Source organism: Streptomyces sp. NPDC046759 (assembly GCF_040645475.1).
GTDB lineage: Bacteria > Actinomycetota > Actinomycetes > Streptomycetales > Streptomycetaceae > Streptomyces.
On sequence record NZ_JBEYYJ010000020.1, the window covers coordinates 1 to 178872 of the forward strand.

Sequence of the window (178872 nt, forward strand, 5' to 3'; positions counted from 1 at the left end):
CCGAGGGCGGGGACCGTGCGGCGGTGCTGGCCCGGTTCGTGTCGGACCTGTCGGCCGAGGACGAGCGACTGCTGGAGCGGCTGTTGCACGGCGACCTTCCCTGACCACGACCGGGGGTGAGGGGCGCAAGCGGGCCACACCCCGATCCGTCGAGGACACCGTCCTGCGCGACCTGCACGGCGGCGGCACCGTCCCGCTGCACGACTCCGACCGCACCTCCGCCACCGGCTCCTGGCGCACCACCCTGCGGGCACTGCCCCGCATCCTGGACGCCTGCCAGGACAACGGCTGGCAGGTCGGTCCCCTGCGCGAGCACGGGCACCGAGCGCGGTGAAGCCGCCGGCACCCTTCTCGGTGACGGATCATGACTAGTGGCGCTGCAGAAAAAGCGGGCTTACCACCGCAGCGTCTTCACCATGGGCGACCGGAAGCGCGCCCTGGCCGCCGCTGCCGTGATCCCTCCGCGCGAGCGCGGGGCGCGCTACCTCCAGGCGGCCCCGGAAGACGGCGATCGATGACGCCTCCACCGAGGACTCCGGGCTGGAAGCCCAGGGCACATCAACCCGGCTCAGGGCCACACAAGGCAATAAGGCTGATGCCCCGCCTCATGCAGCCGGTGGCTGAAGTCCTGCCACTCGTGCAGCAGCTGGTACACGTTGAACGCGTCCCGCGGCCCGCCCCGGTCGGGGACCGTCGACCAGATGAAGGCCGCCGCGCCGACCGCCTCCTCACCGATGCCGCGCAGGGGGTCGACGACGGTCATGGGGAGCTTGACGACCGCGTAGTCGGGGTGGAGGACGACCAGTTCCAGCGGCGGGACCTTGTGCAGCGGGACACCCTCGATGCCGGTCAGGACCATGGCGGCCATGGTCTCCGGCTTGATCTTGGTGAACATGCCGTTCATGCCCAGCTCGTCGCCGCCGAGTTCCTCTGGGCGCATCGAGATGGGGACGCGCGCCGCGGTCGCCCCGTCCGGCGCACCGAAGTATTTGTACGTCACCCCCACTCGACCACCATTCCTGCTCCCCGCCCTCGGGCGGTCGGCCCGGTGGCCCGGCCGGCGCTCGCCCGGCCGGTCGAGCTGGCTCTCCAGCTGCCGGTCGGTCCGCCGGTCGTACCGCTCGGGCTCACCCGGTACACCCTGTGTCTGACGTGCGTCGCTCTGCCGCGCCTCGGTCGTCTCCTCCGCCTCGCGCCGGTGCCTTCCCCGCCGGGCACGCCGAGGACCCAGGTCATCAGTCCCCTCGCCCAGTCCGCCACCGCGATGCATATCTCCACCCGACTGCTTTTCTAGGACGCGTGGCCCCCGCCGCGCAACCCGATCATCTGGTCAGTGACCTCCCCCACGCCCGCCCGCCGAAACGTACGGTGGAACAACAGTGCACGGGTTCTTGTCCGGCCTCTGATCCTTACGTGCGTATGAGCTGTGTGTATCAGGTCTCAGTCTCGCAGATGGCGGATGCAGGCGCTTCGATCTTGAGGCGGGCCACGCCGCCGCCGGCCCGCGGCCTACCCTGAGGGGGTCACCCCAGCCGACCGGAGTCCGAGAAGCCGGAGAAGTCGCACGTCATGAGTGCCCTGAGCGAAACGCCCTATCCCTACGATGCGCCCGTCTCCCAGGCGCTCTTCGACCGTGCCTCCGCCGTCACGCCCGGCGGTGTGAACTCGCCGGTGCGCGCCTTCCGCGCCGTCGGCGGCACGCCCCGCTTCATGGTGTCCGGCCGCGGCCCGTACCTCACGGACGCCGACGGCCGCGAGTACGTCGACCTGGTCTGCTCCTGGGGGCCGATGATCCTCGGGCACTCCCACCCCGAGGTCATCGCCGCCGTACAGGAGGCCGTCGCGCGCGGTACGTCCTTCGGCACGCCCGGCGAGGGCGAGGTCGCGCTCGCCGAGGAGATCGTCGCCCGGGTGGAGCCCGTGGAGCAGGTGCGGCTGGTGAGCAGCGGCACCGAGGCGACCATGTCCGCCATCCGGCTCGCCCGCGGGTTCACCCGCCGGTCCAAGGTGATCAAGTTCGCCGGGTGCTACCACGGGCACGTCGACAGCCTCCTCGCCGCCGCAGGTTCCGGTGTCGCCACGTTCGCGCTGCCGGACACGCCCGGTGTGACCGGTGCGCAGGCCGGGGACACGATCGTGCTGCCCTACAACGATCTGGAGGCGGTGCAGGAGGCCTTCCACCGGCACCCCGGTGAGATCGCGTGCGTGATCACCGAGGCGTCGCCCGGCAACATGGGCGTCGTGCCGCCGGGCGCCGGGTTCAACCAGGGGCTCAGGGACGCCTGCCACAAGAACGGCGCCCTGTACATCTCCGACGAGGTCATGACGGGCTTCCGGACCAGCCGGGCCGGTTGGTACGGCGTCGACGGGGTGAAGCCCGACCTGATGACCTTCGGGAAGGTCATGGGCGGCGGGTTCCCCGCTGCCGCCTTCGGCGGGCGGGCCGACGTCATGGCTCACCTCGCTCCCGCCGGGCCCGTCTACCAGGCCGGCACCCTCTCCGGCAACCCGGTGGCCACCGCCGCCGGGCTCGCCCAACTGCGACTGCTCGACGACGCGGCGTACGAGACGGTGAACGCCGTGTCCGCGCAGATCCAGGCCCTCGTCACGGAGGCGCTGAGCAAGGAGGGCGTCGCGCACCGGCTGCAGACCGCCTCCAACATGTTCTCGGTGTTCTTCACCGACCGGCAGGTGCGCACCTACGAGGACGCCAAGCGGCAGGAGTCGTACCGCTTCACCGCGTTCTTCCACTCGCTGCTGTCGAACGGCGTCTATCTGCCGCCGTCGTCCTTCGAGTCCTGGTTCGTGTCCACGGCCCACGACGAGCGGGCCGTCCAGAAGATCGCCGACGCCCTTCCGGCGGCGGCCCGAGCGGCCGCGGAGGCCACGGCAGAATGAGCGACAGCAGCAAGGACGTGACCGTCGTCCATCTGATGCGGCACGGCGAGGTCGACAATCCGGACGGGATCCTCTACGGGCGGCTGCCCGGGTACCACCTGTCCGAGCTGGGGCGGCAGATGGCCGACCGGGTCGCCGAGCACCTCGCCCCGCGGGACGTGACGTACGTCTGCGCCTCGCCGCTGGAGCGGGCGCAGGAGACGGCCGCCCCGATCGCCAAGGCGCAAGGTCTCGACCTGGACACCGACGAACGGCTCATCGAGGCCGAGAACGTCTTCCAGGGCAAGACCTTCGGGGTGGGCGACGGCGCGCTGCAGCGGCCCGGCAACTGGAAGCACCTGGTCAACCCGTTCCGGCCGTCCTGGGGTGAGCCGTACGTCGACCAGGTCGTGCGGATGACGGGCGCGCTGAACGCGGCCAAGGACAAGGCGCGCGGGCACGAGGCGGTGCTGGTCAGCCATCAGCTGCCGATCTGGATCGTGCGGTCGTACGTCGAGCGGCGGCGGCTGTGGCACGACCCGCGCAAGCGGCAGTGCACACTCGCGTCGCTGACGACGTTCACCTACCTCGGCGACAAGATCGTGTCGGTCGGCTACAGCGAGCCCGCCATCGATCTCGTCCCGGTCCATCTGCGGGCAGGTGCCACACCGCAGAAGGGCAAGGGCACCGCTCAGGGGAAGGCCTTCGGGGCCTGAGCGAGCCCGGCCTCGGTTTCTGACGGTCCGTTCGGCATCGCTTAGGTTGCTTTTGCCACAACTATTGCGAAAAACATAAGAATTATCGGAACCTCCCCGATCGTCGCGCCCTCTCAGTGGGTGACCACCAGCAGGCGCGATGATCGGGGAACTTCATGCGCACCGTCTCCCGGACCTTCTCCCGCCGGGGAATACTCGGCCTCGGCGCGGGTGCCGCGGCCGCCGCCACCCTCGCCGGTTGCGGGAGTGACACGTCATCGGACGGCGCCGGAGCCTCGGACGGTTCCGGCGGCGGAAAGAACGGGCAGGGTGGCGACGCGAGCGGCGCCCCGCAGGGCCGGCTCATCGGGGACGGCTCCACGTCCTTCACCGGCAAGCAGCCGCACCAGCCGGCCGCACCGGTGCCGCTGGAGCCCGGCCAGACCCCGCCGCAGTTCGTGATCTTCTCCTGGGACGGTGCCGGTGAGGTCGGCAACGGGCTCTTTCCGCGCTTCCTGGACCTGGCCAAGGAGCACGGTGCGTCCATGACCTTCTTCCTGTCGGGTCTGTATCTGCTGCCCGAGTCGAAGAAGCGTCTGTACGTGCCGCCGAACAACAAGGTCGGCGCCTCCGACATCGGCTACCTCACCGACGAGCACATCAAGGCGACGCTGACCAACGTCCGCCGGGCCTGGCTCGAAGGCCACGAGATCGGCACCCACTTCAACGGTCACTTCTGTGGCGAGGCCCACACCTCGGTCAAGTGGTGGACGCCCCAGCAGTGGCACAGCGAGATCAAGCAGGCCAAGTCCTTCGTCAAGAACTGGAAGACCAACACCGGCCTCACCGACATGCCGGCCCTGCCGTTCGACTACGACAAGGAACTCGTCGGCGGCCGTACGCCCTGTCTGCTCAACCAGGAGAACCTGCTGCCCACCGCGCGCGAACTGGGCTGGCGCTACGACGCCTCCTCGCCGGGCGGGCTGCAGATGTGGCCGGTGAAGAAGCACGGACTGTGGGACTTCCCGCTGCAGGAGATACCTTTCCCCGGCAGGAAGTTCCAGGTCCTCTCGATGGACTACAACATGATGTTCAACCAGTCGCAGAACTCGACCAAGGCGCCGGCCTACAACTACCCGGCCTGGCGCGAGCAGGCGGCCGGGGCGTACATCGCCGGCTTCAAGCGGGCATACTTCTCGAACCGGGCGCCGTTCTTCATCGGCAACCACTTCGAGCACTGGAACGGCGGCATCTACATGGACGCCGTCGAGCAGGCCTTCAAGCACATCGCGCAGGCGAAGGAGAAGGGCGCGGACGTACGGCTCGTCTCCTTCCGGCAGTTCTGCGACTGGATCGACGTGCAGAAGCCCGAGGTGCTCGCCAAGCTGCGCACGCTGGCGCCGGGGCAGGCCCCGGCCGGTGGCTGGAAGACTTTCCTCGCGTAGCCCCTCGTTCGCCACCCTGTCTGAAATGTCCCGTGTAAATACGCCCTGAAATGCGGTTTTCGGCCCGGCAGGGGGGTGCCACAGCTCGCCGGAACGGACATGCGAAACTTTTCACATGAGTACCCGTAGCCGCGCCGTCCTGCTCAGCGCCGTGGCCGCCGCAGCGGCCCTGACCCTGTCCGCGTGCGGCAAGGGCGGTACCTCCGGCGGCGGCGGCAACACCAACTTCGTCACCGGCCACAACGGCATCGCCACCGCTCCGGCGGGCAAGCGCGCCAGTGCCCCGGACCTGTCCGGCAGGACCATCGACGGCAAGACCCTGGACGTCGCCGACTACAAGGGCCAGGTCGTCGTCATCAACGTCTGGGGCTCCTGGTGCAGTCCGTGCCGGGAGGAGGCGCAGTACTTCGCCAAGGTGTCGAAGCAGTACCAGGGCAAGGGCGTGCAGTTCGTCGGCATCAACACCCGGGACACCAGCACCACCCCCGCGGTCGCCTTCGAGAAGGAGCACGGCATCGGCTACCCGAGCCTGTACGACCCCACGGGCAAGCTGATGCTCCGCTTCAGGAGGGGCACGCTCAACCCGCAGCTGATCCCCTCCACGCTCGTCATCGACCGGCACGGGAAGGTCGCCGCGCGGGCCCTGGAGGCGCTCGACGACACCACCCTGCTGAAGATGCTCAAGCCGGTCGTCGCGGAGAAGTGACGTGAGCGCGACGCTGACGCTGGCCGTGGCGGGCCAGAACCCGACCGTGCTGCACGGCGCGCTGCTCGTCGCCGCGCCCGTGGCCCTGCTCGGCGGGCTCGTCTCCTTCTTCTCGCCGTGCGTGCTGCCGCTGGTCCCCGGCTACCTCTCCTACGTCACCGGCGTGGCGGGCACCGATCTGGCCGAGGCCAGACGCGGGCGGATGGTCGCCGGTGCCTCCCTGTTCGTGCTCGGCTTCAGCGCCGTGTTCGTCTCGGGCGGGGCGCTCTTCGGCTCCTTCGGCTGGACCCTCCAGGAGCACAAGGACGTCCTGACCGAGGTGCTCGGCGTCGTCATGATCCTCATGGGCGCCTTCTTCATGGGGCTGATGCCCTGGCTCACCCAGCGCGAGTTCCGCTTCCACAAGCGTCCGACGGCCGGCCTGGTGGGGGCGCCGATAGTCGGCGCCCTGTTCGGCATCGGGTGGACGCCCTGCATCGGACCGACCCTCGGCGCGGTGAACGCCCTCGCCATGACGGAGTCGAGCGCCGGGCGCGGGGCGCTGCTGATGGTCGCCTACTGCCTCGGCCTCGGCGTCCCCTTCGTCCTCACCGCGATCGCCTTCCGCAAGGCGCTCGGCGCGTTCAGCTGGGTCAAGCGCCACTATGTCTGGGTGATGCGCATCGGCGGCACGATGATGATCGTGACCGGTGTGCTGCTGCTGACCGGTGCCTGGGACAGTTTGGTGCAGCAGATGCAGACCTGGTCCGACGGCTTCACTGTGGGGATCTGATCGATGAGCAAGACCGACACCGGCAACAGCCAGGACCAGGAGGAGCTGGGAGCGGCCGGCTCCCAGCTGTCCACCGCCCCGCGGGAGGAGCTCTCCGCCGCTCCCGGCATAGGCGTCATCGGCTGGGCTCGCTGGTTCTGGCGGCAGCTGACCTCCATGCGGGTCGCGTTGCTGCTCCTGCTGCTGCTCTCGCTCGGCGCGATTCCCGGTTCGCTGATCCCGCAGACCGGCGCCGACCTGAACAAGGTCGACGACTTCCGCAAGGCCCACCGGACGCTCGCGCCGGTCTACGACAAGCTCGGCCTGTTCCACGTCTACAGCTCGGTGTGGTTCTCCGCGATCTACATCCTGCTGTTCGTCTCCCTCATCGGCTGCATCGTCCCGCGCACCTGGCAGTTCGTCGGCCAGCTGCGCGGCCGGCCGCCGGCCGCGCCCAAGCGGCTGACCCGGCTGCCCGCCTACACCACCTGGCGCACCACCGCCGACCCCGAGCAGGTCCGCGAGGCGGCGCTCGCCCTGATGAAGAAGCGCCGCTTCCGCGCCCACGTCGCCGGCGACGCCGTCGCCGCCGAGAAGGGCTATGTGCGCGAGCTGGGCAACCTGGTCTTCCACGTCGCCCTGATCGTGCTGCTGGTCGCCTTCGCCTGGGGCCAGATGTACAAGTCCGACGGCACCAAGCTGGTCGTCGAGGGTGACGGTTTCTCCAACTCGATCCTCCAGTACGACGACTTCAAGTCCGGCAGCATGTTCCAGAACGACGACCTGGTGCCGTTCAGCTTCGACCTGAAGGACTTCAAGGGCACCTACGAGGTCACCGGCCCGAACCGGGGCACGCCGCGCACCTACCAGGCGAGGATCGACTACAGCCAGGGCGCGTACGGCAAGCAGAAGTCGACCACCATCAAGGTCAACTCGCCGCTGCACATCGGCGACGCCAAGGTCTACCTCGTCAGCCACGGCTACGCGCCGGTCATCACCGTCCGCGACGGCAAGGGCAAGGTCGTCTACCACGACGCCGTACCGCTGCTGCCGCTCGACGGCAACGTCACCTCCAACGGCGTGGTGAAGGTGATGGACGGCTACGAGAACCCGCAGGGCAAGTCCGAGCAGCTCGGCTTCCAGGCCTTCTTCGTGCCGACCTTCGACGCGAAGAGCGGCACGATGCTCTCGCAGTTCCCGGCGCTGGTGAACCCGTTGCTCGCGGTGAACGCCTATCACGGCGACCTCGGTGTCGACTCCGGCATCCCGCAGAGCGTGTACCAGCTGGACAAGACGCACATGAAGGCGTTCAAGGACGGCAAGGGCCAGCTGCTGAAGAAGCTCCTGCAGCCGGGCGACACCCTCACGCTGCCGAACGGCGCCGGGTCCCTCACCTTCGAGAAGGACATCAAGGAATGGGCCGGCTTCGAGGTCGTCCAGGAGCCCGGCAGCGGCTGGGCGCTCGGGGGCGCCCTCGGCGCGATCTTCGGCCTGGCCGGATCCCTGTTCATCCAGCGGCGCCGGGTGTGGGTGCGCGCGGTACCGGGCCCCGACGGCGTGACGGTCGTCGAGATGGCCGGGCTGGGCCGCAGCGAGTCCGCCAAGGTGCCCGAGGAGCTGGGCGACCTCGCCGGAATCCTCTACGACCAGGCGCCGGGGGCACCCGACCCCGACGACGACTCCAACGAATCACCCATCGTTCCCGCCGAAGGGGCTGAGAAGTGACTCTCGCCGCCGCAACCAACGAACACCTGGCGAGCATCAGCAACACGCTGATCTACTCGTCGATGGCCGTCTACACCCTGGCCTTCTTCGCCTACATCGCCGAATGGCTCTTCGGCAGCCGCAGCAGGGTCGCCCGCACGGCGGCCGCGCTGACCGCCGAGGAAACGCAGAAGGCGGGCGCGCCCGCCGTCTCCGTGAAGCAGGCGGGTGGCACCGCCGTGCTGGAGCGGCCCAAGGTCGTCGTCCGGTCCGCCTCCGGTGCCCGCGATGTGCCCGACGGGCCCGGCGCGCACGGCGGGGACGCCCAGGGCGACCTCTACGGCCGGATCGCCGTCTCGCTCACCGTGCTCGCCTTCGTGGTGGAGCTGAGCGGCGTGATCGCCCGCGCGGCCTCCGTGCAGCGGGCGCCGTGGGGCAACATGTACGAGTTCAACATCACCTTCTCCACCGTCGCCGTCGGCGTGTACCTCGCGCTGCTGGTGCTGAAGAAGAACGTGCGCTGGCTCGGGCTGTTCCTGATCACCACGGTCCTGCTCGACCTCGGTCTCGCCGTCACCGTGCTGTACACCGCGAGCGACCAGCTGGTTCCGGCGCTGCACTCGTACTGGCTGTACATCCACGTCTCCACCGCGATCTTCTGCGGCGCCGTGTTCTACGTCGGCGCGGTCGCCACGATCCTGTACCTGTTCAAGGACTCGTACGAGAACAAGCTGCAGACCGGCGGCAAGCCCGGCGCCTTCGCCACCTCGGTGCTGGAGCGGCTGCCCGCCTCGGCGTCCCTCGACAAGTTCGCCTACCGGGTCAACGCGGCCGTCTTCCCGCTGTGGACGTTCACGATCATCGCGGGTGCGATCTGGGCCGGCGACGCCTGGGGCCGCTACTGGAACTGGGACCCGAAGGAGACCTGGTCCTTCATCACCTGGATCGGCTACGCCTGCTACCTGCACGCCCGGGCGACGGCGGGCTGGAAGGGCCGCAAGGCGGCCTACCTGGCGATGATCGCCTTCGGCTGCTGGCTGTTCAACTACTACGGCGTCAACATCTTCGTCAGCGGCAAGCACTCCTACGCGGGCGTGTGAGCCCGGGGTCGGTGACACTGGTGTCATGAGCGGTTCCATCGCACAGGGCACCAGTCAGACCCACGGGAACACGCACATACTCCACTTCATGGTGCGGTTCCCGAGGTCGATGGAAGAAGTCTGGCCGGCGGTGGCCACCCCCGAGGGACTCGGGGCGTGGTGCACCGCCGTCGACGTTCTGCAGCCCCACCTCGACGGCGAGGTCAGCCTGCGGGGCCTGGGCTCGGGCCGGGTCACCGCCTGGGACGTGGACCGGGTCGCGGAGTACACCGTCGAGGGCGGCGGCCGGCTCCGCTTCCACCTGGAGCGCGCCGGGGAGGCGGAGAGCGTGCTCCGCTTCACCCACGAGTTCCAGGGTGAACGGGCCTCGGAGGCCGACTGGCGCAGTCGATTCGAACGTTTGATCGAGGTCCTGGAGTCCGTGCAGGGGTTTCCCGGGCCGGAGCCCATGACGCCTTCGGAGCCCTCGGCGCCTTCGGAGTCCGTGGAGCCCCTCCCCGGGCAGTTCACCTGAAGCGGCGGCAGCCGCTCAGCACACCGCGGAGAGGCTGTCGTGGGCCACCGAGACGATGTGGTCGCGCAGCCGCTCGACGTACAGCCGCAGGTTCTTCGCCGCCACGTCCGTGTCCGGGTACCGGCTGGCCAGCCACAGCCCCTCGTGCAGCCGGTTCACCCACACGCACACCTGGTCGCCGTACGACACCCGCAGCAGCGCGTGCGCCCGCTGCTCGGTCCAGCGCTCGGCGCCGGGAACGCCCCGCGTGTCGACGTAGGAGACGATCGAGTACAGGTCCGGCGAGGTCGGCCGGAAGTCCGCGCCGAGCAGCCTCAGCACCCGGGCCAGCGGCATCCGGGCCAGCGACCGGTTGGCCTGCAGCTCGGCGCGCACCCCCCGAAGGGCGTCCGGCAAGCCCGCCGCCGGGCCCACCGGCACCTCGATGGGGGCGCCGCCCACGTACCAGCCCACCGAGTCGGTCCAGCGCGACTTCACCCGCGTGTGGAACGGCACCACCGTCCGGTACACCGGCTGCCCGCCGAGCTCGTGCACGATCAGCCCCGTCGCGGCCAGCAGACCGACCAGGCTGCCGCCGTACGGCCTGCAGTACGCCTCGAACGCCGCCGCCTCCTGTGCGTCCGCCAGCGGCTCGCACAGCATCCGCTGCCTGGGCAGCGGGCCGCCCGGCTCCAGCCCGAGGTCGACCGGGAAACCCGGCAGCACGCCGTCGCAGCGCCGGATGAACTCGCGCCAGCGGCCGACGATCGCGTGCTGTGCGTCGATGCCGTCCGCACCGGTCCGCTCGATCTCGCAGAAGTCGACGTAACTGGCCGCCGGAGCACGGGATCCGGGGCCGGTGCCGGACAGCGCGGCCGCGTACAGCTCGTGCACCTCGGCGGCGATCCGGGTCAGGGAGTAGGCGTCGACGTTGCTGTGGTCGAAGGCCATGTACACGCTGGCACCGTCGTCCCGGACGACCGCCGTGTAGATCAGGTTCGGCCAGCGCAGCGCGTCCGCGACGGTGTCGAAGCGGTCCTGGAGGTGCCGGACCAGCTCGTCCGTGTCGGGGAAGTCGCCCGCTTCCTGGCGGTGCAGGGAGACGTCGGCGGCGTCGAGGGTGAACCGGCCCAGTTCGTCGCCGGACCAGCGGAAGCCGCTGCGCAGCGTCTCGTGCCGTACCGTCCAGGCGCGCAGCGCCGACTGGAGCACGTCGAGGTCGACCGGGCCCGGCAGATCGAAGGCGGTGCCGAGCCAGGTCGGCACGAACAGCCCTTCGTCCCGGACGCACTTGGCGGTCCTGAGGTGCGACTCCTGGATGTAGGCGGGTGGTCGGGAGTCGTCCGGGAGTGCCGTCGCCGCCGCGACGGTCGCCGGGCTCAGTGTCCACTCGACGAGCCGTCCCGGCCGGACCTCGCAGCGCTGGATGTCAGTGATTCGCACGCGTCTCCCATCACAGAAAAGGGGCCCTGGTTGCGGGCCCCCTTCAAGGCAATGCCGTGGGACGCGGCCGGGACATGCGCGCCGCGTCCAATTCAACGGAACGGGTGGCAGTCCGAACACGGGAGCGAATAAGAGTCACCCGACGGTGATCGAGTCGAGTTTCTCGCGCAGGTACACGTGCGAGTCGACCGGCGGGTACGCCACCCGGCCCACCGGAGCGGGCACGGACTCCACGCGGGTGCCCGGGGTGCACTCACCGAAGTACACGAGCGACATCAGCTCCTCCGCGGGCGCGTCGGTGGGCGGCGGCAGCACCCGGTGCCGCCCGGACCGCCACCGGTCGCCGGTCCAGCGGGCCAGCAGATCACCGACGTTGACGGTGAAGGCGTCGGGGTCGTACGGCGCGTCCTCCCACCCGCCCTCGTCGGTGTACACCTGGAGCCCGCCCTTGCCGGTCTGGCGGTCGAGGACGGTGACGGTCCCGAAGTCGGTGTGCGGCCCGATCCGGAACTGGCCCGGCAGCGGATCACCGACGAGGTCCGTCCCCGGATACCAGTTGATGTTGAAGCCGTACGTCGGATGCCTCATGTGCCGGGTGAAGAAGTCGCGCCGGAGCCCCAGCGCACAGCCGAGCAGCGACAGCAGCTCCTTCTCCAGGCGGGCCATGTGCGCCAGATAGGCCCTGCAGAGCGTCCGGAGTCCGGGCACCTCGGCCGGCCACACGTTGGGCGCGTACCACTCGGCGTTGACGACGGGATCGTCGAAGGGCTCGTCCGTCGCGAAGGTGAGTGACTCCTTCAGGTCGGGCGGTGTCTCGGTCCCCTCCGCGTACCCGTTGGCCTCGGCCCCGGGCCCGAGCCAGCCGCGGCCGCCGACCTTCGCCTCGTAGTGCCGCTTGACCTCGTCCGGGAGCAGGAAGAACTCCCGCGCCGCCCGCCGGATCCCGGCCCGCAGCCCGGACTCCACCCCGTGCCCGGTGACCAGCAGGAACCCGGCGGTCCGCAGCGCCTGGTCGACGGTGCGGGCGAGGGCGGCGCGGGTCTCCTCGTCGCCCTCCAGCCAGGGCCGCAGGTCGATGGTGGGAACACGTGGGTCACGCACCGATGTCCTCATTCCACAGCTCCGGGTTGTCCTCGACGAAGGCGCGCAGCATCGCGACGCACTCGTGGTCCTGGAGGACCAGGATCTCCACACCGTGCGCGGCGAGCCAGTCGTGGCCACCGTGGAACGTGCGGGCCTCACCGATCACCACCCGGGAGATGCCGAACTGACGGACCAGGCCGGAGCAGTACCAGCAGGGGGAGAGGGTCGTGACCATGGTGGTCCCGCGGTACGACCGCTGTCGTCCGGCCGCGCGGAAGGCGGCCGTCTCCGCATGGGTGGAGGGGTCGTCGTCCTGGACCCTGCGGTTGTGCCCGCTGCCCAGGAGGGTGCCGTCGGGGGCGTAGAGCGCGGCGCCGATGGGGATCCCGCCCTCGGCGAGAGATACGCGTGCCTCCCCCAGGGCGGTGGCGAGCCAGGCGCGGGCCTGTCGTTCGTCCATGGCCCCACTGTGCTGTGCGGGGGGAGTGCCGGGCAACAGCGTCCCGAAGGGGTGCGGGGAACCGCGGCGTCCCAAGCCTCCTTCCCCAAGCCGGCAGCGCCGCACGACCTGCGGGCATCGGCACCGCCGATGCCCCCATCGGCAACGCCCCGCACCGGCGCGTGGATCGATGCCCGGCCCGGTCCTAGCGTCGACGCCATGACCCCCGAACTCAAGGGCACAGCCCAGCTGACCACCGCCATGATGCTCTCCGGCACGCTCGGCGTCTTCGTCGTCGAGTCCGGTGCCCCGCCCTTCGACGTCGTCTTCTTCCGCGTCCTGTTCGGCGCCCTCGCCCTCGGCGGTTATGTCGTCGCCCGCGGCCGGCTGGGTGACCACGGCTTCACCCGCCGTACCTTCTCACTCGCCGTCCTCGGCGGGGTGCTCATCGTCTTCAACTGGGTCCTGCTCTTCCAGGCGTACGAGAACACGTCCATCTCGGTGGCCACGGTCGTCTACCACACGCAGCCCTTCTACGTGGTCCTCCTCGGCGCCCTGCTGTTCCGCGAACGGCTCACCGCAGCGAAGGCCGGCTGGATCGCGGTGGCCTTCACCGGGCTGGTGCTGGTCTCCGGTGTCACCCCCGGCGACTTCGAAGGCGGCGGGTCGTACCTGACCGGCATCGGCCAGGCCCTCCTCGCCGCCCTGCTCTACGGTCTGTCCACGCTGGTCACCAAGCGGATCACCGGTGTCCGCCCGCATCTGATCGCCCTCGTCCAGGTCCTGGTCGGCATCCCGCTGCTGCTGCCCTTCGCGGACTTCGGAGCCATGCGCGGCACCGGCTGGGGCTGGGGCTGGCTCGCCGGGCTCGGGTTGATCCACACCGGCCTGATGTACGTCCTCATGTACGCCGCCTACGCCAAGCTGCCGACCTCGAAGATCGCCGTCCTGGCCTTCGTCTACCCGGCCGTGGCGATGCTGATGGACTGGCTGGTCTACGGCCACCACATCGGGCTCGTCCAGGCGCTGGGCGTGCCGCTGATCGTGACGGCGAGCCTGAAGGTCACCCTTGCCCGGCCTGTTCGGACACCAGCCGCCGCGCCTGCTCCACGAACAGCCGCGCATGCGCCGGAAGCCGCTTCCCGGCCCGCCACGCCAGCTGCGTGCGAAGCGTGAACGGCGGCTGCCAGGCCAGCCGTACGAGAGAGCCCGCCGCGAGTTCGGCGGCGATCGTCACCTCGGGCAGCAGCGTGATCCCGAGGCCGGCCGCCGCCGCGCGCTTGGTGGCCTCGATGGTGCCGAACTCCATGAAGCCCACGTCCCCGAAGGACTTCAGCTCGCGCTCGAACAGGTCCCGGTAGGCGCAGCCGGGCTCGGGGGCCAGCAGCGGCCGGTCCGTCAGGTCGGCTGTGGCGACCGCCGCCCCGGCCAGGGCGTGCCCGGGCGCCGCGACCAGCGCCAGCGGCTCCACCGCCAGCACCGTGCTGGTGAGCCCCGGGTGCTCGGTCTCCTCCTCCATCAGGAACCCCACGTCGTACGTGCCCTGACGCAGCGCCTGCCGGGTCTCGTCACCGATGGTGGTGCGCAGCGCGAGCCGCACCCGGGGGTGGCGGTGGTGGAAGTACTCGAGCAGCGGCGGCAGCCGGTAGGAGGTCAGCGACTCCATGGTGCCGACGGTCAGGGTGCCGGAGGGCTCCTCCGGCTCGGTCACCGCGGCCCGGGCCTCCTCGGCCAGCTCGATGATCTGCCGGGCGTAGGGCAGCAGCCGCTCGCCGGCCGCGGTGAGCCGGATCCGGCCGCCGAGCCGGTCGAACAGCTCGACGCCGAGGGAGGATTCCAGCGCGCGGATCTGGCCGGTCACGCTGGACTGGGCATACGACAGCTCGGCCGCGGCCCGGGTGAAGCTCAGCACCGTGGCGACCTTCTCGAAGGTGACGAGCAGCCGGAGTTCCACCGTCAGTCGCCCTTGGGGTCGTCCTTGTCGGGGGACTTGTCGACGGACGAGTCCAGGGAGCGGAGGAACTCGGGGTTGTCGTCGGGGGCGACCCAGCGCCCGGCCGACCCCCGGTGCCACGGCGAGGGCGTGGATCCGCCGGCCGGTGCCCGCCGCACCCGGCCGGTGATCAGCCAGGCGACCGGACCGACCAGCACCTCGCCGAAGAGCAGGATGATGATCACCCACGCCACCTTCGGCAGATGACGGACCTCTTCCTCAGGGGTGTTCAGACAGTCCACGAAGGCATAGATCCACAGGGCCAGCACCAGCAGGAACGGCAGATACCTGAGCATGGCGTTGCGCTCCCCCGAAGAAGTGAGACGGCCCCGGTGACCGGGCCAGGGTAGCGGGTGGTCATGCCGGATGGGCCGTGATCGCCGAGCGCCCCGGCCGTGCCGGCTCCCCGGTGGGGCGGGGGTGGGCGCGGGGGCGAAGCGGTAGGTCGGCGATACTTGACCGCATGGCTTACGACGATCTTCGCTCCCTGCTGCGGGCGCTGGAGCGCGAGGGCGACCTCAAGCGCATCAAGGCCGAGGTCGACCCCTATCTGGAAGTCGGGGAGATCGTCGACCGGGTGCAGAAGTCCGGCGGCCCGGCGCTGCTCTTCGAGAACGTGAAGGGCTCGGCGATGCCCCTCGCCATGAACGTCTTCGGCACCGACCGCCGCCTGCTGAAGGCGCTGGGCCTGAAGTCGTACGGCGAGATCTCCGAGAAGATCGGCGGGCTGCTGCGGCCGGAGCTGCCGCACGGCTTCGTCGGGGTGCGCGAGGCCTTCGGCAAGCTCGGCGCGATGACCCACGTGCCGCCGAAGAAGGTGAAGTCCGACAGCGCACCCGTCCAGGAAGTCGTCCTGCACGGCGACGAGGTGGACCTGGACCGGCTCCCGGCGCTGTTCACCTGGCCGAAGGACGGCGGCTCCTTCTTCAACCTGGGTCTGACCCACACCAAGGACCCCGAGACCGGCATCCGGAACCTGGGCCTGTACCGCCTGCAGCGCCACGACAGGCGCACCATCGGCATGCACTGGCAGATCCACAAGGACAGCCGCAACCACTACCAGGTGGCGGCGAGGAGGGGCGAGCGGCTGCCCGTCGCCATCGCCTTCGGCTGCCCCCCGGCCGTCACCTACGCCTCCACCGCACCCCTGCCCGGCGACATCGACGAGTACCTCTTCGCCGGGTTCATCGCGGGCCGGCGGATCGAGATGGTCGACTGCAAGACGGTGCCGCTCCAGGTCCCCGCACAGGCGGAGGTGGTGCTGGAGGGCTGGCTGGAGCCGGGCGAGATGCTGCCCGAGGGCCCCTTCGGCGACCACACCGGCTTCTACACCCCGCAGGAGCCCTTCCCCGCGCTGAGGATCGACTGCGTGACGATGCGCAGGCGCCCGCTGCTGCAGTCGATCGTCGTCGGCCGCCCGCCGACGGAAGACGGACCGCTCGGTCGCGCCACGGAGCGCTTCTTCCTGCCGCTCCTGAAGATCATCGTCCCGGACATCGTGGACTACCACCTGCCCGAAGCCGGTGGTTTCCACAATTGCGCGATCGTCTCGATCGACAAGAAGTACCCGAAGCACGCCCAGAAGGTGATGCACGCGATCTGGGGGGCACACATGATGTCCCTGACCAAGCTGATCGTGGTCGTCGACTCCGACTGCGACGTGCACGATCTGCACGAGGTCGCCTGGCGGGCCCTCGGCAACACCGACTACGCCCGCGACCTCACGGTCGTCGAAGGCCCGGTGGACCATCTCGACCACGCCTCCTACCAGCAGTTCTGGGGCGGCAAGGCGGGGATCGACGCGACGAAGAAGTGGCCCGAGGAGGGCTACACCCGAGACGGCGGCTGGCCGGACATGGTCCTCTCGGACCCGGCTACGGCGGCCTTGGTGGACCGCCGCTGGAAGGAGTACGGCCTGTGAGCAGCGCTTCTGCCGCGATCCCGCAGCCGGGACGCACGAAGGCCTTTCTGCGTCTGGTGATGATCGAGCACTCGATCTTCGCGCTGCCCTTCGCGTACATCGCCTCCCTGACGGCGATGTACGCGTGGGACAGGAACATCCACTGGGCCCGGCTGCTGCTGGTCACCATCTGCATGGTCGGCCTGCGCACCTTCGCGATGGCGGTCAACCGGATCATCGACCGCGAGATCGACGCCCGTAACCCGCGCACGGCCCACCGGGAACTGGTCACCGGCGCGATGTCGGTCCGGCACGCCTGGACGGGCGCCCTGATCGCCCTGGTGATCTTCCTCAGCGCGGCGGCCCTGCTGAACCCCCTGTGCCTGGCCCTGGCCCCGGTGGCGGTGATCCCCATGGTGATCTACCCCTACGGCAAGCGCTTCACGAACTTCCCGCAGGCCATCCTCGGCCTCGCCCAGTCCATGGGCCCGATCGGCGGCTGGCTCGCCATCTCGGGCTCCTGGAGCTGGGACGCGGTGATCCTCGGCCTCGCCGTGGGCGTCTGGATCGGCGGCTTCGACCTGATCTACGCCTGCCAGGACGTGGAGACCGACCGCGAGATCGGCGTCATGTCGGTCCCGGCCCGCTTCGGCGTCCCGGCCGCGATCTGGGGCGCGCGGGTGTGCCACGCCATCACGACCGCCCTGTTCGTCTGGTACGGCGTCGTCACCGGTGCGGGTGTCTTCTTCTGGCTGGGCCTGCTCATCGTCGCGGGCGCCTTCCTCTACGAGCACCGCATCGTGCGCCCCCACGACCTGTCCCGCCTCAACAGGGCGTTCTTCTCGGTCAACGGCTTCATCGGCATTGCCCTGTTCGTGTGCGCGCTGCTCGATCTCCTGGTTCGGGGTCTCAGGGCCTGAGGCGCCGCCTGCCACCCGGCCTGAGTCCTGCCCGACCGACCGGTACGCTCAAGGTGTGAACGCAGGAGAAAAGCAGCGGGTGCCTTGGATCGTGGGGGTGTCCGGTGCTTCCGGGACGCCGTATGCGGCCGCCGTGCTGCGGGCGCTGCTGACGGCGGGGGAGGCGGTCGACCTGGTGGTCAGCCGGGCCTCGCGGCTGACGCTGCTGGACGAGACGGGCATCTCCTTCCGGGACGCCCACTGGCAGGACGACCTGCGGGAATGGCTGGCCCGGGGGGCCGACGGCAAGCCCGGTACCTTCGACGTGGACATCAGCGCGGTGCGGCACTGGAGCGCGGGCGACCTCGCGGCCGGGCCGTCCTCGGGGTCGTACCCGGCGAAGGGGATGCTCATCGTGCCCGCCTCCACCGCCTGTGTCGCCGGTGTGGCGCTCGGGCTGTCCAAGGACCTGCTCCAGCGTACGGCGAGCGTCACCCTGAAGGAGCGCCGGAAGCTGGTCGTCGCCGTCCGGGAGACCCCCCTGAACGGCCGGACGCTGCGGCACCTGGTCGCCCTGGACGACGCCGGCGCCAGTGTCGTACCGGCCTCGCCCGCCTTCTACGCCGGCGCCACCCACATCCAGGACCTGGTGGACTTCGTCGCCGGTCGGGTGCTGGACGCGGCGGGCGTCGAGCACGGCCTGTACCGGCGGTGGCGGGGCGAGCTGGGCGGCGGCGCGCCGGGCAAGTAGCAGTACCTCCTCTCATCACTTCGGGAACTTTCAGCGGAAGGCTTCGATCGCATGGACGCGGTGGACAGGCAGCTCATCCAGGCCCTGAGGGAGAACGGCCGGGCCTCCTACGCGGAGCTGGGGCGCCTCGTCGGCCTGTCGGGCCCCAGCGTCACCGACCGCATCAACCGTCTGGAGGCGGCCGGTGTCATCACCGGCTACCGCGCCACGGTGAACGCGGCCTCCCTCGGTCTCGGGGTCACCGCCCTGATCGGCATCTCGCTCTCCGACGCCGCCGACCACGAGGACGTCGCGCAGCGCCTGCGGGACCTGCCGGAGATCGAGGACTGCTGGTTCATCGCCGGCGACGACTCCTTCATGCTCAAGGTGCGCTCGACGGACGTCGACGGCCTGGAGAAGACGATCCGCCGGCTCAGCGGAACCAAGGGCGTCTCCCGCACCCGCACCACCATCGTGCTCTCCACCAAGTGGGAGAACCGGGTCGGAGAGCTGCCCGAAGAGGTCTAGGGATACCGTTGGCCGTCGGTCGGGCTGTCGTAGAAAGGTGTTGGCATGGACGTCGGGCTCAAGCGCGAGCTGGAGGAGAAGGTCCGCTCCGGTGAGCGGCTGACCCGTGAGGACGGCATCGCACTGTACGAGTCGGACGACCTGGCGTGGCTCGGCGGCCTCGCCCACGAGGTGCGCACCCGCAAGAACGGCGACGTCGTGCACTTCAACGTCAACCGGCACCTGAACATGACCAACGTGTGCACCGCCTCCTGCGCCTACTGCTCCTTCCAGCGCAAGCCGGGCGAGAAGGACGCGTACACGATGCGCATCGAGGAGGCCGTCAAGCTGGCCAAGGCGATGGAGTCGGACAACCTCACCGAGCTGCACATCGTCAACGGCCTTCACCCCAGCCTGCCGTGGCGCTACTACCCGCGCTCCCTGCGCGAGCTCAAGGCCGCCCTGCCCCACGTGTCGCTGAAGGCGTTCACGGCGACGGAGATCCACCACTTCGAGACGATCAGCGGTCTTTCGGCCTCGGAGATCCTGGACGAGCTGATCGACGCGGGCCTCGAGTCCCTCACCGGTGGCGGCGCCGAGATCTTCGACTGGGAGGTCCGGCAGCACATCGTGGACCACAGGACCCACTGGGAGGACTGGTCCCGGATCCACCGCCTGGCGCACGAGAAGGGCCTGAAGACCCCGTGCACCATGCTGTACGGCCACATCGAGGAGCCCCGCCACCGCGTCGACCACGTGCTGCGGCTGCGTGAGCTGCAGGACGAGACGAACGGCTTCCAGGTCTTCATCCCGCTGCGCTACCAGCACGACTTCGTGGACATGAAGGACGGCAAGGTACGCAACACCCTCCAGGCCCGCACCCAGATGGCGACCGGCGCCGAGGCGCTGAAGACCTTCGCGGTCTCCCGGCTGCTCTTCGACAACGTCCCGCACGTGAAGGTCTTCTGGGTGATGCACGGCGTGCAGACCGCCCAGCTGGCCCTGCAGCACGGCGCGGACGACATGGACGGCTCGGTCGTCGAGTACAAGATCACGCACGACGCGGACAACTTCGGCACGCCGAACAAGCTGACCCGTGAGGACCTCCTGGAACTCATCCGGGACGCCGGCTTCCGCCCGGTGGAGCGCAACACGCGGTACGAGATCATCCGCGAGTACGAGGGCCCCGACCCGGCGCGCAGGGAGTCGCCCCAGCCGATGAGGGTCTGACGTCCCGCTCTGTGAGGAGGGCGCCTCGAGGGGTACCCGGCGGCCGTGAGTTCCCGTACGGCCGCCCCGGAGGAGCAGTACACCGCCGCGCCCTTCGTCCCGGAGGGTGCCGGTCTCACCGCCCTGCGCGAGGCGGCGGCCGGCTGCCGGGGCTGTCCCCTGCACCGGGACGCCACGCAGACGGTGTTCGGCCAGGGGAACGCGCACGCCCGCGTCATGCTCGTGGGTGAGCAGCCCGGCGACCAGGAGGACCGTCAGGGCAAGCCCTTCGTCGGCCCGGCCGGCAAACTCCTCGACCGCGCCCTGGACGAAGCCGGCATTGATCCGGCTCAGGCGTACGTCACCAACGCGGTCAAGCACTTCAAGTTCACCCGGGCCGAGCCGCGCAAGCGCCGCATCCACAAGGCGCCCAGCCTCCGCGAGATGACGGCGTGCGGGCCCTGGCTCGCTGCGGAGCTGGCCCTGGTGGAGCCGGAGCTGATCGTGGTGCTGGGCGCGACGGCCGGCAAGGCGCTGCTCGGGTCGTCGTTCCGGGTGGGCGAGGTGCGCGGAACCGTGCTGGAGCGGGAGATCCACGGGCGGCCGGAGCGGCTGGTGCCGACCGTGCACCCCTCGTCGGTGCTGCGGGCGCAGGACGACGCGGACAGGAAGGCCGCGTACCAGGGGCTGGTCGCCGATCTGAAAGTGGCTGCACGCGCCCTCGGGTAATAGATACAGTGGCCCTATGCCGCTTACTTTCACCCTGGATCCGGCCATCACCCCGACCCTGCGCGACGGCATCCTCGACCTGTGGACGGACGTGTCCAACGCAGGCGGCGCGGTGGGCTTCGTGCCGCCGGTGGCCCGCGAGGACGTCCGGCCGGAGCTGGTGAAGCACTTCGTGGGCATGGCCGAGGGGCGGCACCGGCTGCTCGTCGGGTGCGACGAGTCGGGCGCGCCGGCCGCGACCGCCTTCTTCGCCTTCAACACCCACCGGCTCCAGACGCACTGGGTATGGCTCTACACGGTGATGGTCCACCCGAGGCATCAGGGCCAGGGCCACGGCCGCGACCTGCTGGCGGCCGCCGCGGACGCGGCCCGCACCTTCGACGGCGTCGACGCCATCCGGCTGACCTGCCGGGGCGGACTCGGTCTGGAGCGGTTCTACGGCTCCTGCGGCTACAAGGAGGTCGGCCGGATCCCCGGTGCCATCCGGGCGGCACCCGGCGACGACCGCGACGACGTGATCATGCTGCTGCCGCTCGGCTGACCCCCCTGCAAGATCCCTCCCGTGTCGTGCTTCACTGGGCGATGACCCTTTTTGGAATCGGACGAGTGGATTGAGATGCTCCGCTACACGCTGATGCGCCTCGGCATCTTCGCCGGCTGCCTCGTGGTCGTCTGGGGAGCCGTCTACTCAGGCATCTTCCCGCGCGGCTTCGGCAGCTCCAACGGCCTGTGGATCATGCTGCTCGCGCTCGTCCTGTCGGCGCCGATCAGCTGGGTCGTGCTGCGCAGCGAGCGGGACCGGGCCTCGGTGCGGATCGTGAACAGGGTCGACCGGATGAAGGCCAACCTGGAGGCCAACCGCAACCAGGAGGACGTCGCCGACGACACCGCGAGGGCGCAGGGCGAGGCAGCCGCGTCCAACTAGTCTTGCCCTCATGGGTGGGGCGAGGACCAAGCGGATGCCGCGTGCGGTGCGGGAGCAGCAGATGCTCGACGCCGCCGTACGCATCTTCGGGCAACGCGGCTACATGGCCGCCTCGATGGACGAGATAGCCGAACTCGCCGGTGTGTCCAAGCCGTTGGTCTACCTGTACCTGAACTCCAAGGAAGACCTCTTCACCGCCTGTATCCGGCGCGAGGCCACCGCCCTCGCGGAGGCCGTCCGCGCCGGGGTCCGCACGGACCTGCCGGCCGACCGCCAGCTGTGGGACGGCCTGCGGGCCTTCTTCGCGCACACCGCCGAACACCCCGACGCCTGGTCCGTGCTGCATCTCCAGGCCCGGACGCACGGGGAGCCCTTCGCCGCCGAGGTCGCCGCGATGCGCGCGGAGATCGTCGCGTTCGTCACCCGCCTGGTCGCGGTCGCGGCCCGCGACGCCCACCGGGACCCCGACCTGCCGGAGCACGAGGTCGCGGGGCTCGCCGAGGCGCTGGTGGGTGCGGCGGAGTCGCTGGCCGCCTGGGCCAACAGCACCCCCGGGGTCTCCCCCCGCCAGGCGGCGGCCACGCTGATGAGCTTCGCCTGGTCGGGGCTCGGCAACCTGATGGCAGGCCGCCCATGGACTCCGCCCGGTCCGGGCTGAGGCCGTATGCGGGGGCGTGCAGCCCTCCCGTTAAGAAATTCCCAACTCCCGTACAACCTCTCCTTACTGTCGGGGGTCTGGTTTAGGAGTCAACAGACTCCTTAGCCTCTCGCGCCGCCACGCGACCCCCACTGAGCGTGCGGCGCGCTGTCCACTTGGGGAACATAGATGCGCATTCGAGCCAGCCTGGCCGCCGCGACCGTGTCCGGTGCCGTGGCGCTCACCGCTCTCGTAGCTCCGTCCGCGCAGGCGGCCGACGATCCCGCGGGTGTCGCGGCGAAGATGACGCCCTCCGTGGCCGGCGCTCCGGCCGACGACGCCCAGGGCGACACGCAGGTCACCAAGGTCACCGTCAACGGCAACAGCGACCTCGTCGTCGGCGTCGGCAAGAAGACCTTCACCATCTACGTGACCGCCACCGACCCGTCCGGCATCTACGGCGCCGGTGCCTACCTGTGGCACGGCACCGACGTCGACAACGCGGACGGTGTCCTCTACACGGACGACGACGCCACCTGCGACAACTGGAGCGCCACGTCCGCCACCTGCAAGATCACCATCACGGTCGACCCCAACACCGACCTGTACGACAGCTCCCTGGCCGGCAAGTGGAACGTCGCCGCGTGGGCCGTCGGCAACGACGCCGACTACGTGCAGAAGGACGTCTACAAGAACCACTGGGTGAAGCGCGCCGCCAGCTTCAGCGGCTTCAACGCGGGCCCGGAGCCGGTCTCCAAGGGCAAGACCATCACCGTCACCGGCACCCTGAACCGCGCGAGCTGGACCTACCTGAAGTACTACGGCTACGGCAGCCAGTCCGTCCAGCTCCAGTTCAAGGAGGCGGGCTCCAGCACCTACAGCACCGTCAAGACGATCAAGAGCTCGTCCAGCGGCTACCTGAAGACCACGGTCACCGCCTCCGCGGACGGCACCTGGCGCTTCCACTACGCGGGCAACAGCACCTCGTCCGTCGCCGACGCCTACGACTACGTCGACGTCCGCTGACGCGCACCGCACCCGCGAGCAGTTCGCACACACGCCCGGCCGGGGTTTCCCGGCCGGGCGTTCTGCGTGGGGCGGCTTCGGGAGCGAGGACCGTCGGACGGGTTCACCGAGGCCGTGGGCTCCCGCCGGTGTCGATGGCGCGCACCTCTCCGGCCAGGTGCGGCCGGCCGCCGCCGCCCCGCAGTTCGAAGCGTCCCGTGCCGTCCGCGCCGTACGTCACCGTCGCCGGCAGCAGGACCGGTGCCCGGAAGTGGGCCCGCACCACGGCGTGGGCGGGGGTGCCGTGGGCGGCCAGGCAGCGGGCCACCGTCCACATGCCGTGCGCGATGGCCCGGGGGAAGCCGAAGAGGCGGGCGGTGAGCGGGTGCAGGTGGATGGGGTTGCGGTCGCCGGAGACGGCCCCGTAGCGCCGGCCGATGTCCTCGGCGAGCCGCCACTCGGCGACGAGGGGCAGTGGCCCGGGCGCCTCCCGACGCGGTTCGGCGGGACTTTCCGTGCGGTGCCGGGCGAGGTAGGTGCTGCGCGACTCCCACACCACCTGCCCGCCGGCCCGCATCCCGGTCACCACCGTCGCCTCGGTGCCGCGCCGGTGCGGGGCGAGTCGCTCGATGTGCACGGCGAGTTCGTACGCACCGGCTGCCGGAAGGGCCCCGTGCCGGGTGATCTCGACCGAGGTGTGGACGAGCCCGAGGAGCGGCAGCGGAAAGGCCCGGTCGCTCATCAGCCGCATGGCCGAAGGGAAGCCGAGGACGTGCGGATAGGTGACCGGAATGCTGCTGTCACCGGTGGGGAAACCGCACACCCTCTCGTAGGCGGCCAGCCGCTCCTGGTCGACCCGCACACCCGGCAGCACCAGCCGCTCCCGCGGGAACTCCGCCTCGGCGGAGGGCCGCTTGAAGGGGGAGCGCAACACGCCGCTCGCGAGATGCAGCAACTCACCTGCCACGTAGAGCCCCCATCTTGCTTACCCCGCAGTAAGGTTACCGGCGGTAAGTCTACGGCACGGCGAACGTGAGCCTCCGTCACACAACCTCCGAGGCTGCACACCCCCGGCCCCGGACAACCCCCGAACCCGCACCACCCCCTCACAGAAGACCCGTACGATCACCTGCCTAACCTGCGGTAACTCCTTTCTGCGTATCTATGAGGGTCCACCGCAGGTGCACCACGCCAGAGGAGCCGCCGTGTCCACGCCCTTCCCGAACACCCCTGTCTCCTCCGGCGCTCCCGTCTCCGCCACCGACTACGACGGCCGCCCCGTCCTCGTCGAGCCCTGGATCCAGCGGCTGGACGGCACGGTGCGGGAGGTGTCCGTACCGCCGTTCACACCCCCGGTGAAGCACGGCTCCCTCGCCGACCTGCCGTTCGACAACGCCGAGACCGCCCCCGCCGCCATTGTGCTCAGCCGCAGGCTGCCCGACGGCCGCTGGACCGACGTGACGGCCGCGCACTTCGCCGAGCAGGTGCTCTCGGTGGCCAAGGGCCTGATCGCCGAGGGGCTGGTGCCGGGCGACCGGATCGCCGTCATGGCCCGTACGACGTACGAGTGGACGCTGCTCGACTTCGCCGCCTGGGCCGCGGGCCTGGTCACCGTGCCGGTCTATCCGACCTCGTCCGTCTTCCAGACCCGGTGGATCCTGCACGACTCCGGCGCGGTCGCCCTGATCACCGAGACCGACGCCCAGGCCTCCGCCATCGGCCCCGAACTCCAGCACCTGCCCGACCTGCGCCACCTGTGGGTGATGGACAAGGAGCACGTGACCCGGCTCGCCGAGGCCGGTGCGCAGGTACCGGACGGCGAAGTCGCCGTACGGCGCGGCATGCTGGGCCCCGACACCCTCGCCACGCTCATCTACACCTCCGGCACCACCGGCCGCCCCAAGGGCTGCGTCCTCTCGCACGGCAACTTCTTCGCCGAGGTCGACAACGCCATCGAGCTGCTCCACCCGGTCTTCAAGGCCCAGGACGAGGAGCCGTCCGTCCTGCTGTTCCTGCCGATGTCCCATGTCTTCGGACGGATGGTGGCCATCGCCTGCGTCCGTGCCCGGGTGCGCCTCGGTCATGCGCCGAGCCTGGCCGCCGAGGACCTGCTGCCGGACCTCGCCGCCTTCAGGCCCACCTGCCTGCTGACCATCCCGTATATCCTGGAGAAGGTGTACAACTCGGCCCGCGCGAAAGCCGAGTCGGGGGGCAAGGTCGCGGCCTTCGACCGGGCGGCGGCCGTGGCCCGGCGCTACGGCGAGGCGCTGGAGGCCCGGCAGACCGGCACCGGGGGCGGTCCCAGCCGTTCCCTCAAGACGGCCCGCACCTTCTACGACCCGCTGGTCTACCGCAAGATCCGCGCCGCCATGGGCGGCCGAGTCCGCTACGCCATCTGCGGCGGTTCCCCGCTCGGCAGGCGCTTCGCCGCGTTCTACGCCGGTGCCGGCATCGAGATCTTCGAGGGGTACGGGCTGACCGAGACCACCGGGGCCACGACCGTCACCCCGCCGCTCAAACCCCGCCTGGGGACGGTCGGCTGGCCGCTGCCCGGCAGCCGCGTCCGCATCGCCGCCGACGGCGAGATCCTGGTCGCCGGCGACCACGTCCTGCGCGGCTACTGGGATCCCCAGGCCGGCGGTGTCGTCCCGGCGACCAGGGACGGCTGGCTGCCCACCGGCGACATCGGCGAACTGGACGACGAGGGCTATCTGACCATCACCGGCCGCAAGAAGGAACTGCTGATCACCGCGGGCGGCAAGTCGGTGGCCCCGGCCCCGCTGGAGAACTGGCTGCGCCAGCACCCGCTGATCTCCCAGGTGATGCTGGTCGGCGACGCCCGCCCGTACGTGGGCGCGCTGGTCACCCTCGATCCCGACGGCGTCACCCACTGGCGGCAGATGATCGGCAAGCACCCGGTGCCGCCGGAACTGCTCATGGGGGACCCGGAGTTGGAGGCCGTTCTGCAGCGTGCGATCGACGAGGCCAACAGGCTGGTGTCGCGCCCGGAGTCCATCCGCCGGTTCGCCGTCCTGCCCGTGGACTTCACCGAGGAGGCGGGGCATCTGACCCCCTCGATGAAACTGCGCCGCGAGCAGATCATGGCCGACTTCGCGAGCGAGGTGGAGGGCCTGTACGACCGGCGGTGACCACCGCGGGGCCGCCGCCCCCGCCCGGGGGTCGGCACCCGCTCCTCGTCGATCCCGCGTCGTCCGGACTCGGCGGGGCGGGGAGCGGGTTGCCGCCTGGGTCGGTCCCGGCCCGCCACCGATCCTCGTACGACACCTGACTTGCAGTCAATCCTTGGGTTTCCATCACAACCCCAAGTGTTAGCTTGGGTGTTGTGACCCTGGACGATCTCCGCGTGTTCGTGGCCGTGTGCCGCGCCGGCAGCCTCAGTTCCGTCGCCCGCGACCTCGGCTGCACCCAGTCCGCCGTCAGCCAGCACGTGAAACGGCTGGAGCGGGAGACCGGGGTCGCGCTCCTGGAACGGCAACCGCGAGGCGTCGTCCCCACCCGGGCCGGGCGCGTACTGGAGGCCGCCGCGGCCGAGGGCATCTCGGGCCTCGATCTCGCCGTACGGCAGCTCCGCGATCTCGTCGACGGCCACAGCGGGCACGTCCGCGTCGCCACCGGTGCCACCACCGTGCGGCACTTCATGTCCGAGGCGGTGGTCGCGTTCCGCAGCCGTCATCCCGAGGTCAACCTGGAGTTCCGTACGGTCAGTTCGGGACGCGGCGCCTTCGACGCCCTGTCCGACGGCACCCTCGACCTGGCCTGGATCACCGTCGGCTCCCCGGTACGGGGTATCGAGCAGCGGACGGTCGCGGAACTGCCCTGGCTGCTCGCCGTCCGCGCCGACGACGCCCTGGCCGGACGCCGGGACCTCGATCCCGCCGAACTGCGGGACGTCCGCCTCATCCGGCTGCCCCCGAACTCCACGTCCGCCGTCCGCCTCGACGCGGCCGCGGCCGAGCGGGGCCTGCGATTCGCCTACGACACCAGCGTCGCCGACTGGGACACGGCTCTGCTTCTGGCCGAGTTGGGAGTGGGCCGGGCGGTCGTCCCCGCCGTTCCGGGGCTGCCGGTGCCGGGGGAGGGCGCGCTGCGGCTCGTCCCGCTCACCGGCTTGCGCCCCTTGCCCGTCGGCTGGGCCGTCCGCCGCTGGGACGCCCTCAGCCCTCCGGCACGGGCGTTCGCCGACACGGTCGCGGAGTCCCGGGATGCGGCCGCGCGCGGTGCCGCGGCCTGAACGGCATTTCGGCCCGGACGGCCGTCGGCGGCACGCGGAACGTCGGGATCCATGTGGTGCCGACCCGCGCGGGGAGCAGCCGAGACCGGACAGCGCGTGCGAGCTCCTGGTTCCCAGGGCCGTGGGCCGGTGGCATCCACCCGCGTCAGCCCTGCTTGCGGGCGAGCAGGAACGCCTGCGGGACCGACTCCGCCAGCGCCTCGTCCGGCTCCCGCACGGTGCTGGAGTGGAGCCGGAAACCGGCGTCGGACAGCAGCTCCACCATGTGCTCGGGGCGGCGCCGGTGAAAGTCGAGCGCCACCGGATGACCCCACGGCTCGGCCAGGTGCCGCGGCACGTCACCGACCTGGAAGGCGAGCAGGAGGTGGCCGCCGGGAACCAGTACGCGGTGCAGCTCGGCGAAGAGGGAGGGCAGTTCGCCCACCGGGGTGTGGATGCTGGAGTACCAGGAGACGACCCCGGCGAGGGAGTCGCCGGCCAGGGGGAGATCGAGCATGGAGCCCTGCTCGAAGCGCAGGCCGGGGTGATCGCGGCGGGCGATGGTGAGCATGGACTCGGACAGATCGAGCCCGGAGACGGACAGGCCGAGCTCGGCGAGGTGGGCGGTGACCACTCCGGGGCCGCAACCGAGGTCGGCCACCAGCCCGCCAGGGCCGACCAGTTCGGCGTAGGCGCCGAGCACGGCGCGCTCCAGCGGCTTGTCGACGTGCCGGCCCCGGAAGTGGTCGGCGTAGTCCTCGGCGATCGTGTCGTAGAAGGTGCGGGTGGCGGTGAGGAAGTCAGCCGTGTCGGTCATGGCAGGAGACCGTAGCGGCCTCCACCGCCACATGCAGGTGGTCACGGGGATCGCGCGGAGGAGTACGCCTAGGGCGTCGGCAGACTCCATTCACCCGAATGGCCGGGTGGGAGTGCGAGGTCGCGCCGGACAGCGGCGTAGTACCCCTCGCGTGCGGCGCGCTGCCGCGCGAGCATGGCCGACCAGGTCTCGGGGCTGTGGGTCCGGTCGCGCAGGAAGCGTTCCATGTCCATGACCGTGACGACCCAGGCGCGTGCCCTCTCCACCACGTCGGCGCTGCCGAGCATGAGCAGAGCTTCTCCGGCGGCATCCCGGGCATCGGCCGCCGCGACCAGGTGGACAGCGGCCTCCTCGGGGGACAAGGGGTGCGGATGCGGATCATTGGCCAGGTGGGCCGCGATCCGGTAGGCCAGGGTGACGCCCTGCTTGAGAGACCTCGCGTATTCGGCGTAGACCGCCAGCCGGCGCTCCTCCCAACGAGCCGCCTGCTCGCGACGGAAGCGTGCCTGATCACCACGAGTGATCGCCAGGTACGAGCCGAGGGCACCGATGACGACCCCGACCAGTGCAGGAAGCTGTTGTATGAACGCGGACATGGCCACAAGCTATCGGCTGGGAGCCTCGGCCCTCCCGCAACAGCGGCCCCACCGGCCGACAGGCCGAGCCCAAGACCGAGGACGCCGGGCGCTGGAGCCGGGCGTGTCCTCGCCCTCGTCATACGGCGCACGTGACGGGGACCAGGCGAGCGCCGAGAATTCGTTCAGAATTCATGTACGGTGCCGGCCGGAAAGGCAGGAGCCCCGTCGCCGAAACGGCGCGGGGCTCCTTGGGTACTGCTCTCAGGTTCTGCGATCAGGCAGTGATCAGACGGGGGTGACGTTCTCCGCCTGCGGACCCTTCGGGCCCTGCGTCACGTCGAAGCTCACCTGCTGGTTCTCCTCGAGGGAGCGGAAGCCGGAGGCGTTGATCGCGGAGTAGTGAACGAAGACGTCGGGGCCGCCGCCCTCCTGGGCGATGAAGCCAAAGCCCTTTTCGGCGTTGAACCACTTCACGGTTCCGGTAGCCATAAGCCCTCCTTGGGCTCAAAAGGGTTGCCCTGCTCCAGAACCTGCAAGTGCGAAACGGTGCTGCACAACTGCATTCGTCTGAAAACGACGAGAGCCCGCGGTCACATGCTCCGCAGGCTCTGTACTGCAAGGGAAACCAAACTGCAACTTGCGGCAAGCCTAGCATCCGGGCAGCGGAAAGCAATAGAGGTCAAGATCACTTCACCCGGATGTTTGAACGTCGTGTGGGCCATTTGACGGCAGGTGACGGTGAGTGACGGAGGGGCCGGTTCCGGCACGCTACAGCACGGGGTCTAGCCTCGCGATGTGGACAATGCCCGCACCCGGCCGCGCGTCGGCCACATCCAGTTCCTGAACTGTCTGCCCCTCTACTGGGGCCTCGCGAGAACCGGCACCCTGCTCGACTTCGAGCTGACCAAGGACACCCCGGAGAAACTCAGCGAGCAGCTCGTGCGCGGCGACCTCGACATCGGTCCCGTCACCCTCGTCGAGTTCCTGCGCAACGCCGACGACCTGGTCGCCTTCCCGGACATCGCGGTCGGCTGCGACGGCCCCGTGATGTCGTGCGTGATCGTCTCGCAAGTCCCGCTGGATCAACTGGACGGTCGCCGGGTCGCCCTCGGCTCCACCTCCCGCACCTCGGTCCGTCTCGCCCAGCTCCTGCTCGCCGAGCGCTACGGCGTCCAGCCCGACTACTACACCTGCCCGCCCGACCTCAGCCTGATGATGCAGGAGGCCGAGGCGGCCGTCCTGATCGGTGACGCGGCGCTGCGGGCGAATCTGCTGGACGGCCCCCGCTTCGGCCTCGACGTGCACGACCTCGGCGCGCTCTGGAAGCAGTGGACCGGTCTGCCGTTCGTCTTCGCCGTCTGGGCGGCCCGCCGGGAGTACGCGGAACGCGAACCGCTGATCACCCGCCAGGTCCACGAGGCGTTCCTCGCCTCCCGGAACCTCTCCCTCGAGGAGGTCGCCAAGGTCGCCGAACAGGCCGCCCGCTGGGAGTCCTTCGACGAGGCGACCCTGGCCCGGTACTTCACCACCCTCGACTTCAGCTTCGGCAGTCCCCAGCTGAAGGCGGTGTCCGAGTTCGCCCGCCGCGTCGGCCCGACGACCGGCTTCCCGGCGAACGTGAAGGTGGACCTGCTGCAGCACTGAGCACGCGTCACTAGGCTGCTCCCCGAAAGGCCTCGGAAGCGTTGAGGGGGAGCGCGTCATGCAGCCGCTGGACGTGGACGAGCCGGCCACCGTCGGGCCCTACCGGCTGCTCGGCCGGCTCGGCTCCGGAGGCATGGGCCGGGTCTACCTCGGCCGCAGCGCGGGCGGCCGTACGGTCGCCGTCAAGATCGTGCACCCCCACTTCGCGCTGGACGAGGAGTTCCGCGCCCGGTTCCGGCGCGAGGTGGCGGCCGCCCGCCGCGTCGGCGGCGCCTGGACCGCACCGGTCCTCGACGCGGACCCGGACGCCCCGGTGCCCTGGGTGGCCACCGCCTATGCGGCGGGCCCGTCCCTCGCCGCGGCCGTCACCGACGCCGGCCCGCTGCCCGCGCACACCGTACGGGCCCTGGGCGCGGGCCTCGGCGAAGCGCTGACCGCCGTACACGAACTGGGGCTGGTGCACCGGGACGTCAAGCCGTCCAACGTGCTGCTCACCCTGGACGGGCCACTTCTGATCGACTTCGGCATCGCGCGGGCCATGGACGGTACCGCGTCCCTGACGTCCACCGGCGTGTCGATCGGCTCTCCGGGCTACATGGCACCCGAGCAGATCCTCGGCAAGGCTGCCACGGGCGCCTCCGATGTGTTCTCCCTCGGCGCGGTCCTCGTGCACGCGGCCACCGGCGAACCGCCCTTCCGAGGCGACTCCTCGGCCGCGCTGCTCTACAAGGTCGTCCACGAGGAGCCGGAACTGGGCCTCCTGGACGGAGGGTTGCGGGAGGTGGCCGCGGCCTGTCTCGCCAAGGATCCGACGGCCCGGCCCACCCCCACCGAGGTGAGCCACCGGCTCGCCCCCGAAGGCGCCGCCCGCCTGGTGGCCGGCGGCTGGCTGCCGGGCACCCTGGTGGAACAGGTCAGCCGCAGCGCCGTACGCCTGCTCAACCTGGACACGGGGGAGACGGCGCGGTCGGGGCCGGTGGCCTTCGACAGGCCGGCGCAGACGGGGGCGCCCGCACCGGCGTCCCTCTCCGGCCCGGCGCCGGGTTCTGGGTGGGAGCCGGCTTCCGGCCCGGTCCCGGTCTCCGCCTCCGATCCGGTCTCCGCCTCGGTCCCGGTCTCCGCCTCCGATCCGGTCTCCGCCTCGGTCCCGGCCTCCGCCTCCCCCTCCGCCCCGGCCGACCCGAACTCCTTCACCGCAGCCGGTGTTTTCGGGCCTGCGCCCGTGATGCACCCGCAGGACTCCGTCACGCCGGCGACCTCCGGGCCGGTGTCCGGTCTGTCGCCCGAGTCCACGACCGGTGTGGACGGGCTTCCGCCCGGAACGCCGACCGTCGTGCCACCGCCTGGGAAGGCGCCGATGCCCGGGCGGGTCTCCGTCAGCGTGGCGGCCGCCTCCGCCCCGGGGGAGGGCGGCCGTGGGCGCCGGCTGAGCTGCACGGTCGTACTGGCGGTCGCCGGCGCGCTGGCCGTAGGGGCCCTGGGCCTCGGCGCGTTGCTGCGGCCCTGGTTCCAGGACGGCGGCGACGGCGGCTCGAACGCGGGCAGCGCCCCCTCACCCTCCTCGCCGCCGACCGCGGCCTCCAGCGGCGCCGCCGGGCAGAGCGACGGGCCCGGCGCGATCCCGGCCCGCTACCTCGGCACCTGGGAAGGGCAGGGCACCGAACTCGGGCTGCCCGCGGGCACCTTCCGGCTCACCGTCCACCAGGCCGCCGTGGGCGAGGAGTTGGGGCGCCTGCGGGACACCGACCAGCTCGGCGGCGTGTGCACGGACGTCCTCACCCTGAAGAAGGTGACGAAGACCGCCGTCCTCGCGACCTCGGTGGGCGCGAAGGACAATCCCGGGCACTGCGTGGCCGCCCCGCGCCAGGTGGAACTGACCCCGGTCGGCGACGATCTGCGGTTCACCTCGGACAGCGCTGCCGAGGGCAACGCGCAGGCGCGCATGTCGAAGGCCGGGTGAGCACCGTGTGCGGGACAGGGAGCGGCACCGGATGAGCACAGGGGTGCTGATGGCCGCCGCCGCGTTGTGGGGCGCGCTGGCGGGTGCGCTGCTGCCCCGCGCCGCGTACCGGTTCGCCGTCCCGTCCGGGGAACCCTGGCGGGACCGCTGCCCGGACGGCCACCCGATCCGGGGGTGGGCCGGCCGGACCGGATGCGGCGCCTGCGGGGAGGAAGGACGGCGCGCGAACGGGGCGCCCACCACCACCGCCCTTGCCACCGCACTGACCTGCGCCGCTGTCACCGCCGTCACCGGCGCCCGGCCGGAGCTGGCGGCCTGGCTGCTGCTCGCGCCGGTCGGCGTGCTGCTGGCCGTCGTGGACTTACGGGTGCAGCGGCTGCCCGACCCGCTGACCCTGCCCCTCCCGGCCGCCGCCCTCGCCCTGCTGGGCCTCGCCGCCCTGCTGCCGGAGCACGGGGGCCACTGGCTCACCGCGCTGTACGGCGCGCCGGCCCTGGGCGCCGGCTATTTCGTGCTGTTCCTCATCAACCCGTCAGGCATGGGCTTCGGCGACGTGAAGCTGGCCGTGGGCATGGGCGCCGTACTCGGCTGGTACGGCTGGTCCACGGTCCTGTTCGGCACCTTCGCCGGGTTCCTGCTCGGCGCGCTCTACGGCGGTGCGCTCGTCGTCGTCCGGCGGGCGGGCCGCAAGACGGCGATACCGTTCGGCCCGTTCCTGCTCGCCGGGGCCCTCGCCGGGCTGCTGATCGGCGCGTACGCGGCCTGACGGCGGGCGGCCGGAAGGGCTGGCGTAGGCTGAGTCGGTCCGTCCACACCCCTTGACGAAAGGGACCCCTGGTGTCCGAGAAGGCCGACCTCCAGTCTGTCCTCGACCGTGCCGCCGCCGGTGGGCGGATCACCGCGCAGGAGGCGCTCGTCCTCTACCGCGACGCCCCGCTGCACGCGCTGGGCGCCGCCGCCGACGCCGTGCGCCGCCGCAAGTACACCGGCATCGAGCACATCGCCACGTACATCATCGAGCGGAACATCAACTACACGAACGTGTGTGTCACGGCGTGCAAGTTCTGCGCCTTCTACGCGGCCCCCAAGGACAAGGAGAAGGGCTGGACCCGCGACCTCGACGACATCCTGCGCCGTTGCGCGGAGACCGTCGAGCTGGGCGGCACCCAGATCATGTTCCAGGGCGGCCACCACCCCGACTACGGCGTGGAGTACTACGAGCAGCACTTCAAGGCCATCAAGGAGGCCTTCCCGCAGCTGGTCATCCACTCCCTCGGCGCGTCCGAGGTCGAGCACATGGCCCGGATCAGCGGGGTGTCGGTCGAGGAGGCCATCACCCGGATCCACGAGGCGGGCCTGGACTCCTTCGCCGGCGCCGGTGCCGAGCTGCTCCCGGAGCGCCCCCGCAAGGCCATCGCGCCCCTGAAGGAGAGCGGCGAGCGCTGGCTGGAGATCATGGAGACCGCGCACAAGCTGGGCGTCGAGTCCACCTCCACCATGCTGATGGGCACCGGCGAGACGAACGCCGAGCGCATCGAGCACCTGCGGATGATCCGGGACGTACAGGACCGCACGGGCGGCTTCCGCGCGTTCATCCCGTACACCTACCAGCCCGAGAACAACCACCTGAAGGGCCGCACCCAGGCCACGCTCTTCGAGTACCTGCGGATGATCGCGATCGCCCGCCTCTTCCTGGACAACGTCCAGCACATCCAGGGTTCCTGGCTCACCACGGGCAAGGAGGTCGGCCAGCTGTCGCTGCACTACGGCGCGGACGACCTCGGCTCGATCATGCTGGAGGAGAACGTGGTCTCCTCGGCCGGCGCCAAGCACCGCTCCAACCGCCTGGAGATCATCGACCTCATCCGCAAGGCGGGCCGCGTCCCGGCGCAGCGCGCGACCACGTACGAGCACCTGGTCGTCCACGACGACCCGGCGAACGACCCTGCCGACGACCGCGTGGTCTCCCACATCTCCTCCACCGCCATCGCGGGTGGCACGGCCCACCCCGAGCTGAAGCTGCTGGCGTCCGACTAGAGCCGACCGGGGATCCCGTGCTCACACTTCACGTCGCCGAGCAGTCGCCCGAGGCGGCGGTCGTGCTCGACGGCGCGTCCGTGGCCGCCGTCGGCCGGTACCAGGAACTGGCCGACGCCCACCCACGGGCGCGGGTGCGGCGCTGGCCCGGCATCCTGACACCGGGACTGCTGAACCCCTACGGCCCGGAACTGCTGGAGGCCACGTACCATCCCGACCCGCGCGAGGCCGACGTGCTCGGCACCGAACCCATCGGCGGGGAACGGGCGCGGGAGATCTTCCGTAGCGACCCCGCAAGGCTCGGTGCGAGTGCGCGGCGCGGGGTGCAGCGGATGCTGGCCCATGGCACCGTGGCGGTGGCCGGGGAGCTGCGGTCGCGGGCCGTGGTCGACGCCGTGCGCAGGGCCGGTCTCGCGACGGGACAGCGGCCGGACCGCCTCCCGGGCCCGGCGGTGCTGTCCCCGACCCCGCTGATCCTGCTGCCGGGGCTGGTGCCGGGCGGTCCCGCCCGATTCGCCGTGTTCGACGTCGCGGACCGCGCCGAACTGGTCCGATGGGGCGCCGGGACCTGCGTGGCGACGGTGATCGGCGGGCGGCTGGTGTACCGCGCCCGTTGAGCTCGGCTCGTCCCGCCGTCCGCGCCGGCACGCCGGTCAACGGCGGTCAACGCCGGTCAACATCGGGGAACGTCGGACAACGCCGGGGAACGTCGGACGACGCCGGCTCAGCCGGCGAACGCATGCCCGAACGCCCCGCGCCCCGGCCCACCCCGCTGCAGTCGCCCGTCGCGTCGTCCTGCCCGGCATCTCGCCGTCCGCCGACCGACCGGTGCTGGAACGTGGCCGCCTTCGAGAGCTGCCGCCCACTCCACAGCCAGTGGTTCCCTGTTCGGCACCGGCCGGCTCCCGATCGCCGCCTTCATCCTGCTGTGCGGCTGCGAGGAGGCGTCGCGGCGTGCAGGAAGCCGAAGGTCCTGCCGTGAGACCGGGCTGCAACAATGGGCGGGTGACCCGCGCTTCCCTGAACAAGCAGCCGCACGAAGTCGCCTCGATGTTCGACGACGTGGCGGAACGGTACGACCTGACGAACGACGTGCTGTCGCTCGGCCAGGACCGGCGCTGGCGCAAGGAGGTGGCGAGGGCGGTCGACGCGCGCCCCGCGCAGAAGGTCCTCGACCTCGCCGCCGGCACGGCCACCTCCTCGCTGCCCTTCGCGCGGACCGGCGCGTACGTCGTCCCCTGCGACTTCTCCATCGGGATGCTGCAGGTCGGCAAGCGCAAGCACACCTGGCTGCCGTTCACGGCCGGCGACGCGACCAGGCTGCCGTTCAAGGACGACACCTTCGACGCGGTGACGATCTCCTTCGGGCTGCGCAACGTGCAGGACACGGACGCGGCGCTCGCGGAGATGCACAGGGTGACCCGGCCCGGCGGGCGCGTGGTGATCTGCGAGTTCTCGCACCCGACCTGGGCGCCGTTCCGCACCGTCTACACCGAGTACCTGATGCGGGCGCTGCCGCCGGTCGCGCGCGCGGTCTCCTCGAACCCGGACGCCTACGTCTACCTCGCCGAGTCCATCCGTGCCTGGCCCGACCAGCCCGCCCTCGCCGAACGGCTGCGCAAGGCGGGCTGGTCCAAGGTGGCGTGGCGCAACCTCACCGGCGGCGTGGTCGCGCTGCACCGGGGTTTCAAGGAGAGCTGAGCCCGTTGGCGGGGCTCGGCGGGCGGGGCCTCAGCGGTTGATCACCTCGAAGGCGTCCCCCGGCTCGCCCAGTTCGCGTTGGAGTCCACCCGTGGGCGGCCGCGGGATGCGTGGCTCGCGCACGCCCCCGCCGCCCTCGCCCTCACCGAAGTCGAACCACACGTACACCATGGATTCCCGGGGCACTTCGGCGCCGGGCTGCGGGTACTGGCGTACGACGTAGTCGACGACCGCGAGGTGGAAGTCCGGGCGGTCCGGCGCATTGAGGAAGAGGCCCTGCGCCCGGGCCGTTTCGCGCGCGTCCACGGCCATCATTCCGACCAGCCGTGGCACGCGCACTTCGGGTGTTTTGGGTGTTATACGCACAGATGTCACCCCCAGCGGTACTGGAAGGGTAACTCCCGTGCGCCCCGGCCGGAAGGCGCCGGTGTCTTTCTGTAACAGACGACTACTCTGTGTGTTCGAAGGCGAGCCGGAAACACAGGGCCTGCTCGTCCAGCGTGGGATGCGGATAGCTCTCCGCGGGCTTCATGCCGAGCCGGCGGGTCACCGCGATCGACCGCTCGTTGCCCGGCCGGACCATCGCCACCACCTGCGGCACCCCGGCCGCCCGCACCCGCTGAAGCGTCTCGCGCGCCGCCGCGGTGACGTACCCCTTGCCCCAGTGCGCGCGGCCCAGCCGCCAGCCGATCTCCGTCTCGCCGACCGGGCCCCAGCCGGGCCGCCAGGGCTGCGCTCCGGTGAAGCCGATGACCTCCCCGGACTCGTCCAGCATGGTCCACAGGCAGAACCCGAGTTCCGCGTCGTGCCGCCGCTGCCGCGCGGTGAGCTCCTCGTAGACCGACAGCGCCGCCGGCCTGCCGCCGTAGAACTCCATGACCTCGGGGTCGTCGAAAACCCGGTGCCAGGCGATCGCGTCCTCGTGCGTGGGAACGCGCAGCCGTACCGCGGGGAGGGATCGGTTCACAGGGCAGCCCTTCAGCCGGGTGATCAATGCTGCTGAATAGACTGCCCATGTCCCGTGCCGGTCGGCACACGCATTTCGAACTTGGGGAGATCCCGCCGTGACCGTCGTGACCGAGCCCCTCTCCGAGAACACCGCCGATGTGATCGTCGTGGGCGCGGGGCCGGCCGGCTCCACGACCGCGTACCACCTCGCCAAAGCCGGTCTTGACGTACTGCTCCTGGAGAAGACCGAGTTCCCGCGCGAGAAGGTGTGCGGCGACGGCCTCACCCCGCGTGCGGTCAAGCAGCTCGTCGCCATGGGCATCGACATCTCCGAGGAGTCCGGCTGGCTGCGCAACAAGGGCCTGCGCATCATCGGCGGCGGCGTCCGCCTCCAGCTGGACTGGCCGGAACTCGCCTCCTACCCGAACTACGGACTGGTCCGCAAGCGCGACGACTTCGACGAGCAGCTCGCCCGCAACGCCCAGAAGGCGGGAGCGCGGTTGTACGAGCGCTGCAACGTCAGCGGCCCCGTGATCGACGACCGCACCGGCCGCATCACCGGAGTCACCGCCAAGCTCGGCGAGGAGAAGCGGGAGGTCACCTTCCACGCGCCGCTGGTCGTGGCCGCGGACGGCAACTCCACCCGCCTGTCCCTCGCGATGGGTCTGCACCGCCGTGAGGACCGCCCGATGGGCGTCGCCGTGCGCACCTACTTCACCTCGCCCCGCCACGACGACGACTACCTGGAGTCCTGGCTGGAGCTGTGGGACCGCCGCGGCCCCCAGGACCGGCTGCTGCCCGGCTACGGCTGGATCTTCGGCATGGGCGACGGCACCTCGAACGTCGGCCTCGGCGTGCTGAACACCTCCGCCGCGTTCAAGGAGCTGGACTGGCGCGAGATCCTCAAGGCCTGGTGCGCCTCCATGCCCGAGGACTGGGGCTACACCCCCGAGAACATGACGGGGCCCATCCGCGGCGCCGCGCTGCCCATGGCCTTCAACCGCCAGCCCCACTACACCCGCGGCCTGCTGCTCGTCGGCGACGCCGGCGGCCTGGTGAACCCCTTCAACGGCGAAGGCATCGCCTACGCCATGGAGTCCGGCCAGATCGCCGCCGACGTCGTCGTCCAGGCCCACGCGCGAGCCACGCCCGCCCAGCGCGAGATCGCCCTGCAGCGCTACCCGCGCGTCCTGAAGGACACCTACGGCGGCTACTACACCCTGGGCCGCGCCTTCGTGAAGCTCATCGGCAATCCGAAGGTCATGCAGATCGCCGCCCAGCGCGGCCTCACCCACCCGCTGCTGATGAAGTTCACCCTCAAGCTGCTGGCGAACCTCACCGACCCCACGGGCGGTGACGCGATGGACCGCATCATCAACGGCCTGAGCAAGGTGGCCCCGAAGGCGTGAGCCCGCCCGGGCCGCTAGGCCCGGCCGAGCTCCTCGGCCCTGGCCGCCCGGCGGGCGAACACCTCGTCCCGCCGGTCGGCCATCTGCCGCAGCGCGTCCTTCTTCTCCCGCTTGGAGAGCCGGTCCAGGTAGAGGCACCCGTTGGTGTGGTCGGTCTCGTGGATGAGGCAGCGCGCGAAGTACCCGGTGCCCCCGACGGCGACGGGCCGGCCTTCCTTGTCCTGCCCGCGCACGACGGCCCGGTCCGGCCGCGGTACGTCGATCACGGCTCCCGGCACCGACAGACAGCCCTCGCCCCCGTCCAGCAACCGTCGCCCGGTCATGGGCGTTTCAAGCACCGGATTGACGATGTGTCCGACATGCCGGACTCCGTCATCATCGGGGCAGTCGTACACGAAAAGCCGCAGATCGACCCCGATCTGATTCGCCGCCAGCCCCGCGCCTTCGGCGACGTACATGGTGAGGAACATGTCGTCGATGAGGGCGGCGAGGTCGGGTCCGAACTCCGTGACGTCCCGGCACGGCTTGTGCAGGACCTCCTCGCCGACCTCGGTGATCCGGCGCACCGCGCCACGCGCGGCCTCGGGGGCGTGGCGGGGGTAGTGGTCGGCGGGGCTTCCCTGGACGAACACGCGTGGCACCGCGGTCTCCTTCGCTCCTGGAACGGACCGCCGGTCGGCGGGCCGCTCAGAGCATGCCAGGATGCCCGCCCCGGCGTGCCGTGAACGACGCAAGGGCCGCTGCCCCCGAGCGGCTGCGGCCCTGTGCGCGCGAGAGGTGCGCGGGGTGCTCAGAGCACCCGCACGGCACCGGTCGGCGGGTCGTACGACAGCGGGTGCTCCCCGACGCCGCTGGACGGGTTCTGCGCGCCGACGAACATGCCGTCGCCCACGTACACCGCCACGTGGTACGCGCTGCCCGCGCTGCCCCAGTACAGGATGTCGCCCGGCTGCAGGTTGCTCAGCGACACCTGGGTGCCGGCCGTGGACTGGTCCTGGGAGACGCGCGGCAGGCTGATGCCCACCTGCTTGAAGGCCGTCTGCACCAGGCCGGAGCAGTCGTACGCCGACGGGCCGGTGGCGCCGGAGACGTACGCCTTGCCGATCTGGGCCTTGACGAAGGCGATGACGGCCGCGGCCGAACCGGTGGCCGTGGAGGTGCTCGTCGAGGTGCTGGAGTCCGTCGTGGCGGCGAGGGTCGTGCGCACCGCGTTGCGCGAGGCTCGCGCGGCGGCGTCCTTGCGAGCGGCCTCCTCGGCCTTCTTCTTGGCGTCGGCGGCCTTCTGCTTGGCCTCCGCGAGGTCCGCCTTGGCCTGCTTCGCGGCCTTTGCGGCGGCCGCGTCACGCTCCGCCTGCAGCTGGTAGTTCGCGGCGGCCTGCTGGGTGGCGTCCGCGGTCTGGGCGGTCTGGGCGGCCAGGTCGGCCGTCAGGGTGGGCAGTTCGAGGGTCTGAGTCACCGGCTCGGCAGCGTTCGCCGATCCGGACGCCCCGGCGACTGCCAGGGTGCTGAGGACGCCACCGGCAACTCCGGCCCGCATCGCGAGGGTCGACGCGCTGCGGCGGGGCTTCCGGTGGCTGCGTATGTGAGCGGTGTGGGACATGGGAATAACCGGTACCAGGGGCTCCTTCATATCTTCAAGAAACGTGTGCTCCGCCACAGTTGCTCAATCGAGACCATGAATCCCGGGCGTGTCACTCTTTATTGACGCCGTAACGGACATTGCGGACGTCGGTGATCAAGGCCTTGATCACGGCCTTTGATCATTACGTCCGAATTGCCCCCCACCTACCACTGGTTGGGTTCATTGGCCAAGCCCTCTTCTCGGGGGTCTCTCGCCCGTGTGGCGGAGGTCACGGAACGGCCACCGGAAGCGGGGCGTCCCGTGCGCGCGGAGCTCGTGAACACATGCACGCGCACCCACCCGCGTCCACACCGCACCCCGGCCCTCCCTCTGATGTGTGAACGGGGTCCCCTATCAGGGAGCCGCGCCCGACACCAATTTGCATGCAACGGAAGTCTCTTGATATGGAGACGCCCCCTCCGGCCTGCGATGACAAGCAAAAATGTCACTTCTGGTGATCAAGTGAACGCTTCGCGTATGAAGATCACTCATCATCCGACTTCATGATCCTTCGTCAGGTGGTGGAGATCACAAAGGTCGTGCAATACCCCGTGTCGCAGATCACAGAGTGACAGGCATAAGATGCGTGGCAACTGGGCTTGTGACCTGCTTCACATGTTCTCGATCTTCGCCCGGGACGACGGGGCTCGTGGGACCGGTGAGGCGGGAGTGAGCGCAGTGCACCAGTGCAACCGCCAGCAGTCAGCGCCGACTGAGAGGAGCGAGGAGCGGTGAACGCGTATGCGCCCATCCTCGTACTGGGAGCCCTCGGGGCAGGCTTTGCGATCTTCTCCGTGGTCATGGCCACGCTGATCGGTCCGAAGCGGTACAACCGCGCGAAGCTCGAGGCCTACGAGTGCGGCATCGAGCCGACCCCCACGCCGGCCGGCGGCGGGCGCTTCCCCATCAAGTACTACCTGACGGCGATGCTCTTCATCGTCTTCGACATCGAGATCGTCTTCCTCTACCCCTGGGCCGTCACCTTCGACGCCCTGGGGATCTTCGGGCTCGTGGAGATGCTGCTCTTCGTGCTCACCGTCTTCGTCGCGTACGCGTACGTATGGCGGCGCGGCGGCCTGGAATGGGACTGAGGGGCCTTAAGACATGGGACTCGAAGAAAAGCTGCCGAGCGGCTTCCTGCTGACCACCGTCGAGCAGGCCGCGGGATGGGTGCGCAAGGCGTCCGTCTTCCCCGCCACCTTCGGCCTCGCCTGCTGCGCCATCGAGATGATGACCACCGGCGCCGGCCGTTACGACCTGGCGCGCTTCGGCATGGAGGTCTTCCGCGGCTCGCCGCGCCAGGCGGACCTGATGATCGTCGCCGGCCGGGTCAGCCAGAAGATGGCGCCGGTCCTCAGGCAGGTCTACGACCAGATGCCCAACCCCAAGTGGGTGATCTCCATGGGCGTCTGCGCCTCCTCCGGCGGCATGTTCAACAACTACGCGATCGTCCAGGGCGTCGACCACATCGTCCCGGTCGACATCTACCTGCCCGGCTGCCCGCCCCGCCCCGAGATGCTGATGGACGCGATCCTCAAGCTCCACCAGAAGATCCAGTCCTCCAAGCTCGGCGTCAACGCCGAGGAGGCGGCCCGCGAGGCGGAGGAGGCGGCCCTCAAGGCCCTGCCCACGATCGAGATGAAGGGGCTGCTGCGGTGAGCGACGCGAACGGCACCCACGGCGTGAACGGGTCCGCGAACGGGGTGAACCCCGAGAAGGACCTCTCCGCCTCCAACCTCCCCGGCCAGCGCGGCCAGGGCGGCGAGGAGATCCGCGTCCAGCGCGGCATGTTCGGCGCCGACAACGGCGGCGACACCTCCGGCTACGGAGGGCTGGTCCGCTCGGTCCGGCTCCCGGGAGCGGCGAGCCGCCCCTACGGCGGCTGGTTCGACGAGGTCGCCGACGAGCTGGAGGGCGCACTGGAGGAACAGGGACTCCTCCCGGAGAACGCCATCGAGAGGACGGTCGTCGACCGCGGCGAGCTCACCTTCCACATCGAACGCGAGCACCTGGTCCGCGTCGCCCGCACCCTGCGCGACGACCCGGCCCTGCGCTTCGAACTGTGCACCGGGGTCAGCGGCGTCCACTACCCGCACGACAAGGGCCGCGAGCTGCACGCCGTGTACCACCTGCGCTCGATCACCCACAACCGGCTGGTCCGCCTCGAAGTCAGCGCCCCCGACAGCGACCCGCGCATCCCGTCTCTCGTCCCCGTCTATCCGACGAACGACTGGCACGAGCGCGAGACCTACGACTTCTTCGGAATCGTCTTCGACGGTCACCCGGCCCTGACGCGGATCATGATGCCGGACGACTGGCAGGGCCACCCGCAGCGCAAGGACTACCCCCTCGGCGGCATCCCCGTCGAGTACAAGGGCGCCCAGATCCCGGCTCCGGACCAGCGGAGGTCGTACTCGTGAGCAGCACCCAGTCAGCAGCCGCCCGGGAAACCACCGAGGGCACCGTATATACGGTCACCGGTGGCGACTGGGACGAGGTCGTCCAGTCCGCGACCCGCGCCGACGACGAACGCATCGTCGTCAACATGGGACCCCAGCACCCGTCCACCCACGGGGTGCTCCGCCTCATCCTGGAGATCGAGGGCGAGACGGTCACCGAGGCCCGCTGCGGCATCGGCTATCTGCACACCGGCATCGAGAAGAACCTCGAGTTCCGCACGTGGACGCAGGGCACCACCTTCGTGACGCGCATGGACTACCTGACGTCCTTCTTCAACGAGACCGCCTACTGCCTCGCCGTCGAGAAGCTCCTCGGCATCGAGGACGACGTCACCGAGCGCGCCGAGACCATCCGGGTGCTCCTGATGGAGCTCAACCGGATGTCCTCCCACCTGGTGTGCATCGCCACGGGCGGCATGGAGCTCGGCGCCACCACGATCATGATCTACGGCTTCCGCGATCGTGAAATGATTCTCGACCTCTACGAGCTGATCACCGGCCTGCGGATGAACCACGCGTACATCCGCCCCGGCGGACTCGCCCAGGACCTCCCGCCCGGCGCGGTGGACCAGATCCGCGAGTTCGTGAAGAAGATGAAGAAGAACCTCCCGGAGTACGACAAGCTCGCCACCGGGAACCCCATCTTCAAGGCCCGCATGCAGGACGTCGGCTACCTCGACCTGGCCGGCTGCATGGCCCTCGGCGCCACCGGTCCCATCCTGCGCTCCACCGGCCTGCCGCACGATCTGCGCAAGACCCAGCCGTACTGCGGCTACGAGACGTACGACTTCGACGTCCCGACCGCCGACACCTGCGACGCCTACGGCCGCTTCCTGGTCCGCCTGGAGGAGATGCGCCAGTCGCTGAGGATCATCGAGCAGTGCCTCGACCGGCTCCAGCCCGGCCCGGTCATGGTCGCCGACAAGAAGATCGCCTGGCCCGCCCAGCTCGCTCTGGGACCGGACGGACTCGGCAACTCCCTCGACCACATCAAGAAGATCATGGGCACCTCCATGGAGGCCCTGATCCACCACTTCAAGCTCGTCACCGAGGGCTTCCGCGTCCCGCCGGGACAGGCGTACGCGGCCGTGGAGTCCCCCAAGGGCGAACTCGGGGTGCACGCCGTCTCCGACGGCGGCACCCGCCCCTACCGGGTCCACTTCCGTGACCCGTCCTTCACCAACCTGCAGGCCATGGCGGCGATGTGCGAAGGCGGCCAGGTCGCCGACGTGATCGTCGCCGTCGCGTCCATCGACCCCGTGATGGGAGGCGTCGACCGGTGACCACCTCTTCTTCGGAGCGGGGCGTCAGCCTGGGCATGCCCGAACTGCCCGCGCCCGCGTACCCGGACGACGTCCGGGCCCAGCTGGAGGCGGACGCGCGCGAGGTCATCGCGCGCTACCCGGACTCCCGGTCCGCCCTGCTCCCGCTGCTCCACCTCGTGCAGTCGGAGGAGGGCCATGTCACGCGCACCGGCATGCAGTTCTGCGCGGACATGCTGGACCTGACCACCGCCGAGGTCACCGCCGTCGCCACCTTCTACACCATGTACCGGCGCAAGCCGTCCGGCGACTACCAGGTCGGCGTGTGCACCAACACGCTGTGCGCGGTGATGGGCGGGGACGCGATCTTCGAGAGCCTCCAGGAGCACCTGGGCGTCGGCAACGGTGAGACCACCGACGACGGCAAGGTCACCCTGGAGCACATCGAGTGCAACGCGGCCTGCGACTTCGCACCGGTCGTGATGGTGAACTGGGAGTTCTTCGACAACCAGACGCCGGGCAGCGCCAAGCGCCTGGTCGACGATCTGCGCGCGGGACGGCCCGTCCAGCCCACGCGCGGGGCGCGGCTGTGCACCTTCAAGGAGACCGCGCGGATCCTGGCCGGCTTCCCCGACGAGCGGCCCGGGGCCGTCGAGGAGAGCGGCAGTGCGGGACCCGCGTCGCTGGTGGGCCTTCGCCTGGCAAGGGGAGAGGCCGCACCCGCGCGCGTGGTCCATCCGCGCGGAGGTCCGCATGAGGAACCCCGGGACAGGGTGCACGAGCCGTCGCCGGCCGAGCACCTCAGCTCCCATGACGCGCCGCAGGACACATCGGCCTCCGACCCGGCCCACCCGGCAGGTCCTACCGCCGAGGAGGGGGAGTGATGACCGTGGTACCCGAGGTCAAGGACACGAGCCCGGAGAAGCTGCTCGCACCCGTGCTGTCGGCCTTCTGGGACGATGACCGGTCCTGGACTCTGGACGTCTACCGGAGGCACGAGGGGTACGAGGGGCTCCGCAAGGCGCTCGCCATGTCACCGGACGACCTGATCGCGTACGTCAAGGACTCCGGTCTGCGCGGCCGTGGCGGCGCGGGGTTCCCGACCGGAATGAAGTGGCAGTTCATTCCGCAGGGTGATGGGAAACCGCACTATCTGGTTGTCAACGCCGACGAGTCGGAGCCCGGGACCTGCAAGGACATCCCGCTCCTCTTCGCGAACCCGCACAGCCTCATCGAGGGCATCGTGATCGCGTGCTACGCCATCAGGTCGTCGCATGCCTTCATCTATCTGCGTGGTGAAGTCGTCCCCGTTCTGCGGCGGTTGCACGAGGCCGTGCGCGAGGCCTACGCGGCGGGCTACCTCGGCGAGGACATCCTGGGCAGTGGACTGGACCTCCAGCTCACCGTGCACGCGGGCGCGGGCGCGTACATCTGCGGTGAGGAGACCGCACTGCTGGACTCGCTCGAAGGCCGCCGTGGTCAACCGCGGCTCCGTCCCCCCTTCCCTGCGGTGGAAGGCCTCTACGCCTGTCCGACTGTGGTGAACAACGTCGAGTCGATCGCGTCGGTTCCCGCGATCCTGAAAAACGGCAAAGACTGGTTCAGGTCGATGGGCAGCGAGAAGTCCCCGGGCTTCACGCTCTACTCGCTCAGCGGCCACGTCGCGAGCCCCGGCCAGTACGAGGCCCCGCTCGGCATCACCCTGCGCCAGCTCCTCGACATGAGCGGCGGGATGCGGTCCGGGCACCGCCTGAAGTTCTGGACGCCGGGCGGCTCCTCGACACCGATGTTCACCGACGAGCACCTCGACGTCCCCCTCGACTACGAAGGAGTGGGCGCCGCGGGTTCCATGCTCGGCACCAAGGCACTGCAGTGCTTTGACGAGACGACCTGCGTGGTGCGTGCGGTGACCCGCTGGACCGAGTTCTACGCCCACGAGTCGTGCGGCAAGTGCACGCCCTGCCGCGAAGGGACGTACTGGCTGGTGCAACTGCTGCGGGACATCGAGGCCGGCAAGGGCGTCATGTCCGACCTCGACAAGCTGAACGACATCGCCGACAACATCAACGGCAAGTCCTTCTGCGCCCTCGGCGACGGCGCCGCGTCCCCGATCTTCTCCTCGCTGAAGTACTTCCGCGAGGAGTACGAGCAGCACATCACGGGCCGGGGCTGCCCCTTCGACCCGGCCAAGTCGACGGCCTGGGCGGACCGCCCGGAGGTGAACGCATGACCGTGACCACCAGTGCTCCCGCGGGAGGGGGACAGGCGGCGGTCCCGCCGGAAGACCTCGTCACGCTGACGATCGACGGCATCGAGATCAGCGTGCCCAAGGGCACCCTGGTCATCCGGGCCGCCGAGCAGCTCGGCATCGAGATCCCCCGGTTCTGCGACCACCCCCTGCTGGACCCGGCCGGCGCCTGCCGTCAGTGCATCGTCGAGGTCGAGGGCCAGCGCAAGCCGATGGCGTCCTGCACCATCACCTGCACCGACGGCATGGTGGTGAAGACCCAGCTCACCTCGCCGGTGGCCGAGAAGGCCCAGCACGGGGTGATGGAGCTGCTGCTCATCAACCACCCGCTGGACTGCCCCGTCTGCGACAAGGGCGGCGAGTGCCCGCTGCAGAACCAGGCCATGTCGCACGGCAATGCCGAGTCCCGCTTCGACGGAAAGAAGCGGACGTACGAGAAGCCCGTACCGATCTCCACGCAGGTGCTCCTCGACCGCGAGCGGTGCGTGCTGTGCGCCCGCTGCACCCGCTTCTCCAACCAGATCGCAGGCGACCCGATGATCGAGCTGGTCGAGCGGGGCGCGCTGCAGCAGGTGGGCACCGGCGAGGGCGACCCGTTCGAGTCGTACTTCTCCGGCAACACCATCCAGATCTGCCCGGTCGGGGCGCTCACCTCGGCCGCCTACCGCTTCCGCTCCCGCCCGTTCGACCTCATCTCCTCGCCGTCGGTCTGCGAGCACTGCTCCGGTGGCTGCGCCACCCGCACCGACCACCGGCGCGGCAAGGTCATGCGGCGCCTCGCGGCCGACGACCCCGAGGTCAACGAGGAGTGGATCTGCGACAAGGGACGCTTCGCGTTCCGCTACGCGCAGCTGAAGGACCGCCTCGACACCCCGCTCGTCCGCAACCCCGACGGTGTCCTGGAGCCCGCCTCCTGGCCGGAAGCCCTGGAGACGGCCGCGCGGGGCCTGACCGCCGCCCGCTCCCGCGCCGGTGTCCTCACCGGCGGCCGGCTGACCGTCGAGGACGCCTACGCCTACAGCAAGTTCGCGCGCGTGGCGCTCGACACCAACGACATCGACTTCCGCGCGCGCGTGCACAGCGGCGAGGAGGCCGACTTCCTGGCGTCCCGGGTGGCGGGCCGCGGCCGCGACCTCGACGGTACGGGCGTCACGTACACCTCCCTGGAGAAGGCGCCCGCAGTCCTGCTGGTCGGCTTCGAGTCGGAGGAGGAGGCGCCCGGCGTCTTCCTGCGGCTGCGCAAGGCCTGGCGCAAGCGCAAGCAGCGGGTGTTCGCGCTGGCCACCCACGGGACCCGGGGCCTTCAGAAGGCGGGCGGCACCCTGCTGCCGGCCGCGCCCGGCACCGAGACGGAGTGGCTGGACGCCCTCGCGAGCGGTGTCGGCCTGGAGGAGCCCGGCACCCGTGCCGCGGAGGCGCTGCGCGCCGAGGGCGCGGTCATCGTGGTCGGCGAGCGGCTCGCAGCGGTCGCCGGCGGCCTCACCGCCGCCGTACGCGCCGCCACCGCGACCGGCGCCCAGCTGGTGTGGATCCCGCGCCGGGCCGGTGAGCGCGGTGCCGTCGAGGCGGGCGCGCTGCCGTCGCTGCTGCCGGGCGGCCGCCCGGCCACCGACCCCCGCGCGCGGGAGGAGGTCGCCGCCGCCTGGGGCCTCGCCGAACTCCCGCTGCGTTACGGCCGCGACACCCACCACATCGTGGAGGCCGCCGCCACCGGCGAGCTGTCGGCACTCGTGGTCGCCGGCGTCGAGGTCGCCGACCTGCCCGACCCGGCACGCGCGCGTGAGGCACTCGACAGCGTCGGTTTCCTTGTGTCGCTGGAGCTGCGGCCCAGCGAGGTCACCGAGCACGCCGACGTCGTCCTGCCGGTCGCCGCGGTCGCCGAGAAGGCGGGCACCTTCCTCAACTGGGAAGGCAGGGTGCGGTTCTTCGAGGCCGCCCTCAAGCCCGACCAGATGACCCGCCGCCTGGCACCGACCGACGCGCGCGTGCTGCAGATGCTGGCCGACGCCATGGACGTCCACCTGGGCCTGCCGGATCTGCGCACCACGCGCGCGGAGATCGACCGGCTCGGCCCGTGGGACGGTCCGCGCGCCTCCGAACCGCAGGAGTCCGCGGGAGCACTGCCCCGCCCGGCCGCCGGCGAGGCCGTGCTCGCCGGGCACCGGCTGCTGCTCGACCATGGCGCCCTCCAGGAGGGCGACGAGGCGCTCGCCGGAACCCGGCACGCCGCCCACGCGCGCGTGTCCGCTGCGACGGCCGCCGAGGCGGGCGTCGCGGAAGGCGATGCCCTGGCCGTCACCGGCCCCGTCGGCACCGTCGAACTGCCGCTGCAGATCACCGAGATGCCCGACCGGGTCGTCTGGCTCCCGCTGAACTCCGTCGGGACGGGCGTCGCCTCCGGCACCGGCGCACAGCCCGGCACTCTCGTCCGCATCGGCCCGGCGGCGCCCGCCGAACAGGCCCCCAAGGAGGTGGAGGCATGAGCCCGTACCTGGCAGCTGAAGACCTCTCGATGTTCGGCCGCGACCCGTGGTGGCTGGTCGTCGTCAAGGCGGTGTTCTGCTTCGCCTTCCTGATGGTGACCGTGCTCTTCTCGATCGTCTGGGAGCGCAAGGTCGTCGCCTGGATGCAGCTGCGCATCGGCCCCAACCGGCACGGCCCCTGGGGCATGCTCCAGTCGCTGGCCGACGGCGTGAAGCTGATGCTCAAGGAAGACGTCATCGTCAAGCGCGCGGACAAGGTGGTCTACGTCCTCGCGCCGATCGTCGCGGCCATCCCGGCCTTCATGGCGATCGCGGTGATCCCCTTCGGACCGGCCGACAACGAGATCTCCGTCTTCGGCACGCGTACCACGATGCAGCTGACCGACCTGCCGATCGCGATGCTCTACATCCTCGCGGTCGCTTCCGTCGGCATCTACGGCATCGTGCTCGCGGGATGGAGTTCCGGATCCACCTACCCGCTCCTCGGCGGCCTGCGCTCCTGCGCGCAGATGATCTCCTACGAGATCGCGATGGGTGCCGCGTTCGCCTCGGTGTTCCTGTACTCGGGGTCGATGTCGACGTCCACGATCGTGCAGCAGCAGCACGACCGCTGGTACATCCTGCTGCTGCCGGTCTCGTTCATCCTCTACATCGTCACGATGGTCGGAGAGACCAACCGCGCCCCCTTCGACATGCCGGAGTCCGAGGGCGACCTGGTCGGTGGCTTCAACACCGAGTACTCGTCCATCAAGTTCGCGATGTTCATGCTGGCCGAGTACGTGAACATGGTGACGGTCTCGGCCGTGTCGACCACCCTGTTCCTCGGCGGCTGGCGTGCCCCCTGGCCGATCAGCTCCTTCTGGGAGGGCGCGAACCACGGCTGGTGGCCGCTGCTCTGGTTCGTGATCAAGGTCCAGCTGCTGCTGTTCTTCTTCATCTGGCTGCGCGGCACACTCCCTCGCGTCCGCTACGACCAGCTGATGAAGCTCGGCTGGAAGGTTCTCATCCCGGTCTCCGTGACCTGGCTGATGCTGGTGGCGACCGTACGGGCGCTGCGCAACGAGCACTACGACTTCGCCGACATCGCCCTGTACGTCGGCGGCGGAGTCCTCGCCCTGCTGCTGATCTCCTTCATCGCCGACATGTTCCGCGAGAAGGCGAAGCCGGCCGCGCAAGCCGACGCCGAGCAGGCCGGATTCGACCCGATGGCGGGCGGATTCCCCGTACCGCCGCTGCCCGGACAGGAACCACCGCCGGTGCCCAGGCGCCGCCCGTCCCGCGAGCGCGAGCTGATTGTCAGTGGCGGGTCGGACACTGTCAGTGACGGACCTACGGATGGAAAGGAGGCGTCCGATGGCTGAGGAGCCCAAGGAGACCAAGCCCGGTTTCCTGAACCCCGTGGCCGGCTTCGGCGTGACCTTCAAGGCCATGTTCAAGAAGCGGCTGACCGAGCAGTACCCGGAGCAGAAGAAGACCACGGCTCCGCGGTTCCACGGACGGCACCAGCTCAACCGCCATCCGGACGGCCTGGAGAAGTGCGTCGGCTGTGAGCTGTGCGCCTGGGCCTGCCCCGCCGACGCCATCTACGTGGAGGGCGCCGACAACACCGACGAGGAACGCTACTCGCCGGGCGAGCGGTACGGCCGCGTCTACCAGATCAACTACGCCCGCTGCATCCTGTGCGGACTGTGCATCGAGGCGTGCCCCACGCGCGCGCTGACGATGACCAACGAGTTCGAACTGGCCGACTCCAGCCGCGCCAACCTCATCTACACCAAGGAACAACTCCTCGCCGGCCTCGAAGAGGGCATGGTCGACACGCCGCACGCGATCTTCCCGGGGACGGACGAACAGGACTACTACCGGGGCCTGGTGACTCAGGCCGCACCGGGCACGGTCCGCCAGGTCGCCCTCTCCAACGGCGAGGTCCCGCAGGAGGCGGCGTCCACCTTCGGCGAGGAGGAGCCCGCCTCGGAGAAGGTGATCGGCCGATGACGACACCCCTTGCCGCCTACACCACCTCCACCGGTGAGGCCTTCCAGTTCTGGGTCCTCGGCACCGTCGCGGTGATCGGCGCCCTGTGCACCGTCTTCATGAAGAAGGCCGTGCACAGCGCGCTCTGCCTCGCCGGGACCATGATCGTCCTGGCGGTGTTCTACCTCGCCAACGGCGCCTACTTCCTGGGCATCGTGCAGATCGTCGTCTACACCGGCGCGATCATGATGCTGTTCCTGTTCGTGGTGATGCTCGTCGGCGTGACGGCCGCGGACTCCCTGAAGGAGACCATCAAGGGCCAGCGCTGGCTGGCCCTTCTGTGTGGGGCCGGCTTCGGCGTCCTGCTGTTCGCCGGCATCGCGAACGCCTCCCTGAAGGAGTTCGCCGGCACCGGACAGGCGAACGCGAACGGCAATGTGGAGGGCCTCGCCTCCCTGATCTTCACCAAGTACGTCTTCGCCTTCGAAATCACCGGCGCGCTGCTGATCACGGCCGCCGTCGGCGCCATGGTGCTCACCCACCGCGAGCGCACCGAGCGGGCCAGGACCCAGCGCGAACTGTCCGAACAGCGCGTCCGCGAGGGCAAGCACCTCCCGCCGCTGCCCGCCCCGGGCGTCTACGCCCGGCACAACGCGGTCGACGTCGCGGGTCTGCTGCCCGACGGCACCCCGTCCGAGCTGACCGTCAGCAAGACGCTGCGCGAGCGCGGGCAGATCCGTGACGTGTCCGCGGAGGCGCTCAACGACCTGCGCGCGCTGGAGCAGCGCGCGCAGGAACGCCTGGAGCGCACGGGGATCGAACCGGCGACGTTCAAGCGGCCCGAGGAGGCGTCGAAGTGAACCCGGTCAACTACGTCTACCTCGCCGCCCTGCTGTTCACGATCGGCGCGACCGGCGTCCTGATCCGCCGCAACGCCATCGTGGTCTTCATGTGCATCGAGCTGATGCTGAACGCCTGCAACCTCGCGTTCGTCACCTTCTCCCGGATGCACGGCAACCTCGACGGCCAGATCATCGCCTTCTTCACGATGGTCGTCGCCGCCGCGGAGGTCGTGGTGGGCCTGGCGATCATCGTGTCGCTGTTCCGTACCCGCCACTCGGCCTCGGTCGACGACGCCAGCCTGATGAAGCTGTAAGGGGTCGGAATCATCGTGGAGAACCTGCTCGCGCTGCTCATCGCGGCGCCCCTGCTCGGAGCGGCCGTCCTTCTGGTCGGCGGCCGGCGCCTCGACAGCGTCGGCCACTGGATCGGCACGCTGCTCTCGTTCGTCTCCTTCGCGCTCGGTGTCGTCCTCTTCGCCGGCCTGCTCGGCAGGAGCGCCGAACACCGCACCCTCACACAGCACTTGTGGACATGGGTCTCCGTCGGCAGCTTCCATGCGGACGTCACCTTCCGCCTGGACCAGTTGTCGATGACGTTCGTCCTGCTCATCACGGGCGTCGGCTCGCTGATCCACCTGTACTCGGTCGGGTACATGGAGCACGACGAGCGGCGCCGCCGCTTCTTCGGCTACCTGAACCTGTTCCTCGCGGCGATGCTGCTGCTGGTCCTCGCCGACAACTACCTGCTGCTGTACGTCGGCTGGGAGGGCGTCGGCCTCGCCTCGTACCTGCTGATCGGCTTCTGGCAGCACAAGCCCAGCGCCGCGACGGCAGCCAAGAAGGCCTTCCTGGTCAACCGCGTCGGCGACATGGGCCTGTCGATCGCGATCATGCTGATGTTCGCCACCTTCGGCAGCTTCGCCTTCGGACCGGTCTTCGGCCACGCCGGTGACACGTCCGAGGGCAAGCTCACCGCCATCGCGCTGATGCTGCTCCTCGCCGCCTGCGGCAAGTCCGCCCAGGTGCCGCTGCAGTCCTGGCTCGGGGACGCCATGGAGGGCCCGACCCCGGTGTCGGCCCTGATCCACGCGGCGACGATGGTGACCGCGGGCGTCTACCTGATCGTCCGTTCCGCCGCCATCTTCAACGCCGCCCCCGACGCCCAGCTGGCCGTCACCGTCGTAGGTGCCGTCACGCTCCTCTTCGGTGCGATCGTCGGTTGTGCCAAGGACGACATCAAGAAGGCACTTGCCGGCTCGACCATGTCGCAGATCGGCTACATGGTGCTCGCCGCGGGTCTCGGTCCCATCGGCTACGTCTTCGCGATCATGCACCTGGTGACGCACGGCTTCTTCAAGGCCGGGCTGTTCCTCGGGGCAGGCTCCGTCATGCACGGCATGAACGACGAGGTCGACATGCGCAAGTACGGCGGCCTGCGCAAGTACATGCCGGTCACCTTCATCACGTTCGGTCTCGGCTATCTGGCCATCATCGGCTTTCCGGGCCTGTCCGGCTTCTTCTCCAAGGACAAGATCATCGAGGCGGCCTTCGCCAAGGGCGGCACCGAGGGCTGGATCCTCGGCGGCGCGGCCCTGCTGGGTGCGGCCATCACCGCCTTCTACATGACGCGCGTGATGCTGATGACCTTCTTCGGAGAAGAACGCTGGAGGAACCAGCCCACTCGCTCCCCGGAGGCCCCCAGTGCCGAGCCCGCCGCGGAACACCACGGTGAGCACGCCGAACCGCACCCGCACGAGTCCCCGAAGGTGATGACGATCCCGATGATCGTGCTGGCCGTCGGTTCGGTCTTCGGCGGTGCCTTCTTCAGCATCGGCGACCGCTTCCTGCACTGGCTGGAGCCGGTCACCGGCCACAGCGAGGGCCACTCCCCGGTGAGCGCCGCAGTGGTCACCGGCGCCACCATGGTGTGCCTGGTCATCGGTGTCGGCATCGCCTGGGCGCAGTACGGCCGCAAGCCCGTACCGGCCGTCGCCCCGCGCGGCTCGCTGCTCACCCGCGCTGCCCGCCGCGACCTGCTCCAGGACGACTTCAACCACGTGGTCCTGGTGCGCGGCGGCGAACACCTCACGCGCTCCCTGGTGTACGTCGACCACACCATGGTCGACGGCGTCGTCAACGGCACGGCGGCCGGCTTCGGCGGCCTGTCCGGCCGGCTCCGCCGGCTCCAGAACGGCTTCGCCCGCTCTTACGCGGTGTCGATGTTCGGCGGTGCGGCGCTCCTGGTCGCCGCGACCCTGCTGATGAGGGCGGTCTGATACCGATGTCCTTTCCTCTGCTGACAGCGACGGCGGCGCTCCCGGCCCTCGGGGCCGTCGCCACGGCCGCCGTACCGGCCGCGCGGCGCACCGCCGCCAAGTGGCTGGCGCTCTCCGTCTCGCTCGCCACGCTCGCCCTGGCGATCACCGTCCTGGTCCGCTTCGATCCGAACGGCACCCGCTACCAGCTCACCGAATCGCACGCCTGGATCAAGAGCTTCGGGGTGCGGTACGAGCTGGGGGTCGACGGCATCGCGGTGGCGCTGATCGCGCTGACCGCCCTGCTGATCCCGTTCATCATCCTCGCCGGCTGGCACGACGCCGACCCGCTGGAGACCGGAAGCCGCCGCTGGCGCCCCACCCAGGGGTTCTTCGCACTGATCCTGGCCGTCGAGGCCATGGTGCTCATCTCCTTCGAGGCCACCGACGTCTTCCTCTTCTACATCTTCTTCGAAGCCATGCTCATCCCGATGTACTTCCTCATCGGCGGCTTCGGGGACCGTGCCCACGCCCAGGGCGAGGAGGCGGCCTCGACCCAGCGGTCGTACGCGGCGGTGAAGTTCCTGCTCTACAACCTGGTCGGCGGCCTGATCATGCTGGCCGCGGTGATCGGCCTCTACGTGGTCGCCGGAAACTTCAGCCTCCAGGAGATCGCGCAGGCCCGCGCGAGTGGCTCCCTGCACATGGCGACGAGCACCGAGCGCTGGCTGTTCCTGGGCTTCTTCTTCGCGTTCGCGGTGAAGGCGCCGCTGTGGCCGCTGCACACCTGGCTGCCCAACGCCATGCAGGAGTCCACCGCACCGGTCGCCGTCCTCATCACCGCGGTCGTCGACAAGGTGGGCACCTTCGCGATGCTCCGCTACTGCCTGCAGCTGTTCCCGCAGGCCAGCAAGTGGGCGACGCCCGTCGTCCTCGTCCTGGCCCTGATCGGCATCGTCTACGGCGCGCTGCTGGCCGTCGGCCAGCGGGACATCAAGCGCCTGGTGGCGTACGCGTCGATCTCGCACTTCGGCTTCATCATCATGGGCATCTTCGCGATGACCAGCCAGGGCCAGTCCGGCGCGACGCTCTACATGGTCAACCACGGCATCTCCACGGCCGCGTGGATGCTGGTCGCCGGCTTCCTGATCTCCCGGCGCGGCTCGCGGCTCATCGCCGATTACGGAGGCGTGCAGAAGGTCGCCCCGGTGCTCGCCGGCACCTTCCTGATCGGCGGCCTCGCCACCCTCTCGCTGCCCGGCCTCGCGCCGTTCGTGAGCGAGTTCCTGGTCCTGGTCGGCACGTTCACGCGCTATCCGGCGATCGGCATCATCGCCACGTTCGGCATCGTCCTCGCCGCGCTGTACGCCCTCGTCCTGTACCAGCGGACGATGACGGGCCCGGTGAAGCCCGAGGTCTCGGCGATGCCCGACCTCCGCGTGCGGGAACTCGTGGTCGTCGCCCCGCTGATCGTGCTGCTGATCTTCCTGGGCGTCTACCCGAAGCCCGTCACGGACATCGTCAACCCGGCGGTCAAGCAGACCATGTCCGACGTACACAAGAAGGATCCCAAGCCCTCGGTGGAGGCGGCCAAGTGAGCACAACAGCTGTCCACAGCCTGTGGACAACCGCGGCCGATCCGATCTCCAAGATCCCGGCACCGAAGATCGAATACGGACAATTGTCACCGACGCTGATCGTCGTCGGTGCGGCGCTGGTCGGGGTGCTCATCGAGGCCTTCGTCCCGCGCAGGTCCCGCTACTACGCACAGGTGTTCGTGGCCGTCGTGGCGCTGTGCGCCGCTTTCGCGGCGGTGGTGGCACTGGCGGCCGACGGCTACGGCACCACCAAGGCGCACATCGCGGCCATGGGGGCGATCGCGGTCGACGGACCGTCCCTGTTCCTGCAGGGCACGATCCTGCTGGCCGGCCTGGTCGGCCTGTTCACCTTCGCCGAGCGGCGCCTGGACCCGGTCGCGCACGGCAGCCGTGTCGACTCCTTCGCCGCGCAGGCCGCCTCCGTACCCGGCAGCGACAGCGAGAAGGCGGCGGTGAAGGCCGGCTTCACCACCACCGAGGTCTTCCCGCTGCTGCTCTTCGCGATCTCCGGCATGCTGGTCTTCCCCTCGGCCAACGACCTGCTGACGCTGTTCGTGGCCCTGGAGGTCTTCTCGCTGCCGCTGTACCTGTTGTGCGCACTCGCCCGCCGCAAGCGGCTGATGTCGCAGGAGGCCGCGGTCAAGTACTTCCTGCTCGGCGCGTTCGCCTCCGCGTTCACGCTGTTCGGCATCGCCCTGCTGTACGGCTACGCGGGCTCGGTGTCGTACGGGCGGATCGCACAGGTCGTCGACGGCACCGTCACCAGCGTCGACCCGGCGCTCGCCAACACCATGGGCAACGACGCCCTGCTGCTGCTCGGCAGCGCCCTGATCGTGATGGGCCTGCTCTTCAAGGTGGGCGCGGTTCCGTTCCACATGTGGACGCCGGACGTCTACCAGGGCGCGCCGACGCCCGTGACCGGCTTCATGGCGGCGGCGACGAAGGTGGCCGCCTTCGGCGCACTGCTGCGCCTGCTGTACGTCGTCCTGCCGGGGATGCGCTGGGACTGGCGGCCGGTCATGTGGGCCGTGGCGATCATCACCATGCTCGGTGGCGCGATCGTCGCGATCACGCAGACCGACATCAAGCGGCTGCTGGCGTACTCGTCCATCGCGCACGCCGGATTCATCCTCGCGGGTGTCATCGCCACCTCGAAGGACGGCGTCTCGTCGGTCCTCTTCTACCTGGCCGGCTACTCGTTCGTGACGATCGGCGCCTTCGCGGTCGTCACGCTGGTGCGCGACGCGGGCGGCGAGGCCACCCACCTGTCCAAGTGGGCGGGGCTTGGGCGCCGTTCACCCCTGGTGGCCGCGGTGTTCGCGGTCTTCCTGCTGGCCTTCGCCGGCATCCCGCTGACCTCCGGCTTCGCCGGAAAGTTCGCCGTGTTCAAGGCGGCGGCGGACGGCGGCGCGGTCCCGCTGGTCGTGATCGGTGTGATCTCCTCGGCGATCGCCGCGTTCTTCTACATCCGCGTGATCGTGCTCATGTTCTTCAGCGAGCCGCGGCCGGAGGGCCCGACCGTGGCCGTGCCGTCCCCGCTGACGATGGCGGCGATCGCCGTCGGCGTCGCGGTGACGCTGGTGCTCGGTGTGGCGCCGCAGTACTTCCTGGACCTGGCGAGCCAGGCGGGGGTGTTCGTCCGCTGAGTCCGCCGCGTGGTCCATGCCGCTGCCCGGCACCCGTCTGCAGGGTGCCGGGCAGCGGCATGGTGCATCAGGTCAGCGTCCGGTTACGCAGCGGAAGGGGCCGAGCCTGTGGATAACTCCGGGGCTGTCGGTCCGGACCCCTATGGTGGAGGCAGTGGTCGAGGAACGACACACGGGGGACCGGCGGGGGACAGGACGATGGGCGTGACGGGCGGGATCAGCGAGATGCCACAGGTGACCGAGGAACCGGGCGCGGCCGGCAGCGAGACGCTGGCCACCCTCCACCGGGTCTTCGGATACGAGGCCTTCCGGGGCGAGCAGGCAGCGATCATCGAGCATGTGGTGGCCGGCGGCGACGCCGTCGTCCTCATGCCCACCGGCGGCGGCAAGTCGCTGTGCTACCAGATCCCGGCCCTGGTCAGACCCGGTACGGGGGTGGTGATCTCCCCGCTGATCGCGCTCATGCAGGACCAGGTGGACGCTCTGCGCGCCCTCGGCGTACGCGCCGGCTTCATCAACTCCACGCAGGACTTCGACGAGCGGCGTGTCGTCGAGGCCGAGCTCCTGGCCGGCGAGCTGGACCTGCTGTACCTGGCGCCGGAGCGGCTGCGCCTGGAAGGCACGCTCGACCTGCTCTCCCGCGGCAAGATCTCCGTCTTCGCGATCGACGAGGCGCACTGCGTCTCCCAGTGGGGCCACGACTTCCGCCCCGACTACCTCACCCTGTCCCTGCTAGGCGATCGCTGGCCGGACGTCCCGCGGATCGCCCTCACCGCCACGGCCACTCACGCCACCCACCAGGAGATCACCCAGCGGCTCGACCTGCCGGCGGCCCGCCACTTCGTCGCCAGCTTCGACCGGCCCAACATCCAGTACCGGATCGTGCCCAAGGCCGACCCCAGAAAGCAGCTGCTCGCCTTCCTCAGGCAGGAACACGCGGGCGACGCCGGCATCGTGTACTGCCTGTCGCGCAACTCGGTGGAGCGGACGGCGGAGTTCCTGACCGCCAACGGCATCGAGGCGGTGCCGTACCACGCGGGCCTCGACGCGGGCACCCGCGCAGCACACCAGTCCCGGTTCCTGCGAGAGGAAGGCCTGGTCGTGGTGGCGACCATCGCCTTCGGCATGGGCATCGACAAGCCGGACGTACGGTTCGTCGCCCATCTGGACCTGCCCAAGTCGATCGAGGGCTACTACCAGGAGACCGGCCGGGCGGGCCGTGACGGACTGCCGTCCACGGCCTGGATGGCGTACGGCCTGAACGACGTCATCCAGCAGCGCAAGCTGATCCAGTCCGGCGAGGGCGACGAGGCGTTCCGCCGCCGGGCCACCGCCCACCTCGACTCCATGCTGGCGCTGTGCGAGACGGCTCGGTGCCGTCGCGGCCAGCTGCTCGCCTACTTCGGCCAGGACCCCGACGCGGCGGGCTGCGGCAACTGCGACACGTGCCTCACCCCGCCGGAGACCTGGGACGGCACGATCGCCGCGCAGAAGGTGCTGTCCACGGTGGTGCGGCTGCAGCGGGAGCGCGGACAGAAGTTCGGCGCGGTCCAGATCATCGACATCCTGCTCGGCAAACGCACCGGCAAGGTCATCCAGTTCGACCACGATCAACTCTCCGTCTTCGGCATCGGAGAGGATCTCTCCGAGGGCGAGTGGCGGGGTGTCATCCGGCAGCTGCTGGCGCAGGGGCTGCTCGCTGTCGAGGGGGAGTACGGCACTCTCGTGCTGACCGAGGCAAGCGGTTCGGTGCTGCGGAGCGAACGGGAGGTGCCGCTGCGCAAGGAGCCGAAGAGGCCGGCCGTCTCCCGGTCGAGGTCGGCCGGTGCCTCCGGCGGCGACCGCAAGGCCAAGACCGCCGCGGCCGAGCTGCCCGACGAACTGCTGCCCGCCTTCGAGGCGCTGCGCGCCTGGCGCGCCGATCAGGCCCGCGAACAGGGCGTCCCGGCCTACGTCATCTTCCACGACGCCACCCTGCGGGAGATCGTCATCCGTCGACCCGGTTCGGTGCGTGAGCTCGGCACCGTGAGCGGTGTCGGCGAGAAGAAGCTGGCGACGTACGGCGAGGGCGTACTGGCCACGCTGGCCTCCCTGGACGGGCCGGCCCCGGCCGCCGGCGACGCGGCCGCCGACTGGCCGGAGCCGGAGCTGGAGGAGGAACCGGAGCCGCACGACTGGATATAGCGGGCGGAGCCGAGGCGATGCGGGAGGCGGTCACAGCCCGCGTGCCGCGTAGGCCCTGACGTCCGCATCCGAGTCGCCCGTGGCCGTGGCGAGGGCCGTGCGGGCCTCCTCCGTGGCCCGGTGCCGGGTCAGGGCCAGCACCGCCGCCTTGCGCACATCGGCGTTCGGGTCGGCCAGCGCCTTGGCAAGGGCGGGGACGGCGGTGTCCACGGACGCGACCGACAACGCGGTGGCGGCACCGGCGCGGACCTGCCAGGCCGGGTCGGACAGCGCCGCGACGGCGCGGGCGGCGAGCGGGCCTGGGCAGCCGGTGCGGGCCGACGCGGCGAACGCGGTGCCGCGCACCAGCGGGTCGCCGTCCTCGGTGAGCCCGTCCAGGGTGGCGGTCAGCAGCGCGCGGTCGGCCGCCGCTAGGGACGCCACGTCGAGGGCGGTCAGGGCGTTGGCGACGGTGACCCGGACCTCCCGGACGGGATCGGCCGCGGCATCCGCCAGTGGCCGGACCGCGTCGACGGAGACCAGCGCCCGTACGGCCTCGGTGCGGACCGTGATGTCCGGATCGTCCAGTGCCGCCGCGAACAACCGGGCCTCGCCGAGCCGCAGCGCGCGCAGTACATCGAGGGCGGCGGCCCGGACCACGGGGTCGCCCGCGGTGAGGGCGCCGGTGAGGGCGGCGCCCAAGGCGGGTTCGGGCGACAGGGTCTCGACCAGTTCGCGCAGCGAGGCGGCAGCGGTCGCGCGGACCTCGGCGTCGGGATCGAAGAGGGCGTCGGCCAGGACCCGCCCGGTGCCGGCGGGCACGGTCTCGGTGAGGACCGAGACGGCCGTACGGCGGACGGCGGGGTCCGGGTCGGCCAAGTAGGGCCGTACCCGACCGAGTTCGGGCTCGGCCTCGGCCAGTTCCAGCAACTCCAGGAGTCGGGGCGAGGCGGTGCCCGACGCGCCGGCCCGGTCGGTCGAGGCGGCGGCGGACGCGGAGGCCGGCCCGGCTGCGACCGGTGCCACCTCGCGCGGCCCGGCCGTGGCCACGTGCTCGGCGCTGACCGCGCCCAGTCGCCGGGAGGGACCGCCGGCCGGCGTGAACTCCTCGACCGGGACCAGATACGGAGCGACGGGACGGGCCGTGAACTCCATCGCACCAGAGGGGGACTTGTGCAGGTCGAGGTGGTGGAACCAGGAGACGTCGTCGCGGCCGGGGTGGTCGAGGCGGTCGTGGTAGAGACCCCAGCGGGACTCGGTGCGCGCGAGGGAGGCACGGGCGGCCATCTCGGCGCAGTCACGGATGAAGCTGACCTCGGCGCAGCGCATCAGCTCGTGCGGGGTGCGGGCGCCCATGGCGGCGATGTCGGCGCGCATCCGCTCGAAGGCCTCCAGGGCGAGGGAGAGACGGGCGCCGGACTTCGGCGGTGCCACGTAGTCGTTCACGAAGCGGCGCAGCTTGTATTCGACCTGGGTCTGCGGCGGACCGTCAGGGTGGTGCAGCGGACGGTAGATCAGCTCGTGCGCCTCGCGCACCTGGTCCGCGGGAAGCTCCCCTTCGTACGCCGTGTACTGGGCGGCGTCGGCGCCCGCGAGGTCACCGAAGACGAAGGCGCCGATCATGTAGTTGTGCGGGACGCAGGCGAGGTCGCCGGCGGCGTACAGGCGCGGGACGGTCGTACGGGCGTGGTCGTCGACGCGGACGCCGGAGGCGGAATGACCGCCGCACAGGCCGATCTCCGAGATGTGCATCTCGACGTCGTGGGTGCGGTAGTCGTGCCCGCGGCCGGCGTGGAAGGTGCCACGAGTGGGGCGCTCGGTGGAGTGCAGGATCGACTCCAGCGCGGAGATCGACTCCTCGGGGAGGTGGCTGAGCTTGAGGTAGACCGGGCCGCGGTCACTGGTGACCTCGGTGGCGAACTCGGCCATCATCTGTCCCGACCAGTAGTCGGAGTCGACGAAGCGCTCGCCGTGCCGGTTGACCTGGTAGCCGCCGAAGGGGTTGGCGACGTAGGCACAGGCCGGGCCGTTGTAGTCCTTGATCAGCGGGTTGATCTGGAAGCACTCGATGCCGGTGAGTTCGGCACCCGCGTGGTAGGCCATGGCGTACCCGTCACCGGCGTTGGTCGGGTTCTCGTAGGTGCCGTAGAGGTAGCCGGAGGCGGGCAGGCCGAGCCGGCCGCAGGCGCCGGTGGCGAGGATCACCGCGCCCGCGCGGACGGTGACGAAGGCGCCGGTGCGCGTGTGGAATCCGACGGCGCCCACGGCCTGCCCCCCGGCAGTCAGCACCCGGACCGGCATCACGCGGTTCTCGATCCGGATCCGCTCCCGCATCTCCCGCCGCCGCAACTGCCGGTACAGGACCTTTTTGACGTCCTTGCCCTCTGGCATCGGCAGTACGTACGAGCCGGAGCGGTGGACTTGGCGGACCGCGTACTCTCCGTGCTCGTCCTTCTCGAACTTGACCCCGTACGACTCCAGTCGCTGGACCATCGCGAAACCCCGGATCGCGGTCTGGCGGACGGTGGACTGGTCGACGATGCCGTCGTTGGCGCGGGTGATCTCGGCGACGTAGTCGTCGGGTTCGGCGCGGCCGGGGACGACCGCGTTGTTGACGCCGTCCATGCCCATGGCGAGCGCGCCGGAGTGCCGGACGTGGGCCTTCTCCAGCAGCAGCACGTTCGCACCGCGCTCCGCGGCGGTCAGGGCGGCCATGGTGCCGGCGGTGCCGCCGCCGATGACGAGGACGTCACAGGTCAGCTCCTCGGCGTCGGTGACAGCGGGAATCTCCAGGGAAGCGGACGCGGGGGTGATCACCGTGGTGCCTTTCAGGAGCCGAGCGAGGTGAGGATGTCGCGGCGTAGGGCGACATGGGCCGGGTCGTCCACGGCCCCGCGGTCGCGGGGCCCGGGTACGTCCCGTACGAGGGCCACCCGGCCGGAACCGAGCAGGGCCACGCGGTCGCCGAGGAAGAGGGCTTCGTCCACGTCGTGTGTGACGAAGACGACGGTCGCACCTGTCCCGCGCAACACCTCCACCAGCAGGTCCTGCATGCCGGAGCGGGTCTGGACGTCGAGGGCGCCGAAGGGTTCGTCCATGAGGAGGGCGCGCGGGCTGTCGGCCAACGCGCGGGCCAACTGGGCCCGCTGGCGCTGCCCGCCTGAGACGCGATGCGGCAACTGCCCAGCCTGCGCGCTGAGTCCCACGCGGGCGAGCCAGGACTCGGCCCGGGAACGGCGTTCGGAGCGCGGTATGCCGCTGATGGCGAGCGGCAGTTCGACGTTTGCGCGCAAGGTGCGCCAGGGCAGCAGCGCGTCCTCCTGGAAGACCAGTGCACGGTCGGCCGACGGTCCTGTCAGCGCGACGCCGTCCACCTCCGCCGTGCCGCCCAGCGGGGGCAGCAGCCCGGCGAGCGTGCGCAGCAGCGTGGATTTGCCGCAGCCGGAGGGACCGACGACGGTGAGGATCTCGCCGGGGGAGACGTCCAGGTCGACGCCGTACAGCACGGGCGCGTCCGGGCGGCCGAGGGCGGCGGCGCGGAGGGTCAGCCGGGTGCCGCGTGCGGCCTCGGGTGCCGGTGCGGCGGGAACGGCGACGATCTCAGACGAGGTGCTCATCACGTGCCTCCTCGGTGTCCTTCTGGCGCTGCTGCTCGGGCTGGGCCTGGTGCTCGGGATCGCCGCCGCCACGAGTGGGGGCGGCGGCAGGCCGGCGCGTGCGGCCGCCGGAGACGTAGGTGGTGCGGGGCAGCCACCGGGTCAGGCGCCGGCCGAGGAGTTCCACGGCCGTGGAGGTGACCCAGCCCAGGACGCCGATGGTGACCATGCCGACGAAAACGCCGGGGTAGTTCACCACCGTGTAGTCCTGCCAGGTGCGGTAGCCGACCCCGTACTGGCCGGAGATCATTTCGGCGGAGATCACGCAGATCCACGACACGCCGATACCGACCGACAGGCCGCCGAAGATACCGGGCAGCGCCCCGGGCAGCACGACGGAGCCGAGGACGCGCAGCCGGCCGCCGCCCATCGTGCGCACCGCTTCCTCCCAAGCGGGGGGAAGCGCCCGGACAGCATGCCGGGTGGAGACCAGCACGGGGAAGAAGGCGGCGGTGCAGGTGATGAAGACGATGCCCTGCTCGTTGGACGGGAACAGGAGGATCGCCACCGGGACGAGGGCGATCGCCGGGATCGGGCGGATGACCTCCAGGACGGGGCCGAGCAGATCCTCGGCCAGACGCGAGCGGGCCACGAGCACGCCGGTCGCCACGCCGAGGACGGCCGCCAGGGCGAAACCGGTGAGGATGCGGGTGAGACTGTCGGTGAGGTCGGTCCAGTAGTCGGCGCCGGCAAGCCGGCCGGCGAAGGCCCGGGCCACGTCTGCGACCGTCGGGAACTGCGAAAAACGCAGCCATAGATCGACGTTCAGGCTGGTCAGCAACTGCCACAGGCCGAGGAAGGCGGCCAGCGAGACCGTCCGCAGCGCATACCGTGCCAAGGGGCGCCGGATCATGAGGCGCGCTCCAGGGCCTCCTGGTAGGACACCGTTCGGGCGCCACCGTGAGCGGAGACATAGGCCTGGGCGGTCGCCGGGGTGACGAAGGGCAGTACTTGGTCTCCGTCGGTCACCCACACCGCCTTGTCGGCGAACCACAGCGTGCCGGTGGTGGCGTCGGGCACGTAGGCGGCGCGGATGCTTCCCTGGTGCCCGGCCACGTAGGCCAGCAGCTGTTTCGCGGACTTGAAGGAGAGTGTCTTCTCGCTGCCCTTGGGCCACACCTCGCTCGCGGCCGGCGCCGGTCCGGCGGTGAGCCGCCGGGTGTACGAAGCGCCGAGGGCCTTCTTGACGTACTGGTCGTCGACGAAGGAGTCCACGTCGATGTCACCGGTCAGCTTGGCTGCCTTCAGCACGGACACGTCCTGCTTCAGCGCGGACACCAGTTGCGGCTTGAGGGCAGGGTCGAAGGTGGCGATGCCGTGGGTGCCGTTGTACAGGTAGACGACCTCGGCGGGCAGGCCGGTGGCCTTCGCGACCTTCTCGGCGGCGGCCACGGGGTGGGCGTCGAGGTAGTCCGTCGCCTCTGCCTGAGCCTTGAGGAAGGCTTCCACGACGGCCGGATGCTGCTCGGCGAAGTCCTCGCGGGCCGTGACACCGTGGAAGGTGGGCAGGTTCAGCTGGGCGCCGTCGTAGAGGGCCTTCGCCTTGCCCTCGTAGGTGAGCAGGCCCGGCCAGGCGACGAACTGCGACAGGGCGTCGACACTGCCGGAGGAGAGCGCCGAGGCACCCACGGCAGGCTGCTGGTTGAGTTTTGCGATGCCCTTGTCCGGGTCGATGCCGGCGTGCTGCAGGGCCCGCACGAGTGTGCCGTCGGCGGCGGAGCCGATGCTCGTGGAGACCTTCTTGCCCTTCAGTTCGCGCAGGGAGGTGAGCTTCGAGCCGGGTGCGGTGACGACGGTGTTGAGGCCGCCGCGCAGGTTGTAACCGGTCACCGAGACCAGGTGGGTGGGGCGGCCGAGCTGTTTGCCGCGGGCCGCGTTGAGCAGCAGCGGAAAGTCGCCCATCGACCCGATGTCGATCTTGCCTGCGGTCATCTGGGCGGTGATCGGGGCGCCTGTGGCGTAGTCCTGCCAGTCGACCTTGTAGGTGTGGCCGTCGTGCAGGGAGTTCAGCTGCTCCTCGAAGGAGCCGAGGGAGCGCAGCAGCGTGCCCGCGGTGACGGTGTTGATGGTCTTGGACTGGTAGCCGACGGTCACGGTGACCGTGGAGCCGCTGCCCGCCTCGGCGCTGCCGCCGCAGGCGGACAGGGGCAGGAGGAGCGCGGCGGCGGATGCGGCGAGTGCCGTTCGTTTCATGGTGGTTGGACCTCTCACCGGAGCAGGTAGGGCATGTTGACCGTGACGGCTCCGGTGGGGCAGCGGGCCGCGCACGGGCCGCAGTACCAGCACTCGTCGACGTGCATGTACGCCTTGCCGTTGTTCTCGTCGATGGCGAGGGAGTCCAGCGGGCACATGTCCACGCAGAGAGTGCAGCCGTCGATGCACTTCGACTCGTCGATGGTCACGGGCACGTCGGCCCGCTGGGGCGCCAAGGGCATGGCTGTCTCCAGGAAACGTGCAGGCAGGGTCTGAGCGTGGTGGTTGTTCTACGACCGGTGGAGCAGACCGCTCATGGTGATCCGGTCTCCGCGGAAGCGGATGAACTCCAGGTCGACGGGGCGGCCGTCGGCGAGGTGGGTGAGGCGTTCCAGCATGAGTACGGCGGCGCCGCGAGGGGCCTGGAGGACGGCGGCGGAGTGGGTGTCCGCGTTCACCGCCTCCAGGGTGATCTCCGCGTGGCCGAGGCGCCGGCCGGTGATGGCTTCCAGGAGGCGGAAGACATCGGTGTTCTCCAGATCGGCGCCGAGCAGGGCGGTGCCGATGTCGAGCGGGATGTAGGTGAGGTCGAGGGAGAGGGGGAGACCGTTCAGGCGGCGCAGACGCTCGATGTAGAGGACGTCGGTGCCGGCGGGGATGCGGAGGCGGTCGGCCACCGGTGCGGGTGCGGGTGCGGGGCCCATGGTGCGGACCTCGTTGGTGACGCGGCCGTGTTCGCGCAGGGTTTCCGCGAGGCCCATCAGCCGGTCGAGCCCGTGCGGGTACTTCCGGGCGACGACCACGGTGCCGACGCCGGGCAGCCGTTCGACCAGGCCCTCGGCGCGGAGCAGGTCCAGGGCCTGGCGGACGGTGTTGCGCGAGGCGCGGTAGTCGGTGGCGAGAGTCGACTCGTGGGGGAGGGGGCCGCTCTGGAAGACGCCGCTGAGGATCTGGTGGCGCAGCAGGTCGGCGAGCTGCCGGGCCCGGTCCGCCCGCAGCCGGCGACGCGTGCGGTGGGCGGCGACGGTGGTCGCTGCGCCCTGACCGGCGTGGTCTCGGGGGCGGTCGGTGGCTGGCATGGCTGGAACCATACCGATGCGGTAGGGAAAGTGGTGTTGCCGAAGTGTTGCGCCAGGTGAGGGCGCGTCGAATGGGCCGCTCACCTGCAGCTTTTCATCGCCGGTCGGGAAGATCTGCCACCGGGTGCGCCACTCAGCCCAGGGCTGTCAGCCCTGGAGCGAACGTGATCAGGAGCGGGAGCAGTGGCACCAGCGCGGCCACCGTCGTCGTCAGGGCCCGGTGCCGGCGCAGCAGCCGCGGCGGCGGCTCCAGGAGCCGGTCCACGCGTTCCCCGAGGAGGCGGCGGCTGGAGTCGCACGACAGGACGCCCCGGTGCTGGTTCAGCTCGATCAGCGCCAGAGCCGTGGTGAGGTGCCCGCAGCGTCGGGACGCGGCGTCGTCGGCGGCGAGCTCGACCAGACGGTGCGTCTGGTCGCAGAAGTGGGCGAACAGCGGTACGCGCGGGAAGCCCGTGGCGAGCGCGGTGGACAGGTGGAGCAGCCAGTCGTGGTGGGCACGCGCGTGCCCGCGCTCGTGGGTGAGGACGGCGTCCAGCTGGTGGTCGGTGAGGCGCTGCAGTGCCCCTGTCGTGACGACGAGCTGTGGCGGGTGCCCGGGCATCCACCAGGCGTCCGGGTACTCGTCCTCCAGCACCAGCATGGGGCCGCGCGCCGCCGGCAGTCCGGCCGGCAGGTCGGGAGCGCGCTCCCGCAGTTGGGCGCGGGCCTGGCCGCGGCTGCGGCGGGCCTCGGCGAGTTCCCTGGCCAGCATCGCCGTCGTCCAGGCGGCCCCACAGGCCAGCAGTACGGTGAGGGCGGCGGCCCACACCGGTGCGGAGGAGAGGTCGTAGGCGGCGGTGACGGAGGGCGGCGCGGGGGCGAACACGCGGTCGCGGACGGTGTGGAAGACGGCCGCCGCGCCCAGGACCAGTGCGGCCAGGCAGCACAGCAGGACGGTGGCGACCAGGCACTGCCACACCCACAGCGCGACTACGGGTTCCCGCTCGGGCCATGCCGCACGTGTCAGCGCGCGCGGCGCCGCCAGGGCGGCCGTCAGGGCGAGGACGCTCAGCAGGAGCAGGCAGACGGTCATGCCGGGGCTCCGGTTCCTGGTCGGAGAGTTGCGCGGGTGCCGGGTGGTGCGGGGCGGTGCGCCGAGGGCGCGCCGCGTGGTGCGTGTCCGCCCAGTATGACGGGGAGGGGCGGCGGGAGTCAGGTCCCGGCGGTGATCCGTTGCGTGGTTCCGGCCGCTTGTGCCCCGTCACGTCCGGCCCCTCCGCCTCCGTACAGCGGACTGCTTGCGCGTCTGTCCCGGCAGGACCGGCAACTTTCCCGTCTCCCGGTCGCGCAAGGCCTGACGCACCGCCTCCAGCGCGCAGTCCGCCGAGGCGATCGCTCCGGCCGCCGCCGGCAACGCCACCTGGGCCACCGCGAGGACGACGAGCAGCCAGGCCGTCCGGGGCGGCCCATGAGCAGGGACCCGGCGCGGCGTGAGACCGGCGGTGCCTACGGCTCCCCGGGCGGGTGCGGTCAGCGCGCCGCCGACGCGCACGCCGGTGACCGCGTATGCCTGGTGCTCACCGCTTGTCTCGAGCGGTGAGCACCGGATGCTCGGCCCGGTGAACCTGTGTCAACGTCTCGCCACGAGATGGTCCTTCACCCCGTCACGACCCGCCCGCTGACCTCTCCCAGGCCGACCCGGCGCCCGTCCGCTCCGGGGGCCCAGGCCGACAAGGTCACCACGTCGCCGTCCTCCAGGAAGGCCCGCTTGCCGTCCGGGAGTTCGAGGGGATCGCGGCCGTTCCAGGTCAGTTCCAGCAGTGAGCCGCGCTGGCGTTCCTCCGGGCCGCTCACCGTGCCCGAGCCGTACAGGTCGCCGGTGCGCAGCGAGGCGCCGTTCACCGTCATGTGGGCGAGCTGCTGGGCCGCGGTCCAGTACATGGTCGAAAAAGGCGGCTCGGAGACCACATGGCCGTTGATGGCGACGGAGATCCGCAGGTCGTACCCGCCGGCCTCGATGCCGGGCGCCGAGTCGTCCAGGTAGGGCAGCAGCGGGTGCGTGCGCTCCGGCGGCGCCACGCGCGCGTGCTCCAGCGCGTCCAGCGGGGTGATCCACGCCGACACCGAGGTCGCGAAGGACTTGCCGAGGAAGGGACCGAGGGGCACGTACTCCCAGGCCTGGATGTCCCGCGCGGACCAGTCGTTCAGCAGGCACAGCCCGAAGACGTGGTCGCGGAACTCGCCCAGCGCGACCGGCCGGCCCAGCTGGGACGGCACGCCCACGACGAAGCCGACCTCCGCCTCGATGTCCAGCCGGATCGACGGGCCGAAGACCGGCGCCGGGTCGGCCGGGGACTTGCGCTGTCCGGAGGGCCGTACGACGTCCGTGTCCGAGACGACGACCGTGCCGGAGCGGCCGTGATAGCCGATCGGCAGGTGCTTCCAGTTGGGGGTGAGGGAGTCCTCGGCGTCCGGGCGGAAGATCCGGCCGACGTTACGGGCGTGGTTCTCCGAGGCGTAGAAGTCGACGTAGTCCGCCACCTCGAAGGGCAGGTGCAGGGTCACCTCGGCCAGCGGGTGGAACAGCGGCTCGACGGCCTCGCGGTGCGAGGGGTCGGTGACCCAGGCCGTGATGGCCCGCCGTACCTCCGACCAGGCCGGGCGGCCGGCGGCCAGGAGCGTGTTGAGGGTGGGCCGCGCGAGCAGCGCGTGGTGCGGTGAGCCGAGGGCGGCGGCCGCGGCGCCCGCGTCGAGGACCTGGTCCCCGAGCCGGACGCCGATCCTCCGCTCCGTGCTGCCGGAGGGCGAGAACACGCCGTAGGGGAGGTTGTGCGGGCCGAAGGGGTCGCCCTCGGGGACGTCGAAGGGGGGCATGGGGTGCTGCCTCACTCTCATCCGGGCCGTGCATGGCGATCTTCCATGTGGTCGCGGCACACGTTACGGCCGGGATGCGTGTCTTGGGCAGTCCACCCATGTGGCATCGAGCGGCACCTCGAGAGATGTCCGAAAGGCGCGTCTCGAAGGGGCTTCGAAAGGTTGCTCGCACCCTGTCTAAAGAGTTCGCAATGTCCGAATAGGTCTTGTCGGAGGCGGCAATTCCGGCTTAGCGTCCTTTCGGGACACGGACGGGGTGGGTCCGTTCCATTGGGGGGACACGTGGGGGGACCCGTGGCCGGAAACACCGTCGGTGTGCCGTTCGAGGCGGACCGCGACGTGCCTGGACTGATCGTCAAATTCGGCGACTATCCGCTGCACCACGGCGGCGTCGGCGCGATCCGCAGCCTGGGCCGGCTGGGCGTGCCCATGTACGCCATCACGGAGGACGCGTACACGCCCGCGGCTTCCTCGCGCTATCTGAAGAAGGCCTTCGTGTGGCCGACGACCGGTGCGGAGGACCCGGGCCACCTGGTCGAGGGCCTGCTGCGCATCGGCCGCCGCATCGGCCGCCCCACCGTCCTCGTCCCGACCGACGAGGAGGCCGCCGTACTGATCGCCGAGCACCAGGACGAGCTGGCCGGTTCCTTCCTCTTCCCGCGGGTCGACCCCGCGCTGCCGCGCCGGCTCGCCAGCAAGCAGGGCCTGCACGAGTTGTGCGAGGAACATGGCATCGTGAGCCCCGCGTCCGCGTTCCCGGAGTCGTACGAGGACATCGTCGCCTTCGCCGACACGGCCCGCTTCCCGGTGGTGGCCAAGAACCGCGAGGCGTTCGTCCGGCGTGAACGTCCCGCCGTGGGCGGCACCACGAGGATCGCCACCCGTGAGGGCCTGCTCGCCCTCGCCCGCGACTGGGGCGCGCGGCCGGGCGTGATCCTCCAGGAGTACCTGCCGCGGGAGGAGGCCGAGGACTGGATCGTGCACGGCTGCTTCGACCAGGACTCGATCCCGCTCGCGCTGTTCACCGGCGTCAAGGTCCGCTCGTGGCCGCCGCACGCCGGCATGACGGCGAACGCGTACGTCGTCGACAACCCGGAACTCACCGACCTCGCCGCGCGTTTCATCAAACAGATCGGCTACAGCGGCATCATCGACCTGGACCTGCGCTTCGATCGGCGCGACGGACAGTACAAGCTCCTCGACTTCAACCCGCGCATGGGCGCCCAGTTCCGCCTCTTCGAGAACGAGTCCGGAGTGGACGTCGTACGCGCCATGCACCTGAACCTGACCGGCCGTTCCGTTCCGGAGGGGGAACAGCGCGCCGGCCAGCGCTACGTCGTGGAGAACATCGACTTCCCCGCCCTCCTCGCCTACCGCCGCAGCGGCTACACCACGCCGCACGCACCGGCGAGGGCGAGCGGGACGGAGCTGGCGTGGCTCGCGGGTGACGACCCGCTGCCGTTCCTCACGATGCTCGCACGCTTCGTGCGCCCGGGCGCGAAGCACCTCTACCAGCTGTGGCGGACCAACCGCCGCGGCAGCGGTACCTCCACGAAGTAGGCAAAGCCACCGTGACAGTGGCGCAGCATGTCCTGGGGAGGGACTTCGTGACACGACCGGTTGCAGTGATCGGGGCGGGGCCGTTCGGTCTGTCCACCGCCGCCCATCTGCGGGCGCGCGGCCTGCCCGTCCGGGTCTTCGGCGACCCCATGGTCAGCTGGCGCGACCACATGCCCGAGGGCATGCTCCTGAAATCGACGCCCGCCGCCTCGAGTCTCGACTGCCCGCAGCCGGGTCACACCCTCGCCGACTACTGCGACGTCGCGGGGATCCGCCGGCTGGTGAGCGACGAGGACATCATCCCGGTGGAGACGTTCATCGCCTACGGCGAGTGGTTCCAGCAGAAACTGGTCCCCGGCCTGGAGCGGGTGCGGGTCGTGTCCGTGGACCGTGACAAGAGCGGCGGCTTCGAACTGAAGCTGGACTCGGGCGAGGTGTTCACGGCGCGCGCGGTCGTCGTCGCCACCGGCCTGTCGGGACTGGAGCATCTGCCCCCGGAGCTCGCGGGGGCCGTGGCCGACGGACCGGCGCCCACGGGACCGGTCTCGCACAGCTCCCAGCACCACGACCTGAGCCGTTTCGCCGGCAAGGAACTGATCGTGGTCGGCGCGGGCCAGTCCGCGCTGGAGACGGCCGCGCTCGCCGCCGAGGCGGGGGCACGCGTGCGTGTGGTCGCGCGCGGCCGTGGCCGGGTCGCCTTCGGCGCCCCGCCGTGGGGCCAGCCGAAGCTGCGCCCGGAGTCCCCCTTCGGCCGCGCCTGGTCGCTGTGGGCGTTCAGCTACTACCCGCACCCCTACCGCTATCTGCCGGAGGCCACCCGCCACTTCCTGGTCCGCCGGGTCCTCGGGCCGCTCGGCGCCTGGTGGCTGCGCGAGCGCTTCGAGAGCGCGGTGCAGGTGCAGGACGTCGAGCGGGTCATGGCCGCCGAGGCGCCGGACGGCAGCCCGGTCCTCACCGTTCGCAGCCACGGCGGGCACACCGAGCGGCTCACCGCCGACCACGTCATCGCCGCCACCGGCTACCGCGTCGACCTCGCGGCCATGGACTTCCTCGGGCACGAACTGCGCACCCGCCTCGCGGTGAGCCGCGGCACACCGAAACTCGGTCCCGGGTATGTGTCCTCCGTCCCCGGCCTGTACTTCACCGGCTTGCCGGCCGCGTCGTCGTACGGCCCGGTGATGCGCTTCGTCTGCGGCACGGAGTTCGCCTCCCCGCGCCTGACGAAACACCTGGCGGCGGCCCACGGCTGAGGCGTCCGGCGGACCGGGCCGGGCCCTGGCACGGCCGACCTGGCCCGCCGCCCTCTCCCGGCCCCCCGGAAGGCGTCGGAGCGCTCTCACGGGCTCGGGGCTGGGAGAGACGCGGGAGGAAGCGGGCGAACCCGCGTCAGGGGAACACGACTTGGGGTCGACCAGCACGTAAGTACGCAGGCCGGCAAGGTGAGTCGGGCAGGCGCGGTATCCGTATTCTCTGATCATGGCAGCCTCCCCCGCATATGCACTGATCGCCACCGACCTGGACGGAACGCTGCTGCGCGGCGACGACACCGTCTCCGACCGGTCGCTCGCCGCGCTCGCGCGGGTGGCGCGGGCCGGTGCCCGGCATCTGGTGGTGACGGGCCGCCCGGCCCCACGGGTGCGGCCGCTCCTCACTGACCTCGGCTGCGCGGGGCTGGCGGTGTGCGGGCAGGGGGCCCAGGTCTACGACGCCGGGGCCGGCCGCCTGCTGTGGTCGGTGCGGCTGGACCGGGAGCTGGCCGAGACGGCGCTCGGCAAGATCGAGGCCGAGGTGGGGCAGGTCTACGCGGCCGTCGACCAGGACGGCGTCGACGGGCTCACGCTCATCGAGCCCGGGTATCTGATGCCGCACCCGACGCTGCCCGCGGTGCGGGTCGGGCGGCGCGAGGACCTGTGGTGCGCGCCCATCAGCAAGGTGCTGCTGCGCCATGCCACCCTGTCCGACGACGAGCTGGCGGCCGTGGCGCGCGCGGTGGTGGGATCACTGGCCACGGTCACCATGTCGGGGCCGGGGACCGTGGAGCTCCAGCCGTCCGGGGTGACCAAGGCGACGGGGCTCGCCCTGGCCGCCGAGCGGCTCGGGATCGCGGCCGAGGAGGCCCTGGCGTTCGGCGACATGCCCAACGACATCCCGATGTTCGAGTGGGCCGGGCGCGGGGTCGCCATGGCCAACGCGCATCCCGAACTGAAGGCGGCGGCCGACGAGATCACCTTGTCGAACGAGGACGACGGCATCGCCGTCGTCCTCGAAGGACTGTTCCCGACCGACTGACCGGCACATCAGTACGCGGCCGCCCGAGGGAGCCCGAAAACGGAGTGGGTGAGCGGAGTCCGGAAGCGGAGGGCGTGTGCCGAGACCCGGTGCGGACGGCTGACGCAGGCCGGTGGAGGCCCGAGGGGCGTCGGCCGGGGGCGACGCAGGCGGGACGAGGGCCGACGCGGGTCGGAGGGAAGCCGGCGCGGATCGGCGGAGGAGGGAGGATGCACGACGGCCGCCCGGTACGCCCCCGTCCGTCAGGTGAGGGAGCGTGCCGGGCGGCCGATGCCGTGCCGGTGCACCGGCGTGCGGCCGGAGGCCTCGGGCCTGCCGGACCGCGGCCTGTCAGTACGCGCTGAAGACGTTGTCGATCGACCCGTACCGCGCGGCGGCGTAGTTGCATGCGGCGGTGATGTTCGCGACCGGGTCGTAGATGTTGAACGCCGTTCCGGCCACGTGGTACGTGTTGAACGTCGGGTCGACGACCTGGAGCAGACCCTTGGACGGGATGCCCGCGGCCGCGTTGGAGTCCCACAGGTTGATGGCGTTCGGGTTGCCCGAGGACTCGCGCATGATGTTGCGGTAGATGCCGTTGTAGCTGCCCGGGATGCCCTTCTGGGCCATGATCGCGAGCGACTTGCGGATCCAGCCGTCGAGATTGTTCGGGTACCCGGCGGTGGTGGTGGAGGCCGTGGTGGCGGTGGTGCTCGTGGCGGCGGAGGCGCTGGTGGCGCCGACGAGCGGCACGGCGAGGACGGCGGCGCCGGTGCCGGCGACGGCAAGGGCGCGGACGACGCGGTTGTTCCAGGAACGGCGGTGCTGAGCGGCAGCAGGCATGGGGAAGTCCTCTCCGGCGCCTGCGAGGTGAGCTGTCGGGTTCGGGCGGGGAGGTGCCCGGCCGTGCCTCGGACGAGACATGGCTTCACCCCGAGCCGTCCCGGTGTGGCGTGTGCCGTCCGGTCCGGCGGACTTACCTGGGTCCCCCGCTCCTGCCGTACGAAAGTTCGTTGAGTGGGTCACGCGGGCGGCGGCAGGATTCGGCGTCCGCCCGTCGGCCGGAACGTATGCGAGAGCACATGTCGGGAACAAGTACTGGATTCACACAAAGCGCCATTTGGCCTTTATCTGTGCGCTATGGGGTACTTGATCCTTTGCGGTTGCCAACCATCAACTCGCCGACGGGGCAAGGTGAAAGGTCGGTCCGGTGGGTGTGGGGCACCGAGGGGCGGAAGTGACCCAATTCACGAAAGCGCAAAATACATCAAATCGGACATGGGTGATTCGGGTGGATCGGCTGGATGGCGGAGTCCGTGGCGTGGCGCCCGTCGTTGTCCTGGTGGGCACGAAGGGGTGTGTGGGCGAGTGCGAAGGGGGGTGCGGGCGGGCGCGAAGGGGGTGCGGGCGTTACTCCGCTCGCTTCTCGCTTCGCGACAAAGCGGGTGCACTCCGGTTAAGTCGATGGATGTCGGTTCTTATTCCTTGATCAAAAACATACCGGTCATGAGCCGATACCGCCCATGCTGGACCGGTGGGCGCTATCGGTGATCGAACAGGGACCGGATACGCTGACTTGAGTGATGGCAGCGACCTATCGACAAACCGCGTAATCGCCAGCAGACACCAGCAGACAGGAGACCCCTCGTGACCGTCGTCGGGCCGTTCGGGCTGAGCGTGCGGGACCAGGCTCTGGAAGCCGATGTCCAGGCCGGATTGACGGCTGTCGAGGAAGGCTTGCTCGAGGCCACCAAGAGCGAGGTCCCGTTCATCACGGAGGCCGCGCAGCACCTCGTGCGAGCCGGTGGGAAGCGGTTCAGGCCGCTCCTCGTGATGCTCGCGGCCCAGTTCGGCGACCCCTACGCGCCGGGCATCGTCCCCTCGGCCGTCGTCGTGGAGCTGACCCACCTCGCCACGCTGTACCACGACGACGTCATGGACGAGGCGGCCGTACGGCGCGGCGTGGACAGCGCCAACACCCGCTGGGGCAACTCCGTCGCGGTCCTCACCGGCGACTTCCTCTTCGCCCGCGCCTCCCAGATCCTCGCCGACCTCGGCCCCGAGGCGGTCCGGGTGCAGGCCCTCGCGTTCGAGCGGCTGGTCACGGGTCAGATCCTGGAGACCGCCGGCCCCTCGGACGGCCGCGACCCGGTCGAGCACTACCTGGACGTGCTCGGCGGCAAGACGGGCTCACTGGTGGCGGTCTCGTGCCGGTTCGGCGCCATGATGTCGGGCGCGGACGAGACGGTCGTCGACGTGCTCACCCAGTACGGCGAGCGGCTCGGAGTCGCCTTCCAGCTCGCCGACGACGTCCTGGACATCGCCTCCGACTCGCACGAGTCCGGCAAGACCCCGGGCACCGATCTGCGCGAGGGCATCGCGACCCTGCCCGTGCTACGGCTGCGCGAGCGGGCGGCCCGGCTGAGGCTGCCCGAGGACATCGCGCTGTGCGAGCTGCTCGACTCGGACCTCAGCGACGACGGCCGCCACGCCGAGGCGCTGGCCGCGCTGCGCGCGCACCCCGCACTGGAGCAGGCCCGCCGCGACACCGTCCGGTACGCGGAGGAGGCCCGCGCCGCGCTGGCGCCGCTGCGGGAGTGCGACGCCAAGGCGGCGCTGATGGAGCTGTGCGACGCGGTGGTGCACCGCGCCGGCTGACACCCGCGCCGATCGCGACGGCTGACACTCGCGCCGATCGCGACGGCTGACACTCGCGCCGATCGCGACGGCTGACACCCGCGCCCATTCGACGGCTGACACCCCGGGCCGACACCCTGCCGACCACCACGGACACCCGGCCGACCCCGTCGGCCGGCACCCCGCGGGATCGCGACGTCCAGCATCTCGCGGGGTCACGGCGTCCGGCGCGGCCGGCCGTACGGCCCCGCACGCCCCCTTACGGCGCCGTCCGTTCCGGTGAGACCCTTACGGGTCGGGGGAGGCGCTGACCCCCACGTGTCATACCGCAGGCGTACACGGAGTTGCCTCCGTGGTCTGACGCATCCTCAAGGCCGGTTTGGTGAGATGGAAGCCACGGAAATCACCACTCCTCACCGATTCGGGTGAGAATGGCGGCTCTGGATGTACCAGCGCGAGGACAGCCGCCGCCGACGACGGAGGTAAGGCACACATGGCACCGTACGAATCCGACGACGCGGTGGACGCCGTGCAGGGGGACGTCGCGCGAGACGAGGACCGGCACGCCGGACGCCGCAAGGCCGCCCGTTACGCGGTCCCGGTCGCGGTGGTGGGCGTGGCGGCGGCCACGATCGGGCTGGTCCCGGCGCTCGCCGCCTCCGGAGACCCCGATCTGCCGAAGATCACCGCTCAGCAGCTCATCGAGAAGATCGCCAAGTCGGACGTCCAGCAGCTGTCCGGCACCGTGCGGGTCAGCACCGACCTGGGCCTGCCCGACCTCGGCGGCCTGGAGAACAACCTGGCCTCCGGTGCCACCAAGGGCTCGGCCGGCGGCTCCTCCGCCGACCCGCAGTCCCAGCTCAGCACGCTGGTCACCGGCACGCACACGCTGCGCGTCGCCGCCGACGGCCCGCAGAGGCAGAAGCTGTCGCTGCTGCAGAGCGGCTCCGAGTACAGCCTCATCCACGACGGCAAGGACGTGTGGGGCTACGACAGCAAGAGCGACGAGGTCTACCACGGCACCTCGGCCGACTCCGGCAAGGACCACCGGGCGGAGCCGCCGGCCACGCCGAAGGACTTCGCCGACCAGGCGCTGAAGTCGGTGGACGACACCACGTCCGTCACCGTCGACGGCACCGAACAGGTCGCCGGCCGCGACGCCTACAAGCTGCTGATCAAGCCCCGGCAGTCGGGCACCACGGTCGGCGCGATCAGCATCGCCGTCGACGCGAAGACGGGCATGCCGCTGAAGTTCACGCTGACCCCGAAGAGCGGCGGCGCCGCCGTCCTCGACGTGGGCTTCACGCAGGTCTCCTTCGCCAGGCCGGCCGGTTCGACCTTCGCCTTCACTCCGCCCAAGGGCGCGAAGGTGACGGAGCAGAAGGCGGACTCCGCGGCTCGCAAGCACGCGCCCGAGCCCGGCGAGGGCTTCGGCAAGGGCATGCCCGGCGAGGGCTTCGGCAAGGGCATGAACGCCGCCAACGTCCTCGGCAAGGGCTGGACGTCCATCGCCACCTTCGACACCGGCGCCAAGGGCGGCCTGCCGACCGGCGGCTCCAAGGCCGGTGACCTCGGCGGCTTCCTCGGCTCGCTCGGCGACAAGGTCTCCGGCAAGTTCGGCAAGGGCACGGTCTTCTCCACCCGCCTGGTCAACGCCCTGATCACCGACGACGGCAAGGTCTACGCCGGTGCGGTGACGAAGGCGGCCCTGGTGAAGGCGGCGGACGCGGGAAAGTGATCCGCCGCGGGCACGCCGGGCCGTGACCGTTCGTTGGCCTTTCACGGGAGGACGAATCGAGGGGGAGCCGATGGACGGACCGTCCGCCCCGGAGCGGGAGGCGGGGGACGCGGGGGAGCGTGCCCCGGCGCAGCCGGAGGCGAGCGCCATCGCCACGCGCGGCCTCACCAAGCGCTACCGTGGCGGACAACTCGCCGTCGACAGCCTGGACCTGACCGTCCCGGCGGGCAGCGTCTTCGGCTTCCTCGGTCCGAACGGCTCGGGCAAGACCACCACCATCCGCATGCTGATGGGTCTGATCGAGCCGACCGCGGGCACCGCCCGTGTGCTGGGCCGCCCGATGCCCCGGGCGGCCCGCGCCGTCCTCCCGCAGGTCGGCGCGCTCATCGAGGGCCCGGCCCTGTACGGCTTCCTCTCCGGCCGGGACAACCTGTTGCGCTACGACGCCGCCGACCCGACCGCCGACCCCCGCACCCGGCGTGCCCGCGTCGCCGCCGCACTGGACCGGGTCGGCCTCGCGGCGGTGGCCGGGAAGAAGGCGAAGGCCTACTCGCTCGGTATGAAACAGCGCCTCGGTCTCGCCGCCGCGCTGCTCCAGCCCCGCCGGCTGCTCGTCCTGGACGAGCCCACCAACGGTCTCGACCCGCAGGGCATGCGCGAGATCCGCACCCTGATCCGCGACCTGGCCGCCGACGGCACGACCGTCTTCCTCTCCTCCCACCTCCTCGACGAGATCGAGCAGGTCTGCACCCACGCGGCGGTCATGGCGCGGGGCCGGCTCGTCACCCAGGGCGAGGTGGCCGACCTGGCCGCCGGTGCCCGCGGCCGGCTGGTGGTGACCACCCCGGATCCGGCCGAGGCGACCCGGGTGCTGAAGGAACAGGGCGTCGGTGACGTCGTCGCCGACGGCGACCGGGTCACCGGCGAACCGCCCGCGCGGGACCTCGCCGAGGTGAACGCAGCCTTGGTAGCGGCGGGGGTCCGGGTCCGGGGATTCACGGTCGAACGGGCGTCGCTGGAGGACGCGTTCGTGGCGCTGACGGGGGAGGGCTTCGATGTCGCGGGCTGAGACCGTCGCCGTTCCGGCGGTGCGCCGGCCGAGCCCGCTGTGGACGTTCGGGCTGCTGCGCAGCGAACTGCTCACCACCCTCCGCCGCTGGCGCACCCTCTCCCTGCTCGCGGTGCTGGGCGCGGTGCCGGTGCTGGTCGGGATCGCGGTGAAGATCGAGACCAGGGACGGCGCGACGGCGGGCCACGGTGGCGCGGGCCCGGCGTTCATCTCCCAGATCACCAACAACGGCCTGTTCCTGGTGTTCACGGCGCTGGCCGCGACGCTGCCGTTCTTCCTGCCGATGGCCGTCGGGGTCGTCGCGGGTGACGCGATAGCGGGCGAGGCGGGCGCGGGCACCCTGCGCTATCTGCTGGTCGCCCCGGCCGGCCGCACCCGACTGCTGCTCACCAAGTACATGACCGTGCTAGCCTTCTGTGTGCTGGCCACACTGGTCGTCACCGTCACGGCGCTGGTCGTGGGCGCGCTGCTGTTCCCGCTCGGCGACCTGACGACCATATCCGGCACCCGGATCAGCTTCGCCGAGGGACTGGGCCGGGCCCTGCTGATCGCCCTGGTGGTCGCCGCCTCGCTGGTCGGCGTGGCGGCGCTCGGCCTGTTCGTGTCGACCCTCACGAGCAGCGGCATCGCGGCGATGGCCACCACTGTCGGTCTGCTCATCACCGTCCAGATCCTCGACCAGATACCCCAGTTGCACGCGCTGCGGCCCTACTTCTTCTCCCACTACTGGCTTTCCTTCGCCGATCTGATGCGCGACCCGGTCTACTGGGACGACCTGGTGAAGAACCTCGGCCTCCAGGCGCTGTACGCGGCGGTGTTCGGCTCGGCGGCCTGGGCGCGGTTCACGACGAAGGACATCAGCGCGTAACGCCTGGTGCCGCGGCCGGAAAGGTGCACCGGCTCAAACCTTTCCGGTCACAGCACTAGCCGGCGGCCGTTTCGTACGGGAAGCGTGCCAGGGGCGCCTCCTGCGCGAAGAACGTCTTGGCACGGGCCAGCGCGTCGGCGTCCTTCAGCATGTCGCCGCGTGCGCTGCCATTGCCGAGCAGCACCCCGCCGAAGCGCATCCTCATGTAGGCGGCCGAGTTGTTGAGCGTGCCGACGTACGGATCGGCGACCGACGGCTCCACGTCGGCGAGGGCGGCGACGCCCCAGAGCGTGCCGCCGGCCAGGGACGCCCTGAAGTCGAGTCCGGGGGTGCGCAGCCAGCCCGACCAGTGGTCCAGGTAGCGCTTGGTGAGACTGGAGACGGAGTACCAGTACAGGGGCGAGGCGATCACGATGTCGGTGGCCGCGAGCGTGGCGTCCAGCAGCAGATCCGTGACGCCGTTCGACGGCGGCCGTATGTGGTCGGTGTCGTGCCGCAGGTCCGCGAAGTCGGGCAGCGGGTGCTCGGCCAGCCGGATCCAGTGCTGTTCGACGTCGGCGGGCAGTTGCTCGGCGGCCGCGCGGGCCAGCAGCTCGGTGTTGCCCTCGGCGCGGGCGCTGCCCAGGACGAAGAGGAAGCGTCGGCTCATGGGTCCCCCAGTTGGGTGCTGTCGTGCGCCGAATAATGACGTGTGCATTTTATGCATACGCAAGCAATGGGCGCCAGCGTGCGGCTGGTGCGAGGCTGTGACGCTGCGGTGACGCGGAAGCCGTGGGGAGCCGACACACTGGTTGGCAGAACGCGTACGACAGGGATCGCGACGCCGGGGGAGTGAGGGAAAAACCGATGTCTCGACTCAGCTTCGAGAAGAAGCGGGCGCAGCCGCCCGTGGCGCATCCGGCGGTGGTACCGGTCCGGGTGTTCGGCGCGGGAGGCGCGTCGGTGGGCGGGACGTCGGTGGTGGCGGCGCCGGGCGAGGAGATCCAGCAGGCCGTCCTCAACCACCTGCAGCGCCTGGCCATCAGCATCGGTGCTCCCGTGCGCGTGACGATCCGCGACGACCGGACAGGCTGTGTGGTTCCCCTTGAGGTGTCGGCGGACGGTTCGAGCCGGGTCACGGGGGAGGCGGTCCGGGTGGCGGCGCCGGTGAAGCCGGGCACGGCGGACGTGCCCTCGCCGAGGAGTACACAGGATGTCCCGCCCGTGAAGTGGCCCGAGCCGGCTCCCGGCGGGACGGTGCAGGCGCCACCGGGCCGGTTCGGCCCCGCGCCGGTCATGCCGGTCACGGAGGCGCCGGCACCCGTCACCGGCGTCCCGGCGCCCGAGCCGGCACCCGCGTCCTCCATGCCCATTGCTCCCATGCCCATCGCCCCCACACCCCGAGCCACCGCTCCCCGCGGTTCCACGCCCCCCGCCCCCACAGCCGTCGTCGACGCCGCCCCCGCGCCCACCCACACCCCTCCCCGGGGCTTCGACGCCGTCGCCGAGGAGGTGCTCGGGGACGGGCCCGTGACCGAGACGGCCGAGGGGGCCGAGCTGCTCACCGACCCGATGCGGCGGATCAACGAGGCCGTACGGTCCGGACGTATCGAGGCGGCGGCGGAACTCGCCGACCGTACGGTCACCGAGGCGACCCGCGTGCTGGGCGCCCGCCACGCGGAAGTGCTGCACCTGCGCGAACTGTCGGCTTATATCGCCTACTTGGGAGGCGACCCGAGCCGCGCCTTCCGGCTGTCGCTGGACCTCGCCCGGCTGCGCCGGCAGGCGCGCGACGCGGAGGCCGCCTACGGCAACGTGCAGAGCGCGGCGACGGCGTGGCGCGCGGTGCGCGATCCCGAGGAGGGGCTGCGGCTGGGCCGCGACCTGATCGAGCTGTGGACGGACCTCACCACCGAGCCCGGTCCCGCCGCCGACGACCCGCGCCCGCTGGAGTCCGCCCGCGCCCGCATGGTCCGCCTGACCGACCGAGCGGCCCACGCCGCACAGGCCTGACACCCGGCGCCGTGCGGACCGCAGCCGTAGGTACCGCAGTCGAAGGCACCGCAGCCGTTGGCACCGCAGCCGTAGGTACCGCAGTCGTTGGCACCGCAGACGCATGCACCGGAGGCCTACGGACAGCAGCCGCATGGACTTGAGGGGCAGGGGCCGTATCCGTACGGGCCCGCACAGGGCCCGACATACGGGCTAGTGCACGCAGAACTCGTTGCCCTCCGGGTCCGCCATGACCACCCACTCGCCGGAGGGTTCCTTCACCTCGTTCAGCACCCGCGCGCCCAGAGCCCGCAGCCGGGCCACCTCGTCCGCGCGCCGGCCCTCGCCGGGGTGCAGGTCGAGGTGGAGCCGGTTCTTCGTGGTCTTCGCCTGCGGCACGCGCTGGAACAGCAGCCGCCGGCCGAGGCCGGTGCCGGTCCCCGGGTCGTACGGGTCGTCGGGGTGCCGTACGGCGATCAGGTCACGGAAGGCGGGCCGGCCGTGGTACTCGACCGTGGCCTCACCGGTCAGCGCGCCGACGGACAGCAGCCGTTCGATCAGCGCGCTGTTGTCCTCGGCCGTGTAGTGCAGAGCGGCGGCCCAGAAGTCGGCCTGGGTGTGCGGGTCACCCGCGTCGATGACGAGTTTCCAGTGCAGTGGGGCAGGCGTGGGCCCGGGTGTCTCGGCGGTCATGGCACCACTTATAGCCGCGGCCGCCACCGGAGGAGTCCGTTCCCTCAGCCTTGCCGCATCACGGTGTCACGGCCTCGGGCTCCGGACCGGTCTCGGGAGGGGAGACCACGGTCGGCGCGTCGCCCACCGTGCTGACCGCGTCGGCCGCGACGGCGGCACCCGGCACACCGGTCTTCGCGGCGAGCGTGCGGGCGCCCCGGCGCGCCGACCGCAGCGCGTCGCCCGTGAGCAGCATCAGCGCCAGCCAGACCAGCCCGAATCCGGCCCAGCGCTCGGGCGGCATGGCCTCGTGGAAGTAGAGGATGCCGAGCAGGAACTGGAAGACCGGGGCCAGGTACTGCAGCAGGCCCAGCGTGGACAGTGGCACGCGGATCGCCGCCGCGCCGAAGCAGACCAGCGGTACTGCGGTGACCAGACCGGTGGAGGCCAGCAGGGCGGCGTGCCCGGCGCCGTCGTCGACGAAGCTCGCGCCGCCGTGCCCGCCGAGCCACAGCAGATAGCCCAGCGCGGGCAGGAACTGGATCGCGGTCTCGGCGGCCAGCGACTCGACACCGCCGAGGGCGACCTTCTTCTTGACCAGGCCGTAGGTGGCGAAGGAGAAGGCGAGGACGAGCGAGATCCACGGCGGGCGGCCGTAGCCGACGGTCAGGACGACGACGGCGGCGAGGCCGGTGGCGACCGCCGCCCACTGCGCGGGCCGCAGCCTTTCCTTCAGCAGCAACACGCCCATCGCGATGGTCACCAGCGGGTTGATGAAGTACCCGAGGGAGGCCTCGACCACATGGCCGGAGTTCACGGACCAGATGTAGACGCCCCAGTTCACGGTGATGACGGCGGCGGCCACCGCGACGAGTGCGAGCCGGCGCGGCTGGCGCAGCAGTTCCCCGGCCCACGCCCAGCGCCGTACGAAGAGCAGCGCGACGGCGACGACGGCCAGGGACCACACCATCCGGTGCGCGAGGATCTCCACCGCCCCGGCCGGCTTCAGCAGGGGCCAGAACAGGGGTACCAGGCCCCACATGCCGTAAGCGGCGAAACCGTTCAGCAGGCCTATGTGGTGCTCACCCTTGGACGTCCCGGCCACAGCCCCTCCTTCATGCCTCACACGCGCGAGAACGAAGGTAGCGCCGAGCACCCCCGCCTGTCATGCCCGTATCGCTATACGGTCATGACAGGTGAGGATGCCGGGACGGGTCAGCCCTTGAGCGCGGCGGTGACCGCCTCGGCCAACGGGGTCGTCGGACGGCCGATCAGGCGCGCCAGGTCCCCGGAGGAGACCACCAGCTCGCCCTTCTCGATCGACGCGTCCACGCCGGCCAGGATCGCGGCCAGCGGCCCCGGCACTCCGGCGTCCGTCAGGATGCGGCCGAGGGTCTCGACGGGCACAGCGGTGTAGGCGATCTCCCGGCCGGTCTGCCGGCTCAGCTCGGCCGCGTACTCGGCGAAGCTCCACGCGTCGTCCCCGCCCAGCTCGTACGTCCGGTTCTCGTGGCCCTCGCCGGTCAGCACCGCGACCGCTGCGGCCGCGTAGTCGGCGCGGGAGGCCGAGGAGACCCGGCCCTCGCCCGCGGCCGCCACGACCGCGTCGTGCTCCAGCACCGGGGCCAGGTTCTCGGTGTAGTTCTCGTGGTACCAGCCGTTGCGCAGCAGGGTGTACGGCAGAGAGGAGGCGAGCAGCGCCTCCTCCGTGGCCCGGTGATCGTCCGTCAGCGCGGCCGTCAGGCTGCCCGGGGCGCTGGTGTACGCGAGCAGCGCCACGCCGGCCGCCTTCGCCGCGTCGATGACGACCTGGTGCTGCCCGACCCGGCCCTTGTCGAACTCGTTGCCGGAGATCAGCAGCACCTTGTCGCCGGCGGTGAACAGCCCGTCGAAGGTCGCGGGCACGTTGTAGTCGGCCACGGCCGTCTTCACTCCGCGAGCCGCGAAGTCGGCGGCCTTGGCCTCGTCGCGCACGATCGCGGTGATCTGCCCGGCCGGAACCTTCTCGAGCAGCTGCTCCACGACGTGCCGGCCGAGGTGTCCGGTGGCTCCGGTGACGACGATGCTCATGATTCAGAACTCCTTGTGGGATTGCCGTAGGGCACCCACCCTAGGAGGGGCGCTAACTGCGGGATAGTATCCACTTTGAAGTAAGGTACTGACATGGCGGTAAGTAACGAGCGGATCCACGACGCCGAGGCGCTGTGTCCCCACCGGCTGGTCCTGGAGCACGTCACCAGCCGCTGGGGTGTCCTCGTTCTGATCGAGCTGCTGGAGCGGTCGTACCGGTTCAGCGAGCTGCGCCGGGCGATCAGCCGTTACGGGGGACGGGGCGTGAGCGAGAAGATGCTCACCCAGACGCTGCAGACCCTGGAGCGCGACGGCCTGGTCCACCGGGACGCCAAGCCGGTCATCCCGCCCCGCGTCGACTACTCGCTCACCGGCCTCGGCCGTGAGGCGGCGCATCAGGTGCGCCGGCTCGCCGAGTGGACCCACGAGCGCATGGACCGGGTGGAGCAGGCCCGCCGGGCGTACGACGAGGCCCGGGACATCCAGTCCCGGGCCTCGTAGCCGAACGTAGGCGGCGGTCTCAGCCGACGACCGTCCAGGTGTCGCCGCCGGCCAGCAGCGCGGCCAGGTCGCCCTTGCCCTTCTGCTCGATCGCGGTGTCCAGCTGTTCGGCCATCGCCGTGTCGTAGACCGGCCGGTCGACCGAGCGGAACACACCGATCGGGGTGTGGTGCAGGGTGTCGGGGTCGGCGAGCCGGGAGAGGGCGAAGGCGGTGGTCGGCGACGCGGCGCAGGCGTCGTGGACCACGATGTCCCCCTCGTTCTCCGCCGTCACCGTGACGACCTCCAGGTCCCCGGTGGCCTTGCTGCGTACGACGCCGCGCGCGCCGTCGGTGCCGAAGCGGATCGGCTGCCCGTGCTCGAGGCGGATCAGGGCCTCCTCGGCCTGCTGCTTGTCCTTCAGGGCGTCGAAGGCGCCGTCGTTGAAGATGTTGCAGTTCTGGTAGATCTCGATCAGCGCGGTGCCGGGGTGGTCGGCGGCCTGGCGCAGCACCTCTGTCAGGTGCTTGCGGTCGGAGTCGATGGTGCGCGCCACGAAGGACGCCTCCGCGCCGATGGCCAGCGACACGGGGTTGAAGGGTGCGTCCAGGGAACCCATCGGCGTCGACTTGGTGATCTTGCCGAGTTCGGAGGTCGGCGAGTACTGGCCCTTGGTCAGGCCGTAGATCCGGTTGTTGAACAGCAGGATCTTGAGGTTGACGTTGCGGCGCAGGGCGTGGATCAGGTGGTTGCCGCCGATGGACAGGGCGTCGCCGTCGCCGGTGACCACCCACACCGACAGGTCCCGTCTGCTGGTGGCCAGGCCGGTGGCGATCGCCGGGGCGCGGCCGTGGATGGAGTGCATCCCGTAGGTGTTCATGTAGTACGGGAAGCGGGAGGAACAGCCGATGCCGGAGACGAAGACGATGTTCTCCTTCGCCAGCCCCAGCTCCGGCATGAAGCCCTGCACGGCGGCCAGGATCGCGTAGTCACCGCAGCCCGGGCACCAGCGCACCTCCTGGTCCGACTTGAAGTCCTTCATCGACTGCTTGGCCTCGGCCTTGGGCACCAGCTGCAGCAGCCCGTTGGTGGCGTCAGTCATCGATGGCCTCCTTCAGCGCCGTGGCGAGCTGTTCCGCCTTGAACGGCATGCCGTTGACCTGGTTGTAGGAGTGGGCGTCGACCAGGTACTTCGCCCGGATCAGGGTGGCGAGCTGCCCGAGGTTCATCTCCGGGACGACCACCTTGTCGTAACCCTTCAGCACCTGTCCGAGGTTGCGCGGGAAGGGGTTGAGGTGGCGCAGATGGGCCTGCGCGATGGACTCGCCGGCCGTGCGCAGCCGCCGTACCGCAGCCGTGATCGGGCCGTACGTCGAACCCCAGCCCAGGACGAGGGTCTTCGCGCCGTGCGGGTCGTCGACCTCGATGTCGGGGACCTCGATGCCGTCGACCTTGGCCTGCCGGGTGCGGACCATGAAGTCGTGGTTGGCGGGGTCGTAGGAGATGTTGCCGGTGCCGTCCTGCTTCTCGATGCCGCCGATGCGGTGTTCCAGACCCGGCGTGCCCGGGATCGCCCACGGCCGGGCGAGGGTGTGCGGATCCCGCTTGTACGGCCAGAAGACCTCGGTGCCGTCCTCCAGGGTGTGGTTCGGACCCGACGCGAACCGGACGCGCAGATCCGGCAGCTCGTCCAGGTCCGGGATCCGCCACGGCTCCGAGCCGTTGGCCAGATAGCCGTCGGAGAGCAGCATCACCGGCGTGCGGTACGTCAGCGCGATCCGGGCCGCCTCCAGGGCGGCGTCGAAACAGTCCGCCGGCGTCCTGGGCGCCACGATCGGGACCGGCGCCTCGCCGTTGCGGCCGAACATCGCCTGGAGCAGGTCCGCCTGCTCGGTCTTGGTCGGCAGACCGGTGGACGGGCCGCCGCGCTGGATGTCGACGACCAGCAGCGGCAGCTCCAGGGAGACCGCCAGGCCGATCGTCTCGCTCTTCAGCGCGACACCGGGACCGGACGTCGTCGTCACCGCGAGCGAGCCGCCGAAGGCCGCGCCCAGAGCGGCGCCGATGCCCGCGATCTCGTCCTCCGCCTGGAAGGTCCGCACACCGAAGTTCTTGTGCTTGCTCAGCTCGTGCAGGATGTCCGAGGCCGGCGTGATCGGGTACGACCCCAGGAACAGCGGCAGGTCCGCCTGCTGCGAGGCGGTGACGAGGCCGTAGGCCAGGGCGAGGTTGCCGGAGATGTTGCGGTAGGTGCCGACGGGGAAGGCCTTGGCGGCCGGGGCGACCTCGTAGGAGACCGCGAAGTCCTCCGTCGTCTCGCCGAAGTTCCAGCCCGCGCGGAAGGCCGCGATGTTGGCCTCGGCGATGTCCGGCTTCTTGGCGAACTTCGACTTCAGGAACTTCTCGGTGCCCTCGGTGGGCCGGTGGTACATCCAGCTCAGCAGGCCCAGGGCGAACATGTTCTTGCTGCGCTCGGCCTCCTTGCGGGAGAGGTCGAACTCCTTCAGCGCCTCCACCGTGAGGGTGGTCAGCGGCACCGGGTGGAGGTTGTAGCCGTCGAGCGAGCCGTCCTGGAGCGGGTCGGCCGCGTAGCCGACCTTCTGCAGCGCGCGCTTGGTGAACTCGTCCGTGTTGACGATGATCTCGGCGCCGCGCGGCAGATCGCCGATGTTCGCCTTCAGGGCGGCCGGGTTCATCGCCACCAGCACGTTCGGCGCGTCGCCCGGGGTGAGGATGTCGTGGTCGGCGAAGTGCAGCTGGAAGGACGAGACGCCCGGCAGGGTGCCGGCGGGGGCGCGGATCTCGGCCGGGAAGTTGGGCAGGGTGGAGAGGTCGTTGCCGAAGGACGCGGTCTCCGAGGTGAATCTGTCACCGGTGAGCTGCATGCCGTCGCCCGAGTCCCCCGCGAAGCGGATGATCACCCGGTCCAGGCGCCGCACGTCCTTCGCGCCGCCCGGTTTGCGCTGCTCTCCCACGACCGGTTCGTCGGTCTGCTCCGTTGGGCTGCTGACCTGGCTGGTCACTGAACTGGACCTCCTTCGAGGCGGCTGTCCGGGGCGTGGTCGTCCCAGGGACCATCCCAGGATCAACCCTACGTCGGTAAGGGTCGCCTTCCCGAGGCGATCCACGGATTGGACGTCTTCGAGTCGGCGTTGCGCCGAGGTGTCAGGACGTCGTTACCCGCTTGCCTCCTCCGGTCTGCTCTCCGAGTACCCGTGGAAGCCGCTTCGGCCGGCGCCCTGACGGCACAGTGTCTTTCGGTCAGGAGTTCAGATACGTCAGCACGGCCAGAACACGCCGGTGGTCCCCGTCGCTCGGAGCCAGGCCCAGCTTCAGGAAGATGTTGCTGACGTGCTTCTCCACGGCCCCGTCACTGACGACCAGCTGCCTGGCGATCGCCGAGTTCGTACGCCCCTCCGCCATCAGGCCGAGCACCTCGCGCTCCCGCGGGGTCAGCCCCGCCAGCACGTCCTGCTTGCGGCTGCGGCCCAGCAGCTGCGCGACCACCTCCGGGTCCAGCGCCGTACCGCCCTCGGCCACCCGCACCACGGCGTCCACGAACTCGCGCACCTCGGCGACCCGGTCCTTGAGCAGGTAGCCGACGCCCCGGCTGGAACCGGCCAGGAGCTCGGTGGCGTAGCGCTCCTCCACGTACTGCGACAGCACCAGCACCCCGAGCCCCGGGTGTGCCTTCCGCAGCCGTACGGCCGCCCGTACGCCCTCGTCGGTGTGCGTCGGCGGCATCCGTACGTCCGCCACGACCACGTCGGGCAGCTCGCCCTGCGCCTCGAGATCGGAGACGGTCTTCACCAGCGCCTCCGCGTCGGCGACGCCGGCCACGACGTCGTGCCCGCGGTCGGTCAGCAGCCGGGTCAGGCCCTCCCTGAGCAGCACTGAATCCTCGGCGATGACCACCCGCACCCTGTTCTCCACGACCTACCGGCCCCCCAAGCCCGTTCCCGCTTCCCGACGACGCCCGTCCGTGCGGTCGTCCCTACGGCCGTCCGTGCGGGCGTCCGTACAAAGGTCCAGCATTCCAGCATTTGCTCCCCTTCGCCCGCCGCACCAGCACAATCGCGCCTCGGGGGCGGGGTGATGGCTGGATGCGGTGGGTGAAGTCCCTGCCGTGCTGGCGGTGGCCGACGGTGCTCGCGGTGCTCGCGGTGCTGCGGTGCTGCGGTGCCGGCGGTGCATGCGGTGCGGGTCGGTGGGTCGGTGGTCGGTGGGTCGGTGGGGAGGCCCGGCCATGGGGACCTCCGCGGGGGCGGGCCAGTGTCCGGGGGTGGTGCGAGATTTTGCGGGGTGGTCCATTGAGGGCATTGCGGTGCGATGAGCTGCGGTGCGGGCGAGGCTGCGGTGCGGGCGAGGCTGCGGTGCGGGCGAGGCTGCGGTGCGGTGAGGCTCGGTGTGGGGCTCCGCGGTGGGATCCGCGCGGGCGGGCCCGCGTGGCCGCAGGTGCGGCGCGTCAGGTCCGCCAGGGCAGTTCCGCGATCACCCGCGTCGGGCCGCCGGCCGGGGAGTCCACCACGAGGATGCCGTCGACCGCGTCCAGGCGGCCGGCGAGGCCGGCCAGGCCCGAGCCTTGGGAGGCGTCCGCGCCGCCCACACCGTCGTCGACCACCTGCAGCATCAGCCGGTCCTCGGCGCGCCACACGTCCACCGACGCGGACCGCGCCCGGCTGTGCTTGCTGACGTTCTGCAGCAGTTCGGAGACCGTGAAGTAGGCGATGCCCTCGATGGCCGGCGCAGGGCGGCCCGGCAGATCGACCTCCACGCGCACCGGAACCGTGCAGCGCGAGGCGACCGAGGACAGGGCCGCGTCCAGGCCCCGGTCGGTCAGCACGGCCGGATGGATGCCACGGGCGAGGTCGCGCAGCTCCTGCAGCGCCGTCTTCACCTCGCCGTGCGCCTCCTCCACCATCTGCGCCGCCACCTGCGGATCCTCACGGAGCTTCTCCTTCGCCAGCCCCAGATCCATGGCGAGGCTGACGAGCCGGGCCTGGGCCCCGTCGTGCAGGTCCCGCTCGATGCGCCGCAGGTCGGCGGCGGCCGTGTCGACCACGACGCCGCGGTCCGACTCCAGCTCCACCACCCGCGCCGACAGCAGCGACGGCCCCAGCAGCCCCCGCACCAGCAGCCCGTCCACCGTCGTCAGCGCGCGGACGATCCACGGCGTGGCCAGGGTGAACAGCAGCCCGACCAGCGCGGTGACGGTGATCTCGAAGGGGTTGTCGAGGTAGATGCTGTGGTGCTCGTCGCCGTACAGCTGCAGCCCGCCCTGGCCGCCGTACACCGGGAAGACCCAGAACCACAGCGGGTAGGTCAGCAGCGCCCAGCCGAACGTCCACAGGGTCACCGCCACCGAGAACGAGAACAGGGCCCACGGGAACTGCACCAGCGCGTACAGCAGGTTCCGCCAGGAGGTGCCGCTCTTGAGCACCGCGCCCATCCAGGCCAGCGCCCCCGGCTTGCGCGTCCGCAGCGGCTCCGGCTCGGCCACGTCCAGCCGCAGCAGCCCCCGCGCCCGCGCCCGCTCCAGCGCGCCGAAGCCCCGGCAGCCGGCCAGTGCCGCCGCGAGCACCGGGATGCCGAGGAAGGTCACCAGCAGGCCCGCACCGAGCGACACCATCGTCACCGTCCACGTGAACAGCACGATGGACAGTGGCAGGCTCAGCAGGACATAGCCGAACTCGCGCCGGCTGCGCGCCTCGAACGGCGCCCGCAGCGCGGCGGGCAGCCGATGGCCGGTGCCGGCGGACAGCCCGTCCCGCGGCCCGTACCCGTGTCCGTGCTCCGTGACCATCGATCCCGTCCCGTTCTCCTCGTCCCAGCGGCGCTTCAGCCGTATCTCCAGAGTCGTGCGCCGGGCGTTCCCGGACCATGGAGTCCGTCGGCGTTCTGGAGCGGGGGTTTTCCCCACCTTGCCCCCGGCGGAATCGGCACCTTGCCTCCGGTGCCTCCCCACGCCCCTGGGGAGTCGCAGCCGCCGGTACCCGCATACGTGGCTCTCCGCTACTCGGTCCGGTCCCGCCACGGCAGCTCCGCCGTGACCACGGTCGGGCCGCCGGCCGGCGAGTCGAGCACGAACAGGCCGTCCACCGCGCCCAGCCGCTCCGCGAGCCCCCGCATGCCCGTGCCGCCGTCCAGCCGGGCGCCGCCCCGGCCGTCGTCCTGGACCTGGATCAGCAGCCGGTCCTCGGCGCGCCACACGTCCACCGACGCGGACCGCGCCCGGCTGTGCTTGCTGACGTTCTGCAGCAGTTCGGAGACCGTGAAGTAGGCGATGCCCTCGATGGCGGGCGCCGGGCGGTCCGGCAGGTCCACGGTGACCTTCACCGGAACCGTGCAGCGCGTGGCGACCGAGGAAAGGGCTGCGTCCAGGCCCCGGTCGGTCAGCACGGCCGGATGGATGCCACGGGCGAGGTCGCGCAGCTCCTGCAGGGCCAGCTTCACCTCGCCGTGCGCCTCCTCCACCATCGCCGCCGCCGAGTCGGGATCCTCCAGCAGTTTCTCCTTGGCCAGACCGAGCCCCATGGCCAGGTTGACCAGCCGGGCCTGGGCGCCGTCGTGCAGGTCCCGCTCGATGCGCCTCAGGTCGGCGGCGGCCGTGTCCACCACGACCCCGCGGTCCGACTCCAGTTCGGCGATACGGCGTTCGAGCTCGTCCGAGGGCGACAGCAGCCCGCGCACCATGAACCGGTCCACGTTCGCCAGGCCCCGGGCCAGGTACGGCAGCACCGGCCACAGCACGAACAGCGAGGTCAGCACCGTGCAGAAGGTGAGAACGCCCCAGGGCAGCCGGATCGCGTCGTACAGCAGCGTCCGCCAGCCCACCGGGTCCTTCAACGCCATCCACAGCCGCTGCATCAGCCCGCCGCTCCTCGCGAGCGGCAGCGGTGTCGGCTCCTCCACCCGCACTCCGAGCAGCCGCCGGGCGCGCTCCCGCTCCAGCTTCCCCAGCTGCCGGGCGCCCAGCAGACTCAGCGCGAGCAGCGGAAGGCCGACGACAGTGATCGTCAGGCCCCCGCCGACGGACAGCACGGCGATCGCGTAGACGAAGCCGAACACCGTCACCGGCAGGTTCAGCAGGAGATACAGGATCTCCCTCCAGGTGTGGGCGTCGTACGCCGGCCGGACCCGGGGCAGACGGTCGGTGCCGTCGGCCCGGCCGGCGGCGGAGCTGGTAGCGGTCATACCGGTCAGCCTGCCGTGCCCGGCGCCCGTCGCGCCATGCGGTACGCCGCCCTCCGCCGACGGGGGAAAACCCCACCCGGGAGCCCCGCTCGCGCACCCCGCTCGCGCACGCCATCTGTCTCACGGTGTGACGGGCTGCTTACCGGCTCTTTATCAGGGCCTAGACTCCCGTGCGTACAGATCGTCGAATCCGTGGCATCACGGGTTCACCGGGTCACGAGGTCAGGGAGCGAGGTCGGACGGTGCGGGAGACGTTGGGGGGCTCGACGGCCGCCGCGGCGCACGTCATCGCGGCCGGCTATTTCCGGTCCTACTCGGTGGTCGGACTGCTCGCCCTCATCGGCGTGCTGTTCGTCGCGGTCGCCTTCGGCGCAGGACGGCTCCTGCGCCCGGTCGTGCCGACCCCCGAGAAACTGCTGACCTACGAGTGCGGCGTCGACCCCGTCGGCGAGGGCTGGGCCCACACCCAGGTCCGCTACTACGTCTACGCCTTCCTGTACGTGATCTTCGCGGTCGACTCGATCTTCCTGTTCCCCTGGGCGACGGTCTTCGCCGCCCCCGGCTACGGCGCGACCACCCTGGTGGAGATGTTCGTCTTCCTCGGCTTCCTCGCCGTAGGTCTGCTGTACGCATACAAGAAGGGCGTCCTGGCATGGACGTGACCCCGGATCCTGTTTACCTGCCGGAGCCCAAGCGGCTCGGTGCCCTGGCCCGCCTGGCTCCCGAGCCGATGAAGGTGGTCCTGAACTGGGGCCGCCGCTACTCCCTGTGGGTCTTCAACTTCGGCCTCGCCTGCTGCGCGATCGAGTTCATCGCCGCGTCGATGGCCCGCCACGACTTCATCCGGCTCGGCGTCATCCCGTTCGCTCCGGGACCCCGCCAGGCCGACCTGATGGTGGTGTCGGGCACGGTCACGGACAAGATGGCCCCGGCCGTCAAGCGCCTGTACGAGCAGATGCCCGAGCCGAAGTACGTCATCTCGTTCGGCGCCTGCTCCAACTGTGGCGGCCCCTACTGGGACTCCTACTCCGTCACCAAGGGCGTCGACCAGATCATCCCGGTGGACGTGTACGTCCCCGGCTGCCCGCCGCGCCCCGAAGCGCTGCTCCAGGGCATCCTCAAGCTTCAGGAGAAGATCGCCCGCGAGTCGCTCGGGGAGCGGTACGGCGACTCCCGGCCGTCGGCGGCCGCCCTGACCAGCGACCTGGTGCGGCCCCCGGCGCCCGCCGCGGTCGAGGGGGACATCCGATGAGCACGGCCGGCTGGCTGCCCGCCCCGGTCGAGGACCTCTTCGGTACGGAGGCCACGGCCGAGGAGTCGTACGACCTCCTGACCGTGGACGTGCCGCCGTCCTCCTGGCTCACCGCCCTGGAGACGGCCCGTACGACCCTGGGCTGCACCTACTTCGACTGGCTCAGCGCGGTCGACGAACCGGGCACGGGCTTTCGCGTCTCGGCCCACGTGGTCGCCCTCGGCCCGGTCCGCCGTCTCCTCGTCCGTACGACCGTCCCGCACGAGGCGCCGGCCCTGCCGTCCGCCGTCGGCGTCTACGCCGGTGCCGCCTGGCACGAGCGCGAGACCCACGAGATGTTCGGCGTCCGCTTCGAGGGCCATCCGGGCCTGGAACACCTCCTCCTCCCGGAGAACTTCGAGGGCCACCCGCTTCGCAAGGACTTCGTCCTCGCCGCCCGCGTGGCCAAGGCCTGGCCCGGTGCGAAGGAACCCGGCGAATCCGAGCACGGCGGCCCGAAGCGCCGGCAGATGCTGCCCCCGGGCGTGCCCGACCCCAACGAGTGGGGCCCGCTGAAGGGTCAGCTGCCCCCGGCCCCGGCCCGGCCGGCCCGCGCGGCGGGCCGCGCCGCGGGCGAGCGCCCGGTACGACGCACCCGCACGGCGGCGGGGGGCTCCACGAGCCAGACGGGTCAGACGGCTCAGACGGCTCAGACGGCTCAGACGGCTCAGACGGCTCAGAGGGCTCAGACGGGCCAGACCCCGGAGGCTCGGACCCCGGGTGCCTCGGCTCCGCAGGGTGCGGCGAGTGCCGGGAGCGCGGCGGGTGTTGCGGCCGGCGGTGGTGCCGGCGGTGCTGCCGGTGCCCGGCCGCGGCGGATGCGGAGCGCGAGCGAGGGCTCGGTGAGCCAGACGCCGGCGCAGCAGGACGCGGCAGAGCTCAAGCAGGCCGCGGCCGAGGGCGATGCGACCCGGACGGCGGTGGAAGGCCCGGCCGCCGAGGCCTCCGTGGCCCACGAACCCGGCCCGTCCCCGGCCCGCCCGCGCCGCTCGCGCAGCGCCTCGGAGGGCTCCGCCGCACAGCGGGCCCATGCCCCGGAGCCGACTGCTCCCGCTGCCGACGAACCGACGGCACCGGACACCGCGCCCCGCCCCGCCCGCCGCAGCGCGGCCCCGCGCAGCTCGGACGCCCCGTGGCACCACGCCCGCCCGGCATTCGAGGAGCCGGCACAAACCGAGCGGGCTCCTGTGGAGGGCGGGCAGTCGCCGACGGAGCCCGAGCGGGCTCCTGTGGAGGGCGGGCAGTCGCCGACGGAGCCCGAGCAGACCCCCGTGGATGCCGGGCAGTCGCCGACGGAACCCGGGCCTGCCCCGGCCGACCCCGTGGCGTCCCGGTACGACTCCGAGCGGACCCCCGCAGCACCCGCCCAGCCCGGGCAACGCCCCGAGCCGCCCGCCACGGGTGACGGCCGCGTCGCGCGCGAGGGCACCGCGACACCGGCGCACTCGCCCATGGACGAGGACTCCTCCGTTCCCGAGGACTCCTCCGTCCCCGAGGACTCCTCCGCCCCCGAGGACTCCGCCACCGGCGAGCATCGCGCCGGTCCCGAGGACTCCTCCGCCCCCGAGGACTCCTCCGCCCCCGAGGACTCCGCCACCGGCGAGCATCGCGCCAGCCCCGACAGCCCGAACGACCACGACCCCACAGGAGGCCCGCAGTGAACGACGTGCTGGACGTCGCCCTGCGACTCCTCGTCGTGTTCGTCGTCTTCCTCACCTTCCCGCTGATCGTCGGCCAGACCGAGCACAAGGTGATGGCGCACATGCAGGGCCGCCTCGGCCCGATGTACGCGGGCGGCTTCCACGGCTGGGCCCAGCTCATCGCGGACGGCGTGAAGTTCGCGCAGAAGGAGGACGTGGTACCGGCCGGCGCCGACCGCCGCGTCTTCCAGCTCGCCCCCGCCGTCGCGTTGCTGCCGTACCTCCTCGTGCTGCTCGCCATCCCGATCGGCCCGAGCAAGGGCGCCGTCGGCCAGGTCCTCGACGCGGGCGTGTTCTTCGTGCTCGCGGTGATGGGCGTCGGCGTGCTCGGCTCGCTCATGGCGGGCTGGGCCAGTGCGAACAAGTTCTCCCTGCTCGGCGGTCTGCGCACGGCCGCCCAACTGCTCGCCTACGAGCTCCCGATGCTGCTCGCCGCGGCCTCGGTGGCGATGGCGGCGGGAACAGTCTCCCTGCCCGGCATCCTGCACGCCTTCCACTGGTGGTGGGTGCCCTGGCAGATCGTCGGCGCGGTCGTCTTCTTCGTCGCCGGGCTCGCCGAGCTGCAGCGCCCGCCGTTCGACATGCCGGTCGCCGACTCGGAGATCATCTTCGGCGCGTACACCGAGTACACGGGCCTGCGCTTCGCCTTGTTCCTCCTCGCCGAGTACGCCGGCATCGTCGTCCTGTGCGGCCTGACCACCGTCCTCTTCCTGGGCGGCTGGCACGGCCCCTGGGGCGCCGCGGGCCTCGGCTGGCTCTGGACGCTGCTGAAGACCGCCATCCTCGCCTTCGTCGTCATCTGGCTCCGCGTCACCTACCCCCGGCTGCGCGAGGACCAGCTCCAGAAGCTCTCCTGGACCCTCCTCGTCCCCCTCTCCCTCGCCCAGATCGCCCTCACCGGCATCGTCAAGGTGGTGATCTCGTAACCATGGCCCCCATCCCTGGCAGTGGCCTCGCCAAGGGCCTGGCCGTCACCCTCCGCACGATGACGAAGAAGACCGTCACCGAGCAGTACCCGGACGCCCAGCCCGAACTGCCGCCCCGCACCCGGGGCGTGATCGGCCTGTTCGAGGAGAACTGCACGGTCTGCATGCTCTGCGCCCGTGAGTGCCCGGACTGGTGCATCTACATCGACTCCCACAAGGAGACGGTCCCTCCGGCCGCTCCCGGCGGCCGCGAACGCAGCCGCAACGTCCTCGACCGGTTCGCCATCGACTTCTCCCTGTGCATGTACTGCGGTATCTGCATCGAGGTCTGTCCTTTCGACGCGCTGTTCTGGTCGCCGGAGTTCGAGTACGCCGAGACCGACATCCACGACCTCACCCACGAGCGGGACAAGCTCCGCGAGTGGATGTGGACCGTCCCGGCGCCGCCCGCCCTGGACCCCGCCGCGGAGGAGCCGAAGGAGATCGCCGCCGCCCGCAAGACCGCCGAGAAGCTGGCGGCCGCGCAGGCCGAACCGGGGGAGGACACGCCGTGACCCTCGCCCCGACCCTGAGCCTGGCCGCAGACCGGCCCGGCTTCCTGTCCCCGACCGGCGTCGAGATCGCCTTCCTCCTCGTCGGCCTGGTCACCTTCGGCGCCGCGCTGATCACCGTCACCACCCGCCAGCTGGTGCACGCAGCATTGTGGCTGGTGGTCGCGCTCGGCGGCCTCGCCGTGGAGTACCTGCTGCTCACGGCCGAGTTCATCGCCTGGGTGCAGGTCCTGATCTACGTCGGTTCCGTCGTCGTCCTCCTGCTGTTCGGACTGATGCTCACCAGGGCGCCCATCGGCCGCTCCCCGGACGCCGACTCGGGCAACCGCTGGGCCGCCCTGACCGTCGCGGCCGCCGCCGCCGTCGCCCTGGTGTGGGTGGTCGTCGACGCCTTCCGCACCACCTGGATCGACCTGAACGGCCCGGCCGCCGGCAGCACCCGGGTCACCGGAAGCAGCCTGTTCCGGCACTGGGTGCTGCCGTTCGAGGCCCTGTCCGTGCTGCTCCTCGCGGCCCTGGTCGGCGCGATCGTCCTGTCCCGCAAGGCGCAGGCGGACGCGGCCACGGGCGGCACCGCAGCTGCCGCCGCCGCCGGCGAGAAGGAAGGCGGCCGCTGATGCACCTCGCCTACCCGGCCGTACTGTCCGCCCTCCTGTTCTGCACCGGCCTGTACGGCGTCCTCGCCCGCCGCAACGCGATCCTCGTCCTGATGTCGGTCGAGCTGATGCTCAACGCCGTCAACCTCAACCTCGTCGCCTTCGACGTCTGGCTCAGCCGGGCCGCGAAGGACACCCTGCACTCCGGCCAGGCGCTGACCCTGTTCACCATCGCCATCGCCGCCGCCGAGATCGGCATCGGCCTGGCGATCGTGCTCGCCGTCTACCGCAACCGCGGCACCTCCGACATCGACAAACTCCGCGACACCGCCGAGGGCCCCGGCACCGGGGGCTCCGGCACCGAGGGCCCCGGCTCCTCCGCTGCCGAGAAGGCTGAGGCCACCGCGTGACCACGACCACCCTCGCCGTCCTCGTCCCCCTCCTGCCGTTCCTCGGCGCCGTCGCCGGCCTGCTGCTCGGCCGCACCGCGCCCGGGTTCGTCCGCCCGCTCGCCGTGCTGCCGCCACTGGCCTCGCTCCTCCTGGCCGCGCTGGTCGCCGCACGCCAGGGCGGCGGTCAGGCCGTCGCGGCGCACACGGAGCTGACGCCGACCGGCTCGGTCCCGATCGAGCTGGCCCTGTACATCGACGGCTTCGCCGCGCTCGTCGCGATCCTCGTCGCCTTCGTCGCGACCTGCGTGCAGATCTACTCGACCGGCTATCTCCGCGACGACCCGCGCTACCCCTCCTACGCCGCCCTCGTCTCCCTGTTCACCTCCGCGATGCTCCTGGTCGTCTACTCCGGCGACCTGATCGTGCTGCTGGTCGGCTGGGAAGTCATGGGCATCTGCTCCTACTTCCTGGTCGGCCACTACTGGGAGACCCCCGAGGCCCGCGCCGCCTCCCTGAAGGCCTTCCTGGTCACCAAGCTGGGCGACGTGCCGTTCCTCATCGGCCTGTTCGCGCTCGCCACCGACGCCGGCTCGTTCCGGATCACGCGTGTCCTCGGCGCCGTCGCGAGCGGCAGCCTGCACCACCCGACGGTGATCGCCCTGCTGCTCCTCGCGGGCGTCGCGGGCAAGTCGGCGCAGTTCCCGCTGCACACCTGGCTCCCGGACGCGATGGCGGGTCCGACGCCCGTCTCGGCGCTGATCCACGCCGCGACGATGGTCGCCGCCGGTGTCTACTTCGTCGCCCGTCTCCTCCCCCTCTTCGAGGCCTCCCAGGCCGCGATGATCGTCCTCGCCGTCATGGCCGCCGTGACCATGACCGGCTCCGGTCTCGCCGCGCTCGCCCAGGACGACATCAAGCGCGTCCTCGCCTACTCGACGATCGGCCAGCTCGGCTACATGACCGGCGCCCTGGCCGCCGGCGACCGCGGTGCCGCCGTCTTCCACCTCCTGTCCCACGGCGCCTTCAAGGCGCTGCTGTTCCTCGCGGCCGGCGTGATCATCCACGCCGCCGGCACCAACTCGCTGGCCGCCATGTCGCGCATGCACGGCCTGCGCGACCGGATCCCGGACGCCTACTGGACGATGACCGTGGCGCTCCTCGCACTCGCCGCGATCCCGCCGTTCAGCGGCTTCTTCTCCAAGGAGTCCGTCCTCGGCGCCGCCCAGCAGGCGGCAGACGGACACACCGCGCACGTGCCCGGTGCCGCCGGCTGGCTCGTCCTCGTCGCCGGCCTGGTCACCGCCCTGCTGACCGCCGCCTACGCCACCCGGCTGTGGCTGCTCGCCTTCCGCGGCCGGGGCGCCGAGGCCCCCGACCACGGCCGCCAGCCGCTGACGATGAACGTGGTGCTGTGGGTCCTCGCGGTGCCGTCCCTGGCCTTCGGCGGGCTCGCCTACCGCGCGCTGCCCGGCTGGTTCGACGGCCGCGACCTGACCCCCGCGCCGCTCACCTCCATCCTCGGCACGGGCCTCGCCCTGGTCGGCGGGCTGCTCACCTACGGCGCCTGGCAGCGCACCACCCGGCTCGCCTCCCGGGTGCCGCTCGGCGCGATCGCCGCCCACCCCGAGGCCGACGCCGGACTGGTCGAGGCCGAGGCCATCGCCACCCACGAGCCGGCCTACGGCGACATCGCCTACGCCCCCGACCCCGCGGACCCCGGCCGGTTGCTGCTCGGCCCGCTGCACCGGCCCGCGGCCGCGGGCTTCCACCTGGACGCCGTGTACGACGTGCTGTTCGTCCGCCCGGTCCGGGCCGGGGCGAGCCTCGTCCGCTTCCTCGACCGTGAGGTCGTCGACACCTACGTACAGGGCGCGGCAGGCATCCCCCGGCTGCTCGGAGCCGCCGTACGGCGCGCGCAGACCGGCAATGTGCAGACCTATGTGAGCGCGCTGCTCGCCGGCACCGTCGTCCTGGCGGTCGCCGTCGTCCTCGTCGCCACGGGAGCGTGAGCAGGCGTGATCGATATCAACGAGTCCGTGATGCAGTACCTTCTGGCGTTTCTTGTCGTCGGCCCGCTCCTCGGCGCCGTCGCCGCTCTCCTGCCGGCCCCGCCCGGGCTGAAGGGGAAGTCGCCCGAGCAGGCCGTGCTGCGGCACGGTGTGACCGTGACCGGCGCGATCCTCATCGCCGCGATCGTCCTGGCGCTCGGCTTCGACCACGACCATCCGTCGAAGATGCAGGCCACGACCGACATCAGCTGGATCCCCGCGCTCGACGTGCGGATCCACCTCGGCATCGACGGCATCTCTCTCCCCCTCGTCGTCCTGACCGCGCTGCTGACCTTCCTCTGCGCGCTGTACTCCTACTTCAAGCCGCCCGCGGGCGGCTCCCCGAAGGCGTTCGTCGCGCTGCTGCTCCTGCTCGAGTCCGGCACCCTCGCGACCTTCGCCGTCCTCGATCTGCTGCTGTTCTTCCTCGCGTTCGAGATGGTGCTCATCCCGATGTACTTCCTCATCGCCCGCTGGGGCGGCGAGGGCCGGACCCGGGCCGCGTGGAAGTTCATCCTCTTCACGCTGCTCGGCTCCGTCGTCATGCTGCTGGGCCTGCTCCTGATCGGAATCAAGGCGGGCACGTTCGACATGGTGGCACTCGCCACTGACAACGGCCGGTCACTCACCGCATCCGTGCAGGTCATCGCCGTTCTCGCGATCGGGATCGGGCTTGCGGTCAAGTCGCCGATGTGGCCGCTGCACAGCTGGCTGCCCGACGCCCACACCGCCGCGCCGACCGTCGGCTCGGTCCTGCTGGCCGGTGTCCTGCTGAAGATGGGTACGTATGGGTTCGTCCGGATCCTGTTGCCCATCGCGCCGCACGGCTTCCACACCTTCGCTCCGTACCTCGCCGCGTTCGCCGTCGTCGGGATCATCTACGGATCCCTGGCCTGCCTGGCCCTGGCCAAGCGCGGCGCGAAGGGCGACCTCAAGCGGCTGATCGCCTACTCCTCCGTCGGTCACATGGGCTTCGTCCTGCTGGGCATCGCCACCATGACCCCGACCGGCGTGAACGGCGCGCTGTTCGCCAACATCGCCCACGGACTCATCACCGGCCTCCTGTTCTTCCTGGCCGGCGCGCTGAAGGACCGTACCGGCACCACCGACCTCGACACCCTCGCCGAAGAGACCGGCCTCGCCCTGTACGGCAAGGCCCCGCGCCTCGGAGGCCTCCTCGCCTTCGGCGCCGTCGCCTCCCTCGGCCTGCCCGGCCTCGCCGGCTTCTGGGGCGAGATGCTCGCCCTGTTCGGGGCGTTCAAGCCCGCGGCCGACCTCAGCCGGCCGGCGTTCCTGACCTTCATGGCGATCGGCGCGTTCGGCACCCTGCTGACGGCCGCGTACATGCTGATCGTGGTCCGCCGCGTCTGCATGGGCGGCGCGGAGCGGGAGGTCCCGAAGCTCGCCGACGTCCAAGGCTACGAGTTCGCCGCCTGGACCCCGCTCGTCGCCCTCACCGTCGTCGCCGGGCTGTGGCCGAGGGCGCTGCTCGGCCTGACCGACCCGGCCGTGCACCAGCTCCTCGCAGGAGGCACCCGATGAGCGCCCAGCCCCTCGCCGAGTCGCTGGTCCAGTCCGTCGACTGGCTCGCCGTGGCCCCACCGACCATCGCCGCCGTGGTGGCACTCGTCGTCCTGGTCGCCGACCTGTTCCTGCCCGAGGCCCGCAAGGACGTCCTCGGCTGGGTCTCGGTCGCCGGTCTCGCCGTGGCCACGCTGATGCTCCTGCCCCTCCTGGACGGCAACCGCAGCACCTTCTGCCTGAACGGTGCCACGCGCGCGTGCAGCTACACCGCCGACCACTTCACACTCGTCATCCAGTTCCTCGTCCTCGGCGGCGCCCTGCTCGCCGCGCTGCTGTCGGTCACGAACCTCGACGACGACCGGCGGCGCGTACCGCCGGGGGAGTTCTGGTTCCTGCTGCTGTCCTCCGCCGCGGGCGCCGCCCTGCTGCCCGCCTCCCGCGACCTGGCCACCCTGATCGTCGCCCTGGAGGTCGCCTCCCTGCCCGCGTTCGCCCTCGTCGGCATCCGGCACGGTGACAAGCGGTCCTCCGAGGCCGCCCTGAAGTTCTTCCTGTCCTCGGTGACGGCCACAGCGGTCAGCCTGATGGGCATCAGCTTCGTCTACGCCTCCACCGGCACCCTCTACCTCACCCAGGTCGCCCAGCGCCTGCCGCACGTCGACGGACAGCTGCACACCCTCGCCCAGGCGGGTGTCGTCCTCACCCTGATCGGCTTCGCCTTCAAGACGGCGGCCGTCCCGTTCCACTTCTGGGTGCCCGACACCTACGTCGGCGCTCCACTGCCCGTCGCCGCGTACCTGTCGGTCGTCGGCAAGGCGGTCGGCTTCTCCGGACTGATCCTCGTCACCGTTGTCGCCTTGCCGTCGTACGCCGACGTCTGGGGCCCCGCGCTCGCCGTCCTGGCCGCGCTCACCATGACCGTCGGCAACGTCGGCGCCCTCCGGCAGCACGCCACGCGCGCGTACAGCGCCGTACGGCTGCTCGCCTGGTCCTCCGTCGGCCAGGCCGGCTACCTGCTGGTGCCGATCGCCGCCGCCGGCTACGCCAAGGACCCGCAGAAGGCGATCGGCTCGACGGTGGCCTACGCGCTCATGTACGCCGCCGTGAACCTCGGCGCGTTCGCGGTGGCCGCCGTGGTGGGCCGCAGCCAGGCCCTGAACCGGATCAGCGACTACCGGGGCCTGTACGCCACCAACCCGCTCACCGCGCTCCTCCTGGCCTTCTTCCTGCTGTGTCTGGCAGGCCTTCCGCCGGGAGTCATCGGGCTGTTCGCCAAGGTCACCGTCTTCTCGTCCGCCGTGGACGCGGGGCTCGGCTGGCTCGCCGTGGTCATGGCCGTGAACGTGGTGATTGCCCTCTTCTACTACCTGCAGTGGACGGCCCTGCTCTTCCGCGCCCCCGAGGGCGAACCCGCCCGGCACCGCGTTCCGGCTCCCCTCACGGCCGCTCTCGCCCTCACCGGCGTACTCGGCGTCGTCCTGTCCGGAGCACCCCAGCTGGTCCTCCGCTTCGCCGCCACCGGGCTGTTCTGAGGACTCGGCCACGCGCGCGCAGGGCACCCGTACCCACAGCGCGCGCGTGGCCGTCCCGGCGCATCACCCGTACGGCCCCCGCGCGCAGCCGCATCCACCAGGGAACTCGTGAACCCCGCCTGGCGTTGTCACAAGCGGGAGGGTCCACTGGATCAAAGTGTTCCCCAGCGGCACGACTTGGAGGGCGCACCGTGCACCGCCGGCACAACGGGCTCAGGACCGCAGTACTCCTCGGGGGACTGTCCGCACTCATCATCGTCATCGGCAGCTTCTTCGGACGCGTCGGCCTGATCGTCGCCGTCCTGATCGCCCTGGGCACGAACGCGTACGCGTACTGGAACAGTGACAAGCTGGCGCTCCGCGCGATGCGCGCCCGCCCGGTCAGCGAGTTCGAGGCCCCGGCGCTGTACCGAATGGTCCGCGAGCTGTCCACACAGGCCCGCCAGCCCATGCCCCGCCTGTACATCTCGCCCACGGAGGCCCCCAACGCCTTCGCCACGGGCCGCAACCCGCGCAACGCGGCCGTGTGCTGCACCGAGGGCATCCTGCGCCTGCTGGACGAGCGGGAGCTGCGCGGAGTCATCGGCCACGAGCTCAGTCACGTCTACAACCGGGACATCCTCATCTCCTCGGTGGCCGGCGCGCTCGCCTCGGTGATCGTGTTCCTGGTGCACTTCGCCTGGCTGATCCCGATCGGCCGCTCGGACGACGACGACGGCCCCGGACTGGTCGGCATGCTCCTGATCATGATCCTCGGTCCGCTCGCCGCCGGCCTCATCCAGCTGGCCATCAGCCGCTCCCGGGAGTACGAGGCCGACGCCTCCGGTGCCCAGATCACCGGCGACCCGCTGGCCCTCGCCAGCGCCCTGCGCAAACTGGAGCTCGGCACCCAGCAGCTCCCGCTGCCGCCCGAGCCCCGGATCGAGACGGCGAGCCATATGATGATCGCCAACCCGTTCCGCCCGGGCCAGGGGCTGTCGAAGCTGTTCTCCACACATCCGCCGATGGCGGACCGTATCGCCCGGCTCGAAAAGATGGCAGGTCGTTACCAGTGAAGACCATCCTGAACGTCATTTGGCTCGTCCTGAGCGGCTTCTGGCTGTTCCTCGGGTATCTGCTCGCCGGCGTCCTGCTCTGCATCACGATCATCGGCATACCCTTCGGGATCGCCGCCTTCCGCATCGGCGTCTACGCCCTTTGGCCCTTCGGGTACACCACGGTCGAGCGCCGGGACGCGGGCGCCCCCTCGTGCATCGGCAACGTCCTGTGGCTGGTCCTGGCCGGCTGGTGGCTGGCCCTCGCCCACATCGTCACCGGCATCGCCCTGTGCGTCACGATCATCGGCATCCCGTTCGGCATCGCCAACTTCAAGCTGATCCCGGTCTCGTTGCTGCCGCTGGGCCGCGAAATCGTCTCCACGGACCAGCCTTTCGCGGCCCGTTGAGCGAGCCATCGGCAAGCGGCGCGGACGCGCGTACGGCTGCACGTGTACGACGACGCGTGTACAGCGACATGTGTGCGACGACGCGTGTACGGCGACGCGTGTACCGCGACACGTGTGCGGCCCCGGCCCCGCGTTGAGGGCGCGTCACCGCCGCGCCCGCCGTCATCGGCCGGTAGCCGTCACGCCGCCGTCGTACGCCATAGGCAGCGAGGCCGACGTCCACGCCGTACGCCGTAGCCCACGTCCGCCGCAAGCACACGGGCCCGCAACCCGGCGGTCATGCGCCGCACCCGCCCAGTGAGCGCGGCAACCGTGTGGTGGACGGGTGACGTCCTCTTCATCGACGCAGCACGCGTACGCGCGCGTGGACAGCGGGTCCTCACCGGATTCTCAGCCGCCGGAGAGTGCGGACCCAGCATGGAAGGGCAGGTTCGCGGTATGGGCATCATCGCTTGGATCATCCTGGGACTGCTGGCCGGAGCCATCGCCAAGGTCCTTCTGCCGGGCCGCGACCCCGGCGGTTTCATCGGCACGACCCTCATCGGCATCGCAGGCGCGTTCATCGGCGGCTGGATCTCGGCCCGCTGGCTGCACCACCCGATCAGCAAGAGCTTCTACGACGGTGCCACCTGGGCCGCGGCCATCGGCGGCTCTCTGGTGCTGCTGATCGTCTACCGCATCCTGTTCGGCAACTCGCGCGACTGAGCGGCCGGAGGCGCCGGGGTGCGACGAGAAGGGTGGGCGACCCGGCACCGGGTCGCCCACCCTTTCACGTCCTCACCGAGCTCCTGCCGGTGGTCCGGCGGTACGCCTACCGGTAGTTCACGAACTGCAGCGCGAAGTCGAAGTCCTTGCCCTTCAGCAGCGCGATCACGGCCTGCAGGTCGTCGCGGCTCTTGGAGGAGACGCGCAGCTCGTCACCCTGGACCTGGGCCTTCACGCCCTTCGGGCCCTCGTCGCGGATGATCTTCGCCACCTTCTTCGCGTTCTCCTGGGAGATGCCCTCCTCGATCGACGCGAAGATCTTGTACTCCTTGCCGGACAGCTGGGGCTCGCCCGCGTCCAGTGCCTTCAGCGAGATCCCGCGCTTGATCAGCTTGGACTGGAAGACGTCGAGGACGGCCTTCACCCGGTCCTCAGAGTTCGCCTCCATGAGGATCTTGTCACCGGACCACGAGATCGAGGCACCCACGCCCTTGAAGTCGTAGCGCTGCGAGATCTCCTTGGCGGCCTGGTTGAGGGCGTTGTCGACCTCCTGCCGCTCGACCTTCGAGACGATGTCGAAACTGGAGTCGGCCATGTCCTGTGGCTCCTTGTATCGGTGCGTATCGGTGCGTATCGGTGCGTATCGGGTGCGTGCCGGCGTGCGCGGCGGTGGCCGCCGGGCCCGGCAGGAGCCGGGCCGCATCCGCACCAGCCTAGCCACCCCACGAGCCGAGGGGTGGAGATCAACCGGGTGGCGAAGCACCCCCATGTATCGGGTATTGTTTACGTCGTCGCCAGGGGACACCGCCGGAAAGCGGTTCGACCTGGTGTACGACCCGGCGGTGTGCCCGAGCGGCCAAAGGGAGCAGACTGTAAATCTGCCGGCTCAGCCTTCCCAGGTTCGAATCCTGGCGCCGCCACGCTGAGGGAAACCCCCTCTGAACAGGTTATTTGCCTGGTCAGAGGGGGTTTTCTCTGTTGGCTCACCCTGGTCGATTCGCTGTGGACGGGGCGTGGACGTGTCTCACCTCGTCCACCCGTATCCCACCGTTGATCAGTGTGTGTCCCCCAGGCGTCCCCCAGGGGCGAGCATGATCACTCCGGTTCGTTCCACTCCCGTAGGACTGCGTCGATCCGGCTGTTCGCACGCTCCCGCGTCTGATCAGCTTCTCCCAACAAGTGACCGGCCCGCGGCAGGCCGACTACCTTTGCCACCCCGGCCAGCGCCTGGGCCTGCTGGCCCGAGTCGGCGATGGTGCCGGCGATCCGTTCGGCCCGTTTGTGGTCTCCGGTCGCGCCCACGCCACACTCACCGTGCGTTGCGATGTGGAGGCCGCCCAGGTGAACCCGTGGAGTAGCTGCCGACATCACCGGTTACTCCCGCTTGTCCACATATTCCTTCAAGGGACAGTAAAGTCTGGGGCGCCTTGCGCAAAGAGGGGCAATCCACCCGCCTAGGGGGATTCGGTCAGGCTGACCGGATGCCGCCTCCCCGCGAGAGGACCGCGACATCCACACAATCGGAATCTCTGAATCCGCCCACAACAGGCATCTGACCTTGGGTTCTTTACTGGAATTTACCAAATCTTCACCTTGGTAAAGATGTTGCTCGGGTGCATGTGGATCATTTGACAGCCCCCCACGGCTCAAGATTTTCGTTGCAACAGGAGTTGCAGATGATTCACGCACGCCTAAGAGCGTGGCCAAGAACGGCTAAAGCCCGCGTCCCCAGACGGTCGCGGCGGCGTATGGGAATCGCCGCTGCGTTGTCGCTGGCGATGCTGGCCGAGGCGGCGCTGATGCTGGACGCGACCGGCGCGGCCGCTGCGGTCGGCAAGACCGGAGCTGCTGCCGCTTTTGCGAGCAAAGCCAAGAAGCCGACCGGGCCGGCTCAGGCGGACGATACGGCCTCGGCCGTGCTGATGGCCCGGTTGCAGAACCGCAGGATCGAGGTGCTGTCGGCACGGACGGCGGACACCACGACCTGGGCGCTGCCTTCGGGGTCGCTCCAGACCGAGTCGTTCGCTGGCCCGATCCGGGTGAAGCGGGATGGCGCGTGGCGCGACATCGACACCTCGCTGACGGACGCGGGTGCCGAACTGAAGCCGAAGGAGGCTGCCGCCGACGTCGCCGTCTCCCACGGTGGTGACAGCCGGCTGGCTTCGGTGGCCCGGGGCAAGACCCGGTTCTCCATGGGCTGGCAGGACAAACTGCCCGCACCGAAGGTGTCCGGGGCCACGGCCTCCTACACCCTGGGTTCCGGCCAGACGTTGAAGGTCACCGCGCTCAGGCAGGGCTTCTCCGAGGACGTGATCCTCGCGAGCAGGCCGAACGGCCCGGTGTCGTACCGGATCCCGCTGCACCTGGACGGCTTGAAGGTGTCCCAAGCCAAGTCGGGTCACCTGCTGATGAAGGACGCCTCCGGCAAGCTGGTGGCCGAGGCCCCGGCGCCCATGATGTGGGACTCCTCGCGGGACCGGCGTTCGGGTGAGTCCGCGCACCGGGCGCGGGTGGCCACGAAGGTCAAGACTGCCGCGGACGGTTCGCAGACCCTCGTGCTGACTCCGGACCGGAAGTTCCTGGCGGACCCCGCCCTTACCTATCCGGTGACTGTGGACCCGACGTCCACGCTTGCGGTGACGACGGACACGTGGGTGCAGACCCCCGACTACCCGGACTCGCAGGTCTCCTCCGAGGAACTGAAGTCGGGTACCTACGACGCGGGCACGGACGTGGCGCGCTCGTATCTGAAGTTCGACGTGTCGCCGTTCACGGGCAAGCACATCCAGTCGGCGACGATGTCGCTGTACAACTACTACTCGTCGACCTGCTCCACGTCGGGTGCGACCACGGACGCCAAGCGGATCACCTCCACGTGGTCCTCCTCGTCGATCACCTGGGGCGCCCAGCCCACCACCACGACCACCAACAAGGCGACGAACAGCGGACACTGGGGCTACGACTCCTCCTGCCCCGGAGCCTGGTCGAACTGGAACCTCCAGGCCATGGTGCAGGACTGGGCCAATGGCTCGACCAACTACGGCCTCCAGGTAGCCAGCGCCAACGAGAACGACGCCACCACCTGGCGCCGGTTCCGCTCGGCCAACTACTCCACGTCCGGGTACGCGCCGAAGCTGGTGGTGACCTACAACTCCTACCCCGGCGTGCCGACCGCGGCGGCTGTCTCGCCCTCGGCCGTCAACGCCTACAACGGCAAGCGGTACGTGACCTCGCTGACGCCGACCCTGTCGGCGAAGGTGACGGACGCGGACGGAGGCACGGTCAAGGCCCAGTTCGAGATCACCCCGGACCCCGCGTACAACGACACCACGTACACGTACACCGCGACCAGCGCGGGTGTGGCGTCCGGTTCCACGGCCACCCTGGCCGTCCCGTCGGCCAACGCCTTCCCCGCGGGCTCGCATCTGCGGCTCCGGGTGCGCGGCTACGACTCCACCGACTACGGCTCCTGGACCGGGTACACCCCGTTCGTACTGAACACGGCGCTGCCCGCGGCTCCCAGCATCAGCTGCTCCTCGTATCCGCAGGACACCTGGTCGGCAAAGGCGACGGGCGCGGTGACCTGCACGCTCGACACGACGTCGACGGACGGACAGGGCTTCAAGTGGGGCCTGGACGACCCGGCGATGAAGCAGAGCGTGTACGACACGGTCGACGGCAACGGTGGCGACCCGCTGAACATCTCCATCACCCCCGCCGACGGCTGGCACACCCTGTACGCCCAGACCATCGACTCGGGCGGCAACCTGTCCTCGACGAACACGAAGTACTCGTTCGGTGTGGGCGCGGACGGTGCCGCGCTGCTGAGTCCCGGCGACGGTGACCGCCCCGCACGCAGGGTTGCGCTGGCGTCGACGGGCAAGAACACCTACACCGGTGTGACCTACCAGTACCGTCGCGGTGAGACCGACACCTGGCACAGCGTGCCCCTGGCCGATGTCACCAAGAGCAGTGACGGCTCGGCCGTAGTGGCCTGGCCGCTGGCCGCACCGAATGGTGCGCCTCCGGCGCTGACGTGGAACATCACCACGTCGCTGACCGAGGACGGTCCGGTCGACCTGCGTGCCGCGTTCACCGACGGAACGACGACGGGTTACTCCCCGGTGTCGACGGTCACGGTGGACCGCAACGCCGGCACCGCGCCCTCCGAAAAGGTCGGTCCGGGGACGGTCAATGATCTGACCGGTGACTACACCCTGTCGGCCACCGACGCGGCCGCGTTCGGCATGAGCGTGTCGCGCACGGCGTCGTCCCGGAAGCCGACCGCGGGCGCGGACGCCCAGGGCCAGGTGGCCATCTTCGGCCCGCAGTGGACGGCCGGCACGACCGCGGAGATCACCGACTCCGACTACGCCTACCTGCGCCAGACCTCGTCCACCTCGGTGGCGGTCGTGGACGTGGACGGCGACGAGACCGGGTTCACGGCCACGTCAACGGGTGGCTGGAAGAGCGAGCCGGGTTCGGAGGACCTGACGCTGACCGGGGCGCTGACGGGTTCGTTCACGCTGAAGGACACCGACGGCACGACGACCACGTTCGCGAAGGTCGATCCCGCCGCCACCACCTGGGAGGTGTCCGCGACCTTCCTGCCGACCAGCAACTCCACCACCACGGTGGTCTCGGAAAAGGTCGTCAACGGTTCGACGACGCTGGCCCGTCCGAAGTATGTGATCGCGCCCACCTCTGCGGTGTCATCCGCGACGTGCTCGACGACACCGTCTACCAAGGGCTGCCGCGTCCTGGAGTATGTGTACGCCGCCACCACGACCGCCACGTCCTCGGTGTTCGGTGACTACGCGGGCCAGGTGTCGCAGATCAAGCTGTGGGCGACCGACCCGGGCGCGGGCTCCGCGACCGCGTCGGTGATCGCGCAATACGACTACGACACCTCCGGCCGACTCCGCGAGAGCTGGGACCCCCGGATCTCGCCCGCGCTGAAGACCGCCTACACCTACGACAGCGCCGGCCGTGTCGCGACCCAGACGTCACCCGGTGAGCTGCCGTGGACCTTCACCTACGGCCAGGCCGGCAACGCGGCCACCGCGGGCGACGGCATGCTGCTCTCCGCCTCCCGTCCCACCCTGGTGGCAGGCTCGAAGACGCAGACCGACGGCGGCACCGCCACGACCAGCATGGTCTACGACGTTCCGCTGACCGGCACCGGCGCCCCGTACTCGATGAGTTCCACGGACGTCGCGGCCTGGGGCCAGACGGACATCCCGTCCGATGCGACAGCGGTGTTCCCGGTGGACGCGGTTCCCGCGTCGCATACCGGCTCGAACCTTACGGCGGCGAACTACACCCGTGCTTCGATCTCGTATGCGGACGCTTCCGGCCGTGAGGTCAACAGTGCGACGCCGGGTGGTCATCTGACCACGACCGAGTACGACCACTTCGGCAACACGGTCCGGGAGCTGACCGCGAGTAACCGTGAGTTGGCTCTTGCCACGAGCGGTGCGGGGCGGTCCGAGCAGACCCTGCTCGGGATCAGTGGCCTGTCCACGGCGGACCGCGCGGAGCAGCTGTCCACCACACATGTGTTCTCCATCGACGGGCAGCAGGAGCTGGAGAGCTTCGGCCCGCTGCACATGAGCACCCTGGCCGGTGTTCTGCACGCCGGTACGGGCGGCACCGACCTGCCTGCGGGCAGTGAAGTGGCGGCACGTCAGCACACCGTCACCGCCTACGACGAGGGCCGGCCCACCGACGGTTCGGCCACGGTGTCCAACCAGCCGACCACCGTCACGGTCGGCGCGTACGTGGACGGGTACCCGTCCGACGGCGACATGCGGGTCTCGAAGACCGCATACGACTGGGTCAAGGGCGTGTCCACGTCCACCACGGACGACCCGGGCGGTATCAACCTCGTCAAGACCACGGCGTACGACACCCAGGGCCGGGTCATCAAGACCACCCTGCCCAAGTCGAACGGCGCCGACGCCGGTGCCACGGTGACCACCTACTACTCGGCGACGGGTACGGGTGCGTGCAACGGGCGTCCGGAGTGGGCGGACCTGGTCTGCTCGGTGGGTCCTGCCGGTGCCATCACCGGCGGCGGTACCAATCCCAGCCAGCTGCCCACCAAGACGACCGAGTATGACCGCTGGGGCAACATCTCCAAGCTGACGGAGACGGCCAACGGGCTCACTCGCACCACCACGACCACTGCTGACGCCGCCGGCCGTCCGACCCTGGTGTCGGTGACGGGCGGGGTGGGCACCGCGGTCGCGGACACCACCACCACCTACGACACGGCCAACGGCAAGGTCGCCACGACCACGTCGAACGGCCAGACCATCACGCATGTCACCGACATGCTGGGACGGGAGATCTCCTACAGCGACGGCAGCGGCAACACCGCGGCCACCCAGTACGACGCGCTCGACCGGCCCACCCAGGTGACCGACTCGGCGCCGTCGACGACCACGTACACCTACGACACCGCCAAGGACCCGCGCGGCCTGGAGACCTCCCGCGCCGACTCCGTCGCCGGTGCTTTCAACGCCACCTACGACGCGGACGGTGACCTGGCCACCGAGCAGCTGCCCGGCGGTTACACCCTCACCGACACCCAGGACGAGACCGGCGCGGAGACTTCTCGCGTCTACACCAAGGACAGCGATGGCACCGTCGTCGCCTCCGACACCGTCGACCAGTCCATCCAGGGCCAGGTCGTCGACGACACCGACACGGGAGGCCAGACCTACTCCCGTGACTACGCCTACGACAACACCGGCCGCCTGACCCAGGCGGACGACACCGCCCCGGACGGGACCTGCACCCGCCGCGGCTACACCTTCGACAGCAACACCAACCGCACCGCCCTGGCCACCAGCGTCAGCGCGGCGGGCACGGCGTGCAGCTCCACCGGCGCCACCACCATCAACAACTCCTACGACAGCGCCGACCGCCTGGTGAACGCGGGCATCGTCTACGACGCCTTCGGCCGTACCACCACCCAGGCCTCCGGCACGACCATCGCCTACTACACCAACGACCTCGTCCAGCAGCAGACCTCCGGCACCAGCCGGCAGACCTGGACCCTCGACGCCGCCCAGCGCCTCGCGTCCTGGACGACGGAGACCAACAACGCCGGCACCTGGACCCAGACCGGGGCCAAGGTCAACCACTACGGCGCGGACGGCGACAGCCCCGACTGGATCAAGGAGGACACCACAGGCACCATCACCCGCAACGTCCAGGGCACCGGTGGTGACCTGGACGCCACCACCAACGCCACGGGCAACACCGTCCTGCAACTGACCGACATCCACGGCGACGTCACCGTCCAGCTCCCGCTGGACATCTCCAAGCCCGTCGTCGCGTCGGCCTACGACGAGTACGGAAACACCGAGGCCGGCACCGCAGCCACCCGCTACGGCTGGCTGGGCGGCAAGCAGCGCTCCAGCGAGACGGTCACCGGCGCCACCCTCATGGGCGTACGCCTCTACGACCCCACCGCCGGACGCTTCCTGTCCACCGACCCGGTTCCCGGCGGCTCGGCCAACGCCTACGATTACTGCAACGGTGACCCGATCAACCACTACGACCTGGACGGACGCAGCTGGTGGCACCGGTGGGTGCACAGAGCGGGACGTTTCGTCGCGCGTCACCAGACGTGGGTCTCCTGGGGTCTGGCCGCGGGCTGCTCCTTCGTCACCGAAGGATGGGGTGCACCCGCCTGTGCGGCGGGAGCCGGCGCCGTGACGGGCTGGATCGCCTACCGCTACGGCACCAAGCGACGGCACCGGCACATCGGTGGCTACTGGGCCAGTTCCTGGCGCGGAGCTCGTGACGGGCTGCTGGGCTATGGCTTCGGACGCACGGCCCACTACGTCAGCAGGGGCCGCGCCCTGTGGCGGTCGGCGCGGCTCTGGCGCAGAGGGCTCTACAGCCACGTCTGGCCACACTTCTGACGTCGCAGTTCTCAGTCTCAGACAGGAGTACAACACGTGTTCGGAGATCCACGCCGACACACCCGCCGATGGGCCGCACAGCACCCCCTCGGTACCGGGGTCGTCATGGGGACGGTCTTCTTCCTCATCGAGATCGCGGCGACCGGGGACTTTGTCGGCACCCTGCCGTTCGCAGGAGTCATCGGCGGCATCTTCTGGCTCACGGCCCTGAACGAACGACGCAGGCGCAGAGCTGCCGGCAGGCAACAGCAGCTCTGACCGTGTGAGCGGGGTGGGGCGGTGCGAGCGCACTGCCCCACCACGTGCGGAAAGTCTGCTCCGGCCCTGCAGGACACGGCGCCGGACGGAAGACAGTTCACTGTGGGGCGGCCGGTCCGAGATCCTTGGCGGCCACCCCACCCGATTCCCGTAAAGAACCCGGAAAGAAGTACATGCGTCGCTTCGCAGCGCTGCTGATAGCGCCCGCCCTCCTGCTGGTGGGGTGCAGCAGCAACGATTCATCCCACCAGTCCCGGCCGGATGGCTGGCACCGGCCGCTCGCGGCCCCCTCGGTGCCGGTGCACGCGCGGCCCGAGCCCGCTGCGGTCCACACGGACGCCGTATTGCCCACCATCTCCGGGCGGTTCGGGCGCCCGGCCACGATCTCGGTTCCGAAGTCTGCGCCGAGCGGCATGTTCGTCGTGGCACCGCAGACGCGTGGGCGGGGACCGGCCGCGCACACCGGCGACATCGCCGTGATCCGCTACACCGCCAAGGTGTGGCGCACCGGAAAGACACTGTCCGGCTCGTACGACAAGGGCGCTCGCCCCCAAGTGTTCGCCGTCGGGCGCGGCGCGACCCTGCCCGCCCTGGACCGGGCCGCGCAGGGGCAGCGGGCCGGGAGCAGGGTCCTGGTCGTCGCACCCCCCGCCGCCGCCTACGGCACCACCGGCAGTGCCCAGCTCCACATCACCGGCAAGGACACCATTGTCTACGCCGTCGATATCCTCGACGTCATCGGCTCCCACGCCCTCGTCACGGGCGACCAGCACCCGGTCCCCGACGCCCTGCCCTCGGTCCACATGAACAAGACCGATGGCACCGCCGCCCTCACCGTCCCCGACCAGGCGCCCCCCAAGGGCCTGGTCGTCAATCGCCTTGTGGACGGCACCGGCCCGGCGGTCAAGGCCGGACACACCCTGGTCCTCCAGTACTCCTCAGCCGCATGGGACACCGCCCGCGGCAAGGACGAGGCGCCCCTCTTCAAGAGCTCCCGCGCCGACGGCGCCCCACTGCCCGTCGTGATCGGCCGCGGCAACGTCATCACCGGCTGGGACCGCGCCCTGACTGGCCAGCGGGTCGGCAGCCGAATCCTCGCCATCATCCCCGCAAAGCTCGCCTACGGCCCGCATCCCCCGAAGGGCCTGGAACCCGACGCCACCGTCGTCTCCGTCCTCGACATCCTGGCCGCCGCATGAGGCAAGGCCGCACCGTACGGCCGCCGTGTTCGGCTGGCCACATTGCACCAACGGAGCGCCCCGCGCTCACCCCATCGAGGGGGTTACGGGAGGTGCCGGCCGAGTTGCATGTGGCGATACTGGCGGAGGCGATGCATGCGGTGGTGCATCGGGTGCCGTCAGCTGCGACTTGGCCATCGAGCACCGTTGTCTGGTTCGAGCCCGTGACCGGCGCCCAGCTGTATCGGGTTTCGGCTGGGCAGCGGCTGAGATGACGACGGCGGCAACGGCTAGCGAACTGGCTCCGGTGCGGCGGTGTCTCCCAAGACGGGAAGCCTGGGGTAGGGCCCTGTTCAGTCGGGGAGAGGCGTGGGTGCCGGGCATTCGGCTCTGCGAGGCGGTGGGAGCGGAGACGCTACCCCCTCTGTGGGGCAGATGTGGGGCGGCTGGTTGCGGCTCGCCTCCCCCAGCAAGAGTGCAGATTCGACTTTCGGCAGGTCAGCGGCAGCTGAGCTAGCCCGCTGTAAATCTGCCGGCTCAGCCTTCCCAGGTTCGAATCCTGGCGCCGCCACACGGGAACGAGAGCCCGGTGACCTGCGAATAGCAGGTCACCGGGCTCTCGTCGTATCGCCGAGTGATCAGTGGACTGTCTCGCGCTGTCTCGTTGCAGCGGTAGTACCGGGGTCCCAGGAGGCGCATGACCGGCTTGCGGTCTCGACACGTGCTCCCGAGCCTCGATCCATGCCGGGATGAACGCACCTCACAAGGTATGTTTTATTCCGATTTGTGGCCAAATCGAAGGAGCGGCTGTGATCCTCTCGGAAATCTTGGAGCTTTTGGCGCGCCTCACTCACGTCCCCATCGAGGTGCAGCATTGCCTTACCGCACTGGCCAAGCACTGTCGTTTCCAAGGTGCGTAACTGGCCCAGCGCCGGGGTCTGTTGCTCTGCTCGGCCGGAGGGGCTCATGGTTGTGCGGGCGGTCGGCCGGCATGACGGCCACAGAACTGTGTGCGGCGCCGAATCGCTCCACCGTATAAGTCCCGGCAACGGACGATGTCCAGTGTGCCTCTGCACGAGGTACGGACGACCGGAGGCCGGCTCGAAGTGGCGCTTGTATTCCTCCAGGCCGTCGGCCCTTCTGGGGCGCGCAGGCTCTGGGAGCCGTAAACCTGCTGCTGCACCAGGGCAGGACTGCGCTGCTGATGCGACTTGGCGGACGATGTGGCGATGATCCTGGTCTGCCGGTGCAACGGCCTTTCGTAACCACCTTCCGGTGGGGCAGACGTGGGGTGACCGTCGATTTTGTCTTCGAAACCGCAGTTCGGGGGTCGTCCTCCGCACGGTCTGTAAATCTGCCGGCTCAGCCTTCCCAGGTTCGAATCCTGGCGCCGCCACGCTGGTGGAGATCGGCCCCTGACCAGCGCGTATGGTCGGGGGCCGATCGCTTTTCTGATCACTGTGGTTACCCGCCGCTCCCCGTGGTTCCCCGCCTCTTCGGGCACGCAGCGGGCACGGCCCAGCATCAGCCGGTCCTCCGCTATTCGTTCCGACATGCTTGTGGCCGGCCTCGGTGGCCTCGACCACGCTGTCCGGCTGCGATAGCCGAAGAAGTGAAGGGCCGGGTTTCTGATCTGCGGCCGCGTAATCGATCAACGCTGCGACCTGCGACTTAGCTGTCGGTGGTTGTCAGCGTTGGACGTCGTTGAGCACCCTCTGGCGGCCCAGGGTAGGTCTCAGCGTGCCCGACGGGTCGGCGCAGTCCCTGCGCCTCTCCCGGCTACGCTCGCGCGGGAGCGCCCCGCGGCGCGTGGCTGCGGGGCGCTTTGGGGGGTTTAGTCGATGGTGTACCCGTCGTACTTACCGCCCCAGCATTTGACGGTGTTGTGCAGATAGGGCTCTCCGCCGCCCTCCCTGCACTTAGCAGCGGTGGTGTAGTTGAAGTGAGGGGTGGGGCTGGGTGTCTCGGCGGTGGCTGTGGCGGCGCCTGTGAGGCCGAGCCCGGCGAGGGCTGCCGTGGCGATGACGGCGGCGAGGATTCGTCGACTGCGCATTCGGTTCCCCTTTCACGGATTGCCTCGGTTGGGCCACTAGCCAGCTTGATCTTCGCCCACGTGGGTGGCACGTCATGTTGCGCCATTCGGGTGACGATGCTGGCGGCGGGGTCGGTAACGCGCCCCGTCGGACAGGCCCTGGATGTATTGACCTGAAGCGTTGCTCACGCGGTCGGCGTAGCGGCTTTGGGGTGGCGCTGCTTCGGCGCGAGTGATCATGGCCCCGTAAGCTTCCGGCGCGTCGGGCAGTCTGTGGACCTGCCTGTTAAAGCACGACGTCGGGGCCATGATCTTCGAGGCTCGCGCCAAAGTGGCTCCGTAAAGCCGTGGAGCCGACCGCCTCAGCCACGATGTGTTCTGACCTCATGCCCTGTGTGCCTGCCTCTTGGGCGGGAGTGGGCGGCCGGCGGTGCCGAGTGGGGCGGAGACATGAGCGCGGGCGCCGCCGGCCGCCCGCTCCCGCCCGGAGGAGCGAAGCGGCGACGGGTGCTTGATGAGGTAGAGAAATCCGTAACGGGCTCTCTGGATGATCAAGCATCCTGGCTGTTGGGTGACCTACTGGAGGTCGTACTCCGCTGCAAGAACACGCCCAGGCCCCATGAAGTCGCGGGCGTACTCGGTGATCTGCCCGTGCTGGTCCCAGTAGCAGCGTGGGTTCCATTCCCACCGCCTCCGCGTGATGAGCGTGAGAGCGGCCCCTGACCAGGGAGACCTGGTCAGGGGCCGCTCTCATGTCCGGCCACCGTCGCTGCCCGCTGTTCCCCGTGGTTTCCGCTTCATCGGGCACGAGTGGGGCACGGCGCTTTGAGGTTCGGGTCGATCACCGGGGGAGCGCGGACGTTGACCAACCGGTCCTACGCCTCGGCCGATCGTCCACTGAGATCCGGCGCCGATCGCTGCTTTTCGCGCTCGTTGGTGTCAGCCACTGGTGTCAGCCGCCCTGCTGGTGCCTTCGATCCAGAGCAAGACACGACGGCCGGCGCGCTTGGGAACCTTGGGTCATCTACGGCTCACTGCAGGGCTGACCTGTGGCGGATAGGTGCTGGCACCTGGCGGTGGGTCCGTTCTTCTTGTCCGGCGGGTCGTCCCAGCGAATTCACCCCGACAACCGAGCCGTCCATCGTCGAGATGGTCATCAACCTGATCTACATCGTGCCCTGTCTGCTCCTCCGGGGCGTGCGGCGCGCCCTCGCCGGACCGCGCGGCGCCAGCACGGTCGAGGCCGAGCCGGAACAAGTCCGGGAGCGGTTCGGAGCACACATGACCTCAATCCCCGAGTGCGCGTACGAGCGGCAGCGACGTGTCGGCGTTCGGCGCGGGCACAGCGCCGACGAGACCCACCCGCCGACGCACCTCAGGCGTATGTGTCTGCTCGCCGGCCCGGCCACACCCGCTGCCGTGGTGGCGGACGGCGAACGGCAACGGCGGATCGCCGCCGAACTCGCCGGGGCCCGCGTAACGGTGGCCCGCCGCATCCTCCGGGAAGGCTTCGACGGCTGAGCCGTCTCTGACGGCTCTCGGACGACGTCTCGGAGCCCGATGACGATGGCTACGGCCTCGCCCCGGTGCCTCGTGCCCGCCCCGGACCAGGGAGTAACGACTGCTCGGAGGGAGGAACGACTGCTCGGAGGCAGTAACGACTGCTCGGTGCAGCCCTACCGGATGCCGTCCGGCGCTCCGAGCACGGCGCACACCCCGGGCGAGGTCGCCGGTGAGGATGTGACTCCCCGCTCGTATCGTGAAAAGGGACGGAGCTGTGGGGCAAGGCAGGGAAGCCATGAACGTACCGGCGGTCGACTACGCGGCGGTGTTCCAGGCCCTTCCCGGGGCGGTGGCGCTGGTGACTCCCCAGCTGATCTACGCGGACGCCAACGCCGAGTTCCTGCGCCTCCGGGGCGTCACCCGCGAGCAAGTGGTCGGTTGCTTCGTGCCCGAGGACCACCCCGAAAAGGACCCCGCCGAGCCTCTCCTGCTACGCGTTCTGGCGTCACTGCGCCAGGCGGCGGGCACCGGGGAGCGCAGCACCGTGGCGGTGCAGCGCTACGACACGGAGGACCCCGACCAGCCTGGAGTGTGGCACGAGCGGTACCTCAACGTGACCAACATCCCCGTGTTCGGATCCGATGGGCGGGTGACGCTGCTGCTGCACCGGGTGGAGGACGTCACCGAACTCATCCGTGCCCGTGAGGTCGCGCTGACCTTGCAGGAAGCCATGCTGCCCGCTCCCCGCCCGGTCGGCCGGCATCAGGCGGCCGTACGCTACCGGCCCGCCGCCGAAGCCCTGCACGTGGCCGGGGACTGGTACGACCTCGTCGACCTGCCCGGCGACCGCATCGCCGTCACCGTCGGCGACGTCGTCGGCCACGGCCTGCCCGCGGCCTGCGTCATGGGTCAACTGCGCAGCGCCCTCACCGCCGCCTCCCTCGTCGCCGAAGGCCCCGCCGGCGCCCTGGAAGTCCTCGGGCTGTACGCCCGCACCGTCGACGGCGCCGAGAACACCACCGTGGCCACGGCATTCGTCGACTGGGAGACCGGCACCATCACCTACAGCAGTGCCGGCCACCCCCCACCTGCGCTCCTGCAGAGGGACGGGACCGTCGAGTTCCTGGACCAGGCCACCGACCCGCCACTGGCCGCCCGCCCTGAACACGCCCCCCGGATCCAGGCTGCCGCGGCCTTCCGCGAGGGCGCCGTGCTGGCGCTCTACACCGACGGCCTGATCGAACGCCGCGGTGAAGACATCGACCACGGCCTCGCCCGGCTCGCCGATTCCCTGGTTCGCCACCAGGGAATCGACCCCGAGACCCTCGCCGACGCCGTGCTGAACGACCTGCTCCCGTCCGGTGACCCCACCGACGACACCGCCCTGGTCGTCGTGCGCCTGTGAATCCGGCCCGCCATGGAGTGGCCACGGGCGTACGGGCGCTCGGCCGGAGCGGAATCGCCTTTCGTGCTCAGGAGCAGAGATTCACGTGCCGGACGGCCAGGACGTGCCCCGCCGCGTCGATGAGGCGGCTGCGGGCGAGGTGTCCGCCGGACACCGCACTGGTGATCGCCGTGGCGATCGAGGACGTCTGTGAGCTGACGTTGCCACCCAGGTCGAACATGACCATGTCGGCGCCGGAACGCAGGGCCTGGACGGCCGCGGTGGGAACGGTGAAGCCGGCTGCGGAGATCGCCTTGGCGCTGAGCGAGTCGGTGACCACCAGCCCCTTGAAGCCCAGCTTGCCGCGCAGCTCGGAGGTGATGGCGGTGGGTGACAGGCTGGCCGGGTTGGTGCCCAGGCCCGGCACGATGTTGTTGGAGACCATGATGGCCGGGGCGCCGGCCTTGATGGCCGCTGTGAACGGCGGGACAGCCACCTTCTGCAGGGTGGACCAGGGCAGGGTGCGGGCGGGGCCGAAGTCGGAGTTGTAGCTCGAGCCGCCGAGGCCGGGGAAGTGCTTGACGACGGGTATCACGTGTCCGGCGCGCAGCCCGTTCATGTACGCGACGCCGTCCTTGGAGACCACCGAGGTGTTGCCGCTGAAGGACCGCCATCCGTCCGGGTTGGTCTTGCTGGGGGCCACGTTCCTGCCGTCGACGTCGACCACCGGCGCGAGGTCCATGTTCACCTGGGCGGCCGCCATCCTGGTCGCGACCTTGGTGACGTTCTGCTGGATCTGTGCCGGGGTCCAGTTCTTGCCCATGTTCGCGGCCCAGGGCAGGGAACCGACGAGGTTCGCCATGCGCTGGATGCCCCCGCCCTCCTCGTCGGTCATCACCAGCAGGCCCAGATGCCCTGGTACATGGGTCTTCAGGGTCGTGAGCCGGGAGCCGAGGTCCGACGGCGCCTTGCTGCCGAACAGCAGCACACCGCCCGCACCGGCGCTCACCTCCGAGGTGACGTCGGAGACCGAGGTCTCCGACACCGGGACGGCGACCGTCAGCATGGCCAGCCGGCGGTTCGACCACCCGGCGAGCTTCGAGCTGTTGGTGCACGCGGTGGGGGTGGTGAGGAACGGGGTGAAGGACGAACGGGAGTGGGAGGGCGCGGTGGACGGGGCGGGGGTCACTCCGGGGCTGCTGGAGTGCGGGGCCGCCTTGGGGGAGCCCGTGCCACAGCCGGCCAGGAGCATCGCCGTGACGGCGGTGGCCGTGCCCAGTCTTCGTGCGTTCCAGGCCGGGCTGGATATTCGTGGCGCTGCAGTCGCGCTTCTGCGGTCAGGGGACGACGGGAGATTCATCGTCCGGCCTCCTTCGGGAAGTCGCGACGGTGCCCGTCGCGCTGATGGCCGAATGAGCGTGGAATCGGCTGTACGGCACTTTGGACGCACACCAGCCCGCGTTTGTTCGCTGCTCCACGCCCGGAGTACCAGGGTCTCGCGCCTCGGAGGGGGGAGGAAGCCCAGCCCATGCGAGGTTGGGCCATTGCGGTGTCCCCGGGTTCGCACCCTGGCACCGCCGCATGGAACGGGAGGCCCCGTGACGTGGCGCCGCCGCATGGAACGCGAGGCCCTGTGACGTGAGCCGGTCTCGCAGGTCACGGGGCTCTCGTCGGTCGGCGTCGACCGTTCAGTGACCGGCCGTGGCGACGAGGCGTCTCAGTGCCGCGTGCGCGGGCGGCCCCCAGGTGCGCTTGCCACCGGGGCGGCCGTGGACGCCGGCCTCCCCGATGAGGATGCAGCTGAGGGCTTGCAGCACCGCCCAGCCGCGGGCGCGGCGCAGGGTCGCGGCGTCCGGGGCCGGCCGGTAGGCGCGGTGGAAGCGGTCGACGGAGCCCTCCGGCAGCAGGACCCAGCAGGCGCCGAGGTCGCAGGCCGGATCCCCGGCGCAGAGGTCCCCGAAGTCGATCACGCCGCAGAAGGTGCCGTCCGCGGTGAGGACGTTGGCCGGATGCAGGTCGCCGTGGAGCCACAGTGCCGGGCCCGTCCACGCGGGCGCGGTCGCGGCGTCTTCCCAGACGGCGCGCACCGCGTCCGGGTCGTGTACCAGCCCCAGTTCGACGGCTGAGGCGAGTCGCTCGGCGAACTGCCCGGCACGGTCGGCCAGCGGTCCCCCGCGGCCGAAGTTGCCGACGGGAGCGTGGTCGGGCGCGGGCTGGTGAAGATCCGTCAGGAAGGACGCCAGAACGCCGGCCGCCTCCGCAGCGGTGGCGGGGGTGCGGTCGGCCGGTGAGCCCGGCACCCAGGTGGTGACGATCCAGGGCCGCGGAAACCGCTCGGAGGGCTCGCCGAGGCGCTGTGGGACGGGGACCGGCAGGGGAAGGCGCGGCGCCAGTACAGGCAGCCAGGTGTGCTCCTTGCGCAGCAGCGCGTCCGCGGAGTGCGTCGCCCAGGGCAGTCGGACGGCGAGGTCGTCGCCGAGCCGCCACAGCTGGTTGTCCCAGCCGCGCGCGCCGAGCCTCACGGGGCGATCCGCCAGGTCGGGGTGCTGGTCGTGCAGCAGGTCCCGCACCAGCTCCGCGGTGATCTCGATCTCGGTGTAGGTCATGCGAGGCCACGGTAGCCGGAGAGGCATGGAGGCCCGTGGGCATCCGAGAGCTGCCATGGTCGCTTTCCGGCCATCACCGGCGCCGTGTCGTCCGGACGCCGACGGCCCGAATCACTGATCACCGGCTCGCGACGGCACGGAGCACCCGTTCGCTTCCATCCCGCTGGTCGCATCCGCTCGTTTCTTCACTAGAATCGAACGTGTGAACGATGACCGTCCCCTGACGCGTCTCGACATGCTGCGTTTCGCCCGCCGCGTCGTCGAACATCAGGCCGCGCGCCAGCTCGCCCTGATGGACCGGTGGATCGCGGACGAAGAGCGCAGGGAGGCCGAACGGCGGCGCCGCCTCGCCATCCGGCAGGCCGCTCCGGAGTGGCTGATCGAGCGCGGCCTGAACGGTCGCAGTGCGGTGTACGTCCACGTCGGCGGCTGCGGGAGCGCCGGCGGGCGTGCCAAGGGCGTCGGCCGGGACCAGGCCGTACGCGCGCTTACCGACGGAGGTGTCGCCGCGTGCCCGCTGTGCCGGCCGGACACCGTGCTGGGAATTCTGGAATGACCGGTCCGGGTGCGGGCCCGGGCGGTCCGGACGAAGCTGGAGTCATGGCCGGGAAACGACCCATCATCGTGCATCTGCCGTCTCCGACCGGCGGCCGCCGGGTCCGGGTGGACGGTGAGATCCTCGGCTTGGCGCACAACGTCGCGGACCTGGTGGAATTCCTGCGCCGCGCAGGGCTGGAGATCGAGCCGGAACAGGTGGCCGACTCGCCGCTGATCGACTGGCGCGGGGTGGGTCCCGACCGCTGGGAAGCCGAGACCCTCACCTGACGGCGACGTGCGCCATCGGCGCACAGGTCTCGCCGGGGTAGCCCGCGCCGCGGTACGGGCACACTGACCGCATGGCCTCCCGACGCAGAACCTGTCCCGTGTGCCACCGCGACATCGCCCTCGTCGCGGGCCGCTTCGCGCGGCACGACCCGCCCGGCGCGCGGGAGAGCGGGGAACTCGTCTCCTGCGCCGGATCGCGGCGGCAGGCGCAACTCGGGGCCGTCCAGCCGTCGCTGGACGGATACGTACTGCCGGAGTTCCCCGGGCAGCTGCCCCTGTTCTGACGTTCTGAGCCCGGGGAGGCGGAAGGGCCCGACGGGTCGGCTTGCGGAGCCCGACGGGGCGGCAGCGGGGGGTGCCGACCGCAGGGGTGGTGGTTCGGACCGTGCGGCGAAGGGGTGGCCCGTGTCAGTTCCCGGCCACCGACTTCACCGCGACCGACACCGGCGTCGAACCGCTGATCAGCTCCAGCGTCAGGCCGGTCGTCGCCGGGGTGTCCACCAACTCCGCCAGGACGGCCGCCACATCGTCCCGCGGGATCGGGCCGCGCCCGGTGTGCGCCTCCAGACGGACCAGGCCGGTGCCCGCGTCGTCCGTCAGCGCGCCGGGGCGCAGGATCGTCCAGTCGAGGGCGTCCTGGCGGGTGACGTAGGCGTCCGCCTCGCCCTTGGCGCGCAGGTACGCGTCGAACACGTCGTCGCCCTGGTGCGCGGGATCGGCGCGCATCGAGGACACGACCACGAAACGGCGCACGCCCGCGCGTACGGCCGCGTCCGCGAACAGCACCGCCGCGCCTCTGTCCACCGTCTCCTTGCGGGCCGCGCCACTGCCCGGGCCGGCACCCGCCGCGAAGACCGCCGCGTCGGCGCCCTGCAGGTGCGCCGCGACCTCCTCCACCGAGGCGGACTCCAGGTCGAGCAACACCGGTTCGGCGCCGGCCGCCCGCAGATCGTCGCCCTGTTCGGACTTGCGGATGATCCCCGCGACCTCGTCCCCGCGCGCGGAGAGCAGGCGCTCCAGCCGCAACGCGATCTGACCATGACCACCAGCGATGACAATGCGCATGATTCCGACCGTACGCCGGAAGGGGCGCAATCGCCGCATGAGTCAACCGGTGCGGGCGGAGCGCGCCGGGCGCCCGCCCACCGGCACACGCCGGGTGTGCGCAGCACACGTACGGCGCGCGTACGGGGCTACGCGCTCGGCATCCGCCGCGCCCGCCCTTCGAACTCCAGCCTCTTCACGACAATCTCGCGCCACGACGCCCCCGCGCCCCCAAAACCCCACGCGCCCCCGCCCGGCGACAACCCCGCCCCACATCGATCCGCCCACGGCAACCCGCGCTCCGGCCTACGGCAACCGGCCCCCGATCCCCTCCGGGTCGTCAACCCGTCCTACGACAGCTCGCCCCGCCCCTGCCGAGGCAACCCGAGCTCCGCCGCGGCCGCCGAGTTGCAGTACTCGCGTACCGCGCTCGTACGGGCGACCACGCGGCCGCGGTGCACCACGATCCGGCTGTAGGCCAGGGACAGGGCGCCGGCCAGGCGGTCGGCGCGCACGGCTAGGAGATCGGCGGGGAAGCCCGCCTCCACGCGCACCTCCGGCAGGCCCAGCACCACACGGGCAGAAGCGCTCACGGCGTCGTAGGCGTCCTCCGGGCGCAGGCCGTGGGCGGAGGCGAGGAGGTAGGCCGCCTCCAGCGGGTCGCCCCGGCCGACGGGGTTGGAGGCGTCGCGCAGGGCGCCGCTGCCGGCCGACACGCGTACGCCGGCCGCGCGCAGCAGCCGTACCGGCGCGGAACCCCGGCGGTCGGCGCCGCAGCAGCCGCCCTGGGGCAGGCACACCACGGTGACGCCGGCCGCAGCGAGTTGGTCGGCGGCGCGTGACACGGCCTCGGCGGGGAGGCGTGTGAGACCGGCGCACGGTCCGATCGTCACGCCGGGGCGCAACCCGCCTGCCATGGCCGCGAGCCGGGACAACCGGGCCGGGTCGGAGGCGTCCGTGTGCAGATCCACCGGGCAGCCGTGCTCGGAGGCCACTTCCAGAACCGCCTCCACATAGCCCGTGGGATCGGGGTCAAGGTCCGGGCAGCCGCCCACCACCGAGGCGCCCATCTTGACCGCGTCGCGCAGCATCGCCAGCCCGTCGGCGCCCGCCACGCCCGTCAGGAGCCGTGGCATCGCCACTGTCGTCAGCTCGGCCAGCCCCCGCAGCGAGCGACGCGCCTGCAGTACCGCGCCCATCGCGCCGAGCCCCTGGACGTCGCCCACGCGCACGTGCGCGCGTACCGCCGTCGCCCCGTGGCCGAGCTGCAGCAGGGCCGCCTCCGTCACCCGGCGCTGGACGTCGTCGGGGGCGTACGACGCCGGGCCGGGGTGCTCGGCGGACAACGCGGTGTCGCCGTGGGCGTGCGGTTCGGCCGGGGCCGGCAGCAGCAGGTATCCGCTGAGGTCCACGCGCGTGGCGCCCGCCCGGGCCGGCCCCGGGAAGGCCAGGCTGCCGGCCGTGCCCACCGCCTCGATGCGTCCGCCGCCCAGCCGCACGTCCACGCTCCGGCCGTCGGTGAGCCGCGCCCCGCACAGCAGCAGGGCGGCGGGCTCGGACTGGCCCGAGAATCCCGAGGGGTTCGACGGCGGCGGGGGCGGCTGGCTGTCGGGCATCGCGCTCCAGGGTGGGGACCGGGGGCTCGGGCGGGCCGCGTGAGGGATCGGGGCGTGGGACCCAAGATCACGCAGAGCGAGTCGAGCCTAGGGTGGCGAGCCGCGCCGGGCGCGCAGGAGCGCAATAGTCGTACCGGTGTGGTCCGCCCTTGGCGGTACGCGCGTCGCCCACTCGGTCGGCTCCGGCCACCCCCTCTGCGACTGCCGAGACCGCTGAGCGGGCCGGGGTGGGGGTCGTCGGGGGCCGCCGGATACGGATTTGGGTGAACGGCGGCGGACCGTGTAATGTCTTCATCGCTCGCCCCAATAGCTCAGTCGGCAGAGCGTCTCCATGGTAAGGAGAAGGTCAACGGTTCGATTCCGTTTTGGGGCTCTGGTGTGTGAGGTTCCCGCCGAAAGGCGGGGTCCGATCGCATCACAGCGGTGTAGCTCAGTCGGTAGAGCAAGCGGCTCATAATCGCTGTGTCACCGGTTCAAGTCCGGTCACCGCTACTGACAGTAGCCGATTGCGGGGTCGGTCCTTCGATCGGCTACTCTTTCTTGCGTTGAACTAGTCCATCCGTTCGTCTTAGGAGCACTCACGTGGCTGCCACCGACGTCCGCCCGAAGATCACGCTGGCCTGCGTGGAGTGCAAGGAGCGGAACTACATCACCAAGAAGAACCGGCGTAACAACCCGGATCGTCTTGAGATGAAGAAGCACTGCCCGCGCTGCAACGCGCACACCGCGCACCGCGAGACGCGATAATCAGGCTCGTCCGCGAGGCCGTCCCCTTCCGAGGGGGCGGCCTCGCGGCGTTTCACGGCTTCACCCGTGCTTCAGCGGCCGGGACCCACGCGTCCCCGCGCGCATTCCCGGGCCGGATTCCCGCTAATTTGGGGCCATCACAGCAGACATCAGGAGGTGCCGGGCCATGGCGCTCGACCAGTCCTTCGTGGGACGGACCTACCCGCCCACCGCGCCCTACGAAGTGGGCCGGGAGAAGATCCGCGAGTTCGCCGAGGCGGTGGGCGAGACCAACCCGGTGTACACGGACCCCGAGGCCGCCAAGGCGTTCGGCCACCCCGACGTGATCGCTCCGCCGACGTTCGTGTTCTCCATCACCTTCCGGGCGGCGGGGCAGGTCGTCGAGGACCCGCAGCTCGGTCTCGACTACAGCCGCGTGGTGCACGGCGACCAGAAGTTCGCCTACAGCCGCCCGGTGCGCGCCGGCGACCGGCTCACCGTCACGTCGACGATCGAGGCCATCAAGTCCCTCGCCGGCAACGACTTCCTGGACATCCGCGGTGAGGTGCACGACGAGGCGGGCGAACACGTCGTGACCGCATGGACCAAGCTCGTGGCCCGCGCGGCCGAGGAGGCGTGAGGACCTGATGACGGCGAAGATCGCGTACGACGACGTCGAGGTCGGCACCGAACTGCCGGTGCAGTCCTTCCCCGTGACCCGGGCCACGCTCGTGCGCTACGCGGGTGCCTCGGGGGACTTCAACCCGATCCACTGGAACGAGAAGTTCGCCAAGGAGGTCGGCCTGCCGGACGTCATCGCGCACGGCATGTTCACCATGGCCGAGGCGATCCGCGTGGTCACCGACTGGGTTGGGGACCCCGGAGCGGTCGTGGAGTACGGCGTCCGCTTCACCAAGCCCGTCGTCGTGCCGAACGACGACGAGGGCGCCCTGATCGAGGTCGGCGGCAAGGTCGCGGCCAAGCTGGACGACAACACCGTGCGCGTGGATCTGACGGCGACCAGCGGCGGCCAGAAGGTGCTGGGCATGTCCCGGGCGGTCGTGCGCCTGGCCTGACGTGCCGGTGCGACGCGGCGAGGTGAGGGGCGTCTCCTGCCGGGGCGCCCCTCGCGCATGTCCGTGCCGCGAGGCCCTTGCCCAAGTTAGTGATTGAGTACTAACTTACTTCCCGTGGTCAGGATGAGCGCAGAGGAGCGGCGCGAGAGCGTCATCCGTGCGGCGATCGCGGAGTTCGCGCAGAAGGGCTTCTACGGCACTTCCACCGAGGCGATCGCGCATCGCGTGGGCGTCTCGCAGCCGTACCTCTTCCGGCTCTTCGCGGGCAAGAAGGCGATCTTCGCCGCCGCGTCGCTGCGGTGCGTGGAGGACACCTGCAAGGTCTTCGAGGAGGCGGCCCAGGGGTTGCACGGCGAGGAGGCCCTGCACGCCATGGCGAACGCCTACGTGCGGCTGATCACGGAGCAGCCCGACAAGCTCCGGATGCAGATGCAGACGTACATCGCGGTCGCGGCGGCCGAGGCGGAAGGCGACCGTGAGTTCGGCGAGGCCGTGCGGGCCGCCTGGATGAAGCTCTGGGACACCGTGCACCTGCCGCTGGGCGCGGACGACGACGAGACCACGACGTTCCTGGCGTACGGAATGCTCATCAACACCCTCACCGCCATGAGGTTTCCGGCTGAGCACCGGGTCTGGCAGGCGATGTATCCGGCGGCCCGGGTCACCGGGCGACTGGAGAAGTAGCGCGGCGAGGGCGGCGTCGCCCGCCTTTTCGCGCCCGTGAAAGTTAGTCATCAATAACTAACCGGTAGATCGCTCTCTGGGGGAGAGATGTCACAGCAGACCGCACCGAGTGGGACGGCACCGGCCGAGTCCGCACCGAGCGCCACGCGCGCAAGCGCCGCGTGGGCCCTCGTGATCACCAGCGTCGCCGGCTTCATGGCGGCCCTCGACAACCTCGTCGTCACCACCGCCCTGCCCTCCATCCGCAAGGACCTCGGCGGCGCGCTGGACGACCTCGAGTGGACCGTGAGCGCCTACACGCTCACCTTCGCCGTCCTGCTGATGTTCGGCGCCGCGCTCGGTGACCGCTTCGGCCGCCGCCGGCTCTTCATCGCCGGACTCGCCGTCTTCACCGGCGCCTCCGCCGCCGCGGCCATGGCTCCCGGCATCGGCTCGCTGATCGCCGCCCGCGCGGTCCAGGGCGTCGGCGCGGCCGTGATGATGCCGCTCACTCTCACCCTGCTGACAGCGGCCGTGCCCGCCGCCAGGCGCGGGATGGTCTACGGCATCTGGGGCGCCGTCAACGGGCTCGCCGTCGCCTCCGGGCCGCTCATCGGCGGCAGCCTCACCGAGCACGTCTCCTGGCACTGGATCTTCTGGCTGAACGTCCCGCTCGGCCTGATCGCGCTGCCGCTCGCCCGTCTGCGCCTCGCCGAGTCCTACGGCACCGGCGCCCGGCTCGACGTCCCCGGCACCCTGCTCGCCAGCGGTGGCCTCTTCGGGATCGTGTACGGCCTCGTCCGCGGGCCCGCCGACGGCTGGACCGACACCCTGGTACTGACCTCGCTGTTCGCCGGCTCCGCACTGCTGGTCGGGTTCGTCCTGTACGGCTCCCGCGCGGCCGACCCCATGCTGCCCATGAGGCTTTTCCGGTCCCGTGCCTTCGCCGGCATCAACGCGGCCAGCCTGCTGATGTTCGTCGGCATGTTCGGCTCGATCTTCCTGCTCAGCCAGTACATGCAGGGTGTGCTCGGCTACTCGCCCACCGAGGCGGGCCTCAGGATGCTGCCCTGGACAGGCATGCCGATGCTCGTCGCGCCCATCGCCGGCATCCTCTCGGACCGCATCGGCGGCCGCCCGGTCGTCGCCGCGGGCCTGTTCCTGCAGGCCCTGGGTCTCGGCTACATGGCCGCCGTGGCCACCGCGGACGCCTCCTATGCCGTCCAGCTGCCCGCCCTGATCATCAGCGGGGTCGGCATGGCCCTGTACTTCGCGCCGGCCGCCAATCTGGTGATGTCCAGCGTCCGCCCGCAGGAGCAGGGCATCGCCTCCGGCGCGAACAACGCGCTGCGCGAGGTGGGCGGTGCGCTCGGTATCGCGGTGATGTCGTCGATCTTCTCCGCACAGGGCGGCTACGAAAGCGCGCAGAGCTTCGTCGACGGCCTGCGGCCTGCCCTGGTCACCGGCTCGGCTGTGGTCGCTCTCGCCGCGGTCGCGGCCCTGGTGATCCCGGCCCGGCGTAACGCCGCCGCGCAGGCCGCGGGGAAGGGGCGGACATCCGCGGACGCCGCTGAGACCAGTGCCTCGAAGACGACTGCGCCGAGGAGCACGGCCCCGAAGGCCACCAGGGAGACCGCCGCTTAGGAGGGCACGGGCCTGGAGACCACTCCTCGCTGAAGGCCCATGGGTTTGGAGACCACTGCTCGCTGAAGTCCGGCCGGAGCCTCGCCAGGTCCGCCCAAGGAGAGCGCGATGCCCTCTCTTCCCGCTCTTCCCCGGACCGTGCCGAACACTCCGCCGCAGGGCACCGCGGGCACCGCGGGCACACGTCTTCGCCCCAGGCCGCCCGGCGCCCGGCGGCCACGGGGCCTCCCGTGGACTTGCCTCCCGGATGCGCCACGTCGCGCTCGCCACCCGGCAGGCCACCGGTGGGCCGGCTGCCGGTGAGCTGGGAGGAGGCGGAGCGGCGGCTCGCCCAGACCTGCCGGCCGGCAGCGCGTCGTCGCGCACGCGCGCGTGGCCCTCGAAAGGGGACCACGCGCGCGTGCACGCATGGCCGGCCACAGGGGACCGGGCAGCCCCCGCGTGATGCGGTGCTGTCGGTGCCGTCTCGTAGTCTTGGGCGCGTGCAGGTACTCCACGACGCCCCTCTTGCCCCGCTGACCACCTTCCGGCTGGGCGGCCCCGCGACGCGGCTGGTCACGGCCGAGACCGACGCCGAGGTGATCGCGGCCGTCCGGGACGCCGACGACAGCGCGACACCGCTGCTGGTCGTCGGCGGCGGATCGAACCTGGTCATCGGCGACAAGGGCTTCGAGGGCACCGCCCTGCGCATCGCCACACGCGGTGTCGAACTGCGCGGCACCACACTGGAGCTGGCGGCGGGCGAGGTGTGGTCGGACGCCGTCGCCCGCACGGTGGAGGCCGGGCTCGCCGGGATCGAGTGCCTGGCCGGGATCCCGGGATCGGCCGGGGCCACGCCGATCCAGAACGTGGGAGCCTACGGCCAGGAGGTGTCCTCCACCATCACCGAGGTCGTCGCCTACGACCGGCACGCCGGCGAGACCGTCACGCTGGCGAACGAGGACTGTGCCTTCTCGTACCGCCACAGCCGCTTCAAGGCCGACCCCGACCGCTACGTCGTCCTGCGCGTCCGCTTCGAGCTGGAGGACGCGGGCGGGCTGTCCGCACCCGTGAAGTACGCCGAGACGGCGCGCGCGCTCGGCGTCGAAGCCGGAGACCGGGTGCCGCTGGCCGAAGCCCGCGAGACCGTGCTCAAGCTGCGCACCGGCAAGGGCATGGTCCTCGACCCCGAGGACCACGACACCTGGTCCGCGGGGTCCTTCTTCACCAACCCGATCCTCACGGACGAGCAGTACGCCGTGTTCCACGCGCGCGTGCGCGAGCGGCTGGGCGACGGCGTCGAGCCGCCCGCCTACCCGGCGGGGAAGGGCCGTACGAAGACCTCCGCGGCCTGGCTGATCGACAAGGCGGGCTTCACCAAGGGCTACGGCACCGGGCCGGCCCGCATCTCCACCAAGCACACCCTCGCCCTCACCAACCGGGGCGGCGCCACCACCGAGGACCTGCTGACCCTGGCCCGCGAGGTGGTCGCCGGAGTCCGCGAGGCTTTCGGTGTCACGCTGGTCAACGAGCCGGTGACGGTCGGCGTCAGCCTGTGAGGCCCGACAAAGGCCCAGGTCACACCTAGTACGCCAGTCCCACCCCCTGCTTGACCGTCCCCAGGTCGTCGATCATGGCGAGCATCGCGTGTGCCACGTCCGCGCGCGCGATGAAGCGGCCCTGCCGCGGGAAGCCGCCGACGACCGTGCGGTAGCGACCGGTGAGCGGCTTGTCCTGCAGGCGGGGCGGCCGTACGGACGTCCAGTCGGTGCCGCTGGAGGCCAGCTCGGCCTCCATCCCGCGCAGGTCGGTGTAGACGTCCTTCAGGACGGCGGACACCAGGCCGCGCACAGCGCGGTCCAGGGCGCCGTCCCCATCGGCTGCGGGGCCCACCGGACCGGCGCTGACCACGAGCAGCCGTCGTACACCCTCCGCCTCCATCGCGGCGAGGACCGTACGGGTCAGCCGCCTGGCCACCCCGGCGTCCTTGCGCCTGCGGGCGCCCAGGCCGGAGAGGACCGCGTCCCTGCCGCGGACGGCGGCGCGCAGGTGCTCCGGGTCGCTCAGGTCGGAGCGGAACACCTCCAGCGCGTCCCCCGTGACGCCGAGCCGGGCCGGATCGCGGACCACGGCGGTCACCCGGTGGCCGGCGCCGAGCGCCTGGCGCACGATCTCCCGGCCGATACCGCCGGTCGCGCCGAAAACAGTGAGATTCATGTGCGTGCTCCGATCCCGTGGTCGGGTAGGTGGCCGAGTGGGTGAGTATTCACTCACCAGCGCTCCCCCCTAGAGTGGGTAAGTACTCACTCACCCGTCAAGCCGATTGGACGACCTCATGGAGCCGAAGCCGGCGCGTGTCCGCATCCTCGACGCCGCTCACGAGCTCATGCTCACCGTCGGACTCGCGCGTGCCACCACCAAAGAGATCGCCCGCGCGGCGGACTGCTCCGAAGCAGCCCTCTACAAGTATTTCGACAGCAAGGAAGACCTCTTCACAAGCGTGCTCGCCGAGCGGTTGCCCCGCCTCACCCCGCTGCTCAGCAGCCTGGCCACCGAGCCGGGACAGGGCACGCTCGAGGGCAACCTCACCGAGATCGCCCGCCAGGCCGCCCTCTTCTACGAGCAGAGCTTCCCGATCGCCGCCTCCCTGTATGCAGAGCCCCAGCTCAGGCAGCGTCACTTCGACGCCCTGCGCAAGCTCGGCTCCGGCCCGCACAGGCCCATCCAGGACCTCGACGCCTACCTCCGCGCCGAGCAGGCCACCGGCCGCGTCCGCGCCGGCGCCGACACCTTCGCGGCCGCGTCCCTGCTGCTGGGCGCCTGCGCGCAGCGTGCGTTCGCCTACGACGCGACCGACACGGGAGAGCGGCCGCCGGTCGAGGAGTTCTCCGCGCGGCTCGCGAGGACGCTGCTGGACGGAATCTCCGTGGCGCGGGCCTCGGGATGACTTCCTGCCCCGGCCGCCGTACGCCCGCTTCAGGCGGCCGGATGAGTCCCTCAGGCGGGCGGGCGGGCCAGCCAGGCGTCCACGTCGGCCAGCAGGCGCGCCTTGACGTCGTCCGGGGCGGCCGAACCCCGCACCGACTGCCGGGCCAGCTCGGCCAGTTCGGCGTCCGAGAAGCCGTGGGAGTGCCGGGCGATCTCGTACTGGGCGGCCAGCCGGGAGCCGAACAGCAGCGGGTCGTCGGCGCCCAGAGCCATCGGCACGCCGGCGTCGAAGAACGTGCGCAGCGGGACGTCCTCGGGCTTTTCGTAGACGCCGAGCGCCACGTTCGACGCGGGGCACACCTCGCAGGTCACCTCACGGTCGGCCAGCCGCTTCAGCAGCCGCGGGTCCTCCGCCGCGCGCACCCCGTGCCCGATCCGCGAGGCGTGCAGGTCGTCCAGGCAGTCCCGGACCGAGGCCGCACCGGTCAGCTCCCCGCCGTGCGGGGCCGACAGCAGACCGCCCTCGCGCGCGATGTGGAAGGCCCGGTCGAAGTCCCGCGCCATGCCGCGCCGCTCGTCATTGGAGAGTCCGAAGCCGACCACGCCCCGGTCCGCGTAGCGCACCGCGAGGCGGGCCAGCGTGCGGGCGTCCAGCGGGTGCTTCATACGGTTCGCGGCGACCAGTACGCGCATTCCGAGCCCGGTCTCCCGGGAGGTGGTGTCCACCGCGTCCAGGATGATCTCCAGCGCGGGGATCAGACCGCCCAGCCGGGGCGCGTACGAGGTCGGGTCGACCTGGATCTCCAGCCAGCCCGAGCCGTCCTTCAGGTCCTCCTCGGCGGCCTCCCGGACCAGCCGCTGGATGTCCTCCGGTTCGCGCAGGCAGGAGCGGGCCGCGTCGTACAGCCGCTGGAAACGGAACCAGCCCCGCTCGTCCGTGGCCCGCAGCTTCGGCGGTTCCGCGCTGGTCAGCGCTTCCGTCAGGGCCTCGGGCAGGCGTACGCCGTGCTTGTCGGCCAGTTCCAGGACGGTCTCCGGTCGCATCGAACCGGTGAAGTGCAGGTGCAGATGGGCTTTCGGCAGCTGGGACAGATCACGTACACGCTCCATTCCCAGATCCTGCCGTACGTCCCTGCCGTATCGGTAGCCGTTTCCCCGTACGTGGTCTTGCTCGCACACAGAAGCGGGCCGCCTCCGCGAAGGGAGACGGCCCGCGGGAAGACGGCCCGCACGCGCGCGTGGACGCCGAGAACTAGTCCCGCGCCTCCGCCAGCAGCTTCTGCATCCGGCTGACGCCCTCGACGAGGTCCTCGTCGCCGAGCGCGTACGACAGCCGCAGATAACCCGGCGTGCCGAAGGCCTCGCCCGGGACGACCGCGACCTCGGCCTCCTCCAGGATCAGCGCGGCCAGCTCGACCGTGTCCTGCGGACGCCTGCCGCGGATCTCCTTGCCGAGCAGGGCCTTCACCGACGGGTAGGCGTAGAAGGCGCCCTCGGGCTCCGGGCAGACCACGCCGTCGATCTCGTTGAGCATCCGCACGATGGTCTTGCGGCGCCGGTCGAAGGCCTCGCGCATCGTCGCGACGGCCTGGAGGTCCCCGGAGACCGCGGCCAGGGCGGCCACCTGGGCCACGTTGGAGACGTTGGAGGTGGCGTGCGACTGCAGGTTCGTCGCGGCCTTGACGACGTCCTTCGGGCCGATGACCCAGCCCACGCGCCAACCGGTCATGGCGTACGTCTTCGCCACGCCGTTGACCACGATGCACTTGTCGCGCAGCTCGGGCAGGAGCGCCGGCAGCGACACGGACACGGCGTCGCCGTAGACCAGGTGCTCGTAGATCTCGTCGGTCAGCACCCACAGGCCGTGCTCGGCGGCCCAGCGGCCGATCGCCTCGGTCTCGGCCTCGGAGTACACCGCGCCGGTCGGGTTGGACGGGGAGACGAAGAGCACGACCTTCGTCTTCTCCGTGCGCGCCGCCTCCAGCTGCTCGACCGAGACCCGGTAGCCGGTCGTCTCGTCGGCCACGACATCCACCGGGACACCGCCGGCCAGGCGGATCGACTCCGGGTAGGTCGTCCAGTACGGCGCCGGGACGATGACCTCGTCGCCCGGGTCGAGGATCGCGGCGAACGCCTCGTAGATGGCCTGCTTGCCGCCGTTGGTGACGAGGATCTGCGAGACGTCGGGCTCCCAGCCGGAGTCGCGCAGCGTCTTCGCGGCGATCGCGGCCTTCAGCTCGGGCAGACCGCCGGCCGGCGTGTAGCGGTGGTACTTGGGGTTCTTGCAGGCCTCGACGGCCGCCTCGACGATGTAGTCCGGGGTCGGGAAGTCGGGCTCACCGGCGCCGAAGCCGATCACCGGACGCCCGGCGGCCTTCAGGGCCTTGGCCTTGGCATCCACGGCGAGGGTGGCGGACTCGGAGATCGCGCCGACTCGGGTGGAGACCCGGCGCTCGGTGGGAGGGGTTGCAGCGCTCATGGAGCCCATCGTTCCAGACCGGAAATCCCCCCGGCATGTGGGTTTCACAGACTGAACAGCATGGGGTCGCGACCTGAACACGGGTCCGAATCCGGCCCCCGGCCAGGACGATCTTTGGTCATGCCGCCCCGGACGGGCACTTTCTGTTCGACGCAGGGCCGTTGACCACGTACACTCTCACCTCGTTGGCCTTCAGCAGCCGCGCCGAAACCGGTGCACACCGCGCACCCGCCCGGATGCGGTACGTTGGGGGACACACGAAGGGTCGTAGCTCAATTGGTAGAGCACCGGTCTCCAAAACCGGCGGTTGGGGGTTCAAGTCCCTCCGGCCCTGCTACACACACCGCCAAGATGTGTGCGCATGTACGTACAGCAATGCACCGCCGTGCGGCTCAGAAACCGGGCGCGGCACGGCCACGACCCGGGACCAGGTGAGGACGAATGACGGACGCCGTGGGCTCCATCGACACGCCTGACGCCCAGGACGAGGTGCCGGAGTCCAAGAAGAAAGCCCGCAAGGGCGGCAAGCGCGCCAAGAAGGGCCCGCTGAAGCGGCTCGCCACCTTCTACCGCCAGATCGTCGCGGAACTCCGTAAGGTCGTCTGGCCGACGCGCAACCAGCTGACGTCGTACACCACTGTGGTGATCTTCTTCGTCGCCATCATGATCGCGCTGGTGACCGTGATTGACTATGGGCTCAACCACGCGGCCAAGTACGTCTTCGGCTGAGCCAAGAGCGAAGGGCGCCGTGGCACCGGCGCCCGTTTTCGCATGTTCCACCCCTATGTATCCAGGAAGAAGCAGCCATCGTGTCTGACCCGAACCTGAACGACGACGCCATCGAGTCTCGCGGGACCGCTGCCGAGATGGTGGACGACGAGCTCGACATCGTCGAGGGCGCGGACGAGCAGGACGAGTTCGAGGCTGCCGAGGCCGAGGCGGGGGAGCCGGCCGAAGAGGCTGCCCTGAACGTCGAGGACGAGGACGAGACCGAGGCCGAAGAGGCTGCCGCCGAGGCCGAGGAGGCCGAGGAGGCCGTCGAGGAGGAGCCGGCCGAGCCGGTCGACCCCGTCGAGGCCCTGCGCGAGGAACTGCGCACCCTGCCCGGCGAGTGGTACGTCATCCACACCTACGCCGGCTACGAGAACCGCGTGAAGACCAACCTGGAGCAGCGCGCCGTCTCGCTGAACGTCGAGGACTACATCTTCCAGGCCGAGGTGCCGCAGGAAGAGGTCGTCCAGATCAAGAACGGCGACCGCAAGACGATCAAGCAGAACAAGCTGCCGGGTTACGTCCTGGTCCGTATGGACCTGACCAACGAGTCGTGGGGCGTCGTGCGCAACACCCCGGGCGTCACCGGCTTCGTCGGCAACGCCTACGACCCGTACCCGCTGACCCTGGACGAGATCGTCAAGATGCTCGCCCCCGAGGCCGAGGAGAAGGCCGCGCGCGAGGCCGCCGAGGCCGAGGGCAAGCCCGCCCCGCAGCGCAAGGTCGAGGTCCAGGTGCTGGACTTCGAGGTCGGCGACTCGGTCACCGTCACCGACGGCCCGTTCGCCACGCTGCAGGCGACCATCAACGAGATCAACCCCGACTCGAAGAAGGTCAAGGGCCTGGTCGAGATCTTCGGCCGCGAGACGCCGGTCGAGCTGTCCTTCGACCAGATCCAGAAGAACTAGTTCTTTCTGGACATACCGCTTCCGCGCAGGTCAGGCAGGCCGTCACGGTCCGCCTGACCTGCACGGTTTTCAGCCGCGCATCTATACCCGTTATCGTTGTGCGGTATGCCTGCGTCAGGATCGCGATTCTTGCGCGGGCATGGACCCGAATGAAAGGACCCGGAGAGCTATGCCTCCCAAGAAGAAGAAGGTCACGGGGCTCATCAAGCTCCAGATCAACGCCGGTGCGGCGAACCCGGCTCCGCCGGTCGGCCCCGCGCTGGGTCAGCACGGCGTCAACATCATGGAGTTCTGCAAGGCCTACAACGCCGCGACCGAGTCGCAGCGTGGCTGGGTCATCCCGGTGGAGATCACGGTCTACGAGGACCGCTCCTTCACCTTCGTCACCAAGACCCCGCCGGCCGCGAAGATGATCCTCAAGGCCGCCGGTGTCGAGAAGGGCTCCGGCGAGCCGCACAAGACCAAGGTCGCCAAGATCACCGAGGCGCAGGTCCGCGAGATCGCCCAGACCAAGATGCCCGACCTGAACGCGAACGACCTGGACGCCGCGTCGAAGATCATCGCCGGCACCGCCCGCTCCATGGGCATCACGGTCGAGGGCTGAACCCCACCTCAGCAGTCAATGCGGCCGTAACCGGTCGCACGTGGCAGGGCCTGCTCGGCCCAAGGACCACGACTCCTTTCAGAACACACAGGAGCAAGTTGTGAGCAAGCGCAGCAAGGCTCTCCGCGCTGCGGACGCCAAGGTCGACCGGGAGAAGCTGTACGCCCCGCTCGAGGCCGTCCGTCTCGCCAAGGAGACCTCCACGACCAAGTTCGACGGCACCGTCGAGGTCGCCTTCCGTCTGGGTGTCGACCCGCGCAAGGCCGACCAGATGGTCCGTGGCACCGTGAACCTTCCGCACGGCACCGGTAAGACCGCCCGGGTCCTGGTCTTCGCGACCGGTGACCGTGCCGAGGCCGCGCGTGCCGCGGGCGCCGACATCGTCGGCGCCGACGAACTGATCGACGAGGTGTCGAAGGGCCGTCTGGACTTCGACGCCGTCGTCGCCACCCCGGACCTCATGGGCAAGGTCGGCCGTCTCGGCCGCGTCCTCGGCCCCCGTGGTCTGATGCCGAACCCGAAGACCGGCACCGTCACCCCCGACGTGGCCAAGGCCGTCACCGACATCAAGGGCGGCAAGATCGAGTTCCGCGTCGACAAGCACTCGAACCTGCACTTCATCATCGGCAAGACGTCGTTCGACGACAGCAAGCTGGTGGAGAACTACGGCGCCGCGCTGGAGGAGATCCTCCGTCTGAAGCCGTCCGCCGCCAAGGGTCGCTACATCAAGAAGGCCGCCATCAGCACCACGATGGGCCCCGGCATCCAGCTCGACCCGAACCGCACCCGCAACCTCCTCGTCGAGGAGGACCCGGCCGCCGTCTGAGCCGTCCGCTCACCCCGGTAGCCGCGTCAGGTACGCGTGAGGGCGGGCCCCGCACCCTTCGAGGTGCGGGGCCCGCCCTTTCTTTGTGCGACCTTTCGTACGCCTGTGAAGAAGAGCACAGGGGCGCGCCGGATGCCCCTTCGTGCACCGGCGGCCGGGCGGCCGGGATGACGCGCGAGGCCGGTACCGCGTCGATGTGCGCCCGCTGTCCGGGACGCCTGCCACGCGCACATGAGTGACGCGTTCGCCCGCCGGACGGGCGGCAAGCACCGGGTGGAGTGCGCCTCAGCGCCCACGGCGTCCCGGTCCGCGCCGGGGCGCCCCCGCCGGCGCCACCAAGGACTTCGAGGACCTGATGAAGTCTCCCGGGCTCCCCGGATCGGGGGACACTGCCGTAGAGCCCGATTTGCTCTACGGCGCCCCGGTCCCGTACTCTCTCGGAGAAGCCAAAGACCGCTGGTCGTTGCCGTGCTCCTCGAACGAGGGTGCGGTGGCCGAAGGATCCGCTGAAAAGTGGGCGACCCGCGCAGGTGACAGTGGAAGTACTCCCGGAGTGCGCGCGCCGAGCGCGTGTGCGGCCGGTCGAGTCCGCCCCGTGCGCCTGCGCCGGGGCGTTTGTTTTCCCCAGTCCTCCTTCGGGTCCGCGCGGTCCGAATCACCCGGAAGGAGGCCGAGGCTCTATGGCGAGGCCCGACAAGGCTGCCGCGGTTGCGGAGCTGACGGACAAGTTCCGCAGCTCCAACGCCGCCGTGCTGACCGAGTACCGCGGTCTCACCGTGGCGCAGCTCAAGACGCTGCGCCGGTCGCTCGGTGAGAACGCCCAGTACGCCGTGGTGAAGAACACGCTGACCAAGATTGCGGCCAAGGAGGCCGGGATCACGCTGGAGGACCAGCTCTTCGCTGGCCCGACGGCCGTCGCCTTCGTCACCGGTGACCCGGTGGAGTCGGCGAAGGGTCTGCGTGACTTCGCCAAGGACAACCCCAATCTCGTCATCAAGGGCGGTGTCCTCGAGGGCAAGGCCCTCTCCGCCGACGAGATCAAGAAGCTTGCGGACCTCGAGTCCCGCGAGGTTCTGCTCAGCAAGCTGGCCGGTGCCTTCAAGGGCAAGCAGTCCCAGGCTGCTCAGCTCTTCCAGGCGCTGCCGTCGAAGCTCGTCCGCACCGTGGACGCGCTGCGCGCCAAGCAGGCCGAGCAGGGCGGTGCCGAGTAATTCGGCTCGCTTTCTGATCCTGGCCGCATGACGCGGCGAGGGTCTCAGCGGGCCGACGTACGCCCGCCTTACCCAGTACATCCGGCACCTGCCGATTGAGTGGAAGGACCGCCATCATGGCGAAGCTCACCCAGGACGAGCTGCTTGCCCAGTTCGAGGAGATGACCCTCATCGAGCTCTCCGAGTTCGTGAAGGCCTTCGAGGAGAAGTTCGACGTCACCGCCGCCGCCGCGGTCGCCGTTGCCGGCCCGGCCGGCCCGGCCGCCCCGGCCGAGGCCGAGGAGGAGAAGGACGAGTTCGACGTCATCCTCACCGGCGCCGGCGACAAGAAGATCCAGGTCATCAAGGTCGTGCGTGAGCTGACCTCCCTGGGTCTGAAGGAGGCCAAGGACCTCGTCGACGGCACCCCGAAGCCGGTCCTCGAGAAGGTCAACAAGGAGGCCGCGGACAAGGCTGCCGAGGCCCTCAAGGGCGCCGGCGCGTCCGTCGAGGTCAAGTAAGACCTTCGCGACCGCAGAAACGGCCCCGTAGGGCTGTAACGCGAACGCACCGAAGGGCGATCATCCATCTGGGTGGTCGCCCTTCGGCGTTCCCCGGAGTCCGGCCCGGGCTGCCTTGCACCTGTGTTCGTGAGGGGTAAGGTGATCTTCGTTCTGTCTCCGGACGGTCCGCTTCGGGCTGGGGGGCCTTGACGAACCGCACGCAGCGCGCAATTCTCAGGACGCGTCGTCACAAGGATCCGAATCCGAGGCATGGATCGGCGACGAAGAGGGCAGTATCAACGTGCGTTGAGGGCAGGCATGCCGAGGGCGTTGACAAGAGCGGTGAGCACAGCGAGGGTCTCGAAAAACCCGCACTGGACATCAGTGTGCCAAGTGGCTACACTGACCCTTTGCGCTGCCTGTTAGCTGTCCCCTGCCCGTCACCAGGGGTCTGCCCTCACTCGAGCACTGATGACCGAAGCTCCCCTGACCTGGGGTTTCTGTCTCTGTGTGCGGGGGAGGGGCCGGTACGCGCGTAGTGAGTCCGAGCCCTCGGAAGGACCCCCTCTTGGCCGCCTCGCGCAATGCCTCGACCGCGAATACGAACAACGGCGCCAGCACCGCCCCGCTGCGCATCTCCTTTGCAAAGATCAAGGAGCCTCTCGAGGTTCCGAACCTGCTCGCGCTGCAGACCGAGAGCTTCGACTGGCTGCTCGGCAACACCGCCTGGCAGAGTCGGGTCGAGGAGGCTCTGGAGAACGGTCAGGACGTCCCCACCAAGTCCGGTCTGGAGGAGATCTTCGAGGAGATCTCCCCGATCGAGGACTTCTCCGGGTCGATGTCCCTGACGTTCCGGGACCACCGCTTCGAGCCGCCGAAGAACTCCATCGACGAGTGCAAGGAGCGCGACTTCACGTACGCCGCCCCCCTCTTCGTCACCGCTGAGTTCACCAACAACGAGACCGGTGAGATCAAGTCCCAGACGGTCTTCATGGGCGACTTCCCGCTCATGACGAACAAGGGAACTTTCGTCATCAACGGCACCGAGCGTGTCGTGGTGTCCCAGCTGGTCCGTTCCCCCGGTGTCTACTTCGACTCCACCATCGACAAGACGTCCGACAAGGACATCTTCTCCGCCAAGATCATCCCGTCCCGGGGTGCCTGGCTGGAGATGGAGATCGACAAGCGCGACATGGTCGGTGTCCGCATCGACCGCAAGCGCAAGCAGTCGGTCACCGTTCTGCTGAAGGCGCTCGGCTGGACCACCGAGCAGATCCTCGAGGAGTTCGGCGAGTACGAGTCCATGCGCGCCACCCTGGAGAAGGACCACACCCAGGGCCAGGACGACGCGCTGCTCGACATCTACCGCAAGCTGCGCCCGGGCGAGCCCCCCACGCGTGAGGCCGCGCAGACGCTGCTGGAGAACCTGTACTTCAACCCGAAGCGCTACGACCTGGCCAAGGTCGGCCGCTACAAGGTCAACAAGAAGCTCGGTGCGGACGAGCCGCTGGACGCCGGTGTGCTCACCACCGACGACGTCATCGCCACCATCAAGTACCTCGTCAAGCTGCACGCCGGCGAGACCGAGACGGTCGGCGAGTCGGGTCGCACCATCATGGTCGAGACCGACGACATCGACCACTTCGGCAACCGCCGCATCCGCAGCGTCGGCGAGCTGATCCAGAACCAGGTCCGTACGGGTCTCGCCCGTATGGAGCGTGTCGTGCGCGAGCGCATGACCACGCAGGACGTCGAGGCGATCACGCCGCAGACCCTGATCAACATCCGGCCGGTCGTCGCCTCCATCAAGGAGTTCTTCGGCACCAGCCAGCTGTCCCAGTTCATGGACCAGAACAACCCGCTGTCGGGGCTGACGCACAAGCGTCGTCTGAACGCCCTCGGCCCGGGTGGTCTCTCCCGTGAGCGGGCCGGCTTCGAGGTCCGTGACGTGCACCCCTCGCACTACGGCCGCATGTGCCCGATCGAGACGCCGGAAGGCCCGAACATCGGTCTGATCGGCTCGCTGGCCTCCTACGGCCGGGTCAACGCGTTCGGTTTCATCGAGACGCCGTACCGCAAGGTCGTCGACGGCCAGGTCAGCGACGAGGTCGACTACCTGACCGCCGACGAGGAGGACCGCTTCGTCATCGCGCAGGCCAACGCGCCGCTGAACGACGAGATGCGGTTCGCCGAGGCCCGCGTGCTGGTCCGCCGCCGTGGCGGCGAGGTCGACTACGTCGGCCCCGAGGACGTGGACTACATGGACGTCTCGCCGCGCCAGATGGTGTCGGTCGCGACCGCCATGATCCCCTTCCTCGAGCACGACGACGCCAACCGTGCCCTCATGGGCGCGAACATGATGCGTCAGGCCGTGCCGCTGATTAAGTCCGAGGCGCCGCTCGTCGGCACCGGCATGGAGTACCGCTCCGCGGTCGACGCCGGCGACGTGGTCAAGGCCGAGAAGGACGGTGTGGTCCAGGAGGTCTCCGCGGACTACATCACCACCGCCAACGACGACGGCACGTACATCACGTACCGCCTGGCCAAGTTCTCCCGGTCCAACCAGGGCACCTCGGTCAACCAGAAGGTCATCGTCAACGAGGGCGACCGCGTCGTCACCGGCCAGGTGCTGGCCGACGGCCCGGCCACCCAGAACGGCGAGATGGCCCTCGGCAAGAACCTGCTCGTGGCGTTCATGCCGTGGGAGGGTCACAACTACGAGGACGCGATCATCCTGTCGCAGCGCCTCGTGCAGGACGACGTCCTCTCCTCGATCCACATCGAGGAGCACGAGGTCGACGCCCGTGACACCAAGCTCGGCCCCGAGGAGATCACCCGGGACATCCCGAACGTCTCCGAGGAGGTCCTCGCCGACCTCGACGAGCGCGGCATCATCCGCATCGGTGCCGAGGTCATCGCCGGTGACATCCTCGTCGGCAAGGTGACCCCGAAGGGTGAGACCGAGCTGACGCCGGAGGAGCGCCTGCTGCGCGCGATCTTCGGTGAGAAGGCCCGTGAGGTCCGTGACACCTCGCTGAAGGTGCCGCACGGCGAGACCGGCAAGGTCATCGGTGTGCGCGTCTTCGACCGCGAGGAGGGCGACGAGCTGCCGCCGGGCGTGAACCAGCTGGTCCGCGTCTACGTCGCGCAGAAGCGCAAGATCACCGACGGTGACAAGCTCGCCGGCCGGCACGGCAACAAGGGTGTCATCTCCAAGATCCTGCCGATCGAGGACATGCCGTTCCTGGAGGACGGCACCCCGGTCGACATCATCCTGAACCCGCTGGGTGTGCCGTCCCGAATGAACCCGGGACAGGTCCTGGAGATCCACCTCGGCTGGCTCGCCAGCCGCGGCTGGGACGTCTCCGGCCTCGCGGACGAGTGGGCCCAGCGCCTGCAGGCCATCGGCGCCGACCAGGTCGCCCCGCGCACCAACGTCGCGACCCCGGTCTTCGACGGTGCCCGCGAGGACGAGCTGGCGGGTCTGCTGCAGCACACCATCCCGAACCGCGACGGCGAGCGCATGGTGCTCCCGTCCGGCAAGGCGCGGCTGTTCGACGGCCGCTCCGGTGAGCCGTTCCCGGACCCGATCTCGGTCGGCTACATGTACATCCTGAAGCTGCACCACCTGGTCGACGACAAGCTGCACGCCCGCTCGACCGGTCCGTACTCGATGATCACCCAGCAGCCGCTGGGTGGTAAGGCCCAGTTCGGTGGCCAGCGGTTCGGTGAGATGGAGGTGTGGGCCCTCGAGGCCTACGGCGCCGCGTACGCCCTCCAGGAGCTGCTGACCATCAAGTCCGACGACGTCACCGGCCGCGTGAAGGTCTACGAGGCCATCGTCAAGGGCGAGAACATCCCTGAGCCCGGCATTCCCGAGTCCTTCAAGGTGCTCATCAAGGAAATGCAGTCCCTGTGCCTCAACGTGGAGGTGCTGTCCTCGGACGGCATGTCCATCGAGATGCGCGACACCGACGAGGACGTCTTCCGCGCTGCGGAGGAGCTCGGTATCGACCTGTCCCGGCGCGAGCCGAGCAGCGTCGAAGAGGTCTGACGGGAGTCCGGCAGGGGCCTCACCACCGTGAGGCCCCGGCCGACCCCCAGGCCCCCGTTTCAGACCACAGACTTTCGACCCTGAGAGGGATTGACGCATAGTGCTCGACGTCAACTTCTTCGACGAGCTCCGGATCGGCCTGGCCACCGCTGACGACATCCGTCAGTGGAGCCACGGCGAGGTCAAGAAGCCCGAGACCATCAACTACCGCACCCTCAAGCCCGAGAAGGACGGCCTCTTCTGCGAGAAGATCTTCGGCCCCACCCGGGACTGGGAGTGCTACTGCGGCAAGTACAAGCGCGTCCGCTTCAAGGGCATCATCTGCGAGCGCTGTGGCGTCGAGGTCACGCGCGCCAAGGTGCGCCGTGAGCGGATGGGCCACATCGAGCTGGCCGCGCCCGTCACGCACATCTGGTACTTCAAGGGTGTCCCCTCGCGCCTCGGCTACCTGCTGGACCTGGCGCCGAAGGACCTCGAGAAGGTCATCTACTTCGCCGCGTACATGATCACGTACGTCGACGAGGAGCGCCGTACCCGCGACCTGCCCTCCCTGGAGGCGCACGTCTCGGTCGAGCGCCAGCAGATCGAGAACCGCCGCGACGCCGACCTGGAGGCCCGCGCCAAGAAGCTCGAGGCCGACCTTGCCGAGCTGGAGGCCGAGGGCGCCAAGGCCGACGTGCGCCGCAAGGTGCGCGAGGGTGCCGAGCGCGAGATGAAGCAGCTGCGCGACCGCGCGCAGCGCGAGATCGACCGCCTCGACGAGGTGTGGAACCGGTTCAAGAACCTCAAGGTCCAGGACCTCGAGGGCGACGAGCTGCTCTACCGCGAGCTGCGTGACCGCTTCGGCACGTACTTCGACGGCTCGATGGGTGCCGCGGCGCTGCAGAAGCGCCTGGAGTCCTTCGACCTCGACGAGGAGGCCGAGAAGCTCCGCGAGATCATCCGCACCGGCAAGGGCCAGAAGAAGACCCGTGCCCTCAAGCGTCTGAAGGTCGTCTCCGCGTTCCTGCAGACGTCCAACAGCCCCAAGGGCATGGTTCTGGACTGCGTCCCGGTCATCCCGCCGGACCTGCGTCCGATGGTGCAGCTGGACGGTGGCCGCTTCGCGACCTCCGACCTGAACGACCTGTACCGCCGTGTGATCAACCGCAACAACCGTCTCAAGAGGCTCCTGGACCTGGGTGCCCCGGAGATCATCGTCAACAACGAGAAGCGCATGCTTCAGGAGGCTGTTGACGCCCTCTTCGACAACGGCCGTCGCGGCCGCCCGGTGACCGGTCCCGGTAACCGCCCGCTGAAGTCCCTCAGCGACATGCTGAAGGGCAAGCAGGGCCGCTTCCGTCAGAACCTGCTCGGCAAGCGTGTCGACTACTCGGCGCGTTCCGTGATCGTCGTCGGTCCGCAGCTGAAGCTGCACCAGTGCGGTCTGCCGAAGGCCATGGCGCTGGAGCTGTTCAAGCCGTTCGTGATGAAGCGCCTGGTCGACCTGAACCACGCGCAGAACATCAAGAGCGCCAAGCGCATGGTGGAGCGCGGCCGTACGGTCGTGTACGACGTCCTCGAAGAGGTCATCGCCGAGCACCCGGTCCTGCTGAACCGTGCTCCCACCCTGCACCGCCTCGGCATCCAGGCCTTCGAGCCGCAGCTGGTCGAGGGCAAGGCCATCCAGATCCACCCGCTCGTCTGCACCGCGTTCAACGCGGACTTCGACGGTGACCAGATGGCCGTGCACCTGCCGCTGTCCGCGGAGGCGCAGGCCGAGGCCCGCATCCTGATGCTGTCCTCGAACAACATCCTCAAGCCGGCCGACGGCCGTCCGGTGACGATGCCGACCCAGGACATGGTCCTCGGTCTGTTCTTCCTCACCACCGACGCCGAGGGCCGCAACGCCAAGGGCGAGAACCGCTCCTTCGCGTCCGTCGCCGAGGCGATCATGGCGTTCGACGCGGGCGAGCTGTCCCTGCAGACGCCGGTGGACATCCGCTTCCCGGTGGGCACCATCCCGCCGCGTGGCTGGACCCCGCCGGTCCGCGAGGAGGGCGAGCCGGAGTGGCAGCAGGGTGACAGCTTCCGTCTGAAGACCACGCTGGGCCGTGCGCTCTTCAACGAGCTGCTGCCCGAGGACTACCCGTTCGTGGACTTCGAGGTCGGCAAGAAGCAGCTCTCCGAGATCGTCAACGACCTCGCCGAGCGCTACCCGAAGGTCATCGTGGCGGCGACGCTCGACAACCTGAAGGCGTCCGGCTTCTACTGGGCCACCCGTTCCGGTGTCACCGTGGCCATCTCCGACGTCGTCGTTCCCGAGGCGAAGAAGGAGATCGTCAAGGGCTACGAGGCGCAGGACGAGAAGGTCCAGAAGCAGTACGAGCGCGGTCTGATCACCAAGGACGAGCGCACGCAGGAGCTCATCGCGATCTGGACCAAGGCGACCAACGAGGTCGCCGAGGCGATGAACGAGAACTTCCCGAAGACCAACCCGATCTTCATGATGGTGAACTCGGGTGCACGAGGCAACATGATGCAGATGCGTCAGATTGCCGGTATGCGTGGTCTGGTGTCGAACGCGAAGAACGAGACCATCCCGCGTCCGATCAAGGCGTCGTTCCGTGAGGGTCTGTCCGTGCTGGAGTACTTCATCTCCACGCACGGTGCCCGTAAGGGTCTGGCGGACACCGCTCTGCGTACCGCCGACTCGGGTTACCTCACCCGTCGTCTCGTCGACGTCTCGCAGGACGTCATCATCCGCGAGGAGGACTGCGGCACCGAGCGTGGCCTCAAGCTCCTCATCGCGGAGCGCGGCGCGGACGGCGTGCTGCGCAAGGCCGGCGACGTCGAGACGTCCGTGTACGCGCGCTGCCTCGCCGAGGACATCGTCGTCGACGGCAAGGTGCTGGCTCCGGCCGGTACCGACCTCGGTGACGTGCTCATCGACGAGCTGGTCAAGCACGGCGTCGAGGAGGTCAAGACCCGCTCGGTCCTGACCTGCGAGTCGGCCGTCGGCACCTGCGCGATGTGCTACGGCCGTTCGCTCGCCACCGGCAAGCTGGTCGACATCGGTGAGGCGGTCGGCATCATCGCCGCCCAGTCCATCGGTGAGCCCGGCACCCAGCTGACGATGCGTACCTTCCACACCGGTGGTGTGGCCGGTGACGACATCACCCAGGGTCTGCCGCGTGTCGTCGAGCTCTTCGAGGCCCGTACCCCGAAGGGTGTCGCCCCGATCTCCGAGGCCTCCGGCCGCGTGCGGATCGAGGAGACCGAGAAGACCAAGAAGATCGTCGTCACCCCGGACGACGGCAGCGACGAGACGGCGTACCCGATCTCCAAGCGTGCCAAGGTCCTGGTCAGCGAGGGCGAGCACGTCGAGGTGGGTCAGCAGCTCACCGTGGGTGCCACCAACCCGCACGACGTGCTGCGCATCCTGGGCCAGCGTGCCGTCCAGGTCCACCTGGTCGGCGAGGTCCAGAAGGTCTACAACTCGCAGGGTGTGTCGATCCACGACAAGCACATCGAGATCATCATCCGGCAGATGCTCCGCCGTGTGACGATCATCGAGTCCGGCGACGCCGAGCTGCTGCCCGGCGAGCTGGTCGAGCGCTCGAAGTTCGAGACCGAGAACCGTCGTGTGGTCCAGGAGGGCGGTCACCCGGCCTCCGGTCGTCCGCAGCTGATGGGTATCACCAAGGCCTCGCTGGCGACGGAGTCCTGGCTGTCGGCCGCCTCCTTCCAGGAGACGACCCGAGTGCTGACGGACGCGGCGATCAACGCCAAGTCCGACAGCCTCATCGGCCTCAAGGAGAACGTCATCATCGGTAAGCTCATCCCGGCCGGTACGGGCCTGTCCCGCTACCGCAACATCCGGGTCGAGCCGACCGAGGAGGCCAAGGCCGCGATGTACTCGGCCGTCGGCTACGACGACATCGACTACTCGCCGTTCGGCACCGGCTCCGGCCAGGCCGTTCCGCTGGAGGACTACGACTACGGTCCGTACAACCAGTAAGCGAGCAGCATGAACCGAAGGGCGGTCACCCCGTGGGGTGGCCGCCCTTCGGCGTGTCCGGAGGCGGTCAGCGCGGCGGCTGCAGATACGGCTGCAGGTGGTGCAGCCGTGTGTAGTAGTCCGGGTGCGAGGAGAGCAGCTTGCTGAGCGCACTCTCGTGGGGCCGCGCACCGCCGTTCGCCGCGGTGAGCGCGGCCTGGGCCTGCTGCTCCTGCTGGTGCAGCTTGCCGAGGACGGCGGCCAGCATCGGGGCGAAACCCAGTGCGGCCGCGTGCTCGTCGGCCCGCAGCTCGGAGCGCCGGCCGACGGCGGCGAGCGCGTACGGCACGGCCAGGACCAGCAGAGGCAGCCCGTACAGCGAGCTGATCGTCGCGAGGGCGATGCTGCCGATGACCAGCACGACGAAGGTGACGCCGATGCAGCCGAACGCGCGCGACACCTTGAACACGAGGCCGGAGAACGCCTTGAGCACGCGCCAGGCGATCCGTCCGGGCAGCGCGTACCAGTAGCCGAGGAGCCCGGACCAGGCATGGCCGCCGACGTGGTGGCCCAGTTCGTGTGCCATGACGGCGGCGAGTTCGCCGTTGGGCAGCGCGTTCATGGCGAAGCGGGTGACGCCGACGATGTGGCCCGCCGCGGCGACCGCGTTCAGGCCGTCACTGTCCTCCACCCACAGCTCGTAGGTGCGGCCCTCCACTCCGGCACGGGCCGTCACCTCGCGCCAGACCGGTTCGAGTTTGGCTCGTTCTTGTGGAGTGGGGTAGCGCAGACGGAGCAGATGGCGCGCGACGGCGCTTTCCGTGGGGCGGTGGAACACGAGTGCGCCGCTGGCGAGCCAGGCCAGCACGACGACGATGCCGAAGCCGCCGAAGAAGGCCGAGACGAGGGCGACGACGAACAGGCTGCACAGGAAGTTCGGCAGGTGGAGCAGCAGGCTGCCGACGGCGGTGGCGTCCGTGCGGCGCTGGTCCCTGCGGATGTGCACACGGCCGTGGTCGGTGCTGATGTGGTGCGGGTGGGCGGAGGGGCCGGGGGTCACGGGCGGTGCCGGCTGCGCAGGCGGTGCGGTCGGCGCCGTGGGCATGGCCTGCGGGTACTGCGGGACCTGTGCGGCCTGCGGGTACGGGGGAGGCACCTGAGCGGGGTACTGGGGTGCCTGCGGGTACGCGGGTGGCGTGGGGGCGGGGAACTGCGGTGCCTGCGGGTACTGCGGAGGCTGGGCCGGATGGGTCGGGTGGGCCGACTGCGGGTACTGCTGCGGCACCGACAGCCGGGGCGGCTGCGTCGGGTACTGGGGGTGCTCCGGTGGCTGCTGGGTCATGGCGGTTCCTAGTCGTTGCTTCCGTCGGGGTGCTGGTGCGGCGGCTCAGCCGATCAGCAGTGACGCGGGCAGCAGGACCGTGCCGACGCAGAAGGCGATCAGGCCGGCGCGGATCCACTGGTGCTTGCGGGCGGCGATACGGCTCGACTCGACGAGGGACGCGGTCAGGGCAGCGGCGGGGTCGCGTTCCGTGTCCGCGATCGCCGACTCCAAGTGGCCCTGGGCGGCGGCCTGTCGGATGTCACCGAAGTACGTCAGGGGCCGGCCCGGCGCCCACGATCCGGAGCGGTAGCGCGGGAGTACGGCGAGCAGCAGGGCGAGGAGGGAGACGGTCAGCGCGAGGATCCCGGACCACCACAGCGCCGTACCCGGCGTGGACAGCGCGGCCGGGGTCCAGCCCCGGCCGGCCAGCACCCCGCTGAACACGCCGGCCGTCATGCCGAGCGCCGCGACCAGTACCGAGGCCTTGCTGTCGGCGCGCGCGATCTCGGTGCGCAGATCGGTGAGGAGACGCTCGCACAGCCGTATGCGCTCCGCCGACCCGGCGGGCGGGGCAGTGACGGGGGTGGGCGCGGGCGCCGGGTCGGTGGTGGTCATGCGCCACCTGCCCCGGGGGGGTCGTCCGAGGCGTCGGAACCGGCCTGGGCGGCCAGGCCGGCCTCTTGTGCGGGTTCGGGCGCCGGCGCCTGCGCGGGCAGGGTCGGGCTGCTGCCGTAGCCGACCGGCGGCTGCCAGGACGGGGGCTGCGGCGGGGCGGCGGGCGGGGCGGGGAAACCGGAGTACGGCGCCGTGGGCGCGGGCGCGGGGGCGTACGGCGGGGGAGCGTACGGCGTGGGCGGCTGCCACCCCGGGTGGCCGGTCGGAGCGCCGGCGGGGCTGCCGTACGGTCCGGGTGCAGCGGGAACCGCCGGCTGCGGACCCGGGGCCGGTGGCGACGCCGGCTGCGCCGATGTCGGTGCGTTCGATGCCCGGACTCCCGGCATCACCTGCGGCGGAGCCTGATCGCCCGGTGCCTGACCTTGCGGTGCCTGGCCCTGCGGTCCCTGACCCTGCGGCGCGATGAGCGGCGGTGCCTGCGGGACCCCCGGGAGGCGCTGGTTCAGGATGTCGCTCACCGTGCGAAGGGCGAGTTGCTTGGGGCCCTCCAGTTCGTAGTTCTCGGCCGTGTCGCCGCCGAGCAGCTGGCCCACCAGGTCCATCTGGGCCTGGATCATGCGGAGTTGGTCCTCGCGCATGGTGGTCATGACCAGGCGGGAGTCCTCGGGGTGCTGGGCGAGGTGCAGCGCCCAGGCCTGGACGCCGCCCTGCGACAGGTGCCACTGGTAGAACTCGATCTTCTGCGCCTCGATGCGCTGCAGCTCCAGCATCTGCTGCCCCTGCTGCAGGGCCAGTTCGTGCTGCTGGCCGCTCGCCAGCATCGTCTGCTCGTGCTGCCAGCGCTGCTGCTGGAGCATCAGTTCCTGCTGCTGACGGCCGTAGTCCGTGGCCCGTTCGAGCTGCAGCCGGTCCTGCTGCCTGCCCCGGCGGTCCATCTCGACGTCGACTCTCATGCCCTGTTCCGCCGCGCGGATCTGCTCGGCGGCGGAATGGTCGATGGCCTGGAGCCGGCGCTGGTGGTCGATGTTCTCCTGGTCGCGTCGCAGCCGCAGCGTCCACGTCACCTGCAGTCCCGCGGCCGCCCCCAGCGGACCGAGCACGGTGACCGCCTGCAGCAGCTCACGCTCGGCGTCCGCGCTGTCGGCGATGGCGAAGCGCCGGGTCACCGGCCGGGCCGCCTGCTGCAGCTCGCCCAGCACCAGCGCCGGCACGTCCCGGTGTCCACTCGCCACGAACCGGGCGGCGTCCAGGACCTGCCAGGACAGGTCGACGGCGGCGGTGAACTCGAACGCGTCGTTGTCGCTGGGCAGGGCGAGGTCGGCCGAGAACGGGTGCACGCCCATGTCCACCTCGTACACGGCCGTGTACCGCCGTGCCGCGATCTCGCCGCGGGTGGGCCGCTGGGGCGGCAGATACGCGTCGAAACCGCCCTTCGGGGTGGTGAAGACCAGCGCGTGGTCGATGCGGACCAGCGACTTCAGGTTGAGATCGAAGCGGCCCAGCTGGCGCACGGTGAGCACCGGGTCGACGAGTTCGGTGTGCCGGTCCGCCTGCTGCTGCCACTCGGGCGGGCGGTGGAAAGGGGGCATGGTGCGTTGTCTCCTCGGGGATGTGCGGGTCAGCGGGTGGGGAGGACGGCCAGCAGGCGGGCCGCCACCGCGGGCGGTGGACTGCTGTCCTCGCCGGGCATGGTCCGCAGCAGGTGGCTCAGCCGCTGGTGCTCGGCGGGAGCGGTGACGAGCCGGGGCAGCAGCGCCGCCAGCGCCCATTCGGTGACGGTGACCCGGTCGGCGATCAGCACCCAGTCGCGCAGGACCTTGAGCGCGTCCTTGGTGGACCGGGGGTCGGCGAGCGCCGCCCGCCACAGCGCGGGGATGTCATGCGCGGGCTCGCCGCCCTCGTGGGCCGTGCGGGCGTACCAGTCGAGGACCAGTGGATTGCCGTACCGCTCGTCGTCCTCGGTGCGGGCGCAGGCGTTCACGAAGCCGCTGAGCGCCAGGTCGTGCACGGCGCGGTCGTCGTCGAGGTGCGCACGCAGTCCGGCCAGGACCTGGTCGCCGGCGGGGGAGAGCAGCAACAGCTCGACCGCCTCGGCGAGTTCGCCCGCCATCTCGCCGTCGAGGTCGTCGGGGCCGTCCTCGTACAGTCTGCGCACGGCTCCCCGCAGTGCGGCCAGCGCCTGCTCCGGCCGCTCCGGCCCGATCAGCCCGTACGCCCGTACGGCCACCCAGCGCAGCCGCGGATTGTCGCCCCCGCACCAGCCGTCGAGGATGCGCGGGATGTAGGGCGTGCCGATGAGGTGGGCGAGGGTGAGCGCGTTGACGGCGACCAGCCGGCGCCTAAACAGCTTCGAGGTGCTCCAGGGCTCGATGACCAGCGCCATCGCCGAGGGCAGGTCGGTGCGGGCGAGGACCGCGACGGTGGACGCGGCGCGGGTGCGCACCAGGGGGCGGCCGTCGTCGGCGAGCCGGCGCAGCCAGCCGATCAGCGCCGGCCGGGCGGACGGATGGCCGGTCCACACCTCGCGCAGCAGCACCAGGGCGACCCGCTCGTCGAGGAACCTGGCCTTCTGCTGGGGCACCGGCCCCCACTCGGTGTGCTCGTCCTGCTCGAACTTCTCGGCGCGGGCGAGCTGCAGACGCTTGCCGACGTGCGTGCCGAAGACCGGGACCTCGGGGACGCGGGCCCGGTTCTCGGTCTCCTGCAGGAAGCGGTAGAGCAGATCGCTGAGTTCGGCGGTGAGGGCGTAGGGGCCCCCGTCGAACGCGGCGAGGGCCACCAGGAACGCCTTGTCCCGCAGGTGGATCGACGCTTCGTCCTCCTCGAACCACTCCTGTACCTGGCTCTCCAGCGACACGAGCGAGAACTGAGCGACCGCGTCCGCGCCCGCCTCACCGGCCGCGTGCCGGGCGAGCAGCTGGGCGAAGGCGGCGACCTCCCGCAACTGGTGACCGCGGCTCAGGAACTCGGTGACGTCGGGCAGTCCGAGCAGCTTGGCGGCGGTCTCCGGGTCGGTGCGGGTGCGTACGTGCGCGGCGAGGACGTCGGAGGCGGCGGGCGGACGCCAGGCCGCGACGAACGACACGTCCTCCAGTACGGCGGTGGGGTCGACGGTGATGATCAGGTATCCGTGTTCGCCGAGCCGGTCGCGGGCGGCCAGCAGATGCGGTTCGCGCAGCGGGCGGTCGCGGCGGGTGGCCAGGTCGCACAGGACGAATCCGCGCGAGGCGTCCCCGTCGGACTCGGCGGCGGTGACCTGCTCGGCGAGGGCGTTCGGGCCGGTGTCGCGGTCCAGGGTGCGCACCGGGGAGACACCGAGGCGGTGCAGGAGCATCAGCGCGGCGGTGCGACGGCCGCTGAAGCGGGCTCCGGACAGGACGAGCACATGGTCGCGACGCAGCCGGGCGAGGAGGCCGGCGACGACGTCCTCGTCGGCGACGAAGTGCCCGGCCAGCCGCTCCAGGGTGCTCGCCGGGACCTCGCCGGACACGGACGCCGGTGCCGACAACCCCGGTATGGAGAACTGGTACACCGTCTTGGCGCCCATGATCACGTCGCCGCTGACCTGGTTGCCGGTGACGTTGTTCTGGTCGCCGCGCACCGTGCCGCCGCCGAAGCGGGCCCGGGCGCCGATGCTCATGCTCCGGGGGCTGTGGTCGACCAGGTCCCGCCGGGCCGCCCAGGCGGCCTGCGGCTGGTCGCGCTCCTCGGACTCGTCGTCCGTGCCCTCTTTGCGGGCCTCGTCCGCCGGGGCCGAGTCGGCGTGCGGCTGGTCCGGTGCGGGGCGGGCGCCCTGTGCGGGGGACTGCTGTTCCGGGGTGCTCACACGCCCTCACCCCGCCCGCCGCCCTTGCGGCCGATGGTGAAGTCGCCGCCGATGTGGTTGCCGGTGACGTTGTTCTGCTCACCGCGGACCGTGCCGCCGCCGATGGTGACGGCACCGCCGAAGACGGGACCCGGCGCCGGGGCTCCCCGGTCCGGCGCCGGGCCGCTCTGCGGAGGGACCCGCGGCGTCGGGCGGTCCCCCGAACCGCCCGACGCCTCCCCCTCCCCCGTGTCACCGTGGTCCTCACCCGCCGCGACGGCCGGCACCGGGCCGTACAGCCAGGCCTTCAGCGGGCCGTTCTTGCTGTCCACCGTCACGGCGTGGAACTCCGCCTCCGGAATGCCGGTGTGGTCGTGCCGTACGACTCCGGCGTACAGGGGGTCCGAGACGCACAGCACGAAGTCGTCGGAGCGCTCGCGCAGGGCGGCGCGCAGCACCTGGGCGTCCAGCAGCCGGCAGGCGTGGTTCAGGTCGGAGCCGACCCAGCCGTCGTGCTCGTCCACGGCGACCCAGCCGGTGGCCACGACACCGCGCAGCCGGATCTGCGCGGACCTCGACGCCATCCTGTTGACCGTCCGCAGCTGCGCGGGCACCTCGGTGAGCAGGCTGCGCAGCAACGCCGTGACCGGGGCGCTCGCCTCGATGAGCTCCATCACCGAGTCCCCGCGGTCGGCCCGCAGCCGCAGCGTCTCGTCGATGCCGGCGGCCTCGAGGGCGCGGTCGGTGATGTCGTAGAGCATGCGCCGCAGATACGCCTGCTCCACGTCGTCCCGGTCGCTGAACCTCTCGATGTCCAGCAACAGGATCGTGCGGCTCACGGGGTCGGTCATGGTCGCCTCTCCGAGGGGGTGTGTGCTGCAGGGCAGCAGAGTGGCGCCGGTGTGACCGGGGTGGTGAGGGCGTATGACCCACTCGTTGTGTGACCGTGTGCACAGAAGGGCCCCCGAGGAGGGCGGTGTCACTCCTCTCGCGGCCGCTGCGGTGCGGGGATCCCCGGCGCGGGCTCCGTCGCCGCGATCCGCCGCAGCACGTCCGGACGCCGTATCAGCAGGGTCCGGCGGCCGGTGACCACCGCTTCCTTGTCGCGCAGTTCCCGCAGCAGCCGCTGCACCATCTCCCGGGACGCGCCCACCGAACCCGCTAGCTCCTGCTTGCTCAGGGGCACGGCGAGCTCGACGCCCTCCTCGGTACGCCGGCCGTGGGTGCGGGCCAGGTCCAGCAGGAGGACGGCGAGTCGCTCCCGCACGCTCATCGACGCGAACTCCAGCCGGCGCCGGTCGGCCGCGCGGGTGCGGTCCGCGGTCAGGCCGAGGAGGGCGAAGGAGACGGCGGGGGAGCCGCCCAGGAAGTCCCGGAAGCGCTCGTGCTCCACGGCGACCGCCCGCACCGGCTCCAGCGCGGTCACCGTCGCCGACCGCGGCCGCCCGGTGAGCGCCGCCGACTCGCCGACGATGTCGCCGGGTCCGCGTAGCGCGAGCAGTGCCTCGTATCCGTTGGCCGCCGAGGCCGTGACCTTGGTCCAGCCGTCCACCAGGAAGAGGACGTGGGAGGAGGGCTCGTGCTGGTGGATGAGGACCATGCGCGCCGTGAAGTCCAGCCGCCGGCCGAGCGCGAGCAGTGCCGAGCGGTCCCCGCTCTCCAGCCGCGCCAGAAAGGGCACCCGGTCGTCCAGGCTTCCGTCGTCCGGTGAGTACACGGCCGTCCACGTCACGCTCATCCCCCGAATCCCCTCGCAGCGGATCAACGTACTGAAAGTGCGAGACCTCCGGATCCAAAAGAGCGCGAATCGGCCAACGGCGTGAAACGCTCACGTCGCCGGCCGTCTCCGGGTTTTCTCCGGGTCGGGTCATCTGTCCCGGGAGGGCCGGTACGGCGCATGATGGTGGCAGTCGGGGTACGGGGAGGTGCCGGTGTCCAATCCGCCGCAGCCGTGGCAGCCCTGGCCGGGCGGGGGCGCTCCGCAGCCCTGGGCAGGGCCGGGCGTGCCGCCGACTCTGCTGGCCTCGCACGCCGACCGCGAGCGCGCCGTGGACGTGCTCAGAGCGGGGTACGGCGAGGGACGGCTGGAGCAGCCCGAGTTCGAGAAGCGGGTCTCGCGCGCCTACGCGGCACGCACGGTGGCGGAGCTGGCGCTCCTCGTCGCCGACCTGCCCCAGGGCCCCGGTCCGTTCCATCAGAGCGCCGTGCCCGTCCCGCCGACCTTCTGGCATGCCCCCGCGCCCACGAACGGCAAGGCGGTCGGCTCCATGGTCTGCGGGCTGCTCACCTTCTTCACCGCCGGTCTCACCGGGATCCCCGCGGTCGTCCTCGGTCACTCGGCCCGCGGTGAGATCCGGCGCAGCGGGGAGAGGGGCGAGGGCTTCGCGGTGACCGGCCTGGTGCTCGGCTGGCTGTCGGTCGCCGGGTGGGCGGTGATCCTCACCCTTCTCATCGTGGCGGGACTGGCGACGTCGGGCTGACCTGCGCGGACCGGGCGATGCGAAGAACACCGGCCGTGGATTCGAAGATCACGTACGGCACGGGGTCTTGACATGGCCCGCATGGTGATGCGGCCGCGCCCCATTTGTTTTGACCACAGCGAATGAGGTAGGTACGCTCAGACCTTGTGCCTGGGGTGTGCCCTGGCTCTCGTGTGTGCCTTCAACCGCACGGCGAGTCGTGTGCGGCCACCGTAATCTGTGCTGTTTTCGCCTCGCGGCGGGAGTCCGCCGGATTCGACACACCCGACCGCGTGGGTCGGCGACGTTCCAGGTTAGCTGTACCCATCGGCACACAGAAACCGGAGAAGTAGTGCCTACGATCCAGCAGCTGGTCCGCAAGGGCCGGCAGGACAAGGTCGAGAAGAACAAGACGCCCGCACTCGAGGGTTCCCCTCAGCGTCGTGGCGTCTGCACGCGTGTGTTCACGACCACCCCGAAGAAGCCGAACTCGGCCCTCCGCAAGGTCGCGCGTGTGCGTCTGACCAGCGGCATCGAGGTCACCGCTTACATTCCGGGTGAGGGACACAACCTGCAGGAGCACTCCATCGTGCTCGTGCGCGGCGGCCGTGTGAAGGACCTGCCGGGTGTTCGCTACAAGATCATCCGTGGCTCGCTCGACACCCAGGGTGTCAAGAACCGCAAGCAGGCTCGCAGCCGTTACGGCGCCAAGAAGGAGAAGTAAGAATGCCTCGTAAGGGCCCCGCCCCGAAGCGCCCGGTCATCATCGACCCGGTCTACGGTTCTCCTCTGGTGACCTCCCTGATCAACAAGGTGCTGCTGAACGGCAAGCGCTCCACCGCCGAGCGCATCGTCTACGGCGCCATGGAGGGCCTGCGCGACAAGACCGGCAACGACCCGGTCATCACGCTGAAGCGCGCTCTCGAGAACATCAAGCCGACCCTCGAGGTCAAGTCCCGCCGTGTCGGTGGCGCCACCTACCAGGTCCCGGTCGAGGTCAAGCCCGGCCGTGCCAACACCCTGGCGCTGCGCTGGCTGGTCGGATACTCCCGCGCCCGTCGCGAGAAGACCATGACCGAGCGTCTGCTCAACGAGCTCCTCGACGCTTCCAACGGCCTCGGTGCCGCTGTGAAGAAGCGCGAGGACACGCACAAGATGGCCGAGTCCAACAAGGCCTTCGCGCACTACCGCTGGTAGTCGCAGTCCACATCGAGACCGAGAGAAGACTGAAGCCTTATGGCTACCACTTCGCTTGACCTGGCCAAGGTGCGCAACATCGGCATCATGGCCCACATCGACGCGGGCAAGACGACCACCACCGAGCGGATCCTGTTCTACACCGGCGTTTCGTACAAGATCGGTGAGGTCCACGACGGCGCTGCCACCATGGACTGGATGGAGCAGGAGCAGGAGCGTGGCATCACGATCACCTCTGCTGCCACCACCTGCCACTGGCCGCTGGAAGACGTCGACCACACCATCAACATCATCGACACGCCGGGTCACGTCGACTTCACCGTCGAGGTGGAGCGCTCCCTGCGCGTGCTCGACGGTGCTGTGACGGTGTTCGACGGCGTCGCCGGCGTTGAGCCCCAGTCCGAGACGGTGTGGCGTCAGGCGGACCGCTACGGCGTTCCGCGTATCTGCTTCGTCAACAAGCTCGACCGCACCGGTGCCGAGTTCCACCGCTGCGTCGACATGATCGTCGACCGCCTGGGTGCGCAGCCGATCGTCATGCAGCTCCCGATCGGTGCCGAGGCCGACTTCAAGGGCGTCGTGGACCTGGTCCGCATGAAGGCGCTCGTGTGGTCCGCCGAGGCCACCAAGGGTGAGATGTACGACGTCGTCGACATCCCCGACACCCACGTCGAGGCCGCCGAGGAGTGGCGCGGCAAGCTGGTCGAGGCCGTCGCCGAGAACGACGAAGAGATCATGGAGCTGTTCCTGGAGGGCGAGGAGCCCACCGAGGAGCAGCTGTACGCCGCGATCCGTCGTATCACCATCGCCTCCGGCAAGGGCACCGGCACCACCATCACCCCGGTGTTCTGCGGCACCGCGTTCAAGAACAAGGGCGTCCAGCCCCTGCTCGACGCGGTCGTGCGCTACCTGCCGTCCCCGGTCGACATCGAGGCCATCGAGGGCCACGACGTCAAGGACCCCGAGGTCGTCGTCAAGCGCAAGCCGTCCGACGACGAGCCGCTGTCGGCGCTGGCGTTCAAGATCATGAGCGACCCGCACCTCGGCAAGCTCACCTTCGTCCGGGTGTACTCGGGCCGCCTGGAGTCCGGCTCTTCGGTGCTGAACTCCGTCAAGGGCAAGAAGGAGCGCATCGGCAAGATCTACCGCATGCACGCCAACAAGCGTGAGGAGATCGAGTCGGTGGGCGCCGGCGACATCGTCGCCGTCATGGGCCTGAAGCAGACCACCACCGGTGAGACGCTGGCCGACGACAAGAACCCGGTCATCCTGGAGTCCATGGACTTCCCGGCGCCGGTCATCCAGGTCGCCATCGAGCCCAAGTCGAAGGGCGACCAGGAGAAGCTGGGCGTCGCGATCCAGCGCCTGGCCGAGGAGGACCCGTCCTTCCAGGTCCACTCGGACGAGGAGACCGGCCAGACCATCATCGGTGGTATGGGCGAGCTGCACCTCGAGGTGCTGGTCGACCGTATGCGCCGTGAGTTCAAGGTCGAGGCCAACGTCGGCAAGCCGCAGGTGGCCTACCGCGAGACGATCCGCAAGGCCGTCGAGCGCGTCGACTTCACCCACAAGAAGCAGACCGGTGGTACCGGTCAGTTCGCGAAGGTGCAGATCGGCATCGAGCCGCTCGAGGGTGGCGACACCTCGTACGAGTTCGTGAACAAGGTGACCGGTGGTCGTATCCCGAAGGAGTACATCCCTTCGGTCGACGCCGGTGCGCAGGAGGCCATGCAGTTCGGCATCCTCGCCGGTTACGAGATGACCGGCGTGCGCGTCATCCTCCACGACGGTGCCTACCACGAGGTCGACTCCTCCGAGCTCGCCTTCAAGATCGCCGGTTCGCAGGCCTTCAAGGAGGCCGCGCGCAAGGCCAGCCCCGTGCTGCTCGAGCCGATGATGGCCGTCGAGGTCACCACGCCCGAGGACTACATGGGTGAGGTCATCGGCGACATCAACTCCCGCCGTGGCCAGATCCAGGCCATGGAGGAGCGGGCCGGTGCCCGCGTCGTGAAGGGCCTCGTGCCCCTTTCGGAGATGTTCGGCTACGTCGGCGACCTGCGCAGCAAGACGTCCGGCCGCGCCAGCTACTCCATGCAGTTCGACTCCTACGCCGAGGTTCCGCGGAACGTCGCCGAGGAGATCATCGCGAAGGCCAAGGGCGAGTAACGCACAGCGTTCACACGCCGTAGGCTTGACTCCGGAGCCTCAAGGGGCAAACAGCCGTAAACCGGATGTTTGCCCCCGGTTCCGGGCCTTTACAGCAAAGATCACCTGGCGCCGATGAAGTAAGGCGTACAGAACCACTCCACAGGAGGACCCCAGTGGCGAAGGCGAAGTTCGAGCGGACTAAGCCGCACGTCAACATCGGCACCATCGGTCACATCGACCACGGTAAGACGACCCTCACGGCCGCCATTACCAAGGTGCTGCACGACGCGTACCCGGACCTGAACGAGGCCACCCCGTTCGACAACATCGACAAGGCGCCCGAGGAGCGCCAGCGCGGTATCACCATCTCCATCGCGCACGTCGAGTACCAGACCGAGGCGCGTCACTACGCCCACGTCGACTGCCCGGGTCACGCGGACTACATCAAGAACATGATCACCGGTGCCGCCCAGATGGACGGCGCGATCCTGGTGGTCGCCGCCACCGACGGCCCGATGCCGCAGACCAAGGAGCACGTGCTCCTGGCCCGCCAGGTCGGCGTTCCGTACATCGTCGTCGCCCTGAACAAGGCCGACATGGTGGACGACGAGGAGATCCTGGAGCTCGTCGAGCTCGAGGTCCGTGAGCTCCTCTCCGAGTACGAGTTCCCCGGCGACGACGTCCCGGTCGTCAAGGTCTCCGCTCTCAAGGCCCTCGAGGGCGAGAAGGAGTGGGTGGACTCCGTCCTCAACCTGATGAACGCCGTCGACGAGTCGATCCCGCAGCCGGAGCGCGACGTCGACAAGCCGTTCCTCATGCCGATCGAGGACGTCTTCACGATCACCGGTCGCGGTACGGTCGTCACCGGCCGTATCGAGCGTGGTGTCCTGAAGGTCAACGAGACCGTCGACATCATCGGCATCAAGACCGAGAAGACCTCCACCACGGTCACCGGCATCGAGATGTTCCGCAAGCTGCTCGACGAGGGCCAGGCCGGTGAGAACGTCGGTCTGCTGCTCCGTGGCATCAAGCGCGAGGACGTCGAGCGCGGCCAGGTCATCATCAAGCCGGGCTCGGTCACCCCGCACACCGAGTTCGAGGCGCAGGCCTACATCCTGTCCAAGGACGAGGGTGGCCGCCACACGCCGTTCTTCAACAACTACCGCCCGCAGTTCTACTTCCGTACGACGGACGTGACCGGCGTGGTGACCCTCCCCGAGGGCACCGAGATGGTCATGCCGGGTGACAACACCGAGATGAAGGTGGACCTCATCCAGCCCGTCGCCATGGAGGAGGGCCTGAAGTTCGCCATCCGTGAGGGTGGCCGCACCGTGGGCGCCGGCCAGGTCACCAAGATCGTCAAGTAGGTTCCGCTTGCTTGAGGGTCACTGACTGACCTAGAGGAGGCCCGTACGACTTCGGTCGTACGGGCCTCTTCGGCTTTTCCGGGACCGGCCCCTCGCTCCGGCCCGAAGCAACGGCAATGACCGCCTCGAAGCCGCCCGTACGGAGAGCCACACCGGGTCCCGCCCCTGGGACCGCGCCTTCGAGGTGAAGCCCGGCAGCAGCGGCGACTACACGTTCACCTGCACCTCGGAGCTGCCGGCCGAGTTCGCGCTGGGGGACAAGCCCGAGGTGGGGGCCACGATCGGCAGCGTCGCCGCGGGGATCGGCTGCTTCATTGCCGGGTTCGCCACATCCGTGGCCGTCATCGCCGTCGCGGCTGTCCGGCGCGGCCGCCACCGTCGCCGCCTTGTCGCCGCATGGGCCCCCGGGCCGCAGTGGGGCCCACCGCCTGGCGGGCCCGCCCGGTGGCCCCGGCCGGCCCGCTGTCCTAGGAGGACGGGAACGACCGGGCTGGGCCCGCAGCAATCATCGCGTGGGTCGCCGGTCGCGGCCTTCCGATCCCGGGCAGCGCAGCTCCAGCCAGGTCGGCAGGTGCTTCTCGGCGTCCTCGGCCAGGAGCCAGCCGTACTCGCCGTGGGCGATGTCGAAGGCTCGGCGCGCGCCCAGGAGCCGGTAGTAACTGTCCTCGATGGCCAGGCGATGCACGCCGCCCGAGCAGGGCAGCGGCGGGGCCGCTCCGGGGCGCGGGGGAACGCAGTTCAGACGGTGGTCCGCCAGCAACTGCCTGAGCTCGCGTTCCTGTTCATGCAGGTCGGTTATGCGTTCCAGGCGCAGCCGGTCAAGGCCGACCCACATACGTCTCCACCAGCGTGGTCGCGTGAACCCGCTGTTCGAGGACGGGATGTCGTCCACTTCGAGCACGATCAGCAAGAGCAGGGGAATACGGGCAAGCAGCCAGAGCGGCGGCCCCCACACCCACTGCAGGCAGAAGCGTGTCCACAGCCGCAGGGGCGACTTCGGCGGGCGGGCGCCCCAGGCGCGCTCCGAGCCCTTTGTCACTGTGGTCATCAGAGCGCTCCCAGCCCCTGATCGAGCAGGCCCTTGTATTTCTCGTACTTGCCGTGCACATCGTCGGAGATGGCCCTCTCCGTGGACTCGTACAGCTTGTATCCGCGGTAGGCCGCTTCGGGGGCGCGTGAGACCCATGAGGTGGGGTCGATGAAGGTCTTGCCGTTCTCCCCCAGTTTCACCGCATCGGCGAGACCCGGGATCTTCCCGAGGGGAGTGTGATCGATGATCTTCGGGACGATGTGCTGGTCCAGGAACTTCACGGGACTGGTCAGCGGACGTTCGTAGCGCGTGGCGTCGTTGAACACGCGTTCCGCGGCCATGGCGAACCGGCCCTTGAAGGTGTCCGCGGTGGCCTGGTACACGGCCTTCCCCGAACCGAGCAGGGACTTCTTGAAGTCCAGGATGACCTCCGCGCCCTTCGCCTTCCCCGCGATCTCCGCGATGCGGTCGGCCGCCTTGAAGGAGTCGGCCGCTATCTCCACACCCCGGAAGCTCTGCCACGCGAGCTTGCCGCCCTTGACGAGATCACCGAAGGGCACGAAGCCGGCGAGGTCGAGCCCGATGTCGGCCCAGGAGCCCTTCTTGGCCCCGGCGGCCCAGCCGACGCTGTGGAAGGTGAGGGCACCGGCGTTCAGGACCCGGGCGAGGACCTCGAAGACGGCGGCGCCGATGATCGTCTCGGAGAAGACGATGGCCAGCAGGTCGCACACGGCGGCCGCCACGTTCAGCCAGTCACCGATCTTGTAGATGGTGTCCGCGTGCTTCTGGATCCAGTGCCAGAGGTCGTTCGCAAGCTTCTTGAACTCGTCACCGATGGCCGAGAAGATGTCGCCGAGCTTGTGGAGGAGGGACTCGTCCGGTGCTGCCTCGGCGGCCTTGCGGATCGCTGCCGCGGCGGCGTGTGCTACCTCGTCGTGGTGGGTGAGCAGAGCCTCGGCCTTCTTGATGATGGCGGTCAGCTCGTCGCGGGCCTGGTTCACTCGCCTGGCCGCGCTGTCCAGGCGCTGCTGCGCCCGGTCCGCCTCCGCCTGCGTGTCGAACGTCTTGCCCGCGAGCTGCAGGGCCGGGTCGTTCTGCGCCGCCTTCAGCGCCCTGCGTGCCTCCTCGGCCTCCAGCTCGTAGTGGCCGGCCAGTGTCTGGAACTCCCGCAGACGGCTCTCCCAGCCCTGCAGCGCGTGCGTGGCGTCGATGAGCGAGTCGTGCCCGGTGGCCAGGTACTTCGGCAGGGACCCGGTCTTCTTGGCGAAGGCGGTCGCCGCCTCGCCCACCCAGGCGCCGTTCGCCTTGCCCAGCCGGGTCAGCGTCGTGTGGGCGTCGTGCAGCTGCTTCGTCACGTTGGTGAGCGAGGTGACCAGCTGGTGCACCGAGGCGGGCACGCCCGGAGCGGGATCGAAGCCGAGGGCGTCGTACGTCGGGGTGGTCATGGGATCGGTCTCCTCGACGCGGTCAGTAGGAGCTGAAGGGGGAGACGGCGGGGACGGCGGCGGAAGCGGTCCCGTCGGCCTCACCGTCCTGCCCGAAGGTGATCGTGTGGGCGATGTCGGCGAGGACCGCCTGGTAGTGGTAGAGGTCCTGGACGTCGGGCGTGCTCAGGCAGAGCAGCAGCAGCCGGTCGTCCCGGGGGAACGGCAGCCAGACCTCGATCCGTACCAGGTACTCCTCGTGCTCGCCGCCTCCCCCCGCTGTCTCCCCTTCCGGTCCGTCCAGTCCTTCCGGTCCGTCCAGTCCTTCCGGTCCGTCCAGTCCTTCCGGTCCTTCCGGCAGCTCCCACACCGCACGGGTACCGGCGATGTGCACGACCGCGGGACCGGCGGGCAGAGCGATCGGCTGGACCTCGGTCCCGTCACCGTTTCCGGCGGACTTGTCGAGGGTCTCCGCGATGCCCGCCGCGGTGAGGTGCGGGTCGGGATTCTCCAGCTCGCGCACGCTGACGGTGAGCGTGGCGCGGCTGATGCGCTCCGGCGGCTCGGAGCCGTCCGGGCCACCGCCGACGGGAAAGATGCCGAGCGCGTTGTAGACGGCGCCGCCGGCGACGAGGAGCTCCGCGTTCGCCCCGTACATGGCCGCGGTCAGGGCGCGCTGCAGCTCCAGGTCCTCCCGCTCGCCCCAATAGTCGCGGGCGAACTGCCGCAGCCGCTCTTCGAAGGCGTCCTCGTCCTGCCCGATGCCCAGCGGGACCTCATGGAACTCGGGCTGCACCTGGAAGCGGAAGACCGGGGCCGAGGGATCGGTCACCGTGGTCACCGCTCGCCGACCTTCACGGACTTCAGCAGCGCGGTGATCTCATCCTCCAGGCCCTGGTAGACCTGGCCCGACTTGGCGACCTTCTCAGTGATGCCCCCGGTGGCCTTGGCGATCTGCTTGATGCCGTAACCCCATTTGTCCTGGAACTCGTCGCAGGCCGCCTCCAGTTCGCTGGAACCGGTGCCCGTGGGGCCGATGTCCTTCAGCTGTTTCATGGCGGTCCGCATGGCGCCCGCGCATTCGCTGAGTTCCTTGACGAGCCGGGCCAGTGCCTCGAACTCGACCTTGCAGTAGCCAGTCATCGCCGTCTGTCCCCCCGGAAAAGATCTCGTGTGGGTGATCCTGGCACAAGGTCCGCGGTGGAAGCAGACCGCTCGGCTCCCGGGCCGCAGGGCGGACACAGAATGTTCCCGAGGGCTTCACACCCCGCCCCGGGCCGCCGCCGGTTTGACCTACGTCACCATCGGGGTAATCTCTTCGGCTCGATTGGCGGACCCCCCGCCCTATATGGCAGACTGTCCGAGTTGCTCGGTCGAGTGTTGATGCTGCGCGCCTCCCGCCGGGAGGACTGGAAGCGAGTCCCACAGTACTCGTCGCCCTAACTGCCTGATGGCAGCACTGGGGCGGACGTACGGGAATCTTCCGGGAAGTGTGGGCGCGGCACCGGCCAGGCGCCCGGTGGGCCCGAGGTCCCCGGTCCGCGGTTCCGGAAGGGCCGTCGCATTCCCCCGCAGGGATGTTCGAACAAGGGACATCTGTGTCAGCGGGAGCGCGACACGCCCGACCGCGTGGGTCGGAGAAACGAAGGCAGCAGAAGGAATCCGCCGGGTTCCAGAGCGTAAGAGAGACAGGACTACTGAGTAGCCATGGCGGGACAGAAGATCCGCATCCGGCTCAAGGCCTACGACCACGAGGTCATCGACTCCTCGGCGAAGAAGATCGTCGAGACGGTGACCCGCACTGGTGCGTCGGTCGCGGGCCCGGTGCCGCTGCCCACTGAGAAGAACGTGTACTGCGTCATCAAGTCGCCGCACAAGTACAAGGACTCGCGCGAGCACTTCGAGATGCGCACGCACAAGCGCCTGATCGACATTCTCGACCCGACCCCCAAGACCGTTGACTCTTTGATGCGACTCGACCTCCCGGCCGGTGTCGACATCGAGATCAAGCTCTGAGGCTGGTGGGCTGAGAATGGCTAAGCAGATCAAGGGCATCCTGGGCGAGAAGCTCGGCATGACGCAGGTGTGGGACGAGAACAACCGTGTTGTTCCGGTCACCGTCGTCAAGGCCGGCCCCAACGTCGTGACCCAGGTTCGTACGAACGACGTCGACGGCTACGAGTCGGTCCAGATCGCCTTCGGCGAGATCGACCCGCGCAAGGTGAACAAGCCCCTCAAGGGCCACTTCGCCAAGGCCGACGTCACCCCGCGTCGTCACCTCGTCGAGATCCGCACCGCGGACGCCTCCGAGTACACGCTGGGCCAGGAGATCACCGCCGAGGTGTTCGAGGCCGGCGTGAAGGTCGACGTCACCGGCAAGAGCAAGGGCAAGGGCTTCGCCGGTGTCATGAAGCGCCACAACTTCCGTGGCCTCGGCGCCGGACACGGCACCCAGCGCAAGCACCGCTCGCCCGGTTCCATCGGTGGCTGCGCCACCCCGGGCCGCGTGTTCAAGGGCCTCCGCATGGCGGGTCGCATGGGCAACGAGCGGGTCACCACCCAGAACCTGACCGTCCACGCCGTTGACGCGGAGAAGGGTCTGCTGCTCATCAAGGGCGCGGTTCCCGGTCCGAACGGCGGCCTCGTCCTGGTCCGCACCGCGGCCAAGGGGGCCTGAGGTAACCGATGAGCACTGTTGACATCCTTTCGCCGGCTGGCGAGAAGGCCGGTTCCGTCGAGCTCCCCGCGGAGATCTTCGACGCCAAGGTCAGCGTTCCGCTGATCCACCAGGTCGTCGTCGCGCAGCTGGCCGCTGCCCGCCAGGGCACGCACAAGACCAAGACCCGCGGTGAAGTCCGTGGTGGTGGCAAGAAGCCGTACCGCCAGAAGGGCACCGGTCGCGCCCGCCAGGGTTCGACCCGCGCGCCGCAGTTCGCCGGTGGTGGCGTCGTGCACGGTCCCGTGCCGCGCGACTACTCGCAGCGCACCCCGAAGAAGATGAAGGCCGCCGCCCTGCGCGGTGCCCTCACCGACCGGGCGCGTCACAACCGCATCCACGTCGTCTCCGGCGTGGTCGAGGGTGACATCTCCACGAAGGCCGCCAAGACGCTGTTCGGCAAGATCTCGGAGCGCAAGAACCTGCTCCTGGTCGTCGAGCGCAGCGACGAGGCCGCGTGGCTGTCCGCCCGCAACCTGCCCCAGGTCCACATCCTGGAGCCGGGCCAGCTGAACACGTACGACGTTCTCGTCTCGGACGACGTGGTCTTCACCCAGGCCGCTTTCGAGTCCTTCGTCGCCGGCCCGAAGGCCAACGACACCGAAGGGAGCGAGGTCTGATGGCCATCCGTCACCCCGCTATCGCCTCGAAGGCCGCCAAGGCCGCCAAGGCCGCGCGCGTCGCCAAGGCGCGCCGTCACGCCGCCGAGGGCAAGAACACCGTCGAGACCCCGCTGAGCAAGTCGTACACGGACCCCCGTGACGTCCTGCTGAAGCCGGTCGTCTCCGAGAAGAGCTACGCGCTCCTCGACGAGAACAAGTACACGTTCATCGTCGACCCGAACGCCAACAAGACCCAGATCAAGCAGGCCGTCCAGGCGGTCTTCGACGTCAAGGTCACCGGGGTCAACACGATCAACCGCCAGGGCAAGCGCAAGCGGACCCGCTCGGGCTTCGGCCAGCGTGCCGCCACCAAGCGCGCGATCGTGACCCTCGCCGAGGGCGACCGTATCGACATCTTCGGCGGTCCGACCGCGTAAGCGGGTCGGATCGTCCGATATCGGACGAGGACTGAGAAATGGGAATCCGCAAGTACAAGCCGACTACGCCGGGCCGTCGTGGCGCCAGCGTCGCCGACTTCGTCGAGGTCACGCGGTCCACGCCGGAGAAGTCGCTGGTCCGCCCCCTGCACAGCAAGGGCGGCCGTAACAACGCCGGTCGTGTGACCGTTCGCCACCAGGGTGGCGGACACAAGCGCGCCTACCGCGTGATCGACTTCCGTCGTCACGACAAGGACGGCGTGCCGGCGAAGGTCGCGCACATCGAGTACGACCCCAACCGCACCGCGCGCATCGCGCTGCTGCACTACGCCGACGGCGAGAAGCGCTACATCCTCGCCCCGCGCAACCTGCAGCAGGGTGACCGCGTCGAGAACGGTCCCGGGGCCGACATCAAGCCGGGCAACAACCTCGCCCTGCGCAACATCCCGGTCGGTACCACCCTGCACGCCATCGAGCTGCGTCCGGGCGGCGGCGCCAAGTTCGCCCGCTCGGCCGGTGCCTCCGTGCAGCTGCTCGCGAAGGAGGGCGCCTACGCCCACCTGCGCATGCCGTCCGGTGAGGTCCGCCTGGTCGACGTCCGCTGCCGCGCCACCATCGGCGAGGTCGGCAACGCCGAGCAGAGCAACATCAACTGGGGCAAGGCCGGCCGTAAGCGGTGGCTGGGCGTCCGCCCGACCGTCCGTGGTGTCGTGATGAACCCGGTCGACCACCCGCACGGTGGTGGTGAGGGCCGGACCTCCGGTGGCCGCCACCCTGTGTCCCCGTGGGGCAAGAAGGAAGGCCGTACTCGTTCGCCCAAGAAGGCGTCGAACAAGTACATCGTCCGCCGCCGCAAGACGAACAAGAAGCGCTAAGGACGGGTTGAGATGCCTCGTAGCTTGAAGAAGGGGCCCTTCGTCGACGACCACCTGATCAAGAAGGTGGACACGCAGAACGAAGCCGGCACCAAGAACGTCATCAAGACCTGGTCCCGTCGCTCGATGATCGTCCCGGCCATGCTCGGCCACACGATCGCGGTGCACAACGGCAAGACCCACATCCCGGTGTTCGTCACCGAGTCGATGGTCGGCCACAAGCTCGGCGAGTTCTCGCCGACCCGCACCTTCCGGGGCCACGTCAAGGAAGACCGGAAGTCGAAGCGCCGCTAGTAGCGGATCGCATTCAGACACGTAAGTAACTCTGAAGGGACAACCATGGAAGCCAGGGCCCAGGCGCGGTACATCCGCGTCACGCCCATGAAGGCCCGCCGTGTGGTGGACCTCATCCGTGGCATGGATGCCACGGAGGCCCAGGCTGTTCTGCGATTCGCTCCGCAGGCAGCCTCCGTGCCGGTCGGCAAGGTGCTCGACAGCGCCATCGCCAACGCCGCGCACAACTACGACCACACCGACGCCGACAGCCTCTACATCTCCGAGGCGTACGTCGACGAGGGCCCGACCCTGAAGCGGTTCCGGCCGCGTGCCCAGGGCCGTGCCTACCGGATCCGCAAGCGGACCAGCCACATCACCGTGGTCGTCAGCAGCAAGGAAGGAACCCGGTAATGGGCCAGAAGGTAAACCCGCACGGGTTCCGGCTCGGTGTCACGACCGACTTCAAGTCGCGTTGGTACGCCGACAAGCTGTACAAGGACTACGTCAAGGAAGACGTCGCCATCCGTCGGATGATGACGTCCGGCATGGAGCGCGCCGGCATCTCGAAGGTCGAGATCGAGCGCACCCGTGACCGTGTGCGTGTGGACATCCACACCGCTCGTCCGGGCATCGTCATCGGCCGCCGTGGCGCCGAGGCCGACCGCATCCGCGGTGACCTCGAGAAGCTCACGGGCAAGCAGGTCCAGCTGAACATCCTCGAGGTCAAGAACCCCGAGACCGACGCTCAGCTGGTTGCCCAGGCCGTCGCCGAGCAGCTCTCCTCCCGCGTCTCCTTCCGCCGCGCCATGCGTAAGAGCATGCAGTCGGCGATGAAGGCCGGCGCCAAGGGCATCAAGATCCAGTGCGGTGGCCGCCTCGGCGGCGCCGAGATGTCCCGCTCGGAGTTCTACCGCGAGGGCCGCGTGCCCCTGCACACGCTCCGCGCGAACGTGGACTACGGCTTCTTCGAGGCCAAGACGACCTTCGGCCGCATCGGTGTGAAGGTCTGGATCTACAAGGGCGACGTCAAGAACATCGCCGAGGTCCGCGCCGAGAACGCTGCGGCCCGTGCGGGTAACCGCCCGGCCCGTGGCGGTGCAGACCGCCCGGCCCGTGGTGGCCGCGGTGGCGAGCGGCGCGGTCGCAAGCCGCAGCAGGCTGCCGGCGCCGAGGCCCCCAAGGCCGAGGCCCCCGCCGCTCCGGCTGAGAGCACCGGAACGGAGGCCTGACCGACATGCTGATCCCCCGTAGGGTCAAGCACCGCAAGCAGCACCACCCGAAGCGCCGCGGTGAGGCCAAGGGCGGTACGACGGTTGCGTTCGGCGAGTACGGCATCCAGGCCCTCACGCCGGCATACGTGACCAACCGTCAGATCGAGGCGGCCCGTATCGCGATGACCCGCCACATCAAGCGTGGCGGCAAGGTCTGGATCAACATCTACCCGGACCGTCCCCTCACCAAGAAGCCTGCCGAGACCCGCATGGGTTCCGGTAAGGGTTCTCCGGAGTGGTGGATCGCGAACGTGCACCCGGGCCGGGTCATGTTCGAGCTGTCGTACCCCAACGAGAAGATCGCCCGTGAGGCGCTGACCCGTGCGGCCCACAAGCTGCCGATGAAGTGCCGGATCGTCAAGCGCGAGGCAGGTGAAGCGTGATGTCGGCCGGTACCAAGGCGTCCGAGCTGCGCGAGCTGGACAACGAGGAGCTTCTGGCGAAGCTCCGCGAGGCCAAGGAAGAGCTGTTCAACCTCCGCTTCCAGGCGGCGACCGGGCAGCTCGAGAACCACGGCCGTCTCAAGGCGGTCCGCAAGGACATCGCCCGGATCTACACCCTCATGCGTGAGCGTGAGCTCGGCATCGAGACGGTGGAGAACGCCTGATGAGCGAGAGCAACGTGACTGAGAACCAGGAAGCCCGCGGTTTCCGCAAGACCCGTGAGGGTCTCGTCGTCAGCGACAAGATGGACAAGACCGTCGTCGTCGCCGTCGAGGACCGCGTCAAGCACGCGCTGTACGGCAAGGTCATCCGCCGTACCAACAAGCTCAAGGCGCACGACGAGCAGAACGCCGCGGGTGTCGGCGACCGCGTCCTCCTCATGGAGACCCGGCCGCTGTCCGCGACGAAGCGCTGGCGCGTCGTCGAGATCCTCGAGAAGGCCAAGTAATTTCCTGCGGGACACACCCGCAGGTCAGTTCCGCCAGGCTCGGCAGGGGTCCTCGCACTGAGGCCCCTGCCGGGAACCGGCAGACGATCAGGAGATAGACGTGATCCAGCAGGAGTCGCGACTGCGTGTCGCCGACAACACTGGTGCGAAGGAGATCCTTTGCATCCGTGTGCTCGGTGGCTCCGGTCGCCGCTACGCGGGCATCGGTGACGTCATCGTCGCCACCGTCAAGGACGCGATCCCCGGTGGCAACGTGAAGAAAGGTGACGTCGTCAAGGCGGTCATCGTTCGCACCGTCAAGGAGCGCCGCCGTCCGGACGGCTCGTACATCCGCTTCGACGAGAACGCCGCCGTCATTCTGAAGAACGACGGCGACCCTCGCGGCACCCGCATCTTCGGCCCGGTCGGCCGTGAGCTGCGCGAGAAGAAGTTCATGAAGATCATCTCGCTCGCGCCGGAGGTGCTGTAAGCATGAAGATCAAGAAGGGCGACCTGGTCCAGGTCATCACCGGCAAGGACAAGGGCAAGCAGGGCAAGGTCATTGCCGCTTACCCGCGCGAGGACCGTGTCCTGGTCGAGGGTGTCAACCGGGTCAAGAAGCACACCAAGGCCGGTCCGACCGCTCGCGGTTCCCAGGCCGGCGGCATCGTGACCACCGAGGCGCCGATCCACGTCTCCAACGTCCAGCTGGTCGTGGAGAAGGACGGTCAGAAGGTCGTCACGCGTGTCGGCTACCGCTTCGACGAAGAGGGCAACAAGATCCGCGTTGCCAAGCGGACGGGTGAGGACATCTGATGGCTACCACCACCACTCCGCGTCTGAAGCAGAAGTACCGCGAGGAGATCGCGGGCAAGCTGCGTGACGAGTTCAAGTACGAGAACGTCATGCAGGTTCCCGGCCTCGTCAAGATCGTGGTCAACATGGGTGTCGGCGACGCCGCCCGTGACTCGAAGCTGATCGAGGGCGCGATCCGCGACCTGACCACCATCACCGGTCAGAAGCCGGCCGTCACCAAGGCCCGCAAGTCCATCGCGCAGTTCAAGCTGCGCGAGGGTCAGCCGATCGGTGCCCACGTCACGCTCCGTGGCGACCGCATGTGGGAGTTCCTGGACCGCACCCTGTCGCTCGCGCTGCCGCGCATCCGCGACTTCCGCGGCCTGTCCCCCAAGCAGTTCGACGGCCGTGGCAACTACACCTTCGGTCTCACGGAGCAGGTCATGTTCCACGAGATCGACCAGGACAAGATCGACCGTACCCGGGGCATGGACATCACCGTGGTCACCACGGCGACCAACGACGCTGAGGGCCGCGCGCTCCTTCGTCACCTCGGCTTCCCGTTCAAGGAGGCGTGAGCGAGATGGCGAAGAAGGCTCTGATCGCTAAGGCTGCTCGCAAGCCCAAGTTCGGTGTGCGTGGCTACACGCGCTGCCAGCGCTGCGGCCGTCCGCACTCCGTGTACCGCAAGTTCGGCCTGTGCCGCGTGTGCCTTCGTGAGATGGCTCACCGTGGCGAGCTGCCGGGCGTGACCAAGAGCTCCTGGTAATCCCTGCTTTCAGGGATTCCTGAAGCTCTCGGTAAGCATCTGGGTCGGCAGGGGCCCTTCTCCGCATGCCGTAGGCTTGTGGGGTTGGGCGTCTGCCGCGCCCGTACGACTTACTACGCCGTAGGTCCACCGCGCCGCACCCGTCCCGTCTCGGATCGGGGAGAGGGATGGCGCACCAGGAAACCCCGGCGAGAGAGGCCGAAGGCCAATTCATGACCATGACTGATCCGATCGCAGACATGCTTACGCGTCTGCGGAACGCGAACTCGGCATACCACGACTCCGTGACGATGCCGGCATCGAAGATCAAGTCGCACATCGCGGAGATCCTCCAGCAGGAGGGCTTCATCACGGGCTGGCGCGTCGAGGACGCCGAGGTCGGCAAGAACCTCGTCCTCGAGCTGAAGTTCGGCCCGAACCGTGAGCGCTCCATCGCGGGCATCAAGCGGATCTCCAAGCCCGGTCTCCGGGTGTACGCGAAGTCCACCAACCTGCCCAAGGTGCTGGGCGGCCTCGGCGTGGCGATCATCTCCACGTCGCACGGGCTCCTCACCGACAAGCAGGCCGGCAAGAAGGGCGTGGGTGGGGAAGTCCTCGCCTACGTCTGGTAACGGAAGGGAACGGAGGAAACAGCTATGTCGCGTATTGGCAAGCTCCCCATCACGGTTCCCGCCGGCGTGGACGTCACCATCGACGGCCGTACGGTCTCGGTCAAGGGCCCCAAGGGCACGCTGACCCACACCGTTGTCGCGCCGATCGACATCGTCAAGGGCGAGGACGGCACCCTGCAGGTGACCCGCCCGAACGACGAGCGTCAGAACAAGGCCCTGCACGGCCTGTCCCGCACGCTGGTGGCGAACATGATCACCGGCGTGACCCAGGGTTACGTGAAGAAGCTCGAGATCAGCGGTGTCGGTTACCGCGTGACGGCCAAGGGTTCGAACCTCGAGTTCGCGCTCGGCTACAGCCACCCGATCACGGTCGAGGCGCCCGAGGGCATCACCTTCAAGGTGGAGACCCCGACCCGCTTCCAGGTCGAGGGCATCGACAAGCAGAAGGTCGGCGAGGTTGCGGCCAACATCCGCAAGCTGCGCAAGCCTGACCCGTACAAGGCCAAGGGCGTCAAGTACGAGGGCGAAGTCATCCGCCGCAAGGTCGGAAAGGCGGGTAAGTAAGCCATGGCATACGGGCAGAAGATCCTCAAGGGCGACGCCTACAAGCGCGCCGCGATCAAGCGCCGTCACATCCGGATCCGCAAGCGGATCTCCGGTACGGCGGAGCGTCCCCGTCTGGTCGTGACCCGCTCCAACCGCCACATCGTGGCGCAGGTGATCGACGACCTCAAGGGCCACACCCTGGCTTCCGCGTCCACGCTCGACGCGTCGGTCCGTGGTGGCGAGGGCGACAAGTCCGCGCAGGCCAAGCAGGTCGGCGCCCTGGTCGCCGAGCGCGCCAAGGCCGCCGGTGTCGAGGCTGTCGTGTTCGACCGTGGTGGCAACCAGTACGCCGGGCGCATCGCCGCCCTGGCGGACGCCGCCCGCGAAGCCGGGCTCAAGTTCTGAGCCTGCCGTAGCTAGCGGAAACAGAGAGAGGTAATTCCAATGGCTGGACCCCAGCGCCGCGGTGGCGGTGCCGGTGGCGGCGAGCGGCGGGACCGGAAGGGCCGTGACGGCGGCGCTGCTGCCGCCGAGAAGACCGCGTACGTTGAGCGCGTCGTCGCGATCAACCGCGTCGCCAAGGTTGTGAAGGGTGGTCGTCGCTTCAGCTTCACCGCGCTGGTCGTGGTGGGCGACGGTGACGGCACCGTGGGTGTCGGTTACGGCAAGGCCAAGGAGGTGCCGGCCGCCATCGCCAAGGGCGTTGAGGAGGCCAAGAAGCACTTCTTCAAGGTCCCCCGTATCCAGGGCACCATCCCGCACCCGATCCAGGGTGAGAAGGCTGCCGGCGTCGTGCTGCTCAAGCCCGCGTCCCCGGGTACCGGTGTTATCGCCGGTGGTCCGGTGCGTGCCGTGCTCGAGTGCGCCGGTATCCACGACGTGCTGTCGAAGTCGCTCGGCTCCGACAACGCCATCAACATCGTGCACGCGACCGTGGAGGCCCTGAAGGGCCTGCAGCGTCCCGAGGAGATCGCGGCCCGCCGTGGTCTGCCGCTCGAGGACGTCGCCCCCGCGGCTCTTCTCCGTGCGCGTGCCGGGGCGGGTGCGTAATCATGGCGCAGCTCAAGATCACGCAGGTCAAGTCCTACATCGGCAGCAAGCAGAACCACCGTGACACCCTGCGCTCCCTTGGTCTCAAGGGCATCAACACGCAGGTCGTCAAGGAGGACCGCCCCGAGTTCCGCGGCATGGTGCACACCGTCCGCCACCTCGTGACGGTCGAGGAGGTCGACTGATCATGGCGGAGCAGAACCCGCTCAAGATCCACAACCTCCGTCCCGCCCCGGGCGCCAAGACCGCCAAGACCCGTGTGGGTCGTGGTGAGGCGTCGAAGGGTAAGACGGCCGGTCGTGGTACCAAGGGCACCAAGGCCCGCTACCAGGTTCCGGAGCGCTTCGAGGGTGGCCAGATGCCGCTGCACATGCGCCTCCCGAAGCTGAAGGGCTTCAAGAACCCGTTCAAGACCGAGTACCAGGTCGTGAACCTCGACAAGCTGGCCGCGCTCTACCCCGAGGGTGGCGAGGTCACGGTCGAGGGTCTGGTGGCCAAGGGTGCCGTTCGCAAGAACAGCCTCGTCAAGGTCCTCGGCCAGGGCGAGGTCTCGGTGGCGCTGCAGGTGACGGTCGACGCCGTCTCCGGCTCCGCCAAGGAGAAGATCACCGCCGCCGGCGGTACGGTCACCGAGCTGATCTGAGTTTTTCGGGTCCCTCGATGACGTGAACGATCCCGACCGGGGATACTCCACAAAAGGGGTATCCCCGGTCGGTCGTTCCTAGGGCGGTGCTCTCGCCGGTAAGGTGGCCAGCACTGCCTACTTTCACCGGGTGCTTCCCATGGGGCACCCTGAGCGGCAGTTGACCGTTAGCTATTCGTCTGTATCCGTCGAACCTCAAGACCGTCACCCTTGACGCAGTTGCGCGGGGGTCGCAGGAGGCACCGTGCTCACCGCGTTCGCCCGGGCGTTCAGGACGCCCGACCTGCGCAAGAAGCTGCTCTTCACGCTGGCCATCATCGTGGTCTACCGGGTCGGTACCCACATTCCGATCCCCGGCGTCAACTACAAGGCCGTCCAGCAGTGCGTGACCGAGGCGGGGGCCAACCAGGGCCTGTTCGGTCTCGTGAACATGTTCAGCGGCGGTGCGCTGCTGCAGATCACGGTCTTCGCGCTCGGCATCATGCCGTACATCACGGCCAGCATCATCCTTCAGCTGCTGACCGTGGTCATCCCGCGCCTGGAATCCCTGAAGAAGGAGGGCCAGGCCGGTACGGCGAAGATCACCCAGTACACCCGCTACCTGACGGTGGCCCTCGCCATCCTGCAGGGCACCGGCCTGGTCGCCACCGCCCGCAGCGGCGCGCTCTTCAACGGCTGCTCGGTCGCCTCGAGCATCGTCCCCGACCAGGCGATCTTCACGACGATCACGATGGTCATCTGCATGACGGCCGGTACGGCCGTCGTGATGTGGCTCGGTGAGCTGATCACCGACCGCGGCATCGGCAACGGCATGTCGATCCTGATGTTCATCTCGATCGCCGCGACGTTCCCGTCCGCCGTCTGGGCCATCAAGAAGCAGGGCACCCTGGCCGGTGGCTGGATCGAGTTCGGCACGGTGATCCTGGTCGGCCTGGTCATGGTCGCGCTCGTCGTCTTCGTGGAGCAGGCCCAGCGCCGCATCCCGGTGCAGTACGCCAAGCGCATGATCGGCCGTCGTTCCTACGGCGGTACGTCCACGTACATCCCGCTCAAGGTGAACCAGGCGGGTGTGATTCCCGTCATCTTCGCCTCCTCGCTGCTCTACATCCCGGCGTTGGTCGCGCAGTTCGCGGGGGGCAAGTCGAACTGGGCGGACTGGGTCAAGAACAATCTGACCAAGGGCGACCACCCGATTTACATCACTCTGTACTTCTTGCTCATCGTTTTCTTCGCGTTCTTCTACGTGGCGATCTCCTTCAACCCCGAGGAAGTCGCCGACAACATGAAGAAGTATGGTGGCTTCATCCCGGGCATCCGGGCTGGCCGACCGACCGCTGAGTACCTCAGCTACGTGCTCAACCGGATCACCTGGCCGGGTTCGCTGTATCTGGGTCTGATTGCTCTCGTGCCAACAATGGCGTTGGTCGGGTTCGGGGCGACGAACAACTTCCCGTTCGGCGGGACCAGCATCCTGATCATCGTGGGTGTCGGTCTCGAGACGGTGAAGCAGATCGAGAGCCAGCTCCAGCAGCGCAATTACGAAGGGTTCCTCCGCTGATGCGTATCGTCCTCGTCGGGCCGCCGGGTGCCGGTAAGGGAACGCAAGCCGTCCGCCTCGCCGAGAAGCTGGGCATCCCGCACATCTCCACGGGCGACCTGTTCCGGGCCAACATCAGCCAGCAGACCGAGCTGGGCAAGCTCGCGAAGTCCTACATGGACGCCGGCAACCTCGTCCCGGACGAGGTCACCATCGCGATGGCCAAGGACCGCATGGAGCAGCCGGACGCGGTGAACGGCTTCCTGTTGGACGGCTTCCCGCGCAACGTGAAGCAGGCGGAGGCGCTGGACCAGCTCCTGGAGACCGAGGGCATCAAGCTGGACGCCGTCCTCGACCTGGAGGTCCCCGAGGACGAGGTCGTCAAGCGGATCGCCGGCCGGCGCATCTGCCGCAACGACTCCTCCCACGTCTTCCACGTGACGTACAGCCCGCCGAAGAAGGAGGGCGTGTGCGACGTCTGCGGTGGTGAGCTGTACCAGCGCGACGACGACTCCGAGGACACCGTCCGCACGCGGCTCGAGGTCTACCACTCGCAGACCGAGCCGATCATCGACTACTACAAGGCGCAGGGCCTGGTCGTGACGATCTCCGCCCTGGGCCCCGTGGACGAGATCACGCGGCGGTCGATGGAGGCCCTCAAGCGCGAGAAGGCCGAGCAGTAACAGCCCGGCTCCTGCGGCCGCGGTGCCCTTCCCCGGGCTTCGTCCAGGGGTCTCCCAGGGCGCCGCGGCCGTACTGTTGTACAGATATCCCCAGCCGATGTGAGTGACGGAGAGCGCAGGCCCTCATGGTGCAGATCAAGACGCCCGAGCAGATCGCGAAGATGCGTGCGGCGGGCCTGGTCGTAGCCGCCATCCACGCGGCCACCCGTGAGGCCGCGGTGCCCGGCGCCTCCACCAAGGACCTGGACGAGGTCGCCCGCAAGGTCCTGGCCGAGCACGGCGCGAAGTCGAACTTCCTGGGGTACGGCGGTTTCCCCGCGACCATCTGCACCTCCGTGAACGAGGTCGTCGTCCACGGCATCCCGTCCGACGAGGTCGTCCTCAAGGACGGCGACATCATCTCCATCGACTGCGGCGCGATCGTGGACGGCTGGCACGGCGACGCGGCCTACACGGCGTTCGTGGGCTCCGGTCACGCTCCGGAGCTGATCGAGCTCTCCCGGGTCACCGAGGAGTCGATGTGGGCCGGTATCGCCACCATGAAGCAGGGCAGCCGGCTGGTCGACGTCTCCCGGGCGATCGAGACCTACATCCGCCGCCAGCCGAAGCCGGGCGGCGGCAGGTACGGGATCATCGAGGACTACGGCGGCCACGGCATCGGCACCGAGATGCACATGGACCCGCACCTGCTGAACTACGTCGACCGGCGCCGCGGGAAGGGCCCCAAGCTGGTGCCCGGCTTCTGCCTCGCGATCGAGCCGATGGTCTCCCTCGGCACCCCGCGCACGGAGGTCCTGCCGGACGACTGGACGGTCATCACCACCGACGGCACCTGGTCCTCGCACTGGGAGCACTCGGTGGCCCTGACGGCCGAGGGCCCGCTGGTGCTGACGGCCCCGGACGGGGGCAGGGCGAAGCTCGCCGAGTACGGCATCACGGCCGCTCCCGATCCCCTCGCATAGCGATCACCCGCATGGGGCAGACTTCCTCGATTCGCGTTTCCAGGTGCGCCGACGTAGACTGACTCGTCGGCTCTCGTGCACCCGCATGTCCGCATGCCCCTCGTGAGCCGATCAAGGTAGTCGATTCGAAGGGCGAAGCGTGGCCAAGAAGCAAGGTGCCATCGAGATCGAGGGCACTGTCGTCGAGTCTCTTCCGAACGCCATGTTCAAGGTCGAGCTCCAGAACGGCCACCAGGTCCTGGCACACATCAGCGGCAAGATGCGTATGCACTACATCCGCATCCTCCCTGACGACCGGGTCGTGGTGGAGCTGTCTCCGTACGACCTGACGCGTGGCCGGATCGTCTACCGCTACAAGTAGATCTTGCCCGCATCCCGCCGTAGGTGGGGTGGTGGCACTGACCCGGAGAACCTCAATCCCATGAAGGTCAAGCCGAGCGTCAAGAAGATCTGCGACAAGTGCAGGGTGATCCGCCGTCACGGCCGGGTCATGGTCATCTGCGAGAACCCGCGCCACAAGCAGCGCCAGGGCTGACGCACGACCATCACCCTCTGCACCTCCATCGCAGAGATTCGCGCGACGCGAGCTGAATATGTTCATACGCAGAGCCCAAGTCTGCTCAAGGCTTGACACCCCCGGTTCGGAGGCCGGGGACCCGGTTCGTACCTGGTACGGCGGCCGGGATCCGGTTCTGTGGAAGACCTCCGACGATTCACCAGGAGCCATTGAATGGCACGCGTTTCCGGTGTCGACATCCCGCGCGACAAGCGCGTGGAGATCGCCCTCACCTACGTGTTCGGCATCGGCCGGACCCTCTCGAAGGAGACGCTGGCTGCGACCGGCGTCGACCCGAACACCCGCGTTCGTGACCTGACCGAAGAGCAGCTGGTCGCGATCCGCGAGTACGTCGACAACAACATCAAGACCGAGGGTGACCTCCGTCGCGAGATCCAGGCCGACATCCGCCGCAAGGTCGAGATCGGCACCTACCAGGGTCTCCGTCACCGTCGCGGTCTGCCTGTCCGCGGTCAGCGCACCAGCACCAACGCCCGCACCCGCAAGGGCCCGCGTCGCGCCATCGCCGGCAAGAAGAAGCCGGGCAAGAAGTAGTCCGCAGCGGACACCTGTCCACGGTCTTCGCTGTAGGACCGACCACCTCCCGTAGGAGTTAGTAGATGCCCCCCAAGGGTCGTCAGGGCGCTGCCAAGAAGGTGCGCCGCAAGGAAAAGAAGAACGTCGCTCACGGCCACGCGCACATCAAGAGCACGTTCAACAACACGATCGTCTCGATCACGGACCCGTCCGGCAACGTGATCTCCTGGGCCTCCGCCGGCCACGTCGGCTTCAAGGGCTCCCGGAAGTCCACGCCGTTCGCCGCGCAGATGGCCGCCGAGTCGGCTGCCCGCCGCGCTCAGGAGCACGGCATGCGCAAGGTCGACGTGTTCGTCAAGGGCCCGGGCTCCGGTCGTGAGACCGCGATCCGCTCCCTGCAGGCCACGGGCCTCGAGGTCGGCTCCATCCAGGACGTCACCCCGACCCCGCACAACGGCTGCCGCCCGCCGAAGCGCCGCCGCGTCTGAGGCACGGCCGCTCAGGTCTCCGGGCGGTACGGCTCCAAAGAGTCGTACCGCCCGTACCCTTGCAGTACCCCCGTGTTTTTCGCGCACGGGTCTTGTCGGGCGTCATATAGCGGGCGCCCACGACTGAAGGATCTGATCCACACATGCTGATCGCTCAGCGACCCTCGTTGACCGAAGAGGTCGTCGACGAGTTCCGCTCCCGGTTCGTGATCGAGCCGCTGGAGCCGGGCTTCGGCTACACCCTCGGCAACTCCCTCCGCCGTACCCTCCTGTCCTCGATCCCGGGTGCCGCCGTCACCTCGATCCGCATCGACGGTGTCCTGCACGAGTTCACCACCGTGCCGGGCGTCAAGGAGGACGTCACCGACCTGATCCTCAACATCAAGCAGCTGGTCGTCTCCTC

At 70.0% G+C, this 178872-nt stretch carries 173 protein-coding genes, 4 tRNA genes, 3 pseudogenes and 1 riboswitch; of the genes and pseudogenes, 128 read left to right on the forward strand and 52 right to left on the reverse strand.

What is annotated here, in order from left to right:
• Together ABZ919_RS25200 and ABZ919_RS25205 are read left to right on the forward strand one after the other, a co-directional pair.
• A pseudogene (locus ABZ919_RS25200) lies at positions 1-104 on the forward strand (BlaI/MecI/CopY family transcriptional regulator); the annotation flags it as partial.
• 276 nt (positions 105-380) lie between these two features.
• Positions 381-509, forward strand: a pseudogene (locus ABZ919_RS25205) (site-specific integrase); the annotation flags it as partial.
• Between the two features lie 59 nt (positions 510-568).
• Here the strand turns inward: ABZ919_RS25205 and ABZ919_RS25210 are convergent.
• Positions 569-1006 carry a hypothetical protein gene (locus tag ABZ919_RS25210; RefSeq protein ID WP_003974483.1) on the reverse strand — a complete coding sequence of 146 codons (438 nt, stop codon included), beginning with the start codon at positions 1004-1006 and terminating at the stop codon, positions 569-571.
• 572 nt (positions 1007-1578) lie between these two features.
• Here ABZ919_RS25210 and hemL point away from each other — a divergent pair.
• The 8 genes from hemL to ABZ919_RS25250 all read left to right on the forward strand — a co-directional run bounded on the left by hemL (position 1579) and on the right by ABZ919_RS25250 (position 9792).
• Positions 1579-2898, forward strand: a complete 1320-nt coding sequence (gene hemL / locus ABZ919_RS25215) for a glutamate-1-semialdehyde 2,1-aminomutase (RefSeq protein WP_361252281.1) — start codon at positions 1579-1581, stop codon at positions 2896-2898.
• Entirely contained in the window at positions 2895-3593 is a 699-nt protein-coding gene (locus ABZ919_RS25220; RefSeq protein ID WP_361251897.1) for a histidine phosphatase family protein, read from the forward strand. The genes hemL and ABZ919_RS25220 overlap by 4 nt, the downstream gene beginning before the upstream one ends.
• Before the next feature lie 155 nt (positions 3594-3748).
• Entirely contained in the window at positions 3749-5017 is a 1269-nt protein-coding gene (locus ABZ919_RS25225; RefSeq protein ID WP_361251900.1) for a hypothetical protein, read from the forward strand.
• Positions 5018-5132: 115 nt separating this feature from the next.
• Entirely contained in the window at positions 5133-5723 is a 591-nt protein-coding gene (locus ABZ919_RS25230; RefSeq protein ID WP_361251902.1) for a TlpA disulfide reductase family protein, read from the forward strand.
• Position 5724: 1 nt separating this feature from the next.
• Entirely contained in the window at positions 5725-6495 is a 771-nt protein-coding gene (locus ABZ919_RS25235) for a cytochrome c biogenesis protein CcdA (RefSeq protein WP_361251904.1), read from the forward strand.
• Positions 6496-6498: 3 nt separating this feature from the next.
• Positions 6499-8199: a cytochrome c biogenesis protein ResB gene (locus ABZ919_RS25240; protein ID WP_361251907.1), complete on the forward strand. Its 1701-nt coding sequence runs from the start codon at positions 6499-6501 to the stop codon at positions 8197-8199.
• Positions 8196-9278, forward strand: a complete 1083-nt coding sequence (gene ccsB / locus ABZ919_RS25245; protein ID WP_361251909.1) for a c-type cytochrome biogenesis protein CcsB — start codon at positions 8196-8198, stop codon at positions 9276-9278. The genes ABZ919_RS25240 and ccsB overlap by 4 nt, the downstream gene beginning before the upstream one ends.
• Before the next feature lie 25 nt (positions 9279-9303).
• A complete protein-coding gene (locus ABZ919_RS25250; RefSeq protein WP_361251913.1) occupies positions 9304-9792 on the forward strand; it encodes a hypothetical protein in 489 nt (162 codons plus the stop codon).
• A gap of 15 nt (positions 9793-9807) precedes the next feature.
• Here ABZ919_RS25250 and ABZ919_RS25255 read toward each other — a convergent pair whose 3' ends face one another.
• From ABZ919_RS25255 to ABZ919_RS25265, 3 genes are all read right to left on the reverse strand, one after another.
• Positions 9808-11214, reverse strand: a complete 1407-nt coding sequence (locus ABZ919_RS25255) for a condensation domain-containing protein (RefSeq protein WP_361251916.1) — start codon at positions 11212-11214, stop codon at positions 9808-9810.
• Between the two features lie 135 nt (positions 11215-11349).
• Entirely contained in the window at positions 11350-12315 is a 966-nt protein-coding gene (locus ABZ919_RS25260) for a 2-oxoglutarate and iron-dependent oxygenase domain-containing protein (RefSeq protein WP_361251919.1), read from the reverse strand.
• The gene (locus ABZ919_RS25265; protein WP_361251922.1) at positions 12308-12757 is read right to left on the reverse strand and encodes a nucleoside deaminase; all 450 of its coding nucleotides are present in this window, start codon (positions 12755-12757) and stop codon (positions 12308-12310) included. Before ABZ919_RS25265 ends, ABZ919_RS25260 begins: the two co-directional genes overlap by 8 nt.
• 198 nt (positions 12758-12955) lie before the next feature.
• Between ABZ919_RS25265 and ABZ919_RS25270 the strand changes: the two genes are divergently transcribed.
• On the forward strand, positions 12956-13912 hold the full coding sequence (locus tag ABZ919_RS25270) for a DMT family transporter (protein WP_361251925.1): 957 nt from the start codon (positions 12956-12958) through the stop codon (positions 13910-13912).
• On the opposite strand, the gene ABZ919_RS25275 is transcribed toward ABZ919_RS25270, so the two are convergent.
• Together ABZ919_RS25275 and ABZ919_RS25280 are read right to left on the reverse strand one after the other, a co-directional pair.
• The gene (locus tag ABZ919_RS25275; RefSeq protein ID WP_361251928.1) at positions 13800-14690 is read right to left on the reverse strand and encodes a LysR family transcriptional regulator; all 891 of its coding nucleotides are present in this window, start codon (positions 14688-14690) and stop codon (positions 13800-13802) included. The genes ABZ919_RS25270 and ABZ919_RS25275 overlap by 113 nt on opposite strands.
• 2 nt (positions 14691-14692) lie before the next feature.
• Positions 14693-15025: a PLD nuclease N-terminal domain-containing protein gene (locus tag ABZ919_RS25280; RefSeq protein WP_361251930.1), complete on the reverse strand. Its 333-nt coding sequence runs from the start codon at positions 15023-15025 to the stop codon at positions 14693-14695.
• Between the two features lie 167 nt (positions 15026-15192).
• On the opposite strand from ABZ919_RS25280, the gene ABZ919_RS25285 reads away from it, so the two are divergent.
• From ABZ919_RS25285 to ABZ919_RS25330, 10 genes are all read left to right on the forward strand, one after another.
• Positions 15193-16650 carry a menaquinone biosynthesis decarboxylase gene (locus tag ABZ919_RS25285; RefSeq protein WP_361251933.1) on the forward strand — a complete coding sequence of 486 codons (1458 nt, stop codon included), beginning with the start codon at positions 15193-15195 and terminating at the stop codon, positions 16648-16650.
• Complete coding sequence (mqnP, locus tag ABZ919_RS25290) at positions 16647-17549, forward strand: menaquinone biosynthesis prenyltransferase MqnP (RefSeq protein WP_361251936.1); 903 nt, start codon at positions 16647-16649, stop codon at positions 17547-17549. The genes ABZ919_RS25285 and mqnP overlap by 4 nt, the downstream gene beginning before the upstream one ends.
• A 79-nt stretch (positions 17550-17628) precedes the next feature.
• On the forward strand, positions 17629-18279 hold the full coding sequence (locus ABZ919_RS25295) for a UbiX family flavin prenyltransferase (protein ID WP_361252283.1): 651 nt from the start codon (positions 17629-17631) through the stop codon (positions 18277-18279).
• Positions 18280-18330: 51 nt separating this feature from the next.
• Entirely contained in the window at positions 18331-18786 is a 456-nt protein-coding gene (locus tag ABZ919_RS25300) for an Lrp/AsnC family transcriptional regulator (RefSeq protein WP_030640941.1), read from the forward strand.
• Positions 18787-18831: 45 nt separating this feature from the next.
• Entirely contained in the window at positions 18832-19995 is a 1164-nt protein-coding gene (gene mqnE / locus ABZ919_RS25305) for an aminofutalosine synthase MqnE (protein WP_361251939.1), read from the forward strand.
• A gap of 45 nt (positions 19996-20040) precedes the next feature.
• Positions 20041-20703 carry a UdgX family uracil-DNA binding protein gene (locus ABZ919_RS25310; RefSeq protein ID WP_361251942.1) on the forward strand — a complete coding sequence of 221 codons (663 nt, stop codon included), beginning with the start codon at positions 20041-20043 and terminating at the stop codon, positions 20701-20703.
• Between the two features lie 16 nt (positions 20704-20719).
• Positions 20720-21244 carry a GNAT family N-acetyltransferase gene (locus tag ABZ919_RS25315; protein WP_361251945.1) on the forward strand — a complete coding sequence of 175 codons (525 nt, stop codon included), beginning with the start codon at positions 20720-20722 and terminating at the stop codon, positions 21242-21244.
• A gap of 75 nt (positions 21245-21319) precedes the next feature.
• Positions 21320-21628: a DUF4229 domain-containing protein gene (locus ABZ919_RS25320; protein ID WP_361251948.1), complete on the forward strand. Its 309-nt coding sequence runs from the start codon at positions 21320-21322 to the stop codon at positions 21626-21628.
• A 10-nt stretch (positions 21629-21638) separates the two neighbouring features.
• Positions 21639-22286, forward strand: coding sequence for a TetR/AcrR family transcriptional regulator (locus ABZ919_RS25325; protein WP_361251951.1), 648 nt, complete (start codon positions 21639-21641; stop codon positions 22284-22286).
• Positions 22287-22454: 168 nt separating this feature from the next.
• Positions 22455-23291: a calcium-binding protein gene (locus tag ABZ919_RS25330; protein WP_361251953.1), complete on the forward strand. Its 837-nt coding sequence runs from the start codon at positions 22455-22457 to the stop codon at positions 23289-23291.
• A gap of 103 nt (positions 23292-23394) precedes the next feature.
• Here the strand turns inward: ABZ919_RS25330 and ABZ919_RS25335 are convergent, their stop codons facing one another.
• Positions 23395-24237 carry a MaoC/PaaZ C-terminal domain-containing protein gene (locus ABZ919_RS25335; protein WP_361251956.1) on the reverse strand — a complete coding sequence of 281 codons (843 nt, stop codon included), beginning with the start codon at positions 24235-24237 and terminating at the stop codon, positions 23395-23397.
• Positions 24238-24475: 238 nt separating this feature from the next.
• Here ABZ919_RS25335 and ABZ919_RS25340 point away from each other — a divergent pair, with 238 nt between their 5' ends.
• Positions 24476-26419 (forward strand): AMP-dependent synthetase/ligase, encoded by a 1944-nt coding sequence (locus ABZ919_RS25340; RefSeq protein WP_361251958.1) that lies wholly within the window; start codon positions 24476-24478, stop codon positions 26417-26419.
• 194 nt (positions 26420-26613) lie between these two features.
• Positions 26614-27522: a LysR family transcriptional regulator gene (locus ABZ919_RS25345; RefSeq protein WP_361251961.1), complete on the forward strand. Its 909-nt coding sequence runs from the start codon at positions 26614-26616 to the stop codon at positions 27520-27522.
• 145 nt (positions 27523-27667) lie between these two features.
• On the opposite strand, the gene ABZ919_RS25350 is transcribed toward ABZ919_RS25345, so the two are convergent.
• From ABZ919_RS25350 to ABZ919_RS25360, 3 genes are all read right to left on the reverse strand, one after another.
• Positions 27668-28318: a methyltransferase domain-containing protein gene (locus tag ABZ919_RS25350; RefSeq protein ID WP_361251964.1), complete on the reverse strand. Its 651-nt coding sequence runs from the start codon at positions 28316-28318 to the stop codon at positions 27668-27670.
• A 68-nt stretch (positions 28319-28386) separates the two neighbouring features.
• A complete protein-coding gene (locus tag ABZ919_RS25355; protein WP_361251966.1) occupies positions 28387-28914 on the reverse strand; it encodes a hypothetical protein in 528 nt (175 codons plus the stop codon).
• 267 nt (positions 28915-29181) lie between these two features.
• On the reverse strand, positions 29182-29385 hold the full coding sequence (locus ABZ919_RS25360) for a cold-shock protein (RefSeq protein ID WP_003992177.1): 204 nt from the start codon (positions 29383-29385) through the stop codon (positions 29182-29184).
• 306 nt (positions 29386-29691) lie between these two features.
• Here ABZ919_RS25360 and ABZ919_RS25365 point away from each other — a divergent pair, with 306 nt between their 5' ends.
• From ABZ919_RS25365 to ABZ919_RS25390, 6 genes are all read left to right on the forward strand, one after another.
• Positions 29692-30540 (forward strand): menaquinone biosynthesis protein, encoded by an 849-nt coding sequence (locus ABZ919_RS25365; protein ID WP_361251969.1) that lies wholly within the window; start codon positions 29692-29694, stop codon positions 30538-30540.
• Positions 30541-30598: 58 nt separating this feature from the next.
• The gene (locus tag ABZ919_RS25370; RefSeq protein WP_361251972.1) at positions 30599-32500 is read left to right on the forward strand and encodes a protein kinase; all 1902 of its coding nucleotides are present in this window, start codon (positions 30599-30601) and stop codon (positions 32498-32500) included.
• 31 nt (positions 32501-32531) lie between these two features.
• Positions 32532-33266 carry an A24 family peptidase gene (locus ABZ919_RS25375; protein ID WP_361251975.1) on the forward strand — a complete coding sequence of 245 codons (735 nt, stop codon included), beginning with the start codon at positions 32532-32534 and terminating at the stop codon, positions 33264-33266.
• Between the two features lie 71 nt (positions 33267-33337).
• Positions 33338-34537, forward strand: coding sequence for a cyclic dehypoxanthinyl futalosine synthase (gene mqnC, locus ABZ919_RS25380; protein WP_361251977.1), 1200 nt, complete (start codon positions 33338-33340; stop codon positions 34535-34537).
• A 17-nt stretch (positions 34538-34554) separates the two neighbouring features.
• On the forward strand, positions 34555-35154 hold the full coding sequence (locus ABZ919_RS25385; RefSeq protein WP_361251980.1) for a hypothetical protein: 600 nt from the start codon (positions 34555-34557) through the stop codon (positions 35152-35154).
• A gap of 388 nt (positions 35155-35542) precedes the next feature.
• Positions 35543-36238, forward strand: coding sequence for a demethylmenaquinone methyltransferase (locus ABZ919_RS25390; protein WP_361251983.1), 696 nt, complete (start codon positions 35543-35545; stop codon positions 36236-36238).
• A 30-nt stretch (positions 36239-36268) separates the two neighbouring features.
• On the opposite strand, the gene ABZ919_RS25395 is transcribed toward ABZ919_RS25390, so the two are convergent.
• Both ABZ919_RS25395 and ABZ919_RS25400 read right to left on the reverse strand, forming a co-directional pair.
• Positions 36269-36577 (reverse strand): PASTA domain-containing protein, encoded by a 309-nt coding sequence (locus ABZ919_RS25395; RefSeq protein ID WP_361251986.1) that lies wholly within the window; start codon positions 36575-36577, stop codon positions 36269-36271.
• Between the two features lie 109 nt (positions 36578-36686).
• On the reverse strand, positions 36687-37205 hold the full coding sequence (locus ABZ919_RS25400; RefSeq protein WP_361251989.1) for a GNAT family N-acetyltransferase: 519 nt from the start codon (positions 37203-37205) through the stop codon (positions 36687-36689).
• A gap of 97 nt (positions 37206-37302) precedes the next feature.
• Here ABZ919_RS25400 and ABZ919_RS25405 point away from each other — a divergent pair, with 97 nt between their 5' ends.
• Positions 37303-38595 (forward strand): geranylgeranyl reductase family protein, encoded by a 1293-nt coding sequence (locus tag ABZ919_RS25405; protein ID WP_361251992.1) that lies wholly within the window; start codon positions 37303-37305, stop codon positions 38593-38595.
• A gap of 14 nt (positions 38596-38609) precedes the next feature.
• On the opposite strand, the gene def is transcribed toward ABZ919_RS25405, so the two are convergent.
• Positions 38610-39236 (reverse strand): peptide deformylase, encoded by a 627-nt coding sequence (gene def, locus ABZ919_RS25410; protein WP_361251995.1) that lies wholly within the window; start codon positions 39234-39236, stop codon positions 38610-38612.
• A 149-nt stretch (positions 39237-39385) separates the two neighbouring features.
• Positions 39386-40195 carry a C40 family peptidase gene (locus ABZ919_RS25415; RefSeq protein ID WP_361251998.1) on the reverse strand — a complete coding sequence of 270 codons (810 nt, stop codon included), beginning with the start codon at positions 40193-40195 and terminating at the stop codon, positions 39386-39388.
• Positions 40196-40947: 752 nt separating this feature from the next.
• Between ABZ919_RS25415 and ABZ919_RS25420 the strand changes: the two genes are divergently transcribed.
• The 15 genes from ABZ919_RS25420 to recQ all read left to right on the forward strand — a co-directional run bounded on the left by ABZ919_RS25420 (position 40948) and on the right by recQ (position 59167).
• The gene (locus tag ABZ919_RS25420; protein WP_003992243.1) at positions 40948-41307 is read left to right on the forward strand and encodes an NADH-quinone oxidoreductase subunit A; all 360 of its coding nucleotides are present in this window, start codon (positions 40948-40950) and stop codon (positions 41305-41307) included.
• Positions 41308-41320: 13 nt separating this feature from the next.
• Positions 41321-41875, forward strand: coding sequence for an NADH-quinone oxidoreductase subunit B (locus ABZ919_RS25425; protein WP_007383964.1), 555 nt, complete (start codon positions 41321-41323; stop codon positions 41873-41875).
• A complete protein-coding gene (locus ABZ919_RS25430) occupies positions 41872-42636 on the forward strand; it encodes an NADH-quinone oxidoreductase subunit C (RefSeq protein ID WP_361252001.1) in 765 nt (254 codons plus the stop codon). The genes ABZ919_RS25425 and ABZ919_RS25430 overlap by 4 nt, the downstream gene beginning before the upstream one ends.
• The gene (locus ABZ919_RS25435) at positions 42633-43958 is read left to right on the forward strand and encodes an NADH-quinone oxidoreductase subunit D (RefSeq protein ID WP_361252004.1); all 1326 of its coding nucleotides are present in this window, start codon (positions 42633-42635) and stop codon (positions 43956-43958) included. The genes ABZ919_RS25430 and ABZ919_RS25435 overlap by 4 nt, the downstream gene beginning before the upstream one ends.
• Positions 43955-44821, forward strand: a complete 867-nt coding sequence (nuoE, locus tag ABZ919_RS25440; protein WP_361252007.1) for an NADH-quinone oxidoreductase subunit NuoE — start codon at positions 43955-43957, stop codon at positions 44819-44821. The genes ABZ919_RS25435 and nuoE overlap by 4 nt, the downstream gene beginning before the upstream one ends.
• Positions 44818-46167 (forward strand): NADH-quinone oxidoreductase subunit NuoF, encoded by a 1350-nt coding sequence (gene nuoF / locus ABZ919_RS25445; protein WP_361252010.1) that lies wholly within the window; start codon positions 44818-44820, stop codon positions 46165-46167. Before nuoE ends, nuoF begins: the two co-directional genes overlap by 4 nt.
• A complete protein-coding gene (locus ABZ919_RS25450) occupies positions 46164-48668 on the forward strand; it encodes an NADH-quinone oxidoreductase subunit G (RefSeq protein ID WP_361252012.1) in 2505 nt (834 codons plus the stop codon). The genes nuoF and ABZ919_RS25450 overlap by 4 nt, the downstream gene beginning before the upstream one ends.
• The gene (gene nuoH / locus ABZ919_RS25455; protein WP_361252015.1) at positions 48665-50029 is read left to right on the forward strand and encodes an NADH-quinone oxidoreductase subunit NuoH; all 1365 of its coding nucleotides are present in this window, start codon (positions 48665-48667) and stop codon (positions 50027-50029) included. The genes ABZ919_RS25450 and nuoH overlap by 4 nt, the downstream gene beginning before the upstream one ends.
• Positions 50022-50663: an NADH-quinone oxidoreductase subunit NuoI gene (gene nuoI, locus ABZ919_RS25460; RefSeq protein WP_361252018.1), complete on the forward strand. Its 642-nt coding sequence runs from the start codon at positions 50022-50024 to the stop codon at positions 50661-50663. The genes nuoH and nuoI overlap by 8 nt, the downstream gene beginning before the upstream one ends.
• Positions 50660-51502 (forward strand): NADH-quinone oxidoreductase subunit J, encoded by an 843-nt coding sequence (locus ABZ919_RS25465; protein ID WP_361252021.1) that lies wholly within the window; start codon positions 50660-50662, stop codon positions 51500-51502. The genes nuoI and ABZ919_RS25465 overlap by 4 nt, the downstream gene beginning before the upstream one ends.
• On the forward strand, positions 51499-51798 hold the full coding sequence (gene nuoK, locus ABZ919_RS25470) for an NADH-quinone oxidoreductase subunit NuoK (RefSeq protein ID WP_361252024.1): 300 nt from the start codon (positions 51499-51501) through the stop codon (positions 51796-51798). Before ABZ919_RS25465 ends, nuoK (ABZ919_RS25470) begins: the two co-directional genes overlap by 4 nt.
• Before the next feature lie 15 nt (positions 51799-51813).
• Entirely contained in the window at positions 51814-53760 is a 1947-nt protein-coding gene (gene nuoL, locus ABZ919_RS25475) for an NADH-quinone oxidoreductase subunit L (protein WP_361252027.1), read from the forward strand.
• Positions 53761-53765: 5 nt separating this feature from the next.
• The gene (locus tag ABZ919_RS25480; protein WP_361252029.1) at positions 53766-55337 is read left to right on the forward strand and encodes an NADH-quinone oxidoreductase subunit M; all 1572 of its coding nucleotides are present in this window, start codon (positions 53766-53768) and stop codon (positions 55335-55337) included.
• On the forward strand, positions 55334-56983 hold the full coding sequence (gene nuoN, locus ABZ919_RS25485) for an NADH-quinone oxidoreductase subunit NuoN (protein ID WP_361252032.1): 1650 nt from the start codon (positions 55334-55336) through the stop codon (positions 56981-56983). The genes ABZ919_RS25480 and nuoN overlap by 4 nt, the downstream gene beginning before the upstream one ends.
• Before the next feature lie 198 nt (positions 56984-57181).
• Positions 57182-59167, forward strand: a complete 1986-nt coding sequence (recQ, locus tag ABZ919_RS25490) for a DNA helicase RecQ (RefSeq protein WP_361252034.1) — start codon at positions 57182-57184, stop codon at positions 59165-59167.
• Between the two features lie 30 nt (positions 59168-59197).
• Here the strand turns inward: recQ and ABZ919_RS25495 are convergent, their stop codons facing one another.
• From ABZ919_RS25495 to fahA, 8 genes are all read right to left on the reverse strand, one after another.
• Positions 59198-61963, reverse strand: a complete 2766-nt coding sequence (locus ABZ919_RS25495; RefSeq protein WP_361252037.1) for a fumarate reductase/succinate dehydrogenase flavoprotein subunit — start codon at positions 61961-61963, stop codon at positions 59198-59200.
• 11 nt (positions 61964-61974) lie between these two features.
• Positions 61975-62763: an ABC transporter ATP-binding protein gene (locus ABZ919_RS25500; RefSeq protein ID WP_361252040.1), complete on the reverse strand. Its 789-nt coding sequence runs from the start codon at positions 62761-62763 to the stop codon at positions 61975-61977.
• Complete coding sequence (locus tag ABZ919_RS25505; protein ID WP_361252042.1) at positions 62747-63655, reverse strand: ABC transporter permease; 909 nt, start codon at positions 63653-63655, stop codon at positions 62747-62749. Before ABZ919_RS25505 ends, ABZ919_RS25500 begins: the two co-directional genes overlap by 17 nt.
• Entirely contained in the window at positions 63652-64995 is a 1344-nt protein-coding gene (locus ABZ919_RS25510) for an ABC transporter substrate-binding protein (RefSeq protein ID WP_361252045.1), read from the reverse strand. Before ABZ919_RS25510 ends, ABZ919_RS25505 begins: the two co-directional genes overlap by 4 nt.
• 14 nt (positions 64996-65009) lie before the next feature.
• Positions 65010-65237 carry a ferredoxin family protein gene (locus ABZ919_RS25515; protein WP_361252048.1) on the reverse strand — a complete coding sequence of 76 codons (228 nt, stop codon included), beginning with the start codon at positions 65235-65237 and terminating at the stop codon, positions 65010-65012.
• Positions 65238-65285: 48 nt separating this feature from the next.
• Positions 65286-66074: a GntR family transcriptional regulator gene (locus ABZ919_RS25520; protein WP_361252051.1), complete on the reverse strand. Its 789-nt coding sequence runs from the start codon at positions 66072-66074 to the stop codon at positions 65286-65288.
• Positions 66075-66207: 133 nt separating this feature from the next.
• The gene (locus ABZ919_RS25525) at positions 66208-67146 is read right to left on the reverse strand and encodes a M56 family metallopeptidase (RefSeq protein ID WP_361252053.1); all 939 of its coding nucleotides are present in this window, start codon (positions 67144-67146) and stop codon (positions 66208-66210) included.
• Between the two features lie 563 nt (positions 67147-67709).
• Positions 67710-68927 carry a fumarylacetoacetase gene (fahA, locus tag ABZ919_RS25530; protein WP_361252056.1) on the reverse strand — a complete coding sequence of 406 codons (1218 nt, stop codon included), beginning with the start codon at positions 68925-68927 and terminating at the stop codon, positions 67710-67712.
• A 315-nt stretch (positions 68928-69242) separates the two neighbouring features.
• Between fahA and ABZ919_RS25535 the strand changes: the two genes are divergently transcribed.
• The 3 genes from ABZ919_RS25535 (at position 69243) to ABZ919_RS25545 (ending at position 72776) form a co-directional block, all read left to right on the forward strand.
• Positions 69243-70487, forward strand: a complete 1245-nt coding sequence (locus ABZ919_RS25535) for an ATP-grasp domain-containing protein (protein ID WP_361252286.1) — start codon at positions 69243-69245, stop codon at positions 70485-70487.
• A gap of 47 nt (positions 70488-70534) precedes the next feature.
• Positions 70535-71737 (forward strand): FAD-dependent oxidoreductase, encoded by a 1203-nt coding sequence (locus ABZ919_RS25540; RefSeq protein ID WP_361252058.1) that lies wholly within the window; start codon positions 70535-70537, stop codon positions 71735-71737.
• 226 nt (positions 71738-71963) lie between these two features.
• Positions 71964-72776, forward strand: coding sequence for an HAD family hydrolase (locus tag ABZ919_RS25545; RefSeq protein ID WP_361252061.1), 813 nt, complete (start codon positions 71964-71966; stop codon positions 72774-72776).
• Positions 72777-73106: 330 nt separating this feature from the next.
• Here ABZ919_RS25545 and ABZ919_RS25550 read toward each other — a convergent pair whose 3' ends face one another.
• On the reverse strand, positions 73107-73598 hold the full coding sequence (locus ABZ919_RS25550) for a transglycosylase SLT domain-containing protein (RefSeq protein ID WP_361252064.1): 492 nt from the start codon (positions 73596-73598) through the stop codon (positions 73107-73109).
• Between the two features lie 4 nt (positions 73599-73602).
• A riboswitch (cyclic di-AMP (ydaO/yuaA leader) is annotated at positions 73603-73781 on the reverse strand.
• Positions 73782-74402: 621 nt separating this feature from the next.
• On the opposite strand from ABZ919_RS25550, the gene ABZ919_RS25555 reads away from it, so the two are divergent.
• The 4 genes from ABZ919_RS25555 (at position 74403) to ABZ919_RS25570 (ending at position 79067) form a co-directional block, all read left to right on the forward strand.
• Positions 74403-75413 (forward strand): polyprenyl synthetase family protein, encoded by a 1011-nt coding sequence (locus tag ABZ919_RS25555; protein ID WP_361252067.1) that lies wholly within the window; start codon positions 74403-74405, stop codon positions 75411-75413.
• Between the two features lie 472 nt (positions 75414-75885).
• Positions 75886-77130, forward strand: coding sequence for a DUF2092 domain-containing protein (locus tag ABZ919_RS25560; protein ID WP_361252070.1), 1245 nt, complete (start codon positions 75886-75888; stop codon positions 77128-77130).
• A 70-nt stretch (positions 77131-77200) separates the two neighbouring features.
• Positions 77201-78199 (forward strand): ABC transporter ATP-binding protein, encoded by a 999-nt coding sequence (locus ABZ919_RS25565; protein ID WP_361252073.1) that lies wholly within the window; start codon positions 77201-77203, stop codon positions 78197-78199.
• Positions 78186-79067 (forward strand): ABC transporter permease, encoded by an 882-nt coding sequence (locus tag ABZ919_RS25570; protein ID WP_361252076.1) that lies wholly within the window; start codon positions 78186-78188, stop codon positions 79065-79067. Before ABZ919_RS25565 ends, ABZ919_RS25570 begins: the two co-directional genes overlap by 14 nt.
• Before the next feature lie 55 nt (positions 79068-79122).
• Here ABZ919_RS25570 and ABZ919_RS25575 read toward each other — a convergent pair whose 3' ends face one another.
• Positions 79123-79716, reverse strand: coding sequence for an NAD(P)H-dependent oxidoreductase (locus tag ABZ919_RS25575; RefSeq protein ID WP_361252079.1), 594 nt, complete (start codon positions 79714-79716; stop codon positions 79123-79125).
• Between the two features lie 197 nt (positions 79717-79913).
• On the opposite strand from ABZ919_RS25575, the gene ABZ919_RS25580 reads away from it, so the two are divergent.
• A complete protein-coding gene (locus tag ABZ919_RS25580) occupies positions 79914-81059 on the forward strand; it encodes a hypothetical protein (RefSeq protein ID WP_361252082.1) in 1146 nt (381 codons plus the stop codon).
• A 192-nt stretch (positions 81060-81251) separates the two neighbouring features.
• Here the strand turns inward: ABZ919_RS25580 and ABZ919_RS25585 are convergent, their stop codons facing one another.
• The 3 genes from ABZ919_RS25585 to ABZ919_RS25595 all read right to left on the reverse strand — a co-directional run bounded on the left by ABZ919_RS25585 (position 81252) and on the right by ABZ919_RS25595 (position 83780).
• Positions 81252-81731 carry a VOC family protein gene (locus ABZ919_RS25585; RefSeq protein WP_361252085.1) on the reverse strand — a complete coding sequence of 160 codons (480 nt, stop codon included), beginning with the start codon at positions 81729-81731 and terminating at the stop codon, positions 81252-81254.
• Between the two features lie 58 nt (positions 81732-81789).
• A complete protein-coding gene (gene rarD / locus ABZ919_RS25590; protein WP_361252087.1) occupies positions 81790-82815 on the reverse strand; it encodes an EamA family transporter RarD in 1026 nt (341 codons plus the stop codon).
• A gap of 110 nt (positions 82816-82925) precedes the next feature.
• A complete protein-coding gene (locus tag ABZ919_RS25595) occupies positions 82926-83780 on the reverse strand; it encodes an SDR family oxidoreductase (protein WP_361252090.1) in 855 nt (284 codons plus the stop codon).
• Positions 83781-83873: 93 nt separating this feature from the next.
• On the opposite strand from ABZ919_RS25595, the gene ABZ919_RS25600 reads away from it, so the two are divergent.
• A complete protein-coding gene (locus tag ABZ919_RS25600) occupies positions 83874-84281 on the forward strand; it encodes a helix-turn-helix domain-containing protein (protein WP_361252093.1) in 408 nt (135 codons plus the stop codon).
• A gap of 19 nt (positions 84282-84300) precedes the next feature.
• Here the strand turns inward: ABZ919_RS25600 and ABZ919_RS25605 are convergent, their stop codons facing one another.
• The 5 genes from ABZ919_RS25605 to ABZ919_RS25625 form a co-directional block, all read right to left on the reverse strand.
• On the reverse strand, positions 84301-85362 hold the full coding sequence (locus tag ABZ919_RS25605) for a 2-oxoacid:ferredoxin oxidoreductase subunit beta (RefSeq protein WP_361252095.1): 1062 nt from the start codon (positions 85360-85362) through the stop codon (positions 84301-84303).
• Positions 85355-87283, reverse strand: a complete 1929-nt coding sequence (locus tag ABZ919_RS25610; protein ID WP_361252098.1) for a 2-oxoacid:acceptor oxidoreductase subunit alpha — start codon at positions 87281-87283, stop codon at positions 85355-85357. The genes ABZ919_RS25605 and ABZ919_RS25610 overlap by 8 nt, the downstream gene beginning before the upstream one ends.
• A gap of 238 nt (positions 87284-87521) precedes the next feature.
• Complete coding sequence (locus ABZ919_RS25615; protein ID WP_361252289.1) at positions 87522-88181, reverse strand: response regulator transcription factor; 660 nt, start codon at positions 88179-88181, stop codon at positions 87522-87524.
• Between the two features lie 544 nt (positions 88182-88725).
• Positions 88726-90063: a sensor domain-containing protein gene (locus ABZ919_RS25620; RefSeq protein WP_361252101.1), complete on the reverse strand. Its 1338-nt coding sequence runs from the start codon at positions 90061-90063 to the stop codon at positions 88726-88728.
• A gap of 209 nt (positions 90064-90272) precedes the next feature.
• The gene (locus tag ABZ919_RS25625) at positions 90273-91454 is read right to left on the reverse strand and encodes a sensor domain-containing protein (protein WP_361252104.1); all 1182 of its coding nucleotides are present in this window, start codon (positions 91452-91454) and stop codon (positions 90273-90275) included.
• A 242-nt stretch (positions 91455-91696) separates the two neighbouring features.
• Here ABZ919_RS25625 and ABZ919_RS25630 point away from each other — a divergent pair, with 242 nt between their 5' ends.
• From ABZ919_RS25630 to ABZ919_RS25690, 13 genes are all read left to right on the forward strand, one after another.
• Positions 91697-92116, forward strand: coding sequence for an NADH-quinone oxidoreductase subunit A (locus ABZ919_RS25630; RefSeq protein ID WP_361252107.1), 420 nt, complete (start codon positions 91697-91699; stop codon positions 92114-92116).
• Positions 92107-92706: an NADH-quinone oxidoreductase subunit B family protein gene (locus ABZ919_RS25635; protein ID WP_361252110.1), complete on the forward strand. Its 600-nt coding sequence runs from the start codon at positions 92107-92109 to the stop codon at positions 92704-92706. The genes ABZ919_RS25630 and ABZ919_RS25635 overlap by 10 nt, the downstream gene beginning before the upstream one ends.
• Positions 92703-94406 (forward strand): NADH-quinone oxidoreductase subunit C, encoded by a 1704-nt coding sequence (locus ABZ919_RS25640; RefSeq protein WP_361252113.1) that lies wholly within the window; start codon positions 92703-92705, stop codon positions 94404-94406. The genes ABZ919_RS25635 and ABZ919_RS25640 overlap by 4 nt, the downstream gene beginning before the upstream one ends.
• Positions 94403-95371 carry a complex I subunit 1 family protein gene (locus ABZ919_RS25645; protein WP_361252116.1) on the forward strand — a complete coding sequence of 323 codons (969 nt, stop codon included), beginning with the start codon at positions 94403-94405 and terminating at the stop codon, positions 95369-95371. Before ABZ919_RS25640 ends, ABZ919_RS25645 begins: the two co-directional genes overlap by 4 nt.
• Positions 95372-95373: 2 nt before the next feature.
• On the forward strand, positions 95374-95925 hold the full coding sequence (locus tag ABZ919_RS25650) for an NADH-quinone oxidoreductase subunit I (RefSeq protein WP_361252119.1): 552 nt from the start codon (positions 95374-95376) through the stop codon (positions 95923-95925).
• Positions 95922-96539, forward strand: coding sequence for an NADH-quinone oxidoreductase subunit J (locus tag ABZ919_RS25655; protein WP_361252121.1), 618 nt, complete (start codon positions 95922-95924; stop codon positions 96537-96539). The genes ABZ919_RS25650 and ABZ919_RS25655 overlap by 4 nt, the downstream gene beginning before the upstream one ends.
• A complete protein-coding gene (nuoK, locus tag ABZ919_RS25660) occupies positions 96539-96928 on the forward strand; it encodes an NADH-quinone oxidoreductase subunit NuoK (protein ID WP_361252123.1) in 390 nt (129 codons plus the stop codon). Before ABZ919_RS25655 ends, nuoK (ABZ919_RS25660) begins: the two co-directional genes overlap by 1 nt.
• Entirely contained in the window at positions 96925-98919 is a 1995-nt protein-coding gene (locus ABZ919_RS25665; RefSeq protein WP_361252126.1) for an NADH-quinone oxidoreductase subunit L, read from the forward strand. Before nuoK (ABZ919_RS25660) ends, ABZ919_RS25665 begins: the two co-directional genes overlap by 4 nt.
• Positions 98920-98925: 6 nt before the next feature.
• Positions 98926-100500: an NADH-quinone oxidoreductase subunit M gene (locus tag ABZ919_RS25670; RefSeq protein WP_361252129.1), complete on the forward strand. Its 1575-nt coding sequence runs from the start codon at positions 98926-98928 to the stop codon at positions 100498-100500.
• The gene (locus tag ABZ919_RS25675) at positions 100497-102014 is read left to right on the forward strand and encodes an NADH-quinone oxidoreductase subunit N (RefSeq protein WP_361252132.1); all 1518 of its coding nucleotides are present in this window, start codon (positions 100497-100499) and stop codon (positions 102012-102014) included. Before ABZ919_RS25670 ends, ABZ919_RS25675 begins: the two co-directional genes overlap by 4 nt.
• 191 nt (positions 102015-102205) lie before the next feature.
• Complete coding sequence (gene htpX / locus ABZ919_RS25680; protein ID WP_361252135.1) at positions 102206-103069, forward strand: zinc metalloprotease HtpX; 864 nt, start codon at positions 102206-102208, stop codon at positions 103067-103069.
• On the forward strand, positions 103066-103458 hold the full coding sequence (locus ABZ919_RS25685) for a YccF domain-containing protein (RefSeq protein WP_361252137.1): 393 nt from the start codon (positions 103066-103068) through the stop codon (positions 103456-103458). The genes htpX and ABZ919_RS25685 overlap by 4 nt, the downstream gene beginning before the upstream one ends.
• 438 nt (positions 103459-103896) lie before the next feature.
• Positions 103897-104163: a GlsB/YeaQ/YmgE family stress response membrane protein gene (locus ABZ919_RS25690; RefSeq protein ID WP_361252139.1), complete on the forward strand. Its 267-nt coding sequence runs from the start codon at positions 103897-103899 to the stop codon at positions 104161-104163.
• A 106-nt stretch (positions 104164-104269) separates the two neighbouring features.
• Here the strand turns inward: ABZ919_RS25690 and ABZ919_RS25695 are convergent, their stop codons facing one another.
• Positions 104270-104758 (reverse strand): YajQ family cyclic di-GMP-binding protein, encoded by a 489-nt coding sequence (locus ABZ919_RS25695; protein WP_019756392.1) that lies wholly within the window; start codon positions 104756-104758, stop codon positions 104270-104272.
• Positions 104759-105001: 243 nt separating this feature from the next.
• Here ABZ919_RS25695 and ABZ919_RS25700 point away from each other — a divergent pair.
• Positions 105002-105083, forward strand: a tRNA-Tyr gene (locus tag ABZ919_RS25700).
• Between the two features lie 175 nt (positions 105084-105258).
• Here the strand turns inward: ABZ919_RS25700 and ABZ919_RS25705 are convergent.
• Positions 105259-105465, reverse strand: coding sequence for a hypothetical protein (locus tag ABZ919_RS25705; protein WP_361252142.1), 207 nt, complete (start codon positions 105463-105465; stop codon positions 105259-105261).
• A gap of 446 nt (positions 105466-105911) precedes the next feature.
• Between ABZ919_RS25705 and ABZ919_RS25710 the strand changes: the two genes are divergently transcribed.
• The 3 genes from ABZ919_RS25710 to ABZ919_RS25720 all read left to right on the forward strand — a co-directional run bounded on the left by ABZ919_RS25710 (position 105912) and on the right by ABZ919_RS25720 (position 113557).
• A complete protein-coding gene (locus tag ABZ919_RS25710) occupies positions 105912-112100 on the forward strand; it encodes a DNRLRE domain-containing protein (RefSeq protein ID WP_361252144.1) in 6189 nt (2062 codons plus the stop codon).
• 105 nt (positions 112101-112205) lie between these two features.
• A complete protein-coding gene (locus ABZ919_RS25715; RefSeq protein WP_361252147.1) occupies positions 112206-112358 on the forward strand; it encodes a hypothetical protein in 153 nt (50 codons plus the stop codon).
• A 173-nt stretch (positions 112359-112531) separates the two neighbouring features.
• The gene (locus ABZ919_RS25720; RefSeq protein WP_361252149.1) at positions 112532-113557 is read left to right on the forward strand and encodes an FKBP-type peptidyl-prolyl cis-trans isomerase; all 1026 of its coding nucleotides are present in this window, start codon (positions 112532-112534) and stop codon (positions 113555-113557) included.
• A gap of 1813 nt (positions 113558-115370) precedes the next feature.
• On the opposite strand, the gene ABZ919_RS25725 is transcribed toward ABZ919_RS25720, so the two are convergent.
• Entirely contained in the window at positions 115371-115589 is a 219-nt protein-coding gene (locus tag ABZ919_RS25725; RefSeq protein WP_361252152.1) for a hypothetical protein, read from the reverse strand.
• 1128 nt (positions 115590-116717) lie between these two features.
• Here ABZ919_RS25725 and ABZ919_RS25730 point away from each other — a divergent pair.
• Both ABZ919_RS25730 and ABZ919_RS25735 read left to right on the forward strand, forming a co-directional pair.
• Positions 116718-117089, forward strand: a complete 372-nt coding sequence (locus tag ABZ919_RS25730; RefSeq protein WP_361252155.1) for a hypothetical protein — start codon at positions 116718-116720, stop codon at positions 117087-117089.
• 277 nt (positions 117090-117366) lie between these two features.
• A complete protein-coding gene (locus ABZ919_RS25735) occupies positions 117367-118476 on the forward strand; it encodes a SpoIIE family protein phosphatase (protein WP_361252157.1) in 1110 nt (369 codons plus the stop codon).
• Positions 118477-118543: 67 nt separating this feature from the next.
• Here ABZ919_RS25735 and ABZ919_RS25740 read toward each other — a convergent pair whose 3' ends face one another.
• Together ABZ919_RS25740 and ABZ919_RS25745 are read right to left on the reverse strand one after the other, a co-directional pair.
• Positions 118544-119815 (reverse strand): glycoside hydrolase family 3 N-terminal domain-containing protein, encoded by a 1272-nt coding sequence (locus tag ABZ919_RS25740; RefSeq protein ID WP_361252160.1) that lies wholly within the window; start codon positions 119813-119815, stop codon positions 118544-118546.
• Positions 119816-120143: 328 nt separating this feature from the next.
• Positions 120144-121061, reverse strand: coding sequence for an aminoglycoside phosphotransferase family protein (locus tag ABZ919_RS25745; RefSeq protein WP_361252162.1), 918 nt, complete (start codon positions 121059-121061; stop codon positions 120144-120146).
• 202 nt (positions 121062-121263) lie between these two features.
• On the opposite strand from ABZ919_RS25745, the gene ABZ919_RS25750 reads away from it, so the two are divergent.
• The 3 genes from ABZ919_RS25750 to ABZ919_RS25760 all read left to right on the forward strand — a co-directional run bounded on the left by ABZ919_RS25750 (position 121264) and on the right by ABZ919_RS25760 (position 122170).
• The gene (locus ABZ919_RS25750) at positions 121264-121617 is read left to right on the forward strand and encodes a DUF6233 domain-containing protein (RefSeq protein WP_361252165.1); all 354 of its coding nucleotides are present in this window, start codon (positions 121264-121266) and stop codon (positions 121615-121617) included.
• 44 nt (positions 121618-121661) lie between these two features.
• A complete protein-coding gene (locus tag ABZ919_RS25755) occupies positions 121662-121886 on the forward strand; it encodes a hypothetical protein (protein WP_361252168.1) in 225 nt (74 codons plus the stop codon).
• Positions 121887-121957: 71 nt separating this feature from the next.
• Positions 121958-122170 (forward strand): hypothetical protein, encoded by a 213-nt coding sequence (locus ABZ919_RS25760; protein WP_361252170.1) that lies wholly within the window; start codon positions 121958-121960, stop codon positions 122168-122170.
• Positions 122171-122294: 124 nt separating this feature from the next.
• On the opposite strand, the gene ABZ919_RS25765 is transcribed toward ABZ919_RS25760, so the two are convergent.
• Both ABZ919_RS25765 and ABZ919_RS25770 read right to left on the reverse strand, forming a co-directional pair.
• Positions 122295-122951: an SDR family oxidoreductase gene (locus tag ABZ919_RS25765; RefSeq protein ID WP_361252173.1), complete on the reverse strand. Its 657-nt coding sequence runs from the start codon at positions 122949-122951 to the stop codon at positions 122295-122297.
• Positions 122952-123280: 329 nt separating this feature from the next.
• Positions 123281-124546, reverse strand: a complete 1266-nt coding sequence (locus ABZ919_RS25770) for an amidohydrolase family protein (RefSeq protein ID WP_361252176.1) — start codon at positions 124544-124546, stop codon at positions 123281-123283.
• Between the two features lie 300 nt (positions 124547-124846).
• On the opposite strand from ABZ919_RS25770, the gene ABZ919_RS25775 reads away from it, so the two are divergent.
• The 8 genes from ABZ919_RS25775 (at position 124847) to ABZ919_RS25810 (ending at position 130193) form a co-directional block, all read left to right on the forward strand.
• Positions 124847-124919: transfer RNA gene (locus ABZ919_RS25775), tRNA-Thr, on the forward strand.
• A gap of 46 nt (positions 124920-124965) precedes the next feature.
• Positions 124966-125038 (forward strand) — tRNA-Met (locus ABZ919_RS25780).
• A gap of 90 nt (positions 125039-125128) precedes the next feature.
• Positions 125129-125293 (forward strand): 50S ribosomal protein L33, encoded by a 165-nt coding sequence (gene rpmG, locus ABZ919_RS25785; RefSeq protein WP_003948671.1) that lies wholly within the window; start codon positions 125129-125131, stop codon positions 125291-125293.
• A gap of 166 nt (positions 125294-125459) precedes the next feature.
• Positions 125460-125912: a MaoC family dehydratase N-terminal domain-containing protein gene (locus ABZ919_RS25790; RefSeq protein ID WP_361252178.1), complete on the forward strand. Its 453-nt coding sequence runs from the start codon at positions 125460-125462 to the stop codon at positions 125910-125912.
• Between the two features lie 7 nt (positions 125913-125919).
• Positions 125920-126348, forward strand: coding sequence for a MaoC family dehydratase (locus ABZ919_RS25795; RefSeq protein WP_361252181.1), 429 nt, complete (start codon positions 125920-125922; stop codon positions 126346-126348).
• A 114-nt stretch (positions 126349-126462) separates the two neighbouring features.
• On the forward strand, positions 126463-127032 hold the full coding sequence (locus ABZ919_RS25800) for a helix-turn-helix domain-containing protein (protein ID WP_361252182.1): 570 nt from the start codon (positions 126463-126465) through the stop codon (positions 127030-127032).
• Positions 127033-127119: 87 nt separating this feature from the next.
• Positions 127120-128655, forward strand: a complete 1536-nt coding sequence (locus ABZ919_RS25805; protein ID WP_361252185.1) for a DHA2 family efflux MFS transporter permease subunit — start codon at positions 127120-127122, stop codon at positions 128653-128655.
• Positions 128656-129137: 482 nt separating this feature from the next.
• Complete coding sequence (locus ABZ919_RS25810; RefSeq protein WP_361252188.1) at positions 129138-130193, forward strand: UDP-N-acetylmuramate dehydrogenase; 1056 nt, start codon at positions 129138-129140, stop codon at positions 130191-130193.
• A gap of 25 nt (positions 130194-130218) precedes the next feature.
• Here the strand turns inward: ABZ919_RS25810 and ABZ919_RS25815 are convergent, their stop codons facing one another.
• A complete protein-coding gene (locus ABZ919_RS25815) occupies positions 130219-130851 on the reverse strand; it encodes an NAD(P)-binding oxidoreductase (RefSeq protein WP_361252191.1) in 633 nt (210 codons plus the stop codon).
• A gap of 118 nt (positions 130852-130969) precedes the next feature.
• Here ABZ919_RS25815 and ABZ919_RS25820 point away from each other — a divergent pair, with 118 nt between their 5' ends.
• Entirely contained in the window at positions 130970-131581 is a 612-nt protein-coding gene (locus tag ABZ919_RS25820; protein WP_361252194.1) for a helix-turn-helix domain-containing protein, read from the forward strand.
• 50 nt (positions 131582-131631) lie between these two features.
• On the opposite strand, the gene ABZ919_RS25825 is transcribed toward ABZ919_RS25820, so the two are convergent.
• Both ABZ919_RS25825 and ABZ919_RS25830 read right to left on the reverse strand, forming a co-directional pair.
• Entirely contained in the window at positions 131632-132672 is a 1041-nt protein-coding gene (locus ABZ919_RS25825; RefSeq protein ID WP_361252197.1) for an adenosine deaminase, read from the reverse strand.
• A gap of 142 nt (positions 132673-132814) precedes the next feature.
• Positions 132815-134041, reverse strand: coding sequence for a pyridoxal phosphate-dependent aminotransferase (locus tag ABZ919_RS25830; protein WP_361252200.1), 1227 nt, complete (start codon positions 134039-134041; stop codon positions 132815-132817).
• 261 nt (positions 134042-134302) lie between these two features.
• Here ABZ919_RS25830 and ABZ919_RS25835 point away from each other — a divergent pair.
• From ABZ919_RS25835 to ABZ919_RS25875, 9 genes are all read left to right on the forward strand, one after another.
• Positions 134303-134375: transfer RNA gene (locus ABZ919_RS25835), tRNA-Trp, on the forward strand.
• A 107-nt stretch (positions 134376-134482) separates the two neighbouring features.
• Positions 134483-134770 carry a preprotein translocase subunit SecE gene (gene secE / locus ABZ919_RS25840; protein ID WP_355145417.1) on the forward strand — a complete coding sequence of 96 codons (288 nt, stop codon included), beginning with the start codon at positions 134483-134485 and terminating at the stop codon, positions 134768-134770.
• A gap of 80 nt (positions 134771-134850) precedes the next feature.
• Entirely contained in the window at positions 134851-135720 is an 870-nt protein-coding gene (nusG, locus tag ABZ919_RS25845) for a transcription termination/antitermination protein NusG (RefSeq protein ID WP_361252203.1), read from the forward strand.
• Positions 135721-135889: 169 nt separating this feature from the next.
• On the forward strand, positions 135890-136324 hold the full coding sequence (gene rplK, locus ABZ919_RS25850) for a 50S ribosomal protein L11 (protein WP_031167035.1): 435 nt from the start codon (positions 135890-135892) through the stop codon (positions 136322-136324).
• 100 nt (positions 136325-136424) lie between these two features.
• Positions 136425-137150 (forward strand): 50S ribosomal protein L1, encoded by a 726-nt coding sequence (rplA, locus tag ABZ919_RS25855; RefSeq protein ID WP_361252206.1) that lies wholly within the window; start codon positions 136425-136427, stop codon positions 137148-137150.
• Between the two features lie 680 nt (positions 137151-137830).
• Complete coding sequence (gene rplJ / locus ABZ919_RS25860; protein WP_069779227.1) at positions 137831-138361, forward strand: 50S ribosomal protein L10; 531 nt, start codon at positions 137831-137833, stop codon at positions 138359-138361.
• Positions 138362-138477: 116 nt separating this feature from the next.
• Entirely contained in the window at positions 138478-138861 is a 384-nt protein-coding gene (rplL, locus tag ABZ919_RS25865; protein ID WP_361252209.1) for a 50S ribosomal protein L7/L12, read from the forward strand.
• A 550-nt stretch (positions 138862-139411) separates the two neighbouring features.
• Positions 139412-142897 (forward strand): DNA-directed RNA polymerase subunit beta, encoded by a 3486-nt coding sequence (gene rpoB / locus ABZ919_RS25870; RefSeq protein ID WP_361252211.1) that lies wholly within the window; start codon positions 139412-139414, stop codon positions 142895-142897.
• Between the two features lie 100 nt (positions 142898-142997).
• A complete protein-coding gene (locus ABZ919_RS25875; RefSeq protein ID WP_361252214.1) occupies positions 142998-146897 on the forward strand; it encodes a DNA-directed RNA polymerase subunit beta' in 3900 nt (1299 codons plus the stop codon).
• 67 nt (positions 146898-146964) lie between these two features.
• On the opposite strand, the gene ABZ919_RS25880 is transcribed toward ABZ919_RS25875, so the two are convergent.
• The 6 genes from ABZ919_RS25880 to ABZ919_RS25905 form a co-directional block, all read right to left on the reverse strand.
• Positions 146965-148218 (reverse strand): M48 family metalloprotease, encoded by a 1254-nt coding sequence (locus tag ABZ919_RS25880; RefSeq protein ID WP_361252217.1) that lies wholly within the window; start codon positions 148216-148218, stop codon positions 146965-146967.
• 45 nt (positions 148219-148263) lie between these two features.
• Complete coding sequence (locus tag ABZ919_RS25885) at positions 148264-148815, reverse strand: Pycsar system effector family protein (RefSeq protein WP_361252220.1); 552 nt, start codon at positions 148813-148815, stop codon at positions 148264-148266.
• Positions 148812-150404, reverse strand: coding sequence for a hypothetical protein (locus ABZ919_RS25890; RefSeq protein WP_361252223.1), 1593 nt, complete (start codon positions 150402-150404; stop codon positions 148812-148814). Before ABZ919_RS25890 ends, ABZ919_RS25885 begins: the two co-directional genes overlap by 4 nt.
• Before the next feature lie 29 nt (positions 150405-150433).
• Positions 150434-152641, reverse strand: coding sequence for a hypothetical protein (locus ABZ919_RS25895; protein WP_361252225.1), 2208 nt, complete (start codon positions 152639-152641; stop codon positions 150434-150436).
• The gene (locus tag ABZ919_RS25900) at positions 152638-153471 is read right to left on the reverse strand and encodes a hypothetical protein (protein WP_361252227.1); all 834 of its coding nucleotides are present in this window, start codon (positions 153469-153471) and stop codon (positions 152638-152640) included. Before ABZ919_RS25900 ends, ABZ919_RS25895 begins: the two co-directional genes overlap by 4 nt.
• A 128-nt stretch (positions 153472-153599) precedes the next feature.
• Entirely contained in the window at positions 153600-154358 is a 759-nt protein-coding gene (locus tag ABZ919_RS25905) for a Crp/Fnr family transcriptional regulator (protein WP_361252230.1), read from the reverse strand.
• 193 nt (positions 154359-154551) lie between these two features.
• Here ABZ919_RS25905 and ABZ919_RS25910 point away from each other — a divergent pair, with 193 nt between their 5' ends.
• The 5 genes from ABZ919_RS25910 (at position 154552) to tuf (ending at position 159791) form a co-directional block, all read left to right on the forward strand.
• Positions 154552-155100: a DUF1707 and DUF4190 domain-containing protein gene (locus tag ABZ919_RS25910; protein ID WP_361252233.1), complete on the forward strand. Its 549-nt coding sequence runs from the start codon at positions 154552-154554 to the stop codon at positions 155098-155100.
• Between the two features lie 331 nt (positions 155101-155431).
• Positions 155432-155803, forward strand: a complete 372-nt coding sequence (gene rpsL, locus ABZ919_RS25915) for a 30S ribosomal protein S12 (protein WP_003948652.1) — start codon at positions 155432-155434, stop codon at positions 155801-155803.
• Positions 155804-155805: 2 nt separating this feature from the next.
• Positions 155806-156276, forward strand: a complete 471-nt coding sequence (gene rpsG / locus ABZ919_RS25920) for a 30S ribosomal protein S7 (protein ID WP_009330725.1) — start codon at positions 155806-155808, stop codon at positions 156274-156276.
• 39 nt (positions 156277-156315) lie between these two features.
• Positions 156316-158442: an elongation factor G gene (fusA, locus tag ABZ919_RS25925; protein WP_361252235.1), complete on the forward strand. Its 2127-nt coding sequence runs from the start codon at positions 156316-156318 to the stop codon at positions 158440-158442.
• Positions 158443-158597: 155 nt separating this feature from the next.
• Positions 158598-159791 (forward strand): elongation factor Tu, encoded by a 1194-nt coding sequence (gene tuf, locus ABZ919_RS25930; RefSeq protein WP_225824999.1) that lies wholly within the window; start codon positions 158598-158600, stop codon positions 159789-159791.
• A gap of 505 nt (positions 159792-160296) precedes the next feature.
• Here tuf and ABZ919_RS25935 read toward each other — a convergent pair.
• The 4 genes from ABZ919_RS25935 to ABZ919_RS25950 are packed head-to-tail and all read right to left on the reverse strand — an operon-like array spanning position 160297 to position 163388.
• A complete protein-coding gene (locus ABZ919_RS25935; RefSeq protein ID WP_361252237.1) occupies positions 160297-160839 on the reverse strand; it encodes a hypothetical protein in 543 nt (180 codons plus the stop codon).
• Positions 160839-162266: a putative T7SS-secreted protein gene (locus ABZ919_RS25940; protein WP_361252240.1), complete on the reverse strand. Its 1428-nt coding sequence runs from the start codon at positions 162264-162266 to the stop codon at positions 160839-160841. Before ABZ919_RS25940 ends, ABZ919_RS25935 begins: the two co-directional genes overlap by 1 nt.
• Positions 162267-162288: 22 nt before the next feature.
• Entirely contained in the window at positions 162289-163086 is a 798-nt protein-coding gene (locus ABZ919_RS25945) for a hypothetical protein (RefSeq protein ID WP_361252243.1), read from the reverse strand.
• A complete protein-coding gene (locus ABZ919_RS25950; RefSeq protein WP_361252246.1) occupies positions 163083-163388 on the reverse strand; it encodes a hypothetical protein in 306 nt (101 codons plus the stop codon). Before ABZ919_RS25950 ends, ABZ919_RS25945 begins: the two co-directional genes overlap by 4 nt.
• A gap of 564 nt (positions 163389-163952) precedes the next feature.
• Between ABZ919_RS25950 and rpsJ the strand changes: the two genes are divergently transcribed.
• From rpsJ to ABZ919_RS26095, 29 genes and pseudogenes are all read left to right on the forward strand, one after another.
• Positions 163953-164261, forward strand: a complete 309-nt coding sequence (gene rpsJ, locus ABZ919_RS25955; protein WP_003948644.1) for a 30S ribosomal protein S10 — start codon at positions 163953-163955, stop codon at positions 164259-164261.
• A gap of 16 nt (positions 164262-164277) precedes the next feature.
• Positions 164278-164922 carry a 50S ribosomal protein L3 gene (gene rplC / locus ABZ919_RS25960; RefSeq protein WP_014674369.1) on the forward strand — a complete coding sequence of 215 codons (645 nt, stop codon included), beginning with the start codon at positions 164278-164280 and terminating at the stop codon, positions 164920-164922.
• A gap of 8 nt (positions 164923-164930) precedes the next feature.
• Positions 164931-165581 (forward strand): 50S ribosomal protein L4, encoded by a 651-nt coding sequence (rplD, locus tag ABZ919_RS25965; RefSeq protein WP_361252249.1) that lies wholly within the window; start codon positions 164931-164933, stop codon positions 165579-165581.
• Positions 165581-166000: a 50S ribosomal protein L23 gene (rplW, locus tag ABZ919_RS25970; RefSeq protein WP_361252251.1), complete on the forward strand. Its 420-nt coding sequence runs from the start codon at positions 165581-165583 to the stop codon at positions 165998-166000. Before rplD ends, rplW begins: the two co-directional genes overlap by 1 nt.
• Before the next feature lie 38 nt (positions 166001-166038).
• Positions 166039-166875, forward strand: coding sequence for a 50S ribosomal protein L2 (gene rplB, locus ABZ919_RS25975; RefSeq protein WP_361252253.1), 837 nt, complete (start codon positions 166039-166041; stop codon positions 166873-166875).
• A 12-nt stretch (positions 166876-166887) separates the two neighbouring features.
• Entirely contained in the window at positions 166888-167169 is a 282-nt protein-coding gene (gene rpsS, locus ABZ919_RS25980) for a 30S ribosomal protein S19 (protein WP_073753479.1), read from the forward strand.
• Between the two features lie 45 nt (positions 167170-167214).
• Positions 167215-167562 carry a 50S ribosomal protein L22 gene (gene rplV, locus ABZ919_RS25985; protein WP_019329637.1) on the forward strand — a complete coding sequence of 116 codons (348 nt, stop codon included), beginning with the start codon at positions 167215-167217 and terminating at the stop codon, positions 167560-167562.
• A complete protein-coding gene (gene rpsC / locus ABZ919_RS25990) occupies positions 167562-168380 on the forward strand; it encodes a 30S ribosomal protein S3 (protein WP_055706471.1) in 819 nt (272 codons plus the stop codon). The genes rplV and rpsC overlap by 1 nt, the downstream gene beginning before the upstream one ends.
• Before the next feature lie 5 nt (positions 168381-168385).
• Positions 168386-168805, forward strand: a complete 420-nt coding sequence (gene rplP / locus ABZ919_RS25995) for a 50S ribosomal protein L16 (protein ID WP_030788270.1) — start codon at positions 168386-168388, stop codon at positions 168803-168805.
• Complete coding sequence (rpmC, locus tag ABZ919_RS26000) at positions 168805-169029, forward strand: 50S ribosomal protein L29 (RefSeq protein WP_161226990.1); 225 nt, start codon at positions 168805-168807, stop codon at positions 169027-169029. Before rplP ends, rpmC begins: the two co-directional genes overlap by 1 nt.
• Positions 169029-169313 carry a 30S ribosomal protein S17 gene (rpsQ, locus tag ABZ919_RS26005; RefSeq protein WP_361252259.1) on the forward strand — a complete coding sequence of 95 codons (285 nt, stop codon included), beginning with the start codon at positions 169029-169031 and terminating at the stop codon, positions 169311-169313. Before rpmC ends, rpsQ begins: the two co-directional genes overlap by 1 nt.
• A 100-nt stretch (positions 169314-169413) precedes the next feature.
• A complete protein-coding gene (gene rplN / locus ABZ919_RS26010) occupies positions 169414-169782 on the forward strand; it encodes a 50S ribosomal protein L14 (RefSeq protein WP_003998823.1) in 369 nt (122 codons plus the stop codon).
• A 2-nt stretch (positions 169783-169784) separates the two neighbouring features.
• A complete protein-coding gene (gene rplX, locus ABZ919_RS26015) occupies positions 169785-170108 on the forward strand; it encodes a 50S ribosomal protein L24 (protein ID WP_361252263.1) in 324 nt (107 codons plus the stop codon).
• The gene (rplE, locus tag ABZ919_RS26020; RefSeq protein ID WP_061920719.1) at positions 170108-170665 is read left to right on the forward strand and encodes a 50S ribosomal protein L5; all 558 of its coding nucleotides are present in this window, start codon (positions 170108-170110) and stop codon (positions 170663-170665) included. Before rplX ends, rplE begins: the two co-directional genes overlap by 1 nt.
• Before the next feature lie 5 nt (positions 170666-170670).
• Positions 170671-170856 carry a type Z 30S ribosomal protein S14 gene (locus tag ABZ919_RS26025; protein WP_003948630.1) on the forward strand — a complete coding sequence of 62 codons (186 nt, stop codon included), beginning with the start codon at positions 170671-170673 and terminating at the stop codon, positions 170854-170856.
• A gap of 212 nt (positions 170857-171068) precedes the next feature.
• Positions 171069-171467 (forward strand): 30S ribosomal protein S8, encoded by a 399-nt coding sequence (rpsH, locus tag ABZ919_RS26030; protein WP_030046382.1) that lies wholly within the window; start codon positions 171069-171071, stop codon positions 171465-171467.
• A 24-nt stretch (positions 171468-171491) separates the two neighbouring features.
• Positions 171492-172031 carry a 50S ribosomal protein L6 gene (gene rplF / locus ABZ919_RS26035; RefSeq protein ID WP_361252267.1) on the forward strand — a complete coding sequence of 180 codons (540 nt, stop codon included), beginning with the start codon at positions 171492-171494 and terminating at the stop codon, positions 172029-172031.
• 3 nt (positions 172032-172034) lie between these two features.
• Positions 172035-172418 (forward strand): 50S ribosomal protein L18, encoded by a 384-nt coding sequence (gene rplR, locus ABZ919_RS26040; protein ID WP_100827758.1) that lies wholly within the window; start codon positions 172035-172037, stop codon positions 172416-172418.
• A gap of 39 nt (positions 172419-172457) precedes the next feature.
• A complete protein-coding gene (rpsE, locus tag ABZ919_RS26045) occupies positions 172458-173063 on the forward strand; it encodes a 30S ribosomal protein S5 (RefSeq protein ID WP_009190144.1) in 606 nt (201 codons plus the stop codon).
• Between the two features lie 2 nt (positions 173064-173065).
• Entirely contained in the window at positions 173066-173248 is a 183-nt protein-coding gene (rpmD, locus tag ABZ919_RS26050) for a 50S ribosomal protein L30 (RefSeq protein ID WP_003974250.1), read from the forward strand.
• Positions 173249-173250: 2 nt separating this feature from the next.
• Positions 173251-173706 carry a 50S ribosomal protein L15 gene (gene rplO / locus ABZ919_RS26055; RefSeq protein ID WP_094215509.1) on the forward strand — a complete coding sequence of 152 codons (456 nt, stop codon included), beginning with the start codon at positions 173251-173253 and terminating at the stop codon, positions 173704-173706.
• A 244-nt stretch (positions 173707-173950) separates the two neighbouring features.
• Positions 173951-175264, forward strand: a complete 1314-nt coding sequence (gene secY, locus ABZ919_RS26060) for a preprotein translocase subunit SecY (protein WP_361252270.1) — start codon at positions 173951-173953, stop codon at positions 175262-175264.
• On the forward strand, positions 175264-175926 hold the full coding sequence (locus ABZ919_RS26065) for an adenylate kinase (protein ID WP_361252273.1): 663 nt from the start codon (positions 175264-175266) through the stop codon (positions 175924-175926). The genes secY and ABZ919_RS26065 overlap by 1 nt, the downstream gene beginning before the upstream one ends.
• A gap of 125 nt (positions 175927-176051) precedes the next feature.
• A complete protein-coding gene (gene map / locus ABZ919_RS26070) occupies positions 176052-176888 on the forward strand; it encodes a type I methionyl aminopeptidase (protein WP_361252276.1) in 837 nt (278 codons plus the stop codon).
• A gap of 139 nt (positions 176889-177027) precedes the next feature.
• Positions 177028-177249 carry a translation initiation factor IF-1 gene (gene infA / locus ABZ919_RS26075; RefSeq protein ID WP_003948620.1) on the forward strand — a complete coding sequence of 74 codons (222 nt, stop codon included), beginning with the start codon at positions 177028-177030 and terminating at the stop codon, positions 177247-177249.
• 60 nt (positions 177250-177309) lie between these two features.
• Positions 177310-177423 carry a 50S ribosomal protein L36 gene (gene rpmJ, locus ABZ919_RS26080; protein WP_003998809.1) on the forward strand — a complete coding sequence of 38 codons (114 nt, stop codon included), beginning with the start codon at positions 177310-177312 and terminating at the stop codon, positions 177421-177423.
• A 195-nt stretch (positions 177424-177618) separates the two neighbouring features.
• Entirely contained in the window at positions 177619-177999 is a 381-nt protein-coding gene (gene rpsM, locus ABZ919_RS26085) for a 30S ribosomal protein S13 (RefSeq protein WP_030641206.1), read from the forward strand.
• Between the two features lie 65 nt (positions 178000-178064).
• Positions 178065-178469 (forward strand): 30S ribosomal protein S11, encoded by a 405-nt coding sequence (gene rpsK, locus ABZ919_RS26090; RefSeq protein WP_003956432.1) that lies wholly within the window; start codon positions 178065-178067, stop codon positions 178467-178469.
• 143 nt (positions 178470-178612) lie between these two features.
• Positions 178613-178872: pseudogene (locus tag ABZ919_RS26095) on the forward strand (DNA-directed RNA polymerase subunit alpha); the annotation flags it as partial.

What these genes read in the sequence shown, in the direction of transcription:
- ABZ919_RS25285 (WP_361251933.1), top strand. Translation starts at nt 15,193, where the DNA reads ATGGCTTACGACGATCTTCGCTCCCTGCTGCGGGCGCTGGAGCGCGAG.
- ABZ919_RS25505 (WP_361252042.1), bottom strand. Translation starts at nt 63,655, where the DNA reads ATGATCCGGCGCCCCTTGGCACGGTATGCGCTGCGGACGGTCTCGCTG.
- ABZ919_RS25520 (WP_361252051.1), bottom strand. Translation starts at nt 66,074, where the DNA reads ATGCCAGCCACCGACCGCCCCCGAGACCACGCCGGTCAGGGCGCAGCG.
- rpsS (WP_073753479.1), top strand. Translation starts at nt 166,888, where the DNA reads ATGCCTCGTAGCTTGAAGAAGGGGCCCTTCGTCGACGACCACCTGATC.
- rpsG (WP_009330725.1), top strand. Translation starts at nt 155,806, where the DNA reads ATGCCTCGTAAGGGCCCCGCCCCGAAGCGCCCGGTCATCATCGACCCG.
- rplB (WP_361252253.1), top strand. Translation starts at nt 166,039, where the DNA reads ATGGGAATCCGCAAGTACAAGCCGACTACGCCGGGCCGTCGTGGCGCC.
- ABZ919_RS25560 (WP_361252070.1), top strand. Translation starts at nt 75,886, where the DNA reads ATGGCACCGTACGAATCCGACGACGCGGTGGACGCCGTGCAGGGGGAC.
- ABZ919_RS25770 (WP_361252176.1), bottom strand. Translation starts at nt 124,546, where the DNA reads ATGCCCGACAGCCAGCCGCCCCCGCCGCCGTCGAACCCCTCGGGATTC.
- ABZ919_RS25805 (WP_361252185.1), top strand. Translation starts at nt 127,120, where the DNA reads ATGTCACAGCAGACCGCACCGAGTGGGACGGCACCGGCCGAGTCCGCA.
- ABZ919_RS25635 (WP_361252110.1), top strand. Translation starts at nt 92,107, where the DNA reads ATGGACGTGACCCCGGATCCTGTTTACCTGCCGGAGCCCAAGCGGCTC.
- ABZ919_RS25415 (WP_361251998.1), bottom strand. Translation starts at nt 40,195, where the DNA reads ATGTCCCACACCGCTCACATACGCAGCCACCGGAAGCCCCGCCGCAGC.
- ABZ919_RS25450 (WP_361252012.1), top strand. Translation starts at nt 46,164, where the DNA reads ATGACCGTGACCACCAGTGCTCCCGCGGGAGGGGGACAGGCGGCGGTC.
- ABZ919_RS25320 (WP_361251948.1), top strand. Translation starts at nt 21,320, where the DNA reads ATGCTCCGCTACACGCTGATGCGCCTCGGCATCTTCGCCGGCTGCCTC.
- rpsM (WP_030641206.1), top strand. Translation starts at nt 177,619, where the DNA reads ATGGCACGCGTTTCCGGTGTCGACATCCCGCGCGACAAGCGCGTGGAG.
- ABZ919_RS25585 (WP_361252085.1), bottom strand. Translation starts at nt 81,731, where the DNA reads ATGACCGCCGAGACACCCGGGCCCACGCCTGCCCCACTGCACTGGAAA.
- ABZ919_RS25220 (WP_361251897.1), top strand. Translation starts at nt 2,895, where the DNA reads ATGAGCGACAGCAGCAAGGACGTGACCGTCGTCCATCTGATGCGGCAC.
- rplC (WP_014674369.1), top strand. Translation starts at nt 164,278, where the DNA reads ATGGCTAAGCAGATCAAGGGCATCCTGGGCGAGAAGCTCGGCATGACG.
- rplL (WP_361252209.1), top strand. Translation starts at nt 138,478, where the DNA reads ATGGCGAAGCTCACCCAGGACGAGCTGCTTGCCCAGTTCGAGGAGATG.
- ABZ919_RS25790 (WP_361252178.1), top strand. Translation starts at nt 125,460, where the DNA reads ATGGCGCTCGACCAGTCCTTCGTGGGACGGACCTACCCGCCCACCGCG.
- ABZ919_RS25820 (WP_361252194.1), top strand. Translation starts at nt 130,970, where the DNA reads ATGGAGCCGAAGCCGGCGCGTGTCCGCATCCTCGACGCCGCTCACGAG.
- ABZ919_RS25270 (WP_361251925.1), top strand. Translation starts at nt 12,956, where the DNA reads ATGACCCCCGAACTCAAGGGCACAGCCCAGCTGACCACCGCCATGATG.
- ABZ919_RS25950 (WP_361252246.1), bottom strand. Translation starts at nt 163,388, where the DNA reads ATGACTGGCTACTGCAAGGTCGAGTTCGAGGCACTGGCCCGGCTCGTC.
- ABZ919_RS25730 (WP_361252155.1), top strand. Translation starts at nt 116,718, where the DNA reads ATGGTCATCAACCTGATCTACATCGTGCCCTGTCTGCTCCTCCGGGGC.
- rplE (WP_061920719.1), top strand. Translation starts at nt 170,108, where the DNA reads ATGGCTACCACCACCACTCCGCGTCTGAAGCAGAAGTACCGCGAGGAG.
- ABZ919_RS25325 (WP_361251951.1), top strand. Translation starts at nt 21,639, where the DNA reads ATGGGTGGGGCGAGGACCAAGCGGATGCCGCGTGCGGTGCGGGAGCAG.
- ABZ919_RS25280 (WP_361251930.1), bottom strand. Translation starts at nt 15,025, where the DNA reads ATGCTCAGGTATCTGCCGTTCCTGCTGGTGCTGGCCCTGTGGATCTAT.
- ABZ919_RS25600 (WP_361252093.1), top strand. Translation starts at nt 83,874, where the DNA reads ATGGCGGTAAGTAACGAGCGGATCCACGACGCCGAGGCGCTGTGTCCC.
- ABZ919_RS25480 (WP_361252029.1), top strand. Translation starts at nt 53,766, where the DNA reads ATGTCCTTTCCTCTGCTGACAGCGACGGCGGCGCTCCCGGCCCTCGGG.
- rplX (WP_361252263.1), top strand. Translation starts at nt 169,785, where the DNA reads ATGAAGATCAAGAAGGGCGACCTGGTCCAGGTCATCACCGGCAAGGAC.
- recQ (WP_361252034.1), top strand. Translation starts at nt 57,182, where the DNA reads ATGGGCGTGACGGGCGGGATCAGCGAGATGCCACAGGTGACCGAGGAA.
- ABZ919_RS25905 (WP_361252230.1), bottom strand. Translation starts at nt 154,358, where the DNA reads ATGAGCGTGACGTGGACGGCCGTGTACTCACCGGACGACGGAAGCCTG.
- ABZ919_RS25760 (WP_361252170.1), top strand. Translation starts at nt 121,958, where the DNA reads ATGGCCTCCCGACGCAGAACCTGTCCCGTGTGCCACCGCGACATCGCC.
- rplD (WP_361252249.1), top strand. Translation starts at nt 164,931, where the DNA reads ATGAGCACTGTTGACATCCTTTCGCCGGCTGGCGAGAAGGCCGGTTCC.
- ABZ919_RS25545 (WP_361252061.1), top strand. Translation starts at nt 71,964, where the DNA reads ATGGCAGCCTCCCCCGCATATGCACTGATCGCCACCGACCTGGACGGA.
- ABZ919_RS25720 (WP_361252149.1), top strand. Translation starts at nt 112,532, where the DNA reads ATGCGTCGCTTCGCAGCGCTGCTGATAGCGCCCGCCCTCCTGCTGGTG.
- rpmD (WP_003974250.1), top strand. Translation starts at nt 173,066, where the DNA reads ATGGCGCAGCTCAAGATCACGCAGGTCAAGTCCTACATCGGCAGCAAG.
- rpmJ (WP_003998809.1), top strand. Translation starts at nt 177,310, where the DNA reads ATGAAGGTCAAGCCGAGCGTCAAGAAGATCTGCGACAAGTGCAGGGTG.
- rpsH (WP_030046382.1), top strand. Translation starts at nt 171,069, where the DNA reads ATGACCATGACTGATCCGATCGCAGACATGCTTACGCGTCTGCGGAAC.
- rpsJ (WP_003948644.1), top strand. Translation starts at nt 163,953, where the DNA reads ATGGCGGGACAGAAGATCCGCATCCGGCTCAAGGCCTACGACCACGAG.
- fusA (WP_361252235.1), top strand. Translation starts at nt 156,316, where the DNA reads ATGGCTACCACTTCGCTTGACCTGGCCAAGGTGCGCAACATCGGCATC.
- ABZ919_RS25580 (WP_361252082.1), top strand. Translation starts at nt 79,914, where the DNA reads ATGTCTCGACTCAGCTTCGAGAAGAAGCGGGCGCAGCCGCCCGTGGCG.
- ABZ919_RS25300 (WP_030640941.1), top strand. Translation starts at nt 18,331, where the DNA reads ATGGACGCGGTGGACAGGCAGCTCATCCAGGCCCTGAGGGAGAACGGC.
- ABZ919_RS25230 (WP_361251902.1), top strand. Translation starts at nt 5,133, where the DNA reads ATGAGTACCCGTAGCCGCGCCGTCCTGCTCAGCGCCGTGGCCGCCGCA.
- mqnE (WP_361251939.1), top strand. Translation starts at nt 18,832, where the DNA reads ATGGACGTCGGGCTCAAGCGCGAGCTGGAGGAGAAGGTCCGCTCCGGT.
- ABZ919_RS25465 (WP_361252021.1), top strand. Translation starts at nt 50,660, where the DNA reads ATGACGACACCCCTTGCCGCCTACACCACCTCCACCGGTGAGGCCTTC.
- ABZ919_RS25675 (WP_361252132.1), top strand. Translation starts at nt 100,497, where the DNA reads ATGAGCGCCCAGCCCCTCGCCGAGTCGCTGGTCCAGTCCGTCGACTGG.
- ABZ919_RS25625 (WP_361252104.1), bottom strand. Translation starts at nt 91,454, where the DNA reads ATGACCGCTACCAGCTCCGCCGCCGGCCGGGCCGACGGCACCGACCGT.
- ABZ919_RS25640 (WP_361252113.1), top strand. Translation starts at nt 92,703, where the DNA reads ATGAGCACGGCCGGCTGGCTGCCCGCCCCGGTCGAGGACCTCTTCGGT.
- ABZ919_RS25550 (WP_361252064.1), bottom strand. Translation starts at nt 73,598, where the DNA reads ATGCCTGCTGCCGCTCAGCACCGCCGTTCCTGGAACAACCGCGTCGTC.
- rplK (WP_031167035.1), top strand. Translation starts at nt 135,890, where the DNA reads ATGCCTCCCAAGAAGAAGAAGGTCACGGGGCTCATCAAGCTCCAGATC.
- ABZ919_RS25595 (WP_361252090.1), bottom strand. Translation starts at nt 83,780, where the DNA reads ATGAGCATCGTCGTCACCGGAGCCACCGGACACCTCGGCCGGCACGTC.
- ABZ919_RS25940 (WP_361252240.1), bottom strand. Translation starts at nt 162,266, where the DNA reads ATGACCACCCCGACGTACGACGCCCTCGGCTTCGATCCCGCTCCGGGC.
- ABZ919_RS25360 (WP_003992177.1), bottom strand. Translation starts at nt 29,385, where the DNA reads ATGGCTACCGGAACCGTGAAGTGGTTCAACGCCGAAAAGGGCTTTGGC.
- ABZ919_RS25830 (WP_361252200.1), bottom strand. Translation starts at nt 134,041, where the DNA reads ATGAGCGCTGCAACCCCTCCCACCGAGCGCCGGGTCTCCACCCGAGTC.
- secE (WP_355145417.1), top strand. Translation starts at nt 134,483, where the DNA reads ATGACGGACGCCGTGGGCTCCATCGACACGCCTGACGCCCAGGACGAG.
- ABZ919_RS25815 (WP_361252191.1), bottom strand. Translation starts at nt 130,851, where the DNA reads ATGAATCTCACTGTTTTCGGCGCGACCGGCGGTATCGGCCGGGAGATC.
- ABZ919_RS25350 (WP_361251964.1), bottom strand. Translation starts at nt 28,318, where the DNA reads ATGACCGACACGGCTGACTTCCTCACCGCCACCCGCACCTTCTACGAC.
- rpsC (WP_055706471.1), top strand. Translation starts at nt 167,562, where the DNA reads ATGGGCCAGAAGGTAAACCCGCACGGGTTCCGGCTCGGTGTCACGACC.
- ABZ919_RS25570 (WP_361252076.1), top strand. Translation starts at nt 78,186, where the DNA reads ATGTCGCGGGCTGAGACCGTCGCCGTTCCGGCGGTGCGCCGGCCGAGC.
- ABZ919_RS25795 (WP_361252181.1), top strand. Translation starts at nt 125,920, where the DNA reads ATGACGGCGAAGATCGCGTACGACGACGTCGAGGTCGGCACCGAACTG.
- ABZ919_RS25315 (WP_361251945.1), top strand. Translation starts at nt 20,720, where the DNA reads ATGCCGCTTACTTTCACCCTGGATCCGGCCATCACCCCGACCCTGCGC.
- ABZ919_RS25500 (WP_361252040.1), bottom strand. Translation starts at nt 62,763, where the DNA reads ATGAGCACCTCGTCTGAGATCGTCGCCGTTCCCGCCGCACCGGCACCC.
- ABZ919_RS25515 (WP_361252048.1), bottom strand. Translation starts at nt 65,237, where the DNA reads ATGCCCTTGGCGCCCCAGCGGGCCGACGTGCCCGTGACCATCGACGAG.
- ABZ919_RS25825 (WP_361252197.1), bottom strand. Translation starts at nt 132,672, where the DNA reads ATGGAGCGTGTACGTGATCTGTCCCAGCTGCCGAAAGCCCATCTGCAC.
- ABZ919_RS25575 (WP_361252079.1), bottom strand. Translation starts at nt 79,716, where the DNA reads ATGAGCCGACGCTTCCTCTTCGTCCTGGGCAGCGCCCGCGCCGAGGGC.
- ABZ919_RS25880 (WP_361252217.1), bottom strand. Translation starts at nt 148,218, where the DNA reads ATGACCCAGCAGCCACCGGAGCACCCCCAGTACCCGACGCAGCCGCCC.
- ABZ919_RS25765 (WP_361252173.1), bottom strand. Translation starts at nt 122,951, where the DNA reads ATGCGCATTGTCATCGCTGGTGGTCATGGTCAGATCGCGTTGCGGCTG.
- rpsQ (WP_361252259.1), top strand. Translation starts at nt 169,029, where the DNA reads ATGAGCGAGAGCAACGTGACTGAGAACCAGGAAGCCCGCGGTTTCCGC.
- ABZ919_RS25525 (WP_361252053.1), bottom strand. Translation starts at nt 67,146, where the DNA reads ATGACCGTCTGCCTGCTCCTGCTGAGCGTCCTCGCCCTGACGGCCGCC.
- rplV (WP_019329637.1), top strand. Translation starts at nt 167,215, where the DNA reads ATGGAAGCCAGGGCCCAGGCGCGGTACATCCGCGTCACGCCCATGAAG.
- rplW (WP_361252251.1), top strand. Translation starts at nt 165,581, where the DNA reads ATGGCCATCCGTCACCCCGCTATCGCCTCGAAGGCCGCCAAGGCCGCC.
- ABZ919_RS25715 (WP_361252147.1), top strand. Translation starts at nt 112,206, where the DNA reads ATGGGGACGGTCTTCTTCCTCATCGAGATCGCGGCGACCGGGGACTTT.
- ABZ919_RS25605 (WP_361252095.1), bottom strand. Translation starts at nt 85,362, where the DNA reads ATGACTGACGCCACCAACGGGCTGCTGCAGCTGGTGCCCAAGGCCGAG.
- ABZ919_RS25240 (WP_361251907.1), top strand. Translation starts at nt 6,499, where the DNA reads ATGAGCAAGACCGACACCGGCAACAGCCAGGACCAGGAGGAGCTGGGA.
- rplP (WP_030788270.1), top strand. Translation starts at nt 168,386, where the DNA reads ATGCTGATCCCCCGTAGGGTCAAGCACCGCAAGCAGCACCACCCGAAG.
- ABZ919_RS25690 (WP_361252139.1), top strand. Translation starts at nt 103,897, where the DNA reads ATGGGCATCATCGCTTGGATCATCCTGGGACTGCTGGCCGGAGCCATC.
- ABZ919_RS25890 (WP_361252223.1), bottom strand. Translation starts at nt 150,404, where the DNA reads ATGCCCCCTTTCCACCGCCCGCCCGAGTGGCAGCAGCAGGCGGACCGG.
- ABZ919_RS25355 (WP_361251966.1), bottom strand. Translation starts at nt 28,914, where the DNA reads ATGTCCGCGTTCATACAACAGCTTCCTGCACTGGTCGGGGTCGTCATC.
- rplR (WP_100827758.1), top strand. Translation starts at nt 172,035, where the DNA reads ATGGCATACGGGCAGAAGATCCTCAAGGGCGACGCCTACAAGCGCGCC.
- ABZ919_RS25935 (WP_361252237.1), bottom strand. Translation starts at nt 160,839, where the DNA reads ATGACCACAGTGACAAAGGGCTCGGAGCGCGCCTGGGGCGCCCGCCCG.
- ABZ919_RS26025 (WP_003948630.1), top strand. Translation starts at nt 170,671, where the DNA reads ATGGCGAAGAAGGCTCTGATCGCTAAGGCTGCTCGCAAGCCCAAGTTC.
- ABZ919_RS25565 (WP_361252073.1), top strand. Translation starts at nt 77,201, where the DNA reads ATGGACGGACCGTCCGCCCCGGAGCGGGAGGCGGGGGACGCGGGGGAG.
- ABZ919_RS25425 (WP_007383964.1), top strand. Translation starts at nt 41,321, where the DNA reads ATGGGACTCGAAGAAAAGCTGCCGAGCGGCTTCCTGCTGACCACCGTC.
- ABZ919_RS25265 (WP_361251922.1), bottom strand. Translation starts at nt 12,757, where the DNA reads ATGGACGAACGACAGGCCCGCGCCTGGCTCGCCACCGCCCTGGGGGAG.
- nuoK (WP_361252123.1), top strand. Translation starts at nt 96,539, where the DNA reads ATGCACCTCGCCTACCCGGCCGTACTGTCCGCCCTCCTGTTCTGCACC.
- map (WP_361252276.1), top strand. Translation starts at nt 176,052, where the DNA reads ATGGTGCAGATCAAGACGCCCGAGCAGATCGCGAAGATGCGTGCGGCG.
- ABZ919_RS25740 (WP_361252160.1), bottom strand. Translation starts at nt 119,815, where the DNA reads ATGAATCTCCCGTCGTCCCCTGACCGCAGAAGCGCGACTGCAGCGCCA.
- ABZ919_RS25510 (WP_361252045.1), bottom strand. Translation starts at nt 64,995, where the DNA reads ATGAAACGAACGGCACTCGCCGCATCCGCCGCCGCGCTCCTCCTGCCC.
- rplF (WP_361252267.1), top strand. Translation starts at nt 171,492, where the DNA reads ATGTCGCGTATTGGCAAGCTCCCCATCACGGTTCCCGCCGGCGTGGAC.
- ABZ919_RS25900 (WP_361252227.1), bottom strand. Translation starts at nt 153,471, where the DNA reads ATGACCGACCCCGTGAGCCGCACGATCCTGTTGCTGGACATCGAGAGG.
- rpsE (WP_009190144.1), top strand. Translation starts at nt 172,458, where the DNA reads ATGGCTGGACCCCAGCGCCGCGGTGGCGGTGCCGGTGGCGGCGAGCGG.
- rpsK (WP_003956432.1), top strand. Translation starts at nt 178,065, where the DNA reads ATGCCCCCCAAGGGTCGTCAGGGCGCTGCCAAGAAGGTGCGCCGCAAG.
- fahA (WP_361252056.1), bottom strand. Translation starts at nt 68,927, where the DNA reads ATGCCCCCCTTCGACGTCCCCGAGGGCGACCCCTTCGGCCCGCACAAC.
- ABZ919_RS25650 (WP_361252119.1), top strand. Translation starts at nt 95,374, where the DNA reads ATGGCCCCCATCCCTGGCAGTGGCCTCGCCAAGGGCCTGGCCGTCACC.
- ABZ919_RS25755 (WP_361252168.1), top strand. Translation starts at nt 121,662, where the DNA reads ATGGCCGGGAAACGACCCATCATCGTGCATCTGCCGTCTCCGACCGGC.
- ABZ919_RS25225 (WP_361251900.1), top strand. Translation starts at nt 3,749, where the DNA reads ATGCGCACCGTCTCCCGGACCTTCTCCCGCCGGGGAATACTCGGCCTC.
- ABZ919_RS25745 (WP_361252162.1), bottom strand. Translation starts at nt 121,061, where the DNA reads ATGACCTACACCGAGATCGAGATCACCGCGGAGCTGGTGCGGGACCTG.
- ABZ919_RS25710 (WP_361252144.1), top strand. Translation starts at nt 105,912, where the DNA reads ATGGGAATCGCCGCTGCGTTGTCGCTGGCGATGCTGGCCGAGGCGGCG.
- ABZ919_RS25250 (WP_361251913.1), top strand. Translation starts at nt 9,304, where the DNA reads ATGAGCGGTTCCATCGCACAGGGCACCAGTCAGACCCACGGGAACACG.
- ABZ919_RS25620 (WP_361252101.1), bottom strand. Translation starts at nt 90,063, where the DNA reads ATGGTCACGGAGCACGGACACGGGTACGGGCCGCGGGACGGGCTGTCC.
- nuoI (WP_361252018.1), top strand. Translation starts at nt 50,022, where the DNA reads ATGGCTGAGGAGCCCAAGGAGACCAAGCCCGGTTTCCTGAACCCCGTG.
- ABZ919_RS25735 (WP_361252157.1), top strand. Translation starts at nt 117,367, where the DNA reads ATGAACGTACCGGCGGTCGACTACGCGGCGGTGTTCCAGGCCCTTCCC.
- ABZ919_RS25885 (WP_361252220.1), bottom strand. Translation starts at nt 148,815, where the DNA reads ATGACCACCACCGACCCGGCGCCCGCGCCCACCCCCGTCACTGCCCCG.
- ABZ919_RS25725 (WP_361252152.1), bottom strand. Translation starts at nt 115,589, where the DNA reads ATGCGCAGTCGACGAATCCTCGCCGCCGTCATCGCCACGGCAGCCCTC.
- ABZ919_RS25695 (WP_019756392.1), bottom strand. Translation starts at nt 104,758, where the DNA reads ATGGCCGACTCCAGTTTCGACATCGTCTCGAAGGTCGAGCGGCAGGAG.
- ABZ919_RS25330 (WP_361251953.1), top strand. Translation starts at nt 22,455, where the DNA reads ATGCGCATTCGAGCCAGCCTGGCCGCCGCGACCGTGTCCGGTGCCGTG.
- rplO (WP_094215509.1), top strand. Translation starts at nt 173,251, where the DNA reads ATGGCGGAGCAGAACCCGCTCAAGATCCACAACCTCCGTCCCGCCCCG.
- rplJ (WP_069779227.1), top strand. Translation starts at nt 137,831, where the DNA reads ATGGCGAGGCCCGACAAGGCTGCCGCGGTTGCGGAGCTGACGGACAAG.
- ABZ919_RS25375 (WP_361251975.1), top strand. Translation starts at nt 32,532, where the DNA reads ATGAGCACAGGGGTGCTGATGGCCGCCGCCGCGTTGTGGGGCGCGCTG.
- rpmC (WP_161226990.1), top strand. Translation starts at nt 168,805, where the DNA reads ATGTCGGCCGGTACCAAGGCGTCCGAGCTGCGCGAGCTGGACAACGAG.
- ABZ919_RS25370 (WP_361251972.1), top strand. Translation starts at nt 30,599, where the DNA reads ATGCAGCCGCTGGACGTGGACGAGCCGGCCACCGTCGGGCCCTACCGG.
- nuoH (WP_361252015.1), top strand. Translation starts at nt 48,665, where the DNA reads ATGAGCCCGTACCTGGCAGCTGAAGACCTCTCGATGTTCGGCCGCGAC.
- ABZ919_RS26065 (WP_361252273.1), top strand. Translation starts at nt 175,264, where the DNA reads ATGCGTATCGTCCTCGTCGGGCCGCCGGGTGCCGGTAAGGGAACGCAA.